The sequence below is a fragment of the Kitasatospora sp. NPDC018058 genome (assembly GCF_044327205.1).
Lineage (GTDB): Bacteria > Actinomycetota > Actinomycetes > Streptomycetales > Streptomycetaceae > Kitasatospora.
The window spans coordinates 224,176-450,557 of sequence record NZ_JBIRFA010000002.1 but is presented as its reverse complement, the minus strand read 5'-3'; the positions used below and the strand labels follow the sequence as shown (position 1 = coordinate 450,557).

191 protein-coding genes, 7 tRNA genes, 5 pseudogenes and 1 riboswitch (1 of these 204 running past the window's edge) are annotated in these 226,382 nt (G+C 71.5%); of the genes and pseudogenes, 101 read left to right on the top strand and 102 right to left on the bottom strand.

From position 1 onward, the window contains the following. Window positions 1–39 precede the first annotated feature (39 nt). The 3 genes from ACH4E7_RS04625 (at window position 40) to ACH4E7_RS04615 (ending at window position 2,515) form a co-directional block, all read left to right on the top strand. The gene (locus tag ACH4E7_RS04625) at window positions 40–333 is read left to right on the top strand and encodes a Dabb family protein (protein ID WP_396247515.1); all 294 of its coding nucleotides are present in this window, start codon (window positions 40–42) and stop codon (window positions 331–333) included. A gap of 333 nt (window positions 334–666) precedes the next feature. Next, on the top strand, window positions 667–1,449 hold the full coding sequence (locus ACH4E7_RS04620) for an RNA polymerase sigma factor SigF (protein ID WP_355669032.1): 783 nt from the start codon (window positions 667–669) through the stop codon (window positions 1,447–1,449). 145 nt (window positions 1,450–1,594) lie between these two features. Further along, a complete protein-coding gene (locus ACH4E7_RS04615) occupies window positions 1,595–2,515 on the top strand; it encodes an RNA polymerase sigma factor SigF (protein WP_396247514.1) in 921 nt (306 codons plus the stop codon). 9 nt (window positions 2,516–2,524) lie between these two features. On the opposite strand, the gene ACH4E7_RS04610 is transcribed toward ACH4E7_RS04615, so the two are convergent. Continuing rightward, on the bottom strand, window positions 2,525–3,373 hold the full coding sequence (locus tag ACH4E7_RS04610) for a tyrosine-protein phosphatase (protein WP_396247513.1): 849 nt from the start codon (window positions 3,371–3,373) through the stop codon (window positions 2,525–2,527). Window positions 3,374–3,828: 455 nt separating this feature from the next. Here ACH4E7_RS04610 and ACH4E7_RS04605 point away from each other — a divergent pair, with 455 nt between their 5' ends. From ACH4E7_RS04605 to ACH4E7_RS04570, 8 genes and pseudogenes are all read left to right on the top strand, one after another. Then, window positions 3,829–6,186 carry a hypothetical protein gene (locus tag ACH4E7_RS04605; RefSeq protein ID WP_396247512.1) on the top strand — a complete coding sequence of 786 codons (2,358 nt, stop codon included), beginning with the start codon at window positions 3,829–3,831 and terminating at the stop codon, window positions 6,184–6,186. A 114-nt stretch (window positions 6,187–6,300) separates the two neighbouring features. Continuing rightward, window positions 6,301–7,815, top strand: coding sequence for a GT4 family glycosyltransferase PelF (pelF, locus tag ACH4E7_RS04600; protein WP_396247511.1), 1,515 nt, complete (start codon window positions 6,301–6,303; stop codon window positions 7,813–7,815). 100 nt (window positions 7,816–7,915) lie between these two features. Continuing rightward, window positions 7,916–9,475: a hypothetical protein gene (locus ACH4E7_RS04595; protein WP_396247510.1), complete on the top strand. Its 1,560-nt coding sequence runs from the start codon at window positions 7,916–7,918 to the stop codon at window positions 9,473–9,475. Window positions 9,476–9,576: 101 nt separating this feature from the next. Continuing rightward, the gene (locus ACH4E7_RS04590) at window positions 9,577–10,569 is read left to right on the top strand and encodes an SDR family NAD(P)-dependent oxidoreductase (protein ID WP_396247509.1); all 993 of its coding nucleotides are present in this window, start codon (window positions 9,577–9,579) and stop codon (window positions 10,567–10,569) included. 73 nt (window positions 10,570–10,642) lie between these two features. After that, window positions 10,643–11,344 (top strand): annotated as a pseudogene (locus tag ACH4E7_RS04585) (NDP-sugar synthase); the annotation flags it as partial. 125 nt (window positions 11,345–11,469) lie between these two features. After that, complete coding sequence (locus ACH4E7_RS04580) at window positions 11,470–12,387, top strand: NAD-dependent epimerase/dehydratase family protein (protein WP_396247508.1); 918 nt, start codon at window positions 11,470–11,472, stop codon at window positions 12,385–12,387. Continuing rightward, window positions 12,384–13,079, top strand: a complete 696-nt coding sequence (locus tag ACH4E7_RS04575; protein WP_396247507.1) for a spherulation-specific family 4 protein — start codon at window positions 12,384–12,386, stop codon at window positions 13,077–13,079. The genes ACH4E7_RS04580 and ACH4E7_RS04575 overlap by 4 nt, the downstream gene beginning before the upstream one ends. A 22-nt stretch (window positions 13,080–13,101) precedes the next feature. Beyond that, window positions 13,102–14,091, top strand: coding sequence for an endo alpha-1,4 polygalactosaminidase (locus tag ACH4E7_RS04570; protein WP_396247506.1), 990 nt, complete (start codon window positions 13,102–13,104; stop codon window positions 14,089–14,091). Window positions 14,092–14,191: 100 nt separating this feature from the next. Here the strand turns inward: ACH4E7_RS04570 and ACH4E7_RS04565 are convergent, their stop codons facing one another. Continuing rightward, window positions 14,192–14,392, bottom strand: a complete 201-nt coding sequence (locus tag ACH4E7_RS04565) for a hypothetical protein (RefSeq protein WP_396247505.1) — start codon at window positions 14,390–14,392, stop codon at window positions 14,192–14,194. A 143-nt stretch (window positions 14,393–14,535) separates the two neighbouring features. Here ACH4E7_RS04565 and ACH4E7_RS04560 point away from each other — a divergent pair, with 143 nt between their 5' ends. Then, on the top strand, window positions 14,536–15,489 hold the full coding sequence (locus ACH4E7_RS04560; RefSeq protein ID WP_396247504.1) for an aldo/keto reductase: 954 nt from the start codon (window positions 14,536–14,538) through the stop codon (window positions 15,487–15,489). Between the two features lie 59 nt (window positions 15,490–15,548). Here ACH4E7_RS04560 and ACH4E7_RS04555 read toward each other — a convergent pair whose 3' ends face one another. From ACH4E7_RS04555 to ACH4E7_RS04545, 3 genes are all read right to left on the bottom strand, one after another. Beyond that, a complete protein-coding gene (locus tag ACH4E7_RS04555; RefSeq protein ID WP_396247503.1) occupies window positions 15,549–16,382 on the bottom strand; it encodes a C40 family peptidase in 834 nt (277 codons plus the stop codon). Further along, entirely contained in the window at window positions 16,379–17,698 is a 1,320-nt protein-coding gene (locus ACH4E7_RS04550) for an SPFH domain-containing protein (RefSeq protein WP_396247502.1), read from the bottom strand. The genes ACH4E7_RS04555 and ACH4E7_RS04550 overlap by 4 nt, the downstream gene beginning before the upstream one ends. Window positions 17,699–17,998: 300 nt before the next feature. After that, a complete protein-coding gene (locus ACH4E7_RS04545) occupies window positions 17,999–20,248 on the bottom strand; it encodes a GEVED domain-containing protein (protein WP_396247501.1) in 2,250 nt (749 codons plus the stop codon). Between the two features lie 342 nt (window positions 20,249–20,590). Between ACH4E7_RS04545 and ACH4E7_RS04540 the strand changes: the two genes are divergently transcribed. Together ACH4E7_RS04540 and ACH4E7_RS04535 are read left to right on the top strand one after the other, a co-directional pair. Then, on the top strand, window positions 20,591–21,001 hold the full coding sequence (locus ACH4E7_RS04540; protein WP_396247575.1) for a globin domain-containing protein: 411 nt from the start codon (window positions 20,591–20,593) through the stop codon (window positions 20,999–21,001). A 15-nt stretch (window positions 21,002–21,016) separates the two neighbouring features. After that, the gene (locus ACH4E7_RS04535; protein WP_396247500.1) at window positions 21,017–22,219 is read left to right on the top strand and encodes a globin domain-containing protein; all 1,203 of its coding nucleotides are present in this window, start codon (window positions 21,017–21,019) and stop codon (window positions 22,217–22,219) included. A 50-nt stretch (window positions 22,220–22,269) separates the two neighbouring features. On the opposite strand, the gene ACH4E7_RS04530 is transcribed toward ACH4E7_RS04535, so the two are convergent. From ACH4E7_RS04530 to ACH4E7_RS04520, 3 genes are all read right to left on the bottom strand, one after another. After that, a tRNA-Arg gene (locus ACH4E7_RS04530) sits at window positions 22,270–22,345 on the bottom strand. Between the two features lie 31 nt (window positions 22,346–22,376). Beyond that, window positions 22,377–22,452: transfer RNA gene (locus ACH4E7_RS04525), tRNA-Arg, on the bottom strand. A 164-nt stretch (window positions 22,453–22,616) separates the two neighbouring features. Next, a tRNA-Ser gene (locus tag ACH4E7_RS04520) sits at window positions 22,617–22,707 on the bottom strand. 177 nt (window positions 22,708–22,884) lie between these two features. On the opposite strand from ACH4E7_RS04520, the gene ACH4E7_RS04515 reads away from it, so the two are divergent. After that, a complete protein-coding gene (locus tag ACH4E7_RS04515) occupies window positions 22,885–26,289 on the top strand; it encodes a PAS domain-containing protein (protein ID WP_396247499.1) in 3,405 nt (1,134 codons plus the stop codon). 56 nt (window positions 26,290–26,345) lie between these two features. Here ACH4E7_RS04515 and ACH4E7_RS04510 read toward each other — a convergent pair whose 3' ends face one another. Next, a complete protein-coding gene (locus ACH4E7_RS04510; protein WP_396247498.1) occupies window positions 26,346–28,007 on the bottom strand; it encodes a long-chain fatty acid--CoA ligase in 1,662 nt (553 codons plus the stop codon). A gap of 217 nt (window positions 28,008–28,224) precedes the next feature. Further along, complete coding sequence (locus tag ACH4E7_RS04505) at window positions 28,225–29,532, bottom strand: hypothetical protein (RefSeq protein ID WP_396247497.1); 1,308 nt, start codon at window positions 29,530–29,532, stop codon at window positions 28,225–28,227. A gap of 305 nt (window positions 29,533–29,837) precedes the next feature. Between ACH4E7_RS04505 and ACH4E7_RS04500 the strand changes: the two genes are divergently transcribed. Beyond that, window positions 29,838–30,929 (top strand): EamA family transporter, encoded by a 1,092-nt coding sequence (locus ACH4E7_RS04500; RefSeq protein ID WP_396247496.1) that lies wholly within the window; start codon window positions 29,838–29,840, stop codon window positions 30,927–30,929. A 12-nt stretch (window positions 30,930–30,941) separates the two neighbouring features. On the opposite strand, the gene ACH4E7_RS04495 is transcribed toward ACH4E7_RS04500, so the two are convergent. The 6 genes from ACH4E7_RS04495 to ACH4E7_RS04470 all read right to left on the bottom strand — a co-directional run bounded on the left by ACH4E7_RS04495 (window position 30,942) and on the right by ACH4E7_RS04470 (window position 37,669). After that, window positions 30,942–31,712 (bottom strand): pyridoxal 5'-phosphate synthase, encoded by a 771-nt coding sequence (locus ACH4E7_RS04495; RefSeq protein ID WP_396247495.1) that lies wholly within the window; start codon window positions 31,710–31,712, stop codon window positions 30,942–30,944. A 527-nt stretch (window positions 31,713–32,239) separates the two neighbouring features. Further along, window positions 32,240–32,569 carry a hypothetical protein gene (locus tag ACH4E7_RS04490; protein WP_396247494.1) on the bottom strand — a complete coding sequence of 110 codons (330 nt, stop codon included), beginning with the start codon at window positions 32,567–32,569 and terminating at the stop codon, window positions 32,240–32,242. A gap of 456 nt (window positions 32,570–33,025) precedes the next feature. Next, window positions 33,026–34,390, bottom strand: a complete 1,365-nt coding sequence (locus ACH4E7_RS04485) for an FAD-binding oxidoreductase (RefSeq protein ID WP_396247493.1) — start codon at window positions 34,388–34,390, stop codon at window positions 33,026–33,028. 179 nt (window positions 34,391–34,569) lie between these two features. Continuing rightward, the gene (locus ACH4E7_RS04480; protein WP_396247492.1) at window positions 34,570–35,397 is read right to left on the bottom strand and encodes a MerR family transcriptional regulator; all 828 of its coding nucleotides are present in this window, start codon (window positions 35,395–35,397) and stop codon (window positions 34,570–34,572) included. Between the two features lie 138 nt (window positions 35,398–35,535). Then, window positions 35,536–35,623: transfer RNA gene (locus ACH4E7_RS04475), tRNA-Ser, on the bottom strand. A 63-nt stretch (window positions 35,624–35,686) separates the two neighbouring features. Continuing rightward, a complete protein-coding gene (locus tag ACH4E7_RS04470; RefSeq protein WP_396247491.1) occupies window positions 35,687–37,669 on the bottom strand; it encodes a S1C family serine protease in 1,983 nt (660 codons plus the stop codon). Window positions 37,670–37,898: 229 nt separating this feature from the next. Continuing rightward, a riboswitch (TPP riboswitch) is annotated at window positions 37,899–38,047 on the top strand. Here ACH4E7_RS04470 and ACH4E7_RS04465 point away from each other — a divergent pair. The 4 genes from ACH4E7_RS04465 to ACH4E7_RS04450 all read left to right on the top strand — a co-directional run bounded on the left by ACH4E7_RS04465 (window position 38,040) and on the right by ACH4E7_RS04450 (window position 42,315). Beyond that, window positions 38,040–39,455 (top strand): purine-cytosine permease family protein, encoded by a 1,416-nt coding sequence (locus ACH4E7_RS04465; RefSeq protein WP_396247490.1) that lies wholly within the window; start codon window positions 38,040–38,042, stop codon window positions 39,453–39,455. (Overlaps the previous riboswitch by 8 nt.) Before the next feature lie 79 nt (window positions 39,456–39,534). Further along, window positions 39,535–40,359 carry a glycerophosphodiester phosphodiesterase family protein gene (locus ACH4E7_RS04460; RefSeq protein WP_396247489.1) on the top strand — a complete coding sequence of 275 codons (825 nt, stop codon included), beginning with the start codon at window positions 39,535–39,537 and terminating at the stop codon, window positions 40,357–40,359. Window positions 40,360–40,762: 403 nt separating this feature from the next. Beyond that, window positions 40,763–41,200, top strand: coding sequence for an ATP-binding protein (locus ACH4E7_RS04455; protein WP_396247488.1), 438 nt, complete (start codon window positions 40,763–40,765; stop codon window positions 41,198–41,200). Window positions 41,201–41,331: 131 nt separating this feature from the next. Continuing rightward, the gene (locus ACH4E7_RS04450; protein ID WP_396247487.1) at window positions 41,332–42,315 is read left to right on the top strand and encodes a DUF5926 family protein; all 984 of its coding nucleotides are present in this window, start codon (window positions 41,332–41,334) and stop codon (window positions 42,313–42,315) included. Between the two features lie 219 nt (window positions 42,316–42,534). On the opposite strand, the gene ACH4E7_RS04445 is transcribed toward ACH4E7_RS04450, so the two are convergent. Beyond that, window positions 42,535–43,170, bottom strand: a complete 636-nt coding sequence (locus ACH4E7_RS04445) for a bifunctional DNA primase/polymerase (protein WP_396247486.1) — start codon at window positions 43,168–43,170, stop codon at window positions 42,535–42,537. Between the two features lie 621 nt (window positions 43,171–43,791). Here ACH4E7_RS04445 and ACH4E7_RS04440 point away from each other — a divergent pair. After that, window positions 43,792–45,240 carry a PP2C family protein-serine/threonine phosphatase gene (locus tag ACH4E7_RS04440; RefSeq protein ID WP_396247485.1) on the top strand — a complete coding sequence of 483 codons (1,449 nt, stop codon included), beginning with the start codon at window positions 43,792–43,794 and terminating at the stop codon, window positions 45,238–45,240. 163 nt (window positions 45,241–45,403) lie between these two features. After that, window positions 45,404–46,903, top strand: coding sequence for an aminopeptidase P family protein (locus tag ACH4E7_RS04435; RefSeq protein ID WP_396247574.1), 1,500 nt, complete (start codon window positions 45,404–45,406; stop codon window positions 46,901–46,903). Window positions 46,904–46,954: 51 nt separating this feature from the next. On the opposite strand, the gene ACH4E7_RS04430 is transcribed toward ACH4E7_RS04435, so the two are convergent. Further along, the gene (locus tag ACH4E7_RS04430) at window positions 46,955–48,409 is read right to left on the bottom strand and encodes a hypothetical protein (protein WP_396247484.1); all 1,455 of its coding nucleotides are present in this window, start codon (window positions 48,407–48,409) and stop codon (window positions 46,955–46,957) included. After that, window positions 48,406–49,083: an RNA polymerase sigma factor gene (locus tag ACH4E7_RS04425; RefSeq protein WP_396247483.1), complete on the bottom strand. Its 678-nt coding sequence runs from the start codon at window positions 49,081–49,083 to the stop codon at window positions 48,406–48,408. The genes ACH4E7_RS04430 and ACH4E7_RS04425 overlap by 4 nt, the downstream gene beginning before the upstream one ends. Between ACH4E7_RS04425 and ACH4E7_RS04420 the strand changes: the two genes are divergently transcribed. Then, window positions 49,070–49,219, top strand: coding sequence for a hypothetical protein (locus tag ACH4E7_RS04420; protein ID WP_396247482.1), 150 nt, complete (start codon window positions 49,070–49,072; stop codon window positions 49,217–49,219). The two genes, ACH4E7_RS04425 and ACH4E7_RS04420, sit on opposite strands and share 14 nt — an antisense overlap. A gap of 98 nt (window positions 49,220–49,317) precedes the next feature. Beyond that, window positions 49,318–50,424 (top strand): helix-turn-helix domain-containing protein, encoded by a 1,107-nt coding sequence (locus tag ACH4E7_RS04415; protein WP_396247481.1) that lies wholly within the window; start codon window positions 49,318–49,320, stop codon window positions 50,422–50,424. 23 nt (window positions 50,425–50,447) lie between these two features. Here the strand turns inward: ACH4E7_RS04415 and ACH4E7_RS04410 are convergent, their stop codons facing one another. The 7 genes from ACH4E7_RS04410 to ACH4E7_RS04380 form a co-directional block, all read right to left on the bottom strand. Further along, window positions 50,448–51,224 carry a MerR family transcriptional regulator gene (locus ACH4E7_RS04410; protein WP_396247480.1) on the bottom strand — a complete coding sequence of 259 codons (777 nt, stop codon included), beginning with the start codon at window positions 51,222–51,224 and terminating at the stop codon, window positions 50,448–50,450. Window positions 51,225–51,317: 93 nt separating this feature from the next. Continuing rightward, on the bottom strand, window positions 51,318–52,547 hold the full coding sequence (locus ACH4E7_RS04405) for a hypothetical protein (RefSeq protein ID WP_396247479.1): 1,230 nt from the start codon (window positions 52,545–52,547) through the stop codon (window positions 51,318–51,320). A gap of 135 nt (window positions 52,548–52,682) precedes the next feature. Then, window positions 52,683–53,855, bottom strand: coding sequence for an LPXTG cell wall anchor domain-containing protein (locus ACH4E7_RS04400; protein ID WP_396247478.1), 1,173 nt, complete (start codon window positions 53,853–53,855; stop codon window positions 52,683–52,685). Between the two features lie 354 nt (window positions 53,856–54,209). Beyond that, entirely contained in the window at window positions 54,210–54,788 is a 579-nt protein-coding gene (locus ACH4E7_RS04395) for a flavodoxin family protein (protein WP_396247477.1), read from the bottom strand. A gap of 95 nt (window positions 54,789–54,883) precedes the next feature. Then, window positions 54,884–55,804 (bottom strand): NAD(P)-dependent oxidoreductase, encoded by a 921-nt coding sequence (locus ACH4E7_RS04390; RefSeq protein WP_396247476.1) that lies wholly within the window; start codon window positions 55,802–55,804, stop codon window positions 54,884–54,886. A gap of 59 nt (window positions 55,805–55,863) precedes the next feature. Further along, window positions 55,864–56,289 (bottom strand): hypothetical protein, encoded by a 426-nt coding sequence (locus ACH4E7_RS04385; protein WP_396247475.1) that lies wholly within the window; start codon window positions 56,287–56,289, stop codon window positions 55,864–55,866. 202 nt (window positions 56,290–56,491) lie between these two features. Further along, window positions 56,492–57,055, bottom strand: a complete 564-nt coding sequence (locus ACH4E7_RS04380; protein ID WP_396247474.1) for a heme-binding protein — start codon at window positions 57,053–57,055, stop codon at window positions 56,492–56,494. 360 nt (window positions 57,056–57,415) lie between these two features. Between ACH4E7_RS04380 and ACH4E7_RS04375 the strand changes: the two genes are divergently transcribed. After that, window positions 57,416–58,639 carry a sensor histidine kinase gene (locus ACH4E7_RS04375; protein WP_396247473.1) on the top strand — a complete coding sequence of 408 codons (1,224 nt, stop codon included), beginning with the start codon at window positions 57,416–57,418 and terminating at the stop codon, window positions 58,637–58,639. Then, a complete protein-coding gene (locus ACH4E7_RS04370) occupies window positions 58,636–59,268 on the top strand; it encodes a response regulator (RefSeq protein WP_396247472.1) in 633 nt (210 codons plus the stop codon). Before ACH4E7_RS04375 ends, ACH4E7_RS04370 begins: the two co-directional genes overlap by 4 nt. 450 nt (window positions 59,269–59,718) lie before the next feature. On the opposite strand, the gene ACH4E7_RS04365 is transcribed toward ACH4E7_RS04370, so the two are convergent. Continuing rightward, entirely contained in the window at window positions 59,719–60,180 is a 462-nt protein-coding gene (locus ACH4E7_RS04365) for a hypothetical protein (RefSeq protein WP_396247471.1), read from the bottom strand. Between the two features lie 307 nt (window positions 60,181–60,487). Here ACH4E7_RS04365 and ACH4E7_RS04360 point away from each other — a divergent pair, with 307 nt between their 5' ends. Continuing rightward, complete coding sequence (locus tag ACH4E7_RS04360; RefSeq protein WP_396247470.1) at window positions 60,488–61,270, top strand: alpha/beta fold hydrolase; 783 nt, start codon at window positions 60,488–60,490, stop codon at window positions 61,268–61,270. 511 nt (window positions 61,271–61,781) lie between these two features. On the opposite strand, the gene ACH4E7_RS04355 is transcribed toward ACH4E7_RS04360, so the two are convergent. The 6 genes from ACH4E7_RS04355 to ACH4E7_RS04330 all read right to left on the bottom strand — a co-directional run bounded on the left by ACH4E7_RS04355 (window position 61,782) and on the right by ACH4E7_RS04330 (window position 69,011). Further along, window positions 61,782–62,669 (bottom strand): hypothetical protein, encoded by an 888-nt coding sequence (locus ACH4E7_RS04355; RefSeq protein WP_396247469.1) that lies wholly within the window; start codon window positions 62,667–62,669, stop codon window positions 61,782–61,784. 116 nt (window positions 62,670–62,785) lie between these two features. Further along, window positions 62,786–63,574 (bottom strand): phosphoadenosine phosphosulfate reductase, encoded by a 789-nt coding sequence (locus ACH4E7_RS04350; protein ID WP_396247468.1) that lies wholly within the window; start codon window positions 63,572–63,574, stop codon window positions 62,786–62,788. A gap of 222 nt (window positions 63,575–63,796) precedes the next feature. Continuing rightward, the gene (locus ACH4E7_RS04345) at window positions 63,797–64,441 is read right to left on the bottom strand and encodes a hypothetical protein (protein WP_396247467.1); all 645 of its coding nucleotides are present in this window, start codon (window positions 64,439–64,441) and stop codon (window positions 63,797–63,799) included. A 177-nt stretch (window positions 64,442–64,618) separates the two neighbouring features. Next, the gene (locus ACH4E7_RS04340; RefSeq protein ID WP_396247466.1) at window positions 64,619–65,530 is read right to left on the bottom strand and encodes a phospholipase D family protein; all 912 of its coding nucleotides are present in this window, start codon (window positions 65,528–65,530) and stop codon (window positions 64,619–64,621) included. Further along, window positions 65,527–67,395, bottom strand: a complete 1,869-nt coding sequence (locus ACH4E7_RS04335; protein ID WP_396247465.1) for an ATP-binding protein — start codon at window positions 67,393–67,395, stop codon at window positions 65,527–65,529. Before ACH4E7_RS04335 ends, ACH4E7_RS04340 begins: the two co-directional genes overlap by 4 nt. Next, entirely contained in the window at window positions 67,392–69,011 is a 1,620-nt protein-coding gene (locus tag ACH4E7_RS04330; protein WP_396247464.1) for a DEAD/DEAH box helicase, read from the bottom strand. Before ACH4E7_RS04330 ends, ACH4E7_RS04335 begins: the two co-directional genes overlap by 4 nt. Window positions 69,012–69,445: 434 nt before the next feature. Here ACH4E7_RS04330 and ACH4E7_RS04325 point away from each other — a divergent pair, with 434 nt between their 5' ends. The 8 genes from ACH4E7_RS04325 (at window position 69,446) to ACH4E7_RS04290 (ending at window position 80,732) form a co-directional block, all read left to right on the top strand. Beyond that, window positions 69,446–70,615 carry a cysteine desulfurase family protein gene (locus tag ACH4E7_RS04325; RefSeq protein WP_396247463.1) on the top strand — a complete coding sequence of 390 codons (1,170 nt, stop codon included), beginning with the start codon at window positions 69,446–69,448 and terminating at the stop codon, window positions 70,613–70,615. Between the two features lie 53 nt (window positions 70,616–70,668). Beyond that, window positions 70,669–71,769: a DUF4007 family protein gene (locus tag ACH4E7_RS04320; RefSeq protein WP_396247462.1), complete on the top strand. Its 1,101-nt coding sequence runs from the start codon at window positions 70,669–70,671 to the stop codon at window positions 71,767–71,769. Then, window positions 71,766–75,329 (top strand): ATP-binding protein, encoded by a 3,564-nt coding sequence (locus ACH4E7_RS04315; RefSeq protein ID WP_396247461.1) that lies wholly within the window; start codon window positions 71,766–71,768, stop codon window positions 75,327–75,329. The genes ACH4E7_RS04320 and ACH4E7_RS04315 overlap by 4 nt, the downstream gene beginning before the upstream one ends. Before the next feature lie 2 nt (window positions 75,330–75,331). Continuing rightward, window positions 75,332–76,165, top strand: coding sequence for a phosphoadenosine phosphosulfate reductase family protein (locus ACH4E7_RS04310; protein ID WP_359792283.1), 834 nt, complete (start codon window positions 75,332–75,334; stop codon window positions 76,163–76,165). A 144-nt stretch (window positions 76,166–76,309) separates the two neighbouring features. Next, entirely contained in the window at window positions 76,310–76,912 is a 603-nt protein-coding gene (locus ACH4E7_RS04305; protein WP_359792280.1) for a hypothetical protein, read from the top strand. 32 nt (window positions 76,913–76,944) lie between these two features. Beyond that, window positions 76,945–78,237 (top strand): DNA sulfur modification protein DndB, encoded by a 1,293-nt coding sequence (locus ACH4E7_RS04300; protein ID WP_359792278.1) that lies wholly within the window; start codon window positions 76,945–76,947, stop codon window positions 78,235–78,237. Between the two features lie 317 nt (window positions 78,238–78,554). After that, a complete protein-coding gene (locus ACH4E7_RS04295) occupies window positions 78,555–80,228 on the top strand; it encodes an ATP-binding protein (RefSeq protein WP_396247460.1) in 1,674 nt (557 codons plus the stop codon). A 135-nt stretch (window positions 80,229–80,363) separates the two neighbouring features. Continuing rightward, window positions 80,364–80,732 (top strand): hypothetical protein, encoded by a 369-nt coding sequence (locus ACH4E7_RS04290; protein ID WP_396247459.1) that lies wholly within the window; start codon window positions 80,364–80,366, stop codon window positions 80,730–80,732. Window positions 80,733–80,887: 155 nt separating this feature from the next. Here the strand turns inward: ACH4E7_RS04290 and ACH4E7_RS04285 are convergent, their stop codons facing one another. From ACH4E7_RS04285 to ACH4E7_RS04275, 3 genes are all read right to left on the bottom strand, one after another. After that, on the bottom strand, window positions 80,888–81,400 hold the full coding sequence (locus tag ACH4E7_RS04285) for a hypothetical protein (RefSeq protein WP_396247458.1): 513 nt from the start codon (window positions 81,398–81,400) through the stop codon (window positions 80,888–80,890). A gap of 98 nt (window positions 81,401–81,498) precedes the next feature. Then, on the bottom strand, window positions 81,499–81,972 hold the full coding sequence (locus tag ACH4E7_RS04280; RefSeq protein WP_396247457.1) for an NUDIX domain-containing protein: 474 nt from the start codon (window positions 81,970–81,972) through the stop codon (window positions 81,499–81,501). 116 nt (window positions 81,973–82,088) lie between these two features. Then, entirely contained in the window at window positions 82,089–82,577 is a 489-nt protein-coding gene (locus ACH4E7_RS04275) for an ATP-binding protein (protein WP_396247456.1), read from the bottom strand. Window positions 82,578–82,726: 149 nt separating this feature from the next. On the opposite strand from ACH4E7_RS04275, the gene ACH4E7_RS04270 reads away from it, so the two are divergent. Beyond that, a complete protein-coding gene (locus tag ACH4E7_RS04270) occupies window positions 82,727–83,365 on the top strand; it encodes a nucleotidyltransferase domain-containing protein (RefSeq protein ID WP_396247455.1) in 639 nt (212 codons plus the stop codon). Here the strand turns inward: ACH4E7_RS04270 and ACH4E7_RS04265 are convergent. The 3 genes from ACH4E7_RS04265 to ACH4E7_RS04255 all read right to left on the bottom strand — a co-directional run bounded on the left by ACH4E7_RS04265 (window position 83,343) and on the right by ACH4E7_RS04255 (window position 86,239). Next, a complete protein-coding gene (locus tag ACH4E7_RS04265) occupies window positions 83,343–83,810 on the bottom strand; it encodes a PPC domain-containing DNA-binding protein (RefSeq protein ID WP_396247454.1) in 468 nt (155 codons plus the stop codon). The two genes, ACH4E7_RS04270 and ACH4E7_RS04265, sit on opposite strands and share 23 nt — an antisense overlap. Window positions 83,811–83,851: 41 nt before the next feature. Continuing rightward, complete coding sequence (locus ACH4E7_RS04260) at window positions 83,852–84,841, bottom strand: asparaginase (RefSeq protein ID WP_396247453.1); 990 nt, start codon at window positions 84,839–84,841, stop codon at window positions 83,852–83,854. Window positions 84,842–84,913: 72 nt separating this feature from the next. Further along, entirely contained in the window at window positions 84,914–86,239 is a 1,326-nt protein-coding gene (locus tag ACH4E7_RS04255) for a hypothetical protein (RefSeq protein ID WP_396247452.1), read from the bottom strand. Between the two features lie 362 nt (window positions 86,240–86,601). Between ACH4E7_RS04255 and ACH4E7_RS04250 the strand changes: the two genes are divergently transcribed. The 11 genes from ACH4E7_RS04250 to ACH4E7_RS04200 all read left to right on the top strand — a co-directional run bounded on the left by ACH4E7_RS04250 (window position 86,602) and on the right by ACH4E7_RS04200 (window position 95,785). Then, window positions 86,602–87,351 (top strand): hypothetical protein, encoded by a 750-nt coding sequence (locus ACH4E7_RS04250; RefSeq protein ID WP_396247451.1) that lies wholly within the window; start codon window positions 86,602–86,604, stop codon window positions 87,349–87,351. Beyond that, a complete protein-coding gene (locus ACH4E7_RS04245) occupies window positions 87,351–88,025 on the top strand; it encodes a dTMP kinase (protein WP_396247450.1) in 675 nt (224 codons plus the stop codon). Before ACH4E7_RS04250 ends, ACH4E7_RS04245 begins: the two co-directional genes overlap by 1 nt. Next, complete coding sequence (locus ACH4E7_RS04240) at window positions 88,025–88,894, top strand: isocitrate lyase/phosphoenolpyruvate mutase family protein (RefSeq protein WP_396247449.1); 870 nt, start codon at window positions 88,025–88,027, stop codon at window positions 88,892–88,894. The genes ACH4E7_RS04245 and ACH4E7_RS04240 overlap by 1 nt, the downstream gene beginning before the upstream one ends. A 24-nt stretch (window positions 88,895–88,918) precedes the next feature. Continuing rightward, window positions 88,919–89,377 (top strand): NUDIX domain-containing protein, encoded by a 459-nt coding sequence (locus ACH4E7_RS04235; RefSeq protein WP_396247448.1) that lies wholly within the window; start codon window positions 88,919–88,921, stop codon window positions 89,375–89,377. After that, the gene (locus ACH4E7_RS04230) at window positions 89,374–90,048 is read left to right on the top strand and encodes a TylF/MycF/NovP-related O-methyltransferase (RefSeq protein ID WP_396247447.1); all 675 of its coding nucleotides are present in this window, start codon (window positions 89,374–89,376) and stop codon (window positions 90,046–90,048) included. Before ACH4E7_RS04235 ends, ACH4E7_RS04230 begins: the two co-directional genes overlap by 4 nt. Beyond that, complete coding sequence (locus ACH4E7_RS04225) at window positions 90,048–90,977, top strand: NAD(P)-dependent oxidoreductase (protein WP_396247446.1); 930 nt, start codon at window positions 90,048–90,050, stop codon at window positions 90,975–90,977. The genes ACH4E7_RS04230 and ACH4E7_RS04225 overlap by 1 nt, the downstream gene beginning before the upstream one ends. Beyond that, entirely contained in the window at window positions 90,974–91,852 is an 879-nt protein-coding gene (locus tag ACH4E7_RS04220) for a hypothetical protein (RefSeq protein WP_396247445.1), read from the top strand. Before ACH4E7_RS04225 ends, ACH4E7_RS04220 begins: the two co-directional genes overlap by 4 nt. Before the next feature lie 26 nt (window positions 91,853–91,878). Next, a complete protein-coding gene (locus ACH4E7_RS04215; protein WP_396247444.1) occupies window positions 91,879–93,765 on the top strand; it encodes a radical SAM protein in 1,887 nt (628 codons plus the stop codon). Next, on the top strand, window positions 93,762–94,505 hold the full coding sequence (locus ACH4E7_RS04210; protein ID WP_359792244.1) for a hypothetical protein: 744 nt from the start codon (window positions 93,762–93,764) through the stop codon (window positions 94,503–94,505). Before ACH4E7_RS04215 ends, ACH4E7_RS04210 begins: the two co-directional genes overlap by 4 nt. A gap of 77 nt (window positions 94,506–94,582) precedes the next feature. Continuing rightward, a complete protein-coding gene (locus ACH4E7_RS04205; protein ID WP_396247443.1) occupies window positions 94,583–94,750 on the top strand; it encodes a hypothetical protein in 168 nt (55 codons plus the stop codon). Window positions 94,751–94,825: 75 nt separating this feature from the next. Further along, entirely contained in the window at window positions 94,826–95,785 is a 960-nt protein-coding gene (locus ACH4E7_RS04200) for an aKG-HExxH-type peptide beta-hydroxylase (RefSeq protein WP_396247442.1), read from the top strand. A 395-nt stretch (window positions 95,786–96,180) separates the two neighbouring features. On the opposite strand, the gene ACH4E7_RS04195 is transcribed toward ACH4E7_RS04200, so the two are convergent. The 5 genes from ACH4E7_RS04195 to ACH4E7_RS04175 all read right to left on the bottom strand — a co-directional run bounded on the left by ACH4E7_RS04195 (window position 96,181) and on the right by ACH4E7_RS04175 (window position 103,730). Further along, complete coding sequence (locus ACH4E7_RS04195) at window positions 96,181–98,724, bottom strand: ATP-binding protein (protein ID WP_396247441.1); 2,544 nt, start codon at window positions 98,722–98,724, stop codon at window positions 96,181–96,183. Window positions 98,725–98,987: 263 nt separating this feature from the next. Beyond that, entirely contained in the window at window positions 98,988–100,760 is a 1,773-nt protein-coding gene (locus ACH4E7_RS04190) for a relaxase/mobilization nuclease domain-containing protein (RefSeq protein ID WP_396247440.1), read from the bottom strand. Continuing rightward, complete coding sequence (locus ACH4E7_RS04185) at window positions 100,757–101,437, bottom strand: plasmid mobilization protein (RefSeq protein ID WP_396247439.1); 681 nt, start codon at window positions 101,435–101,437, stop codon at window positions 100,757–100,759. The genes ACH4E7_RS04190 and ACH4E7_RS04185 overlap by 4 nt, the downstream gene beginning before the upstream one ends. A gap of 178 nt (window positions 101,438–101,615) precedes the next feature. After that, window positions 101,616–102,569, bottom strand: a complete 954-nt coding sequence (locus ACH4E7_RS04180) for a DUF2637 domain-containing protein (RefSeq protein ID WP_396247438.1) — start codon at window positions 102,567–102,569, stop codon at window positions 101,616–101,618. A gap of 204 nt (window positions 102,570–102,773) precedes the next feature. Next, entirely contained in the window at window positions 102,774–103,730 is a 957-nt protein-coding gene (locus ACH4E7_RS04175; RefSeq protein WP_396247437.1) for a hypothetical protein, read from the bottom strand. Window positions 103,731–104,231: 501 nt separating this feature from the next. Here ACH4E7_RS04175 and ACH4E7_RS04170 point away from each other — a divergent pair. From ACH4E7_RS04170 to xerC, 3 genes are all read left to right on the top strand, one after another. After that, the gene (locus tag ACH4E7_RS04170) at window positions 104,232–104,729 is read left to right on the top strand and encodes a helix-turn-helix domain-containing protein (RefSeq protein WP_396247436.1); all 498 of its coding nucleotides are present in this window, start codon (window positions 104,232–104,234) and stop codon (window positions 104,727–104,729) included. Between the two features lie 563 nt (window positions 104,730–105,292). Continuing rightward, a complete protein-coding gene (locus ACH4E7_RS04165; RefSeq protein WP_396247435.1) occupies window positions 105,293–105,514 on the top strand; it encodes an excisionase family DNA-binding protein in 222 nt (73 codons plus the stop codon). After that, window positions 105,514–106,671 (top strand): tyrosine recombinase XerC, encoded by a 1,158-nt coding sequence (gene xerC, locus ACH4E7_RS04160; RefSeq protein WP_396247434.1) that lies wholly within the window; start codon window positions 105,514–105,516, stop codon window positions 106,669–106,671. Before ACH4E7_RS04165 ends, xerC begins: the two co-directional genes overlap by 1 nt. 168 nt (window positions 106,672–106,839) lie before the next feature. Here the strand turns inward: xerC and ACH4E7_RS04155 are convergent, their stop codons facing one another. Both ACH4E7_RS04155 and ACH4E7_RS04150 read right to left on the bottom strand, forming a co-directional pair. After that, window positions 106,840–107,637 (bottom strand): hypothetical protein, encoded by a 798-nt coding sequence (locus ACH4E7_RS04155; RefSeq protein WP_396247433.1) that lies wholly within the window; start codon window positions 107,635–107,637, stop codon window positions 106,840–106,842. Between the two features lie 519 nt (window positions 107,638–108,156). Next, window positions 108,157–108,227, bottom strand: a tRNA-Gly gene (locus tag ACH4E7_RS04150). Between the two features lie 278 nt (window positions 108,228–108,505). Here ACH4E7_RS04150 and ACH4E7_RS04145 point away from each other — a divergent pair. Next, window positions 108,506–108,727 (top strand): hypothetical protein, encoded by a 222-nt coding sequence (locus ACH4E7_RS04145; RefSeq protein ID WP_396247432.1) that lies wholly within the window; start codon window positions 108,506–108,508, stop codon window positions 108,725–108,727. Between the two features lie 72 nt (window positions 108,728–108,799). Beyond that, on the top strand, window positions 108,800–109,375 hold the full coding sequence (gene dcd, locus ACH4E7_RS04140) for a dCTP deaminase (RefSeq protein ID WP_396247431.1): 576 nt from the start codon (window positions 108,800–108,802) through the stop codon (window positions 109,373–109,375). Between the two features lie 68 nt (window positions 109,376–109,443). Here dcd and ACH4E7_RS04135 read toward each other — a convergent pair whose 3' ends face one another. The 4 genes and pseudogenes from ACH4E7_RS04135 to ACH4E7_RS04120 form a co-directional block, all read right to left on the bottom strand. Further along, window positions 109,444–110,334: a metal-dependent hydrolase gene (locus ACH4E7_RS04135; RefSeq protein ID WP_396247430.1), complete on the bottom strand. Its 891-nt coding sequence runs from the start codon at window positions 110,332–110,334 to the stop codon at window positions 109,444–109,446. Window positions 110,335–110,420: 86 nt separating this feature from the next. Continuing rightward, window positions 110,421–111,428, bottom strand: a complete 1,008-nt coding sequence (locus ACH4E7_RS04130; RefSeq protein ID WP_396247429.1) for a Yip1 family protein — start codon at window positions 111,426–111,428, stop codon at window positions 110,421–110,423. A 191-nt stretch (window positions 111,429–111,619) separates the two neighbouring features. Continuing rightward, window positions 111,620–112,684: pseudogene (locus ACH4E7_RS04125) on the bottom strand (sugar phosphate nucleotidyltransferase); the annotation flags it as partial. A 289-nt stretch (window positions 112,685–112,973) separates the two neighbouring features. After that, window positions 112,974–115,202 carry a (Fe-S)-binding protein gene (locus ACH4E7_RS04120; RefSeq protein WP_396247428.1) on the bottom strand — a complete coding sequence of 743 codons (2,229 nt, stop codon included), beginning with the start codon at window positions 115,200–115,202 and terminating at the stop codon, window positions 112,974–112,976. A 291-nt stretch (window positions 115,203–115,493) separates the two neighbouring features. On the opposite strand from ACH4E7_RS04120, the gene dnaK reads away from it, so the two are divergent. The 6 genes from dnaK (at window position 115,494) to ACH4E7_RS04090 (ending at window position 122,343) form a co-directional block, all read left to right on the top strand. Beyond that, on the top strand, window positions 115,494–117,335 hold the full coding sequence (gene dnaK / locus ACH4E7_RS04115) for a molecular chaperone DnaK (RefSeq protein WP_396247427.1): 1,842 nt from the start codon (window positions 115,494–115,496) through the stop codon (window positions 117,333–117,335). Further along, entirely contained in the window at window positions 117,332–117,952 is a 621-nt protein-coding gene (gene grpE / locus ACH4E7_RS04110; protein ID WP_396247426.1) for a nucleotide exchange factor GrpE, read from the top strand. Before dnaK ends, grpE begins: the two co-directional genes overlap by 4 nt. 149 nt (window positions 117,953–118,101) lie before the next feature. Further along, window positions 118,102–119,253, top strand: coding sequence for a molecular chaperone DnaJ (dnaJ, locus tag ACH4E7_RS04105; RefSeq protein ID WP_396247425.1), 1,152 nt, complete (start codon window positions 118,102–118,104; stop codon window positions 119,251–119,253). Window positions 119,254–119,260: 7 nt separating this feature from the next. Next, a complete protein-coding gene (locus tag ACH4E7_RS04100) occupies window positions 119,261–119,791 on the top strand; it encodes a heat shock protein transcriptional repressor HspR (RefSeq protein ID WP_396247424.1) in 531 nt (176 codons plus the stop codon). 221 nt (window positions 119,792–120,012) lie between these two features. Then, window positions 120,013–121,011 carry a hypothetical protein gene (locus ACH4E7_RS04095; RefSeq protein WP_396247423.1) on the top strand — a complete coding sequence of 333 codons (999 nt, stop codon included), beginning with the start codon at window positions 120,013–120,015 and terminating at the stop codon, window positions 121,009–121,011. A 714-nt stretch (window positions 121,012–121,725) separates the two neighbouring features. Then, window positions 121,726–122,343, top strand: coding sequence for a hypothetical protein (locus ACH4E7_RS04090; RefSeq protein WP_355668839.1), 618 nt, complete (start codon window positions 121,726–121,728; stop codon window positions 122,341–122,343). A 121-nt stretch (window positions 122,344–122,464) separates the two neighbouring features. Here the strand turns inward: ACH4E7_RS04090 and ACH4E7_RS04085 are convergent, their stop codons facing one another. From ACH4E7_RS04085 to ACH4E7_RS04065, 5 genes are all read right to left on the bottom strand, one after another. Further along, a complete protein-coding gene (locus ACH4E7_RS04085) occupies window positions 122,465–122,620 on the bottom strand; it encodes a LuxR C-terminal-related transcriptional regulator (protein WP_396247422.1) in 156 nt (51 codons plus the stop codon). Continuing rightward, window positions 122,569–122,922: a hypothetical protein gene (locus tag ACH4E7_RS04080; RefSeq protein ID WP_396247421.1), complete on the bottom strand. Its 354-nt coding sequence runs from the start codon at window positions 122,920–122,922 to the stop codon at window positions 122,569–122,571. Before ACH4E7_RS04080 ends, ACH4E7_RS04085 begins: the two co-directional genes overlap by 52 nt. 57 nt (window positions 122,923–122,979) lie before the next feature. Beyond that, entirely contained in the window at window positions 122,980–123,939 is a 960-nt protein-coding gene (locus tag ACH4E7_RS04075; RefSeq protein WP_396247420.1) for a LuxR C-terminal-related transcriptional regulator, read from the bottom strand. Next, complete coding sequence (locus ACH4E7_RS04070; RefSeq protein WP_396247419.1) at window positions 123,932–124,924, bottom strand: LuxR C-terminal-related transcriptional regulator; 993 nt, start codon at window positions 124,922–124,924, stop codon at window positions 123,932–123,934. Before ACH4E7_RS04070 ends, ACH4E7_RS04075 begins: the two co-directional genes overlap by 8 nt. A gap of 662 nt (window positions 124,925–125,586) precedes the next feature. Beyond that, a complete protein-coding gene (locus ACH4E7_RS04065) occupies window positions 125,587–126,732 on the bottom strand; it encodes a TDT family transporter (protein ID WP_396247418.1) in 1,146 nt (381 codons plus the stop codon). Between the two features lie 70 nt (window positions 126,733–126,802). Here ACH4E7_RS04065 and ACH4E7_RS04060 point away from each other — a divergent pair, with 70 nt between their 5' ends. Further along, window positions 126,803–127,780 (top strand): LysR family transcriptional regulator, encoded by a 978-nt coding sequence (locus ACH4E7_RS04060; protein ID WP_396247417.1) that lies wholly within the window; start codon window positions 126,803–126,805, stop codon window positions 127,778–127,780. Between the two features lie 78 nt (window positions 127,781–127,858). Further along, window positions 127,859–130,480, top strand: coding sequence for an ATP-dependent chaperone ClpB (clpB, locus tag ACH4E7_RS04055; protein WP_396247416.1), 2,622 nt, complete (start codon window positions 127,859–127,861; stop codon window positions 130,478–130,480). A 59-nt stretch (window positions 130,481–130,539) separates the two neighbouring features. On the opposite strand, the gene ACH4E7_RS04050 is transcribed toward clpB, so the two are convergent. Further along, a complete protein-coding gene (locus ACH4E7_RS04050; protein WP_396247415.1) occupies window positions 130,540–130,830 on the bottom strand; it encodes a helix-turn-helix transcriptional regulator in 291 nt (96 codons plus the stop codon). A gap of 334 nt (window positions 130,831–131,164) precedes the next feature. Between ACH4E7_RS04050 and ACH4E7_RS04045 the strand changes: the two genes are divergently transcribed. Both ACH4E7_RS04045 and ACH4E7_RS04040 read left to right on the top strand, forming a co-directional pair. After that, a complete protein-coding gene (locus tag ACH4E7_RS04045) occupies window positions 131,165–131,731 on the top strand; it encodes a YbjN domain-containing protein (RefSeq protein ID WP_396247414.1) in 567 nt (188 codons plus the stop codon). Window positions 131,732–131,852: 121 nt separating this feature from the next. Further along, window positions 131,853–133,013, top strand: coding sequence for a pyridoxal phosphate-dependent aminotransferase (locus tag ACH4E7_RS04040; protein WP_396247413.1), 1,161 nt, complete (start codon window positions 131,853–131,855; stop codon window positions 133,011–133,013). A 7-nt stretch (window positions 133,014–133,020) separates the two neighbouring features. On the opposite strand, the gene ACH4E7_RS04035 is transcribed toward ACH4E7_RS04040, so the two are convergent. Genes ACH4E7_RS04035 through ACH4E7_RS04020 form a run of 4 tightly spaced genes read right to left on the bottom strand, consistent with a single transcriptional unit; the run spans window position 133,021 to window position 135,811 of the window. After that, a complete protein-coding gene (locus ACH4E7_RS04035) occupies window positions 133,021–133,728 on the bottom strand; it encodes a hypothetical protein (protein WP_396247412.1) in 708 nt (235 codons plus the stop codon). A gap of 33 nt (window positions 133,729–133,761) precedes the next feature. Further along, on the bottom strand, window positions 133,762–134,157 hold the full coding sequence (locus tag ACH4E7_RS04030) for a hypothetical protein (protein WP_396247411.1): 396 nt from the start codon (window positions 134,155–134,157) through the stop codon (window positions 133,762–133,764). A gap of 38 nt (window positions 134,158–134,195) precedes the next feature. Beyond that, window positions 134,196–135,257 carry a hypothetical protein gene (locus ACH4E7_RS04025; protein ID WP_396247410.1) on the bottom strand — a complete coding sequence of 354 codons (1,062 nt, stop codon included), beginning with the start codon at window positions 135,255–135,257 and terminating at the stop codon, window positions 134,196–134,198. Next, complete coding sequence (locus ACH4E7_RS04020; protein ID WP_396247409.1) at window positions 135,254–135,811, bottom strand: hypothetical protein; 558 nt, start codon at window positions 135,809–135,811, stop codon at window positions 135,254–135,256. The genes ACH4E7_RS04025 and ACH4E7_RS04020 overlap by 4 nt, the downstream gene beginning before the upstream one ends. Before the next feature lie 164 nt (window positions 135,812–135,975). On the opposite strand from ACH4E7_RS04020, the pseudogene ACH4E7_RS04015 reads away from it, so the two are divergent. The 5 genes and pseudogenes from ACH4E7_RS04015 to pyrE form a co-directional block, all read left to right on the top strand. Beyond that, a pseudogene (locus tag ACH4E7_RS04015) lies at window positions 135,976–136,407 on the top strand (aminotransferase class I/II-fold pyridoxal phosphate-dependent enzyme); the annotation flags it as partial. A gap of 489 nt (window positions 136,408–136,896) precedes the next feature. Beyond that, window positions 136,897–137,424 carry a DUF2617 family protein gene (locus tag ACH4E7_RS04010; RefSeq protein ID WP_355668852.1) on the top strand — a complete coding sequence of 176 codons (528 nt, stop codon included), beginning with the start codon at window positions 136,897–136,899 and terminating at the stop codon, window positions 137,422–137,424. 154 nt (window positions 137,425–137,578) lie between these two features. Beyond that, window positions 137,579–139,216 (top strand): polyamine aminopropyltransferase, encoded by a 1,638-nt coding sequence (locus tag ACH4E7_RS04005; RefSeq protein WP_396247408.1) that lies wholly within the window; start codon window positions 137,579–137,581, stop codon window positions 139,214–139,216. Window positions 139,217–139,361: 145 nt separating this feature from the next. Further along, the gene (locus tag ACH4E7_RS04000; RefSeq protein WP_396247407.1) at window positions 139,362–140,396 is read left to right on the top strand and encodes a CoxG family protein; all 1,035 of its coding nucleotides are present in this window, start codon (window positions 139,362–139,364) and stop codon (window positions 140,394–140,396) included. A 62-nt stretch (window positions 140,397–140,458) separates the two neighbouring features. After that, window positions 140,459–140,995 (top strand): orotate phosphoribosyltransferase, encoded by a 537-nt coding sequence (gene pyrE, locus ACH4E7_RS03995; RefSeq protein ID WP_396247406.1) that lies wholly within the window; start codon window positions 140,459–140,461, stop codon window positions 140,993–140,995. A gap of 140 nt (window positions 140,996–141,135) precedes the next feature. Here pyrE and ACH4E7_RS03990 read toward each other — a convergent pair whose 3' ends face one another. Further along, window positions 141,136–141,852: a DedA family protein gene (locus tag ACH4E7_RS03990; protein ID WP_396247405.1), complete on the bottom strand. Its 717-nt coding sequence runs from the start codon at window positions 141,850–141,852 to the stop codon at window positions 141,136–141,138. A gap of 321 nt (window positions 141,853–142,173) precedes the next feature. Here ACH4E7_RS03990 and fbaA point away from each other — a divergent pair, with 321 nt between their 5' ends. Next, window positions 142,174–143,196: a class II fructose-bisphosphate aldolase gene (gene fbaA / locus ACH4E7_RS03985; RefSeq protein ID WP_396247404.1), complete on the top strand. Its 1,023-nt coding sequence runs from the start codon at window positions 142,174–142,176 to the stop codon at window positions 143,194–143,196. 116 nt (window positions 143,197–143,312) lie between these two features. On the opposite strand, the gene ACH4E7_RS03980 is transcribed toward fbaA, so the two are convergent. Both ACH4E7_RS03980 and ACH4E7_RS03975 read right to left on the bottom strand, forming a co-directional pair. Then, a complete protein-coding gene (locus tag ACH4E7_RS03980) occupies window positions 143,313–143,732 on the bottom strand; it encodes a DUF3151 domain-containing protein (RefSeq protein WP_355668857.1) in 420 nt (139 codons plus the stop codon). A gap of 60 nt (window positions 143,733–143,792) precedes the next feature. Further along, window positions 143,793–143,969, bottom strand: coding sequence for a zinc-binding dehydrogenase (locus ACH4E7_RS03975; protein ID WP_396247403.1), 177 nt, complete (start codon window positions 143,967–143,969; stop codon window positions 143,793–143,795). Between the two features lie 129 nt (window positions 143,970–144,098). On the opposite strand from ACH4E7_RS03975, the gene ACH4E7_RS03970 reads away from it, so the two are divergent. Both ACH4E7_RS03970 and ACH4E7_RS03965 read left to right on the top strand, forming a co-directional pair. After that, the gene (locus ACH4E7_RS03970; RefSeq protein ID WP_396247402.1) at window positions 144,099–144,890 is read left to right on the top strand and encodes a DUF3152 domain-containing protein; all 792 of its coding nucleotides are present in this window, start codon (window positions 144,099–144,101) and stop codon (window positions 144,888–144,890) included. A 61-nt stretch (window positions 144,891–144,951) separates the two neighbouring features. Beyond that, a complete protein-coding gene (locus ACH4E7_RS03965) occupies window positions 144,952–145,626 on the top strand; it encodes a hypothetical protein (protein ID WP_396247401.1) in 675 nt (224 codons plus the stop codon). 11 nt (window positions 145,627–145,637) lie between these two features. Here the strand turns inward: ACH4E7_RS03965 and ACH4E7_RS03960 are convergent, their stop codons facing one another. From ACH4E7_RS03960 to purS, 4 genes are all read right to left on the bottom strand, one after another. After that, the gene (locus tag ACH4E7_RS03960; RefSeq protein WP_396247400.1) at window positions 145,638–146,453 is read right to left on the bottom strand and encodes a sterol carrier family protein; all 816 of its coding nucleotides are present in this window, start codon (window positions 146,451–146,453) and stop codon (window positions 145,638–145,640) included. Between the two features lie 74 nt (window positions 146,454–146,527). After that, entirely contained in the window at window positions 146,528–148,783 is a 2,256-nt protein-coding gene (gene purL / locus ACH4E7_RS03955) for a phosphoribosylformylglycinamidine synthase subunit PurL (protein ID WP_396247399.1), read from the bottom strand. After that, entirely contained in the window at window positions 148,783–149,460 is a 678-nt protein-coding gene (gene purQ, locus ACH4E7_RS03950) for a phosphoribosylformylglycinamidine synthase subunit PurQ (RefSeq protein ID WP_396247398.1), read from the bottom strand. Before purQ ends, purL begins: the two co-directional genes overlap by 1 nt. Further along, entirely contained in the window at window positions 149,457–149,711 is a 255-nt protein-coding gene (purS, locus tag ACH4E7_RS03945; RefSeq protein ID WP_396247397.1) for a phosphoribosylformylglycinamidine synthase subunit PurS, read from the bottom strand. Before purS ends, purQ begins: the two co-directional genes overlap by 4 nt. A gap of 467 nt (window positions 149,712–150,178) precedes the next feature. Between purS and ACH4E7_RS03940 the strand changes: the two genes are divergently transcribed. The 7 genes from ACH4E7_RS03940 to ACH4E7_RS03910 all read left to right on the top strand — a co-directional run bounded on the left by ACH4E7_RS03940 (window position 150,179) and on the right by ACH4E7_RS03910 (window position 154,831). After that, on the top strand, window positions 150,179–150,496 hold the full coding sequence (locus ACH4E7_RS03940) for an Lsr2 family protein (protein WP_030056585.1): 318 nt from the start codon (window positions 150,179–150,181) through the stop codon (window positions 150,494–150,496). 144 nt (window positions 150,497–150,640) lie between these two features. Continuing rightward, window positions 150,641–150,713, top strand: a tRNA-Gly gene (locus ACH4E7_RS03935). A gap of 40 nt (window positions 150,714–150,753) precedes the next feature. Next, a tRNA-Gly gene (locus ACH4E7_RS03930) sits at window positions 150,754–150,829 on the top strand. Window positions 150,830–150,986: 157 nt separating this feature from the next. Further along, complete coding sequence (locus ACH4E7_RS03925) at window positions 150,987–151,997, top strand: ABC transporter ATP-binding protein (RefSeq protein ID WP_396247396.1); 1,011 nt, start codon at window positions 150,987–150,989, stop codon at window positions 151,995–151,997. Next, window positions 151,994–152,833 (top strand): ABC transporter permease, encoded by an 840-nt coding sequence (locus ACH4E7_RS03920; RefSeq protein WP_396247395.1) that lies wholly within the window; start codon window positions 151,994–151,996, stop codon window positions 152,831–152,833. Before ACH4E7_RS03925 ends, ACH4E7_RS03920 begins: the two co-directional genes overlap by 4 nt. A 65-nt stretch (window positions 152,834–152,898) precedes the next feature. Next, window positions 152,899–154,143: a sensor histidine kinase gene (locus ACH4E7_RS03915; protein WP_396247394.1), complete on the top strand. Its 1,245-nt coding sequence runs from the start codon at window positions 152,899–152,901 to the stop codon at window positions 154,141–154,143. A gap of 67 nt (window positions 154,144–154,210) precedes the next feature. Beyond that, a complete protein-coding gene (locus ACH4E7_RS03910; RefSeq protein ID WP_396247393.1) occupies window positions 154,211–154,831 on the top strand; it encodes a response regulator transcription factor in 621 nt (206 codons plus the stop codon). 25 nt (window positions 154,832–154,856) lie between these two features. Here the strand turns inward: ACH4E7_RS03910 and ACH4E7_RS03905 are convergent, their stop codons facing one another. The 4 genes from ACH4E7_RS03905 to purD all read right to left on the bottom strand — a co-directional run bounded on the left by ACH4E7_RS03905 (window position 154,857) and on the right by purD (window position 161,063). Continuing rightward, the gene (locus ACH4E7_RS03905; protein WP_396247392.1) at window positions 154,857–155,756 is read right to left on the bottom strand and encodes a phosphoribosylaminoimidazolesuccinocarboxamide synthase; all 900 of its coding nucleotides are present in this window, start codon (window positions 155,754–155,756) and stop codon (window positions 154,857–154,859) included. A gap of 90 nt (window positions 155,757–155,846) precedes the next feature. After that, window positions 155,847–157,391, bottom strand: a complete 1,545-nt coding sequence (locus ACH4E7_RS03900; protein ID WP_396247391.1) for a N,N-dimethylformamidase beta subunit family domain-containing protein — start codon at window positions 157,389–157,391, stop codon at window positions 155,847–155,849. Between the two features lie 256 nt (window positions 157,392–157,647). Beyond that, window positions 157,648–159,231 carry a hypothetical protein gene (locus ACH4E7_RS03895; RefSeq protein WP_396247390.1) on the bottom strand — a complete coding sequence of 528 codons (1,584 nt, stop codon included), beginning with the start codon at window positions 159,229–159,231 and terminating at the stop codon, window positions 157,648–157,650. 584 nt (window positions 159,232–159,815) lie between these two features. Further along, entirely contained in the window at window positions 159,816–161,063 is a 1,248-nt protein-coding gene (gene purD / locus ACH4E7_RS03890; RefSeq protein WP_396247389.1) for a phosphoribosylamine--glycine ligase, read from the bottom strand. 367 nt (window positions 161,064–161,430) lie between these two features. Between purD and ACH4E7_RS03885 the strand changes: the two genes are divergently transcribed. After that, a complete protein-coding gene (locus tag ACH4E7_RS03885) occupies window positions 161,431–162,219 on the top strand; it encodes an SLATT domain-containing protein (RefSeq protein WP_396247388.1) in 789 nt (262 codons plus the stop codon). A 70-nt stretch (window positions 162,220–162,289) separates the two neighbouring features. On the opposite strand, the gene ACH4E7_RS03880 is transcribed toward ACH4E7_RS03885, so the two are convergent. The 3 genes from ACH4E7_RS03880 to ACH4E7_RS03870 all read right to left on the bottom strand — a co-directional run bounded on the left by ACH4E7_RS03880 (window position 162,290) and on the right by ACH4E7_RS03870 (window position 164,991). Continuing rightward, a complete protein-coding gene (locus ACH4E7_RS03880) occupies window positions 162,290–162,937 on the bottom strand; it encodes a hypothetical protein (protein WP_355668873.1) in 648 nt (215 codons plus the stop codon). 115 nt (window positions 162,938–163,052) lie between these two features. Continuing rightward, the gene (locus tag ACH4E7_RS03875; protein ID WP_396247387.1) at window positions 163,053–164,036 is read right to left on the bottom strand and encodes a GntR family transcriptional regulator; all 984 of its coding nucleotides are present in this window, start codon (window positions 164,034–164,036) and stop codon (window positions 163,053–163,055) included. 157 nt (window positions 164,037–164,193) lie between these two features. Continuing rightward, window positions 164,194–164,991 carry a carbon-nitrogen family hydrolase gene (locus ACH4E7_RS03870; RefSeq protein WP_396247386.1) on the bottom strand — a complete coding sequence of 266 codons (798 nt, stop codon included), beginning with the start codon at window positions 164,989–164,991 and terminating at the stop codon, window positions 164,194–164,196. A 173-nt stretch (window positions 164,992–165,164) separates the two neighbouring features. On the opposite strand from ACH4E7_RS03870, the gene ACH4E7_RS03865 reads away from it, so the two are divergent. Then, window positions 165,165–165,986 (top strand): maleylpyruvate isomerase family mycothiol-dependent enzyme, encoded by an 822-nt coding sequence (locus ACH4E7_RS03865; protein ID WP_396247385.1) that lies wholly within the window; start codon window positions 165,165–165,167, stop codon window positions 165,984–165,986. A gap of 45 nt (window positions 165,987–166,031) precedes the next feature. Here the strand turns inward: ACH4E7_RS03865 and ACH4E7_RS03860 are convergent, their stop codons facing one another. The 3 genes from ACH4E7_RS03860 to ACH4E7_RS03850 form a co-directional block, all read right to left on the bottom strand. Further along, entirely contained in the window at window positions 166,032–167,372 is a 1,341-nt protein-coding gene (locus tag ACH4E7_RS03860; protein ID WP_396247384.1) for a nitrate/nitrite transporter, read from the bottom strand. Window positions 167,373–167,430: 58 nt separating this feature from the next. Beyond that, window positions 167,431–168,663, bottom strand: coding sequence for a M64 family metallopeptidase (locus ACH4E7_RS03855; RefSeq protein ID WP_396247383.1), 1,233 nt, complete (start codon window positions 168,661–168,663; stop codon window positions 167,431–167,433). Window positions 168,664–168,807: 144 nt separating this feature from the next. Beyond that, window positions 168,808–170,040 (bottom strand): benzoate/H(+) symporter BenE family transporter, encoded by a 1,233-nt coding sequence (locus tag ACH4E7_RS03850; protein WP_396247382.1) that lies wholly within the window; start codon window positions 170,038–170,040, stop codon window positions 168,808–168,810. A 205-nt stretch (window positions 170,041–170,245) separates the two neighbouring features. Here ACH4E7_RS03850 and ACH4E7_RS03845 point away from each other — a divergent pair, with 205 nt between their 5' ends. Beyond that, the gene (locus tag ACH4E7_RS03845) at window positions 170,246–171,178 is read left to right on the top strand and encodes an LPXTG cell wall anchor domain-containing protein (protein ID WP_396247381.1); all 933 of its coding nucleotides are present in this window, start codon (window positions 170,246–170,248) and stop codon (window positions 171,176–171,178) included. 80 nt (window positions 171,179–171,258) lie between these two features. Here ACH4E7_RS03845 and ACH4E7_RS03840 read toward each other — a convergent pair whose 3' ends face one another. The 3 genes from ACH4E7_RS03840 to pdhA are packed head-to-tail and all read right to left on the bottom strand — an operon-like array spanning window position 171,259 to window position 174,842. Further along, window positions 171,259–172,686: a dihydrolipoamide acetyltransferase family protein gene (locus tag ACH4E7_RS03840; RefSeq protein ID WP_396247380.1), complete on the bottom strand. Its 1,428-nt coding sequence runs from the start codon at window positions 172,684–172,686 to the stop codon at window positions 171,259–171,261. Between the two features lie 15 nt (window positions 172,687–172,701). Continuing rightward, window positions 172,702–173,676 carry an alpha-ketoacid dehydrogenase subunit beta gene (locus ACH4E7_RS03835; protein WP_396247379.1) on the bottom strand — a complete coding sequence of 325 codons (975 nt, stop codon included), beginning with the start codon at window positions 173,674–173,676 and terminating at the stop codon, window positions 172,702–172,704. Next, on the bottom strand, window positions 173,676–174,842 hold the full coding sequence (pdhA, locus tag ACH4E7_RS03830; protein WP_396247378.1) for a pyruvate dehydrogenase (acetyl-transferring) E1 component subunit alpha: 1,167 nt from the start codon (window positions 174,840–174,842) through the stop codon (window positions 173,676–173,678). The genes ACH4E7_RS03835 and pdhA overlap by 1 nt, the downstream gene beginning before the upstream one ends. A gap of 425 nt (window positions 174,843–175,267) precedes the next feature. Here pdhA and ACH4E7_RS03825 point away from each other — a divergent pair. Beyond that, window positions 175,268–175,928 (top strand): annotated as a pseudogene (locus ACH4E7_RS03825) (response regulator). A gap of 65 nt (window positions 175,929–175,993) precedes the next feature. Next, window positions 175,994–177,082 (top strand): phosphotransferase enzyme family protein, encoded by a 1,089-nt coding sequence (locus ACH4E7_RS03820; protein WP_396247377.1) that lies wholly within the window; start codon window positions 175,994–175,996, stop codon window positions 177,080–177,082. 9 nt (window positions 177,083–177,091) lie between these two features. On the opposite strand, the gene ACH4E7_RS03815 is transcribed toward ACH4E7_RS03820, so the two are convergent. The 10 genes and pseudogenes from ACH4E7_RS03815 to ACH4E7_RS03770 all read right to left on the bottom strand — a co-directional run bounded on the left by ACH4E7_RS03815 (window position 177,092) and on the right by ACH4E7_RS03770 (window position 187,383). Next, entirely contained in the window at window positions 177,092–178,837 is a 1,746-nt protein-coding gene (locus ACH4E7_RS03815) for a protein kinase (protein WP_396247376.1), read from the bottom strand. Window positions 178,838–178,950: 113 nt separating this feature from the next. Then, a complete protein-coding gene (locus ACH4E7_RS03810) occupies window positions 178,951–180,372 on the bottom strand; it encodes a protein kinase (RefSeq protein ID WP_396247375.1) in 1,422 nt (473 codons plus the stop codon). Between the two features lie 269 nt (window positions 180,373–180,641). Continuing rightward, window positions 180,642–181,256: a bacterial proteasome activator family protein gene (locus ACH4E7_RS03805; RefSeq protein ID WP_396247374.1), complete on the bottom strand. Its 615-nt coding sequence runs from the start codon at window positions 181,254–181,256 to the stop codon at window positions 180,642–180,644. 315 nt (window positions 181,257–181,571) lie between these two features. After that, window positions 181,572–182,252 carry a hypothetical protein gene (locus tag ACH4E7_RS03800; RefSeq protein ID WP_396247373.1) on the bottom strand — a complete coding sequence of 227 codons (681 nt, stop codon included), beginning with the start codon at window positions 182,250–182,252 and terminating at the stop codon, window positions 181,572–181,574. A gap of 138 nt (window positions 182,253–182,390) precedes the next feature. Next, complete coding sequence (locus tag ACH4E7_RS03795) at window positions 182,391–183,368, bottom strand: NAD(P)H-quinone oxidoreductase (protein WP_396247372.1); 978 nt, start codon at window positions 183,366–183,368, stop codon at window positions 182,391–182,393. 129 nt (window positions 183,369–183,497) lie between these two features. Further along, window positions 183,498–184,682, bottom strand: a complete 1,185-nt coding sequence (locus ACH4E7_RS03790) for a molybdopterin molybdotransferase MoeA (protein WP_396247371.1) — start codon at window positions 184,680–184,682, stop codon at window positions 183,498–183,500. 20 nt (window positions 184,683–184,702) lie between these two features. Continuing rightward, window positions 184,703–184,984 (bottom strand): annotated as a pseudogene (locus ACH4E7_RS03785) (DUF6457 domain-containing protein); the annotation flags it as partial. A gap of 107 nt (window positions 184,985–185,091) precedes the next feature. After that, the gene (locus ACH4E7_RS03780) at window positions 185,092–185,673 is read right to left on the bottom strand and encodes a molybdenum cofactor guanylyltransferase (protein WP_396247370.1); all 582 of its coding nucleotides are present in this window, start codon (window positions 185,671–185,673) and stop codon (window positions 185,092–185,094) included. 31 nt (window positions 185,674–185,704) lie between these two features. Beyond that, window positions 185,705–186,625, bottom strand: coding sequence for an MBL fold metallo-hydrolase (locus ACH4E7_RS03775; protein WP_396247369.1), 921 nt, complete (start codon window positions 186,623–186,625; stop codon window positions 185,705–185,707). A gap of 110 nt (window positions 186,626–186,735) precedes the next feature. Then, window positions 186,736–187,383, bottom strand: coding sequence for an FMN-dependent NADH-azoreductase (locus ACH4E7_RS03770; protein WP_396247368.1), 648 nt, complete (start codon window positions 187,381–187,383; stop codon window positions 186,736–186,738). Window positions 187,384–187,578: 195 nt separating this feature from the next. Between ACH4E7_RS03770 and ACH4E7_RS03765 the strand changes: the two genes are divergently transcribed. Further along, entirely contained in the window at window positions 187,579–187,896 is a 318-nt protein-coding gene (locus tag ACH4E7_RS03765) for a winged helix-turn-helix transcriptional regulator (protein WP_396247573.1), read from the top strand. Window positions 187,897–187,981: 85 nt separating this feature from the next. On the opposite strand, the gene ACH4E7_RS03760 is transcribed toward ACH4E7_RS03765, so the two are convergent. Next, complete coding sequence (locus tag ACH4E7_RS03760) at window positions 187,982–188,749, bottom strand: polyprenol monophosphomannose synthase (protein WP_396247367.1); 768 nt, start codon at window positions 188,747–188,749, stop codon at window positions 187,982–187,984. 329 nt (window positions 188,750–189,078) lie between these two features. Between ACH4E7_RS03760 and manA the strand changes: the two genes are divergently transcribed. Next, on the top strand, window positions 189,079–190,278 hold the full coding sequence (gene manA / locus ACH4E7_RS03755) for a mannose-6-phosphate isomerase, class I (RefSeq protein WP_396247366.1): 1,200 nt from the start codon (window positions 189,079–189,081) through the stop codon (window positions 190,276–190,278). A gap of 86 nt (window positions 190,279–190,364) precedes the next feature. On the opposite strand, the gene ACH4E7_RS03750 is transcribed toward manA, so the two are convergent. Then, complete coding sequence (locus ACH4E7_RS03750; RefSeq protein ID WP_396247365.1) at window positions 190,365–191,789, bottom strand: acyltransferase family protein; 1,425 nt, start codon at window positions 191,787–191,789, stop codon at window positions 190,365–190,367. Window positions 191,790–191,968: 179 nt separating this feature from the next. Then, window positions 191,969–192,832 carry a hypothetical protein gene (locus tag ACH4E7_RS03745; RefSeq protein WP_396247364.1) on the bottom strand — a complete coding sequence of 288 codons (864 nt, stop codon included), beginning with the start codon at window positions 192,830–192,832 and terminating at the stop codon, window positions 191,969–191,971. A 172-nt stretch (window positions 192,833–193,004) separates the two neighbouring features. Between ACH4E7_RS03745 and ACH4E7_RS03740 the strand changes: the two genes are divergently transcribed. Next, window positions 193,005–193,403 carry a hypothetical protein gene (locus ACH4E7_RS03740; protein ID WP_396247363.1) on the top strand — a complete coding sequence of 133 codons (399 nt, stop codon included), beginning with the start codon at window positions 193,005–193,007 and terminating at the stop codon, window positions 193,401–193,403. A 5-nt stretch (window positions 193,404–193,408) separates the two neighbouring features. Beyond that, the gene (locus tag ACH4E7_RS03735) at window positions 193,409–193,801 is read left to right on the top strand and encodes a hypothetical protein (protein WP_396247362.1); all 393 of its coding nucleotides are present in this window, start codon (window positions 193,409–193,411) and stop codon (window positions 193,799–193,801) included. A gap of 10 nt (window positions 193,802–193,811) precedes the next feature. Here ACH4E7_RS03735 and ACH4E7_RS03730 read toward each other — a convergent pair whose 3' ends face one another. Together ACH4E7_RS03730 and dnaB are read right to left on the bottom strand one after the other, a co-directional pair. Continuing rightward, window positions 193,812–195,806 (bottom strand): LysR family transcriptional regulator, encoded by a 1,995-nt coding sequence (locus ACH4E7_RS03730; RefSeq protein WP_396247361.1) that lies wholly within the window; start codon window positions 195,804–195,806, stop codon window positions 193,812–193,814. Between the two features lie 361 nt (window positions 195,807–196,167). Beyond that, on the bottom strand, window positions 196,168–197,754 hold the full coding sequence (dnaB, locus tag ACH4E7_RS03725; protein ID WP_396247360.1) for a replicative DNA helicase: 1,587 nt from the start codon (window positions 197,752–197,754) through the stop codon (window positions 196,168–196,170). A 452-nt stretch (window positions 197,755–198,206) separates the two neighbouring features. Here dnaB and ACH4E7_RS03720 point away from each other — a divergent pair, with 452 nt between their 5' ends. Continuing rightward, complete coding sequence (locus ACH4E7_RS03720) at window positions 198,207–199,541, top strand: MATE family efflux transporter (protein WP_396247359.1); 1,335 nt, start codon at window positions 198,207–198,209, stop codon at window positions 199,539–199,541. Window positions 199,542–199,632: 91 nt separating this feature from the next. On the opposite strand, the gene rplI is transcribed toward ACH4E7_RS03720, so the two are convergent. From rplI to rpsF, 4 genes are all read right to left on the bottom strand, one after another. Then, a complete protein-coding gene (rplI, locus tag ACH4E7_RS03715; RefSeq protein WP_396247358.1) occupies window positions 199,633–200,079 on the bottom strand; it encodes a 50S ribosomal protein L9 in 447 nt (148 codons plus the stop codon). Between the two features lie 17 nt (window positions 200,080–200,096). Further along, window positions 200,097–200,333 carry a 30S ribosomal protein S18 gene (gene rpsR, locus ACH4E7_RS03710; RefSeq protein ID WP_030059640.1) on the bottom strand — a complete coding sequence of 79 codons (237 nt, stop codon included), beginning with the start codon at window positions 200,331–200,333 and terminating at the stop codon, window positions 200,097–200,099. A gap of 79 nt (window positions 200,334–200,412) precedes the next feature. After that, window positions 200,413–201,012, bottom strand: coding sequence for a single-stranded DNA-binding protein (locus tag ACH4E7_RS03705; protein WP_396247357.1), 600 nt, complete (start codon window positions 201,010–201,012; stop codon window positions 200,413–200,415). Between the two features lie 96 nt (window positions 201,013–201,108). Then, window positions 201,109–201,399 carry a 30S ribosomal protein S6 gene (gene rpsF, locus ACH4E7_RS03700; protein WP_396247356.1) on the bottom strand — a complete coding sequence of 97 codons (291 nt, stop codon included), beginning with the start codon at window positions 201,397–201,399 and terminating at the stop codon, window positions 201,109–201,111. Window positions 201,400–201,719: 320 nt separating this feature from the next. Here rpsF and ACH4E7_RS03695 point away from each other — a divergent pair, with 320 nt between their 5' ends. The 3 genes from ACH4E7_RS03695 (at window position 201,720) to ACH4E7_RS03685 (ending at window position 204,363) form a co-directional block, all read left to right on the top strand. Further along, window positions 201,720–202,019 (top strand): hypothetical protein, encoded by a 300-nt coding sequence (locus ACH4E7_RS03695; protein WP_396247355.1) that lies wholly within the window; start codon window positions 201,720–201,722, stop codon window positions 202,017–202,019. Window positions 202,020–202,196: 177 nt separating this feature from the next. Further along, on the top strand, window positions 202,197–203,315 hold the full coding sequence (locus ACH4E7_RS03690; RefSeq protein WP_396247354.1) for a lipid II:glycine glycyltransferase FemX: 1,119 nt from the start codon (window positions 202,197–202,199) through the stop codon (window positions 203,313–203,315). Between the two features lie 13 nt (window positions 203,316–203,328). Continuing rightward, entirely contained in the window at window positions 203,329–204,363 is a 1,035-nt protein-coding gene (locus tag ACH4E7_RS03685; RefSeq protein WP_396247353.1) for an alanine racemase, read from the top strand. Between the two features lie 50 nt (window positions 204,364–204,413). Here ACH4E7_RS03685 and ACH4E7_RS03680 read toward each other — a convergent pair whose 3' ends face one another. Next, window positions 204,414–205,991, bottom strand: a complete 1,578-nt coding sequence (locus ACH4E7_RS03680) for a glycosyltransferase family 87 protein (RefSeq protein ID WP_396247352.1) — start codon at window positions 205,989–205,991, stop codon at window positions 204,414–204,416. Between the two features lie 172 nt (window positions 205,992–206,163). Continuing rightward, the gene (locus tag ACH4E7_RS03675; protein WP_396247351.1) at window positions 206,164–208,620 is read right to left on the bottom strand and encodes a transglycosylase domain-containing protein; all 2,457 of its coding nucleotides are present in this window, start codon (window positions 208,618–208,620) and stop codon (window positions 206,164–206,166) included. 513 nt (window positions 208,621–209,133) lie between these two features. On the opposite strand from ACH4E7_RS03675, the gene ACH4E7_RS03670 reads away from it, so the two are divergent. The 5 genes from ACH4E7_RS03670 (at window position 209,134) to ACH4E7_RS03650 (ending at window position 214,455) form a co-directional block, all read left to right on the top strand. Then, on the top strand, window positions 209,134–209,820 hold the full coding sequence (locus tag ACH4E7_RS03670) for a PadR family transcriptional regulator (RefSeq protein ID WP_396247350.1): 687 nt from the start codon (window positions 209,134–209,136) through the stop codon (window positions 209,818–209,820). 127 nt (window positions 209,821–209,947) lie between these two features. Next, window positions 209,948–211,030 carry an inositol-3-phosphate synthase gene (locus ACH4E7_RS03665; RefSeq protein WP_396247349.1) on the top strand — a complete coding sequence of 361 codons (1,083 nt, stop codon included), beginning with the start codon at window positions 209,948–209,950 and terminating at the stop codon, window positions 211,028–211,030. A 211-nt stretch (window positions 211,031–211,241) separates the two neighbouring features. Continuing rightward, window positions 211,242–212,579, top strand: a complete 1,338-nt coding sequence (locus ACH4E7_RS03660; protein WP_396247348.1) for an MFS transporter — start codon at window positions 211,242–211,244, stop codon at window positions 212,577–212,579. Between the two features lie 212 nt (window positions 212,580–212,791). After that, window positions 212,792–213,388, top strand: a complete 597-nt coding sequence (locus tag ACH4E7_RS03655; protein ID WP_396247347.1) for a hypothetical protein — start codon at window positions 212,792–212,794, stop codon at window positions 213,386–213,388. A 59-nt stretch (window positions 213,389–213,447) separates the two neighbouring features. Beyond that, entirely contained in the window at window positions 213,448–214,455 is a 1,008-nt protein-coding gene (locus tag ACH4E7_RS03650) for a hypothetical protein (RefSeq protein ID WP_396247346.1), read from the top strand. Between the two features lie 129 nt (window positions 214,456–214,584). Here the strand turns inward: ACH4E7_RS03650 and ACH4E7_RS03645 are convergent, their stop codons facing one another. Continuing rightward, window positions 214,585–215,991 carry a CCA tRNA nucleotidyltransferase gene (locus tag ACH4E7_RS03645; RefSeq protein ID WP_396247572.1) on the bottom strand — a complete coding sequence of 469 codons (1,407 nt, stop codon included), beginning with the start codon at window positions 215,989–215,991 and terminating at the stop codon, window positions 214,585–214,587. Between the two features lie 472 nt (window positions 215,992–216,463). Here ACH4E7_RS03645 and ACH4E7_RS03640 point away from each other — a divergent pair, with 472 nt between their 5' ends. The 6 genes from ACH4E7_RS03640 to trxB form a co-directional block, all read left to right on the top strand. Next, on the top strand, window positions 216,464–218,914 hold the full coding sequence (locus tag ACH4E7_RS03640; RefSeq protein ID WP_396247345.1) for a DUF6049 family protein: 2,451 nt from the start codon (window positions 216,464–216,466) through the stop codon (window positions 218,912–218,914). A gap of 57 nt (window positions 218,915–218,971) precedes the next feature. Continuing rightward, complete coding sequence (murJ, locus tag ACH4E7_RS03635) at window positions 218,972–221,449, top strand: murein biosynthesis integral membrane protein MurJ (RefSeq protein WP_396247344.1); 2,478 nt, start codon at window positions 218,972–218,974, stop codon at window positions 221,447–221,449. 306 nt (window positions 221,450–221,755) lie between these two features. Then, on the top strand, window positions 221,756–223,720 hold the full coding sequence (locus ACH4E7_RS03630) for a protein kinase family protein (RefSeq protein WP_396247343.1): 1,965 nt from the start codon (window positions 221,756–221,758) through the stop codon (window positions 223,718–223,720). A 37-nt stretch (window positions 223,721–223,757) separates the two neighbouring features. Then, the gene (gene sigM / locus ACH4E7_RS03625; protein WP_396247342.1) at window positions 223,758–224,540 is read left to right on the top strand and encodes an RNA polymerase sigma factor SigM; all 783 of its coding nucleotides are present in this window, start codon (window positions 223,758–223,760) and stop codon (window positions 224,538–224,540) included. Beyond that, the gene (locus ACH4E7_RS03620) at window positions 224,537–225,526 is read left to right on the top strand and encodes a hypothetical protein (protein WP_396247341.1); all 990 of its coding nucleotides are present in this window, start codon (window positions 224,537–224,539) and stop codon (window positions 225,524–225,526) included. The genes sigM and ACH4E7_RS03620 overlap by 4 nt, the downstream gene beginning before the upstream one ends. A gap of 194 nt (window positions 225,527–225,720) precedes the next feature. Beyond that, on the top strand, window positions 225,721–226,382 hold the 5' portion of the coding sequence (gene trxB, locus ACH4E7_RS03615) for a thioredoxin-disulfide reductase (RefSeq protein ID WP_355668913.1). 304 nt of this gene lie beyond the right edge of the window; the window shows 662 of its 966 coding nt (coding positions 1–662); its start codon is at window positions 225,721–225,723; its stop codon lies beyond the right edge, outside the window.

Sequence of the window (226,382 nt, the reverse complement as noted above, 5' to 3'; positions counted from 1 at the left end):
GGCGGGACCCTCTACCCCCGTCCGCGAGGAGCGGTAATCGTGATCCGGCATCTGGTCCTGTTCAAGCTCAATGAAGGCGTCACCAAGGACGAAGAGCGCGTGCTCGCCGGCGCCAAGGCGTTCGAAGAGCTCGGCTCGCTGATCCCCGAGCTGCGCGAGTGGGAGTGCGGCTGGAACACCACCGAGCGCGACATCGCGTACGACTACGCGATCAACAGCCTGGTGGAGGACCGCGAGACCCTGCAGGCCTACCTGACCCACCCGGCCCACCAGGCCGCCGCGGGCCAGTGGCGCGAGTTCGCCACCTGGGTGATCGCCGACATCGAGGTCTGATCCCCGCCGGCCCGTCCCCCGGACGGACCGCCCCGCCCCGTCCGACTCCGGGCGGGGCGTCTTGATCTGTCCGGGAACGATCCTTGCGGCGCTTCGCCCGCCGGGCCGGTGAAGGCCGAACGCCCTATCAACACACCTCCGTCGGGTGCTTGCCCGACCTGCGCCCACCTTGTGATGCTATGACCGGTTTTGCCGGACATGGCGAAGTGACGAACCAGCCGCGACACCCGATCCGCAGGGCCCGCCGTTGTCGACTTTGGGAGGGGTGACGTGTCCGTGGACGAGGTGCTGGCTGCGATCATCAGCCCGGCCGGCGAGCTCCGCCCGGACGGGCTGCGCGGCACCGGCGGCCGGCCCGCCGTGGACGTCCGGACGCTGACCCGGGTGCTGTTCGAGCGGCTCACCGAGCTACCCCCGGACGCCCCCGAGCGGGAGCGGGTCCGGGCCGCCCTGATCGAGGTGAACATCCCGCTGGTCCGCTACGCGGCCACCCGCTTCCGCAGCCGCAGCGAACCGATGGAGGACGTCGTCCAGGTCGGCACCATCGGCCTGATCAACGCGATCGACCGCTTCGACCCCAGCCGCGGCGTCCAGTTCCCCACCTACGCGCTGCCGACCATCCTGGGCGAGATCAAGCGCTACTTCCGGGACAACGTCCGCACCATGCACGTCCCGCGCCGACTCCAGGAGCTGTGGGTCCAGGTCAGCGGCGCCATGGAGGAGCTGACGGTGCTGCACGGCCGGGCTCCCAAGGTGCCCGAGATCGCCGCCAGCCTACGGATCCCCGAGGAGGACGTCCGGGCCTGCCTGGACGCCGGACGGGCCTACAACGCGGCCTCCCTGGAGGCCGCCCAGGAGCACGAGGGCGGGCTCGCGCTGCTGGACCGGCTGGGATACGAGGACTCCGCCCTGGCCGAGGTCGAACACCGCGACATGGTCCGCCACCTGCTCGTCCAACTCCCCGAACGGGAGCGGCGGATCGTGATGCTGCGGTTCTTCGCCAACCTCACCCAGTCGCAGATCAGCACCGAGTTGGGGATGTCCCAGATGCACGTCTCCCGGCTGCTCTCGCGGATCCTGACGAGGCTTCGCACCGGCAACTCCTGGGAAGATTGAGATTGCAGCGCGTTACCCGGACGTGACATCTTGCGACGTTCGGGTTTGCCGTGCGCCGTGTTCCGGTATGGAGGGGGTTGGGCCCTCGCCGGGAACCTCCGCGCGTCGGCCCCCGTTCAATCGTCAGTCACAAGGGGGTGGGTGCATGTCCGGAGAGCTGGGCACTGCGGAGATCCACGCTGGTCAGGCCAAGGGCACGGTGGTCGCCGAGGACCGGATCCCGCAGCAGCGGGCCACGGCTCTCGAACGGCCCGTCCCCGAGACGCCCGGCGCCGGAGCTCCGCCCGAGACGCCGCCCGGCTCCGGGCTGGACACCCGGACGCTCTCCCGCTCGTTGTTCCTGCGGCTCGCCGCACTGGAGCCGGGCAGTGAGGAGCACACCTACGTCCGCGACACGCTGATCGAGCTCAACCTGCCGCTGGTCCGGTACGCCTCGGCGCGTTTCCGCAGCCGCAACGAGCCGATGGAGGACATCGTCCAGGTCGGCACCATCGGCCTGATCAAGGCGATCGACCGCTTCGACCCGGAGCGCGGGGTGGAGTTCCCCACCTTCGCGATGCCGACCGTGGTCGGCGAGATCAAGCGCTTCTTCCGGGACACCAGCTGGTCGGTCCGGGTGCCCAGGCGGCTTCAGGAGCTGCGGCTGGCGCTCACCAAGGCCGGGGACGAGCTGTCCCAGCGGCTGGACCGCTCCCCCACCGTCGCCGAGTTGGCCGTCTGCCTGGGGGTCAGCGAGGAGGACGTGGTCGAGGGCCTCGCGGTGGGCAACGCCTACACCGCGAGCTCGCTGGACTCCAGCCCCGGCGAGGAGGACAGCGAGGGGCCGCTGGCCGAGCGGCTCGGCTACGAGGACCTCGCGCTGGAGGGCGTGGAGTACCGGGAGTCGCTCAAGCCGCTGCTGGCCAAGCTGCCGCCGCGCGAGCGCCGGATCATCATGCTGCGCTTCTTCGGCAACCTCACCCAGTCGCAGATCGGCGAGGAGATCGGCATCTCCCAGATGCACGTCTCCCGGCTGCTCACCAGGACGCTCACCCAGCTCCGCGAGGGGCTGATCAGCGAGGGCTGATCGGCCCGCTCAACTCCTGCCGCCGTCCAGCAGGTTGGCGCGCAGTCCGGCCAGCACGTCGTCATCCAGCCCGAGCCCCTCCCGCCAGAACGCGTCGAAGCCGCTCCAGCCGGCCTCGACCTCCGCGAATGCCGCGTCCAGATAGGCGCGGTCGGCCCGGAAGACCGGCAGGAGGAGCTCGGGCTCGCGCATCAGGCCGCGGCTGCCGAAGTCGTCCAGCACCCTCGTCACCACCGGGGCCGAGCGCTCATTGGTGAGCAGGTAGTCGGCGAGCACGGTCTCGCGGTCCACGCCCAGGGCGGTCAGCACCACCGCGGCGGCCCAACCGGTGCGGTCCTTGCCCGCCGAGCAGTGGAACAGCAGCGGCACCCCGTCCGGCTCGGCCAGCAGCCGCAGCAGGGCGGCGAAGCGCTCGCGGGCCTGCGCGTCGGTGACGAACCAGCGGTAGAGGCCCGTCATCATGGCGGCCGCCCGACCGCCGCCGAGCAGGGCGCGCTGCTTGCGCGCGCTGCGGTCGGCCAGCGCGCTGCGCAGCGTCCCGTGGATGTCGAAGCCCGTTGCCAGCAGCGGAAGATGGTGCAGGGTGACGCTGTCCGGCAGGCGATCCGGGCCGGCCTCGCGGACCTCCTCGGAACTGCGCAGGTCCACCACCCCGCGCAGGCCGAGCGCGCCCAGCGGGCCGAGGTCCTCGGCGGTGACATGGTTCAGGCCATCACTGCGCAGGACCACACCGGCGCGAACCGACCGCCCGTCAGACGTCCGATAACCGCCCAGATCCCGGGCATTGACCGCACCGCGCAGGCCGAGACTGCGCCCGACGAGCACCGCTGCGTCGGGCTCCGGGAGCGCATTCCGCATGTCTCCGATTCGCTCGGACTCGATCTGCTGATCGGCCACCCGTGCGCCTCCATTGCATATTCGGACTGTCACATGGCACAGGGGTGCCCGATATTGCATGAACCTGCCCGTCGAACCGGCAAGATGTGCAAGAGTGTCATGCGCAACGACGACAGTGTAGGTGCCCTGCGGAACCACCCGAGCCGCACACTCGGTAACCAGGCGTAGCACTCGGCTTCCGTTTTTTCATTTTCAATTCATTATTTGCGCGGGCGGTCCGGTTGCGGTCACAATCAGCGCCTCCATGGCTTCGCCATGAACGTTGGTAACAGGTTCGCTGCACTCTCGCCCAATTGGTCCCTCGCACCGCCGACCCTCGACCAGGATGGGCGCCGGGCAGCCTGCTGCCTGCGAACAGCTACACGGGCGGGCGAGCGCAGAGCAGCGCTGCGCCGGCCCCAAGGGGAGGATCAACCATGGGTCGAGCGACCCGAAGAGTTGCCGCTTGCGCAGCGGCAGTTCTGCTGGCCAGCGGCCTGCAGACCACCCTGGCCCACGGCGACACCACGCCGCCCAGGATCGACCTCGCCGTCCTGGTCATCGACGACGGGGGTCCGTCCGTCGCGGCGATCACCGCCGAACTGAAGAGCCAGGGGACGCCGTACAAGGTCGTCAGCCTCAATGACCCCAACCGCCCTGTCATCAACTCCGCTTTCCTGAGCGACACGGTGAACGGGCAGCCCCGGGGGAAGTACCAGGGCATCGTGCTGCCCAACGAAAACCCCTTCCCCAACAGCGCCGCCGAGATGACGGCGATCGCGACGTACGAAGCCGCTTTCAACGTTCGACAGATTGACGCGTACACCTGGGCCAGCCCGGCCGTCGGTCTGAACTACGCCCAGAATCCGGGATTCGTCGGCACCCTCGACGGATTCCAGGCCGCCACCACCACGGCCGGAATCTCGGGTCCGTTCGGGTACCTCAAGGGCAGCGTGCCGTTCGAGGACAACGACCCCAACGTCAGCGAGAGCTACGGCTACCTGGCGACCCCGCTCGCCAATCTGCCGTCCGGCGCCTCCTTCGTCCCGCTGGTCGACGCGCCGATACCCAACTCGACCACCCGCGGTTCGCTGGTCGGCGAGTACACCCACGACGGCCGCAAGGAACTGGTCGTCACCTTCGTCTACAACCAGTACCAGCAGCAGTACCGCCTGCTGGCCCGCGGCATGGTCGACTGGATCACCCAGGGCGTCCACCTCGGCTACGACCGGAACTACTTCGCCACCCACATCGACGATGTCTTCCTGGCCGACGACCGCTGGGACACGGCGCTCAAGTGCACCCCCGGCGACGTCACCTGCCCGCCCGGCACCCCGGACACGACCAACCCGATCCGGATGACCCAGGCCGACGCGCAGTACGCCAAGCAGTGGGAGGCCACCAACAACTTCACCCTCGACATGCTGTTCAACGGCAACGGCAGCGAGGACTGGAAGGCCGACCACCAGACCACGGTGGACCCGACCGCCAGCCAGATGATCGCCGACCAGAACAGCTACCGCTGGGTCAACCACACCTACAGCCACCCGTACCTGGGCTGCGTCCAGGACGTCACCGTGGTGCCGTGGCGCTGCACCAAGGACGCCTCGGGCAACACCGTCTGGGTCGACCAGAACACCATCTCCACCCAGATCAAGAACAACTTCGACTGGGCCACCAAGAACGGCCTCAACGTCGACCCGCAGGTGCTCGTCACCGGCGAGCACTCCGGTCTGCTGACCGCCCCGCAGGAGACCAGCGACAACCCGAACCTGGCGCCGGCGCTGGCCGCCAACGGCATCAAGTTCACCGGCAGCGACGCCTCCCGCGAGTCCGCCCAGCGGCCCGTCGGCTCCTCCACGCTGACCGTGCCGCGGTACCCGATGAACGTCTTCTACAACGCCGGTACGGCGCAGGAGGAGACCGACGAGTACAACTGGATCTACACCAGCAAGGCCAACGGCGGCAGCGGCGTCTGCGAGAACAACGCCAACTCCACCTGCCTGCCCCAGCCGCTGGACACCACCACCGGCTACCAGTCGTACATCGTGCCGCTGGAGGCCCGGATCGACCTCGGCCACGTGCTGAACAACGACCCGCGGCCGCACTTCATCCACCAGTCGAACCTCTCCGAGGGCCGGATCGCTTACCCGGTGCTGGAGAAGATCCTCGGCACCTACCGCTCGCTGCACGCCGACAACACCCCGATCGTGAACCTCAGCGAGCGCGAGATCGGCCTGGAGTTCCAGCGCCGCGCGGCCTGGAACGCGGCCCTCGCCTCCGGCCAGGTGACCGCGTACAAGGTCGGCAACACCGTCACGGTCAACGCGCCGGCCGGTGTTCAGGTCCAGGCCACCATGCCGACCGGAACTGCTCAGAAGCTGGCCATCGGTTCGACCGCCTTCGGTTCGGCCTACGCCGGTACGCTCTCCGGCTGGGTGTCCCCGGGCGCCCTGCAAAGCAGCGTCGTCCTGCAGCTCGCCTCCGGCAGCGCGCCGGCCGCCCCGGCCGCCGTCGCGCCGAGCGTCGCGGCCAAGTCCGTCCCGGCCCCGGCCCCGGCGGACAAGAAGGTCGTGCCGCAGGGCGTCGCCACCCCGGTCCCGGTGGGCCCGAGCGACACCACCCGCGAGCCCGCCAAGTCGCTCGTCCCCGGCAGCGGAACCCCGGTGCCCGGCAAGGGCGTCGCCACCGGCAATGACGCCGGTGCGAACAGCACGAAGAGCAACCAGTCCGGCAAGGCCTCTGGGGGGACGGCCTCGCACGGCACCACCACCGGACGCTCCGGCACCCGGTAACCCGTACCACCCGTCAGCGGGGTCGGACCGGACCACCGGCCCGACCCCGCCACGGCGCCCGCTCCGGCCACCCAGGCCGGACAACCGACGCAAGAACAGGAGGGGGGACAGGAGATGCGCGTCACCCTGCTCACCGAGGGGACGTATCCGCACCAGCACGGCGGCGTGAGCGTCTGGTGCGACCAGCTCGTTCAAGGCATGCCGGACGTCGACTTCGACGTCATCGCCGTCACCGGAACCGGTCAGGAGTCACTGACCTGGGAACTGCCCGCCAACGTGCGGTCGGTCACCACCGCACCGCTGTGGGGCCCGGCCTCGGAGGCCCGGCCGCCGCGCGGCAAGGAGATGCGGCGCTTCCTCAACGCGTACGAGCGCTTCCTCCACTCCATCCTCGACCCGGTCTACACCACGCACTTCGGGACGGAGCTGTACGGCTTCGCCGACCTCGCCCGGCGCGGGCTGCTCAGCCCCGCGCTGCGCAGCGAGCGCGCCCTGCGCACCCTCCAGCACGTGTGGACCCGCGACTACCTGCCCACCGCCGTCTCCCGGCCCACCCTGCACGACGCACTGAACGCCACCGACCTGCTGGAGCACGCCCTGCGGCCGCTCTCGGTCAACCCGCCCACCGACGGCGTCGCCCACGCGGCCAGCGGCGGTCTGGCCACCCTGCCCGGGCTGATCGCCGCCCAGCAGTTCGGCGTACCGTTCCTGCTCACCGAGCACGGCATCTACCTGCGCGAGCGTTACCTCGGCTACCGCACCGGCCCGTACCGCTGGCCGGTCAAGGCGCTGCTGCTCGGCTTCTACCGGATGCTCGCCGAGGAGAGCTACCGGCAGGCCGCGCTGGTCACCCCCGGCAACCGGTACAACCGGCGCTGGGAGGAGCGCGGCGGCACGCCGTCCGCGCACATCCGCACCGTCTACAACGGGGTGGACCCGGCCGCCTTCCCACCGGCCGGTCCCGAGCCCGAGACGCCGACCCTCAGCTGGGCCGGCCGGGTCGACCCGATCAAGGACCTGGAGACGCTGATCCGGGCCTTCGCCATCGTCCACCGTGAGATCCCCGAGGCGCGGCTGCGGCTCTTCGGGGGCACTCCCAAGGGCGGCGAGGCGTACCGGGACGGCTGCATAGCCCTGGCCGCCGAGCTCGGCATCGCCGACTCGGTGGCCTTCGAGGGCCGCGTCGCCGACATCACCGACGCGTACGCGGCGGGCAACGTGGTGATGCTCTCCAGCATCAGCGAGGGCTTCCCCTTCACCCTGATCGAGGCGATGTCCTGCGGCCGCGCGACCGTCTCGACCGACGTCGGCGGGGTGCGCGAGGCCGTCGGGGACACCGGCCTGGTCGTCCCGCCGCGCGAGCCCGAGCCGATGGCGGCCGCCGCGATCGAGCTGCTGCGCGACCCCGAACGGCGCGCCCGGCTCGGCGAGGGCGCCCGGCTGCGGGTCATCGAGCAGTTCACGCTCCGCCAGAACATCGACGGTTTCCGGGGCATCTACACCGAACTCCTCGGCACCGCCCGCTGGATGCCCGGCGGCATGGTGGCCGTCACCGACGAGGTCCCCAGCCCCGACTGGGACCAGCAGCTGGCCGCCGCCCAGCCCCAGCCGAGCGAGGTGGGCGCGTGAGCGAGCGAAGCATGGGGGTCCCCCCGGCCGAAGGCTGGGGGAGAACCGTCAAGAGGTGCGTGTACCGCGAAGCGGCTGCCGAGCGCAGCGAGGTGGGCGCATGAGCGGTCCCATTCGTCTGGTTCCGGACGAGGGCGGCGCCGAGCGGACGATGCAGCTGCGCACCCTGCCGCTGAAGCGCCGCCGCCCCGCCCCGCCCGTCGAGCCCGAACCCGTGGAGCAGCTCGGCCTCTCCGCCGACCCGCTGGACGAGCTCGCCGAGCGCCTGCGCGACATCTGCGCCGACGCCGTCCACCCGTACGAGATCGCGGCCTTCCTGGAGTCCGACGGCCTCTCCGACGAGCAGGCGGCCCTGCTGTACGGCCGGCCCGACGCGTTCACCGTCGCCGAGGAGCTGTTCGAGAAGGTCCAGCGCCGCTACCCCGGCCCGAGCTCCGAGTTCGCCAACCCCTGGCGGGCCGACCCCTGGCGCTGCGTGGTGCGCGGCCTGGTGTTCGCCCTGCCCGGGCTCGGCTACCTGCTCGGCGCCAACCTGTTCGCGACCACCAGGATGCGCTTCGGGCTGCCCTCGGGCATGCTCGCGCTGTCCATCGCCACGCTGGTCAGCTGGGGCTTCAACCAGGCGCTGGCGCACCGCGCGTACCGCTGGCTGAGCCGGCTGCGCCGCCGGGACGCCGCGGTCTGCCTGGCCGTCGGGGCACCGGTCGGCGCGCTGTTCGGCGCCGCCGCGGCGTACCTGGTCGGCGGGCCGCTGGGCGCGCTGTGGTTCGCCGCCGGGCAGTCGCTCTACCTGGGCGCGGCCACCGTGCTGCTGGTGCTCGGCCGGGAGAAGTTCCTGCTGGTGGCGCTGGCCCCGGCCTCGGTCGGCGCGGGTGCGGTGCTGGCGGCGGACGTCCCGCAGCCGGTCCGTACGGTGGTGCTGCTGGCCTCGCTGGCGCTGGCCGTCGGGCTGGCCGTCCGGGAGTTGCTGGTCGCCGTCCGCGGCGGCGAACGGGACGGCGTGGAGCTGAAGCTGCCGATCCGCCAGGAGGTCCCCCACCTCCTGTTCGGCCTGGCCTGCGGCGCGCTGACGCTGATCGCCGGCCTCGGCGAGACCATCCACCAGGCGGTGCGCGCCTCCTCCCACGCCGCGCACACCGCGGCCCACAGCCTGCACGGCCACCCCGTGCACGAGCTGAAGACCACCCCCACCGGTCCGGCCATGATCGCGCTGACGCTCAGTCTCGGCCTCGCCGAGTGGCTGCTGTTCCGCTACCGGGCGATGGCCGTCGCCGCGTTGCGCACCAGCCACACCACCGGGCAGTTCACCCGCCGCACCGGCGGGATCCTGCTCGGCTGCCTGTTCATCTACCTCACCACCGTGGCCGCACTGGACGCAGCCGCGACCGTGCTGTGGCCGGGCGCCCCCTCGCTCGGTGTGCCGCAGCTCGGCGCGATCCTGCTCCTGGGCGGCTCGCTCTGGCTGGCGCTGCTGCTGAACGCCTTCGGGTTCAGCTGGAGCACCGCCCTCATCTGTCTGGCCGCCGCGGTCGCCGAGAGCGCCGGGCTGCTGACCGGTGCGGACCCGATCGTCCTGCAGCTGATCGGCTGCGGGGCGGCCGCACTCGTCCTCACCGCCATCGCCGGGCCCGCGCTCGGCCGCACCACCCAACACCGCTGACTCCTCAGCATCGCTGAAGGGCCCAGCCTCAACCGAGACACCACCGGCCGGCCACCACAGAGCGCCCGGCCGTCCCCCGAAATCGAGAAAGCGAATCCCGCATGAGCAGCGTCGCGGTTACCGGAGCCGAGGGCTTCATCGGCTCCCACCTCGTCGAGACCCTGGTCGCCGACGGGCACCACGTCCGCGCGATGGTCCAGTACAACTCCTTCTCCTCCTTCGGCTGGCTGGAGACCCTGTCCGAGGAGGTGCTGGACTCGGTCGAGATCGTCCTCGGCGACGTCCGGGACCCGGGCTCGGTCAACGGCCTGGTCAAGGGCACCGAGGCGGTCTACCACCTGGCCGCCCTGATCGCGATCCCGTACTCCTACCGCGCGCCGCACTCGTACGTGGACACCAATGTCACCGGCACCCTGAACGTGCTGGAGGCGGTGCGCCACCTGGAGATCCCCCGCCTGGTGCACACCTCCACCAGCGAGACCTACGGCACCGCGCAGACCGTGCCGATCACCGAGGACCACCCGATCAACACCCAGTCCCCGTACGCCGCCTCCAAGGCCGGCGGGGACCGGCTGGCCGACAGCTACCACGCCAGCTTCGAGACCCCGGTCGTCACCCTGCGCCCGTTCAACACCTTCGGCCCGCGCCAGTCGATGCGCGCCGTCATCCCCACCGTGATCGCCCAGGTCGCGGCCGGCCAGACCGAGATCACCCTCGGCGACCTGCGCCCGACCCGTGACTTCATGTTCGTGAAGGACACCGCCAACGCCTTCCGCACGGTGGGCACGGCGCCCGCCGAGGCCGTGGTCGGCCGGACCTTCAACGCCGGCACCGGCGGCGAGATCTCGGTCGGCGACCTGGTCACCCTGGTCGGCAAGCTGATGGGCGTGGACCTGGTGGTGAAGGAGGACGAGCAGCGCATCCGTCCGACCAACTCGGAGGTCATGCGCCTGGTCGCGGACGCCACCCGACTGCGCGAGGCCACCAGCTGGGCGCCGCGGTTCACGCTGGAGCAGGGGCTGGAGCAGACCATCGAGTTCTTCCGCGACCCGGCCAACCTGGCCCGCTACAAGACCGACATCTACAACGTCTGAGCGCCTTACCGATCTTGCCCGTCCTGGTTCCAAGGTTCGTGTCCTGCACATCCTTTTCCGTGGGGGAAAAACCATGCATGCAGTGATCCTGGCCGGCGGTAAGGGCGTCCGTCTCCGCCCGTACACCACCGCGCTTCCCAAGCCGCTCGTCCCGATCGGCGACCAGCACGCGATCCTGGAGATCGTGATGCGCCAGCTCGCCGCCGCGGGCTTCAAGACCGTCACCCTGGCCATCGGCCACCTCGGCCACATCATCCGCGCCTACGTCGGCAACGGCTCCCAGTGGGGCCTGCGGGTCGGCTACGCCGTCGAGGACAGCCCGCTCGGCACCATGGGCCCGCTGCTCACCATGCAGGACCGCCTGCCCGAGCACTTCCTGGTGATGAACGGCGACATCCTCACCGACCTGGACTTCGCCGGGGTGCTCAAGCACCACGAGGCGTCCGGGGCTCCGCTGACCATCGCCACCTACGCCCGCCAGGTGAAGATCGACTTCGGTGTGCTGACCACCGACTCCGGCTCCATCACCGGCTTCCAGGAGAAGCCCAGCATCGACTACCGCGTCTCGATGGGCGTGTACGGCGTCTCGCGCTCGGCGCTCGCCAAGTACACCCCCGGCCTGCCGCTGGGCTTCGACGAGCTGGTGCTCGACCTGCTGGCCGCCGACACCCCGCCGGCCGCCTACGACTTCGGCGGCTACTGGCTGGACATCGGACGCCCGGACGACTACGACCGGGCCAACGCCGAGTTCGCCGGCATCCGCCCGGTGCTGATGCCCTTCGAGTCGACCGGCGCCGGGTCGGGCCTCGCGGAGCTGCCGATCCCGGCCGTCCGCACCGCCCCGGACGCCACGGTCGAGCAGCCCGCCGCCGCGGGCGCCGAGAGCGACGGACGGGCCGCGTGAGGATACTGCTGCTCGGCGGCGACGGCTTCCTCGGCCGTCACGCCTCCGCCGTCCTGCGGTCACTGCCCGGGGCCACCGTGCTGACCGCGGGCCGGCGGCCCGCTCACGACCTCCGGCTGGACCTGGGCACCGCCCAGGCCGGCCCGCTCGGCGAGGAACTGGCCGCGCTGGCCCCCGACGTGGTGGTCAACTTCGCCGGCGCGGTGGCCGGCAGCGCGGTCAAACTCGCCGAGGTGAACGCCCGCGGCCCGGCGGTGCTCTGCGAGGCGCTGCAGCTCGGCGCCCCCGAGTCCCGTCTGGTGCACATCGGTTCGGCCGGCGAGTACGGCGTCTGCGCCGAGGGCGACTCGCTCTCCGAGCAGGCCGACGCCCGCCCGGTCGGTGTGTACGGCGCGACCAAGCTGGCCGGCTCCCTCGCGGTGGCCGGCTCGCCGCTGGACGCGGTGGTGCTGCGGGTGTTCAACCCGGTCGGCCCGGGTGCCCCGGCGGGCTCGCTGCCCGGCCGGCTGGCCGACGAGCTGCGCCGGGTAGCACCCGAGGGCACCGACGGTGTGATCACGGTCGGGGACCTCTCCGCCTATCGCGACTTCGTGGACGCCCGGGACATCGCCACGGCGGTCGGCCTGGCGGTCACCGCCGACGGCCCGCTCCCCCGGGTGCTCAACCTCGCCTCCGGGCGGGCCCGTCAGGTCCGGGCGATCGCCGACGGCCTGGTCGCGGCGGCCGGCTTCACCGGCCGGATCGACGAGAGCGGGGCCGGCTCCGAACGCTCGGCCGCGGTCTCCTGGCAGCAGGCCGACGTGTCGGCCGCCGCCCGGGAGCTCGGCTGGCACCCGGAGACGGACCTCGCCGACACCCTGCGCGACCTGTGGCTCAGCACCGCCGAGCCCACCCCGACCCCGGTGGTCGCATGACCACCGGGACCACCCCCGACGGCCGCCTGCTGGTGCCGCTGTACGTCCACCCCGCGGTGGACCCGGCGGCCTGGCGGGCGGTCGCCGCCGCCGACCCCGCCCGGATCGCCGCCGTGGTGCTCAACCTCGCGGACGGTCCGGGCGAGGTCCCGGACGACGTCTTCGCCGAGGCCGCCGACGAACTCCGCGCGGCCGGCCTGCCGTTGGTCGGCTACGCCGACACCGACTACGGCCGCAGACCGCACGCGGCCGTGGTGGCCGACATCCTGACGTACCGCCAGCGCCATGGCATCACCGGCGTGTACCTCGACCAAGTCGCCACCCACCCGGGCGCGTTGGCCCACTACCGGCGGCTGGCCACGGCCGCCCGGGCAGCCGGCTGCGGCACCGTGGTGTTCGGCCACGGCGAGCACCCGGACCCGGGCTACGCCGAGGTCGGCCTGGCCGACCTGCTGGTCACCTTCGAGGGCGACTGGGACACCTACCGCGCCATGACGCTGCCGCTGTGGACCGGCCGCCACGCGGCCTCCCGCTTCTGCCACCTGGTCTACGACGTCCCGGCCGACGCCGCCCAGGACGCCTCCGCACTGATCACCGCCCGGCGCGCCGGCGTCGGCTGCGCCGTCCCGGGCGCCGGCGAGAACCCCTGGTGCACCCTGCCGTACGGTCTGACCGCCGCTGAACTGACCTGACCTGATCCGGAGTCCGACTACCGTGAACCGCCGTACCCGGCTACTACCGGCCGCCCTGGCCCTCGCCACCGTCACCGCCTTGCTGGTCACCTCGTGCAGCAGCTCGGGCTCGGAGGACGACCAGGACTCGGCCGACGGCAGCCCGAGCAACTCGCCCGCGGCCACCGCGCCCAGCACCCCCGGCACCCCGTCCGCCCCGGGCACCACCAGCACCGCGCCCGCCACCCCGGGCACGCCGAGCGGCACCACCGCTCCCGCCACCCCACCGGGCGGCAGCACGCCGCCCGGCGCGACCGCCCCGCCCTCGGCCGGCGCCCGCTGGCAACCCACCCCGGGCCTCGCCTGGCAGTGGCAGCTCGGCGGCACCGTGGACCAGTCGGTGGACGTCCCGGTCTACGACATCGACGGCTTCGAGAACGACTCCTCGGTGGTGGCCGCACTGCACGCCAAGGGCCGCAAGGTGATCTGCTACATCAACGCCGGCTCCTGGGAGGACTTCCGCCCCGACTCCAACGCCTTCGCCAAGGCCCTGCAGGGCTCGGACACCGGCTGGAAGGGCGAGAAGTGGTTCGACATCCGCAAGCTCGACCAGCTGAAGCCGCTGATGGCCGCCCGCTTCGACATGTGCAAGAGCAAGGGCTTCGACGCCATCGAGCCGGACACCATCGAGGCCTACAACCAGAACAGCGGCTTCCCGCTGACCCCCGATGACCAGCTCGCGTACAACCGGATGCTGGCCCAGCTCGCGCACGAGCGCGGCCTGGCCATCGGCCTGAAGAACGACCTGGACCAGATCCCCGCGCTGCTGCCGGACTTCGACTTCGCGGTCAACGAGGAGTGCTCGCAGTTCGACGAGTGCGACCGGGTCTCCCCCTTCGTCAAGGCGGGCAAGGCGGTGTTCCACGTCGAGTACAAGCTCGACACGGACCAGTTCTGCGCCAAGGCCAAGTCGCTGGGCTTCAGCTCGATGCAGAAGAAACTCGACCTCAACGCCTGGCGCAAGCCCTGCTAGTGCCCCGGCGTCGCCCCGCAGGCGGGAGTTCGAGGACGGGCCCTGCCGCCGGTGCCACCTGTCACGCGGGTGACCCTGACCGGGGTCACCCGCGTGAGGGTCACTTGGCCGCGAGCCAGATGACCGCGCCCAGGACGGCCAGGGCGACGACGGCGACCAGCGCGATCACGCCGGTGCGACTGCCGTTGCTGCTGTTGCCGTAGGTGGAGACGGAGCCCGGTGCCTGAGGCGCCGGGGTCTCGTCGACGAACGCCCGGAACATCTGGGTGCTACCGGCGGGGTCGTAGTCGTTGTCAGCCATGGCACGGACTCTAACGAATCAGCCCACCTCAGGCACACCCCGGACCCATCCCCCGACGGACGAACCGCCCCGACCTGCGACGGGTGTGTGAACGGTTCGCGACTCCCGGAATGCGTTCCCACACAATCGGGTTGACTGCGGACATGACCGGAAATCCCAGCCGGGTCCGCCTCGGCAACTCCGACCTGTCCGTCTACCCGCTGTCCCTCGGCGGCAACGTCTTCGGTTGGACGGCCGACGAACAGCAGTCCTTCGCCGTGCTGGACGCCTACGCGGCCGCCGGCGGCAACTTCGTCGACACCGCCGACGTCTACTCCGCCTGGGCCCCGGGCAACACCGGCGGCGAGTCCGAGACCGTCCTCGGCGACTGGCTGCGCAGCCGCGGCAACCGCGAGGACATCGTGATCGCCACCAAGGTCGGCATGCACCCCGAGGCGAAGGGCCTGGGCGCGGCCAACATCAAGGCCTCCGCCGAGGCCTCGCTACGCCGCCTGGGCGTGGAGTCGATCGACCTCTACTACACCCACCGGGACGACGACACCCCGGTCGAGGAGTTCGTCACCGCGCTGGACGGACTGGTCCGCGAGGGCAAGGTCCGCGCGGTCGCCGCCTCCAACATCTCCGCCGAGCGGCTGGCCGAGGCGCTGGCCTTCGCCGAGCGCGAGGGCCTGGCCGAGTACGTCGCGGTCCAGCCGCACTACAACCTGGTTTCCCGTGGAACATTCGAGGGCCCGCTGGCCGACGTGGTCGCCGAGCACGGCCTCGCCACCGTGCCGTACTACGCCCTCGCCTCCGGCTTCCTGACCGGCAAGTACCGCCCCGGCGGCCCGGAGGTGGACAGCGCCCGCGCCGAGGGCGCCGCCCGCTACCTGGCCGAGCCGCGCGGCCCCAAGGTGCTGGAGGCGCTGGACTCGGTCGCCGCCGAGCACGACGTCACGCCGGCCGCCGTCGCCCTGGCCTGGCTCGCCGCCCGCCCGACGGTCGCCGCCCCGATCGCCAGCGCCCGCACCGTCGACCAGCTGACGCCGCTGCTGGCCGCCACCGCGCTGAGGCTCACCCCGGAGCAGACCGCCCTGCTGGACGCCGCCTCCGAGTGAGCACACGACCGGGCCCCGACGGCGGAGCGCTGTCGCGGGCCCGATGTCGTCTTCCGGTGCTACGGCCGCCCGAAGTGGGTCGGGTAGTAGCCCGAGGTGAGCGTCGATATCCGCACGGTCTTGCCCGGCCGGGGCGCCTCCACGAACCGGCCGCCGCCCAGATAGATCCCCACGTGGTGGATCCCCGAGGCCCGGCCGCTGTCCGACCAGAACACCAGGTCACCGCGGCGCAGCTGCCCCGCGCCGATCGACGTGGTCGCCGCGTACTGGTCGTCGGCCACCCGCGGCAGGCTTATCCCGCTGCGCCGGTAGGCCTGCTGGACCAGCCCGGAGCAGTCGTAGCCGGACGGCCCGTCGCCGCCCCAGACGTACGGCTTGCCCAGCTGGGCGAGCGCGTAGTCGACCGCCGCCTCTGTGCTCCCGGCGGACGACGTGGCGTCCGAGGACGGACGGCTGCCGCCCTGGTCGGGAGCCGGGGCCGAACCTCCGCCGGACTGCCCGGTGCGGCTGACGTAGACGTCGTAGTGGCTGGTCCAGCGCCACTCACCGCTGCTGTTCTTGAACCAGTACCTCGAACCGTCCCAGCCCTGCCGGGCGGCCGCGGCGTGCGCGGACCCGGCACCGGCCGTCAGGCCGACCACGCCGGCGCCCGCCAGCACGGTGGCGGCCAGACAGGTAGTTCGCACGGCGCGGTTTATTCGGCCGCTACCGGTTATTCGGCTGCTACCGCGCGCCGCCGCACCGCGCGCTGTGCGCGGCCGGGCCGCGCAGTTCGGGCAGCCGCACCCCGCCATCGCGGGGATGCTGCCGAGGCGCTCCTCGAAGCCGATCAGACCGGAGTCTGCGTCGGGGCCGATGCCGGGGTCGGCGTACGCGCCGGTGGCTATCCTCATGCGGGTCGTCCTTCCTTCCGCCCGGCCCGGGCGGCCGGGTGCGGTACCGAGGCGGCCACTCCGGCCGGGGCGACGAAGGCGACCAGCAGCTGCTCCATCAGCGCGCTGCGGGCGGCCTCGTCCAGTTCGTGCGCGGTCGCCCGCTCCAGTCGGCGGACGGCCAGCGCCGCGGCCTCCACGGCGTCGTCGACCAGCATGGTCCGCAGGCCCGCGTCCAGGTCGGCGAGCCGGCGGCGGCGCATCGACTCGACGACCTCGGGCGCGTAGTCCAGCGCCAGCGGCTGCACCGAGTAGACCTCCAGGCCGGCCGGGGCGGCCTCGGCCGCCAGCGCACGGGTCATCTCGTCGGCGAACCACTGCCCGTCGCGCAGCGCGGGCCCGGGCGCCGCGTTGCTGTCGCACGGCAGGGTGGACGCGGTGCGGGTGAGAACCGCCTGGACCTGCTCGCGCAGGTAGCTCTCGTGGTCCTCGATCGCCAGCACCGCCCGCGCGGTGTCCTTGACCCGCCAGACGACCAGCAGCCGGACCACGATCGGGGTGCCGGTGCGGTCGACCACCTTGACCGGCTCGCTGCGCCAGTGCCGCAGCCGCACGTCCACCCGGCGACGGCGCAGCAGCGGGTTGACCCAGACCAGCCCGGTCCTGCGCACCGTGCCCCGGTAGCGGCCCCAGCGGGTCAGCACCCGGGTCTCGCCGCCCGCGTTCGCCAGCAGACCGGCCAGCGTGAGCACCACCAGCAGACCGGCCGCGCTGACCGCGGCGACCGCCCAGGCGTCCACCTCGGCCCGGCCGCTCTCCTGCGCGGCGGCGCCGCGCAGTTCGGGCAGCGCTTCCCAGTGCGGGATGACACCGGTGCACAGCAGCACGTACCCCACACCGGCCAGGCTCAGCAGCACCACCAGCAGGGCGGCCCAACCCGGCAGCGCGGTGGCGGTGTGCTCACGCAGCGCCTGGTCGGCGCGCGGGGGGCGGCGCGAGCCGACGGTGGCGGAAGCGCCGACGGTGGCGGAAGCGCCGACGGTGGCGGAAGCGCCGACGGTGGCGGAAGCGCCGACGACGGGGAGTTCGACGGTCACCGGAGCGGCCGTCTCCAGCGGGTCCCGCAGGTCGACGGGGCTGGCGGGGGACTGGCCGGGGACGACGGCCAGCGGCGCGGTCGCCGGGCCGCTGTCGGCCGGCTTGGCGGCCTTGGCCGCCTTCACGGTCGAGACCTCGGTCAGCGGGCTGGCATCGAAGGCGGAACGTTCCGGCAGAGCTGGAAGGAGCGCCTCGGGCAGGCTGTCGGGTCGCTGCGAAGAGTCGCGGGTGACGTCCATGCACGGATCCTCTGGGTCGGTGTGTCGCGCAACGGGCGGCCCGGATCTGACGGGCAGTGCCGGGAGTCAAGCTAAGTTCATACGTCATCAAATGCGACATTTGAGCTGAGGTGTGTCGACATTTACTGATGAGTCATCCAAAGCCGGACCTGACGCGCAGACACATGAGTGAGCGGAGTGAGCGAGTCATCGAAAGGTGCGTGTGGGCGAATGCCCCTGGCGAGCGGTGGGGGTACCCCCGGCCGGAGGCTGGGGGAGAGCCGAGCGCGCAAGCGGATGGTCGGGACGGTTCGGCACAGGTCAGCGCCGTCGGGCACCGGGTCCACGGTCGAACACCAGGCGGGTGATCAGCCCGAATCCGGTGAGCACCAGCAGCACCCCGGCAAGCGCGCCGGGCCAGCGGGCTTCCCGGGGCTGACCGGCGAGACCCCGCACCGCCTCGGCCGACTCCGTCTCGGCGGGCGGCACGGGCAGCGGCCGGGCACTGGGCCGGTCCGCCTCCGATCCGCCCTGGTCAGCGGCCGACGCGGACAGGCGGCCGCCGGGCGGGGATGCGCTCCGGGTCGGCGGGGCGGAGACGGCGGGTATGGCCGGGGCCGTCGGGCGGGCCGAGGGGGTTGCCGGGGTCGCGGGGGTCGGGCTCGGCGACCCGGTGGCACCCGCCGCTGCAAGCACGGAGGGGGGCGCGGACGCGGGTGCGGACGTGGCCGTGACGGTGGCCGTGGGTCTCGGCGACGACGGCACCGTCACACTCGGGCTCGGCACAACGGACGCCACCGGACCGGGCGTTGCGGATCCGGGCCCGGCCGGAGCCGACACCGTCGGGCCCGGCGCCGCAGGGCTCGCAGCGGCCGAGCTCGCGGCCGTCGGACCCGGCGCCGCGGCATCCGTCGCCACCGGGCCCGGCACCGCAGCGGCGACCCGCACCCGCACCGGGTCCGCCGAAGTCCCCTTCCCCGCCAGGTCGGTCGTCGTGAGGGTCAGCCGCTGCTCCCCGTCCGTCAGATCCCGGTTGGCGGTGCAGGTCCAACTCCCGTCCAGTGCCACGGCCGCCCCGCACAGCACCGTGCGCTCTCCCGCCCCCGCAGCCCCCGCCCGCGCCGTGACCAGCACGTTGGAGCCCGGCTCGGCCCGCCCGCCGACGCCGTCCTGGATCTCCACCGAGGCCCCGGTCACCGCGCCCTCGCCGCGGATCTCCGGGCGGGCGCCGGCCAGCACGGTGCCGTCGACCGGTGCGGCGATCTCGGGCCGCGCGGCGCCGACGGTCAGTTTGATCCGCTGGTCGGAAACCTGCCCGGAGTCGGCGAAGCCGCCCGAGGCGAGGAGTTGGCCGGTGTCGCGGCCGATCCGCAGCCGGGCCCAGGTCTCGCCCGAGGCGGCGCCGGAGGGGACGGTCCACTCCAGGGTCGCGGTATCGGCACCCGCCGGGATCTCGGTCTGCACCCGGCCGGCGGGGTCGAACCGGCCGCTGTGGTCGAAGTCGATCCAGCCGGCCAGGGTCGCGGGCTGGTCGCTCACCGCGACCGGGACGGTGACCCGGTAGTAGTGGCCGATCGCGGCCTCGGTGGGGAAGGTGATCGACGGGTCGGCGCCCTGGTACTCGTCGCGCCCGGGCTGCAGTTCGGGCGGCGGCGGGCTGGCGTACGGGCTGGCGAAGGGGTTGGCGCGCCGGGCCTCCCCGTGGTCGAGCCGGACCATCGGCTCCCCGTCCGTCGCGGTGGTGGCGGTCCGACCGCGGGCGCGCCGGGACGGGGTGGCCGCGTCGGCGCCGAGGAAGAGGTCGGAGACCACGTGCGAGGCGTTGCCGTAGGCCTGCGGCGCGGTGCCGAGGTCCTCGTCCACGGTGACGGTGTGGGCCTGGCGCAGCACGGGCGGGGCGGTGGCGCTCCCGGCCCGGGCGGTGGAGCGCTGCTCGACCCGGAACACCGCGCTGCGGACGGTCCCGGTGAGCTCCAGGGTGCCCTCGGCGGCGGAGCCGGCCGCGCCGTCGGAGGCCCCGTCGGCGCCGCTCGGGGCGAGGGAGCCGGCGTCGACCGTCCAGCCGGGCCAGTCGGTGCGGCCGACCAGGGTGGGGGCGGCGGGCGAGCCGCCGGTGAGGGTCAGCCGGGCCGCGGTGGTGGCGGTGCCGGTTCTCCCGGTGGCGACCGCGGCCAGCCCGCTGAGGTGCAGCCGGGGATTGCGGACCGGTCGGGAGAAACTCAGCCGGAGGGTTCCGACGGTGCGCCAGGAACCGTCCGTCTGCGGACGGTCCTGGGTGAGGCTGAAGGTCTGCGCCGGGCTCCCCGGGCGCATTCCGTCCGCGTACACCGTGGCGGAATACCCCCCTCCGGAACGGTCGGCCAATTGTCCCGGCTCGGCGGTGACGCTCACACCGGGCGAGGCCGAGAAATCGAACTGGACGGAGAGCCCGGACGGCAGGACCGCCCGGTGCTCGCCCGACCAGGCATCGGGGAACTGCCGGGCCACCGAGAGCGGGGCGTTCAAACCGGTCAGCAGCCCGGCCGCGAGAACGGCCAGGGCGGCAGCTGTGCGGGGGAACTGTCGGCTCATCCGGCTCTCCTTCACGGTCGGCTGCCGGGTGGCGGGCAGTCCGGGCACAAGATCCGACAAAACGGAATCACGACCCCGGACCAGCCATACTGCGACACCTGCGCTTTCGGCTGTGTCCCACCCGTTTGGCGGTTATCCGGGCGGCAGGACGGGATGCACCCGAAACGGCTGCTTTCAGCCATGAGGCGGCACTGGATCCCACCCGAACGGACTAACCCGTCCGAACGAGCGGAATGGAAGATCCCGGCCGGTCCGGTGGACGCAGACGTCCGGTACCTGACCATTCATCGGGGAACTCTGTTCGAATTACCCACCCGCTCAGTAGAGTCGGGCCCCGTGACTATGGACCCCGTACTCGTCAAGCGCAGTTTCGCGGTCGTCGAACCGCACGGCCCGGCCGTCGCCGAATACTTCTACCGGCATCTGTTCGAGCACGCTCCCGGTGTCCGCGGCCTCTTCGCCGAGCACCTGGACGAGCAGCAGGACCGGCTGTTCGCCGCGCTCGGCGCGCTCGTCACCCACCTGGAGGACACCGACACCGTGCTCGGGCTGCTCCGCGACCTGGGCTCGCGGCACGCCGGGTACGGCGCGCTGGCGGAGCACTTCCCGGCCGTCGGCGCGAGCCTGCTCGCCACCCTGGCCCACTACGCCGGGGACGAGTGGACCGAGGAGACCGAGGCCGCCTGGACCGCCGTCTACGCGGTGGTCGGCGACACCATGGGCACGGCGCTCACCGAAACCCGGTCGGCCTAACAGGGGAGCGGCGCGGTGCCCTTCGACCCCGCGGTCATCCGCGCCAGCTTCGCCGTGGTCGAGCGCCGCGCCGACCACCTCACCACCTTCTTCTACGCCCACCTGTTCAGCCACAACCCCGGACTGCGCTCGCTCTTCCCGGCCCAGCTGCACGAACAGCGGGACCGGCTGTTCGCCGCGCTCACCCGGATCGTGCTGCGGCTGGACGAGCCCGAACGGCTCACCGAGTACCTGCGGGCGCTCGGGCGCGACCACCGCAAGTTCCAGGCCGCGCCCGAGCACTACCCGGCCGTCGGGGCCAGCCTGATCGCCGCGCTGCGGCAGTGTTCCGGCCATTCCTGGACACCGGAGACCGAGAAGGCCTGGACCGAGGCCTACACCGTGATCGCCCAGGTGATGACCGGGGCCGCCACCGACCTCCCGGAGCACCACCCGGTCTGGTGGGAGGTCGAGGTCGCCTCCCGCCGCCGGGCCGCGGCCGACCTGGTCGTGCTCACCCTCGCCCCGATGCGCCCGTACCCCTTCACCGCCGGCCAGTACGTCACGCTCAGCAGCCCCCGGACGCCCCGGGTCTGGCGGCCGTACTCGCTGGCCAACGCGCCGCGCCCGGACGGCAGCCTGGAAGTGCACGTACGGCGGGTGCCCGGCGGGCTGCTGAGCCCCGTCCTGGTGGAGGACGTGATGCCCGGCGAGCTGCTACGGCTCGGGCCGCCGCTCGGCGACGCGGTGCTCGCCCCCGCCTCGGACCGGCCGCTGCTGCTGGTGGCCGGGGGCAGCGGCTGGGGGCAGACCAAGGCGCTGCTGGAGCAGCTCACCGCCGAACAGCCGGAGCGGCCGGCCACCGTGCTGCTGGCGGCCCGGTCGGCGGCCGGGCAGTACGACCTGGACACGGTACGACGGCTGCTCGCCCGCAATCCCCGGCTGCGGGTGCTGACGGCCGCCCCGGACCACCCCGCGGGCCCGCCGGGGGCCACCGCGCTGCTGCGGGAGACGCTGCTCGGGCACGGCGACTTCACCGACTGGGAGGTCCACCTCAGCGGCCCGCCGGAGCTGGTCGCCGAGCTCACCGAACTGTTGCTCGCCCTGGGCGCCGACCCCTGGCTGGTCAAGCACGACCCGACGCCGGCGACCTTCAACCGGAACCGGCCGCTGACCAGCTCCGACTGGTTCCTGGACCACCGGGACGTGCCGTGGATCAACCGGACCGAGCTGGAGTGACCGGCGCCGTGAACGAAGAAGCCCCCGGCCGGTGGCCGGGGGCTTCTCGATGGTGCGCTCAGCAGGATTCGAACCTGCAACCTCTTGATCCGTAGTCAAGTGCTCTATCCGTTGAGCTATGAGCGCAAGGAACGGGCGAACCCGATCTTGCGGATTGTGGTGCGCTCAGCAGGATTCGAACCTGCAACCTCTTGATCCGTAGTCAAGTGCTCTATCCGTTGAGCTATGAGCGCTCGCCCCGGTGAACGTTGGCCCCCGGGGCGTTGCGTGGACAACATTACATGACCTGCGACGTAGGACGAAATCGATTGATCCGACCCCTCCGGGCCGGCCGATGATCACGCCCCGGACATGCGAAGAGCCCCGCCGACAAGATCGTCGACGGGGCTCCCGGCTGCGGAGGCTGAGGGATTTGAACCCTCGATCAGGAATAACCCCGAAACCGCATTAGCAGTGCGGCGCCATAGACCGGACTAGGCGAAGCCTCCCCACATGGACCATGCCCGCGCGAGCGGACCCGTTCCGTGTGTCAGTGATGATGCCACAACCCGGGGGCTCGGCACCAACCACCGCCCACGTTACTAGGCGGGTCGTCCCCGCCGCAAAGAAGAATGAGATACTGCCGATTCCGGAGGAGCTGCCCTGAGCCGAGGAGACCTGTCGACGTGAGCAGCAGGCCGATCCGAGGCGCTGCTCGCCTCGCCGCCATACTCGACGCCCTGCCCGACGCGTTGTTGCTGGTGAACAGCAACGGCACCGTCGTGGACGCCAACAGCGCGGCCGTCCAGGCGCTGCAGGCGCCGGGCACCTCACTGGTCGGCATGGGCGTACTGGGGCTCCTGCCCGAGTTCGACCCCAGCCGGATCCCCGGTTCGATGCGCCCGGCCACCCGCGACGGCGACACCCTGGACCGCCCGGTCCGGATGACCGCCCACCGCACCGACGGCACCACCTTCCCGGTCGAGGTCTCCGGCAACGACTTCGCCGACGACGACGGCTACTCGCGCTCCCCGCTCGCGCCGTACGACCCGTACGGCGAGGGCTCGCGCCCGCCGTCCTCATCCGACCTGCTCCTGCTGCTGGTCCGCGACCTGTCCGGCCGGCTCGGCGTCGAGGCCGAGCTGCGCCGTCAGCACAAGCAGACCGAGATGATCCTGCGGGCCGCCGCCGAGGGCGTGCTCGGCGTGGACCTCGAAGGCCGCTGCGTGCTGGTCAACCCGGCCGCCGCGCACATCCTGGAGTACCGGGCGAGCGAGCTGGGCGGGCGCGAGCTGCACCCGCTGATCCAGCACTCCCGGGCCGACGGCACCCCGCTGGCGCTGGAGGAGTCCGCGCTGCTGGACACCCTGACCTCCGGGCGCAAGCACCGGGTGCGCGGCACCGTGCTCTGGCGCAAGGACGGCCGTCCGGTCACCGTCGACCTCACCACCGCCCCGGTCCGGGACGGCGACCAACTGGTCGGCGCGGTGATGACCTTCACCGACCGCAGCCGCGAGCTCGCCCTGATCGCCCGCAACGAGCACCTCACCGCCGTCCTGGAGAGCGAGCTCGGCAGCGCGCTGACCGCGCTCAACCAGCGGCTGGACGCGCTCGCCGCCGACCCGGCCGGGCAGCTCTGGCCGGAGGCCAACTGGACTCTGCGCCGACTCGCCGAGGAGTGCCGCCGGTTCGGGAAGCTGATCGACGGCGTGCTCGAACACCAGCGCTCCGAGGCCGGCGAGAGCGGCCCGGCGGGGGGCAAGAACAGCGAGGGTGACAAGGACGGCAAGGTCGGGCGCAAGCCCGCCAAGCAGGTGCCGGTCGCCCTGGACAAGGTGGTCCGCCGGGCCGTCGAGGAGGCCGGCGCCCTGGTCGGCCCCGGCCGGGTGCGCTTCTCGGTGCACGCAGCCGCGGTCGAGGTGATCGCCGACGAGCGGCGGCTCGCCCAGGCGCTCGCACACCTGGTCGCCGACGTCAGCGGCGTCGGCCTCTCGCTGGACGCCCCCACCGGCACCTCTCCCGGCCTCGGCGTCCCCGGACTGTCCGTCCCCGGGCTGGGCAACCCGCCCGCGCCGCCCACGCCCGCCGAACCGCCGACCGTGGTGCTGGCCGCCGCCCAGCGCGGCGAGGTCGCCCGGGTCGAGATCCGCGGCCCCGGCATCGGCGGCAGCCCCGTCCACCTGCCGATAGCCCGCACGGTGGTCGAGCGCCACGGTGGCGTGCTCCAGCCCCACGAGCTGCCCGGCAAGGCCGGGACGACGTACGTGGTCGAGCTGCCGCTGGACCCGGCCGCCGCGAAGGCCGCCGCCGAGCGCGCGGCCGCCGAGGGCCGCTCGGACCGGCCCAAGGAGAGCGACAGCGCCGTCCTGCCCGAGCTGCCGGGCATCCCGCAACTGCCCACCAGCGGCGAGCCGGCCGAGGCCGCCACCGCATCCGAGCAGCCCGGCGGCAAGGCCCCGAAGCCCGAGCAGGCTCCCGCCGAGGAGCCCCCGGCCGAGCGGCGCGGCCGCCGCGGCAAGCCCGCCGCCGGGGAGCAGGCCCCCGCGGCCACCACCGCCCCGGCCGTCCAGTCCGACCAGTGGCCGAACGCCCCCGCCCGGGTCGAACGGGCCGTCCCCGAGCAGTGGAACGGCACCGGCAACGACCCCGCGTACGGCCGCCAGGGCCTGGCCGGCCCGGACGGGGCGCAGAGCGACCCCTGGGGCAAGGACGACGGCCGCTCCGGCCCCGCCTACGCCGTGCCCGTCGAGGGCGGGCGCCCGCAGCAGAACCGGCCCGGCGGCCGGGAGCCGCTCGCGCTCGGCCCCGCGCCCTCCGACGCCTCCGCTCAGCCCGCCGACGCGCCCGCCGAGGACGGCGGCGAGGCCAAGCCGCGCCGGCGGCGCGCCCTGCCCTCCGCCGAGGACTCCTCGGGCGGCTTCGCGCTGCCCGGGCTGCCCGAGGCCCCGGTGTACCCAGGCCTGGAGCACGCCCTGCCGGCCGGTCCGGCGCCCGCCTTGCCCGAACCGGCCGCCGCGCCGACCGGCCGCCGTCGTCGGCTCTCGGTGCCGCCCGGCCCCGGGCCGGACGCGCCGGCCGGACCGGACTCCCCAGGTGCTCCGGGCCCCGGCACCGCGCTGGCGCCCGCCCGGCCCGCGCTGCCCGCCGCCGAGGAGCAGAGCGCCCCGCGCCCGGTCGGCAGCGGTCTCGCCGAGCTCGCCCCGCCGCGCCCGCTCGGCACCCCGCCGGTGCCCGCCGTACCGCCGCAGCCGCCCGTACCGGCCGAGGCGCGGACCGCGCCGCGCCCGCTGGCCGAGCTGCCGCCCGCCGACGGACCGTCCCCGGCCGAGCAGCCGCAGGCCGCGGTCGGCGAGCTGGCCCATGCCCGTCGCCTGCTGGTCTGGCCCGAGCCCGATCCGGCCACCAACCAGGCCCTCCAGGCCCGCGGCTACCAGCCGGTGATCGTCCGCTCCCGCGAGGAGGTGGACGCCCAGGTCGCCGGCTTCCCCGCAGCCCTCTTCGTCGACCCGCTGACCGGCCCGATCACCCGCACCGCGCTGCAGTCGCTGCGCACCGCAGCGCTCAACAACCGGGTCCCGGTGCTGGTCACCGCCGGTCTCGGCCAGGCCACCCGGGACGCCGCCTACGGCGCCGACCCGGCCGTGCTGCTGCGTGCCCTCGCGCCGCGCGACGGCGAGCACCACGCCCCGCGCGTCCTGCTGGTCGAGGGCGATCCGGACATCGCCGCCGCCATGATCAGCAGTCTGGAGCGGCGCGGCATGCACGTCGAGCACGCGACGGACGAGAACGACGCGGTCGCCCGGGCCGCCAGCGTGCAGCCCAACCTGGTGGTGATGGACCTGTTCCGGATCCGCCGCCGCCGGGTCGGCCTGCTGGACTGGCTGCGCGCCAACGACCGGCTGCACCGCACCCCACTGGTGGTCTACACCTCGGTGGACCTCGACCCGCGCGAACTGCCCCGGCTGCGCACCGGCGAGACGGTGCTGTTCCTCGCCGAGCGCTCGAACAGCGAGGACGTCCAGTCCCGGATCGTCGACCTGCTCGGGCGGATCGGCGCGATGGGCGAGGCGGGCGTCGCCGCCGCGGGCTGAGCACGGCACAGGGCCGGTCACCCCGATCGGGGTGACCGGCCCTCGCCGCCCCTCCGCTACGCCTTGCCGAGCACCGTGACATCCAGCTCGTCGGCCGCGTAGCTGGCCCGGATCACCTTCTTGTCGAACTTGCCGACCGAGGTCTTCGGCACCGACTCGACGATCGCCCAGCGCTCCGGCAGCTGCCAGGAGGCGACCCGCTCGGCCAGGAAGGCCCGCAGCTCCTCCAGCCCGGCGGTCGCGCCCGGGCGCAGCACCACGGTGGCCAGCGGGCGCTCGCCCCACTTCTCGTCCGGGACGGCGACCACGGCGGCCTCGGCCACCTCGGGGTGGGCCATCAACTGGTTCTCCAGGTCCACCGAGGAGATCCACTCGCCGCCGGACTTGATGACGTCCTTGGCCCGGTCGGTGAGGGTCAGGTAGCCGTCGGCGGTGATGGTGCCGACGTCGCCGGTGCGCAGCCAGCCGTCCTCGGAGAACTTGTCGTCCGGGCGGAGCGGGTCCTGCCCGGCGCCGCCGTAGTACGCACCGGCGATCCACGGGCCGCGCACCTCCAGCTCGCCGGCGGAGACGCCGTCGTGCGGCATCCGCTCGCCGCCCGGGCCGATCAGCCGGGCCTCGACCGAGGCCGGGAAGAGGCCCTGGGTGATCCGGTACGGCCACTCCTCCTCGGGGGTGAGGCCGCCCGGCGGCTGGGCGAAGGAGCCGAGCGGGGAGGTCTCGGTCATGCCCCAGGCGTGCAGCACCCGGATGCCGTGGCGCTCCTCGAAGGCCTTCATCAGCGAGGGCGGGCAGGCGCTGCCGCCGATGACCACCATGCGCAGGCTGGAGGTGTCGTAGTCGCCCGCGTCCAGCTCGTCCAGCAGGCCGCTCCAGATGGTGGGGACGGCGGCGCTGACGGTGGGGCGGACGGCGGCGATCATCTCGGCCATCGGCTTGGGCTGGAGGAAACGATCCGGCATCAGCAGGTTGGCGCCGGACATGAACGAGGCGTGCGGGATGCCCCAGGCGTTCACGTGGAACATCGGGACCACCGGCAGCGCGGTGTCGCGCGGGGTGAAGGCGAAGTTGTCGCCGGTGTTGACCTGCATGCAGTGCAGGTAGATCGAGCGGTGGCTGTAGAGCACGCCCTTCGGGTCCCCGGTGGTGCCGGAGGTGTAGCAGAGCACGGCGGCCTGGCGCTCGTCGATGTCCCGCTGCCACGGGTAGTCGGTGGGCCGGTCGGCGATCAGCTCCTCGTAGTCGTGCACGCCGCCCGCGAAGCCGGCCAGCAGCGAGCGGTCGCCGGGGCCGGCCACCACGATGTGCTTGAGCGTCGGCGCGAGCTCCGGCAGCACGGCGGCGAGCAGCGGCAGCACGCTGCCGTTGACGATGATCACGCGGTCGGCGGCGTGGTTGACGATGAACGACAGCTGCCGGCCCGGCAGCCGCAGGTTGAGCGTGTGCAGCACGGCCCCCATCGCGGGGACGGTGAGGTACGCCTCCAGGTGCTCCGTGTTGTTCCACATCAGGGTCGCGACCCGGTCGTCCCCGGTCACCCCGAGCTCGTCCCGCAGCGCGTACGCGAGCTGCGCGGCCCGGGCGCCCACCTCGGCGTAGCTGCGGACGACCGGCCCGGTGCCGTCCCAGGTGGTGACGGTGGAACGGGCGTGGATCGTCGACCCGTGCTCCAGGATCCGGGTGACGGTGAGCGGTACGTCCTGCATCGTGCTGAACACGGGTCCTCCTCGACCTGGCGGCACTGGCGGCGCCTGCGGCACACCTACCGGTCGGTAATGCGCGCGGACGTGCCCGATTGTGCCGTTCCGTCCGCCCGCTGTCAGCACCCCGACCCCGTTGCACTGATCACTGGTTCGCCCCGGTTTCTCCCCACAAGCGCTCCCGCACCCCTCCGGCGACGCGGCGCCCTGCCCGCGCTGCCGGGCCGACCGCGGCTCAGCGGTGGTCGGGACGGCAGAGCCGGAGCGAGTTGACGGGGTCGGGGGTGTAGGCGGGGTCGAGAGTCCAGCCCTGTTCGGCGGCGATGCGCAGGGCCTGGTGGGCGCCGGCGCCGCGGTAGGTGGCGCGGTGGAGCTGGACGCGGCGCAGGAAGGTGCCGTCGGGGGCGACGAGCCGGCCGTAGCTGTCGGCGGTGCGGCCGAGTTCACGGGTGGTGTCGCGCTTGAGGATGCGCCGGATGTGGCGGTCCCAGGCGGCCGGGCTGTCGGTGAACTCGGCCCGGAAGGCGCGCGGGCCGACCGTCCACCGGGCTCCCCAGCACGACCAGTGATCGGGATCGGGGCGGTCGATCCAGAAGGTGAGCAGGCCGTACACCGGGATGTAGACGATCTGGAGCAGGAAGATGACGGGCAGCAGCGGCGCGAAGCGGGTCGGCTGCGGGCCCCACGGGGTGCCGGGGGCGGCGGGCGGGTCCTGCGGGGACGGGGCGTTCGGGGCGGGCGGTGCGGGGAAGCGGCGGACGAGCCGGACCCGCTCGGCATCGGTACCTGACGACGCCCCCTGCCAGCCGAGCCGCTCGGCGACCCGGACCACGCCGTCGGCGCCGAGGCCCCGGTAGAGGCGCGCGGCGAGCGCGATCGACATCTCGCGACTGAGGTCGACCTGCACCTGGCCGCCGCCGGCGGCATGCGCCACCTCGGCGACGGCGATGCGGCGCTTGAGCACCGGGGTGACGTAGCGCTCCCAGTCCTCCGGGCGGCCGGTGAGCTCGGCCCGGAGGCGGCGCGGCGGGATGAAGCTGCGGTTGACCTTCAGCCAGCCGTCGGAGCTGGGGCCGCTCCCGCTGTAGTCGGAGAGGATGACGAGCGCGATGACGACCACCAGCCCGATGATCCAGAGCGGGGCGTAGATCCACTGGAGGAGGAACTGGAGCAGGACGACGAGGCGGTTGCGGCGCGGCGCCGGGCCGGGGAAGCCGGCGGGCCGTGCCGGGGTTTCGAACTGGGCGGCGGCGTGGGGCTGTCGGGCTGCGGGCGACGGCTGGGCGGCGGTCTGCGGCTGGCCGACGGCCTGCGGCTGCGCACCGTACGGCTGCTGGGGCGGGTACGACTGCGGGGCCGCGTACGGCTGCTGCGGCGGGACCGGCTGTTGCGGCGCGTACGGGTTCTGCTGCGGTGCGTACGACTGCTGCGACGGGACGGGCTGCGCGTACGGGTTCTGCCCGTACTGCCCCTGCGCGTACGGGTTCTGCTGCGGCGAGGAGCCGTACCCGTGCGCGCCTCCGTAGTCCTGGCCGTTCGACATGTCGCCCCCTCGTGCTGCTTGAGGGGACACCCTATCGACGGATGATCATCCGGCGGTCGGGGCGGAGGCCCCGGCGTTCACGCCCGCCCTGTCGGTGGCCGGCAGGAGCGCGGGGGAGGCGGCGAGGAGGGCCGCGGGGCGGAGATGGCGCACCCGGCCTTGATGCTGACGGACCATCGGACGAGCGCGTCAGCCACGCGGCGGGCCCCATGCGAGTCCGCCCTTTCGGGCGTACCCGTCCGCATCCGTCCCGATTCTTGTAACGAGCTTGCTGCTTTATCACTCCTTACGGCAAACTCGTCAGCATGCCCACCTCCCATACCGGCGAAACCACTGCCCCCACCTCGGCCGCCGCCGTCGCCGAGGCCCTTGCCACGCCGCCCGCCCCCAAGGGCGAGCCCGCCGGCGAGCGGGGCAGCTGGCGACGAGGTGGGGAGCCCGGCCCCGCGGCACCCCCCGGGGTGCACCCCGGCCGAACCAGCGGCCGGTTCGGCAAGGTCCTGCGGCGCCCGATGGGGGACCCCCCAACCGAAGGCCGGGGGAGGATCCCGGCGCCGCTTCTCTGTCTGGCCGCGATGTTCCTGGTGCAGACCGGCATCGCGCTGTCCAAGCCGCTCTTCGGCCCGCTCGGGGTCAGCGGCACGACCTTCCTGCGACTCGGCTTCGCCGCCGTCATCCTGCTCGCCGTGACCCGGCCCAAGCTGCGCGACAAGCGCCCGCGCGACCTCGCCGCGGCCGCGCTGCTCGGCATGGCCTCGGCCGGGATGACCTACCTGTTCGCCGGGGCGATCGACCGGCTGCCGATGGGCACCGCCGCGACCATCGAGTTCCTCGGCCCGCTCGCGGTCGCCCTGGTCTTCGCCCGGCGCGCCAGCCACCTGCTCTGGGCGTTGCTCGCGGCGGCCGGCGTGGTGCTGCTGACCCTGCTCGGCGAGGGCGACGGCGGCGGCTCGCTCGACCCGGTCGGCCTGCTGTACGCCTTCGGCGCGGCCGCCTGCTACTCGGCGTACATCCTGTTCACCGACAAGGTCGGCGCCAGCTTCCAGGGGTTCCAGGGCCTGGCGGTGTCGATGACGGTCGGCGCGCTGACCCTGGCGCCGTTCGGGCTCGGCGAGGCCTGGGACGGGCTGACCGCGCCCGGCGCCTCGCCACCGGTGCTGCTCGCCTCGGTGGCCGGGGTGTCACTGCTGCTGCCGGTGATCCCGTACGCGCTGGAGATGACCGCGCTGCGGCGGATGCCGCAGCGGGTGTTCAGCGTGCTGGTCAGCCTGGAGCCGGCGGTCAGCGCGCTGGTCGGGCTGGTGGTGCTCGGCCAGTTGCTGGGCGCGCCGCAGCTGGCCGGGATCGGCTGCGTGGTGGCGGCCAGCGTGGGGGCCACGCTGGCCGGACGGCGATAGGACGTTAGGGCGTTAGGGCCAGAGCAGGGTGCGCGACCACTCCGGGCTGCGGACCGGGCCGGTGCGGGTGTAGCGCAGCCGGACGTGCCGGCGCTGGGCGTCGCCCTGCCAGAACTCCACCTCGTGCGCCCACAGGGTGTAGACCGCGTGCCCCGGCGCGACCGCGTCCGGGGTGGCCTCCAGCCGGCGACGGGCGACCGTCACCGCCTCGTCGTACTCGGCGAGCGCGCCCAGCGGCTCGCTCTGCCGCCCGACCAGCGCGCCGACCCGGGCAGCGGGCGAGCGGGTGGCGAACTCGGCGGCGGCGACCAGGTCGGCGGCCCGCTCGACGGTGCCGCGGACCCGAACCTGGCGGCCCAGCTGCGGCCAGTAGACGGACAGCGCGGCGGCCGGGTGGTCGGCGAGCTGACGGCCCTTCGGGCTGTCGGCGGCGGCGGAGAAGTTCCAGCCGGTGCCGGCCGCGTCGACGTCGCGCAGCACCAGCACCCGGGCGTCCGGCACGCCGTCCGCGTCGACCGTGGAGAGGGTGAAGGCCTGCGGGTCCAGCACCCCGGCGTCCAGAGCGGTGGCGAGCCAGTCCACGAACAGCGGGCCGGGCTCGGCGGGGGCGGCCTCGTGGTCGAAGGAGGGCAGCGGGCGGGCCATCGGCGGGCGGCCGAGCAGCAGCTCGGGGACGGACCTCGGCTCGGGCCGGTGCTCGTCCGGCGGCGCCGGGCGTGCCTCCGGCTCCGGTGCGGGCCTGGCCCCCTCCGGACCGGTCAGGTCCTCGTCCTCCGCCGCCATCGCGCGCCCTTCCTTCCGGTTGCCGCGGTCGTCGCGCCGGCCGGGCCGTCCGTTCCGGGCCCGGGCACGTGGTGCGCTGTCGGAGCGCAACCGTACCGCCGTGGACCGACGGCTCCGGGCGCGGGCCCTCGGTGAACGGATCCGGGCCGCTCGGACGGGCCGGGGGCCTCGTACGGGCAGGCGACTTGTACGAACCAGCAGCTCCGTACGGACCAGGGGCTTCGTACGCCGGACCGGGCACTTCGCACGCCGGACCGGGGACTCCGTAGGCCGGGCCGGGTTCTTCGTACCGCCCCGGGGCTTCCCGCCGACCGGTCGCCGAACGCACTCGTGGGCGGTGCCGATGACGGCACCGCCCACGAGGCCGGTTTCGCGGCGACCCTTTCCGCTTGGCCGGTCGAAGCACTTGTCCGATCCGCACCCGGACGAAAGCCCGCCCGGGACCGCTTCGAGCCCCTCCACGGATGCTCAGCTCACCTGCGGCCGTCCACCTCCGGCGCCCCCGCCGTCGGTGGTGCCCGAGGCGGTCAGCGGAAGATCGGGGCGAAGATGACGTTGATGTTCTTGTTGCCCTGGCCGGCCAGGACGTTGCCCGCGTTGTCCTTCACCGCGAGGGTGTTGTCCTGGTTCGAGGCACCGGCACCGGTGGCCGTCTGCTGGGTGGACACGTAGTTGCCGTCGACCCCGCCGAACACGTTGCCGGTACCCGTGTTGGACACCACGCCGGCGTTGGAGCCGGCCACGGCACCCGCGCCGTTGTCGGCGGCCGCGGCACCGGCGCCCGCCAGCAGCAGGCCGGCCGCCAGTGGGGCGGCGAGCAGGAACCCGACCGCCCGCCGGGTATGGATGCGAGCCATGTGAGCCTCCAAGAAGCTGTTAATCGAGCACTGTCGAGCACGGGGTGCGGGAGTTCGCCGGCCAGACGAACCCCTGCAGGCTGCGACGCCGGGAGACAGACTTCCGCAACAAATCGACAAAGCACTAGTCGACGGGGCGATTTTCGCCCGTTAGCGTGATATCCACCCGCGCTGCGCATAACGGCAGTCGATCCGGACAGCGCGCCGACGCGCCACCGCTGACCTGGCACTTCGTCCGAACGGGAGGCTGCTCGACGACCTCCGGGAAACGGCGCTTCGACGCCGCGCGAACCACTAGGCGCACCACCCCGGCGCAGCCCACCTGTGAACGCGCCCCCGAAAAGTTCGACCACCCTTCCCTATCGACTTTTTCAGCCATTCATAGACCATCTGAAAGTCGTACTGAAAATACCGACAACAGGGAGCAACGCCAGAGCGAGCCGCGGGTGTGGAGAATCAGACCATCTTGCCCGGGTTGAGGATTCCCAGCGGGTCGAAGACCGCCTTCAGCTGCCGCTGCAGGTCCAGCGCGACCGGCCCCAACTCGCGGGCCAGCCAGTCCCGCTTGAGCAGCCCCACCCCGTGCTCCCCCGTGATCGTGCCGCCCAGCTCCAGCCCGAGCGCCATGATCTCGTCGAAGGAGCGCTGGGCCCGTACCGCCTGCTCCTCGTCCGCGGCATCGAAGATCACGATCGGATGGGTGTTGCCGTCCCCGGCGTGGCTGACCACCCCGATGGTCAGCGCGTGCCGCTCGGCGATCTCCGCGACGCCGTTGAGCATCTCGGCCAACCGGGAGCGCGGCACCACGACGTCGTCGATCATCGTGGTGCCCAGCCGGTCCATCGCGGGCAGCGCCAGCCGACGGGCCGCCAGCAGCAGGTCGGACTCCGCCTGGTCCTCGGCCGGCACCACCTCGGTCGCCCCGGCCGCCCGGCACAGCTCGGCGACCTTCGCCAACTCGGCCTCCCGGTCCGGCCCGTCGAAGGCCACCAGCAGCAGGGCCCGGGTCGACTCCGGCAGCCCCATCTGCCCCAGCTCGTTGACGGCCCGCACCGCGACCGCGTCCATCAGCTCCATCAGCGACGGGGTCAGCCCGCGCGCCATCACCTCGCAGACCGCCGCGCCGGCCGTGTCGGCGCTCGGGAACTCCGCCGCCAGCGCCAGCTGCGGGGCCGGCACCGGCCGCAGCGCCAGCACCGCCCGCACCACCACCCCGAGCGTGCCCTCCGAACCGACCAGCAACCGGGTCAGGTCGTACCCGGCCACTCCCTTGGCCGTCCGGCGCCCGGTGGACAGCAGCCGCCCGTCCGCCAGCACCACGTCCAGCCCGAGCACGTACTCACCGGTGACGCCGTACTTCACGCAGCAGAGCCCGCCCGCGCCGGTGCCGATGTTGCCGCCGATCGTGCAGGACTCCCAGCTGGACGGGTCCGGCGGGTAGTACAGCCCCACCTCCTCCACAGCCCGCGAGAGTTCGGCGTTCACCACACCGGGCTCCACGACCGCGATGCGGTTCACCGGATCGATCTCCAGGATCCGGTTCAGCTTCACCAGGGACAGCACGACGCACCCGTCCACGGCGTTCGCCGCGCCCGACAGCCCGGTCCGCGCCCCCTGCGGCACCACCGGCACCCGCAGTTCGGTGGCGGTGCGCAGCACATGCCGCACCTGCTCCACCGTCTCCGGGAACACCACCACGGCGGGCACACCGGCGGCGCAGAAGCCCGCCATGTCATGGCTGTAGGCGGCGGTCACATCGGGGTCCACCACGACGGCCTCCGCCGGGAGGCCCTGCACCAGCCGGTCCATCAGATCGCTCATCGCCGCCTCCACTCGATGGCCACCCGCCTCCACCTCCGCACTCTGCCCGGAGGGGAGGGGGCGGGCAAGTGGGCCTCGGGGATGTCGGCGCACGCGGGGTACCCCTGGACAAGACCAGGGGCACGCCCGGGGTCAGGCGCGGCGCCAGGGCCCTCGACCTGGTCGAGGGCCCACACGCCCTAGCGGCGGGTCACCGGTTCCTGGAGTTCGACGACCCAGCCGGACGGGTCCTCCGGGCACTCCAGGTAGCGCTCGCGGGCATAGCCGGCCGAGCGGTAGCCGTTCTCCTCGATGAAGCGGGCCAGGGCCTGGAAGCTGGCCATGGAGTCGTCCATCGGCCCGCGGTGGACGATGGCCGCGGCCTCCTCGACCGGCGGGAGGTCGGCCACCTCGAAGTCGCACCCGTCGGGCCGCACCGACGGCCCGACCGGCACGGCGACCAGGATCAGCACCGAGCCGTCACCCTCCGGGGCGTCCTCGTAACGGGCGACGGCCGGGCCGGCCTCCTCGATGCCGGCCGCGGCCATCCGGCGGCACAGCTCGTCGAACAGCGGGCCGATCACCGGCGTGATGTCCTCCGGCTGGTAACTCCTTGCCACGCCGGTCAGTTGGGCCACCCGGACGGATGGGACGGGCTTCACCACGACATCGTGCTCGGACATGTTCCCCTCGCTCTCGATCGTCCGGAGCCTCGCCTCCACCCGGGCCAGCCGCCGCTCGTCCGCCGCGATCGCCGCGGCGAGCTGGGCCCGCCGCAACCGCAGCATCCCGCGCAGTTCGGCCGCGTCCACCTGTTCGTCCAGGACGGCCCGCACCTGCTGCAGCGTGAAGCCGAGGTCCTTGAGCGCGATCACCCGGTTGAGCCGGGCGAGTTGGCCCGCCCCGTACGAGCGGTACCCGGTGACCGGGTCCACCCGGGCGGGCCGCAGCAGTCCGATCGCGTCGTAGTGGCGCAGCATCCGCACCGACACCCGGCCGTGGTTGGCGAAGTCTCCGATGTTCAACATGGTGCTCCCACTCCACCGCCTCCCACGGTGTCAGGGTCAACCCCGGCCGTCGGACCGCCCCGAACCGCCCCGACGAACACCGAGGGCGGGTGCCGAGTGGTCTCGGCACCCGCCCTGAGCAGGTGGTTCTCCTACCAGCGGAGAGCGTGGGATTCGAACCCACGGTGACGGGTCACGCCACGACAGTTTTCAAGACTGTTCCCTTAGGCCGCTCGGGCAGCTCTCCAGGCGGAGGTCAGCCTAACGGTTCCGGCGGGGTTCGGCGCACACGATTCCGCGCACCCGGGGGTCACTGGTCGCCGACGCGCTCGGCCAGGGTGACCTTGGTGCTGAACGGCTGGCCGTTGCGGGTGTACTCGACGTCCACGGTCTCGCCCGGCTTGTGCGTCCAGATCCGGCTGACCAGGGCGGGGCCGTTGTCGATCGGAACGCCGCCGAGCTTGGTGATCACGTCGCCCGGCTTGAGGCCGGCCTTGTCGGCCGCGCCGCCGGGGGTGACGGCCGACTGGCCCTGGATGTCGCGGGTCTGGATCTGCGCGCCGTCGCCCTTGTAGTCGTCGTTGCGCAGCACGTCGAGCTTGGCGTAGACCGGCTTGCCGGTCTTGATCAGGGTGTCCGCGACCCACCTGGCCTGGTTGATCGGGATGGCGAAGCCCAGGCCGATGCTGCCGGCCCGGCCGTTGGCGGAGGCGTTGGACTGGATCGCCGAGTTGATGCCCATCACCGCGCCGCTGGAGTCGAGCAGCGGGCCGCCGGAGTTGCCGGGGTTGATCGAGGCGTCGGTCTGCAGGGCGTTCATGTACGAGGCCTGCGAGCCGGTCTCGTCGCCGGAGGCGACCGGACGGTCCTTGGCGCTGACGATGCCGCTGGTGACGGTGGACTCCAGGCCGTACGGCGCACCGATCGCGATGGTGGCGTCGCCGACGTTGACCTTGTCGGAGTCGGCCAGCGGCAGCGGCGCCAGCTTGCCCTTCGGCGGGTTGTCGATCTTTACCACGGCGACGTCGTAGCCCTCGGCGTGCCCCAGCACCGAGGCGCTGTAGGACGTGCCGTCGGCGAACTTGACGGTCAGTTTGCCGCCGTTGAGGGTCGGCGCGACCACGTGGTTGTTGGTGAGGATGTGGCCCTCGGTGTCGAAGACGAAGCCGGTGCCGGTGCCCGACTCGCCGTTGCCCTGCGCCTTGATGGTGACGACGCTGGGCAGCGCCTTCTGCGCGATGGCGGCGATCGACCCGGGGGCGGGCTCGTTCTTCTGGGTGTTGCTGGCCTGGACGGTGGTGCTGCGGTGGTCGTCCACCGAGCTGCTGCTGCTGGTGTGGCCGGTGGCGACCACGCCGATCGCACCGCCGGCCACACCGGCGACCAGCGCGACGGCCGCGAGCAGGGCCACCAGGCCGCCGCGCTTCTTGCGCGGGCCGCCGGGGCCGTTCGGGCCGCCGGAGTAGTCGGCCGGGTAGCCGAGCGGGCCGCCGGGGCCGCCGGGGTAGCCCGCGCCGCCCGAGGTGGCGTCGTGGCCGGCGCCCCAACCGCCGAGCGGCTGGCCGGCACCGAACGGGTGGTGGTCGTGGGCGGCGGGCGCACCGGCGGGCGCGGCGCCGTAGGGCTCCTGGCCGGCGGCGGCCGGAGCGCCGTACGGCTCCTGGGCAGCCGCGGCGGGAGCGCCGTACGGGTCCTGCGCACCGGCGGCGGGCACGCCGTGGGACGGGGTCGCGTACGGGTTGGCAGCCGGCGGCAGGGCCGGGGCGGCCGGGGCCGGGGCCGGGGCCGGCGCAGCAGCCGGCACGGCGGGGGCCGCCGCGGCGGGCGCAGCGGGCGCGACGGGGGGCGCGGGCGGCAGCACCGGCGGCGGGGCGTCGATGTAGCCGGTGACCGGGTCGACCGCGGGCTTCTCGGCGGGCGCCGCCGGGGCCTCCGGCGCCGGGACCTTGGTGAAGGCCACGGTGGGCTTGTGCCCGCCCTCGGCGGGAGCGGCCTCGGCGGCCGGAGCCTCCGGGGCGGCCTCGGCCGCAGCCGGCTCGGGCTTGGCCTCCGGCTCCGGGACCCGGCTGAACGCCATCGTCGGCTTGTGCCCGCCGTCGCCCGGAGCGCCGTCGGCCGGCGCCGCGTCAGCGGCCTCCGGCTTGGCCTCGGGCTCGGGTACCCGGCTGAACGCCATCGTCGGCTTGTGGCCGCCCTGAGCGGTGCCGTCGGAAGCGGAGCCAGCCGCCTCCTGGGGACCCGCGGGCTGCTCCCCCTGCGGCCCGGTGGGCCCAACCTCGCGCTCGGTGCTCACGGACGACCTCCATAGCTGACAGAACCAAGGACCATAGTTTTTCGCACTGCCGATTCGATTGCCGTAAGGACCCCTCTGAAGAACTCATAAGAATCCTTAGCCGGCACCGACGACAGTGACGACGGGTGACCGTCGAGGGCTCCCCTCCCCCACCCGGACGGTCCGCGATGCGGACCGCGCACCCCGTGGCCTTTGGCGTTCGTACCCGTGCCGGTTAGCCTGTCGCTCCAAACTGACACGCGGGAGCTTGGACCGACCAGGCTGAGAGTGCGCATGTCGACCGTACGCCAAGGGGGGAACCGGCGGACCGTCGAGGGGGCGCTGACCGCCGGAACCTGTCCGGGTAATGCCGGCGTAGGGAGTATCGGCCATGCCGCCTGCTTCGCCATCCTCTTCTTCGAACGCGCCCGCGTCCAAGGATTTCCCCGATCTTCCGGCGGACTCGGCCGCCGCCCCCGCGACCGACGAGCGGGTCGAGGCGCCCTTGGTGCTGGACACCGAGCCGCCGCGCACCCTGCGTTTCCGGGACCACTTCGCGCTCTGGATGAACCTGGGCGTCAGCCTGATCGGTTTCTCCACCGCCGCCACCGTGCTCGGCGAGAAGGGCAGCGAGCTGTCGCTGGCCGCCTCGGTGACCGCGATCGTGGCCGGTACGGCGGTCGGCACCGCGATGCTCGGCGTGGCCGCGCTGATCGGCGCCCGGACCGGCGCCCCCGCGATGGCCAACCTGCGCGGGCTGTTCGGCACCCGGCTGTCCTACCTGCCGACCGTGCTGAACATCGTCCAGTGCGTCGGCTGGGGCGTGTTCGAGCTGCTGACCATCTCGGCGGGCGCGCAGACCGTCGCCCACACCAGCGGCTACCGCTGGCTGTTCGTGCTGGCCGCAGGCGCGCTGACCACCGTGCTGACCATCTGGCCGCTGGGCGCGATCGCGGTGCTGCGCCGCTTCGTGGCCGGGGCGGTCGCGGTCGCGATGGTGTACTTCACCGTCCAGCTGGGCCGTCAGGGCGTGCCGGACCCGGGCGCGGGCAACTGGCACGGCTTCCTGGGCGCCACCGACGCGATGATCGCGGTGTCGGTCTCCTTCGTCCCGATGGCCGCCGACTACACCCGGCACTCGCGCACCGCCCGCTCGGCCTTCTGGGGCAGCTTCTCCGGGTACACCGTCGCCCAGGTCTGGTGCTACGTGCTCGGCCTGATGGCGCTGCTGCAGTCCGACGGCGACCCGAGCCGGATCTTCGACTCCTTCCTCGGCGTCTGGGCCGGCTGGCTGTTCCTGCTGGTGCTGGTGGTGCGCGAGACCGACCAGTCCTTCGCCAACGTGTACTCGACCGCGATGTCGCTGCAGAACCTGCTGCCGCGGGTGGACCGCCGGGTGCTGAGCGGCGGGATCGGCGTGCTGACCACCGTGCTGGCGCTGCAGATCGACAAGTTCACCGACACCTACAGCAACTTCCTCAGCCTGATCGGCTCGGTGTTCGTACCGCTGCTCGCGGTGCTGGCGGTGGACTACTTCTTCGGAGCCGGCCGGCAGGGCTGGGACCTCTCCGAGAAGGCGCCGTCCCGCTGGCTGATGCTGCTGCCGTGGGTGCTGGGCTTCGCGGTCTACCAGTTCATCGCACCGACCACGGTGGCGGACTGGTGGACGGACTTCTGGACCTCGGCCCAGCGGGCGCTGCACTTCACCCCGCAGGAGTGGACCTCCGCCTCGCTGTTCGCCTTCCTGGTGCCCGCCCTGGTCACCTTCGCGCTCACCCCGCTGACCCGGCGCGCGGCGCGGTCCTGAGGCCGCGGAGGCGAAGCCGGCCCCTCGGATTGGGACCGGCTTCGCCTCCGCTTCACCTCGGCCCCCTATCGTTGCCCCCGTGACCAGCCCAGACCTGTCCTCGGCGACGGCGCGCACCGCGCCCTCCGTCCAGGTGATCGCGCACCGCGGTTCCTCCCACGCCCTGCCCGAGCACACCTTCGCGGCCTTCCGGCGCGCGCTCGACGAGGGCGCCGACGCCGTCGAGTGCGACGTCCGGGTCACCGCCGACGGCGAACTGGTCTGCGTGCACGACCGCCGCATCGGCCGGGTCTCCAACGGCCGGGGCACCGTCTCCGCGATGACGCTCGCCGAGCTGGAGGCGTACGACTTCGGCGCCTGGAAGACCGGCCGCCCCAGCACCGACCCCGAGCTGCGCGGCGTGCTGCGGCTGGAGCGCCTGCTGGAGCTGGTGGTGGACTGCGGCCGCCCGGTGGACCTGGCCATCGAGACCAAGCACCCGGTGCGCTTCCGCGGCCGGGTCGAGGGCGAACTGCTGCGGATGCTGGAGCGGTTCAAGATCGGCCCGACCCGGGACGGCGACCGACCGGCCGCCCGGATCATGAGCTTCTCCTCGATCGCGCTGAACCGGGTCGCCGCCGCCGCGCCGGAGTACCACCGGGTGTTCCTGTTCGAGCGGATGCTGCCGCTGCTCGGCCAACTGCGTCCGGGCAAGCCGCTGCCGGGTGGCGCGCGGATCGCCGGGCCGGGCATGGACCTGGTCCGGGCCAAGCCGCAGCTGGTGACCCGACTGCGCGAGCTGGGCCACGAGGTGCACGTGTGGACCGTGGACGAGCCGTCCGACGTCGAGCTCTGCCTGGAGTTGGGCGTTGCCGCGATCATCACCAACCGGCCCGCGGAGGTGCTGGCCCAGCTCAGGCGGTGATCCGCCGGCGAGCCGAAGGCCGTACCGGTTCAGCCTGATCACACTGGTCGGCAACCAAACCTTCCGCGCACGTAATTGTCGGAATTCTTGCGTTCGGGCGACAGAGGGTGAGCACGGAATGGCCTCTGGTCGACCCTGAGTCGCGCTGCTCGAAATGGACTCGCGGGATCCTCCGGCGGTCGTTTCCGACGCATTACCAAGGGGCATCCATCCCTCGGCATACGCTGAAGGAGGTCCGGGGGTGGCGTTGATGGTGGCGCGTACTGTGCCCACAGGAGTTGGGCCGACCTCATCGACCATGGCAGTGCCGCACGGCCCAGCGAGTGTCGGGGTCGCACGGCGCCGACTGCGTCGAGATCTGGGTGACCGGCAGATACCGGAACCGGTCATTGACGATGCCGTATTGATCCTTTCCGAACTGTTGAGCAACGCCTGTCGATACGCCCGTCCGCTCGGCCCGCTGCCGGCCCTCGGCCGCGGGGCCAAGGCCGAGGTGGTGGACCAGCTGCTGGTCGGCGTCCCCTCCAGGACACACCCCGCACCGGGCGGCCAGGAGCACGGCGACGGCGCTGCCGAGCCGGGCGGCGGCGTGCTGGTCCGCTGGCAGATGCACGCCGACGGCGTGCTCACCCTGGAGGTCACCGACGGCGGGGCGACCACCCGGCCGCTGCCCGCCAGTCCCTCGCTGACCTCCCGCGGCGGCCGCGGTCTGAGCATCGTCGACCAGCTGGCCACCGACTGGGGCGTGCGCGACGCGCCGGGCGAGGTGACGGTCTGGGCGGCGCTGCCCGCCCGGGGCCGACACGCCCGCCGCACCGGCGATGACGCGCGCAGCGCGTAGCCGCACGCCTGCGGGCACGTGTCCGCGGGCACGCATCCGCACGACGCCCGCCCCGGCGCGTTCTCGCACGCCGGGGGAACGTCAGTAGGCTTCCCGGAGCAAAGGACCACCGTTCCCGGGAGAGCCGCACCATGGGCAAGAAGGCCGCCAAGAAGGCGCCGCAGCGCCAGTCCACCACCGCCGTCACGGGCGAGATCCCCGTGGTCGGGGCCCGCGAGGACTGCCCCTGCGGCTCCGGCCGCCGCTACAAGGCCTGCCACGGCCGGGAGGCCTCGCACGCGGTGCAGGAGCTGGTGCACCGCCCGTTCGAGGGCCTGCCGGGCGAGGCCGACTGGGTGGCGCTGCGCGAGCTGGTGCCGGCCGCGACGGTGCCGCTGACGCTGGCCGCCGGGGTCGCGGAGACCGCCAACGGTGACGTCCCGTCGGTCACCCTGGCCACCGTGCTGCCGCTGGCCTGGCCGGCCCTGCGCCGCCAGGACGGCTCGATCCTGCTCGGCCTGCAGACCCAGTCCGCCTCCGGCGACCTCAGCCGCGACCTCGCGGACGCCCTGGAGCTGGCCCTCGCCACCGAGCCGGGCACCCCGGTGCCGGCCCGCCGCACCGTCCCGGGCGGGCGCCGCCTGCAGGACCTGCTGGACGCCACCGCCGTGTTCACGCCCACCGTGCACACCGGCTTCGAGTTCTGGCTGGAGGACGCCGAGGCCGCCACCGGCGAGGTCGCCGCCTCCCTGGAGCGCGCCAACGCCTCGGCCATCCCGACCGAGAAGCTGGCCGGCCTCGACGCCGCCTACTGGTGCGGCACCCCGGACAAGAACCACCTGCGCTGGGTGATGACCGTGCCCGAGGAGAGGCTGCTGGACGCGCTGGCCCGGCTGAACGCCGCCGGCGAGGCCTCGCTCGGCGCGGACACCCGCCTGGTCGGCTCCTTCCGTGCGCACGGCCTGACCGTCCCGGTGTGGGACCTCCCGCTCTCGATGACCGCCGCCGACTGCGAGAAGCCGGCCGCCGAGTTCGCCGAGCGGCTCGCCACCGTCCTCGCCGACGAGACCCCGCTGTCCGCCGAGGAGCGGCGCGCCCGCGCGAACCTGGTGAACCGTCAGGTCACCTTGAACTAAAGCACGCAGGATCCGGGTGATACGCGTCACATTGTCGCCGTGAAGACGCAATTTCCGGGCCTGGAGGGCGTCTTGGAAATTGGCGCGGGCGCGGATCCTTGTTACTGTCTAAAGAGTCCGGCCGCTGGTGCATCCCCCGTCGCCAGCGGCCGGATCTTTTGTTTTTCCGGAGCGGCCCGCAAGACCGGTCCCCGGAACCCCTTTCCGACCGACAGCCCGTCAGTGCGCCGGGCGTCCGCTGTCCAGCCGGACCGTCGCCTCCACCAACTCGCCCAGCAGCGGCCCGACCTGCGGCAACCAGACCCCGCCACCCACCGCCGGCCGCGGCGCCAGCACCCAGCGCACCCGCCCGGCCGCCCCGCCGGGCGGCAGCGGCAGGAAGCCGCCCGTGCCGTGGTAGCGCAACGAGCCCGGCACCCAAGGGAGTTGGGCGAGCATCTCACCGAGCGCATCGAGCGAGTACGGGGCCACCAGCAGCGCGTAGCGGCCCGGCATCGCGAGCACCGGACCGAGCGGCAGCCGAAGCGCGCCCAGGTAGACCAGCGCCCTGGCCCCGGCCGCCGCGGGCAGCGAGACCGCCGAGACGGCGGAGCCGGTGGCGGCCAGCACCGGCGCGTCCGGGCTCTGCCGCTCCCACCACCAGCGCACCATCCGGGCGTCCGTGGTGGCGGCCAGCAGCGAGGGGTCGTGCGGGTGCGCGCCGGGCACCGGGCAGTCCTCGTCGCCGCAGGAACAGCGCCCGCCGCACAGCACGGTGCCCGGCACCACGGGCCAGCGGTGTTCGACGGCGGCCGTCAGGGCCGCGGCCAGCCGGGCGGACGACTCCTGCGACCGGCTCTTCGGGTTCTCACGCATAGCGCTCGTTCCTTTCCCTGACCGCTCGGTTCGCTCCGCCTCACCGACATCCGTCGGGACTCGCCACGCGGGCCCGCGACGGCACGGCCCCGGACGGCGCGAAGCGGGGGCGGGCGGCATGGCGGGGACGGCGCGGCTACGACGTGGAGCACGGTGTGGAGCACGACATGAGAAGGGCCGCGCACTGGAACAGCCCTTGGAACGAGAATCCCGTATGCGACCGGATGGACGCCGCCCGGGCGCGCTTGGTTCCACCGTACGAGTGAGAGACTTCCGGCCAGCCCGGTGCGCGGGCGGCGCGGGAATACGATCCGGACGGCCGCCCGGTCCGTCCTCTCGGTTCTGCCCGCTCCCGGCCCGCTCCATACCTCCGGTCCCGACGGCGCGCGCACGGGCCACGCACGCCCTCCGACCGGGGTGATGACGATGTGGAACCGGGCACCGCGTCGTCCTGGATCTGGACATGCCCCGAATGGCCTGTGTAGAAGTGGTGGCATTGCTGTCGATCAATGACGAGTAGTAGCGAATCGAGGCGAAACGCGACCTTTGGCCGTGCTCGCTCCACATCGGCCGTATCTGGGGGTTTCGCATGGCACGTAGCACTGCGTCAGGAGTGGCGGCATGACCGAATCCCACCCGCCGACGTCCCACCCGTCGCCGATGACCGCCGAGCTGGGCGAACCCGGGTGCTCGGGCGGGCTCACCGTCCTCGACCCGCCGGGCCTGCCCGGTCCCGCCGACGCCCCGGGGAGCACCGCGGACGACCTCGCGGCACCGTCCGTCACGGTGCAGGACCGTTTGGCCGGACGCCTGTCCGATATCACCAGCCTGCAGGAGCACACCGAACGGCTCGCCCGCGCCCGCGGCCTCGCCGCCACCCTGGACGCCGTCCTCGCCTCCGGCGCCGCGCTGCTCGGCGCCGACCGCGGCGTCCTGGCCACCCTGATGCCGTGCGGCGGCGCCGGCCAGCCGGTCGGCCTCGGCCTCGACCGGGCCAGCCTCGGCGCCCTGGAGACCGTTCCGACCGAGCAGAGCCCGCTCGCCCGACTGCTGCGCGAGCAGGACCGGCCCGCCCAGGTGCACTCCGCCGACCTCGCCGAGGACCCCGCCATCGGCGCCCGGCTGCGCGAACTCGCCGTCCACCTCGGCCTCGGCGGCGCCTTCGGCCTGCCGCTCGCCACCACCGAGGAAGGCCCGCTCGCGGCCGCCGTCTGGTTCTACGACCGGCCCGCCCAGCCCACCGACCGCCAGCGCGAACTCGCCCGCCGCTACTGCGAGATCGCCGCCCCGCTGCTCGCCAAGCAGCTGGAGGCCGAACGCATCCGGCGCACCACCGAGGCACTGCGCCGCGGCCTGCTGCCGGACCGCCTCCCCCAGCCGGACGGCCTGCGGCTGGCCGCCCGGCTCGTCCCGGCCGGGCTGGACCGCTCCTGCGGCAGCGACTGGTACGACGCCATCCCGCTGCCGGACGGCACCGTCGGCCTCACCGTCGGCTCGGTCTCCGGCGACGGCCCCGGGGCGGGCCCCGGCTCCGCCCCCGGCGCGGCCGCCGCGATGGGCCGGGTCCGGGCCGCGCTGCGGGCGTACGCGGTGCTGGAGGGCGAGGACCCGGTCTCCGTCCTCGGCGACCTGGAGCTGCTGCTCAAGACCACCGAGCCGACCCGCACCGCCACCGCGGTCTACGCCTGGGTCGAGCCCGAGGACCGCCGGATCACCCTCGCCGGGGCCGGGCACTGCCCGCCGATCCTGGTCAGCCGGCGCGGCGCCGAGTTCGTCGAGACCTCGCTCTCCGCCCCGCTCGGCATGCTCACCTGCTGGGAGGCCCCCGGGGTCGATTTCACCGCCGAGCGCGGCGACACCCTGCTGCTCTACAGCGAGGGCCTGGCCCGCCGCTGCGGCCCGACCCTGCACGCCGGACAGGCCAACCTGCGCCGGGCCGCCGCCGACGCCCCGCGCGACGTGCGGATCGACCCGGACCGGCTCTGCGCCCACCTGCTGGCCGTCCGCCCCGACCCGGACGTCGCCCCGGCCACCGACGACCTGATGGTGATGGCGGCACGCTTCGAATAGGCACCGCCGGGCACCGCCGCACAGGCACCGCTCCGGGGGTTGCACCGGGCCCGAACGGGTGAGCGGTCGGGCGTCCGTACCATGGACGCACGGCCGCCCGCGCGTGTCGCGATCCGACACCTCCCCCGAGGGCGGCGGTACCACCCCCAAGGAGGCGTTGCACGTGACCGAGGACCGGACCCCCGCGGTGGCCGAGAACCCCGAGGCCGAGGGCGGCGAGGAGCCGCAGCAGTTCAAGGGCCGCAAGAACGGCCTCTACGGCGAGATCTCGGACGAGCTGTCCGCCTCGATGAAGTCCGGCTGGGCCGACACCGCACTGCACGGCCTCGCCCCGATCGCCCAGGCCCCGTACGCGGCCGAGCGCCGTGCCAAGCTCTCCGCCGCCTTCCCCGGCGAGCGCCTGGTCGTCCCGGCCGGCAACCTGCGGGTCCGCTCCAACGACACCGACTACAGCTTCCGCGCCAGCAGCGAGTACGTGCACCTCACCGGTGACCAGACCGAGGACGCGGTGCTGGTCGCCGAGCCGACCGGCGCGGCCGGCCACGAGTTCGCCCTCTACCTGCTGCCCCGCTCCGACCGCGAGAACGGCGAGTTCTGGCTGGACGGCTACGGCGAGCTGTGGGTCGGCCGCCGGCACAGCCTGGGCGAGCAGGAGCAGCTGCTCGGCCTGCCCGCGCGCGACGTCCGCAAGGCCGCCGAGGAGCTGGCCCAGCAGGCCAAGGACTCCACCGTGCCGACCCGCATCGTCCGCGGCTACGACGCCGGCCTGGAGGCCGCGCTGGCCGAGGTGCTGGACGCCGACAAGGACGCCGAGTTCAAGGAGTTCCTGAGCGGCCTGCGGCTGGTCAAGGACGAGTGGGAGATCGGCGAGCTGCGCGCCGCCTGCGACGCCACCGTCAACGGCTTCACCGACGTGGTCCGCGAGCTCGGCCAGGCCGTCGCCACCTCGGAGCGCTGGATCGAGGGCACCTTCTGGCGCCGCGCCCGCGTCGAGGGCAACGACGTCGGCTACGGCACCATCGCCGCGGCCGGCCCGCACGCCACCACCCTGCACTGGGTCCGCAACGACGGCGACGTGCGCCCCGGCGAGCTGCTGCTGCTGGACGCCGGCGTGGAGACCCACACGCTCTACACCGCCGACGTCACCCGCACCCTGCCGATCAACGGCGGCTTCGACGAGCTGCAGCGCAAGATCTACGACGCGGTCTACGACGCCCAGGAGGCCGGCATCGCCGCGGTCAAGCCGGGCGCCCGCTTCCGCGACTTCCACGAGGCCTCGCAGCGCGTCCTCGCCGAGCGCCTGCTCGCCTGGGGCCTGCTGGACGCCTCGGCGTACGACGTCGAGAAGGTCCTGGAGCTCGGCCTGCAGCGCCGCTGGACCCTGCACGGCACCGGCCACATGCTCGGCCTGGACGTCCACGACTGCGCCCACTCGCGCCGCGAGGAGCACGTCGACGCCCTGCTGGTGCCCGGCATGGTGCTCACCGTCGAGCCCGGCCTGTACTTCCAGCAGGACGACCTGACCGTGCCGGAGGAGTACCGCGGCATCGGCGTCCGGATCGAGGACGACATCCTGGTCACCGCCGACGGCAACGAGAACCTCTCGGCGGGGCTGCCGCGCCGCTCCGCGGACGTCGAGGCCTGGATGGCCTCGCTCGCCTGAGCGCAGCGGTGAAGGGCTCGGCCCCCCGGGTGGGGGCCGGGCCCTCCGGCGTCACTTGGTGACCTTGACCGTGACGTCCTTCTCGCCGATCAGGGTCGGCTTGCTTCCGTCGTGGGGGAGCACCAGCTGGGCCTTCACCGGCATGTTCCCGGGCCCGTTTCCGGCACCCAGCGTCATCCGGTAGGTGACCGTCCTGCTCTGCCCCGGGGCGAAGGAGAACAATGCGGGGTCGGCCACCGCGTAGTCCATGCCGGCCCCCGGCGACATCGCCACCTGCTTCCAGGCACCGTTGTCCTGACGCTCCAGCTTGCTTGGCTCCTGCGCGCCCGGCCCCGCCGTCGGCGAACCCGGGTAGACGTCCGTGGTGACCAACGCCTGCAGCTGGCTGTAGGTGTTCTGGCCGGTGTTCCGGAAGGTCACCGAGAAGGTGACGACGGAGCTTCCCGCCGTCAGCTGCTGGCCGTCCGCGAGGCCGTCGAAGGTGACCGCGATCTCGCTCCGGTTGGCATCCGGGGTGTTGTCCGCCATGGCCTGGTGACCGCTCGCGTCGATACTGCCGACGATCGACGCCAGACCCGACTGGTAGTCGTCCTTGAGTCCCGCCGCCACGACGAAGACCTGATCCTTGGGCAGGCTCCACATCTGGGCCGTGAAGGCGTCCTTGCCGCAGGACCCCTGCCACTGCGACTTGACCCCGGACCGACCGGCCATGGTGGTCGTGCTCTTGTTCGGGCCGGTGCTGGTCTCCTCGCCGGACGCGGGTGTGTGGGGGTTGCCCCAGATCGGACAGCTCCCCTGGTGGCTCCAGCCCGACGGCGAGTCCATGTCGCTCACCGTGGGCCAGGCACCGCCGGTGACCTCGCCGGGGGTGTTGTAGACCACGACCCAGACACCGTACGGCGCGCAGCTGTCCGGCGACCAGTTCTGCTGTGGACCCGTCGGCGCGCCCGGGCTCAGAACGCAGACCTGGTTGTCCACGGCCTTCGACGACGCGACCTTCCAGCCGGCCGGCACCTTGAACCTGACGCCCCGGAGGGTGTACGAGGTCGCCGGCCCGGTCGGGGTGCCGGCGGCCGTCGGGGTCGAGGCCGGGGTGACGTCCGCGAGCGGGACGTCCGTCGCCGCGCCACCGGTCGGGGTGCCGGTGTCGGTGGGGGTGGCGGTCGACGTGGGGGTGGCCGTCGCGGTGGGGGTGGCCGTCGGGCTCGGGAAGGTGGTGATGCTGGCGGCCGGGGGCGGGGGAACGTCCTGCTTGGCCACCGGATCTCCGTGGAAGGCGAACACGCCGATCGCCACGGACGCGGCCAGCGCGAGGATCGGCGCGGTGGTCAGGTACACCGGGCGGAGCCTGCGCACGCGGGTCTTCGGGGGCGCGGCCGGGCGCAGGTCGTACGCGGTGATCATCGACGCTCGGGCGCTCATCGCCTCGCGGAGCAGCCGTTCCGTCGCGCTCTCGGCCAGTCCGTCGCCGTCACCGCCGCCCGGGCGGGGGAACTTGTCGGTCATCGAACCTTCTCCAGGTGCTTTTCCAAAGCGTCCAGGGCCCGGCTGGCGGTGGACTTCACGGCACCCCGGGAGAGCCCCAGGGTCTCGGCTATCTGCGCCTCCGACATGTCGGACCAGTAGCGCAGTACCAGCACCTCGCGCTGGCGGGGGGTCAACTCCTGCAGGGCGACGAGGACTCGCCGGTGCTCGTCGTTGAGCACCGCGTGGTCCTCGGCGGAGGGGGCGTCCGCCTCGTGCGGGGGCACGTACTCCCTGGCGGTCTTGCGGCGGCGCAGCATCGAGCGGGCGCCGTTGACCACCGAGGTCCGCAGGTATCCGAGGGCGTTGTCGAGGTCGTCCAGGTTCTCGCCGTGGCGCTGGTAGAGCTGGGTGAAAGCTTCCTGCACGACGTCCTCGGCCAGGTCCTGATGGTCCACCAGGAGCACGGCCATCCGCACCAGGCCCAGCCGGTGGGCGTGGTACAGGTCGGTCAGGGTGGGCCGGTCCTCCGCGGGCTTGCGGCCGCCGCGCAGCAGCCGGAAGCCGGAGCGGCGCCGGGCGGCCTGCGGGTCGGAGGTGAGGCCGACGTTTGGCTCGCCGACCTCCTGCGCGCCGAACAGCGCGACGACCACTCCGCGGACGGAGAAGCCGCGCCGCCCCACCGGCACGGCGATCGGCCCGATGGCCATGGACATGTGCGGTCTGCTTTCCCCCGGGACGGTGACGGCGCTCGCCGGACCGTCTGGTCACCTGATCAAGATCGTGATCGGGGAGATCCTCGCAGCCGCCCCCGGCCCGGTTCTCTCCACCCCCGTAGCAATGGACGTGTGACGGGCGTGGAGGTTGCAGGGGGATTCGCGGAAAGTTCCGGGGTGGCCGCGGCGGCTACACTCACCGGGATTTCCGCCACCCGTGAGCAGGGGGTTCGCATGGCCGAGCAGAACGTCGGGAGCGCGGGAGGCGCGGGCGCCGACGCGGGCGTGCGACCGCGCCCGGTGGCCGTCGCCATCGGGCGGCGCCCGGAGCCCGTGCACGATGTCGCGGTGTACGCCTTCGAGGGCATGGCGCCGTTCGAACTCGGCGTGGTGGTCGAGGTGTTCGGGCTGGCGCGGCCCGAACTGGGCGGCCTGCTGGCCGCGCCCTGGTACGGGCTGAAGGTGTGCGCCGACCGGCCCGGGACGGAACTGGACGCGGTGGGCGGCTTCGCGCTGACCGCCAAGCACGGGTTGGACGACCTGGCGGCCGCCGACACCGTGGTGGTCCCGGGGGTACGCAACGCCTTCAGCGGTGTGGGGGCACTTCCCGGCCGCCAGGCCGGGGGAGTGTCCCCCGAACTGGTCGAGGCGCTGCGGACGGCGCACGAGCGCGGCGCCCGGATCGTGTCGATCTGCTCGGGCGCCTTCGCACTGGCCGCCGCCGGGTTGCTGGACGGCCGGGAGGCGACCACCCACTGGCGGTACGCCGAACTGCTCCAGCAGCGCTACCCGAAGGTGCGGGTCAACCCGGACGTGCTGTACGTGGACAACGGCGACGTGCTCACCAGCGCGGGCAGCGCGGCCGGGATCGACCTGTGCCTGCACCTGGTCCGGCGGGACCACGGCGCCAAGGTGGCCAACAGCGTGGCCCGGCGCTTCGTGGTGGCGCCGCACCGGGACGGCGGGCAGGCGCAGTTCATCGAGGCGGCGGTCCGGTCGGTCGAGGAGGAGGACGACGGTGTCGCCCGCAGCATGCAGTGGGCGCTGGACCACCTGGCCGACCCGCTGACCGTGTCGGTGCTGGCCCGCGCGGCCCGGATGTCGGACCGCTCGTACCTGCGGCACTTCACCGCGCGCAACGGCACCAGCCCGATGCGCTGGGTCGTCACCCAGCGCATCGCGGCCAGTCTGCCGCTGTTGGAGTCCCCGGACGGGACGGTGGAGGAGATCGCCGCGGCGGTCGGCTTCGAGAGCGCGGCGACCTTCCGCCACCACTTCGGTCGGGTGATGCGCACCTCGCCGACCGCCTACCGGCGCTCCTTCGGGCACGGGGTGGCGTAGCCACCGCTTCCCCGCGGCGGCGGTTACGCCTTCTCGTTCCGGTCGGCGTTGGCGAGGATGGCGTCGTGCAGCCACTGCGCCAGGCCGGGGGCGAGGTTCTCGTAGGTGGTGGTCCAGCGCGGGTCCGAGACGTACAGACAAGCCAGGCCGCGGTGGATGGTGAACGTGCAGTCGTAGAAGTTCTGGCAGATGTGCTGCCGGTGGGCCTCGGCGAGGTCCATGGCGGCGGTGCCGTCGGCGGGCTCGCCGGCGGTGATCGCCTCGACCAGGCTGTCGTTGAGCCGGGTCATCTCGTCCTGGATGCGCTGCCAGTCGACCTTGGTGTAGCCGCCGGTGCGGCGCTGGGACTCGGCCCAGGCCTCGGTGTCGCCCCAGCGCTGCTCGGCCTCCTGCTCCCACTCCTCCCGGTAGCCCTCGCCGAAGATCTCGAACTTCTCCTCCGGGGTCAGCTGAATGCCCATCCTGCGTGCCTCCATGGCGTGTTCGACGGCGGTGGCGAGTTCCTGGAGGTGCCTGATCCGGTCGGTCAGCAGTCGGTGCTGCCGCCGGAGGTGCTCGCTCGGGCTGACCGAGTCGTCGTCCAGGATCGCCGCAATCTCCTCCAGGGGGAATCCGAGCTCGCGGTAGAACAGGATCTGCTGCAGCCGGTCGAGGTCGGCGTCCACGTACCGGCGGTAGCCGGCCCGGGTGCGGCCCGCGGGGGACAGCAGGCCGATCTCGTCGTAGTGGTGCAGGGTGCGGACGGTCACCTTGGCGATCTTCGCCACGGCGCCGACCGAGTGGCCCTCGTTCTCGTTCATCCGGGTTCCTCCCTGGTGCTGACCACAACCCTCCGCTCTCACGTCGCGTGAGGGTCAAGCCGCTGCTGCGGAGGGTCTCAGGCGCGGAGGGCCTCAGGCGTCGGCGCCGACCAGGTCCCGCTCGCGCCGCCGGGCGGTCCGGCGGCGCCCGTCGCCGCCCTGGGCCGGGGGCCGCGGCCGGCGGGTCTGCTGGGTCGGCCAGAGCAGCACGTACCCGGCGGAGACCACCACGAAGGCGAGCCGGACGAAGCCGCGGGCCGAGTCCGACGGCAGGAACAGCGTGCCGCCGTACAGCGCGGCCAGCGCGATCCAGCTCCACCACGGGACCAGCCGCTTCTGCCCGACCGCGTCCCAGAGCAGGGTGCCCAGCAGGATCGATGCCGTGTAGTACGTGTAGACGCTCGGGTCGAGCAGGATCCGGGCGTCCGCACCGAGCAGCACCACGGCCGGCCAGCGGCCGCGCCAGACGGCGATGCAGCCGAGGCCGATGCCGAGCGCGAACTGGGTCGGGCGGTCCCACCAGGGAGTGGCCGGGTCGGTGACCCCGAACCAGCGCAACGCGGAGGCCGGCTGGTTCGGGATGGTGAACTTGGCGGCCGCCATGGTGTCCAGATTGCCCAGGTAGAACGGCAGCCAGGCGACGGCCACCAGGACGCAGAACCAGATCGCGGTGCGCAGCCAGGCGGGCCGGGGCAGGGCCAGGATCAGCGGGGCGAAGGCGATCGCCCAGGGCTTGGAGTCCACCGCCAGCGCCAGGAAGATCGCGACCTGGACGGGCTTGCCGCGGGCCAGGGCGTGCGCCGCGAGGGTGGTGAAGAAGAGGGCGAGGACGTCGTCCAGGTGCGCGAAGCGGACCGAGACCTCGACCCACATCGGGATGAACGCCAGTCCGGCGATCAGTAGGCGCTGCTGGAGCCGGCGGTGGTTGGTGCCGGTGCCCAGGTAGTACAGGGCGGCGGCGCGGCCGATCAGGACCAGCATCACCAGGCCGAGGCCGGCGCTCACCGCCTCGGCGACCAGCTGGCCGGCGTGCGGTGAGAACGGTGCGGTGAGCCTGGCGGCCGCCAGGCTGACCGGGCCGATCTGCAGCTCGGGGTGGTGGGCGTAGAGCGAGAGGCCGCCGTCGGCCTGGTGGCTGAAGAGCAGCTGCTCCCCCTGGCGCAGGTAGTGCCAGGAGAACCCGCCGCTGGGCTCGACCAGGAAGAACCAGAGGATCGTCCAGGCGGCCAGCAGGACGTGGTGCCTGCGGAGCGGAAGTCCCGCGATCCGCCCGGTCGCGGCTTCGTAGTCGGTGGTGGCCTGTGCCGTGCGTGCTACCCGCACCTGTCCCTCTCCCCGCCGTTCCGCCCCCCTCCGGCCGGACATCCTATGTGACGGAGAAGTACCTCCCGTGCCGCCCGGGCGTTCGTTCGAACGAACGCCCGGGCGGCACGGGCGGCACTCGCAAGCCCCCAGGGGTCAGCTCTGCTGGCCCGACTTGCGACGACGCAGCACCACGAGGGTGCCGACACCGGCGACCAGGACGGCGCCGCCGGCGGCCGCGATCGCGGTGGTGTGATCACCGCCACCGGTGGTGGCGAGGGACTTGTCCGCGTTGGCCGCGGCGGTCTTGGCCTTGGTGACACCGCCCGGGGTGATCTTCGGCGGGGTGACGGTCGGGTTCTGCACCGGGAAGTCGATCGGCTGCGGGGCGTCGGTGCTGCTGCCGCCGGAAGGGACCGGGGCGCTGGTCGCGCCGGAGTCGGACGGCGAGGCGGAGGGCGACGCGGTGCCGGTGGCCGGGGTGGTCGGCGCCTTCGTCGGCGTCGTCGGCTCGGCGGTGGGGGGCGCGGTGGTCGTGGCGGTGGCGGTGGCCGTCGCGGTGGCCGTGGCGGTGGCGGTCGGCGACGCGCTGGAGGTCGGCGTGTGGCTGGCCGTGGGCGAGCCGCTCGCGGTCGGGCTCGGCTTGCCGGTCTTGGTCGGGGTGGGGGTCGGGCTGGGCTTGCCGCCGCCGGCCTTGATGGTGAAGCCGGCGCCCTTGATCCCGTCGCAGCTGAAGCCGCCGTGGTCGTTCTCGTCGTTGGCGTCGGCGGAGAAGACCACCGGCACGACACCGGCCTTGCCCAGCGGGGCGTCCTTGGTGAAGGAGGCGCGCACCTTGATGTCGAGGCTCTTGCCCTGGGCGAGGAAGAGCAGCGCGTCGTCGGCGGCGTCGCCGCTGTCGGTGACGTCGCCGAGGAACATCAGCACGGCGCTGTCGTCGCCGTCACCGCCACCGGGGGCGATGACGGCGGTCTTCCAGGTACCGCCGCCGGGCAGCGAGGCCGGCAGCTGGTACTCGAGCTTGAAGTCCTTCGCCTTGAGCGAGCCCGCCTTGTTCTTGAACTTCAGCAGCGGGAAGGCGACGAAGTCGGTCTTCGTCGAGTTGTCGATCCGGTAGGTGAACTCGCGGGCGTCACCACCGGCGATGAAGGTGCCGGGAACACCGCGCACCGAGAGGTCGAGGTTCTGGTGGCCCGCCTTCTCGGCCTGGGCGGCGGCGGACGGGGTGCCGGTGGAGCCGACGGCCATGGCGCCCTGGGCGCCGGCCAGCACGAGCGAGGACGCGAGCGCGGCGGCGCCGGCAAGGGCAAGACTGCGACGTATGGACAAGGAGACCTCACGGAAGTGTCCGGGCGAGGCCCGGGCGCGAGGGGGCGGCCGGAGACGCCGCGAACCCCCCGCGAAGCTGAAAGTCCGACGGAGAGTACCGAACGATCCGGCCATTTCGGAAGGCAGGTGCCGTGCTGGGGCCCGCGTCCGGCCCGAGGGCGCCCGAATCGTCCAACTCCGTCCATCCATAAGGCTTTTGCGCTTTGCCAAGAGATGACCACGGGGTGACGGGTACACGCCCGGAGGACAGTACCGCACGGACGGGATGGCGTGAATGCGTCATTCCGCGGGGGCCGCGGGAAGCTCGGGCCGTGGCGGCCGCAGGAAGCTCGGCCCGCGGCCGCCGCGGGAAGGTCAGTCCGCGAAGAAGGACTTGGCCGCGATCAGCGCCCGCTCGTCGCGCAGGACGTCCCCCGGGCGGGTGCCGTTGCCGAGCAGCGCGCCGCCCCAGCGCATTCCCATGTACTCGGCGGTCAGCCGGAGCGCGCCGATCAGCGGCTCGGCCTTGTCGTCCTCCGTGGCCAGGGCGGTGACGCCCCAGACGGTGCCGCCGCGCATCCGGGCACGGAAGTCCACTCCGGGCACCCGGAACCAGGCCGACCAGTAGTCGAGGTAGAGCTTGGCGGTGGTGGGCAGCGAGTACCAGTACAGCGGCGCGACGAAGACCAGGTCGGTGGCCGCGAGGGTGGCCTCCAGCAGGGTCCGCTCATGACCGGCCGGCTCGGGGTAGCGGCCGTCGCCGGTGTGCCGCAGGTCCTGGAAGGGCGGCAGCGGGTGGTCGGCGAGCCGCAGCCAGTGCTGCTCCGCGCCGACCGGCAGGCTCGACTCGGCGGCCAGCCGGGCGAGCTGCCCGGAGTTGCCGTCGGCGCGTGCGCTGGCGTCGAGGAACAGGAAGCGGCGCGGCGCTTCGGCGCCGGACGGCTGGTCGGCCATGGGTGACTCCCCCGGTCGGGTGCTGCGGACGGAGGTGCGAGCACCCGCCGCGCGCCGGTTATTCCGGGCCCGCGCCACGGAAAGCCGCAGGTGGGTCAGTCCGTCAGTCCGGCCCGGCGGCGGGCGACCTCGGCGACGGCGGCCCAGTCCTTGTCCCCGTCGCCGTGGGCCAGCGCGTCCAGGAAGGCGTCCCGCAGGATACTGCCGAACGGCAACGGGACGTTGCGCTCGGCCCCGGCCGCCAGGGCCAGGCCGACGTCCTTGAGGCCGAGCGGCAGCCGGAACCCGGCCGGCTGGTAGCGGCGTTCGGCGACCATCGCGCCGTATCCGGAGTAGACCGGCCCGGGGAAGAGCGTGCTGGTGAGCATCTCGACCAGGTCGGTGGCCCGCACCCCGTGCGCCTCGGCCAGGCTGCACGCCTCGGCCATCGACTCGATCGCGCAGGCCAGCAGGAAGTTGGCACCGATCTTGGCGGTGTTGGCCTGCCGGGGGCTGTCGCCGAACCGCCAGACGCGCTCGCCCATCGCGGCGAACAGCGGCTCGGCCCGTTCCAGCAGCTCCGGCGCGCCCGCGGCCAGGATGTTGAGCCGGCCCGCCGCCGCGACCGGGGGCCTGCCGAGGACGGGCGCGGCGACGTAGCCGATGCCGTGCTCGGCGTGCAGCGCCTCGGCGCGTTCGGCGAGTGCCAGCGAGACGGTGGCCATGTTGACGTGCAGGGTCGTGTTCGCGCCCGCCAGCAGCCCGGGGTCGAGCAGCAGCCGCTCGACCGCCCCGTCGTCGGCCAGCATGGAGACCACCGTGTCGGCGGCGAAGACCTCGGCGGGCGTGTCGGCCGCCTCCGCGCCCTGGGCCACCAGGGCGGTCACCGGCTCGGGCGAGCGGTTCCAGACCCGTACGGTGTGGCCGGCCCGCAGCAGGCTGCCGGCCATGCCCTGCCCCATCGCGCCCAGCCCCACGAAGCCGACCGTCGCCGTCCCGGTCATCCGCGCACTCCCGTCGCCGTAGCCGACCGTCATTCACAGCCGACTGTACGTCAGGGGCGGCGCGGTTCCGGAGCGGTCGGCCGCCCGGACCGTCAGGCGCAGACGCGCGCCCGCCGGGGGCTGCGGTCGGCGGCGGCCCCGCGCTCCAGCTCGGTGACCACACGGTGGCGCAGCAACTCGTACTGGGCCTGGAGCCGGCCGGGGCGGGCCGGGCGGGCGACCGGGCGGCCGGGGCCGACCAGCTCGTCCGGCCCGAACTGTTCGCGGGTGAGGTCGATCTCGAAGCCGGTGGCGAAGCGGTTCCACCAGTGGAGGTCCGTCCGGACCCCGTCGACGTGCACCTCGCCCATCATCAGCTCGCCGCCGAGCAGATCGTTCACCACGAGCGCCGTCACCCCGCACTGGCCGCGGGCGGGATTGTCGGGACGCCAGTGGGCCAGGTCCTCGGGCGCACAGGTGTCGACACCCCAGGAGGAGCGGATCGCACGTTCGATGTCGTTGAGGGTCCACGCCGTCATACCGGGAAGCCTGCCACGCGGCACTGACAACGACACCGGCTTTTCAAAGGGTCACCGCCTGTTCTGCGACGACCATCCCCGTGTTCACCCGAACGAGGACACCCGGCGCCCCGCCCGGGACGCGCAGCGGCCGGCCGGTCGCCCGTGCGGGCGTGCCCGACCGGCCGGGCGCGTCACCTCACCAGGGCGACGCCGGGGTGCGTCACTTCGCCAGGGCGGCGACGCCGGCCTGCGCGAACTGCTCGTCCAGGTCGCCGCTGGGCGCGCCCGCGACGCCGATGCCGGCGACCGGAGCACCCTTGGCCTGCACCGGGGCGCCGCCGGCCAGGAACAGCGTGCCCGGGATGTCCTTCAGGTTCGGGGCCTGGGCGAGGCGCTTGGCCAGCTCCGAGGTCGGGGCGTTCCAGGAGACCGCGGTGAAGGCCTTGCGCTCGGCCGACTCCGGCGCCTGCGGGCCGGCACCGTCGCCCTTGAGCAGGACGCGGGTGACGCCGTCACGGTCGACCACGGCCACCGAGACGTGCTGGCCGGCCTTGGTGGCCGCGTCCAGGGCCGCCTGGGCGGCGCGGGTGGCGGCGTCAATGGTCAGACCGGTGGCCTGGGCCAGGTTCTTGTTCTGGGTGTCGACCTTGACGGCGGCCGGCGCGGCCGGCGCGGCCGGGGTCTCGGTGGTCTCGGCGCTGGCCGAGACGGCGCCCACGCCGGCGGCGGCGAGCGCGGCGACGGTGCCGGTCAGCACCCGGGTGCGCACGGAGGTCTTCTTCATGGTCCAGCTCCTCAACGGATCTGCGGGGTCTGCGGACTGCGTGGCGGATCGGGCCGCGCGGCGGATTCGGGGCCGGGCGGCGGGGGACCGCCCGGCTCCGCTTCGATCCTCCGGCCGGATCCGGACGCGCGGCATCGACGTTCCGGCGGGACCGTCCGGGCATGATGGGGGACGGCGCCGTCAACCGATCGGCTGATGCGGGACCAGGCCGGACAGGTCACCATCGAGGGATCGGCGCAGGTCAGCGCGCCGAGCGCTGGTACCGCGCACCGAGTGGCGCGCCGAGCAGCGCGCACCGTGCACCGCTCGCCGAAGCCCGCGCGCCGCGCACCACGCACCGAGTACCGCCAGGAGCCACCCGTGCAGCAGCCCCGCCCGCCCGCCGACCGGCCCGTCGGCGGACGCGACGCCGGGGACCCGGACGCGGGCAGACTGGCGTTGCTGCTGGACTCCGCCTTCCTGCTGCTGCTCGCCGCCTCGCTCAGCCGCTTCCTCACCCACCACGCCGGGAGCCCCTGGATCCCCTGGGTGATCGGACTGAGCGCCGTCCTGGCCGCCGCCAAGCCGGCCGCCTCCTGGCTCGACCACCGCCACCCGGCAGCGCCGGGCCGTCCGCGCCGGTGGCCGTTGGCGCTGGTGGTCGCGCTCTGGGTGGTGCTGGTGCTGCTCGCGCCGAGCTTCGCCTGGTGCGCCGTCCCGCTGATCTACACCGCGCTGCGGGCGCTGCCCGCGAAGGCGGCGATCCCCCTGGTGGCGGCGCTGACGCTGCTGGTGGTGATCGCCGAGATCCGGCTGCCCGGCGGGGCGGACGCCACCCTCGTACTGCTGCCGCCCGCGGTGGCCGCGCTGGCCACCGGTGTGTTCCTGTTCATGGCCCGGCAGGCCGCCCGGCAGCGGGCGCTGATCGCCGACCTGGTCCGCACCCGGCGCGAACTCGCCGCCACCGAACGGCGGGAGGGCACCCTCGCCGAGCGCGGGCGACTGGCGATGGAGATCCACGACACCCTGGCGCAGGGCCTGTCCAGCCAGCAGATGCTGCTCCAGGCCGCCGAGCGCACCTGGGACGCCGACCCGGCGACCGCCCGTACCCATGTCCGCACCGCCGCCGAGGTGGCCGGCCGGAACCTGGCCGAGGCCCGCCGTTTCGTCCACGACCTCGCCCCGGCCGAACTGGCCGACGGCCGCACCCTCGACCGGGCGCTGCGGGCGCTGGCCGAGCGGGAGTCCGCCGAGAGCGGGCTGCCGGTCCGCTTCCACCTGGACGGCTCGCCCGTCCCGCTGCCCGCGGCCGCGCAGTCCGCGTTGTTGCGGATCGCCCAGGGCGCGTTGGCCAACGTCCGTGAGCACGCCGGGGCCTCGGCGGCGGCGATCACCCTGTCCTTCCTGGGCGACCAGGTGGTGTTGGACATCGCGGACGACGGGCAGGGCTTCGACCCCGCCACGGCCGGCTCCGGTGGCGGGCGCGGGTACGGCCTGCCGGCGATGCGAGCCCGGCTGCGACAGCTGGGTGGCAGGCTGACCGTGGAGAGCACCCCCGGCGAGGGCACCGTCGTCTCCGCCGCGATCCCCCTGGAGCACCGATGAACGCACCCCCCGTCCGGCTGCTGGTCTGCGACGACCACGCGGTGGTCCGGGCCGGACTGCTGGCGCTGCTCGCCAGCGCGGGCGACATCGAGGTGGTCGGCGAGGCGAGCACCGGGGAGGAGGCCGTCGCGCTGGCCGCCAAGCTGGCACCGCAGGTCGTGCTGATGGACCTCCAGCTCGGCGACGGCATCGACGGCGTGGAGGCCACCCGGCGGATCACCGCCGCCCCGGGCGGGCCGCACGTCCTGGTGCTCACCACCTACGACACCGACGCCGACATCACCCGGGCGATCGCCGCGGGCGCCACCGGCTACCTGCTGAAGGCCGAACGGCCGGAGGAGCTGTTCGCCGCCGTCCACGCGGCCGCCCAGGGCCGGACGGTGCTCTCGCCGCCGGTCGCCTCCCGGGTGATGGCGCAGATGCGGGCGCCCTCGCCGCAGCTCACCGAGCGCGAGCAGGACATCCTCGAACAGCTGGCGCAGGGCTTGGGCAACCGGGAGATCGCGCGGGCGCTGTTCATCAGCGAGGCGACGGTGAAGACCCACCTGGGGCGGATCTACGACAAGTTGGGCGTGGACACCCGGGCCGGCGCGGTGGCGGTGGCCAAGGAGCGCCGACTGCTGCGCTGAGCGGCCGGTGCGGCCGGTGGCTGCGCTGGGCATTCGCGCGGTGTCGCTGTGTGCTGCCATGATGCTCGGAATGTCGGATTCCAAGCACCGCGCTCCGCACACCGGGCCTGCACCCGGGGCGCGCACTGCGGCCGTACGCCACCCTGACGCACCCACAAGTGCCTGGTAGAGCGCCTGTCGGAACAGCTGGAACCCGTCATCACGATTGTGGATTTTTCGTGGATCCCGCTATTGACAAACCAACCATGCGGTTTGTTAGCGTGAGACCAACGACGCCCCAGGGGGGGCTCGCCGGGGTCTGTGCGGACCGCTCTCGCCGGAGGGCGTTGCCAGGGGGGAACGGCGGGTGCCGGGGTGTCGGGGGGAGCGGCAGCGCCGAAGCCGCGCAACGAGGCGGCGTGGAGCGGGTCCGGGGGGACTCGCTCCACGCCTCCCCCGGAAACCCCCGCCTCACATCGGCGCGCTCCAGTACGGGCAGTGCACATTCGGCAGCGACGCGACGCCGCCGGTCGCCCACCGCCGCGGGCGGGCCGCCCCGGGCGAACCCGCGGTCAGCGTGATCGCGCCGAACTCACCGACACCCAGCGCCAGTTGATAACCGTCCCACGTGACGGCGGCCACCCCCGGCCGATCCCGCCCGGCGGTCAGCGAGGTGATCGTCCACCCCCGTCGGCGCCAGTGGCGCTCCACCACTCCCACCAACTCCCCCTGGCGGCACGGCGATACGAGGGTGAGCAGGTCCCGCCTCCGGGTGACGTACCAGTGCGGCTCCGACTCCCGCCCCGGCGGCGGCAGCCGCACACCCGTCCCGGATACCGCCTCCCGCCAGGCCGGCGCGGGCCGGACGGCGTCCACGGTTTCCCGGAGCAGCGTCTCGCAGCGTTCCGCCGCATCCAGTTGATCGACCGTCACCTCCGGAGCCAGCGCCGGCCACCAGGCGGGCGCGACCGAGGAGCCGTCGCGACAACCGCCCGGGGATCCGAGGTTCAGTTCGGCACCACCTGACTGCACTGGGCCCTCCGCACTCCTCCCGGCGTTCAACCCGGGCAGGCATTCCGTCACTGCTTGGACGGCGGTCGGGCACGGACAGTTCCGCCCCGCGCCGTTTCTCCACCTCGAATTGCACTGCACGGTGCAGTTGAATCAGTAGTCTGCACCGTGTAGTTTACTTCTCATCGAGACGCCGGCCTCGCCGGATCTGACCAGGAGGAACCCCACCATGCCCACCATCACCGTCGGCACCGCCCGCATCCCCTACCGCGTCGTCGGCGACGGCCCCGACACCCTCGTCCTGGTCCACGGCACCGGCCCCGGCTCCGGCATGTGGGACGGTCTGCTGGACTCCTTCACCGACCGCTACACCGTGCTGCTGCCCGACCTCTCCGGCAGCGAGGCCGCCGAGGACGACGGCGCCCCGCTCACCCTGGAGGCCCTCGCCGAGCAGGTCAACGCCGTCATCGCGGACGCCGGCCGCGGCCCCGTCGACCTCCTCGGCTTCTCACTCGGCGCCGTCGTCGCCACCGCGGCCGCCGCCCTGCGCCCCGACCAGGTCCGCCGCCTGGTCGCCGCGGCCGGCTGGATCAGCGCCGAACAGGACGAGTACCTGCGGCTCTCCCTGGCCACCTGGCTCTCCCTCGCAGACCACCCCGAGGCCTTCGGCCGCTACGCCACCCTCACCGCCTTCAGCCGCGACTTCCTCAACCGCATCGGCCGCCCGGCCGTCGAGGCCAACGCCGCCTACATGCGGCCGACCCCCGGCACCCTGCGCCACATCGCCCTCGACCTCGACCTCGACCTCACCCCGCTCCTCCCCCGCGTCCAGGCCCCCACCCTGGTGATCGGCTGCACCCAGGACGCCACCGTCCCGGTCGAGAACCCCCGCCGCCTCCACGCCGCCCTCCCCACCAGCGGCTACGCCGAGTTCGACACCGGCCACATCGTCCTCGCCGAACAGCCCGAGGCCTTCACCAAGACTGTCCGCGACTTCTTCGACGCCGGCTGAACCGACCTCCCGGACCGGGGGCGCGCACAACAAAAAAGCCGCAGGTCCAAGACCTGCGGCTTTCGGTATGGAGCGGGCGACGAGAATCGAACTCGCGCTCTAAGCTTGGGAATCTTTAGGCTTCCCGGCCGGAAACAGCCTCTGACCTGCGGCGATGCCTGGTCAGATGGGTTCGGGCCGGGTCCGCTTCCGACCGCTGCTGACCGTCCTTCACCGCCCGTTCTGGCACGGATCTGGCACGGCCTGCTCAGCTCGCTTGGCCGGCGCCCGCCCAGGGGCTCACGGACGATGCACCGCCGCCCATCAGCCTCTCACGTCGAGCCCCTCGTTCACAGATCTGACGGCCAGTTCACCCTCGACGATCCTGAGCGATCGTAGTCAGCCTACAAATGCACCTGCCGGCTCGGCACAGCCGCGACCAGTGGAGCCGAGAGGGCGACTGTGACGCACAGCGGACGACCGACCATCGTCCGCCACGCGCACCCAGCGGCGATCCGGTAGCGGCCCCGCACTAATCGCCAATCACGCCATGGTCGGCAGGCTGTTCACCCTGAACGAGGTGAAGGACGGGAAGGTAGTCGGCGTAGGACATTTCCTCCTCGACCCACGAGCCTCCCCCGTTGCCGTCAGGCAGCCACATCCCGTCCAGCGGGTACTTGTCCTCGTCGGGCGCACCAATGAGGCCCCCAGCCACAGCCCATCCAAGGAGAGCCTGAACGGCCATGAGGAGCACGGTGGCCCCCTCAGCCGCAGCCTTTGTCTCGATCTCGCCTGTCGGGCGGAGGTCGTCGTAGTCGCTGAGAGGCTGGGGGATTCGCAGCAGTCCGCGTCCTGCTCGATCCTGCAGAGCAATGGCGGCCCGAAGTGCAGCAGAGAAGCCACCGGTCCCGACCTCCGGGACACCGACTCCTCCTCGGTACGTCGCTGGCGCTTCTGCGAGGTACGCAGTGAGGGATCCACCCACGGTCGCCGCCCCATAGGGCATGGAGGTATCGGCCTGCTTGAGAACTCCGAGGACCGCTTCAAGCACGGAATCGCCATCTGGCACATCAGGCAACAGCAGATGACCAGCTGCCTCGAAGGCAGCACGGGCGTAGGCGAGCTGGGCGAGCCGGAAGTGGAGCTTGTCCATCATCTCCGACCACATGTAGTCGAAGTCATCTCCTCCGCTGCACATACCGCCGTCGTCATACTCCATGTTGAACTTGATCGCGCGCACTCCACTTGTGAGGCGGAGCCAGTTGTACACGTTGCCGCTGGGCTCACCGCTGGCACCAGGGAAGGAGCCAGCGCGCTCGACCCAGTCGTAGAGCTCCCAAGCGTGCTCAGTGACGTCCAGGAACGTGACATCAGTGCGCTGTGCGGGGAGCTGGGTGGCGATCGCGTCTGCATTCTCCATGCCCACATTATGGTGGGCACCACCGACAATTCCGGTGCACGGCACGGGTAGTTCAGCACGCACGGCCTTCAGCTCGGCGGCATAGCCGCCGAGCTGAAGGCCGCTCGCTCGTGCGCTCAGGTCATGCACCAACCAGAGTCACAGGTCGCGTCGTTGTCCTCGTCGTTGGCAGCGGCAGGGATCGCCAGGGGAAGTGGCTGTCCGTAGCGCGTGAGGAAAGCAGGGTCGCGTCCAAGATCGCGTCGGCGCGCGTTGAGTGTCTCCTCCAGCTGCACTGCGCGGGCGAACACTTCGGGCTCTTCGATCCGCTGCCGCTTCCAGGCGTCGACAGTGCGAAGCGGGCAAAAGAAACAGGAGCTTTTGGGCGGCTCAGGGAGCCCAGCGCGCTCAATGATCTCCAGGCAGTCGACACGTCGCAGCCCGAGGTCGAGCAACGGATACTCGATCACCTCATGCGCCTCGCCCCTACGACGGTTGGCGCGGTGAATCTCGTCTACAGAGATGCCGATGCCGACTGTTGCCGGATCGCTCCTGGTGGCACCGGCGTCACGGATCCACCGTCCGACAACCTTGATCTTGAAGTCAGCCGTGCAGGATCTACGACCAGGCGCGCCGTTGGCCATGCGTACCGGAATCGGGATGGAACGGGTGGCGGGTCGGTTGAGACGCTGCCAGAGCGTCTCGGTGGATCCGTCGCGGCGCCGGCGGTCCAGGACGTGTAGGTCGATCCCGGCCTTGGCTGCGTACGGAGCTGCGACCTCGCGGAGGTACTCGAGGGTGCCGGGGTTCTCGCTGTCGTCCCCGACGTTGGCAAACAAGAACGTTCGGTAGTCGATCTTGCCATCGGCAGCCAGCACAAGGAGGGCCGTCGACTGCACTCCGCCGCCGTAAGAGATGACCTTCACGAGCCGGCCTCCCATGCACAGCCTGTGGATGATGCGCAGCTGGCGCGAGGTGATGTCGTTGCGCCACAGGTATCGCGTGACACGGGGCCCCCTGGTGAGAGTCTGAACTCGGCATGAGAGATTCTATGGATAGAATCTCTATCGTCAACTGTTTCTCTCTCTTGGGGGCGTCTAGGTGCAGATATGCGAGCCTGTGCCGTGTCTGCGGTCGCCGATGTGCCGCTACCGCTTGGGGCGGATCACCGTGCTGTGCCCCTCGGAAAGCACCTCGCTCAGGAAGGCGACAGCCTCGTCGTGCTCAGAGGATGTGAAACTCTGCGCCGCCGGCAGAGACTTCTTGCGCGGTTGGGGTTCAACCGCCGCCTTGCGGCCCCGCGGCTTTTGCGGTGCCCGCTCACCGGCTTCCAGCCGCTCGACCTCCTCCGCCAGAAGAGCCCACCCACGCTCGTGCGCGTCCGTCGCGACCGTATCGAGCAACCAGAGCGGAGACCGGGAGAGTACGAGATCGGCTTCAGCGATCTGCCTGCGGTGTCGCCGACGAGACACGGTCTGCTTATCAACACCAAGCACCTGCGCGACCTCCTGGGTCCCCAGGATGGTGGGAAGCAGCTCGCGGTGGGCAACGCGATAGCCACCCGGGATGCTCGCCAGATAGTGCTTGAGGCGTTGCTCGGTGACCTGTCGACCCGCATGGCCGTCGAGGCGGAGGACAGTGTTCAGCAACCAGTACGGGTTGCCGGATGCAACAAGATCGGGCTGACCGAGAGTTCCGTCGACGCGCCACTTCGCAGACGTCTGAGGCTTGACGCCGAAGAGCTCGGCGATCTCAGCGTGGCCTAGCAGGTAGGGGATCCGCGCTACTGCCATGTCCCAGTACCTTTTCCGCCTTGCGCGCCACGTTGGAGCCCTGGTTGAAGTGGGCGCCATCAAGATATCGCGCAGCTCAGGCTCGTGCTGGGCCACGGCAGCGGGCGCGAGATGCCGGGGGCTGGTAGCCCGCGGAGCATCAGAGCCCCTCAGGCCACCAGCCAGCCCCCAGCCGCGCTACGCGAGCTCCTTGCCCTGCCGAATCTCCCAAGGGCCGGTGGGCACGAAGTGGACGTCGTCGAAGTAGTGGAGCCAGGCCGCGATCGTCTCGACCGCGCGCTGGGCCTGCTCGGCCGAAAGGTCTCCTGCTAGCAGCAGCTCCGCCTGTGCGTCGGCGAGGTTCATCCGCCCCGCTGCCGTCAAGGCGTGCAGTTCGGGCATGACGTGGAGCCGGGCCAGGACTTCGGAGCCGAAGGCCTGCTCGTCGAGACCGGGGCCGATGTCGAGGTGCGCGAGGTCACGGAGCACACCGGCGAGCACGTCGCTCCCGATGTGGCGGTGTCGCCCGTTGTAGACACGGTAGAGCCGGTCCGGGTTACGCGTCTCCGGCAGCCACCGTGCCGGTTGCTCGTCCTGACCGGGAACGACGACGCGGGGGCTGTCTTCGTCATCCCGCATGAGGGATGCCTGCTCACGTATCTGCTCGGCCAGTTCCACCGTCCCGGGGACCGTGTTGGCCTGGAGAGCGGCCAGTACCCGCTGAACCTCCGGGTGGGCCGTGCCAGCTTCGATGAGGAGCTCGACGTTCGCCGCAGGTACGCGGCCGGTGGCCTTGCCTGTGAGGTTGGCGGACCCGACGAGGCAGCGGTCATCGACCACATACAGCTTCGCGTGCAAGTTGTGGCAGAGCCGGATGGTGGTCCGTCCGTCCCGCTGCGCCAGTTCGGCGATCTCAGGGTCGGAGACGCCTGCGGCCACCTCGGGCACGGACCAGCGGGTGACGCAGGTGATCTCCTCGACCTCCGCGGGCACAGCGTCGAGCGTGGCTTGGAAGACCTCCTTCTTGATGAAGGGGGCTACCAGGAGAACGCGGCTGGTCGCTGTGGAAAGAAGTCGTTCGATCTGACGCCAGACGTGATCGGCCGTCACGCGTCGTCCTCGTCGTCGGCGTCGCTCGCCCCGAGGAACTCACTGGCGATGCGGCCCCAGTCCTGGCGCATGCGCTTGGCGCGCTCCCGCGGCTTCTCCGGCTGCTCGTCCTCGAAACGTGCCCAGGAGATAAGGATGAGCTTGAAGGCGTTGGCGGCCAGGGTGAGCCGTTCGGCGAGTTCCTCGCGGCTCGCGCCGTCGATGTCTCCGTCGAGGACGGCGATCAGGTCGCTGTAGACCGGGTGGTCCATGTTGAGGGCGACCTGCAGCATGCCGGGGATGTACTCGACGTTGAAGAAGGCCGGGGAGTCGGGGTTGCGGCTGGTCAAGAGCCGGACGTGCTTGCCCTGCGACATCGTCTCTTCGATGATGCGCTGGGCGTCTGCCGGGCTGTAATGGTGCGTCTCGACGAGGCTCTCGTACTGGAGCTGCTTGCTCTCCTCTTCGGTCGTCTCCTCCGCGAGCTGGTCCGTCAGGCTCGGACGGGTCTCGGTACGCCGCCGCTGAACGGCGACCTCGGCCTGGATCTCAGCCACCTCATGCCGCTTGCGACTGGTTCCGGTTCCCTCGGTCTGGTGCTTGAGCTCGGTGCGCAGCCGGCCGAGGAGCTTCTCGCGGATGTGGTAGACGATCTCGATGAGCGGGAGGCGCGGGTCGCCCTCCTCGCGCAGCTCCTGCCGGTACTCATCCCAGGACAGTCCGGCGGCCTCCTCCCGCCAGTCGAAGTGGGCGAGGCTGGAGAAGATCGTGGCGGACTGCTTGTTGTTGGTGACACCGAAGACCTCGTCGAGGTCCGGGGGGAAGTCGATCTCTACGCCCCACCATCGCTCGACAGGGTCGTAGGAGTTTATCCATCCGGTATCGAGGTCGAGTTCTCGATCTGCGCGGATAAGCGAGATGCCCAGGTTCCTCGCAGCGTGCTTGCCCCAGGGGGTCTCGCCGGGCTTGAGGCTCGGCGACACGTTGGCGGGCCACGGTTCGCCCGCGATGTCTGTGCGGCGAGCAGCGTCCACCGCCAGGGAGCAGCGCACGAGGACTGGGTACTCCTTGCCGTTGGCTGCCTGGACCATGAACCTCTCGGCCCCGATCTCGCCGGTGTTGCCCGCGCCGAAAGGCCGGAACATCGGCTTCTTGTCGAACGGCTTCGGTGTCGAGCTCGGCGACATGAGATACAGCGGGTCGTTTGGGGGCGTGTCCCCGGCTCCGGGCAGCTGGGCCCAGCCGCGCACGGGGACGAGCTTGATCCGCCGGCCCTTGGTGATGAGGCGCCGGTAGATCCGTCCGATCAGGCTCCCGGTGTTGGCGACGGTGGTCTGGGCTCCACGCCACTGGACGCGCTCGAGCTCGGTCCACTGCACCAGGGTGCCAGTGCCGCCGAGTCCCTCGGACAGGGCCTGCCATTCCTCGGGCACGGGCTCGGGCTTGGGTTCCGGGACCTCCTCGAGGCCCTTGGCGATCTCGCTGAGGTCCAGGTATGTATGCAGGGCGTTCTCGGGTCCGTTGGTCCATGACCAGACGTCCACGCGGTTGCACTGCGAGATGCTCGAGTTCGGCAGGCCGACGCCGAAGCGGCCGATCCCCTTGCGCTGCTGCCGGGTGCCGGCGCCGAAGCGCAGAGACTGCCGGAGCGTCTCGGGGTCCATGCCGTGTCCGTTGTCGAGGACGGCGATCTTCTCGACGCGGTACCGGGAGCGGTGGCCGTTGTGCTCCGTGCCCTCCACGACGAAGAGTTCGACGAGGTCGGCCTCGGCTTCGAGGCCGTTGTCGATGAGTTCGGCGATGGCATGGGCGGTGGACTTGTAGCCGCTGTCCTGCAGCGCCTTGACCGTCAGGTCGGAGGTGACGATCGAGTACTTCGACGTCATCGGGCCTTCCACACGTCCTCCCAGTTGGTGAATGCTTCCGCTACATCTCCGAAGCCCGGGAGCGCGGGGTCGATCACGGTGACGATGTCGCAGGTAGGGGTGCCGCCAGCCTTCGGGCCGCGGATGACTCGTCCGACCATCTGGCTGTAGAGGACCAGGGACCGGGTCGGGCGGGCAATGACGGCCGCGCTGGCCGCCGGCGCGTCGAAGCCGGTGGTCAGAACGCCGTAGTTCGACAGGACCATCGGGCGGCTGCTGGGCCCCTTGAATCGGGCGATGGCCCGGTCGCGGTGGCGGGGGGAGGATTCGGCCGTCACCTGGTCGGCGTCGAGGCCGAGGACGGACAGGATCGCGACGAGCAGGCGACTGTGTTCGACGGAGGCCGCGAAGAGGAGGATGCGGCGGTGGCGCTGGCTGAGGTCGAGGACGGTCCGTACGACCTGCAGGTTCCACTGCACGCTGGTGGCGAGCCGGGCCACGAGGGCGCCAGGGATGTCGAAGGACGCGGCGAGGGCCTGCTTGTCCCGGCTGCTGAGGGTGGTGCCGGACTCGGCGGCCACGGTGCGAAAGCTCGGGCGGGCGAGGTAGCCCTGTTCGATGAGAGCGGTGACGGGGTTGTCGTAGCCGTCGATCTCGAGCATCACCTTCTGGCGTGCGAAGAAGTCCGACAGCCTCTCGTCCTCGGTGATGTCGGCCCAGGTGCGGCCGGGGGTTGCGGTCAGACCGAGCAGGCTGGAGTCGCTGCGCAGGGTGAGTGCATCGACGGTCCTGCGGTAGGTCGGGGCGATGGCCTGGTGGGCTTCGTCGAAGGTGGTGAGCGTAGCGCGCAGGCCGAGGCGGTCGAGGAAGGTGGGATCGGCGTTCGCGGCGGCGGTGGCCTTGTCGAGGCCGAGGATCACGATGCCGTCCTCGATACCGTCGAGGTCAATCGGGGCGTCTCCCCACATGCGCACCACGGAGACCTCGCGGTTGCCGAGCGATGCCCAGGCGTTCTCGAACTCCACGGCCGCCTGCTCGAGCAGTTCCCGCCCTCGGGCGAGCCAGACCGCGACGGTCGGCTCGTGCCGGCGCAGGTGGTCGCAGATGATGTTCATGCCGGTGCGGGTCTTGCCGACACCGGTGGGCAGGTGCAGCACGACCCGCCTTTCGCCGGAGTACAGCAGCCGTTGTACCCGGCCGGCCGCGAGTCGCTGGTGAGGGAAGAGTCCGTACCGCGGCGTGCTGGCGCCCCGGAATGTCGGGGGCGGCTCGGGGGCGCGGTCGACGACGAGTCCGAGGAAGCCGAGGAGCGTACGGCGCTGCTCCTGCGACCAGGGCAATGCCGCGAGGAAGTCGTCATCGGAGTGAGCGGGTGCACCGCCGAGGCGCTCGACGAGTTCGGTGCGCTTGTCCTGCGGGAGAAGCTGCAGGAACCCGGCGCGCTCGGCCGGGTCGCCGATGATCCGCTCCGGAGAGACGGCTGATGCCGCGACCTTCCGGAGCACCGCTTCGGTGTCCTCCCCTCGGTGCAGGAGGTCGAGGAGGTCGCAGGCATCCTCGCCGAGGAGGTTGCGTATGTAGGGCAGGGGTGCGCTACCGAGGACCGCCCCGAACGCGATGCCGGGCGATCCGGTCATACCGTAGCCCGGTTAGTCCGCGTCCCGCCGCCGATGTGCATGCTGCCGCTCCCCCTCCACATCGCTGCGCCCACGCCAGGCGCGCTGTGTCCTGCCACTCACATCGCGTGTCGTGATCAAACCCTAGCCCTACGCACTGCCATGCGGCGGCCGGTCACACAAATCCGGCCGCTCTGCAGCCCTGCGCGCATGGACGCGGACGAACTCCGCTGGTGAGAACGGGCTTTCACTCCCCTGTCGACTTGGGTAAACACATGGGAACATTTGTTCGTTTCGTGGTCTGCACCCGGTTTCGGCGGCGCGGAACTCGAAGCCTCCACCCCGCTTGTCCTTCGCTCCGGCTAGGATCGCGGGGTACTCCTGGTGGATGGTCTCGCATCGGACGAGAAACCTCACCAGCCGATCAGCCAGAGCAGAGCGAAATGGGGTGGAGCGTGACATTTCAGTCTCCTGATGGGGGTCTGGCCTACCTCGACTACAACGCGACCGCGCCCGCCCGTCCCGAGGCTCTGGAAGCCGCTCTCGCCGCGATGCGCACGGTAGGCAATGCCTCGAGCACTCACCGGTCCGGCCGCGACGCCGCCGATCGCGTTGACCTGGCACGCCGTCAGGTAGCAGCTCTCCTGAGCTGCTCCCCCGGGGAGATCATCTTCACTTCGGGTGCCACGGAGGCCAACAATCTCGCCCTGAGGGCGGCGTTCGCTGTCGGGGGGCGGCTGGTGACGAGCGCGGTGGAACATCCGGCCGTGCTGGAGACCGCGAAGGCGCTGACGTCCGATGCGCCCGGATCGCTCGTGGTCCTGCCTGTCGACACGGACGGCCTGGTGGACCTGGACGCCTTCCATAAGGCGCTGGCCACCGGCGAGGTCGCGGTCGTGTCGCTGATGGCGGCCAACAACGAAACGGGCGTGCTGACGGATCTCGCACCTGTTGTTGAAGCCGCTCACGAAGCCGGAGCACTGGTCCACACCGACGCCACGCAACTCGTTGGCCGGCTGCCGATCGATCTCTCCGAGACGGATGTCGACCTGCTGTCGCTGTCCGCGCACAAGTTCGGCGGCCCGCAGGGTGTCGGAGCGTTGTTCGTCCGGCGGGGCGTTCGTCTGCCGTACCGCCCGTTGCTCGTCGGCGGCGGGCAGGAGCGGGGCTGGCGCGCCGGCACTCTGAACGTCGCAGGCATCGCCGGCGCAGGAGCGGCGGCTGAGGGCGCCCGCATCGGCCTGCACGACGAGGTGCCCCGGATCGCACGATTGCGTGACACTCTTGAGGGGGCCCTCGTTGAACAGGTCGGCGACTGCCGGATCAACGGCGCGGTGAACCAGCGCCTGCCTGGTGTAACCAGCATCACGTTCCACGGTGCCCCGGCGGATGCCGTTCTCGCTGCAATGCCGGAGGTGGCGGCATCGGAGGGGAGCGCGTGCTCCTCTGGCGCGCCCAGTCCAAGCCACGTGCTCCTGGCCATGGGACGCAGTCGGGAAGAAGCAGACAGCACCATCCGGTTCTCCCTGGGGTACGCCACGACCACCCACGATGTCGACCGGGCCGTGTCCTCGACGGTCCGAGCTGTCCAGCACGTGCGTGCTGCCCTGGCAGCTGCGATATAGCACAGCCCGCCCAAAGATCACCCAATCCTGAACGGACACGGAGAACGCCTCGCATGTCAGACAGCCGGCTCGCGGAAGCCGCCCACTCCTCGTTTGCGCGTCACGAGACGTTCGCGCCGCGCTTCGGGTGGCTCCATAAGGCATACATGCAGGTGAAGGAGAATCCGGAGGTGTTCCTCGCCGAGGACGCCACGGTCCTGCTCGGTGTCGGTAAGAACATGGTCTATTCCATGCGGTACTGGTCTCGGGCGTTCAAGCTGACGCGTGAGCACTATGGCGACGACGCCAACTCCCGCGCGCTGCTGTCCTACCCCACGTGGGAGGCGCGCTGGCTTCTCGACGAGGACGGCGCCGACCCGTACCTCGAAGAACAGGGCAGCCTGTGGCTGCTGCACTGGTGGCTGCTGTCCTCTCGGCCGGGGGCCAAGAGCTGGGCTCCGTCCTGGTACGTCGCCTTCCAGCTTGCCCCGTTCGCCCGCTTCTCGGCGCCCGACCTGACTCAGCTGATCGTGCGCCACGTGAACCTCTCCTACGACGAGGCGCCCGTCGAGGCGTCGATCGCGAAGGACGTCGACTGCATCACCAAGATGTACGTCCCGGCAAAGCGGTCCAAGGGTGGTGCACCCGGCGCGCTCGAGGACTTGCTGGCTTGCCCCTTCCGCGAACTGGGCCTGATTGAGACCGTGGAGCAGCCTCTTTCGGGCCGCTCAGAGTGGGAGTTCACCACCGGGACGCGCGTCACTCTGCCGGACCGGATCGTCGCCTACGCCTGCCTGGACTACGCCGCCACCACGACGCGTCAGGGCGGATCCATCTCCCTGGCCCGACTCGCCAGCGAGCACGGCGCCCCCGGGCGGGCCTTCCGCATCCGTGAACCCGACATCGCCGCGGCGGTGGAACGGGTGGCGGCAACCACGCCCGGTCTGCAGCTCGTCGAAGCTGTCGGACAGCGCAGCCTCGTCTTCAACTCCGACCCCTTCGAGCTCGCCTGGGACGTCTTGGACGCCCAGTACGACCACGTCCGCAAGCGGCCGAAGTTCCCGACCCGGCAGGACTGGGCCCGCACATACCCCAAGCTCGCCGCCGCCGAGGCCCGGGAGCTCCGTAACACCGTTGAGCAGCAGCTCCCCCTGATCGAGGAGACCTCCGAGTGACCACCGAGACCCCCTCGCGGCCGAAGGCCGCCCGCAAGACCTCCGGTGGCACCGAGTTCCCTGCCGGCATCGAGCTCGTTGGCTCCCGTATGCGCTCCACCAATGTGGAGCGGGACGTGCTGGACGAGCTCCACTCGCCCTACGTAGGCGCGCGGGCTCTCGACGTGCTCGACCGTCTGGCCAATGCCCTCGGCGACCCGCGCCGCCCTCGCTCGTGGTCGCTCACCGGCGCCTACGGCTCGGGCAAGTCCACGCTCGTCAACCTCATCGACGCGCTCCTCGGGCACGACGAGGGACGTCGGGCCGAAGCGCAGGAGGTCCTGGCCGGTACGAGCGCCGGGCTGGCCCAGCGGATTGACGCAGCCCGCGAGGAGCTGGCACCGGCCGGCTTCCTCGGGGCCGTCGCGACCGCCCGCCGCGAGCCAGTCATCGTCACCCTGTCCCGTGCCCTGCGCACCGCGGCCGAGCGCCGCTGGCCGACCCGCATGCCGAAGGCGATCTCCGCGGCACTGGCACGGTGCGAAGACCCCTCGGCGGCCGAGCCTGGGGACGTCATCGCCGCGGTCACCGCACTGTGTGCACAGCAACCCCTGCTGCTGGTCATCGACGAGTTCGGTAAGACCCTCGAACACCTCGCAGGGCACAGCCAGTTCGCCACCGCCAAGGCGGACCTGTTCCTGTTGCAGGAGCTGGCCGAGAAGAGCGCCGGGTCCAACGGGCTGCCGCTGTTCATGATGACGCTTCAGCACATGTCCTTCATGGACTACGCGGGGCAGTCCAGCGAGCTACAGACCCGCGAATGGGCGAAGATCCAGGGCCGGTTCGAGGACATCACCTTCGCTCCCCACCTCGGCGACGCCGTGCAGCTGATGCGCCGCCGCCTCGACCAGTCCGGGGTGTCTACATCAGGGCGGAAGCTGATCACTGCCTATGCCGAGGCAGCTCAGCAGACGTGGCGCGACCATGGGCTGAACGATGTCGTCGTCCTCAAGGCGGAGGACTTCGCGGACCTGTATCCGCTCCACCCGCTGACCGCTGCCGCGGCTCCATTCCTCGCCGCACAGATCGGCCAGCACGACCGTAGCCTGACCGGGTTCCTCAACAACGACGAGCCCAACACCGTTCGCCGCTCGCTCGAGCGGTTCTCCAGCGACAAGCCTCGCCGGGCGAGCACGGTCAAGCTTCCGCAGCTGTACGACTTCTTCCTCGACTCCGGGCGGACTTCGCTGCTTGCCTCCAGCAACGCGAGCAAGTGGATCGAGATCGAGTCACGGATCACCCAGGCCAACGGCCTGTCCACCGCCGACCAGAACCTGCTGCGCACGGTCGGCATGCTCAACCTGATCGACGAGGACGGCGCCCTACGGGCGACCGCCGCGATGGTCTACTACGCGCTGCACGAGCCCGGTGACACTGCCGATCCGAAGGCCTTCGCCGCACTCGAAGAGCAGCTCAACAGCCTCGTGGCCCGCGGTTTCCTGGTGTACCGCAGCTTCAACGGCGAGTACCGGGCCTGGCGCGGAAGCGACGTGGACATCGACGGTCGCCTGAAGGAAACCCTCAGCCACCTCGACGACACCGCCGTCGCCCAGCGCCTCGGGGACTACCTCCCCCTGGCCGTAGCCGCCGGCCGGCACAGCCAGGTCACAGGCATGCTCCGCGCCCTCTTCGTCCAGATCACCACGGCACAGACGAAGCTCGTCAAGGGGCCTGACGAACTCACCGACCACGCTGATGGGCTCCTGGTCTTCCATCTCGGGACCATTGAGGATCGGCCCGCCATCGAGTCCTCCCTGCCAGTAGTCCTCGGCGTCACCGAGGAGCCCGACCTCGTCGTTCGAGCCGCCTTCAACCTCGTTGCGCTGGAGGAACTGCAGCGCGACAAGACCCTCGACTTCGTCGCCAAGCGCGAGATCAGCGAACGCACATCCGGCGCGAAGCGCGAGCTGCTGGAACTTCTCAGCGCCGCGTTCTTCCCCCCCACCCAGCGAGCGACGTGGCGGCTGTGGCGCTCCGGCATCGCTGCCGACGCCGAAGACGGGGAAGTGATCGAGGGTCGCAGCCTCAGCGGCCTTGCATCCATCGCATGCGACCGGGTGTTCCCCCATACGCCGCACATCCGCAACGAGATCATCGGCCGGCACGAACTGAGCAGCCAGGGCGCCAAGGCCCGCCGCGAGCTGCTGACCGCGATGCTGCTGAAGTCCGGCGAGCCGTACCTCGGCATCGTCAAGTACCCGGCCGAGCGCTCCATGTACAGCGGCGCACTGGCCTACATGGGTCTGCACCGCGAGAACGCTGCAGCTGCCAACCAGTCCTCGTCCTCGCTTCTGCCCTACGGGTTCTCCCGACCCGGCCCCGCGCACTCCCACACCCGGGAGGTGTGGGCCGCGCTCGAGGCGGCACTCACCGAGGCACACGAGCGCACCAGCCTTGAGCAGATCTTCCGGGTCATCATGGTGCCGCCGTACGGCGTGAAGGCTGGCGTCGTTCCGCTGCTGGTGGTGACCGCCCTCATCCTGCGCAGCCACGACGTGGCCCTGTTCGAGGACGGGTCTTACCTGCCACGGCTGACACCCGACGTCGTCGAGCGCATGCTGAAGTCTCCCGGCCGCTTCTCCGTCAAGGCCACGCCTGTCGGCGACGGCCTGCGACACAGCGTCGTCAAGAACCTGTCCGTAGCCCTCAAGGTGGAGCCGCCCCGCTCCCAAGCTCTGCGCAACCCCGCACTGCTCGCGGTGACCCGCGCCCTGCTGGAGCGGGTCATGGCGCTCACTCCCTATGCCCGCCGCACACAACGGATCAGCAAGGACGCCATCGCCGTCCGCTCTGCCCTGTTCACGGCGCAGGACCCGGACGAGCTGCTCTTCCACGTGCTCCCCAAGGCCCTCGGCCTGGAGCCGATCACTCCCGAGCTGCACAAGAGCACGGCCGGCAACAAGGGCTACGTCGACCGCCTCGCCGCCGCGGCCAGTGAGATCGCCGGGGCCGACCAGGCCCTACGCACCGAAGCGATTGAGACGATCGGCCGCGAATTCCGCCTGCCGTCCTCACTGCCCAAACTTCGCCGGGCCCTGGCCGCCCGACTGAAGGGCTTTACCGGCGTCTCGCTCAGTCTGGAGCTGCGCGGTTTCGTCGCCATAGCGCTCAACGAGTACCTGCCGGACGAGGACTGGCTGGACCCGATGATCGTCCGCCTGTCCCATGCCGCACTCGGCGACTGGTCCGACAGCGACGTCGCTGTCTTTGCCCGCCGGGTGCGCGAGATGGCCAGCGCCCTCGACCGCGTCAGCCACCTCTACAGGAACGACACCCCCGCGGGCGGCGCCGAGGAAGAACTCGATGCCCGCCTGCTCACCCTGACCGACAAGGACGGGGCCGAACAGCGCACGCTGATCTACCTGCCCAAGCAGGCCCAGCGAGAGGCCGAACACCTGGCTGTCAGTGTCCTGGAGCAGGCTGAAAAGGCGCTCGGCCCCGACGGCGCCCGGATCCTGCTCGCTGCCCTGGCCCAGCGCGTTACCGAGCCTGCCACCACCGCACTCGAGAGGACGGAGTGATCATGACCAACACCGCTTCCGGGAAGAAGGTCCGGCACGTCCTGGGCCTGTCCGGCGGAAAGGACTCCTCCGCCCTCGCGATCTACATGCGCGACCGCGTGCCGGAGATGGAGTACTTCTTCTGCGACACCGGTGCCGAACTGCCGGAGACGTACGAGTACCTCAACAAGCTCGAGGCGGCCGTCGGCAAGCCGATCGTGCGCCTGAACACCGACCGGGACTTCGACCACTGGCTCGAGGTCTACCAGGGCACCCTGCCCAGCCCCCAGATGCGCTGGTGCACGAAGAACCTGAAGATCAAGCCACTGGAGGAGTGGGTCGGCGACGACGAGGTGATCTCCTACGTCGCCATCCGAGCCGACGAGAACCGCCTCGGCTACGTCAGCACCAAGCCCAACATCACCGCTGTCTTCCCCTTCCGCGAGGACGGCATCGACCGCGACGGCGTCAATCGCATCCTCGAAGAGGCCGGCACCGGCCTGCCCGCCTACTACGAGTGGCGCACCCGGTCCGGCTGCTACTTCTGCTTCTTCCAGCGCAAGCACGAGTGGCTCGGCCTCAAGGACCGCCACCCCGAGCTCTTCGACAAGGCCGTCGCCTACGAGGAGAAGGTCCGCCACCAGGACACCGCCATGCAGGGCCGCGACTACACCTGGTCCCAGGGCGAGTCCCTACACGAGCTCATAGAGCGCCGCGAGGAGATCCAGGCCAAGCACGAGGCCAACCTCGCTCGGGCCGCAAAGCGGATCAAGCCCAACCGGCCGCTGCTTGAGGTCCTCTCGGACGCCCTCGACGCGGACGACGACGAGGCTGGCTGCTCCGTCTGCCACCTCTGACCAAGCAAAGACCCCAAGGGGCCCGGTAGATGACAAATCGTTATCTACCGGGCCCTTTTTCGTCTCGGCGCTCCCTCTGTCGGTGCCGCGTGTAAGGATGTGTGCGCTCATCACACACCGTCATCCAGTCGGAGCACATGAGGAATGGCAACACCAGATACCATCGCGCGAGCGGTCAACCGCCACCGCCTGGATGCCAGTCCCGCTCTCGAGATCCAGCTCGGCATCGCGCCGATGCTGGACGTGCCAGCCCATCAAGTCCTCCAGGACGACCTGAAGCGACTCGCCTCAGCGTGGGAGCGGCTCAAGGCGGCCGAAGGGATCGTCGACGCGATACCTGACGAGCCGGGCCTCTACATGTTCGTCTGGTCCCCATCGATCAAGCTGGCCATGGCGGACCGGACTGCGGGCAGCTTCCACCAAGTCCTCTACATCGGGCACGCAGGCGGCGCCGGTCAAATGGGCAACACGCTCCGGAACAGGTACCGGGACTACCGGAAGCACCTGCGAGGAAACCCTGAGAACCTCTGGACCCGGGAGCCCCCGACCAACCGAGACGACCGCTTGACCCACTACCTCGCGCTGCGCCCCCTGGAGTACTGGTTCGCGACCGTCGACGACCGATCGATGATCAAGAATCTGGAGGAGCGCCTGCTTCACCTGTACAACCCGCCCATCAACATCCAGGGCGGCCCCACCCTGCGCGGCCGGATCAGCTCGGTAGCCAAGCCAGCACTCCGCTCCTAGCTCGAACTCGCTTCCTGATACAGAGGTACCTCATGCCGTCCAAGACGTTCGTCCCCGCCTTCGAGGCCAAGGTAGGCAACTGGACCTACTACTCCTGCCTGATGAGCTACGCCCAGGTAGCGCGCGAGATTAACTTCGCACACGAGCTCGGCGGCAACCGGGATCTCGGCACCATGATCCAGCGTGGCGTCGGCGACCGGACAGAGAAGATCACCGAGTACCTGCTCACCAACGAGAACCGCTTCCTCGGCGCGCTCATCATCGCGGTGTGGGGTGGAGATCCCAAGTACCACTCCGTCTCGATGGATGCGGACGACCAGGCCGTCCTCCAAGGGCTGGACCGCAACTTCGGCGTCCTCACCTTCGACGGCACTCAGCAGTTCTTCGCTCTCGACGGCCAGCACCGACTCAAGGCGATCAAAGAAGCGATCAAGCAGAATCCCGAGCTCGGCCGCGAAGACATCAACGTCATCGTGGTACCGCACTTCGACACCGAAGAGGGACGGCAGCGCACCCGGCGGCTCTTCACCAACATCAACCGGAACGCCAAGAGCACCAATCTCCAGGAGAACATCGCTCTCGACGAGGACGACAGCTTCGCCATCCTCACCAGGCGTCTGCTCGACGAAGACGACTTCCTGAAGCGGGAGAAGGTCGTCCTGGTGTTCAGCAAGGTCGGCCAGGACGGGGAACTCGTGCTGGCCCAGCGCTCGATCAACGCATCAAGTCCTGCATGGAGCACGATCGGTGTGCTCTACGACGTCGCCAAGGAGATCGGCTACGACCTCCCCTGCGCCAGTGACCAGTCCAACCAGCGAGCAACCGACGACCTTCTCGACCAGAGCTTCGAACTCCTCACCGTTCGCCTTCGAGAGCTCCTCGACGCGTGTGGGAGCCTGCGTCAGCGATACCTCGCGTCTGTATCGCCGAAGGACCTGCGGGCGCCCAAGGGCCGAGACGGTGCTGGCCACCCGTTCATGCGGCCGGCGATCCAGGTTCAGGTGGCGAGGGTCGTGCGACACATCCTGGAACAGGGCGCGCTGGAGTGGCCGGAGGTGATGAAGCGTCTGTCGGCGCTCGACTGGAAGATGACCTCGGCGCCGTTCTCCTCCATGTGGATCGAGACGCCCGAAGGCACGAAGACCAAGGGCAAGATGGCGAGCGGCAACAGCCAGCTGCTGTACGACCTCCTGCAGGTTCACCTTGCCCCGCGCTCCAAGGCCCAGATCAGTAGGGCACTGCGCGCCTACTCCGACGTGATGAAGACCAAGTACCCCCTGCCGGCCGAGGAGCTGTTCACGCTCCTACCGGTCGACGCCGACTGAAGTCGGGCGGGCGCTTGGCTAACCGAGATGCGCCCTGCTGGCCCCTGAGCCCCCACGCCCGGCTGATGACGAACAGTCAGCCGGGCTTCTTCGAAGGTGCCACATGCCGTTGCTCCTCGTGACACCATGGGCACGCGATCACTGCCTGCAGTGCCGGAGGGCGATACAACTGTGTCAGCAGGCCACCTGCCATGTAAGTACCGCGAAAGTTCTTCAGGATCCTAGTAGGCGGAGTGTATACCGCTCGCTAATTGCATAGAACTCAAGAACTCCCACTAGATGAATTGTCATATCGAATTCACTCCAGGAGCCTAAGCATGACCACTCCGGCTGATGCCGCGCCAGGCGGAAGCAATTTCGTGTCGGCCCCGATCAACCCCGGCAGGGTACTGCGCGCTATCGCGCGAATCGGATACACGCCCGAAAGCGCCATTTGCGACATTGTGGATAACTCTGTGGCTGCTGGCGCAAGCCGCATCGCTATCGAGCTCGAGCGTGAGCCTGCGGTTGCAGAAAACCGCCGAAACAGTGCAGCCGGGTACATCATCGCCGACAACGGCGCTGGCATGAGCAAGGAGCAACTACTTAGCGCGCTTGGCCTTGGCGTTGATCGCGAATACGCCGAAGGAAGCCTCGGCAAGTACGGTCTCGGCCTCAAGAGTGCAGGACTGTCTCAGGGCGATCGCATTGAAGTGATCAGTGCGCGCGAAGGATGCGAGTGGAACAAGATTGTTCTCGACCTCCCACATGTTGAAAAAGTGGGAGAATTTGTTTGCGAGACGCCCGAGCTAAACGAAGCCGACCGAGACAGAATCGACCGGATGCTGCCCGGGGTTTCGCATGGCACACTGGTCAGTATCGAGAAAGTACACAAGCGCAACCATCCAAGTATCCGGAAAACAAGGGAAGCGCTCACTCAGAAGCTTGGCCTCACATATTTTTACTTTCTCCAGGGCGGACAGGACAGCCTGGATATTCTGCTTGACGGCGAGGCAATCGCACCCTTCGATCCGCTGTTCACCAGTGCGGCCGAAGCGAACGGCAACATTGTCGAAGGATCCTGGGATGGCCAGAGTGTGCGCTGGCTAGAGCGGCCACGCCTCATAACCCTAGACGCAGAAAACGGAGTACAAGCCACTCTCGAGGCGACCCAGCTCGTACATCCTCCCGCATTCGAGAACTCCGCAGAAATTCGCAAGAGGTACATGATTGGAGCAAAGCACTACGGATTCTATGTCTATCGCAACAAGCGACTCATTCGACATGGCGAACGCTTCGGCCTTATTCCAACAGAGCAGGACTTTTTTGCCTTCCGGGGAAGAATCCTGATCGACGATTCAGCCGATGATGCATTCAATATCGATGTCAAGAAGTCTGAAATACTGCTCAGCGAGGAAGCCGAAGGCGCTCTCGACGAGGCGACATACGAAGCCCGACGCGCCAGCAGGGCGGCTTGGCGGAACGCCACCAAGCTACTCAAGAAGAAGGCCGACGAGGACCCGATCAGCAAGGCCACCGAGGCGCTGAGCGAGGTGGAGTTCCCAGACCTTCTGCCAAACGATCAAGATGACATCTTCACCGAGTCGAAGCGCAAGGAACGCGAACAGAAAGAAGCTGTACGCCATCCGTTGCGTGAGCCCGAACGCGAGCTAGCAATCAAGGAGGGCTCCCGCGTCGCGATCGTCGAGCAGCTCGACGATAACGCCCTCTGGGAGCGGGCCTACGACGCCACGCTTGGAACGATCGTGCGAATCAACCGAAACCATCGCTTCATGCGAATGTTTGACGAGCGATTCGGCAGCGATGCAGACGTAGTACTGCTGCTGCATGCCCTATTTTTGAGCCTAGCCGTAAGCGAGAGCAATTCCGTAAGGAACCTGCAGAACATCGAAGACGAAGTAATTGAGGAAGTATTTCAGAGGTATCGCAACCAGGCATCGTCGGCCGTATATCAGGCAACTGCCACCGCACTCGAAAAGCGCTTCGCCTGATTCTTTACTCCGATGATTAATATCAACGAGACTGATACTTGGGGGTCGGCCGCAATCGGCAACCCGAGCCTTTGTCGAGCACGCGCCTACATCTACTGCGGATACTCACGCCGCATTAGAGTTGCCTATATAGGTATGACGGTTGGCCGGAACGGTGTGCTGGGCCGATGGGCCGATCACCTTGGGCGAGCCCTCGAACGATCATCATTCCGACGACGCGTCCACGAATTCGACGAGTCAGCGTGGGAGCAGATCGACGATCTGGTCATCGTTTGGTCGGAGATCGGAGAAGAGAGCGTGTTTCTCGCGGCCGAAACGAGCCATCGCGAATCGGTCGAGTATCTCGTCCAACGAGAAATGAGAAATATTCTCGCCGCCGAGAATGCGCCAATTACGGTCGTCAGTAAGGTACGGTCGAATCCGACTGCGCAATTAGCTCTGGTTCAGAATGCGGCTGATCGAGTACTCAACGCCTTCCGGAAGCACTTCAGCGCCGACGCGTAGGTACGTTTACGCGGGAGAGATCTCGAAAAGCCGCACAGGATGGACCCGCGGCCGTGCGGTCGCGGTAACACAGGCCACCGAACATCGACGACCGAGACGTGGCGTGGTGGTGGGTCAAGCCAACACCTCACCACCACGCGACGTTTCGTCACTTATCAATGCGGGCGATCTTTTAGCCTGCCGTGAGGTAGAAGGTCGCTTCCCAGGCGATGTCGGCCTCGCTGACGAGGGCGGATAGCAACGCCCTCGTCAAGCTGGGTGGTGTGCTGTTCGCCGTCTGCCGCTTCGGCAATGAGGCGGAGGCCGTTCTGGGCGGCGACGCGGCGGGCAGCGGAGTTGCTGGGGGCGAAGCCCAGGATCTGAGTCAGCACGTTGGCCAGAGGGGTCTCGGCGTGTTCCTTGAAGGAGATGGCCGGGAGGTTCTGCGCTTCGCCGAAGGTCCGCTTGGAGAACCGGGCGGTGAACTCGGCGCGGGCGGCCTCGGCGGCCTTCAGGCTGTCGAGGGCCGCAGGGACCTCGCCGGCCAGGACGCGCTTGACGACCACGAGAAGCGAGGAACCGCTCCCAGCGCCGGGGGTGCACTCGAGTTCGGCCGGGACTGCAGGGTTTACGAGGCTCGCCTGGTTGCTCGTCCAGCCGGCCTGGACCTCATACGCGCTCAGGGTCACGGAGCTACGAGATGACGGAGCATGGCATCGCTGACGGCGACGAGGTGGTCGTGGTGACGGACCGGGTGAGTTGGAAGGTGGCGGCGTGCCAGGGCTGCCTACGGGAGCGGCGCCCCATTCTCCAGGAACACGGTCTCGGATTGGGCTCGAGCGGCGCAAGCTGCGTGGACGCGGCGGCCGAGGCGCGGGATAAGGAGTGCGTCGAACTGCTCGCTGGGGTGGAAGGCGTACTCAGCGATCTCGACCTGGTCGACGGCGATGCGGTTGAGCTCGTCGGCCGGGAGGACGCCGCCGTCGAAGACGAAGAGGAGCTTGTCGCCTTCGGCTGGGTGAGGTGCCCAGTCGGCGACGAGCAGGCGGCCGATCGGCGGGGTGATGCCGAGCTCCTCCTTGACCTCGCGGGCGGCGCCCTCGCTCGGAGTCTCACCCGCGTGGAGGTAGCCGCCGGGGATCTCCCAGCCGGGCTTGTAGGTCGGCTTCACGAGGAGGACACGGTTGTCCGCGTCGAAGAAGAGCACGCCGGCGGCGGTACGGGGTTGGGCCACGACCTCTTGGGACTGGGAGTCGCTCATGGCGGTGACTGTAACGCCAGCTGACACCATCGGGCCGCTGGCAAGGTTCAGCCAGGCCAATGGCCGAGGCGGGCGACCCGCCTCCACACGAACCATCAGTGCGAGGCGACGGACCCTCAGCTGGCCACCTGGCGGACGGACTCGGAGATCACATGCGTTTCAAGCCTGCACCAGACGGTCTTGAGGCCGTCGTTGGAGTACGCCACGCCCCAGGCCGTTGACAGCGCACGGACGATCAGCAGACCGCGGCCGTGCTCGTCGCCGTCCTCTGGGATACGGAGGTGGGGGATGGCGGAGCCGTCGGCGTCGCTGACTGCGACGAGCAGGTGGTCCCCGTGGCGGACCAGGTCCAGCTGGAATGTGGCGTCGGGGTGCCGGGGGGCGTGCGTGATCGCGTTCGTGACCAGCTCGGACACGCACAGTTCAGCCGCGTCGGCGATTTCGGCGAGGTCCCAGGCCGAGAGCGTCGAACGGGTCTCGCGTCGGGCGGCGCCGGCGCTGATGTCGATGGCTGGATGTCGCCAACTGGCGTGCCTGGATGTCGACCGACACGCGGCCGGAGCGGGCTCGATGGTGCGATTGGGGATCGATGTGGGCACCTGCACTTGCTTCCTCCTCTGCGAGAGCGTTCGCAGGCTTCGGTAGTGTCAGCCGCGCCAACCACATTGGGCGTGCTGGCCGGATTCCCCCATGCGTGTTTATGCGTAGGCGAGTTGGACGACTGCCCGGTGCGGGAAGTGCCAGGATGGCTGCCGTGATCGACGCGAACGCGACCGTACCGGCGCAGGGGCCGTGGACTCCCCTCTCACCCCAGGAGGCGGCCGAGCTGCTGGCCGGGGCGGACTTCCCCTGGTGGATCGCGGGCGGCTTCGCGATCGAATGGGCCGTCGGTGAGCCGTACCGCGAGCACAGCGACCTCGACGTGCTGGTCCTTCACCGCGACCAGGCCCTGGTCCGCCAGCACTTCGAGGGGTGGGACCTCTTCCTGGCCGATCCGCCTGGTGCCGGAAGGCTGCGTGCCTGGTCGACGGGCGAGGACCTGCCGAGCTGGGTGCACGACGTGTGGTGCCGTCGTTCACCGGACGAGCCGTGGTCGGTTCAGCTCATGCTGGACGAGGCCGATGGTGAGGACTGGGTCTCGCGTCGGGACTCCCGTGTCCGGCGCCCGCTGGCGCAGCTCGGCCAGGTGACCTGCACGGGCATCCCGTATCTGAGCCCCGAGGTGCAGCTGTTCTACAAGGCGAAGAACGTACGTGAGAAGGACCAGCTCGACTTCGAGCGGGTGCTGCCCCACCTCGACGACGCCCAGCAGGCGTGGCTCGCAGGTGTGCTGGAGCTGGTCCTGCCGGGCCACGCCTGGCTGGAGCGGCTCAGGAGGTCGGGCCGAAGGTGAGGAGCGGGACGTCGTAGAGGTCGGGGTTGCGTGGCCGGGTCATCGTCGGACCGGCAACCTCCACGACCACGAGCTCGCTGAGGAACTGCACCCGGGCGCTGAGCAGATGGCTGGTGCGTCCATCGGCGTTGTCGCCCTTGAGACCGGCAGCGAGGTGGATGTGCGGGAGGACCAGTCCGGTGGCAGGGTCGTGGGCGAGGGTGCCGCCGCCGAGGGCCTCGACGAATTCGACGCGAGTACGGTCCCAGAGCGGCTGTTCGGGGTGGGTCAGGCCGTCGCAGGTGCCAACGATCTCGGCCTCGGAGAACGCGCCGATGAACATGGGGATGTAGCCCTGGCGGACGTCGTGGTCCTTGCAGAACGCGGCGAGGGCCTCGAAGAAGTCCTCGCCGTGCTCGAACGTGACGCCGAAGGTCCGGCCGAGGGTCAGTTCGCTGGCACGCATGGGGGTGGTCCTCGCGGTTGAAGGGCTGGGGGGTTTCGGCGTCAGTCAGCCATGGCGCGGAAACCGGCGGCGATCTCGTCGGTCTTCCGGTCCTGGGCGAGCAGGAGGTGCAGGAGGAGCCGGGCCTTGTAGGGGTCGAGGTGGCCGCCCCGGATCAGTCCGCGGGCGATCAGGTCCTTCTCCGAACCGGGGAAGCTGTAAGTCGCTTCCAGGACCGGTCCGTTGCCGATTCGGCTGGTGAGGACGACCGGGATCCGGGCGGCGGTCTGCTCCAAGGTGGCAACGAAACTCTGAGGGACGTGGCCCACGCCGAACGCGGCCACGACGAGGCCGTCGCATGCCTCGGCCATCGTGGCGAGGAGGATGCCGTCGTCGCCGAGCGTCGCGGTGTACAGCCCGACGCGGGGCGCGGAGCTGGTAAGCGGTCCGGGGAAAGCGGTGCGGGCGGCGAGCGGGCCGCGGAGGTGGACGCGGCCCTCGTAGAGGCGTCCGAGGGGCCCAGTGGCCGGGGAGGTGAACGCGGCCGGGCTGGTGCTGTGGGACTTGCGGACGCTGCGGGCCGCGTGGATCTCGTCGCCAAGGACGACCACGGTGCCGGCGCCGCGCAGTTCTGCAGCCGCAGCGGCGATGACGGCCGCGTGGATGTTCGCCGGTCCGTCCGCTCCGGGCTGGGTGGGGTTGCGCATGGCCCCGGTGACGACGATCGGCTGCTCGCCAGCGTGCAGGAGGTCAAGGAGGTAGGCGGTCTCCTCGATGGTGTCCGTGCCCTGGGTGACCACCGCGCCGTCGCAGCCGGCCCGGAAGGCATCGGCGATGGCGTCCGAGAGGGCGCTCAGGTCGTCGAAGCTGAGGGAGGCGCCAGGGAGGCGCCGGAAGTCGTGGACGCGCAGCTCGACGTCCAGGTCCTGCAGAGCGGGGACGGCGGCGAGGAGTTCGTGGGCGGAGAGGGCCGGTACGACTCCACCCGTGGCCGGGTCGGTGGTCATGGCGATGGTTCCGCCCAGGGAGAAGATCGCGACTGTCCTGCTCAACGCCCTTGTCTCCTTGTCCGGGTGTTGTCCCATCAGCGGTGGGGCCGGGTGACCTCCGGGCAATCTATCGGTTCAGGGCACGTGGTGGGCGGCGATGAACTGACAAGCGGCATCCAGGCCTTCCAGGCCGAGCAGTCGGCTTCGAGGTCTGGCGAGGGCGCGGGTGCCGACGGAGGCGAGCTGGCGGCAGCGCCGGGTGAGCCAGGCCCAGTCGAGTCCGAGGTAGTCGGCGGTGGCGATGAGGCGGTCGCGGGTGGCATCGGCTGTGGTGACGGAGTGCGCGGCTGCGTGGCCGACGGCGTCGGCGAAGGCGTGCAGGTCGGCCCGTCGTGTGGTGCGTCCGAGCTTGGAGACGGCCTCGGCTCGCACCCAGCTGGCGATGACGGCGCGTTGCTGAGCGAGCAGGGCGAAGCCCTCGGTCTCCATGAGGTCGGAGTTGTCGGTGATCCAGGTGGTGATGCCGAGGGATTCCATCAGGGCGATCGCCAGGAACAGCAGGACCCGCTCGTGACCTGGGGAGCGGGTGACCGCTGCCGGCGGGACGCAGAAGGCGCGGCCGGTCCCGCCCCTCGCCTCGGGTGTCGCCGGGGCGGTTCGTCGGAGGTAGTCGAGCTTGTGGATGAAGAAGAGCCAGGTGGCGGCCTCCTCTCCGCTCTGCTCGCGGGTCCAGAAGACCGGGTCTTCGCCGAGGGCGCTGCGGCTGTCGAGGATGTAGTGGGCGCTGGCCTGAGAGCCGATGAACATGAGGGAGCCGGGCGTCAGGTCCTCGTCCTGCGCGGCGGCGGCCAGCGGGTCGAGGTCGGTGCCGGTGGTGAGCGGCAGGACGGCGTGCAGACCGGCGTCGTCGCCCAGCAGCGCGGCGTCGAAGCCGGTGACTGCCCACAGGATTCCGTATGTGAGGTCATCGAGCTCGTACGCGGACGGGATGCGGAGCGTTGCCTTGCCCTTGGCGCGGGCACCGAAGCGGGCGTCGACGGCGAACTGGCGACTCGTACCGTCGATGGTCCGCTTGGCGATCACGAGGGAGCGAATGGGCGCCTTCATCCAGGCGTCCAACTCGACGCTGCCGCTGAGGTGAAGCTCGTTGCCGCGAAAGGTATCGGCGTCGATCACCAGTGCGGGCAGGGCGCCACCGGAGAGGCTCTGGCCGGCGGGGAAGTACAGGTGCCGCGACCCGGCCGCCGCAGTGGCACTCGGCAGGCGCGTCGCGATCTGCGTGGTCGACACCGGGTGCTCGGACTCACTCGGGAGCGGACCGGCCAACTCTTCGGGGAAGTTGAGGACTTGGGCCCACTGGATCATCTTGCGCCGGTCCTTGACGGCCCGCTGACCGCGCTCCAATCGGCTGATCTCGGACTGGTCGCTGTTGACGATCCGAGCGAAGGCCGCCTGTGGCATGCCGGTATGGCGCCGAACGAGGCGGCACAGTGTTCCCAGGTCCCAGGTCGACACTGCCTGCTGGACTTGAGGGTCGTCCCAGAACTCGGGCGCGATACGTAACCCGCGCTGGCAGGGGCCGCACCTGGCACCGGCGTTGTAGCGGCTCAGGGCGCTGCCGCAGGAGGTGCATCGTCGCTGCTGACTGCTTTCCACCCTGACATTCTTCCTCGCGATGCACCGCCAGATGGGCATCTGCCGCGACTCGCATAAACGCCCATAAGCGAGAGCCGACTTCTTCGTGACCATGGGTGGAGCGCACGCGAGCCGGTTGCGGCGGTCGTCGCCACCACGGGCCGTGCGCCAGGAAGGACTTACAGGTGATGAGAACGACGAGTCCTGCGGAGGAGTCCACCGCGCCGTCGCTGAGGGCGGCTTGGCAGACTCTGGCGGACGGGCTGCTGATCCAGCGGCTGCAACTGCACATCGAGGAGTGGCGCGAGATCGTGCAGGCCGGTGGGAGCTTGCCCGACATCAGCGGTGTCCCCGTGGCCGGCCTGGCCCTGCGGCCCACCAGCGTCCCCGGTCCGGAGGCGCAGACGCTGCTCCAGCACGCACGCCTCTCGTACTGGTGGTCGTACCCGCATCAGCACGGCGCGGACGGAGACGCGAGCGCCGTCGGCACGATGCGCGCGGCGGAGCAGGCCCGCAAGCGCCTACTGGCCGACGGCGCGGCGGCGCCGTGGGTCGAGGCCGTGATCGCGGCGTGCGAGGCGAGCGCGTGGTGGGTCGGGTTCTTCGCGGTGATCAGGCATCGCGGTGTGCGGCACCTGACCTTGGAGCCGAACCCCGAGCCAATCCCCGCCCAGGTCCTGGACGGCGCCGTCGGCACGGTCGCCTACGGGATGGCGGGCCGTGTGCTGGCCGCCGCCCTGCGGGCGCAGGACGACGAACAGATCCGGCTGGCCTACTGCGAGGCCATCACGGCAGGCATCGACGCGGAGCGGACGCTGCCCGCTCTGCTGGACGAACTCGGCGAGCTGCGGCTGGTGGACCTGGTGTCCACGACCGCCGTGTGGCGCGGGCAGTTCACCAAGTACGCGGGCGGGACCGGAGCAGGGCAGGTCGAGTAATGACGAACCGCTACCCCTTCATCGCCATCGAGGGCCTGGACGGCACCGGCAAGACCACGCTCCGCAAGGGGCTGTTCCAGCTGTGGCAGTGTCTGTTCGACACCGCGCCGCTCTGCGTCCTGACCACGAACTTCCTGTCGCCCGAATACGCCGGGCAGATCGTCGAGGGGAAGTACCGGCCCTCCGCCGCGAACAGGCAGGCCTACCTGTCGGCCATCGTCGCGGACAAGACCGCCACGCTGCAGCTGGTCGAATCCCAGCGCCGAGCACGCCCGGTCATCGCGGACCGCTGGCTGCTGAGCGAGCTCGCGTTCTTCGCCGTCAAGCACGGCGCCCGGGCGGAGGACACCTACAAGGCCCTTGCCGAAGGGCTGATGGAAGGGCCGGACGCGACGCTGGTGCTCGAACTCCCCGCCACCGACTCCATGCTGAGGGCCAAGGACCGCGCTGGCGACGCCGTGCGGGCGGACTGGGACGTGCACCACGTGCAGTCCGCGGTGCAGGAGGTCTACGCGGAGGTCACCGGTTCCCCGCAGTCGTTCCCGCTGCTCGGCACCGTGGTCCGCCTGGACGCCAGCGCCACCCCGGCGCAGGTCCTCGGCTCCGCATGGACCGCACTCGAACACCTCGGACTGATCCCCGGCCTGCCGGCCGACGAAGGGAAGGAGAGCTGATGCCGACATCCGATGCCGCGGCCCGACTACGCCGGTCGCTCACCTCGCCGACACTGGCACGCCCGGTGCTGGCGGCGGGGGCCGTCAATGCCATGGCGGCCCGCCTAGCCATCGAGGAAGGGTTCGACGCGCTCTGGGTGAGCGGCCTGGAGGTGTCCGCAGCCCTCGGCCTGCCCGACGCCAACGTGCTCAGCGCCCGCGACCTGGCCGACGTGGTCACCGCGCTCGGCCGAGTCACCGAACGCCCGGTGATAGTCGACGTCGACAACGCGGGCGGCACCGTCGAAGGTGCTGCCCGCATCGCGGCCGACCTGGTCCGGGCCGGGGCAGCAGCGGTCTGCCTGGAGGACAGCGCCTACCCCAAGTGCAACAGCTTCGCCGCGCACACCACGCAGCAGCTCGCCGCCGCAGACCTCGTCGTCCGGCAGATCGAGCGCATCCGCAAGATCGTCGGCGACGAGCTGGTGATCATCTCCCGCACCGAGTCCCTGATCGCCGGCATGAGCCTGGAGCTGGCCATGGGCCGTTCGACACGCTTCGTCGAGGCAGGTGCGGACGCCGTGCTGATCCATTCCAAGGACCAGACCGGCGGCCAGCCCGTGGAGGTGGCCGCCCGATGGACCAACGCGGCCCCGCTGGTCACCGTGCCCACCGCCTTTCCCCAGCTCACCTCCACCGACCTCGGCCAGGCCGGCTACCGGCTGTGCATCTACGCCAACCAGTTCAGCCGCGCCGCCCTGGCCGGCATGCGCGCCGCCGCACGCCAGTTCACCCGCGAGGGCACCTTCCGCCCCAGCACCGAGGCCCCGCTCGCGGCCGTCGGCGACCTGCTGCGGGTGGGCGAACCTGACGCACTGTCCTGCATCTGACCTCACACCCCGAGGGATCCCGCGATGACCCTGCCCCGCATCAGCGTGTCGGTGAAGTCCGCAATCCTGCACGACGACCAGGTCCTCCTCCTCTCCTACGACGACCACTCCGGGTTCCACTACAACCTGCCCGGAGGCAAGGCGCAGGAGGGCGAGAGCCTGCGCGACGCGGTCCGCCGCAAGGTCCAGCAGGAGACGGGCCTCGACGTGACCGTCGACCGCCTCCTGCTGGTGACCGAGTACGTGCCGGCCACCTGGAACGACGAGTTCGGGACCGTCCAGAAGACCCAGTTCACCTTCCTCTCCCACCCGCTGGGCGGCACCACCCCACGGTTCCAGGACCCGCCCGACCCGATCCAGATCGGCTTCGAATGGACGCCCATCGGCAAGCTCACCGAGGTGTACCTCCTGCCCCGGATCAACGAGCCGCTGATCGCGGCCCTGCACGGACGGCTCAGCGACCCGTTCATCGACAGGTGGTGACCGCCTTGAACGAGGACCTACGCGAGTGGCTCCTCACCGAGCACGCGGGAACGGTCTGCGCCGACCGGCTGGACGTCATCACCGACGAGTTGCGCCGCCTGGTCGAGCAGGGCATCGACGGGGCGATCGTCGAACTCGGCTGCTACCGCGGCGCGATGGCCCTGTGGATGCGCTGCGTCCTGGATGCGCTCGGCGACAGCCGGCGTGAGATCCACGTCTTCGACTCCTTCGCCGGTATGGCCGCCCCTGGCACCAAGGACTCCGATCACCTCGCCGAGGGCGACCTGCGCTCCACCCCACAGGACGTCCTGGACATCCACGCCCGCTGGAACCGCACACCGCCGACGATCCACCCCGGCTGGTTCGAACAGACCATCCCCGGCGAGCTGCCCAGCACGATCGCCCTGGCCTACCTGGACGGTGACTTCTACGACTCCACCCTCACCGGGCTGCGAGCCTGCGTCCCCAGGCTCGCCCCCGCTGGGGCGCTCCTCCTGGACGACTACGCCGACACCGCCGTCAACCCGAAGGCGTGGGACGGCCTGCCCGGTGTCAAGCGTGCCGCGGACGACTTCTTCGGCACGCCCTCCCCGGTCGAGGTCCTCGTCGGCGACGGCGACCTCGCCTTCGGACGCTACCTGTCCCCCGTGCCGCGAGGAACCGCCTCCTGATGACCGACACCGTCCTCATCGCCAAGGGCACCGCCGATCTGCATCAACTCGAACGCTCGCTTCCTGGGGTCGAGTTCATCGAGACGGTCGACTTCGACTCGCTGCCCGACGCCGCGCACCGGGCCACGTTCCTCGCTCTGCGCTCCGGAGCACGGCTGGGCGCCGAGCAGCTCGACCAGCTGCCGCTGCTCCAGCACGTCGTCCGGGTCGGCTCGGGCACCGACAACATCGACGTTGCCGAGCTGGGCCGGCGCAGTATCACCCTGCACCGCAATCCGCACGTCAGTGCCGCTGCCGTGGCCGAGTGGTGCCTGGTTGCCGCGCTCAGCCTGGCGCGCCGAATCCCCATGGGCCACAACGCCCTTGCCCAAGGCCGCCACATGAAGGACGCCTGCCTGGGCAGGCCCCTGTCCGCGCTCGACGTCGCCGTGTGGGGTGCCGGCCCGGTCGGGAGATCGGCCGCAAGGCTGCTCGCGCCCTTCGCCCGCCAAGTGACTTTCGCCCACTGGCCATCCAACCCTCCCGAGCTGCAGCAGCTGCCCGCTCACGAGCTCGTCGAGCACGCGGACGTCCACGTCGTGGCCCTGCCGCTACGGGACGAGACGCGGGGGCTGTTCAACGAGGGCTTCCTCGCTGGGGTTGCCGCCCGCCAGCCGCTGGTGATCTGCGCCGGTCGGATCGAGACGCTCGACGTGGAGGCTTTCCTGCGCGCGCTCGACGCACAGCGGATCGGCGGTCTGGCCCTGGACGCCATCGAAGCCGAGCACGTGGGCCTGGTGCACACCACCGCTGGTGCGCGGAACCTCCTGGTCACGCCGCATATCGGCGCTCAACGCACGGACATCCGCCAGGAACTGGACGCCTGGCTCACCCAGCTCCTCGCGTCGATCTCCACTCCAGTAGGAGCCACCCACCAGGAGGGCCCGTGATCAGCGACTCGACACGAAGCCGCCTCCGCATCGCAGGCCAGGCCGCCGAGCGCCTCCTGTCCTCCCACCCGGGCACAACGGTCTGGCTGGAGGGAGCCCTGGCATGTGGTCTCGCCCACGCGACCAGCGACATCGACCTGCGCCTGGTCGGCGACGCTCCGGATCTCCCCGAGTCCCGTTCGTGGCTGAGCGACGGCGTCCGGATCGATCTCCAGGTCTCCACCCCGGACCAGATGGAGCAGTTGCGCGGACTCCTGCGGGGCTTCGACGTTCGCGCCGACGATCTCGCTCTATTCCGCCGGGTCCGCAGGGACCTGCCGGCGCTGACGTGCCTGCGAACCGCGAAGTGCTACCAGGCCGGCCAGTGGATTCCGGTCATCAACTCCGGCGAGGCTGAGGTCTACCGCGCCTGGGGCGTGGCCGACCGCGCCGAGACGGTGGCGAGCCTGACCGAGGACCTCATCGGACTGGTCGTCGACGGCCTGTACGCCTCGGCCGACCTGGTCCTGGAGCGCCTGGCGCTGACGCTTGCCTCCGCCGAGCGCGCTGCCGCCGGGCAGCCCCTACTCGGAGAGAAGTGGCTGCCACTCATGGCCGACCAGCCGTGGAGCCCCAGACCGCTGAGCGCGCTCTGGCAGGACACGTCCTGGGGATGGTTCCGACCGATCCAGCGTCGGCTGACCAGCGCTCTGTTGTCCTGTCATCTCGTCAACGACGCCCTTGGCGAGCCTAATCCGGTGTCGGTCAGCGGCCCGGGATGGCTACCCCAGCGCTACAGCGACGGCTGGTTCCTGCGTCGAGCCGACGACCGCGTACCGCTCACCGACGCGGTCCTGCTCGTCTGGGCCAAGCATCTGGAGTCCGCAACTGCCTGACCACCGAGGCCCCCTGGAGGTGAGCCTTGTCCACCGCCCCGCCTTCGAACGAGCTCGACGTCCTGTACGCCCGCCTCGACCCCGACGACAGCACTGCGGCCGTGTCCGTGATCCTCAAGCTGCGCGGCGAGACCTGCGACATCGACTGCCTGTACTGCTTCGAGAAGCGCAAGGAAGCCCCAGGTGGCCGCCGCATCGACGCCGCCCAAGTGAACCAACTCGCGGCACTCTTCGCTGACCGCCCGCTCTCCATCGAACTGCACGGCGGCGAGCCGCTCACCTCCGGAAAGGACGCGGTCGCCGACGTCCTGCGTGCACTCGCGGCCAGCCCGAACGTGATCCGTGTCAGCCTCCAGACCAACGGTCTGCTCCTCGACGACGCCTGGCTCAACCTCTTCGACGAGCACCTGCCCTCGCTGGAGATCAGCATCTCCCTCGACGGCGACGCCCGGGGGAACAGCTGGCGCGTCGGCTACGACGGAGTGCCCGTCTACCCCAGGATCGTTGAGACGCTGCGGTTGCTGGAACGCCGTGACCGGACCACCTCGATCATCTGCGCCGTCACACCCCAGATCCTCGGCCGGGCCGAAGAGATCGTCGACCACCTGGCCTCCTTCCCGGCCGTGAACGCGATCAGCTTCGTCCCCTGCTTCGACAGCACCGTGGTCACGCCGACACGAGCAACGTCCAGGCGCGTTGGTACCAGCAGGGCCATGCAGACGGCGGCGATCGGAACCGCTGGGCCGGCGTGGGCCATCACCCCCGCCCAGTACGCGGACTTCACTCTCGCCGCAGCCGTCCAGTGGGTCCGCGCCGGCTGGTTCCGCAAGGTCAAACTGGACCCGGCCGTCTCCGTGATCCGCCGGCTACGCGGCCTGCGCACCGGCTCCTGCCACTACGACGACCTCAAGTGCGACCACGTCTTCACGCTGTACCCCGACGGTCGCCTCGGCAGCTGCGACGAGCTCCCCTGGCCCCGAGCCCAGTTGACCAGACTCCCGCTCCTCGACTCCCAACAGGAGGTGCGGCACGCCCAGGACCACTCCCGGTTGCTCGCCGATGCCCGCTCCCTCATCACGCCGTGCGTCTCCTGCGATTACCGGGACACCTGCGGAGGTGGGTGCATGGCCGTGCGCCTCCGGTACGCGCATGCCGACCTAGGCGATGCCTACTGCGACCACCGCATGCGGCTGATCGACGGCATCGCTGCCCTGCTCGCACAGCCGGAACACCCCGAAGGGGTCTGGTGCACCCGGCTCCGCTGGCGCCCGCGCCACCCGAACCAGATGCACGACGTAGCCGCCTTCCTCCGCCGTTGGGACGATCCGCTCGCACCCCGGCAGCGGGCCCGTCTGCGCACCAGTGCACTCGGCAACATCAACACCGTGGGCTTGCCGGGTGTCCACGAAGCCGACGACCTCGACCCCCGGCACCCGCAGTGGCGCGACGGCATCGAGCCCGGGGTCTTCCCGCTCGTACGAGCCCTCACCGAGCGCTGGAACTACGTCACCTACGACAGCTGCCAGGGCCACGCCGCCACCCTCGGTGCACCGCAGCGCGAGCTGGCCGTCGGCGTCCTGCCACGCAACCGGACCGAGGCCGCCGAAATCGCCACCCGACTGTGCCAACTCGCCGCGCGAGCCGAAGGCGCGTTGCCCCCTTCCTGCGCGCTCGACCTCGGCCGCAGCCTGCTGACCTGCGGCACCACTGGGAACCGCTACCCCGTCCTGGACCTGCGGCTCGTGCCCGCACCCGGCAGCCACCCGGACGACTACCTCGCCGCGCTCCCCACCGGCGGCAGGCTCCTCGCCGAACTCATCGACCGCCCCACCAGTGACGACCTGTTCCGCTGCGCCTGCCCTCCTCCGGTCCCATCCCCGCATGCCCTCGATCCCACGGAGGTTCGCCGGTGATCCACATCGCCGAGACGCTCAGCATCCACACCGTCGAGGGCTTCCTCAGCGCCCCCGAGGTGCGACAGCTCAACGAGCTCATGGACGTGGAGCTCGCTCAGCGCGGTCGCGAGTCCTTCGACAGCGCTCGCACCTCCACCATCCACGAGGTCCCCGGACTCAGCTCCGAGCAGGCCCGTGCGCTCTACGAGCCCGTCGGTCGCGTGGAGATGACCGACGTCCCGGCCGCCGCCCAGGCGATCCTGGACTCCGCGCTGGAACGCAGCCACACCGCGATCGCGCGGAACCTGCCCTCCATCCAGGGCCACCGCCCCTGGATCTTCCTGGAGTACCAGGCCGGCCAGTACATCAGCGCCCACGCAGACGGCATCGCCCCTGACCCCGGCACCTGGCCCCGGCAGATCGCCGCAGCAAGCGTCACCATCGAGCTCGCGACCGACGGCAGCGGCGGCTTCTACGTCGAGACCAGCGGCAGCGAGGCGCCCTGGACCCCGCCGGCCCCGGAGCCCGCTCCCGGCTACGCGCCCCGCATGCGGTTCATCTCCGAAGGCGCCGACGGTTCCTCCGGCTGGTTCAGCGAGATGGGCCGCACCCGCTGGACCGCGCGACCCGCCGCCGGCACCCTGCTCGTCTTCGGAAGCCAGCTCATCCACGGCACCGAACCCGTGCGCGCCGGCCGGGTACGCAAGTTCCTCACCCTCCTGACCGCCGAGACACCAGCGCGGCAAGGGACTCGGTGATCCTCCGATGCACCGGAGCCGCGGTCCCCCGCGACCGCCCGACTCCCTCTCGACCAATCCACCTGCGAGGAGGACCCATGGAGAACCCCGACCAGTTCAGCGAGTTCGTCAGCGCCGTGGCTGCCCTGCACGACGACGGGCCGGTGCGGATCACGGCCCACACATCCAACGCGTCGCCGCACGGCTGGAACGCCTCCCGGTCGAACGTGACCGCTGAGGCGCCCACCGACGACACCCAGCTGTAGCCCCACACAGGACCCGGTGCGTCCGGTGCATCGCGCGCTGCACCGGACGCACCACCCGCCCGAGGAGACGTGACCATGCCCGAGCCCTTGACCGACCAGCTCTTCCACCTGCCCGGCCTCCAGGAACGGAAGGCGGAGCGCACGCGACGCATCGCGGACCTCCTCGGCAGCAACCTCGACGGCCACGGCCCGACCGGCGGAGCCGTCGCCCACGCGGTCGCGCACCACCTGCTCGAAGGAGCCGAGCAGGCCGCCACCAACCGTGACGGCGACCTGCTCTCCTGGTACCGGCGCACCGAGCTGCGCGACCTCGCGTACCTGGCGTCCGCAGACTCCCGCAGCGGCGCTCACCTGCTGCTCAACCCCGAGGACGGGAAGCTCCTGCAGTCGCCGCTCTCGGAGACGGCCTACTACCTCATCGCACCGGAGACCACGGCTGCACCGGCCCGGCTGCATGAGCTACTCACTGCGGCCCTGGGCTCCGCCCGCAAGCACGGGTTCGGTGACCTGCTCGACCAGCACGCGCCGATCGTCTGCCTGCTCGAACGACGGGAACTGCGCGACACCCTCTTCAGCTGGAGCATCACCCGCCTCCCCGGCACCGTGTTCACCGACTACACCGACGCCACCGAAGTCCTCGCCCGCGACCTCCTCCACGAGGCCGGCCACCACTGGTTCAACGAAGCCCTGGCCATGGCATCGGTCTCGCTGCCGGACGATGTCACCTTCTACTCGCCCTGGCGCGAAACCGACCGGCCCGCCTTCGGGTTCCTCCACGCTTGTTGGGCGTTCTCCCTCACCGTGATCTACAGCGCCGCCGTCCTCGACGACGTCCCACCTGCCGTCCACGCCTTCCTGAGCGACTACCTGGCCGTACAGTCCCGCCTCCTGCGAGCGGCGGCACGGGACTTCGCCGAAGCCGCCACCTTGATCACGTCGGAGCCGCTGCGAGCACAAGTCGCCTCGGCGGTCGACACCGCACTGCAGTGCACGCGGAGTGTCCCGAGGCCGACCGAGGAGGTGAGCTCCTGTTGACCGAACTGGCGTTGCCGCACGCTGTGTTACCGGCCATCGCCGAGTTCGCCCATGGCGGCCTGCCCGCCCCAGCCTCCACGGACGACGGTAACCACTGGGTCGACGGATTCTGCTGGCTCTACTGCGGCGAGCGGTGGACCCGAGTCCTGTGGATCGGTCCCGCAACCGTGGCTGGCGCCCAGGCGCCGATGTACGCCTGCGGAGCCTGCATCCGAGGGCTCCAGGAACGGGTCTGGCGGTCGCTCCTCCTCAGCAGCGAGCCATCGGCTCCCATCCCGCCGTGCGCTGTTGAGGAGGAACACCAAGCCAGCAGCGCACGGTCGGGCCGTCACCGTCGCGCCAGCTGGCCATTCCGGCGCCAGTAGGTCCCGACCCCGCCTCGGGGGGCGCACCGGCTATCGGCTGTCCGTGGCCTGTTGTTCGGCTACGGCGTGGCGGGCGAGGTCGGGCAGGTGGGGGTGGTGGCGCAGTCGGTCGGCGACCAGGGTTGTTACAGCGTCTTCCCAGGAGAGGGCGGGGTGGTCGGCCTGGAGCTGGGCGAGGTCGGCTGAGCCGATGTGGGTGATCCGGTCGGTGTCGAGGCGGGCGTGTACGGCTTGGGTGAGCCGGGCTTTGGGGAACGCTTCGGCGATCGCCTCGTCAACGGCCATCACGATGCGGGCCTGCAGGGACAGTTGGGCGGTGGCGCGCAACATGCTGTCGGGTGGTACGACCTTGCCGACTGCTTGGTGGCGGGCGAGTCCTTCCTTGATGTAGGCGATGAGCTCGGGGGAGGAGAAGGCGTTGAGCTCGACGCGCTGGTAGCGCCATTTGGCGGGTTTGCCGTTCGGCTGCCAGGCGCAGACCTCGCCGGTGAACCACTGGCGGGCGGGGTCGGACAGGTGGGGCAGGATGCGGGCGGGCAGGGCGGCGTCGCGGGTGTCGGGCTCGGAGTCCAGGCCCTTGGCCTGGGCGTCGTCGACGGTCAGGCCAAGGTCGATGACCTTCACGCGGTGGTCGGGCATGCGGGCGGTCTCCTCGCCGAGGGTGCGGGCGATGTTGTAGCCGTAGGGGTCGGCGTCGTGGAGGACGAAGATCTGTACGTCGCCTGGGGGCATCTTGGCGAGCAGTTCGCGGCATGCCTCGGTGCCGTAGCCCTCGTTGGTGATGACGGCCATGTCGTACTGCTCGGCGATGCCGGACTCGCGCACCGGTGGCCACAGGCCCGTCTTCTCGATGACGAGGATCTTGTTGTAGCTCCACTTCGGCGGGATGTACTGCTGGACCTCGCGGGTGCCCAGGCGCACGTCCCGCGTTCCAGCGGGGTCGTGGGGGTGGTGCAGGGTTCCGCGGGGCTCGCGGTACAGGCCCTGGATCGGCCCGTTCTCGCGCTCCCAGTCGGGGATCAGCTTCTGCTCGACGTACGGGGCCTTGAGTTTGGTCCCGGCCGGCAGGAGCCTCAGCGCGAGCGGGCGGATCTTGTAGAACAGGGTGTGGGAGGAGAACGACAGGCCCTCGGCGCCGCGGGCCTGTCCGATGGCCTCGCGCATGACCGTGAACACGGCGTCCTTCTTGGACACCTTGGACGCGGCCCGCCCGACGGCGTGGGCCTTGTATTCGCGCTCGGCCGCCCGCAGCTCGCGCCGTTCGGCGGCCTGCTTGGAGCGCTTGTCCCTGAGCAGCACTCGGGTCGCCGCAGTGAGGGCCTTGGCGCAAGCGTCGGCGACCTCGCTCGGGACGACGAGCGCGGTCTTGCCCTTGTCAGTGAACTGCGGGACCGGGCAGACCAGATGGACAATGGCGGCCCGGCACGACTGGTTGCCGAAGGTGGGGGCGGCGTCGGTCTGGGCCAGGAAGGAGCGCACCCCGGCGCTGGCGAAGCTGTCACCGGCCAGGTGGGTGTTGGCCAGCGGGTCGCCGAAGGTCGCCGAGTAGTTCACGGCGAAGCACACGGCGCCAGGACGCTTCGTGCGGGCGATGGCCACCTCGATGCTCCACGGGATCCCCGCCGCGTCGGTCAGCTGCTTGCGCGCGAACCAGTCCTCCTCGACGCCGAACGCGTGCTCCAAGACGTGGGTGTAGTGGTCGCGGCGGACCTGGCCGAGGTAGGAGGGCGTGGGCGGCTTGCTGTGGTGCTTCATGGCGGCCAGCAGCACCGGGACCTGGTCCGGGTGCTCCTCGAACCCGGACAGGTGCGTGATCCCGGGAACCTGGTCGGCGACCTTCTTCGCCTTGGCCGAGCCGGTCAGGCCAGCGAAGGTGTTGGTGAACGCCCGAACCGTCGGGTCCGGACCACCCGCGCGGTGCTCGCGGATGTGGGCGAAGACCAGCTTGGTCATCGCGGCCTCGTCGTAGTGGTGTGCGCTGGTCGGGTCGGTGGGCAACGGCTTGCGCCACCCCTGCGGCGCGGTGGGCTCGTAAATTCCGGCCCCATCGCCGCAGCCGGTCTGACCGTGGTCAACGAAGCGGGCGTGCGGGTTGACGAGGGCGAACTTTTGCAGCCAGCCAGCCACCGCCTCGGCCGTGACCTGCTCGGCGGGCAGCGGGACGGTGACCGAGGTACCGACGGTGCGAGGAGAGTCGACCTGGGTGTAGCGGGTGGCGACGTCGCCCGAGGGATCGGCGGACACGGCGATCTCGTGCCGCACCCCCAGCGCCTCGACCACCACCGGCTCGCTGACGCCCAGCGCGTAGGGGATGCCGAGCAGGGTCTTGAAGGCGTTGCCCTGCATTCCGCGGGTCGGCGAGCGCAGGCTCTCCTTGTCGGAGACGTTGCGGGTGAAGTCCAGGATCCGCTCGACCACCCCGCCCGCCATGCCGGGACCGTTGTCCGTCACGCTCACCCGCGCCACACCATCGGCCCAGGTGACGGCGAGGCCGATCTCCGGGCGCACGCGCGCGGACTCCGCCGCGTCGAGGGCGTTGTCGAGTAGCTCCTTGATGGCAACGTCGCCGAACATCGCGCGAGGCTGACCGGTCTGGGACTGCAAGGCCCGCCAATCCAGGAACTCCGCAGTGCGGGACGTCGAGAACACGATGCGCTCCACGACCGGGGTCGAACTCAAGAAGCTGTCTCCAAATACTGGTGAGGATGTGCGGGATGCCCCGCCGCCAGGGCGGAGGGTGGGGATGGGGAGGAAGGGCCTGCGGGCCTCGTAGCTGCCCGGCTGGTGGGCTCGGTGGGCAGGTGCCGGATGGTGTCGGCACCCGCCCACCGGGTCGATCACCGCGTGCGGCGCACCTGGTCCGGTGCGGGCTGCGCCGGCGGTGTAGGCGGCTGAACGGGTGTGGTGGCCGCCGGGGTGGTGCTGCGACTGGTGGTGCTCCGGGACAGCGCCGCGCCCGCCCGCAGGTCCTGTGCCGTGGTCTTGCGTGCGGGTGCCGGGAGGTGGGCGTTGCGGCGGACGCGCCAGGTCAGCACGGCTGCGGGCGAGTCGGCGCTGGCCAACTCCCGTTGCCCGGTTGCCCGGACGAGGAGGGCCTCCGGGTCGTGACCGGCAGCCTCGGCTTCGGCCAAGGTGGCCGCGAGCGCCGCCCAGCCGTCCTCGGCGAGCACCCGGGTGGCCTGGTCGGCGGGCAGCGCGCGGCGGAGAGCCGCTTCCTGCTGGTCCCGGATGGCTTCGGGCAGGTGCTGGCCATCGAGGTCCATGTGGGCGAGCGGCTTGGCCGCGTGCCGGGCGTAGGCGTCGCGCAGATGGTGGGCGGCGTCCCGCGCGGCGGCAGCTTGGTGCCGGTGGCCTTGGGCTGCGTGCCACCTGGCGATGACGATCGCGAGCAGCACGAGGCTGCACAGGATCGTGGCGGTGGCCGTACCGTCCTCGCCCCGGCCGGTGGTGGGCCCGGCGTAGAACAGCTCGCGAGCGGCGGAGCGCATGGCGCGCAGGTCTGCGCTGGCAGCGCGGGTATGGGCGGTGTTGGCGTATTCGAGTGCGCGGGCGGCCTGGTTGATCTCCTTCCTGGACAGGACCGGGCTGGTCTGGGCGAGGCTGTCGAGGACCTCGATGCCGCCGTTGATCACCTCGCCGACGGTGGCGGTGTCCAGGCCGTCAGTGAAGGCCTGTGCGGCGTGGTCGACGGTGGTGCTGGACCGGTATCGACCCGTCGCTGACCGGGCCCGGTCCGGTCGGTTGGGGGCGGGCTGGTCGACGCCGAGATCGAAGCGCGCCTGGATCTTCGGCTGGGTGAGGTCGCCGGCGAGCTTGCTGCCGGAGAACCAGACCGGCCCGCTCTCGTCGCCAGTGGGAAGGGCGAACTTGTAGCCGGTCACATCTCCGGACTCCGCCCGGCGAACGCCGAACAGGACGCCCTGGGCTGCTAGCCGTGCGGTGAACTCATCCTCGCTGGCGGCGCCGGCAAGGGCCCGGCGTACGGCAGCGCGCAGGGTGTCGCGTTCGGTCTGCTCGCGTCCGTGACGCTGGGCCTTGCGCAGTTCGGCCCCGGTGGCGCGCTTGGGTATCGCATCCCGGTACTCCCGGGTGCGGGTCTCGGACAGGTTCTTGAGCTCGTATTCGCGTTCGATCGCGGTGAGTTCGTCCTCGACGCGATACTGGTCGCCTCGCAGGCGGGCCTGGGTGAGGTTGGCGCGCACCACGGTGGCGAGGATGTGGATGTGGTTGTCTCCGTGGTGCACGGCTATCCAGCGGCAGCCGTTCTCGCCGCCGCCGGGGTCGATGCCGGCTGCGGCCACGACCCGGCTGGCGATGGCCTCCCACTCCTGGTCGGTGAGGTTCCGGTCGGTGGGGTCGGCGCGCACGATGCGGTGGTAGACGTGCTTCTTGACCGGCTGGCCGTACTGGACGACGTACAGGTCGAGGGCATCACGCAGTTGCTCGCGCACCGCTTCCACCTGGTGCTCGGGCACGCGGCCGGGGTCGGGGGCGAAGCCGTCCCAAGAGGCGACGATGTGTGGGTCGGTGTGCTCGTTGGCCTTGCCGGGGCCGAACAGGTACGTGATCGCGCCGAGGGTGTAGGAGCCGCGGATGGCTTTGCTGATCAATGGCGCTTCGCCTTCGCCAGCCCCATCGCCACGCGGTCGATCTCCGCAATGATCGACCGCGCCTCGCCGCACGCCACGGCCGTGGCCTGGGCTGGCTCTCGCAGCTCGGAGGGCAGGACGGGCCGGTCGAGGTGGAAGCCACGCGCGAGCTGGTTGAGGTTGTTGGCCGCACCGGCGAACTGGCGGCGGAGCGCGGCCAGCTCGACCACCGCCGCGTCCAGGCTGGCGTCCCGGCCGCCGAGACCGGTGACGGGGTCGTCGGCCATGATCTTGAGCGAGCAGTAGTTGGCGAGCGCGAGTCGCTGGAGGGTGGCACGGCGAGCGATCTCGGCATACTGCTCGTCGGTCACACGGAAAGCGATCTTCTTGCGCTTCGGGTTGTCGTTGTCGCGACGGCGGCGCTTCAGCGGCTTCTCGGTGGCGTGTGCGGCATGGGGGTTGCTGGGCTTCTCCTGGAGTGCCGCGCCCTCGCGGTGCTCCGACGGTGTCGCCGCGCTCGGCGACACCGACCCGCCCGTGCCCTCCTGGGCACGGGTCTTCGCGTCCGGAGCCCCGTAAGGGGCCCGGATGCACTCGCTTGCTCCCGCGAACGCGGACTGGTGGTCAACGCCGTTGCGGTCCATGGAGATTAGCGCCTCGTCGGACCGGCGGTCGAACAGGTGGCGGATGTTCCTCAAGGCGGGCTCCTGGGTGGCGGTTGGTGCTGGGAGAGGGCGGTGGACGGAGCGGCAGCGGCGGGTCCCGCCCGGAAGGGGGGGCTCGGCCGCTTACGCAGCCGGATAAGGCGCGCTGGCAGATCGGAGCCTGGGACGGGCGCCTCGTCGGTGTCGGGACCGGCGATGCGCCTTGCACGGATCAGGCGCTCTGGTCGCGTGCGGCGTCGCGCTCGACGCGCAGGGCGGTGACCACTTCGGTGACCCGGTCCTCGGAGACGGTCAGGTTCCGTGCACGGATCGCCGACCTGACCACATCGCGGGTCAGGCGGCCCGCAGCGGTCCAGGCCTCTCGGCCGATGGCGACCAGTTCCTCCGTGGGAGCACCTGGCGGGCGGCCCACCGGACGGACGCTCGGCGTTTGACCGGATTGACCGGATGGCCCGTGACCTGCTGCTTCACCCGCCCCGATGTCCACGCTGTGTACAGCACGAGCGTGGTCCCGAGTACCCGGATCGGCCTGGGGAGCACCGCTCACCACCTCAGCCGTGGCAGGGACCGGCCACAGCTCGACGGTCCGGACCGCTGACCGGTCCGCCAGGACACCGAGCTCCGTTCCGTCCTCAGCTCGGGCACCACCGACCGCCGTCTGGTCGACCGGAATGCTGCGCACCCCTCCAGCGGACCGGTGCACGGAAGGGTCCACGAAAGCCACACCTGGTTCCGCCACAGTGGCGGGCGGTTGCCGGTCCGGCTCGCCACCCATGAGCGGTTCGGCGTTGGGGCTGTGGCGAGCGATCAGGATGTACAGGTGGACGGCGCCGGCCAAGGCCAGCGGCGCCACCATCGACAGCACGCCCACCACCTGGTCGCCGAGGCGGAGGTGGCCGCCAGGCTGGGGCAACTCGTTGAGCCGCACCGCGTGCAGGCGGTTGGCCCAGAGGCTTGCGCCGGTGGCCGCGATGAACAGCAGCCAGGCGTAGGCCCGCGCGGTCCAGACCGCCTCGCGCAGGACGAGCAGCGCCCGCACACCGTAGGCGATGAACCCGTCGACGACCACGGGGAAGAGGTAGGTGAGCGGGCCGCGTACGTGGATCGCGGCGGCCATCTGCTGCAGCGCGTCGTAGGACAGCGTGAAGCCGAGCAGGCCGAGCACGCCGACCGCGAGCCGGTCCCATGCGGTGACCCGCGTGCGGTCCACATGGCGGGCAGGGGATATCGAGGTGGAGGTCAAGAGGTGTGCTCCAGGGAGGGTGCGGGCCGCCGGCGGGCAGGGCGCGGCAGCGGCACAGCGCGGTGGCGGGTATGCCGGCAGGCCACCTGGCGCGTCGACAGGACGCGGCGGTGGGGTGAGAGGTGGTCAGGCCCGGCTGGCGGCCAGGCTCGTGGTGCCGGCGCGCAGGGCGGCGCGGACCAGGGCCATGCCGCGCGCGGTGGCAGCTTCGCCGCCACCGACGGCGACCGGGCGCGGCGCCAGGCCCGCGCAGGAGCGGCAGATCCCCTCGTGCGGCACGGGGTCGGCGCAGGTCGGGCACTCGCTCCAGCGCGGCACCGGCGCGGGTGCGGCGGCGACAGGGTGCGGGGGTGGCGGGAGCTTCCGGACCAGCCGGTCGCGCAGCAGGGCTATCGGGGAGTGCACGCGGGCGGGAAGGCCCGGCAGGACGGCGCGTGCGAGGTCCTGCTCGCTGTGCCCCTGCTCCAGCCACCTGGCCACCAGTGGCGCGAGTTCCAGCGCCTCCACCGCCCCGACGCGCAGCCGCGGCTCGGGCCGCAGGACGCGGAACAGCGTGGCGACGCTCTCCCGGACCGACGGGTCCACCGCGTCCTGGCCGACGGCGTCGGTGGAGTCGCCGCAGGCGTCCCTCCCGCCCTCCCCCTCGGGCTGGTCGCCGCTGCGCGGCTGCGCTCCCGCCGGAGCCTCGGGGAGGGAGGGTTCTTTCTCCCGGTCCTTTACGGGGTTGGTGCCAGTCGCAGCGGCTACTGCGACACCGGAGCCCGGAACGAGGCGACCCGGAGAAGCCGGAAGCTGCGGGGTGTCGTAGACGTGGGCGACGCTGATGAAAGTGCCGTCCGGCTGGCGGACCTTCTCCACCCGGTAGTAGCCGGCCTTCGCCAGCTCCCGCAGGGCCTTGGCGATGGCGGTGCGGCCCTGGGGACTGGTGTCGGCCATCCGCCGGCCGTCCTCGCGCCAGCCGTCTGGGCGCGACAGCAGGTCGACCAGCAGACCGCGGGCGGTGTAGGACAGGCTACGGTCCTGGAGGAGGGTGTTGGGCAGGGCAATGAAGCCGCGCTCGTGGCGGCTGCGATTGATACGCATCAGGAGTGAGCGCCCCCCTCGCCGACGCGCGCCGACGTTCCGTCCAGGCCAAGCAGCGACTGACCGGACGTCAGCCCGGACACAGTCAGGCCACGGCCGGGCGCATCTGCAGCGCGGCGGAACGCCGGGATGCCCGGCGGGGGTGCAACGGGCGGGTGAAAGCCCGTACTGTTGAGCACAGCGACTCCTCACTCGGCGGCGTCGGGCGGCTACCCGGCTCCACCGTGGTCGACACGTCCAGGGATGGGCTGTTACGAGGATCTGCGTCGGGCCCCCGGTGTTCGTAGCACCTGGGGCCCTTGCCTTTGTCGGGGCTCTCTCGGCCGGGGTGGCTGGCCACCGGCTTCGATCCCCCCTCGCGATGCGCGCGCCCCGCTCCCGGGACAGGCGGCAACCCACCCAGGCGCGATGCGCAGCGAGTTGCTTGCATCTCGTTATGCATCACGATATGCTCCCGGCGACGGGATTGCAAGCTGCATCGAGCTAATGCGAGGAGGATAGATGGCCGCCGCCGGAGGACCCGAGTCCAAGAACCCCCGACTGGCGGGCGAGGAGAACGCCGCCCGGCGCCTGAAGATGGAACGTGAGAGCCGTGGCTGGAGCACCGCCGAGGTCGCCCGCCGCATGTCCGAGGCCGGCTTCCCCATCAACCAGTCCTCCGTCTGGCGCATCGAGAGCGGCGAGCCGCCCCGGCGCATCAACCTCGACGAGGCCATCGGCTTCGCCAAGATCTTCGACATCACCCTCGCCGAGCTCGTCGGACCGTCCGGCGGCGCCGTGAGCGCGAAGATGCTCCACCTGTTCGAGATCTTCCAGGAGGCCGCCAACCGCGCCCAGGATGCCCTCGACGAGATGGACACCGCCGAGAGCGCCCTCTACGCCTACGCCGACCAGCACCAAGAGGCCTACGAGGCCATCGACGAGTACACCGTCAGCCTCAGCATCGCCCGCCAGGAAGGCCGCCTTCCGCTGCCAAAGAGCGAGCGCCGCCAGTGGTAGCCCGCCAGCCAGACCGGAGGCCTCACGCGCACAGCGAACACCTCCGCCAACGGCTTGGTTCGGCCGGAACCGCAAGCTAATCTCCACACCCCGGCAGACCGGTCCAGCCAACCGGCGCCGCCGCCAGTCCCCCTACCAGCCCCACGCCACCGGCCTCAGCGCTACGAACGCCGAGCCCCACGGCCCGACAACAACCGCATAGCAAGCCCCATCCCTGGACCCGTCGACCACGACGGCGCATAGCCGAAAGCGCCGCCGAGAGGACTTCCCATGCGCCGACACCACGCGTGTCCCAACCGCCACCAACACGTCTCCCGGACCGATTTGGCGGTTCTTCTCCAGCTGTCTCCGCCGAGCCCCAACGCTCCACTGCCGCAAGCCGGCTGACACAGCTTCCGCACCCGACCACCGACTTCTCGGCTGGTCAGGTTCCTGGCGGCCCGCCCTGCTGGCCGGTCGCCCCTTCACCGCTCCCGCTCTGGAGCCCCCTCCCAAACCGCACATCACTGACACCGTAACGCGGTGGCCGACCCCAGCCCGTCAGCCACCGCGCGAGGAGCCGCATGCCCGAGCAGTACCTCACCGTCGCCCAGGTCGCCGAGCGCCTGGGCACCAGCGAGCGCTTCCCCCGCCGGCTCATCGCCGAGCGCCGCATCGCTTTCGCCAAGATCGGCACCCACGTCCGCATCTCCGAGAGCGCGCTCACCGCCTACATCGAGGCCAGCACCGTCCCCGCCATCCGCTCGGTCCGCTCCGGCCGCTCGCGCTTCGGGAGGACTGCCTGATGGCGAACAACTCCGGTCGCCGGCGCCGTTGGGGCTCCGTCCGCAAGCTCCCCTCCGGCCGCTTCCAGGCCCGCTACCCCGGCCCCGACGGCCTCCTGCGCAACGCCGAGGAGACCTTCGCGACCAAGGGGGACGCGGAGGCATGGCTCGTCGAGACCGAGGCCGACATACGCCGCGAGGAGTGGCGCGACCCCAACGCGGGAGCCGTCAACTTCCTCCTCTACGCCACCGCCTGGATCGACGAGCGCGACCTCGCGCCCCTCACCGATCAGCTGTACCGCCGCAACCTGCGCCTGCACCTGGCACCGGAGTTCGGCGAACTGGACCTCAAGGAAATCACCGCGCCCAGGGTCCGAGCCTGGCGCGCGGCACTGCGCAAGACCGGAAAGAAGACCACCGCCGCCAAGTGCTACCGCCTGCTCAAGTCCATCTTGGAGACCGCCGTCGACGACGACCTCATCCGTCGCAACCCCTGCCGCGTCAAGGGCGGCGGCAAGGAGGACGCCGCCGAACGTCCGCACGCGACCATCGAGCAGGTCCTCCAGCTCGCCGACCTCATGGGCCCCCGCTGGCAACTCATGGTGTTCATCGCCGCGTTCATGGCCCTACGCCCCGAGGAACAGGCCGAACTCCGGCGAAGCGACGTCGACCTGGAGAAGAAGGTCGTGTGGGTCCGCCGCGCCGCCCCCGAACTGACCACCGGCGAACGGGCCGTGGGCGACCCGAAGTCCAAGGCCGGCAAGCGCGCGGTCGGCATCCCGCCGGAGATCGTCCCGGAGTTCGAGCACCACCTGGCCTGCTACGCGCAGGACGGGGACGACGGCCTGCTGTTCGTCGGCGAGCGCGGAGCCCCGTTCCGCCGATCGACCTTCGGGCGCAAGTGGCGCAAGGCCCGCACGAAGATCGGCATGGACGACCTCCACTTCTACGACCTGCGCCACACCGGCAACGTCCTCGCCGCCAGCACCGGCGCCAGCCTCAAGGACCTCATGGCCCACATGGGCCACGCCTCCGTCCGCGCCGCGCTGATCTACCAGCACGCCACCGCCGAGCAACAGACCAAGATCTCCAACGGCATCAGCGCCGCCGTCGTCGACATCCGCACGCGTCGTCGAGGCACTTCCCTCGGGATCTCGGGGGAAGCCTGCGAGGCGTAGGAGCCCCACTGCCGGGGGAGGCAGGCCAGCGACTCTGCTGGTCTGCCTCCCTCGCGCATATCCCGCCATCCACCGCCGCCGACCGAATTGGTGGCCGGTCGCAGCCTCGTAGGTCGATGCATGGCGGAACTGTCCGCTGCTTGCGGACGAGGCATGTGGCAACCGCTCCTATCGTGCTGCCCATGCCTTCACGGCGGCCACCAGGCGATCTTGCTCCAGCTCGAACAGACGCTTTCGGTGTCCGTTCCCGCCGGCCGGACTGGGAAAGCCCACCAGGCACCTCTCGGCGGAGACATCGCCGGACTCGATGTTCAGTCGCACTGCTTCGGCGGCCGTCTTGCCGAACGGGATCACCAGCGCGTCCGGGACTCCCCGTAGCTCAGCGCCGAGCACCTGGGTGGCGAATGCGCGAAAAATCGGTGTCTTGGCGATCTCGTCGCCGCTCTTCGTCTCTCCGTCGACGAACATCGCGTGGCAGACCGCCGAGGTGGTGGCGCAGAGCCCCGCGTGCTCGTCGAACAGGGTGGACGTGGTGGTGATCCCGAGGGCGTCGGCCAGGCCGATGGCATCCAACATCGTCACGGCGTTCTTGCGCATCGGCCCGGCAAAACTCGCCGTCTCATCCGCCCGCCGGACCGCTTCCTCTGGGGAGCAGCCCTCAACCAGCGCGGCCCGGGCCGCCTGTACCGCGAGCCGGAACTGCTGGCGCCCTGGTGTGACGCCGACCAGGATCACCTTCGCCCCCGGATCGATGCTCCGATCAAACGGCGTGTAGTAGATCTGGACGTGCTTCGACCTGACGGTCTCCTCGTGGATGAGCAGTTCGGGTCGGGCGGGGTCGGCCTCGGCAAGGTCCGGCAGCCCGACAAGGACCGGGGCGAAGTGCTCAATGCACCAGTCGGCCGATATCAGACCCCCTGAGGCGGTTTTGATCGCGCAGGTGTGTCCGGCTGCTATCTGACCCATCGGGGCTCCAGTCGTTCCTCTTGGTTCGCCGGGGCGGTCGGCGTATACGGAACGGCAGCATAGATAGACTGACCGACAAAGCGTCAGCTCACTGGATTAATCCGACTCCGGCCAGACAACCCCTCGATGCGATCCCTGAAGGAGCGGGCCCCCGTTCCCCCTCCGTGCTGCACACCGTCTCGCTGAAGACTTGGCATGCCCGACCCGCCCTGCTCGCCGCCAGCCCGACTTGTTGGGCGCCCACAAACGGCTCGGTCTTGTGACCGCGCTCGACGATCGGCCACCCGCCGCCTGGATCATCCACCCAGGGCGCCAATATGGTGACAGGGATCACAAAAAGTCGATCTCACCATTCGAGACACGTGGCGCCCGCCCTACCCCCTAGGCACCTTCGGCGACCAAAATCGCCCAACGCTAACGCTCCGCCGGCGACCATCTGGCACGAATCTGGCACGACGACCCCGTATTGGTCCAGACAACAGTAAAGCCCCAGGCTGTTGACCTGGGGCTTTACCTCTGAGCGGGCGACGAGAATCGAACTCGCGCTCTAAGCTTGGGAAGCTCATGTTCTACCATTAAACTACGCCCGCCTGATGAGCAGTCAGAGACCGCTCGATCCAGTGTCACTGTACCCCATCCGTGACTGTGGTCGCACGGTCGGTCCGAGGGCGTGGCGGGGCCGGGTCGGGGTGGGCGGGGGGCGTACTGTTTGGGCCGCGTGTGAGTGCTCCGGTGGGCAGGGGTTCGGGGCGGCGAGCCATGGTGTGGAATGTCCGGAACATCCCCTAATGTGACGCTGTCCCGGGGCCTGGCCGCCGGGGCGCGATGAGTACGGGTGAGTACTGGGTTAGGGATGGGAAGGGGATCGATGGAGCAGCGCGCCGTCGTTCGTTGTGCCGAGGGGCACCTGTTCAGCACCACCACGTTCCCGATGCAGAACCTCGGTCCCGGGCGGCTCGGGCCCGGGCGGTTGATCCGCTGTCCGCAGTGCGGACGGCTCCGGAGCTCGGTGCTGACCGACGTGCGGGAGCTGTCGACGGCGCAACTGGCGCGGGCGATGCGGATGGAGGCCGCGGAGTTCCTGGCCTGACGGCCGTCGGAAGGACGTAGCGGGCCCCGGGCGGATTCGTCCGGGGCCCCGTCGGGCACGTAACCTCGAACCGTGCTGCTCTCTGACAAGGACATCCGGACCGAAATCGACCTGGGCCGGGTCGTCATCGACCCGTACGACCCGGCGATGATCCAGCCGTCGAGTATCGACGTTCGCCTCGACCGCTTCTTCCGCGTGTTCGAGAACCACAAGTACCCGCACATCGACCCCTCCGAGGAGCAGCCGGACCTGACCCGGCTGGTCGAGCCGGACGGCGACGAGGCGTTCATCCTGCACCCGGGCGAGTTCGTGCTGGCCTCGACGTACGAGGTCATCACGCTGCCCGAGGACGTGGCCTCCCGGCTGGAGGGCAAGTCGAGCCTGGGCCGGCTGGGCCTGCTCACCCACTCCACGGCCGGCTTCATCGACCCCGGCTTCAGCGGCCACGTGACCCTGGAGCTGTCGAACGTCGCGACGCTGCCGATCAAGCTGTACCCGGGCATGAAGATCGGGCAGCTCTGCCTGTTCCGGCTGTCCTCGCCGTCGGAGCACCCGTACGGCTCCGAGCGCTACGGCTCGCGCTACCAGGGCCAGCGCGGCCCGACGCCGTCCCGCTCGTACCTGAACTTCCACCGCACCAAGGTCTGATCCCGGCGGAGTGCACGCACGGCGGGCGGCCGCCCCTCACCACGAGGGGTGGCCGCCCGCGGCGTTTCTCAGGCCCGCTCGGGGCTGGTGACCGCGACCAGTTCGGTGCCGTCCTCGGACAGCCGCAGCTCGGTGCGCAGTTCGGCGAGCTCGCCGAGGTGGTGCAGGTGGGTGCCGCCGCAGAAGATCCGCGCGCCGCCCTCGGGCAGCTCGCAGTGCCACTGGCGGCGGGCGGTGAGCTCGGGGCCGGGGACCTCGATCCGGACCGGGGCGTCGGCGGCGACCCAGGCCGCGAGCCGCGCGTTGACGGTCTCGGTGAGGGCGGGCAGGGCGTCGGCGAGGGCGGGGAACTCCTCGGTGGCGTCCACCGTGAAGCCCTTCTTCTTCAGCGACTTGCCGAGCCGGTAGGTGTCCGTGCTGGCCTGGGTGTCCATCACCGAGCTGTCCATCGCCAGGCTGTCGAAGTCGGGGTTTCCGAAGGCGTCCGAGCGGCCCGGGTCCTTGCGCCAGCGCGGGGCGAGCGCGGCGTTCAGGGCGAGGGCGAGCAGGTGGCAGCCGCTGTGCGAGGCGCTCAGGGCGGCCCGGCGCTCGGCGTCGACGGCGAGGACGGCGGTGCGGCCCGTGATGTCCCCGGGATCGGTGTCCAGGACGTGCAGGACCAGCCAGGACCACTCCTCGTCCCCGCGCTTGACCGGGATCTCGGCGCCGACCAGCGGCGCGCCGCCGTCCGGGTCGACCGCGCCGGTGAGGCAGTCCACCACGGCCAGCTCGGTGCCGTCGACGGTCAGGGTGCCGTGGTCGGCCGGCTGGTCGGGCCAGGTGTGGTCGAGCGGGTGGAACGGGGTCGCCCCGGTCACCACGGCGTACCGGCCGTCGGCGAGCGGGTGCACCGCGAGCACCGGGGACTCTCCGGTCACCGCCCCGGCCGGGAAGCTGACGTGGGTGGTGGGGAGGGTCATGGCTGGCTCCGGTGGTGGTGGACGAACGAGGGTGGGCGGGCCCGGGCCTTCCGGCCGGACCCGCCCACCATTCTGCCTGCCGCCCCTCAGCCCAGGGTCGGCAGCTTGATCAGCACCAGCAGCGCGACCAGCTGCACCGCGGCGGCGGCCGCCGCCTTGCCCCACGGCAGGTCGTGCACCCGCCGGACCATGGTGGTCAGCAGATACGCGCAGAGCATCCAGGTGGCCCAGCCGACGGCCTGGACCACCGCGCTGCCGGAGGGCAGCACCAGGTCGAGCAGCAGTCGGGGCGCGTCGGTCAGCCAGCCGATCAGCGCGGCCAGGCCGACCGTCGACTTCCACGGGCCGTCGCCGCCGAGCTGGCGGGCCAGCGCGTAGGTGACCGCACCGAAGATCCCGCCGACCAGGGTGAAGCCGACGGCGGCGGCGAGCAGGCCGGTCAGCGCCACGGAGAAGGTCGAGTTGACGATGTCGTCGTGGGTCAGCCCGATGCCGAGCACCGCGAGCGCGCCGTACAGCATCGAGACGGTGAGGGCGGGCAGCCAGACCTGGTGGTCGCGGGTGCGGTCGAAGATCGCGGTCGGGCTGCGGAAGATGCCGGTGACCAGCTCGCGCCACTGCGGCCGGGGGCCGGAGACGTGCGGCGCGGACTGGCCGCCGGCCCGGTAGACGGCGACGTTGTCCTGGCCGTACGGGGGCTGCGGCTCCTGGCCGTACGGCGCCTGCTGGTCGTGGCCGTACGGCGGCCGCTGCCCGTAGCCGTCGTCGTGGCCCGGCCCCTGGCCGTACCAGCCCTGGTCCTGGCCCTGGTAGGGCTCCTGGCCGTACGGCGGCTGCTGCCCGTACGGGTCGCCGACCGGGAAGGCGCGGGTGCTGCCCGGCCGGTCCGCCGCGTACGGGTCGTAGCCGTCGCCGGCCGTGCTCCCGGGGCCGCCGGGACCACCGGGGCCGCCGGCCGCCGTCGGGTGCGGGGCCGTGAAGTACTCCGGCCCGTCCGGCGGCCCGTACCCCCCGGGCGTCGGCGGCGGCGGGGGCGACCATCCGCCGTGCGGGCGGTCGGCGCCCTGACCGCTGTCGTATCGATTACCAGCCACGCTCCGAAGGTACCCGTCCGGCCCAACGCGCGTCGGCCCCGGACGGAGCCGGGGCCGGTTTGCAGCGAGCCTGAGACGAACGGGTCCGAAAAGCCCCCGGGATGTCGCTACCGCTGGGCGGTGACCGACGGCCCGTGCACCGCGGCGGCCGCGCTGGTGCCGGCCGGGCAGCCGCCCGGGCCGGCCGTGGTGCGCACGGCGCCGACCGGCAGCAGGGTGCCGCAGGCGATCCGGATGCCGCTGGGCAGCTCATTGTCGGACTCCACGATCGCGCCGTCGCCGATCACCGCGCCGTCCAGCGCCGAGCGGTCGCCGACGGTGGCGAAGGCGCCCACGATCGAGTCCTTGACCAAGGTGTCCGGGCCGATCACGGCGCCGGGCAGGATCACGCTGCCCTCGACGATCGCACCGGCCTCGATCACCGCGTCCTCGGAGACCACGGTGCCGCCGCTGAGCACCGCGCCGGGGTGGACGGTGGCACCGGGCAGCAGCAGGGCGTCTCCGGTCGGGCCGGGGACGGCCGGGGAGTCGACCTTGCCGAGCACCAGGTCGGCCGAGCCGCGGACGAACGCCGCCGGGGTGCCGAGGTCCAGCCAGTACGAGGTGTCGACGACGCCGCGCAGCAGGGCGCCGTCGGCCAGCAGCTCGGGGAAGGTCTCGCGCTCGACGGACACCTCCCGGCCGGCCGGGATGCGGTCGATGACGGACCGGGTGAAGACGTAGCAGCCGGCGTTGATCTGGTCGGTGACGATCTGCTCCGGCGTCTCCGGCTTCTCCAGGAACTCCAGCACCCGCCCGTTCCCGTCGGTCGGGACGAGGCCGAAGGCCCGCGGGTCCTCGACCCGGGTGAGGTGCAGGGTGACGTCGGCCCCCGCGGCCACGTGGCCGTCGCGCAGGGCGGCGATGTCGAGCCCGGAGAGGATGTCGCCGTTGAAGACCAGGACCGGCTCGTCCGGACCGCAGGTCAGCCCGGAGGCGGCATTGCGGATGGCCCCGCCGGTGCCCAGCGGCTCGCGCTCGGTCAGGTAGACCAGCTCGATGCCGTACGGGGTCCCGTCCTGGAAGTGGTCCTCGAACACCTCGGCCAGGTACGAGGTGGCCAGCACCACGCGGGTGACCCCGGCGGCGGCCGCGCGGGCGAGCTGGTGCGCGATGAACGGGACGCCCGCGACGGGCAGCATCGGCTTGGGGGTGTGGGTGGTCAGCGGACGCAGTCGCGTGCCCTTACCACCGACGAGCATGATCGCCTCGGTCATGGTCTGCGCTGTTCCCCTTGTGGTCTCTGCGGCCCGGCCCGGCGGGCCGGTACCTCCGTCGGTGTTCTGTCCCCGTCCGGAACGGGTCGACCGGCCGCGCGGCCGGTCCGGCGCCTACTGTATTTCCTTCCGACCGAATGCCCGTCCGGAGGCCGTGCGATCGACGTCACCCTCCGTCCGCCCGCCGTATCCCCGGCCGTCGGCCCGGGCGCCAAAAGCCCGACCCGGCGGGCGCGTTGACCGCGTCCACCGGGCCGGGCAGTTGTAGCAGAACTGTCGAACAGGGTCGCTACGCGTCCACCGTCGCAGGCGCCTCGGTCTCGGCCGGCGGGGTCGCCTTCACCGAGTCGAGCAGCAGCTGGGCCACGTCGACCACCTTCAGGTGCTCCTTGGCCGCGCCCTCGTTCTTCTTGCCGTTGACCGAGTCGGAGAGCATCACCAGGCAGAACGGGCAGGCGGTGGAGACGATGTCCGGGTTGAGCGACAGCGCCTCGTCCACGCGCTCGGTGTTGATCCGCTTGCCGATGCGCTCTTCCATCCACATCCGGGCGCCGCCGGCGCCGCAGCAGAAGCCGCGCTCCTTGTGGCGGTGCATCTCCTGCTGGCGCAGACCGGGGACCTTGTCCATGATCTCGCGCGGCGGGCTGTAGACCTTGTTGTGGCGGCCCAGGTAGCAGGGGTCGTGGTAGGTGATCAGGCCCTCGACCGGGTTGACCGGGACGAGCTTGCCCTCGTCGATCAGGTGCTGCAGCAGCTGGGTGTGGTGGATCACCTCGAAGTGTCCGCCGAGCTGCGGGTACTCGTTGGCGATGGTGTTGAAGCAGTGCGGGCAGGTGGCCACGATCCGCTTGGTCGGGGCGTCCTCCAGCGCGGCGTTCAGCGTCTCCACGTTCTGCGCGCCGAGCATCTGGAACAGGAACTCGTTGCCCAGGCGGCGCGGGGAGTCACCGGTGCAGGTCTCCTCCTTGCCGAGGATCGCGAACTTCACGCCCGCGGTGTGCAGCAGCTCGGCGAAGGCCTTGGTGGTCTTCTTCGCGCGGTCCTCCAGGGCACCGGCGCAGCCGACCCAGTAGAGGTACTCGACCTCGGCGGGGTCGATGTCCTCGCCGATCACCGGCACCTCGATGCCGGTCTCCTTCTTGAGCTCCTTGACCCAGTCCAGGCGGGCCTTGGTGGCCATGCCCCACGGGTTGCCCTTGTTCTCCAGGTTCTTGAGCATCGTCCCGGCCTCGGTCGGGAAGTTGCTCTCGATCATCACCTGGTAGCGGCGCATGTCGACGATGTGGTCGATGTGCTCGATGTCCACCGGGCACTGCTCGACGCAGGCGCCGCAGGTGGTGCAGGACCACAGCACGTCCGGGTCGATGACGCCGTTCTCCTCGGCGGTGCCGATCAGCGGGCGCTCGGCCTCGGCCAGCGCCGCCGCCGGGACGTCCTTGAGCTGCTCGGAGGTGGCCTGCTCGGTGCCCTCCATGTCCTTGCCGCCGCCGGCCAGCAGGTACGGCGCCTTGCCGAAAGCGTGGTCCCGCAGGCTCATGATCAGCAGCTTCGGGGAGAGCGGCTTGCCGGTGTTCCAGGCCGGGCACTGCGACTGGCAGCGGCCGCACTCGGTGCAGGTGGAGAAGTCGAGGATGCCCTTCCAGGAGAAGTGCTCGACCTGGGAGACGCCGAAGACGGCGTCGTCGGCCGGGTCCTCGAAGTCGATCGGCTCGCCGCCGGAGGTCATCGGCTGCAGCGCGCCCAGCGCGACCGCGCCGTCGGCGTTGCGCTTGAACCAGATGTTCGGGAAGCCCAGGAAGCGGTGCCAGGCCACACCCATGTCGGTGTTCAGCGAGACCGTGATCATCCAGATGAAGGAGACGGAGATCTTGATCGTCGCGACCAGCCAGAGCAGGTTGTGCAGGGTGCCGACGCTCAGGCCCGAGAACAGCTTCACCAGCGGGTACGAGACCACGTACGCGGCCGAGTAGTGGTCGGCCCCCAGCTGCGCGCCCTCCAGGCCGCGCAGGGTCAGGATCGCCGCGCCGATGATCAGGATGACGGCTTCGATGAAGTATGCGAAGCCCATGTTGGAGCCCGCGAAGCGGGACTTGCGGCCCGCCTTGTTCGGCAGGCTCAGCTGGCGGATCACGATCAGCACCGCGATGCCGAGGAAGGTGACGAAGCCGAGGATTTCCTGGAACACCAGGTACGGCGTCCAGTCACCGACGACCGGGACCTCGAAGTCGGGGTCGAAGAGCTGGCCGAACGCGCCGACCAGGGTGAGGATCAGCGCGTAGAAGCCGACCGCGACAGCCCAGTGGGCGATGCCGACGACGCCCCACTTGTTCATCCGGGTGTGCCCGAGGAACTCACGGATCAGGGTCACCGTGCGGGCCACCGGGTCGTTGATCCGCGCGCCCTTCGGTACGGGCTGGCCGAGCCGGACGAACCGGTAGATCTGCGCGATGGCACGAGCGAACAGCGCCACGCCGACCACGGTCGTGCCCAGTGAGATGACGATCGCTGCTAGCTGCATCCGGCTTCTCCGTACTCCAGGGCGGTGAAGGTATACGTCGGTCGATTGTACTCGCGGGTAACTTAACCACCCACCGGCCGGACCTTACCGTCCGTTAGCGCCGATTCAGAAGGTGCTCAAGGTATGGCGGCAGTCACGTAAGGCCATACTCATCCATTCCAAGCAAAACGGAAGAGGGGAATCGCCGCCGCAGCAAAGTTGAGCCAGGACAGCTCAAGGCTGTTGACTCGTTCGTGGGCCTCATGCATGCTTGAGCCCGTAAAGCTCAACTCTTCCGTGGAGGTATCTACGATGGCACGCGCGGTCGGCATCGACCTCGGCACGACGAACTCGGTCGTCAGCGTTCTCGAGGGTGGCGAGCCCACCGTCATCACGAACGCCGAGGGCGCCCGGACCACGCCGTCCGTCGTCGCCTTCGCAAAGAACGGCGAGGTCCTGGTCGGCGAGGTGGCCAAGCGCCAGGCGGTCACCAACGTCGACCGCACCATCCGCTCGGTCAAGCGCCACATGGGCACCGGGTGGAAGGTCAACCTGGACGGCAAGGACTTCAACCCGCAGCAGATCAGCGCCTTCATCCTGCAGAAGCTGAAGCGGGACGCCGAGGCGTACCTGGGCGAGACCGTCACCGACGCCGTCATCACCGTCCCGGCGTACTTCTCGGACTCCGAGCGCCAGGCCACCAAGGAGGCCGGTGAGATCGCGGGCCTGAACGTCCTGCGCATCGTCAACGAGCCGACCGCGGCCGCCCTCGCGTACGGCCTGGACAAGGACGACCAGACCATCCTGGTCTTCGACCTCGGCGGCGGCACCTTCGACGTCTCCCTGCTGGAGATCGGCGACGGGGTCGTCGAGGTGAAGGCCACCAACGGTGACAACCACCTCGGTGGTGACGACTGGGACCAGAAGGTCGTCGACCACCTGGTCAAGACCTTCCAGAGCGGCCACGGCGTCGACCTGTCCAAGGACAAGATGGCCCTGCAGCGTCTGCGCGAGGCCGCAGAGAAGGCCAAGATCGAGCTGTCCTCGTCCTCCGAGACCTCGATCAACCTGCCCTACATCACGGCCTCCGCCGAGGGCCCGCTGCACCTGGACGAGAAGCTCACCCGCGCCCAGTTCCAGCAGCTGACCGCCGACCTGCTGGAGCGCTGCAAGATCCCGTTCCACAACGTGATCAAGGACGCCGGCATCTCGCTCTCCGAGATCGACCACGTCGTCCTGGTCGGTGGCTCGACCCGCATGCCGGCCGTCGCCGAGCTGGTCCGCGAGCTGACCGGCGGCAAGGACGCCAACAAGGGCGTCAACCCGGACGAGGTCGTCGCCATCGGCGCCTCGCTCCAGGCCGGTGTCCTCAAGGGTGAGGTCAAGGACGTCCTGCTGCTGGACGTCACCCCGCTGTCCCTCGGCATCGAGACCAAGGGCGGCATCATGACCAAGCTGATCGAGCGCAACACCACGATCCCGACCAAGCGCTCCGAGATCTTCACCACGGCCGAGGACAACCAGCCGTCCGTGCAGATCCAGGTCTACCAGGGCGAGCGCGAGATCGCCGCGTACAACAAGAAGCTCGGCATGTTCGAGCTGACCGGCCTGCCGCCGGCGCCGCGCGGCCTGCCGCAGATCGAGGTCACCTTCGACATCGACGCCAACGGCATCATGCACGTCGCCGCCAAGGACCTCGGCACCGGCAAGGAGCAGAAGATGACCGTCACCGGCGGCTCCTCGCTGCCGAAGGACGAGGTCGACCGCATGCGCCGCGAGGCCGAGCAGTACGCCGAGGACGACCACAAGCGCCGCGAGGCCGTCGAGACCCGCAACTCCGCCGAGCAGCTCGTCTACTCGACCGAGAAGTTCATCGCCGACAACGCCGACAAGCTGCCGGCCGATGTCAAGACCGAGGTCGAGACCGCCATCGGCGAACTCAAGGAGGCCCTGAAGGGCGAGGACATCGCGAAGATCCGCGAGGCCTCGGAGAAGGTCTCCACCACCGCCCAGAAGCTCGGCCAGGCGCTGTACGCCAACGCCGACGCCGCCGGTGCCGCCGCGGCCGGCGAGTCCGCCCAGGCCAAGGAAGACGACGTCGTCGACGCCGAGATCGTGGACGACGAGAAGCCCAAGGGCGGTGCGTCGGCATGACGGACAAGCCGCAGGGCGGCAAGCCCGGCGACGACTCCGCCGCCGAGGAGGCCGTGATCAAGGCTGCCGAGGAAGCCGCGGCGGCCGGTGCCGGCGAGGGCTCCGAGGAGCTCGCCACGGCCAAGCGCGAGCTGGCCGAGCGCACTGCGGACCTGCAGCGCCTGCAGGCCGAGTACCAGAACTACCGCAAGCGGGTCGAGCGCGACCGGCTGACCGTCCGCGAGATCGCGGTCTCCAACATCCTGGAGTCCCTGATCCCGGTCCTGGACGACATCGGCCGTGCCCGCGAGCACGGCGAGGTGACGGGCGGCTTCAAGTCCGTCGCCGAGTCCCTGGAGACGGTCGTCGCCAAGCTGGGCCTGCAGCAGTTCGGCAAGGAGGGCGAGCCCTTCGACCCGACCCAGCACGAGGCGCTGATGCACAGCTACTCCTCGGACGTCACCGAGGACACCTGCGTGCAGATCCTCCAGCCCGGCTACCGCATCGGCGAGCGGATCATCCGCCCGGCGATGGTCGCCGTGGCGGAGCCCCAGCCGGGAACCCAGACGGCGTCCGCCCCGGACGCCGACGCGAAGTCCGCCGACGCGGACAAGTCCGACGGTGGCTCGGACAGCTGACAACCTGTGACAGCTGACAACCAGTGCGCTGCGGAGTCGTACGCCGGCCAGTACGGCGGCCGGCTCCGCAGCGCGCTGTCAGCAGTGGGCTCTGCGGGCCCCGCTGTTGACAGCGCAGTGACGATGGACATCGGGAGGTGGCGGAGGCCATGAGCGGCAAGGACTTTGTCGAGAAGGACTACTACAAGGTCCTCGGCGTGCCCAAGGACGCCACCGCCACCGAGATCAAGAAGACCTACCGCAAGCTGGCGCGCGAGTTCCACCCGGACGCGAACAAGGGCGACGCCAAGGCCGAGGAGCGCTTCAAGGACATCTCCGAGGCGTACGACGTCCTCTCCGACGAGAAGCGCCGCAAGGAGTACGACGAGGCCCGCACCCTCTTCGCCAACGGCGGCTTCCGCACCGGCGGCCCCGGCACCGGCAGCTACAGCTTCGACTTCGGCGACCTCTTCAGCGGCAACCAGGGCGGCGGCGGTGGCGGCCTCGGCGACGTCTTCGGCGGCCTGTTCAACCGCACCGGCACCCGGCAGGCCCAGCCACGGCGCGGCGCCGACGTCGAGACCGAGGTGACGCTCTCCTTCGAGGAGGCGGTCGACGGCGCGACCGTCCCGCTGCGGATGACCAGCCAGGCCCCCTGCCGCGTCTGCAACGGCACCGGCGCCAAGTCCGGCACCACCCCGCGGGTCTGCCCGACCTGCGTCGGCGCCGGCACCGTCAGCCGCGGCCAGGGCGCCTTCGCGCTCTCCGAGCCGTGCAAGGACTGCCGCGGCCGGGGCATGATCGTCGACGACCCCTGCACCGACTGCCACGGCAGCGGCCGGGCCAGCTCCGCCCGCACCATGCAGGTCCGCATCCCGGCCGGCGTCCAGGCCGACCAGCGGATCCGGCTCAAGGGCAAGGGCGCCCAGGGCGAGCGCGGCGGCCAGCCCGGCGACCTCTACGTCACCGTGCACGTCGACCCGCACCCGGTCTTCGGGCGCAAGGGCGACAACCTGACCGTCACCGTCCCGGTCACCTTCCCCGAGGCGGCCCTCGGCGCCACCATCGAGGTGCCCACCCTCGGCGGCCCCGCCGTCAAGCTCAAGCTGCCCCCGGGCAGCGCCAACGGTCTGACCATGCGCGCCCGCGGCAAGGGCGCCACCCGCAAGGACGGCACCCGCGGCGACCTCCTCGTCACCGTCGAGGTCGTGGTGCCTCAGCACGTCACCGGCGACGCGCTGAACGCCCTGGAGCAGTACCGCGAGGCCACCGTCTCCGACGACCCGCGAGCCGCCCTCTTCCGGGCGGCGAAGGGAGCGTGACGACCAGATGTCCCCGAACCCGATGACCCCCGACAGCCCGATCGGCCCCGGCATCGGCGAAGGCCTGCCGGGCGACGGCCCCCGCCGCACGACCCGTCGCACCGCCTCGGCCCCGCCGCAGTACGTGCTCACCGAGGAAACCCCGGTGTACGTCATCTCGGTCGCCGCCGAGCTGTCCGGTCTGCACCCGCAGACCCTGCGCCAGTACGACCGCCTCGGCCTGGTCTGCCCCGACCGCACCGCCGGCCGCGGCCGCCGCTACTCCGCCCGCGACATCCAGCAGCTGCGGGAGGTCCAGCGGCTCTCCCAGGACGAGGGCATCAACCTGGCCGGCATCAAGCGGATCATCGAGCTGGAGAACCAGGTCACCGCCCTCCAGGCCCGCATCACCGAGCTGGTCGACTCCCTCGAAGGCGCCGCCACCGCCCTCCAGCAGCGCGAGGCCGCCGTCCACGCCTCCTACCGCCGCGACCTCGTCCCATACCAGCCCCCGACCCCCCAGTCCAGCGCCCTCGTCGTCTGGCGCCCCAAGCGCTGACCCGGGGCACTGCTCACCTCGCCAGCCGTCGGCTCCCTCCTGTTCGGGGGGTGCCGGCGGCTGGCGTGTAGTGAGAGAGTGCTGGTTTCGGAGCAACCACCCGGCACCTCGACGGTCCTCATTTGAACTAAGCATCGGATCGCGGTCTCCGATTAAGATCCCTGAGGCCGCGGACTTCAGTCGCGTTGACTAGTTGTCCGGTCGACGACAAGGAGCCGAAAGTGAGTGATCGAGAGCACCTGGTGAACAACCACGGTCGATCGCCAATCCTGTCTCCCGGCGCCCGCACGCTGTACCTCAAAGCGCTGGCAGGAGACGGCCGGCTCGTCACGAGCACCTGCACCCAGGAGGAGGGCGAGGCGCTCCAGGAGTTGCTGGGACTCGGGCTTCTGATATCGGACAATGAAGAACCCGGTTCATTGTTCGCCACCGACCCTGAAAAACTTGCCGTCAGCCTGAGTTCGACCTGGCAACGCCAGGCCCTCGACCTCTTGGCCCGTGCGGTTTCAATTCCAACGGAATTGACCGATCTGGCCGAGGCATTCCACACGCCCGATCAGACCGGCGGACCCATCGAGTACGTCCAGGGCAGGGCTCTGATTAATCAGCGGCTGCAGCAGGCCGCCGCGAGTGACATTACCGAGGCGCTCGCCATGCAGCCCGGCGGGCCGCGGCCCGCCGAAATGCTGACTTCATTCCTGAAGCGGGATCTCGACATCATCCGCACCGGCGCGTCTATGCGGACGATCTACAACGCAAGCACCCGCTATCACCAACCCACCAGGGACTACGTAGCCACGCTCGCCAAGGAAGGGTGGCAGTTTCGAACCCTGGACGAGCCGTACAACCGGCTGCTGATCTTCGACCGGCGACTCGCGGTGATTCCGGTCGCCGGAAATAATCTGGCCGCCTTCATCCACGACACGGCGGTTATCAGCTATCTCGCTCAAGAAGTTTTCGAGCGAAACTGGAGCAGAGCTCTGGATTTCGAGGGCGACCGCACCGTTCCACAGCAGGTCGTCTCGCAGCTCCGCCAGACAATCGTCGACCTGCTGCTGTCGGGAACGAATCACCGCGTCATCGCGCGGCGGCTTGGAATAAGCGAGCGCACCCTGGCCAGGCATATCGCGGAGATGCGCGAGGAGTACAACGTCGACTCGCTCTTCCAGCTCGGCTACGTCCTCGGACACGCGTCAGGGACAGACCGCGGAGGGCGCTGACACCACGGCCCGGGACACGTCGGCGACCAGGAGACAATGGTGACCGGGGGTGGGTGAATGACGCCCATCGGCATCGTCGGCATTACGGGCATCGACGGGGCCAGGACGACCGGCAAGACGATGCGCCCATGGCGGCCAACCCGCTCGGCACACACGGAAGGCCCGACGCTCCATCCACCCGCCGGTCGGGTATTCCGGCCGCCGACCGCGCCTTACCAGTGAAGGTCGTCAGCCACGGCCTGAGCCCCGACAACAACGGTTGCACGGTCATGCGCGGTCCCAGTCGGCCCATAACCCCCAGCCGCAGCGGCAACGGCCACGAGAGAAACGCCCACCACTGCGGACAGCACAGCCTTACGGACAAGTCGGCTCATACGGGACATGGACCTACCCTCTTCCTCTGAAGTCCGCAAGCTGGACCTATAGCACGAGCGTTCACATGATGCCGTATACCTCGTTCCAGTGTCACCTGTCGCCCAACAGCTGGAGCGTCATCTCTCTGCCAGGCATCCAGATGCCACGGCGGAACGCTGGACGAAGCCATCGCCACTGATAGACGATCAGTTCGCTCCCGATGGTCCCATGCAGCCGGAAGACTTGCCGCTGTACCGTCAAATTTCGGTCCTGCTTAACCGTCGGATTCCTTGAAGCAGCAACCAAACACGCCTACCGGCACCGCCTCCTCCACCCGGTCGGCCTTCCCCCGGAGTCGACATGACCGAGCCCTACCTGCGTCACCACGACAGCCAGGCCCCTGAGGGCCGGCGTGCGCGCGTGTTTCTGGCCGCACCGCTGATGCGACTGACCGGCCCGGCGGACAGTGTGGTGACCCTCGCCAGCCGGACGCGGCTGACGACGCTCCGCACCACCCTGCTCCGCAGCGGTGCCGCCGTGTACAGCGCGCACCACAGCGACGCCTGGACCGTCGCCGGCCGCGCCCCCGAGCCCCGGGTGCCGTCCGACTTCCGCGCACTGCAGTCCGCGGACCTGGTCTTCGCCTACGTCGGTGCCCCGCTCTCGGCCGGAGTGAGCCTGGAGCTGGGCTGGGCGTCGGCCCTGCGGAAGCCGATCGTCCTGCTCGTCGACGAGGCCATCACCCACAACCCGCTGATCGCCACCATCGAGCAGGTCGCCCCCGTCCTGCCGCTGGTCTTCGACGACACCTGGTCCCAGGAGGCCCTCAACCACACGGTGGAGACCGCCCTGGACTGGGCCGGCATGGCGCTCTCCCTCCGCGAGGGCTTCTGGACCGCGCCCGGCGAGCAGTTCAACGTCCCCCGACAGCAGTCCTCCGTCCCCGGCTACTGGCCGACCGGCGCCGCCACCGGCTGAGCAGAGCGCACCCCCCGGACTCCCCCTCCGGGCTCTTGCTGCCGATCGCTCGCCGCGCGGTCCGGACGGTCTCCGTCCGGACCGCGCGGCGAGCAGCGGCCCGGGCAGGTCGAGTACCGGCTCAGGCATCACGGGTTCCCCTCATCTGCCAGCCGAGCTGGAAGAGCGTCTCGGCGTCGTACCGCTCGCGCAGCCGGGCGATGTGACCGGCCACCGTGCGCTCGCTCAGGCCCAGCCGGGTGGCGATCGCTCGCTGTGCGAGACCTTGCGTGAGCATGCGACCGATCTGGACCTGAACCGCCGTCTCCGCGCTGCCGCCGGCGAGGGCCGCCCGATCAGGCGGGCGCCTTTCTCCCTGGGTTCGGCGCCGATCCGTTCACCGACGGCCCTGGGGTTCACGGCGGTGTAGACGCCGTCGGCGATGTGCAGGAAAAGCAGCCCGAGGTCGGCGAGCTGTTTGACCGTAGGCTCGTCCTCGGGGCGAATGTCGCTGACGCGGATGCGGCCGCCCTCGCGGAGGATCGCGCGGTAGAGCTCGCGGGCGGCTTCGTCGGGGAGGGTCAGGCTGTGGTCGGTCATGGCTGTTCTCCCGCTTCTGCCGGCCGGGTCGGACGCGTGGCGGGGGGAGCGGCGGGGTCAGTCATGGCGCTGCCCCCGGAGGTGCCAGCCGAGGTGGAAGAGGGTCTGGGCGCCGTAGCGGTCGCGGAGCCGGGAGATGTGGGCGGCGACGGTGCGTTCGCTGACGCCCAGTCGGGTGGCGACGGCGCGTTGGGTGAGGCCGCGGGCGAGAAGCCGGCCGATGCGGACGGTGGTGGGGTGCGGGGAGTCGAGGTGGCGGTCGGCGGGGGTGGCGCGGGCCCAGTCGCGTTCGAAGTGGGCGACCAGGTAGGCGACGGTGGTGGGGTCGGTGAGGAACGCGGCGCGGCTGCGGTCCTCTGCGGCGGGGATGACGGCCACTGAGCGGTCGAAGACCAGCACCCGTTCGTAGGGTTCGGCGAGCACCCGGACCCGGGCACCCTGTCGGGTGCGCAGGGCGATCTGGCGGAGCACGGCGCGGTCGGTGAGGGTGACGGGCTGGTAGAGGGTGCGCATCGAGCAGCCGCGGCGGAGCAGGGAGAGGTCCTGGGCGAGCGCCATCTGGAGACCGTCGAGGGGCCGCGGGCCGGGCTGGGCGGCGAGGATCTCCTCCTTGCACTCGGAGACGAGCTCGGAGATGCGTTGGCGGATGTCGATGGTGGTGTCGAACTCGACGGTCTCCGGCCCGAAGCCGCCCGGGCCGCCCGGGCCGAACGGGCCGTCCGGTCGGCGGACCGCCTCGTAGGCGTGGGTGAGCGGTCCGAGGATGTTCGGGAGGCGCTCGGCGTGGAGGAGCAGGCGGGTGGCGCGGGTGCGGAGTTCGACGCCGAGGCGGTCGCCGAGGGCGCGCGGGTTGGTGGCGGTGTAGCCGGTGGCGGTGGGGGTGAGGAGGCCGCGGGCGACGAGGGCGGCGACGGTGGGGCGGTCTGCGGCGGCGAGCTCCTCCGGCCGCAGGCGCCCGCCGCCGCGGACGGCGGCCAGGTAGAGGGCGCGCTCGGCCGGTCCGGGCTCGTCAGTCATCGCGGGAGCCTCTCATCAGCCACCCGAGCTGGAAGAGCGTCTGGGCGCCGTAGCGGTCGCGGAGCCGGGAGATGTGGGCGGCGACGGTGCGTTCGCTGAGGCCCAGTCGGGTGGCGACGGCGCGTTGGGTGAGGCCGCGGGCGAGGAGCCGGCCGACCCGGTCGGGGATGGTGCGGGTCGGGCCCTGGCCGAGGCAGGCGGCGGCCTCGGTGGTGTCGGCGCGGGCCCAGTCGCGTTCGAAGGCGCCGATCAGGAAGGTGAGGGCGGCCGGGTCGCTGATGAAGGCGGCGGTGCTGTTGTCGTCGTTGGCGGCGATGACGGCGACGCTGCGGTCGAAGACGATCAGCCGCTGGAAGGACTCGTCGAGGACCCGGATCTGCGAGCCGTGCCGGGTGACCTCCTCGGCGTAGGCGAGCGCGGGCGGGTCGGCGAGTGCGACCGGCTGGTAGATGGTGCGCAGCGAGCAGCCGCGCTGGAGGAGTTGGACGTCCTGGGCGAGGGCGACCTGCAGGGTGTCGGCGGGCCGGTGGCCGGGCTGGGCGGTGAGCACCTCGGAGCGGCAGTCGGAGACCAGCTGGGAGATCCGCTGGCGGATGTGGACGTGGCCCTCGACGTAGACCGCGCCGCCGGAGCGGCCTGAGGGGCGGGGCATCGCGTCGTAGGCGCGGGTGAGGGTGTCCAGGGCGCCCGGGAGGTTCTCCGCGCGGACCAGCAGGCGGGTCGCCTCGCTGCGCAGTTCGGCGCCGACGCGGTCGCTGACCGAGCGGGGGCTGACGGCGGTGTAGCAGCGGTCCATCCGGTTGGCCATCACCAGGCCGACGTCGAGGAGCTGCCGGAGCGCGTTGCGGTCGATGTCGCCGGTGTCGGCGCAGGGGATGCGACCGCCCTCGGCGATGATCGCCAGGTACAGCTGTCGGGCCGCCTCGTCGGGCTCCTCGCCCACGGGTACCGCGTGGTGCGGCGTGACCGCCGGTTCCGCCGTCACGTCGCACTCTCCCTGCCGGACGCGTCTCCCCTGGTGTTGCCCCCGCCCGTACGCGCGAGCCGTGGGGTGTGCGGTACCGGTTGCCGGGCGTGCTCACGGTACCGGTCGGACGGCGGGCCCCCGGGCCCGGGTGCCGTCGCACACCGGGTGCCCGGGGGCCGCCATCAGCACGCCAATGCCAAGGCGCTTCCGTCGAGGCGGAGCAGCAACGCCTCGACGGATCCGGATCCGGAGTCCATCACCACACATGGACCCCGGCCGGCGCTCTTCCCCCCCGTTCCACAGGTGCGGGACGTGCACCCGTGGTCAGTACTGAAGAGCAAGTCGCCACCATCGGGCTGCGGTTGCCCGGACGACTTGGCGTGCCTCTAGCCTCACAGCGTGACGCTCCGCGGACAAGTGCCGTCGGAGTTCAGGTTCACGCAATTGCAGTTACCTGCATCCCGGCACGGGTCCGGCCCCCCGGGCGGCGGGCGGGATTCCGGTAAAGACCGAGGCCAGCGGGGGGGTGCGGGCGGCAGGCGCCGGCGCAGGCCGTTGGCTGTCCACGGTCATCCCGCAGGTGCGCGTTCCTGCAACGGCGGCGCGCTCCTGAGCTGGAGGACTTCTGAGCCGGGGGCTCCGGTCGGGGGACGCCCTCCCGACCGGAGCCCCCGGCCCGGTCAGCGCGCCAGCAGGCGACCGCGCGTCAGCCCGGCGGCGGTGCCCCCGGCCGCCAGCACCCAGGCGACGGCCAGCAGCAGGTAGAGCCCGGCGGCCAGCGCGGTGAACCCGCCGAAGCCGGTGTGCCGGGCGAGCGCGGAGGCGCCGGTGACGCAGGTGCCGACCGGGAAGGTGTAGGCCCACCAGGTCATCGCGAACGGCATCCCGGCCCGGCGGGCACGCAGGTTGGCGGTGAGTGCGACGGCCAGCCAGAGCATCGCGACACCGATCACCGCGACGCCGTACAGCTCGGCGAGCGGCAGCATCACGGGCGCCAGCGCGGGCAGCACCGGGCGGGCGGCGTCGGCGAGCTGGTGGATCGCGGTGACGGACTGGCCGAGCGGCCCGAGCACCAGGAACAGCGAGGGGGTGAGCGCCAGGGCGGGCAGCTTGCTGTGGAACAGCCCGGTGAACACCACCGGCAGCAGCACCAGGGTGGCCAGCAGGCCGACCCCGAACAGCGCCCAGCAGCCGTACAGCAGGGTCTGCTGCGGCAGTCCGGCCGGCAGGTGCGGGACGAGGGCCGGGCCGCAGGCGGAGGCGACCAGCGGGGCGACCACCGGCAGCAGCCAGGTCGGGTTGGCCTCCAGGGCGGACACCCGGTGCCGGGTGATCATCAGGTACGGGATGCCGCCGGCGACGGCCAGCGCGTACAGGGTGCCGACGCCCCACAGCACGGCGTCCAGGGCGACCGCCGGGCCGGTGCCGATGACCCTGGAGCCGAGCAGCAGGGTGCCGAGTCCGACCGCCAGCAGCGCCATCGGCGGGCAGCCGTAGAAGACGGCGGTGGCCGGGTTGTCCAGCAGCTGGGCGCGGGCCGCCTCGCGGTGCCGGGCGAGGTGGACCAGCCGGGCCGCGGCCAGCACCAGCAGGGCGGCCAGTCCGAATGCCCACATCACCTCGCCGAAGCCGATCAGCCCGGGCACCGGTACGGACAGGGCAGCGGCGCCGTTGGCGATGATCGCGGTGCCCATCACGGCGGCGTACCAGTTGGGGCCGAGCTGGGCGAGGTCGAACCGGGAGAACCGGAAGAGCCGGGAGATCCGGGAGAGCCGGGAACGGGAGGCGGGGCGGGTGAGCGGACGGACATCGGCCAAGGTGGACATGGTTCCACCCTGGCCCGGCGGCCCGACCGCCGGTAGCGCCACGGGCTCTATGAGGACATAGCCTGAACCTATGGCCCTCTCCCCGCACGTCCCCGAACTGGGCGCCCTGGAACTGCTGCTCGCGGTGGCCCGGCTGGGCAGCGTCGGCCGGGCGGCGGCCGAGCTGGGCGTCAGCCAGCCGACCGCCAGCGCCCGGATCAAGGGCATGGAGCGGCAGATCGGCGTCCCGCTGCTGGAGCGCTCGCCCCGGGGCAGCCGGCCGACCGAGGCCGGCCGGCTGGTGGTCGAGTGGGCCCGGCAGGTGGTGGAGGCGGCGCAGGCGCTGGACGCCGGGATCGACGCGCTGCGCGAGCGGCGGGACGCCAAGCTGCGGGTGGTGGCCAGCCTGACCGTCGCCGAGTACCTGATGCCGGGCTGGCTGCTGGGACTGGCCGAGGCCAGTCCGGGGACGGCGGTGACACTGCGGACGGCGAACTCCGCGGAGGTGGCCGGGCACGTGCTGGCCGGGGATGCCGACCTGGGCTTCGTCGAGGGCCCGTCCACCCCGCCCGGGCTCGCCGGCGCGGTAGTGGCGGCGGACCGGCTGGTGGTCGTGGTGGCGCCCGGCCACCCCTGGGCGCGCCGCCGCACCCCGCTGACCGCGACCGAGCTGGCGGGCACCCCGCTGGTGCTGCGCGAGCCCGGCTCGGGCACCCGGGAGGTGCTGGAGATGGCGCTGGCGCCGTACGGGGGCGCCGCGCAGCCCCGGCTGGAGCTGGCCTCCTCCACCGCGCTGAAGGCGGCGGCGATGACCGGGGCGGGGCCGGTCTGCCTGAGCGAGCTGGCGGTGGTGGAGGAGCTGGCCACCCGGCGGCTCGTCGAGGTGCCGCTGGCGGAGGAGCTGGACCTGCGGCGGCCGCTGCGCGCGGTGTGGCCGGCCGGGCAGCGGCCGGGCGGGCCGGCCCGGGAACTGCTGGGGCTGACCCGGCAGGCGGTCGGCCAGACCCCGAGGAGGAACCAGACCCCGAGGAGGAACCCGACCGCGAAGAGAAGAAGTTCAGCGACCTAAAGTTGAGCGGAATAGGCTCAAGTTAGTGCATGCTGTACGTAGCAGCAGTGAAGGACGACGAGGGAGGATCCCCCAGCAGTGGACGCGAGCAAGTTCACCACCAAGACGCAGGACGCCCTGTCCGCCGCGATCCGGCAGGCGGGCACGGCCGGCAACCCGGACGTCAGGCCGGTGCACATCCTGATCGCCCTGCTGGAGCAGCCCGAGGGCATCGCCCGGCCCCTACTGGAGGCGGTCGGGGCGAACGCCGCCCGGGTCGACGCCGAGGCACGCCGCCAGCTGACCGCGCTGCCCAGCGCGATGGGCTCGACGGTCGCCGCCCCGCAGCTCGCCCGGGACACCCTCGCCGTGCTGACCGAGGCCGGCAAGCGCGCGGACGACCTGGACGACCAGTACGTCTCCACCGAGCACCTGATGGTCGGCCTGGCGGCCGAGGGCGGGCCGGTGGCCGAGCTGCTGGTGCAGCAGGGCGCGACGCCCAAGGCGCTGCTCGCCGCCTTCAAGGACGTCCGGGGCAGCGGCCGGGTCACCTCGCCGGACCCGGAGGGCACCTACAAGGCGCTGGAGAAGTACGGCACCGACCTCACCCAGGCCGCCCGGGACGGCAAGCTCGACCCGGTGATCGGCCGTGACCACGAGATCCGCCGGGTGGTCCAGGTGCTCTCCCGCCGGACCAAGAACAACCCGGTGCTGATCGGCGAGCCCGGCGTCGGCAAGACCGCCGTGGTCGAGGGCCTGGCCCAGCGCATCGTGGCCGGCGACGTACCGGAGTCGCTGCGCGGCAAGCGGCTGGTCGCGCTGGACCTCAGCGCGATGGTGGCCGGCGCCAAGTTCCGCGGCGAGTTCGAGGAGCGGCTGAAGGCCGTCCTGAACGACATCAAGGCCTCCGACGGCCAGGTCGTCACCTTCATCGACGAACTGCACACCATGGTCGGCGCGGGCGCCGGCGGCGACTCCGCGATGGACGCGGGCAACATGCTCAAGCCGATGCTGGCCCGCGGCGAGCTGCGGATGGTCGGCGCCACCACGCTGGACGAGTACCGCGAGCGGATCGAGAAGGACCCGGCCCTGGAGCGCCGATTCCAGCAGGTGATGGTCGGCGAGCCCAGCGTGGAGGACTCGATCGCCATCCTGCGCGGCCTCAAGGGCCGGTACGAGGCGCACCACAAGGTGCAGATCTCGGACGCCGCGCTGGTCGCCGCCGCCACCCTGTCCAACCGCTACATCACCTCCCGCTTCCTGCCCGACAAGGCGATCGACCTGGTCGACGAGGCGGCCTCGCGGCTGCGGATGGAGATCGACTCCTCCCCGGTCGAGATCGACGAACTCCAGCGCGCCGTCGACCGGTTGCGGATGGAGGAGCTGGCCCTGGAGAAGGAGTCGGACCCGGCCTCGGTCGACCGGCTGGCCCGGCTGCGGCGCGATCTCGCCGACAAGAACGAGCAGTTGAGCGTACTGACGGCGCGCTGGGAGCAGGAGAAGAAGAGCCTCAACCGGGTCGGCGAGCTCAAGGAGCGGCTGGACGACCTGCACGGTGCGCTCGAACGGGCCCAGCGCGACGGGGACTTCGAGCGGGCGTCCAAGCTGATGTACGCCGAGATCCCGGCCGCCGAGAAGGAGCTCACCGACGCCCAGGAGCGCGCCGCGACTGCGAACGACGAGACCGGGCCCGCCTCGGCCTCGATGGTCAAGGAGGAGGTCGGCCCGGACGACGTGGCCGATGTGGTCGCCTCCTGGACGGGCATCCCGGCCGGCCGCCTGATGGAGGGCGAGAGCGCCAAACTCCTGCGCATGGAGGAGGAGTTGGGCCGGCGCCTGATCGGCCAGGCGGAGGCCGTGCAGGCGGTCTCGGACGCGGTGCGCCGCACCCGCTCGGGCATCGCCGACCCGGACCGCCCGACCGGTTCCTTCCTGTTCCTCGGCCCGACCGGCGTCGGCAAGACCGAGCTCGCCAAGGCCCTGGCCGACTTCCTGTTCGACGACGAGCGGGCGATGGTCCGCATCGACATGAGCGAGTACGGCGAGAAGCACTCGGTCTCCCGCCTGGTCGGCGCCCCGCCCGGGTACGTCGGCTACGAGGAGGGCGGCCAGCTCACCGAGGCGGTCCGCCGCCGCCCGTACAGCGTGGTGCTGCTGGACGAGGTGGAGAAGGCCCACCCGGAGGTCTTCGACGTCCTGCTCCAGGTGCTGGACGACGGCCGACTCACCGACGGCCAGGGCCGCACGGTGGACTTCCGCAACGCGATCCTGATCCTCACCTCCAACCTGGGCTCGCAGTACTTGGTCGACCCGGCCACCCCCGTGGACAAGAAGAAGGCCCTGGTGCTGGACTCCGTCCGGGCCGCGTTCAAGCCGGAGTTCCTCAACCGGCTGGACGACATCGTGGTCTTCGACCCGCTGGGCACCGACGAGCTCAGCAGGATCGTCGACCTCCAGGTGGCGCGCCTCGGCGAGCGGCTGCGCGAGCGGCGGCTCACCCTGGACGTCTCCGAGGCCGCCCGCGACTGGCTGGCGCTCACCGGGTACGACCCGGCGTACGGCGCCCGCCCGCTGCGCCGGCTGGTGCAGTCCGCGATCGGCGACCAGCTGGCCCGGGCGATCCTGTCCGGCCAGGTGCACGACGGGGACACCGTCCTGGTCGAGCGGGACGAGGAGGGTGACCGGCTCACCGTCCGCGGTCGGGGCCCGCTGGAGAAGTAAGCCCGACGGGCCGGTTCGGGCCGCTCGCCGTGCTCAGGCGCGGGGAGCGGCCCGTGCCGCTACCGCCGCTCCTCGGCCACGCCTCGCCGCTGGCGCCGCGCGCGGTCCCGCCAGGTGCGCGCCAGCCGGTACAGCTCGGCGCCCCGCGACTCCGGCAGGTTCCACGTCTGGGTGAGCAGCCGCAGCGTGGAGACCCGCGGACAGGACACCCCCCGCTCCAGGTCGCGGATCGACCGCACGCTCAGCCCCGACGCCTCCCCCAACTGCTCCTGCGTCATCCCCCGCTCCAACCGGATGCTCCGCAGCAGCGTCCCCAGCGAGGCGCCCTCCCCGGTCACCGCACGCTCCATCCCCGCTTCCCCCCATCAGCTCAAATCACCTCAACTCGCCCACCTCACAGGGCCGTTGCCACAGGCGAGTTCCGTCGCACGCTAACCGCATCCGGCCGGCACGGCAGGCGAACCCGGGCGCCGGGCGCGTGACTTGGCTCACGCGCGCGCCCGGCGCGCCGCCCCGCCGCCGACCGCCGGGCACCCTGCGTGACCGGTGCCCGACACGCGCCGAAATGAAGATCGACGCGCCCCCGGGTGCCCCTGTGAGCGAGACCCCGAATGAGGCAGGATGGGAGGAGCAAAGGGCGGCCTCTCATTGCCGGCCACCACGTGCACTGAGGAAGAGGACCCCATGAGCATCGACCCGTCGTCCATCCCGTCCTTCGGCGTACCCGGAGGCGGCCAGCCCGGCGGCCAGCCCGGCGGCCAGGGCGGGCGGCCGGCCGGCCCGCCGCCGATCATCGTCCCGGACCAGGGCCTGGTCACCCAGTTGCTGGACCAGATGCAGCTCAAGCACGTCGTGGACGAGGAGGGCGACCTCACCGCCCCCTGGGAGGGTTTCCGCGTCTACTACATGTTCCGCGGCGAGCAGAAGGAGCTCTTCGCGGTGCGCGCCTTCTACGACCGCGCGTACCCGCTGGAGAAGAAGGGCGAGATCCTCGACCTGATCGACGAGTGGAACCGCGAGACCCTGTGGCCCAAGGTCTACACCCACACCCACGAGGACGGCGTCGTCCGTCTGATCGGTGAGGCCCAGATGATCGTCGGCACCGGCGTCAACCTGGACTACTTCGTCACCACCACCGCGAACTGGACCCAGGCCGCCGTCGGCTTCGAGCAGTGGATCGTCGAGCGCCTGGGCCTGCAGAACGAGATCGAGGGCGAGGAGGGCGAGGGCGAGGACTCCGACGAGGCCTGATCCCCGCATCCCCCCACCCACGGCCCGCCACCGCGATCGAGCGCGGTGGCGGGCCGCCCTTGTCCCCGGGCCCCGGCTGTCCCAGGATGGGCGCGACGACGACGCGTGAGGAGCCTTTCGCATGGGAACCAGGCCGCTGCTGAACCGCCGACTGGCCGGGATGGGAACGACGATCTTCGCCGAGATGTCCGCCCTGGCCACGGCCACCGGCTCGATCAACCTCGGGCAGGGCTTCCCGGACACCGACGGGCCCGAGGAGGTCCGTGAGGCGGCCGTACGGGCGCTGCGCGAGGGCCGCGGGAACCAGTACCCGCCCGGCCCCGGCATCCCCGAACTGCGCCAGGCCGTCGCCGAGCACCAGCAGCGCTTCCACGGCCTGTCGTACGACCCGGACGCCGAGGTGCTGGTCACCGCCGGCGCCACCGAGGCCATCGCCGCCGCCCTGCTCGCCCTGCTGGAGCCCGGCGACGAGGTGATCGCCCTCGAACCCTTCTACGACTCCTACGCCGCCTGCATCGCGATGGCCGGCGCCACCCGCGTCCCGCTCACCCTCCGGGCCCCGTCCTTCCGCCCCGACCTGGACGAGCTGCGCGCCCTGATCACCCCGCGCACCCGGCTGCTGCTGATCAACACCCCGCACAACCCCACCGGCACCGTCCTCACCGCCGAGGAGCTCGCCGGCATCGCCGCCCTCGCCGTCGAGCACGACCTGCTGGTGGTCACCGACGAGGTCTACGAGCACCTGGTCTTCGGCACCGTCCACCACCCGATCGCCGCCCTGCCCGGCATGCGCGAGCGCACCGTCACCATCTCCTCGGCCGGCAAGACCTTCTCCTTCACCGGCTGGAAGGTCGGCTGGGTCACCGCGAGTCCGGCCCTCGTCTCGGCGGTCCGCACTGCGAAGCAGTACCTCACCTACGTCAGCGCCGGCCCCTTCCAGTACGCCGTCGCCGAGGCGCTCCGTCTCCCCGACAGCTACTTCAACACGTTCCGGGCCGACCTCCTACGCAAGCGCGACCTGCTCGCCGACGGACTCTCCGCCGCCGGTTTCCGGGTCTTCACCCCCGAGGGCACCTACTTCATCACCACCGACATCACCCCGCTGGGCGAGAAGGACGGCATCGAGTTCTGCCGCGCCCTGCCCGAGCGCTGCGGCGTCGTCGCGATCCCCAACGCCGTCTTCTACGACAACACCGACGCGGGCCGCAGCCTGGTCCGCTTCACCTTCTGCAAGAAGGACGAGGTGCTCGCCGAGGCGGTCACCCGGCTGCAGCAGCTCTGACCGGCCGCTACTGCGGCGCCAACGGCATGGCCTCGAAGCCGTCGAACAGGTAGGCGTAGACCTGGGCGAGATAGAGCGTCAGCTCCTGCTGGTCGGGAAACGCCACGTACGTCAGGCCGTACCACTGCTGCGGGGACAGCGGCCGGTTCTGCACGACGTGCAGCAGCCCGGCTCGGACGGTCTCCCGGTAGTCCGGCCAGGCCTGGTCGAAGGTGTCCCGCAATATCCCGAGGTCGTCGACCGCCTCGACCCCGAGCACGCCCGCGCAGAAGTGCACGAAGCGCCGGTCGACACCGGGAACGTCCAGCCCGAATTCGGCGAGCGGGACGGTGGTCGGGTCGACGGCCCCACCGGGGTACGGGTAGAGCGTGGTGTTCCAGAGCTCGTCCTCCCGCTCCGGTCCGGCTGGCCCGGCCGTGCTCGCAGGACGGTAAACGCCGTACACCAGGCCGGACTTGAGGAAGTCGGCGTAGACGTAGTTGATCTCGCCGTCCGGACCGTACGGCTCCTCCGGGTCGATCGCGATCGCCGTGGCCTTGCCGGCGGAGTTCAGGAGCGGGCCGTACACCTCCTCGAACAGCAGGATCGGCGCCAGGTCGTGGTTCGCCAGCGCAGCCGCCCTCAGGACGTCGTCCGCCTGGACGAGGGCCTCCTCGGAATCGAAACGGCTGGCCCACGGGCCGGTGCGGGGCGGGAGCTCGTCACGGAGAGGCATGCGGGGTACTCCAGTGGTCGGGGTCGGATTCCATCATTCGCCTACCGGGCGCCACTCCGACCAGAACCGGTCGTCGTCACGCGGCGGCAGGCGCTCCGGGTCCGGGGGAACCGGCAACTCCGAGCGGTCGCCGTAGAAGTAGTTGTACACGTCCAGGAGGAACCCGTAGAGCTCGGCCTCGGAGAAGAACTGGTACCCGGTGAAATCCAGCCAGTCCCTGGTCGAGGCGGGCTGCTGTTCCAAGAAGTATTCCAGGCTCGCCTGGAGCCTCCGCGCGAATTCACTCCCATCGGTCGCCCACGGCTTGAATTCGTGGACCTCGTCCATTGTGTCGACCCGGAAGTAGTGGCCGTAAAACCGCTGGAGCTGCTCATCGTCCGACCAGCCCGGCACCTGCCTGAAACTCCACCCCGATGTGGGCACTCGCATACCTCAGCGCTCCTTTCCGTAAATCTCAACGACCATGGTCAGTGATGATGGTGACCCATGTTGTGCTCCACCTTTGGCTGAGGGAACATGGTGTGGAGTTTGAATCCACCCTTTCCGTCCGGCCGGTAGACCGCAATGATCTCGGCGTCCTTGAAGTTCACGTCCCGATAATTGATCCGACCGTTGGTCATCGGATTTCCAGGGTCAATATAGTACCCGCGGAACATTCCCTCGTGGCCACCGCGGCCCCAGACGTCCTTCGGCGAGAACTTCACCTCGTACGGCGGACTGCTCGGAATGCGTTCTCGCGCATGAAGCTCCGCATACATGTAGGACTCGTTGTCCTTGAAAGCCGTCGAAAAGCGATCGCAGGTGTGGTTCATCGGATCGCCGTGCTGGTTCCGCTTCTCCTTGTCGTGGTAGAGCTGCGGCGGCGCCAGGCGCTGCTTGGCATCGGGACCGTGCAGTGGGTCGATCTTCTCTCTCGACTGGGCGAATCCGTGCTCGTCCTTGGCCCAGCGCGAGACCTGCTTCGGCGGCTGCGCGACCGCGAAGCCACGGGCGTTGGTGAGCGGCGGCTGCGGGACGTTGACCGTCTCCTTGAAGGGCTTCCCGAGCCGGTCCTTCAACTGCTGGTCCGTCACCTTGAGGTGCCGGCCGACGCCGTGCCCCTGCAGTTCCAGCTGGGCGACCCGCCTGTCGACCTCCCGGTTGTACTGCGCCTTCAGCACCTTCTTCCCCGGTACGGACTGCCCTGGGTGGAGCTCGATGCCCTCCGACTTCAGGGAGCGTCCGTCCGCGCGCAGGCTCTTGTGGATCGCCTTCTCGGCATCGCGGTGGTTCTTGGCAGTGATCTCCAGGCCGTGCCCGATCGACCGGTGCCCATCGGCCATCGCCTTCGACATGTCGTTGATCATCGAGTGGACGATCGGGCGGACCGCGTTCTGGACGATCTTGCCGAGCTTGCCCCGCCCCAGCAGCTTCCCACGCGTCTTCTCGTGCAGTTCCCGGGAGTGGTGCTCCACCTGGTCCGCGTGCTTGTGCGCCTTCGCCGCAGCCTCGCTGAGCGCGGCCGGATTGGCGCGGAACCCCTCGCTCACTTGTGCTCACCTCCGACCAGGGCCGCCTCGACGCCCTTGAACACCAGACCGGAGACCGCCTCCTGGATGGCTGCGTGGAATGGATCGATCGCCGTCGACACCAGCTCGGCGATGATGACGGACTCGATCTCCTGCACGATCGCGTTCACGATCCGCTTGCCGACCTCGACGATCGCCGCCTCCGCCGCAGCCGAGAGGCCTAGGGTGGCGACCGCCGCGGCCGCAGCGGCCGCTATCTCGGCCGCGGTCGCCACCAGTTGGGCGATCACCGCGCCCTTGGCCACGATCACCGCGTCGGCGGCCACCTCCAGGCCGGTCGCCAGCACCTCGCAGCAGTCGATCAGCACGGTCATGTGCCCCTCGGACGCCTGGCCCCAGCGGGTGATCAGAGCCTCGTACCCGGCGCCCTCGTAGGCCCCGCCGAGGTTCTTCAGCAGGGTGTCCGTGTCGCCGTGGGACTTCGCCATCCCCTTGCCGAACTCCCGGACGTGCTGACCCCATTCGCGCAGTTCGTCCTCGTCGATGTCGGGCCAGTTGAGGCCCATCAGACTCATGACCCAGACAAGTTCGTCCGGCAACTCGATCGACAACGCCCACCCCCGAAGCCCGAACTGACAACTGACAAGCACCACTCAAAACGACGAATCGCTCTTCTGTGCGGTTGCATCCAGCTGCCGGAGTGCTTCGAAGGACTACGGAATGGATAGGCGAACACGGAGTGGCCTGGGTGACCGCGAGCCCCGAGCTGGTCTCCGCCGTCCGCACCGCCAAGCAGTACCTGACCTACGTCAGCGCCGGCCCCTTCCAGTACGCCGTCGCCGAGGCGCTGCGACTTCCCGACAGCTACTTCGACACCCTGCGCGCCGACCTGCTGCGCAAGCGCGACCTGCTCGCCGACGGGCTCTCCGCCGCCGGTTTCCGGGCCTTCACCCCCGAGGGCACCTACTTCATCACCACCGACATCACCCCGCTGGGCGAGAAGGACGGCATCGAGTTCTGCCGCGCCCTGCCCGAGCGCTGCGGCGTCGTCGCCATCCCCAACGCCGTCTTCTACGACGACACCGACGCGGGCCGTAGCCTGATCCGCTTCACTTTCTGCAAAAGGGACGAGGTGCTCCAGGAGGCCGTCGCTCGGCTGCAGTGCCTCTGAGCGTCCGCGCGCCCCCTCGAACGGGAGCGATCCCAGCCCGACAGTAGTTCTGATTCACGGTCAACTCCCCTGAGTGGCACGCCCGTTTGCTGCCCAGGAGGCAATTCGACCAACCTCCCCGGCACACCCGGCCGCCCTCCACGCCCGACGCGTGGAGGGCGGCGGCATGTGAAGCGCGCGGACGGCACACAACCGGCGCGCACGGCGTGCATGCCGGTTGCAGGGGCGCGCGCTGTGCAGAGTCGCACACTGGGTCGATCAGAGCCGGGAAGCAGGTGTGCTCGAAACAGTGAATGCTTGACAAAGTTGGGTAAATCCCCGACGGGCCCGGCGTATTCATGCTTCTCTGCTGCTGAATCTCCAGCCGGAATCCTTCCTTCCACGGTCGGCCGCGCCCAGGGCCGCACAGCCACGAACAGCCTCGCCATCGCCTAGGCCTAGTCGCTGCTGCTCGGCGGGCGCGCACGGAGCTGAAACGCGGAGCCGAGCATGCTCACCACACTGCAGACCTCCTACACGGACACCCGCGCCGGTGACCTGGCCTGGTGCCTCGGCGGCGACCCACTGCCCGCGCTCGCGGTCCACGACCTCAGACTCGACGGCGGCCGGCCCGGCACCTCCGGCACCCTCCAGCTGCGACTGCTGGGCGCCTCGCACCAGGTGGTGATCGACGCCGGCCCCGGCAGCTGCCTGGAGACCGTCGCCTGCCTGCCCGGCCGCCGCACGCCGCTGCCGGCCCGGGTCGCCAAGCAGGTCGGCGGCTGGGAGTACGAGTTCGCCGCCCGGATCGAGGCCCTGCCCCCGCACGACTTCGCGGCCCGCGCCCAGGAGCTGCTGGCCCTGGTCGAGGGACACCCGCGCGGTCTCGCCGGGGTCTTCCCCGGCGACCCGAGCGCCTTCACCGCACTGGTCACCCAGGGCGGCACGGACCGGCTGCTCTGGCGGACCTGGCACGCCTACCCGCAGGAGGGGCAGCTGGTCTGCACCCGCTCCTCGCTGGTGGTGTCGGGGACATGACCGCCCGAGGCCTGAGCGGGAACGCCGATTCGGTCCTGCGCTCCGTAGCGCGAGCCGATGAATCGCACGCAGGAACGGTTCGTCAATCCGAAGGCCCGCACTGTCCGTCGAATGGGCGCAGCTATCCGTCCCGCACGTCCCCTAGCGTTTGTTCGTGATCAACCATCCGGTCGGTCCGCCCGCCCGCCCGCGAGTGGACCTCGACGACGGCCCCCCACCCCGGCCCGGGCGAAGCCTCACCCCCCTGCCCGCCCGCCGTCGATCCCGGCTGCGCTCGCGCCCCCGGCTCGCCCGTCTGACCGTCCTGCTGGCCGCGTTCGTCTGCGCGGCCTGCGGACTCGTCTACGAGCTCGAACTCGTGGCGCTCGGCGACTACCTGATCGGAGACACCGTCACCCAGACCTCCGTCGTGCTCTCCGTGATGGTGTTCGCGATGGGCCTCGGCTCCCTGCTCGCCAAGCGGCTCACGAGCCGGCCCGCGACCGCGTTCGCCCTGGTCGAGTGCGCCCTCGCGCTCACCGGCGGACTCTCCGTCCTCGCCCTGTACTCCTGCTGGGCCTGGATCGGCTGCTACCAGGCCGCGATGGTCGGCCTCACCTGCCTGATCGGCATCCTGATCGGCGCCGAGATCCCGCTGCTGATGACCCTCATCCAGCGGATCCGGCGCGAGGACGCCGGACGCGCCGCCGCCGACCTGTTCGCCGCCGACTACGTGGGCGCGCTGATCGGCGGCCTGGCCTTCCCCTTCCTCGTCCTCCCCGGTCTCGGCCCCGGCGACGGCGCGCTGCTCACCGGGGCGGTCAACGCGGTGGCCGGGGCCGCCGTGGTGCTCTGGCTCTTCCGCGAGGAGCCCGCCCCCCGGATACGACGGCTGCTCTGGCTCGGCTGCGCCTTCGTCCTCGCCCTGCTCGCGGCCGCCGCCGTCGGCTCCGACGCGATCGAACGCGCCGCCCGGCACGCCCTCTACGGCGACCGGATCCGCTACGCCACCCGCAGCCAGTACCAGGAGATCGTGCTCACCGGCCCCGCCGGGGGCCCGCTCCGGCTCTACCTCGACGGCCGGCTCACGGCCTGCGGGCCCGACGAGTACCGGGGCAGCGAAGCCCTCGTCCACCCGGCCATGGCCGCCGGGGCGGATCGCCGGGTCCTGCTGCTCGGCGGCGGCGACGGCCTCGCGCTGCGGGAGGTGCTGCGGCACCGCGGGGTCCGCGCCGTACGACTGGTCGACGCCGACCCGGCCCTTTCCCGGCTCGCCCGCACCGACCCCGGGCTCGCCGCCCTCACCGGGCACTCCCTGGACGACCCCCGGGTGAGCACCACAGCGGCCGACCCGATGGCCTGGCTGCGCGGCGCCCCCGAGGAGGCGTACGACGTGGTGCTCGCCGACCTGCCCGCCCCTTCGGAGGGCGGGCCGGTCAAGTTCCACTCCCAGGAGTTCTACGGCCTCGCCGCCCGGCTGCTGGCCCCCGGCGGCCGGATCGCCGTCCGGGCCGGCGGGGACGAGGGCGGGGACGGCCTCTGGCGGATCGAGTCCGGCCTCCGCGCGGCGGGCCTGCGGACCACCCCGTACGCCGTTCAGGGCAGTCCCACCGCCACCTGCCGCCCCGGCGCCCCGGACACCGCCCAGGACTTCCTGCTCGCCGCCGCCACCCCGCCCCCGCTCAGCCTCGCCCCCGACGCCCCACCACCCCGCGCCCTCACCCCTGACGCCCTCCACGCCTCCACCACCCGCCTCGCCGCCCTCCGGCCGGCCCGGCCCCCGGCGCCGCTGACCTTGCTGGGGCCGCGCTGAGGGGGGGCGGGGGCCTACGGAGAGGCGCACGGGAAGGGAGAAGTGGGCCGGGCGGACGGCTGGAGGGCGTGACGCGCGGGGTGGGGCGAAAGTCGAGTGGTGGTAGGTAGGGACCGGGCCGGTTCGGGTCGGTAGGCTCCGTGACATGGAGCATGAGGTTGTCGTCCCGATGTCCGCAGAGCTGGTGCGGGAGGCCTTGCAGGATCCGGCGCTGCTGGCGCGGAGTGTGCCGGGGCTGAGCACCGAGCCGGCGGCGGTCGGGGGTGGGCCTGCTGAGGAGATCGGCGGGCGGCTGAAGCTGCGGATCGGCGGCTCCACGATCACCTACAAGGGCGTGCTGTCGCTGATCGAGGGCCGGGAGGGTGTGCTCACCGTGCTGGCCGAAGGGCAGGAGGCCCGGGGCAGCGGTGAGGCGACCGCCACCGTGCGGGTCAGCGTCGTGGACGGCGCCGAGGAGGGCACCGCGGCGATCCGCTTCACCGGCGACCTGAGTGCCACCGGCCGGCTGACCGAGTTCGACGCCGAGACCCTCGACGCCGTCGGCCGCCGCCTGCTGGACCGCTTCGCCACCGCGCTCACCTCCCCGGAGGGCGAGCCTGTGGACGACGACGCGGCCGAGGACGGGACCGAGGATGGGACCGAGGATGGGACCGAGGACGGGACCGAGGCCGAGAGCGGGACTCCGGCCGAGGTCGTCTCCATCGAGGACCGCCAGGACCAGCCCGGCGACGATCTGGACGACGACCTCTCCGACCTGATCGCCTTCTCGGACGCCGACGCCGAGCGCTTCGGCCTCGGCGCCGGCGCCGCCGACGACCATGAGGACGACGCGGCCGACGAGGACGAGAGCGGCGGCCGCACGGACGAGGTCGCCGAGGAGGTCCCGGTCGAGCCGCTGTTCGCCTACGAGGAGGGGCCGGAACTCAGCGGCCCGGTCCGCCGCAGCATCGTCGGCCGTTCGGCCGAGGAGGTGGACCACGCCCCGCCGCGCGGCCGGTACGCCCCGGCGCTGCCCGCCCGCAGCGCGCGGGCCCGGGCGGCGTCCCGCTGGGGCGGCGAGGTCGGCGGCATCGTGGTGCCGGGCAGTGGCGGGCGCAGCGCGGTGCCGTGGGTGATCGGCGGCTCGGTGGCGCTGCTGGGCGGCGCCGTGGTGCTGGTCAGGGCGCTGCGCCGGCGCTAGCCGAAAGGCGCCGCGCACGGTTGCAGGCCAGGGTCTGAGGACAGGCCCTAGACTGAACGCTCATGAGCAACGACCGCGACGCCCTGCTGGCACAGATCAAGGACAAGGCCGTCGTGCACGGCAAGGTCACCCTTTCCTCCGGCAAGGAGGCCGACTACTACGTCGACCTGCGCCGGATCACGCTGGACGGCGAGGCCGCCCCGCTGGTCGGCCGGGTGATGCTGGACGCGACCTCGCACCTGGAGTACGACGCCGTCGGCGGTCTGACCCTGGGCGCCGACCCGGTGGCGGCCTCGATGCTGCACGCCGCCGCCGCGCGCGGGCAGAAGCTGGACGCCTTCGTGGTCCGCAAGACCGGCAAGGCGCACGGCCTGCAGCGCCGGATCGAGGGCCCGGAGGTGAAGGGCCGCCGGGTGCTGGCGGTCGAGGACACCTCCACCACCGGCGGCTCGGTGCTGACCGCCGTCGAGGCGCTGCGCGAGGCGGGCGCCGAGGTGGTCGGCGTCGCGGTGATCGTCGAGCGCGGTGGCGCGGGGGCCGTCGAGGAGCAGGGCCTGGAGTACGTGACCGCGTACACCCTGGACGACCTGGGCCTCTGACCCCGCGAGGACCCCGATGAAGTCCTCGCCGAGAGGCCTCACCGGGAGTTCTCGCCGAGAGGCCTCCCGGACAACGCGAAGGGCCGGGCTGTTCCACGTGGAACAGTCCGGCCCTTCGCGTTGAACCCAGCCGGTCGGGCTCAGCCGCGCCGGTGCCGCCCGCCGCCGCTCTGCACGGCCTCGGCCGCGCTGTCGGTGACGCCCGCCTTCTTCTTGCGGCGCTCCCGCATGACCTCGATCAGGATCGGCGAGATCGACAGCAGCACGATCAGCAGCACCGCCGGGATCAGGTACTTGTCGATCACCGGGGCGAGCGCGTCACCGAAGAAGTAGCCGATCAGCAGCATGGACTCGGTCCAGAGCACACCACCGATGACGTTCCACAGGAAGAACGTCCTGGCGGGCATCTCCAGGGTGCCGGCCACCGGGTTCAGGAAGGTCCGGATGATCGGCATGAAGCGGGCCAGCACCACGGCCTTGCCGGAGCCGAACTTGTTGAAGTACTCCTCCGCCTTCACCACGTACTCGCGGCGGAAGATCTTCGAATCGGGCTTGTCGAACATCCTCGGCCCGACCTTGGCCCCGATCAGGTGCCCCAGCTGGGCACCGGCGACCGCCGCGATCGGGCAGCCGACGAGCAGCACGGCGATCGGCAGCTTGGCGCCGTCGCCGAGCACCGAGGACGCGGCGTTCGAGGCGGCGACGCCCGCGAGGATCAGCAGCGAGTCGCCCGGGAAGAAGAAGCCGACCAGCAGGCCGGTCTCCGCGAAGATGATCGCGATGAGCCCGATGGCGCCGAGGGACGAGATCAGGGATTTGGCGTCGAGCAGATTGACGGCCAGCTGGTAAGAGTCCACGGGCGCAGGATAGCGGGCGTACCTTGCCGACGACTTCCGGCCGAGCCCTGCGACGGCTTCCGGCCGCGCGCCCCAGCGCGACGTTCCGACAGGCGGGCTCCTGCTGACCTGCGGGCACGAGTCTGGGAAGATGACACCGGCGTCCGGTCCGCGGCGGCCCACCACCCTCATGGCCGTACCGCGGAGGCCGCCTCGAACCTTGGTGCCGGAGAGCCACACCGCAGCGCCGCGCGTCGGCGGGCCGGCACGGAGTCGTCACGAAGGCGTACACAGCGTCGGACAGCACCGTCCGTACGCCGCAACCCGACAGGAGCGGATCGCATGCCCATCGCAACTCCCGAGGTCTACAACGAGATGCTGGACCGGGCCAAGGCGGGCAAGTTCGCCTACCCGGCCATCAACGTCACCTCGTCGCAGACCCTGCACGCCGCACTGCGTGGTTTCGCCGAGGCCGAGAGCGACGGCATCATCCAGATCTCGACCGGTGGCGCGGAGTTCCTGGGCGGCCAGCACAACAAGGACATGGTGACCGGCGCGGTCGCGCTCGCCGAGTTCGCGCACATCGTCGCCGCCAAGTACGACGTCACCGTCGCGCTGCACACCGACCACTGCCCGAAGGACAAGCTGGACGGCTACGTCCGCCCGCTGCTGGCGATCTCCGCCGAGCGCGTGGCCAAGGGCCAGAACCCGCTGTTCCAGTCGCACATGTGGGACGGCTCCGCCGAGACCCTGGCCGACAACCTGTCCATCGCCAAGGAGCTGCTGGCCCAGGCCGCCGCCGCCAAGATCATCCTTGAGGTCGAGATCACCCCGACCGGCGGCGAGGAGGACGGCGTCTCCCACGAGATCAACGACGAGCTGTACACCACCGTCAACGACGCCGTCCGCACCGCCGAGGCGCTGGGCCTGGGCGAGAAGGGCCGCTACCTGCTGGCCGCCTCCTTCGGCAACGTGCACGGCGTGTACAAGCCGGGCAACGTCGTGCTGAAGCCGGAGCTGCTGCGCGAGCTGCAGGACGCGATCGGCAAGCAGTACGGCAAGACCGACCCGTTCGACTTCGTCTTCCACGGCGGTTCGGGCTCCACCGCGGAGGAGATCGCCACCGCGCTGGAGAACGGCGTCGTGAAGATGAACCTGGACACCGACACCCAGTACGCCTTCACCCGCCCGGTCGCCGGCCACATGTTCGCCAACTACGACGGCGTGCTGAAGGTCGACGGCGAGGTCGGCAAGAAGAACACCTACGACCCCCGCACCTGGGGCAAGCTGGCCGAGGCCGGCATGGCCGCCCGCGTGGTCGAGGCCGCCGAGCAGCTGCGCTCGGCCGGCAAGCGCCTGAAGTGAGCCCGCTGACACGAGCGCGGTGAACACGTGTGCCCCCGGCGGTCCTCCGCCGGGGGCACAGTCGTGTGGTCCTACCGGTCGAACTGCACAGTCCTACCGCTTGCGCCGCGCAGCCCCTACTGCTTGAGCTCCGCGTACGCCTCGGCGCTGCTGTCCTTCAGGAACTGCCAGCAGCGGGCCTCCTCCTCGGTGTCCTTGATCGCGCCGGCCGCCCGGGCGAGCGCCGCCAGGCAGCGCAGGAAGCCGCGGTTGCCGCGGTGCTCCCACGGCACCGGCCCATGGCCCTTCCAGCCGTTGCGGCGCAGCGCGTCCAGGCCGCGGTGGTAGCCGGTGCGGGCATAGGCGTACGACTCGACGTAGCGACCGGCCGCGTAGGCGTCGTCGGCGAGCATGGCCCAGGCGAGGCAGAAGGCCGGGAAGTCGGCGGCCACCTGGGTCGGTGAGGCCGACTCCTCCGCCAGCATCCGGTAGGGCTGCTCGTCCTCCGGCAGGAGGGTCGGTTCGGGGCCGTCGAGAAGATTCTTGTGAATCGCCATGGAGTGCAGTCTGCCACCCGAGGCCCAGGGGTCAACCGCGGTCACGGGATCGGCCCCGGCTCAGTGCCGGACGGTCACCACGAGCTTGCCCACCTGTCCGGTGGCCTCCGTGCGCCTGTGCGCTTCGACGGTCTCCGCCAGGTCGAAGACCCGGTCGATCAGCGGCCGGCTCATCGACACCGGGGCGGGCCCAACGCTGAGGGCGCCCCCAAGGTTGCATACCTGGTACATGGACATTCACCCGTTCTCCATGCCAGGGTTTCGCTCGTGCCCGCAGCCCGATCCGCCCGCAGGCGAGCCGTCCCGCCCAAGAACGCCGGCGGAAGCCGCCGACGCCGCAAGGCACGTCGCCGGATAGGACCTGGCATGCTCACGGCATTAGTCGCCTCGCTGCTGGTGCTGGGCGCCGCGGCCTTCGTGCTGAACCGCCCCTCGGGCCAGACCTCGCCCGCGCCGACCGCCCAGGCCCGGATCGCCCCGCCGGCCGAGCAGTCGCCCACCGCGGCCGCGCCGCCGACCCCGACGCCCGCCGCCACCCCGACACCCACGCCGACGCCCACGCCCACGCCCACGCCCACCGCGCCGGACCCCGGCCCGACCAAGGGCGCCGGCACCTTCACCATCGCCTCCGCCAGCGCCAAGCCGGTCGGCCGCGGCAACGTGCGCCGCTACCGGGTGGAGGTCGAGGACGGCATCGGCATCGACTCGGCGGCCGCCGCCGCGCAGATCCACGGCATCCTCGGCGACCCGCGCGGCTGGACCAACAACCACAAGGACGGCTTCCAGCTGGTCGCGAACGGCTCGTACGACTTCACCGTGAAGATCGCCTCCCCCGCCACCGTGGACAAGATCTGCGGAGCCTCCGGCCTGGACACCCACGGCGAGGTCAACTGCGACGTCGGCAGCCAGGTGGTGGTCAACTCCAAGCGCTGGAACACCGGTTCACCGCAGTTCAACGGCCCGCTGGACGAGTACCGGGCACTGATCATCAACCACGAGGTCGGCCACCGGATCGGCCACGGCCACGAGACCTGCCCCGGCCCGGGCAAGCCGGCGCCCGCGATGATGCAGCAGATATACGGCCTCAAGGGATGTGCCCCGAACGCCTGGCCGTACTCGGCGGACGGCACCTACCTGAGCGGCCCGTCCGTCCCGTAGTGGAACGGAGTTGATACCTGATCGGCAATCGTCCGGTACGGCCGCGTTCTATCCTGCGATCATGACCGTTCCCCAACGCCGAAGGCTCGCCGCCGCGTTCGCCGCCGCCGGGATCACGCTCGGCGCCGCCGCCTGCTCGTCCTCGACCGGCTCCACCACGGGCGGTGGTGGAGCGCTCTCCTACGACCGCGTCCGCTCGACCGCCCTGGACCTGGTCAAGAACAAGTCCACCAGCTGCCCGTTCGGCCTCGATCTCGCGAAGGCGGCGTCCGGTGCCGGGATCGCCGGCGCGGTCGCCCCCGCCCCGGCGGACGGCCGCTCCGTCCGGGGCGACGCCGGCGACGGCGTCCCGGCCACGAACGGGCAGCCGGCCACTCCCCCGCACGCCCAGATCACCTGCTCGTACACCGTCGGCCCGTCCACCGTCGTCGACATCGACCTGCTGGCCGTGCCGCAGAACGACTACGCCGTCAGCATGATGCTGCCCTCGATCCAGGCCGCCGGGCTGCTCAGCGTCGACCAGCTGAGCCGGTTCTCCACCGATCGGCCCGCCGTCGGCCAGACCAGGATCACCCCGGACAAGGGCACCGCCGCCGTCGCCCGCGTGGCCGTCAAGGGCGAGGGCGACCTGGTGCTGATGCTCTCCCAGGACTTCCGCGACTCCGATCCGGACCCGGCCCTCACCGGCGAGCCGCTGCGCAAGGCCGCCGAGGCCCTGGCGGCCCAGCTCCACTAGGTCGAGCTCCACTAACCGAGGACCGGCAGGTACTCCCCCAGGTCGCTGCGCTCCCCGGAGGCGGACACCTGGGCGTCCGCCACCGCCGCCGCCCAGTCCGCCCGGCCGGTGGCCAGCCGGATCCAGGTCAGCGGACCGGTCTCGACCACGTTCGGCGGGGTGCCGCGGGTGTGCTTCGGCCCCGGCACGGCCTGGACCACGGCGTACGGCGGGATCCGCAGCTCGACCGCGCCGCCGGGGACGTGGTCCGCGAAGGCGTCGGCGAGCATCCGGGTGACGGCGGCGAGGGCCTGGCGGTCGTGCGGGAAGTCCGCCAGGCCGAGTGCGTCCGCCAGGTCGTCGGCGTGCACGACGGCCTCCACCAGCCGGGTCACCAGGTAGTCGGTCAGGAGCATCGGCCGCCCGGCCCGCAGGGCGGTCCTCCGCCCGGGTTCGGCGGCCGCCGCTTCGTCGAGCGCGGACCGCAGGTCGTCCAGCGACCGGTCGAACGCGGCGGCCACCTCCTGCGGCGGGCCGGCGAACTCGTCCGCCGCGAGGCCGGTCACCCGGGTGTCGACCGCCTCGGCCATCGTCCTGGTCAGCTCGGCGTAGTCGGCCAGCGAGAGCACCGGCCCCTCCGGCGCCGGACCGTCCAGGGGGGCCGGCGGCAGGCTCAGCGCCAGGCTCAGATGGGCCACCAACTCCCGCACCCGCCAGGAGCCGAGCCGGGTGGGCCGGTCGAGATCCGGTGCGGTCAGCCGGTGCACCACGGCACGCAGCGCCTCGTTCTGCGCCACCAGCGCGGCGCGGACCTTCTGCGGTTGGTACGTACGGGACTTGGGAGGCATGGGCCCCAACATACGCCGAGGGGCGGACGGTCCCCGGAATCCGGAGGACCGCCCGCCCCTCGAGGGCACGCCGGTCAGGCCAGCAGGGCCTCGATGACGCCGGTGTGGGCGTCCTTCAGCTCGGCCAGCGAGACGGTGAACTGCCCCTGGACGTCCAGGCTGTCGCCGTCCACGACACCGATCCGGGCGGCCGGCAGGCCACGCGCGGTGCACATGTCGTTGAACCGGAGCTCCTCGCTGCGCGGCACCGCCACGACGGCGCGGCCGGCCGACTCCGAGAACAGGAGGACGAACGGGTCCATGCCCTCGGGCACGACGATCCGCGCGCCGTGACCGCCCTTCAGGCAGCTCTCCACCAGCGCCTGACCGAGACCGCCGTCGGACAGGTCGTGCGCGGCGTCGATCATGCCGTCGCGCGAGGCGGAGATCAGGATCTCGCCGAGCAGGCGCTCGCGCTCCAGGTCCACCTTGGGCGGCAGGCCGCCGAGGTGGTCGTGGACGACCTGCGACCAGGCCGAGCCGCCGAGCTCGTCCGCCGTGTCGCCGAGCAGGTAGAGCAGCTGCCCCTCCTCGGCGAAGGCGACCGGGGTGCGCCGGGTGACGTCGTCGATGACGCCGAGCACCGCGACCACGGGGGTCGGGTGGATGGCGACCTCGCCGGTCTGGTTGTACAGCGAGACGTTGCCGCCGGTGACCGGGGTGCCGAGGGTCAGGCAGGCGTCGGCCAGACCGCGGGTGGCCTCCGCGAACTGCCACATCACGTCCGGGTCCTCGGGGGAGCCGAAGTTGAGGCAGTCGGAGACGGCGAGCGGCTTGGCGCCGCCGGCCGCGACGTTGCGGTACGCCTCGGCCAGGGCCAGCTGGGCGCCGGTGTACGGGTCCAGCTTGGCGTAGCGGCCGTTGCCGTCGGTGGCGACCGAGACGCCGAGGTTGGTCTCCTCGTCGATCCGGATCATGCCCGAGTCCTCGCCGACCGAGAGCACGGTGTTGCCGAGCACGTAGCGGTCGTACTGGTCGGTGATCCAGGACTTGGAGGCCTGGTTCGGGTGGCTCGCGACCTTCAGCAGGTCGGCCTTGAGGCCCTCGCCGGTGGTCGGGCGGGCCAGCCGCTCGACGGTGGGGGCGTCGGCCTGCAGCGCGTCCTGCCAGCTCGGGCGGGCGTACGGACGCTGGTAGGTCGGGCCCTCGTGGGCGACGGTGCGCGGCGGGACGTCCACCACGAGCTCGCCGTGCCAGAAGATCTCCAGGCGCTCGCCGTCGGTCACCTCACCGATGACGTTGGCGATGACGTCCCACTTCTCGCAGATCTCCAGGAAGCGGGCGACCTTGTCGGGCTCCACGATCGCGCACATGCGCTCCTGCGACTCGCTCATGAGGATCTCCTCCGGCGAGAGCGTGTGGTCGCGCAGGTGCACGGTGTCGAGGTCGATCCGCATGCCGCCGGAGCCGGCCGAGGCCAGCTCGCTGGTGGCGCAGGACAGACCGGCGCCGCCGAGGTCCTGGATGCCCTTGACGAGCTTCTCGCGGAAGATCTCCAGGGTGCACTCGATGAGGAGCTTCTCCTGGAACGGGTCGCCGACCTGGACCGCCGGGCGCTTGGCCGGCTTGGTGTCGTCGAAGGTCTCGGAGGCCAGCACCGAGACGCCGCCGATGCCGTCGCCGCCGGTGCGGGCGCCGTACAGGATGACCTTGTTGCCGGCACCGGAGGCCTGCGCGAGGTGGATGTCCTCGTGCTTCATGACACCCACGCACAGCGCGTTGACCAGCGGGTTGCCCTGGTAGCAGGAGTCGAAGACGACCTCGCCGCCGATGTTCGGCAGCCCCAGGCAGTTGCCGTAGCCGCCGATGCCCGCGACGATCCCGGGCAGCACGCGACGGGTGTCCGGATGGTCGGCCGCACCGAAGCGCAGCGGGTCCATCACGGCGACCGGGCGGGCGCCCATCGCCAGGATGTCGCGCACGATGCCGCCGATGCCGGTGGCCGCGCCCTGGTAGGGCTCGATGTACGACGGGTGGTTGTGCGACTCGACCTTGAAGGTGACCGCGTAGCCCTGGCCCACGTCGACCACACCGGCGTTCTCGCCGATGCCGACGAGCATCGCGTCCGAATCGGGCTTCTTCTCGCCGAACTGCTTCAGGTGGACCTTGCTGCTCTTGTACGAACAGTGCTCCGACCACATGACCGAGTACATCGCGAGTTCGGCGCCGGTCGGGCGGCGGCCGAGAATCTCACGGATGCGCGCGTACTCGTCCTCCTTGAGGCCGAGCTCGGCCCAGGGCTGGGCGGCGTCCGGGGTCTGCTCGGCGTTCTTGACGGTGTCGAGGCTCATCAGGCGTTCACCAGCTGCTTCAGGACGGAAGTGAAGAAGCCCAGGCCCTCGGTGGTCGGACCGGTGAGCGGCTCCACGGCGTGCTCCGGGTGCGGCATCAGGCCGACGACATTGCCGGCGGCGTTGGTGATGCCGGCGATGTCGCGGTACGAACCGTTCGGGTTGACGTCCAGGTAACGGGCGACCACCCGGCCCTCCGCCTCCAGCTCGTCGAGGACGTGCTCGTCGGCGACGAAGCGGCCCTCGCCGTTCTTCAGCGGGACGACGATTTCCTGGCCCGCCGAGTAATCCCGGGTCCAGGCCGTGCCGGCGTTCTCGATCCGCAGCTTCTGGTCGCGGCAGATGAAGTGCAGCGAGTCGTTCCGGGTGAGCGCGCCGGGCAGCAGGTGCGATTCGCACAGCACCTGGAAGCCGTTGCAGATACCGAGCACCGGCATTCCGAGCCTCGCCTGCTCGATGATGGTCTCCATCACGGGCGAGAAGCGGGAGATCGCACCGCAGCGCAGATAGTCGCCGTAACTGAATCCGCCTGGCAGGACGACGGCGTCGACCTGGTGGAGATCCTTGTCACGGTGCCAGAGGGCGACCGGCTCGGCGCCGGCCAGGCGGACCGCGCGCTGGGCGTCGCGGTCGTCGAGGGACCCGGGAAAAGTGACGACGCCGACGCGGGTGGTCACTTGCCCTCCTCCTCGACCCGAACGATGAAGTCCTCGATCACGGTGTTGGCGAGAAAGGTCTCGGCGGCTTCGCGGATACGGGCGAGCGCGGCGTCGTCGACCGGGCCCTCCAGCTCCAGCTCGAAACGCTTGCCCTGGCGGACGTCGGCGATCCCGGTGAATCCGAGACGGGGCAGTGCACGCTGCACCGCCTGTCCCTGGGGGTCGAGGATCTCCGGCTTGAGCATGACGTCGACTACGACGCGTGCCACTGGCACTCCCGGTGGTGTCTTCGGTGAGGCGGGGGAACTCCAGACTACCGGCCGTTTCGGGCTGGATTGCTGGCCGGGGAGGGTGACGCGCGTAGACCCAGGACCCTTACGCCACAAGGGATCCGAGCCTGCGGCCCCCCGTCCGGGCCGCTCCGTTTCCGGGGATTCGAAGCCTCGAACGGGAAGGCCCGAAGAACACCCGAATACGGCACTTGGGGACAGATCCGCCCGTCCCGCGCACCGGTATCCGGGAGTCCCGCGAAGACTCGTGAATATCCGGAAAAGAATGCCGGACTCTTCGATTTCGACCCCCTTCGGGTGCAGAATAGGGCCACCTGTCGCGGCAAGTGCTGCGTATCCGGCGGGCCACCAGGCCTGCCCGTGTGCGCTTGCGCGAGTTGGTGCACATCAGGCCCCGGACGTAGCCCGCGAACCGGCGGCCGAATTGCCCGAGAGGATTGACACCCATGGCTCAGCGTGTAGTTGTCACGCTCTCCGACGACCTGGACGGCGGCGCCGCCGCGGAAACCGTCCACTTCGGCGTCGACGGGAAGTCGTACGAGATCGACCTGTCCGTGGACAACGCGGAAAAGCTGCGGGAGGCCCTCGCCCCGTTCGTCGCGGCCGGCCGCCGCCAGAGCCGCACCGGAAAGTCCTTCCGCCGCACCGCGCTCACCCCGGACCCGGCCGCCGTGCGCGCCTGGGCGCTGTCGCGCGGCATGGAACTGCCGGCCCGCGGCCGCATCCCCAAGCACGTGTACGAGGCGTTCGCCGAGGCGAACTGAGCCTCCCCGGGGCACCGCCCCTGGTCGCCCTGCCCCGCCTGGACCGAAAGGGTGGGGCGACCACCCCGAACGATGCTGTAGAGTATTCCTCGTCGCCGCAACGGAGAGATCCGAAGAGGCGGCGGGTGCCCCACCAGGCACCCTGCGGACGTGGCTCAGTTGGTAGAGCATCACCTTGCCAAGGTGAGGGTCGCGAGTTCGAATCTCGTCGTCCGCTCGCAGTGCGCGAGCACAGTACAACTCAATAGTTTGTCCCTGCGGACGTGGCTCAGTTGGTAGAGCATCACCTTGCCAAGGTGAGGGTCGCGAGTTCGAATCTCGTCGTCCGCTCCAGAACGAAGGCCCCCTCGATCGAGGGGGCCTTCGGCATTTCCCGCCCCGGGCGATTCCCGGCCCATGACATTTGTCATCGCCGACCCGTGGATCCGCACCGCCGACTCATGACGGCGCGCACTGCCCGCGCGACCGGGGCGGCGGAAGGCTGGGGGGCATGGAAACGAGCCAGCCCTCCCGCCCCGGCGACAGCGTGATCGAGGTCACCGACCTGCACCGCCACTACGGCACCGGCGCCACCGAGTACCACGCCGTCCGCGGCGTCGACCTGACCGTCGGCCGCGGCGAGCTGTTCGCCCTGCTGGGCACCAACGGGGCCGGCAAGACCTCCACCATGGAGGTCATCGAGGGCATGGCCGCGGCCACCCGCGGCACCGTCCGGGTGCTCGGCCGCGACCCCTTCACCGAACGCACCGCCGTCCGTCCGCGGATCGGCATCATGCTCCAGGAGGGCGGCTTCCCCGGCGAGCTCACCGCCGCCGAGACCGGCCGCACCTGGGCCGGAATGACCAGCGGCGCCCGCCCGGTCGCGGAGGCGCTGGAGCTGGTCGGCCTCGGCCACCGCGCCGACGTCCGGGTCAAGCAGCTGTCCGGCGGCGAACGGCGCCGACTGGACCTCGCGATGGCCCTGCTCGGCCGCCCCGAGGTGCTGTTCCTGGACGAGCCCAGCACCGGCCTCGACCCGGAGGCGCGCGCCGCCGTCTGGCGGCTGGTCCGCGAACTGCGCACCCAGGGCACCACGGTGCTGCTCACCACGCACTACCTGGAGGAGGCCGAGGAGCTCGCCGACCGGCTGGCCATCATGCACGGCGGCCAGGTCGTCACCACCGGCACCGTCGCCGAGGTGATCGCCGGCCGGCCGTCCCGGATCAGCTTCGAGCTCCCCGCGTTCACCGGGACCGCGCTGCCCGTCCTGCCCGGGGCCGAGGTCACCGTCGACGGCCGCAAGGTCACCGTGCAGACCGTCGGCCTCCAGGACACCCTCACCGACCTGCTCGGCTGGGCCCGGCACCACGGGATCGCGCTCGGCGCCCTGGACGCCCGCAGCGCCTCGCTGGAGGAGGCCTTCCTCGCCATCGCCTCCGAGGCCGCCCACCAGGTCCCGCCGCAGGCCCCCGCCGCCCCCGCCCGTCCCGCTCGCCGCCGCCTGATCGGATCCGCCCGATGACCACCGCCGCTCCCACCACCACCAGCGCCGCCATTGGTCCGCAGAGCACCACCGTCGGCCGACTGCTCGCCCTCGGCCGCGCCGAGGCCACCCTGCTGCTGCGCAACCGCACGGCCCTGTTCACCGCCGTGGTGCTGCCGGTGGTACTGATCAGCTCCCTCCGCGGCCTGCTCAAGAAGCAGGCCGAGACCAACCCCGGGCTGGACGTCGACTCCCTGCTGGTCTACGGCTCGGTCGGGATGATCCTGGCCTTCGTCGTGTACTACAACCTGACCGCCGCGTACGTCGGGCGGCGCGGCGAGCTGGTTCTCAAGCGGCTGCGCACCGGCGAGGCCAAGGACCTGGAGATCCTGCTCGGCACGGCCGTCCCCTCGCTCACCCTCGGCCTGCTGATGGCCGCCCTGATCGGGATCGGCGGCAGCCTCGGTCTGCACCTGGCCGTGCCGGTCAACCCCCTGCTGATGCTGGTCGGCCTGGTGTCGACCCTGGCTACCATGATCGCCCTGGCCGCGCTGTCCAGTGCCTTCACCAAGACCGTGGAGAGCGCGGGCATCACCACCCTGCCGGTCATGCTGGTCATGCAGTTCGGCTCCGGCCTGTTCGTCCCGCTGGAGGTCATGCCCTCGCAGCTGGCCGACATCTGCCGCCTGCTGCCGACCACCCCGGCCTTCCAGCTGATCCGCATCGGCTGGTTCGGCACCGACGGCTCGGCCGCCCCGACCGGCTTCATCGGCAGCTGGGGCACCGCCGGCCCGCACCTGGTCTCCGGCGCCGTCTGGCTGGGCCTGGCGGTCTGGGGCGCGATGCGCTACTTCCGCTGGGAGCCGCGCCGCTGACCGTTCGACGGTAAACCAAGGAAATCCCCCGGTTCGACCTCTGATATGAAGGCAGCAGCACGATCATGGTTGAACTGGGGGAACGGCACGTGGACATGCGCTCACCACTGCGCAGGTGGAAGGGCTACGGCAAACCCCACCGCGCGGAGCTCTACTTCCGCTGGTCGATCTACCTGATGCCGCTGGCCACGGTGCCCGTGGCACTGCTCAGCCTCGGCGCCCACGTCGGCCAGTACTCGGCCGGCGCCGCCCGGGTCGCCCTGGCCGTCTCGCTGGCCACCACGCTGGTCGGCATCCGGGCCTGCCGGACCTCGCTCGACCACTACCTCGGACGGCCCGCCGACCACCGCCGCTGGCTCGTCATCAACGGCGCGGTCACCGTCGCCGGCATCTGGGCCCTGCTGCTGACCGGCCCGAAGGCGGACGGGACCGGTGCTCCGCCCAGTGTCCTGGTCACGACCGTCCTGCTGATCGTCGCCTACGGCCCGATCTCCATCGGCCTCCGGCTGCGGTGGTCCGCCCCGGCCGCCGTCGTCCTCGCCCTGTCGGTCGCCCCGGCGATGATGCTGGCCGGGCTGAGCGCCGGCACCACCACCGGGCAGCTGATCGGCACGCTGCTCGGGATGCCCTTCATCGCGGCGAGCTGCCGCAGCTTCGCCTGGCTGACCGCGGTGGTCTGGGAACTGGACGGCGCCCGCGAGACGCAGTCCCGGCTGGCCGTCGCCGAGGAGCGGCTGCGCTTCTCCCGCGACCTGCACGACGTGATGGGCCGCAACCTCACCACGATCGCGCTGAAGAGCGAGCTCGCCGTCCAACTCGCCCGCCGGGGCCGCTCCGAGGCCGCCGACCAGATGGCCGAGGTGCAACGGATCGCCCAGGAGTCGCAGCGCGAGGTCCGCGACGTCATCCGCGGCTACCGCACCGCCGACCTGCACGCCGAGGCGATCGGCGCCCGCGCGGTGCTCCGCTCCGCCGACGTCGCCTGCGAGATCGACCTTGGCGAGGGCGCCGACGAACTTCCACCGCACGTCCAGTCGGTGTTCGGCTGGGTGATCCGCGAGGCCACCACCAACGTGCTGCGGCACAGCGAGGCCGAGCGCTGCCTGATCCGGCTGCGCCGGGAGGGCGGACGGGCGGTGCTGGAGCTGGAGAATGACGGAGTGCCCGCCGTACCGCTCCCCTCCCAGGGCGGCGGTACCGGGCTGCGCGGCCTGCGCGAGCGGCTCGCCGCCCACGACGGCGAGCTGACCGTGCCGACCGCCGGGCCCGGCGTCTTCCGGATGCTCGCCACCGTCCCGCTGCCTCACTGAGCGAACGAACGAACCGAACGTCACGAGCGACCCGAACGACCTGAGCGAACCGAGGAAGAGCCGACCGATGACCGACACCGCGCCCGTCCGCGTCCTGCTCGCCGACGACGAGCACCTGATCCGGGGCGCGCTGGCCGCGCTGCTCTCGCTGGAGGACGACATCGAGGTGGTCGCCCAGGCCGGCTCCGGCCCGGAGGCACTGGTCATGGCGCAGGCGCACCGGCCGGACATCGCGGTGCTGGACCTCCAGATGCCCGGCAAGGACGGCATCGAGACGGCCGCCGAGCTGCGTCGGCTGCTGCCGGACTGTCGCTGCATGATCGTCACCGGCCACGGCCGCCCCGGCTACCTGAAGCGGGCGCTGGAGGTCGGGGTGCGCGGCTTCCTGCCGAAGACCGTCTCGGCGGCCGACCTGGCCGGCATCATCCGCACCGTGCGGTCCGGCGGCCGGTACGTGGACCCGGAGCTGGCGGCGGACGCGATCAGCGCCGGGGAGACCCCGCTGACCCCGCGCGAGACGGACGTCCTGGAACTGGCCGCGGACGGCACCCCGATCGCGGAGATCGCCGTGCGAGCCGCGCTGTCCCAGGGCACCGTGCGCAACTACCTGTCCTCGGCGGCCACCAAGCTGGGCGCGGAGAACCGCCACGCGGCGGTGCGGATCGCCCGCGAGCACGGCTGGATCTAGTGCTCGCGGGCGTCACCGCCACGGATCAGACCCAGCCGGTGCCGGTCAGCCGCTCGTACACCTCGATGTACTTGGCCCGGGTCCGCTCGACCAGCTCGGCCGGCAGCTCCGGCGGCGGCTGCTCGCTGTAGCGGTCCCAGCCGGAGGCCGGGGAGACCAGCCAGTCGCGGATCAGCTGCTTGTCGAAGGACGACTGCGAGCGGCCCGGCTGGTACTCGTCGGCCGGCCAGTAGCGGGAGGAGTCCGGGGTGAGCACCTCGTCGCCGATCACCAGCTCGCCGTCCAGCAGGCCGAACTCGAACTTGGTGTCGGCCAGGATGATGCCGCGGTCGCGGGCGATGTCCCGGGCCCGGGCGTAGACGTCCAGGGTGGTGCGGCGCACCTGGTTGGCGAGCTCGGCGCCGATCCGGCGGGCGGTCTCCTCGTAGGTGACGTTCTCGTCGTGCTCGCCGACCTCGGCCTTGAGCGCCGGGGTGTAGATCGGGGCGGGCAGCTCGGAGCTGTTCTCCAGGCCCTCCGGCAGGGCGATGCCGCAGACCGTACGGCTCTCGTCGTACTCGGTCAGGCCGGAGCCGGCCAGGTAGCCGCGGGCGACCGCCTCGACCGGGATCATGTCCAGGTTCTTGCAGATCAGCGTGCGGCCCTTCCAGTCGGCGGGGGCGCCGGCCGGGACCTCGGTGGAGATCACGTGGTTGGGCACGATGTCGGCGATCCGCTCGAACCACCAGAGCGAGAGCTGGGTGAGGACGCGCCCCTTGTCCGGGATCTCGTTCGGCAGCACCCAGTCGTGGGCGGACATCCGGTCGCTGGCGACCATCACCAGCTCGCCCGACCCGGTGCGGTAGAGGTCGCGCACCTTGCCGGTGTGCAGGTGGACCAGGCCGGGTACCTGGACCGGCTCGGGCTTGGTGACAAATCCGCTCAAGGTGTCTCAGTCCTCAGGGGTCGTTCACGGGCGTGGAGCACCGCGAAAGGGGAGGTCACTGCCCCCGCAGTCTTTCATGCCCCCCGGAGCTCAGTTCTTGCAGAGCCGGTCCAGCAGGTTGGCGGTGGCCCGCTGGATCCGTTCGTCGGTCAGGCCGGGGCGGCCCAGCGCGGGCGACCAGGCGAAGGTGCCTGCCGCGAAGACGTACGCGCCGCTGGGTGCCCGGTACAGCGAGGTCTCCTGGTAGCGGGTGCGGCCGGACAGGTCCTGGTACGGCGAGTGCGCCAGCAGCACCCGCTCGGTGTGCTCGGGCAGCGCCACCTTGGGGTAGTACCGGTCGGCCTCCCCCGCGACCAGGCCGGGCAGCTCGTCGCCCTCGTGCAGCCCGGTGCCGTCCCAGAGCCAGTGCGCGGCGTGCCGGGCGACCAGCGGGACGGGCGCGGCGACCCGGCCCGAGTACTGCACCCCCAGAAGGTGCTGCTCGGGCTCCCCGGCGTCCCGCCACAGCGCGCTGGCCGCGCCCGGCACCCCGGCGGCCGGGCTGCCGGGCGCGACCTTCTGGCGCTTGCGGCAGTTGAGCAGCCGGTTGGGCTCGCCGGAGGCGGCCGCGGTCAGCTCGACCCGCCAGTACATGGTGTTGGCGGACAGGAAGACCAGCGAGGTGCCGCCGTCCCGGGCCCGCTCGGCGGCCCGGCGCATCGGCTCGGACCAGTACTCGTCGTGGCCGGGGAAGACCAGCGCCCGGTGCTCGGCCGCGTCCACCAGGCCGGCGTGCAGGTCGGTGGCGGTGGCGTAGGAGAGGTCGTAGCCGTAGCGCTCGGCCCACCGGATGAAGTCGTACGCGTGGCCGACGTGCAGCGGCAGCCCGGCGGTGGCGTGCGGGCGGTCGAAGGAGACGGTGACGGCCGCCTCGGGCTCGCCGACCAGGCCGCCCCGGCCGTCCCAGGCGTGGTACAGGCTGGCGCCGGTGCGGCCGTCCTCGGGGAACAGGTTGTACGCCTGCCAGGTCACGTCCGGGACCACCAGGAGCAGCTCGGCCGTACGCCCCCGCTCCTGCTCCGCGAAGTCCCGTACGGTGAACGGGATGTGGCTGCGGTGCAGCATGTCCGCGGTGGTCAGCACGGCGACGTACGCGCCGGGCTTCCAGTGCGCCGGGATCTGCAGTCGCCAGGAGTGCCACCAGTGGTGGCAGGAGACCGTCCGCTCGACCACCAGCGGGGCGGGCTGGGCCAGCCCGGAGATCAGCGGACTGGACGTCATGTGCCGGGCGCCGTCGCCGCCGTAGTGGCCGATCCGGTAGACGTCCACGGTGAACTCGCGGGGCGGGTTGACGGTGACCCGGAAGTCCACCGAGCCGCCGGGGCGGATCACCCCGGCCGAGGCGAAGCCCTTGATCTGCTGGTCCACGTCGTTGGAGCTCTGCGGGGTGCCGACCGGCGGCTTGGGCCGCGCGCCGGCCGTCAGCGGCTGCTGGCCGGGGGCGTCCACCGAGACGTACCAGGGCACGGCGCCCTCCGCCCCCGCCAGGTACTGGTCGGGGCTGCGCAGCCAGGGCAGCGGGCCCTGGCCGAAGGGGTCGGAGACGCTGTACGCATGCGTTCCCGACTCCCAGCGGCGGTTGAGTTCGGTCCCCACGCGCCCCTCCCAGGTGCACCTCCGCCCGGTTGGCACGTGCCCCCCGGATGTGCGTGCGGTCTAATACACCACACCGTGCTGGCGCTGCGTCACCCTACAGTAGCAATTGGTGTCGAGAATCTTGCGGGCCGTCCGGACCGGGCCTCCGGCCTGCGGAGACGGCCGACGACCGGACCCGACGGGGGCGCGTGTCGGGGCGCCGAGCGCCCTCTGTGGCCGATGTGGCGTCAGGGGTGTTCCGAGGCGATCCGGGCGTTCAGAGGCGTACGGGCTTCTCCAGGCGGACCTCGGCCGCGTCCAGCCAGGCGCGCAGCGGACCGTCCTGGCCCTGCTCCACGGCCTGGGCGACCGGCCCGGCCAGGTCGGTGCGGCGGACCCCGCCGAGCAGCAGCACCGGGCCGTCCAGCCAGTCCAGGCCCGGGGCGCCGCCCGCGGTGTCCACGGCGGCGCAGGAGACCATCGCGGTGACGTGGTCGACCAGCAGGTCGCGGCCGGTGCGGTCGGGTTCGAGCAGCGGGGCCGGGGTGGTGGTGCGGGCGAGCTGGGCGGCGAGGGCGGCGGCCAGCTGCTCTCCGTCGCCCTCGGCGAGCCGGACCAGCAACCGGGTGAGGGTCGGGGCGCCGGGGCGGGACTGCGGGGCGAGCCGGTCCAGCGCGGACTGCAGGGCGGCCGCTCGGGCCCGCCAGCCGGCGTCCACCACCTCGGCCGGGTAGTCGGCCCACTCCAGCTCGTGCCAGGCGCCGGCCGCCGGGCAGCCGAAGAACAGCTCGGCGGCGAGCCGGGAGACCGCCCGGTCCACCGCGCCGGGCTCCTCCAGCAGGTCGCAGGCGGGGCGGTGGCCGAGCCGGTTGCCGTAGCCGTCGGCCAGCCGGTCGCGGCGGGACAGCTCGGTGAGCGCGGCGACCACACCGGCGTTGAGGTGCGCGGGGTGGCGGCCGAGCCGCCAGGCAGGCAGCGCGACCCGGGTGAGCAGCCGGTCCCAGCCGGCGTAGGCCAGGCCCACCTGTTCCTGGGCGGCGATCCGCAGACCGTAGTCGACCGTCCGGGCATGCTCGGAGGCCCAGCTAGCGACGGACCGCTCCAGCTCGGCGGAGTGGCCCCGGCAGGCGCCCAGCAGGCGGCGGGTGATCCGTCGGGTGACCCGCTCGGCGAGCGCGGCCGGGGCACGGCGGGGCGGCCGGGGCGGGACGGCCAGGATGCCGCCGCCGAGGCCGGGGGCCGCGCCCGCGCCGGAGTCCAGGCAGGCGTCCAGGCTGCGCAGGAAGCGGCGGGCGGCGGCGATCTCCGGGTCGGCGGAGGCGGCGGTGCCGGCCACCACGGGGGCGAGCAGGGCACGCAGTTCACCGGACCGCATCCACCACAGGAACGGCGAGCCGATCACCAGCACCGGCGCGGGCGACGCGGGGTGCGGCCGCAGCGGGCCGGGCCGCTTCACCGGCGGGAGGTCCTCCAGCCAGCTGTCGCAGTCCGGGGTGAGCGCGATCGCGGAGGGCGCGGGCACGTCCAGCCGGTCGGCGAGTTCGTCGATCAGCCGGTACAGCTCGGGGGCCTCGGCACGGGCGACCGGGACGGCCGGGGTCTGCGGCGGGACGGCCCGGCGGTAGGCGCGGGCGGTCAGCCCGGCCACCAGCAGGGTCAGGGCGGCGACCGCGCAGACCGCCCAGCGGGCGGCGTCCCAGCCGGCGGCGTCGGACGAGCCGGGCGCGCCGATCCGTCCGGTGAACCGGCCCGCGAGCAGGACCACGGCGACGGCGGCGGGCAGGACGGCGGCGGCCAGGGCCAGGCCTCGGACCCGCAGGACCGCCTGGGCGTGAGCGCGCGCGGTGTCGACTGCGGCCATACGGTGCGGCACCCCCTTCGGAGCCCTCGGGCGCCCGGCAACGGGCCCTGAGCCGACTCGAAATGATCAGTTCCGACCGGGGGGCGGAGGCGTCCGATCCCCGGCAGTGCATGCTGTGTGGCGCTACTGACATTTTCGACGCCCCGGTCCGGGCGGGTGTTCCGGATCGACCCGGTTTCCACTCGTCCCGGTGACGTCGCCCGGATTCCGGACGCCTGCGACCGGTCCGGTGCGAAGCACCCGGGCGACCGCCGGGCCGAACGCCGTCCAGCATCCCCCCGCGGGCGCGCCGCTACCCGGCGGCGACCCCGGCGCACGGCCTCGTCGCACTGCGATCCAGCGCACCATAAGGCCGGGCGGCCGGTTACGTCAGCCGGATGCGGTTGCTGTCACCCGATGGGCTGGAATCCGGCCGCCGAACGGTGCGCCGCCCCCGGATTCACCCCCACCCCGGAAAGGCCGGGGGCACTGCGCCCATGGGGGTTGAATCGCCCTCTCCGGGGCTCGCCCGCCTCCGGGGCGCTCGCACACGGCGCGGCCCCCGTGCGGGCGATTCGCACGGGGGCCGCGGGGGTGCGGGTGCGCTACGCGGTGGCCGCCTTGAGCGCGATGTCGGTGCGGTGCTGGCCGCCCTTGAGGGAGATCCGGTCCACGGCGGCGTACGCGCGGCCGCGCGCCTCGGCCAGGTCGGCGCCGGTCGCGGTGACCGACAGGACGCGGCCGCCGGCGCTCAGCACCCGGCCGTCCTCGTCCGCCTTCGTGCCGGCGTGCAGCACGAACGCGGTACCGTCCGCCTCGGCCTCGGCCAGGCCCTCGATCGGGTCGCCGGTGCGCGGGGCGGCCGGGTAGCCCTCGGAGGCGATGACCACGGTGACGGCCGCGTCCTCGTCCCAGCGCAGCGGCTCCAGCTGGTCCAGGGTGCCGGTGGCGGAGGCCATCAGCACGCCGGCCAGCGGGGTGCGCAGCCGGGCCAGCACGACCTGGGTCTCCGGGTCGCCGAAGCGGGCGTTGAACTCGATCACCCGGGTGCCGCGCGAGGTGAGCGCCAGGCCCGCGTAGAGCAGGCCGGAGAACTCGGTGCCGCGCCGGCGCAGCTCGTCCACGGTCGGCTGCAGGACGGTCTCCAGGACCTCCTCGACCAGCCCGGCCGGCGCCCAGGGCAGCGGCGAGTAGGCGCCCATACCACCGGTGTTGGGGCCCTCGTCGCCGTCCAGCGCGCGCTTGAAGTCCTGCGCGGGCTGCAGCGGCAGCACGGTGGTGCCGTCGGTGATCGCGAACAGCGAGACCTCGGGGCCGTCCAGGTACTCCTCGATGACCACGCGCTCGCAGGCGGCGGCGTGCGCCAGCGCGGCCTCGCGGTCGGAGGTGACCACGACGCCCTTGCCGGCGGCCAGGCCGTCGTCCTTGACCACGTACGGCGCGCCGAAGGCGTCCAGCGCCGCGGCGGCCTCCTCGGGGGTGGTGCAGACGTAGGAGCGGGCGGTGGGCACACCGGCCTCGGCCATCACGTCCTTGGCGAAGGCCTTGGAGCCCTCCAGCTGCGCGGCGCCGGCGGAGGGACCGAACACCGGGATACCGGCCGCGCGCAGCGGGTCGGCGACGCCGGCCACCAGCGGGGCCTCCGGGCCGACCACGACCAGGTCGGCGCCGAGGCGCCGGGCCAGCTCGGTGACCTGAGCGCCGTCCAGCTGGTCGACCGGGTGCACCGTCGCCACCTGGGCGATCCCGGCGTTGCCCGGGGCACAGTGCAACTCGGTCACGGAGGGATCTTGGGACAGGGAGCGGCACAGGGCGTGTTCGCGGGCGCCGCCGCCGATGACGAGGACCTTCACGCCTGGCAGCGTAGTCGGTGGCCTGTTCCGGCCGCTCTCCGGTCCCGTCGGATCCTCCAGGAGAAGAGGTCTGTACGCCGACGACGTAGGAGGAACCTCCAAACCCGGAGGGGCCGGATGGGCGGCGGGTGCCCGGGTCAGGACGGCGGGTCACCGGGGCCTCGCTCGGACGGGTGAAATCCCGCCGCCCCCCGCAACCCGCTCACCTCGGGTTCCGGTGGCCGAAACCGATAACGATCACCGTGGAAGCGCCCCCATGGTCAGCCATTTGGCGGTAAGAAGTGCTGTTGGACAACCACCGGCAGACGTCACGTCAGCCGGTGCGCCGCCAGACCCAGCCGCCCGCCCGCCACAGGGAGCCTCACAGGTGAGCCAGCCGGAAATGCAGCCCGAGGAGAGTGCCTGGGGCAAGGAGATCGGCGAGGAGGACCAGCCCACCGTCGCCGCCGTCGCCCGGCGGGCCTCCACCCGCCGCCGGACCGATCTGAGCACCCGACAGTTCCCGCTCGGGGACTGGGGCGAGCCCGCCGAGCGGCTGGAGGAGCTCTACCGCTGGTCCGAGGAGCGGGCGGTCGAGGCGATCGACTGGTACCGCCGGGACCGGGTCTGGAAGCGCCGCTGGGCGCGGCTGCTGCGCTTCGGCACGGCCGGTTTCGCGGTGGGCGGGGTGACCGCCCCGCTGGTGGACCTGACCGGCGCGGTCCCGCACGGCACCAGCTGGGGCTACGTGGGCCTGGCGCTCGCCGCCGCCTGTTACGGCACCGACCGGGTCTTCGGCCTCACCTCCGGCTGGATGCGGGACGTCTCCACCGCGCAGGCGCTGCACCGGCGCCTGGAGGCCTTCCAGTTCGACTGGGCGTCGGAGTGCGTGCGCGAGGTGCTCGGCCCGACCGAGGGCACCGCCGGCGAGGCCGCCGAGCGCTGCCTGGGCGTGCTGCGGCGGTTCTGCGAGGACGTCTCGGACATGGTCCGTACCGAGACCTCGGAGTGGATGCTGGAGTTCCGTGCCTCGATGACCCAGCTGCCCACCCAGGCCCCCGGGGCCTGGGGCGGGCGTTCCGAGTCCGGGATGGGCGCCCAGGTGCGGGTGCTGCCGCCGCCGGGGGCCCGACCCACCATGCCGCGCCAGCGGCCGCCGGAGGGCCCGCTGCGGTAGCCGACGGGCGGTGGGCGGGCGGTGGGCGGGCGGACGATCGCCGGCCCGGGGTGGTCGCCGGACGGCGACGCTACGCGAAGACGATCATCGAGCCCTGGGCGAGGCTCCGGGTCGCCGCCGCGTACAGGCCCGACCAGGCGTGCCGCTCCCGGGCGAAGGGGTGCACATCGTCGATCGGCGGCCCGAACGGCTGCTCCAGGCCGGTCGGGCCGAGCGGCCGGGTCGGGTCCGGCGGGTTGAGCGGGTCGATGCCCAGCGCCGGCGCCACGGCCTGCAGTTCGCGCAGCAGCCCGTGGCTGGAGCCGAGCGGGCCGCCGGAGGCGAGCAGCGCGTCGTCCACCAGCGGGGTCGGGAACTCGATCGGCACGTACGCGCCGGCGTGGTCGAAGTGCCAGACCAGGTGCGACTGTTCGGCGCTGCTCTCGAACATCTCCAGCAGCTGCTCGTAGTCGCCGCCGAGCGCGTCGACCGGGGTGATGTCCAGGCCGGTGAGGCCCAGCAGGTAGGCGCGGCGCAGGAAGTGCAGCGAGTCGTAGTCGAAGGCGGCTATCGGCTCGACCGCTCCGCTCAGCCCGGGGACGTACTGGTAGACCGGCACCTGGGGCAGCCCCCGGGAGGTCAGCACCGCGTTGTAGAGCGCGAGGTCGTCCCGGAAGGGGTTGTCGGGGCTGTGGCTCAGCACGTCCACCAGCGGGACGAGCCAGAGGTCGCAGGCCATGGCCGGCAGTTCCTCTCCGGACGGCGGGGATCGCCCGCGGGGCGGGGCGACGACGGGGGCGGAGTCGGTACCCGGACGGCCCTTGCACGGGCAGCGGGTTCGACGCCCGCCCACCCTACCGGCCCGGCGCGTCGTGCGGACCGGGCCGTCCCTGCTGAGCCTCGGGCGTCGGTCCGGACAGCCGCCGGCCGAACCGCCCGTGCGGCACCCAGCGCGGTTGCGGCACCAGCCCGAGGCCGAGGCCGAGCTCGCGGCCCAGCTCCCGGCCGACGTCCTCGCCCGGCCGGGGCTGCCCCGGCCGGTCCGTTCCGGGCTCCACCGGGGGGTGCGGTGCGGGCGGCTCGACCGGTGCCGGCTCCACCCCGGCGACCTCGGTGAGCAGCCCCAGCACCGTCACCGACTCCAGCGGCCGCCCGGCCAGCTCGGCCAGCAGCCGGACGGTGAACAGGTTGTACTCGCAGATGATCCGGTGCGCGCCTTCGAGGTCGCGGGCCCCGATCGCCTCGACCAGGTCCAGGTGGCGGTCCCAGCAGACCCCGGCCAGGGTCGGCGTCTCCCGCAGGTAGGGCGCGGCGAACATCCAGGACTGCACCCGCAGCCAGTCCAGGTAGTCCCCGATCCGGCGGTTGCCGAGCAGGGCGGAGACCTCCTGCCAGAACCGGCGGTCACAGCCCACCATCACGTCCAGGTTCCCGGCCCGGGCGGCCCGCACCGCCGCGTCGGCCCGGCGGTGCAGCGAGGGCAGCCGGGTGAGGTCGGGCAGCGCCCGGCGGGTGGAGAACTGGCGGTAGAAGCTGTCGGTGAGCAGCACCCTGGACTCGAAGATCTCCAGGAAGTCCTCCCAGCACAGCTCCGGCACCGTGAAGCCGCGGTGGTGCTCGGCCCGCAACAGCCCCTGGGCCCCGAGGTCGACCAGCGCCTCGCGGGCCGGGGTCGCGGAGACGCCGTACAGCTCGGCGATCTCCTTGACGGTGAAGTTGCGGCCGGCCGCCAGCCGGCCGGCCATCATCTCCTCGCGCAGGGCGCCGGCGATCTGCTCGCGCAGGCTGTTGCGGTGGATGACGGGACGGGGGGTGTCGCTTGCGCCGTTGCCGGACATGCGCGCGACCTCCTCGGGCAGGCCGCCGTGCCGACCCGCGACGGACCGGCCGACGAGCGGCGGGGAACACGACGAGTGCTCATCTTCTCAAACCGGCCCGGGGCAGGTACGAACCAACCCTCCCCAACCCTCCGGCACCGCGGCTCCGGGGCGGGCGCTACCTCTGGACGGGCGCCGGGATACCGAGCAGGCGGTCCCGCAGCACCGGGAATTCCTCGCGCGCTTTGCCCACCTCGGCCGGGTCGAGCTCGACGGTCAGCACCTGCTCGTCGTCGCCCGCCTCGGCCAGCACCCGGCCCCACGGGTCCACCACGATGCTGTGCCCGGCCTGCTCGACCCCGGCGTGCGTCCCGGCGGTGTTGCAGGCCAGCACGAAGGCCTGCTCCTCCACCGCCCGGGCCCGGGCCAGCAGCGTCCAGTGCTCGCGCCGCCGGGCCGGCCAGGCCGCCGGGACCACCAGCAGCTGCGCGCCGGCGTCCAGCAGCGCCCGGAACAGCTCGGGGAAGCGCAGGTCGTAGCAGGTGGCCAGGCCCAGGGTGCCGATGTCGGTGGGCGCGGTGACGATCTCCTGCCCGGCGCCCATCACCACCGCCTCGCCGCTGTCGAAGCCGAAGCGGTGGATCTTCCGGTAGGTGTGCACCAGTTCGCCGTCCGGGGCGAACAGCAGCGAGGTGTTGTAGATCGGCCCGTCCGGGTCCCGTTCGACGATCGAACCGGCGTGCAGCCAGACCCCGGCGGCCCGGGCGGCCGCCGCCATCGCGTCCGAGGTGGGCCCGTCCAGGGTCTCGGCGCCCTCCGACCAGAGGTCGTAGGCGAAGCCGCCGAGCGGCCACAACTCCGGCAGCACCACCAGGTCGGCGCCCTGCTGCGCCCGTACCAGCGACGCGGCCCGGGCCCGCCGTTCGGCGGGCGGCTCGGCGTCGGAGACCGCGAGTTGGATCAATGAAGCGCGCACAGTACCACCGTCCACGGCAAGAGACCTACGATCGTCACCCGAAAGCGCTGCCCAGCTGTCTCCCGGCAGCGTAACGTGCGGTTAGCGTGTGCGCCCGGAAGCCGGACCATCCCGGCCGACCGCGACGGCCGGGCGCGGAGCGTAGGAAAGCTGACGGAGGGCCGGAGATTCCCGTGACGGACAACCAGACCGTGCAGGCTTACACCGAGGCGTGGACGCAGAGCATCGAGTCCATATCGGAGCTGGTCGCCCCCCTCCCCGAGGGATCCTGGAACCGGGCCACCGAGTGCCCGGGCTGGTCGGTCCGGGACATCGTGTCGCACGTGATCGCGGTCGAGTCCGAGCTGCTGGGCGACCCGCGCCCGATCCACTCGCTGCCGCGTGATCTTCGCCACGTGACCACCGAGTTCGCCCGCTACATCGAACTGCCGGTCGACAAGCGCCGCTGCCACACCGCGCTGGAGATGACCAGCGAGCTGGAGTACACGGTCATCCGCCGCTCCCGCGCGCTGCGCAACGCCAAGCAGACGCCCGACGAGCTGGTCCGCTGGCCGGCCGGGCCGCTGGCCGGGGACGTCGCGTACCACGAGCTGCTGCGGCGTCGGGCCTTCGACGTCTGGGTGCACGAGCAGGACCTGCGCCGGGCCCTGGAGACCCCCGGCAACCTGGACTCCCCGGGCGCCCTGGTGGCCCGGGACGTCCTGCTGGAGCGGCTGCCCAAGGCCATCGCCTACAGCGCCGGCGCCCCGGCCGGGACGACCCTGGTGGTGGACGTCACCGGCCCGGTGGAGTTCCTGCGCACCGTCCGGGTGGACGGCGCCGGACTCGGCACCGTGGACGAGTCGATCAGCCTGGCCCCCGACGTCCAGCTCACCATGGGCTGGGAGACCTACCTGCGGCTCGCCTGCGGGCGCGGCCGGCCCGGCCCGGTGAGCGTGGAGGGCGACAAGGAGCTGGCCGAGCGGGTGCTGGCCAACTTCTCCGTCACGATCTGAGGCCGCCGGGGCGTGTCCGACACGCCCCGGGGCCCGCCGCACGGATCAGGACGCGGCTGCGACCTTCCGGCGCAGCCGCAGGATCATCACGGTGCCCACCGCCAGCGGGACGTACTGCCAGCAGAACGCCCAGCGGAAGGCGGAGGCCGAGTACGCCCCGGCGCCGTCCGGGGAGAGCGCGTCCAGCAGCACGCCGACGCCGAACAGGGTGATCATCGTGCCGATGAAGCCGCCCATGTTGACGATCCCGGAGGCGGTGCCGAGCCGCTCCACCGGGTTGCGGGCGCGGGCGTAGTCCAGGCCGACCAGCGAGGCCGGACCGTTGCCGCCCATCACCAGGATGATCCCGACCAGCAGCCAGGTCGGCGGGTGCCCGCCCGGCCAGGCCAGCACCAGCGCCCAGCCGAGCCCGGTGGCCGCGAGGACGCCGAACACGATCGGCATCCGGGCCCGGGCGGTGCGGGAGAGCGCCCGGCCGAAGACGAGGCCGAAGCTCATGGTGGAGAGCACCAGCAGGGTCAGCAGCCCGCCGGCCGCGGCCCGGGACATGCCCTGTGCCTCCACCAGGTAGGGCAGGCCCCAGAGCAGGCCGAAGGTGTTGCCGGGGAACTGGGTGGTGAAGTGGATCCACAGGCCGAGCCGGGTGCCCGGCTCCCGCCAGCAGTCGAGGACCTGGCGGCCGATCCCGGCCCGCTCCCGCCGCTCGACCGGCCGGGCGGGCCGCTCCTGCGCGGGCGCGTCCTTCAGGAACAGCGCGACCAGCGCGAACACCGCCACCCCGAGCAGCGCGATCGCGGTGAAGGTGGGCGTCCAGCCCTCGCTGTGCAGCACCTGGGCGAGCACCACGGTGGTGACCAGGTTGCCGCCCATCCCGGCCAGGCCGGTCAGCTGGGCGACGAACGGGTTCTTCGCCGCCGGGAACCAGCGGGCGGCGATCCGCAGCACGCTGATGAAGGTCATCGCGTCGCCGCAGCCGAGCACCGCCCGGGAGGCCAGCGCGGGGGCGAAGGAGGAACTGAACGCGAAGGCCAGTTGGCCGGTGCTGAGCAGCAGCACGCCGAGCAGCAGCACCCGGCGTGGCCCGAACCGGTCCACCAGCAGGCCGACCGGGACCTGCATGGCCGCGTAGACCAGCACCTGGAGGATCGAGAAGGTGGCCAGCGCCGAGGCGCCGATGCCGAAGCGCTCGGCGGCGTCCAGTCCGGCCACGCCGAGGCTGGTGCGGTGGATGACGGCCAGGATGTAGACGCTGACGCCGACGGACCAGGCCAGCCAGGCCGCGCGCCCGCCGGGCGGCGTGGGCGCGGTGGCGGCCGGGGACTCGACGGTGGGTCGGGGAGCGGGGACGGACAGGGGCGGGGCTGAACGAGCTGGCTCCACGGTCATAGTCCGCCCAGATTAGTCATCCCATGATTGGACGCCCAGTCCGGGTGAGAACGACCCGTCAGCCGGTCACCGTCCAGGACACCGACCTGGTCATGTAGCGGGCCCGGAAGGCCTCGTCCCGCACCCAGTCCGTGGTGTCCCGGACGGTCGCGGTCACGGTGGCCGTCCGACCCGGGGCCAGGTCCAGCTGCGCGGTGTCCAGCCGGGCGCCGTCCGCGGCCTGCGACGTCACCGGGACGCCGTCCACCGTCCACTCCACCGTCAGCTGCCGGGTGCCGGTCAGCGGCAGCGGCCGGACGTCCAGCCGGGGGCGCCCGGCCACCTCCCCGGGCGGCGGCGAGGGGGCGTCGGTCGGCCGGACCTTGCGGTAGAGCTCCTCGATGATCGCCTCGCGCGAGGGCAGGTTGTAGGCGCTGCCCAGGGTGCGCATCACCGAGTCGGGGGTGGGCCGGTAGAGGCCGTTGGCGTTGCGGTACGCCCCGACGGTCCCGGCGCCGTCCGGGGACTCGGCGCCCAGCCAGCGCCACCACTTGGTCCGCTTCGTGCGCATGTCGTCGGCGTCGGTGGTGGAGAGGTTCGGGTAGTCGGCGTCGTCCGGGGCGCTGTCGTACTCGTCGCCGAGGTCCCCCATGGTGTGCCCGATCTCGTGCTGGATGATCCGCCCGGCGTCCGGGCTGCCCCCGGCCAGGGTGGTCACCCCGGTGCCCCCGGCGCCGCCGTACTCGGCGGAGTTCGCCAGCGCTATCAGATACTGCGGCCCCGCGCCGTCCCCCGCGTACCGGGCGGTGGCGGACTCGTCGGCGCACAGCAGCCGGGCGGTGCCCTCGCACCAGAAGTGCATCCCGAGCGGGGTGGCGGGGTTGCGGCCGTGGCTCTCGGTCTCGGCTATCCCGGAGACCGGGGAGACCACCTCGACCCGCCTTATGTTGAAGAACCCCTGGTAGGTGCGGAACGGCTCGATCTCCATCAGCGCGCGCCAGGCCTTGTCGGCCTGCTGCCGGAACAGCTCCTGCTCGTCTCCGGTGTAGCCGTCGCCGAGCAGGACCAGGGTGATCCGGTTGGCCGGGTCCCCGGTGCGACGTATGTCGAAGGTCGGGGCGGCCGCGGGTACCCGCTGGTCGGCGCGGAGCGCGGTGTGCGGCGGCACCGCCCGGTCGACGGGGGCGCCCGCCCCGATCACACCGAACGGCGAGGGGCCGACCAGCTCCAGGGCGGCGGGGAGTACGGCGGTGGACACCAGCACGAGCGCGGCCAGACTCCGGACGAGACGGCCTGGGGTGCCAGAAGGCATACGGGTTCGTCCTCGGGGCTCCGGTCACCCGGCGTCGCCCGGGTGGTGGAGCGGAGACGTACCCGGACCGGCGTGTCGCCCCAACCGGCCGAAGAAAATGTCACCGACCTGGCCGAACGATTCCTCTCGTCCAAGCCATACCAATCAATTCCGGGAACGCTTCCCCAGGTCCAGCACCAGGTGCGTCCCGAGCCCGAAGAGCAGCCCCCAGAAGGCCGAGCCGATGCCGAACAGGCTCATCCCCGAGGCGCTCGCCAGGAAGGTCACCACCGCCGCGTCCCGCCCGCGCTCCTCGGCCACCGCCGCCGCCAGGCTGCCCTGCAGCGAGGCCAGCAGCGCGACCCCGGCGATCACCGCGATCAACTCCTTCGGCAGGCCGGTGAACAGGCTCACCAGCACCCCGCCGAAGCTGCCCACCAGCACGTACAGCGCGCCCGAGGACATCCCCGCGACGTACCGGCGGCGCGGGTCCGGGTGGGCCTCCGGGCCCGAGCAGATCGCCGCCGTGATCGCCGCCAGGTTCACCCCGGGCGAGCCGAAGGGCGCCATCAGCATCGACATCGCGCCGGTCGAGCCGATCAGCAGCCGGTCGTCCGCCCGGTAGCCGAAGGCCCGCATCACCCCGAGGCCCGGCGCGTTCTGCGAGGCCAGCGTGACGATGGTGAGCGGTAGCGCCAGCCCCACCAGGGCCGACCAGGAGAAGGCCGGCACGGTCAGCACCGGCACGGTCGGCCCGCCCGAGCCCAGGTGCAGCGGCAGCCCGACGGTGAGCGCCGCCAGCACCCCGCCGACCAGCAGCGCGACCGGGACGGCGTACCGGGGCGCGAACCGCTTGGCCAGCAGGAAGGCCGCGAAGCTGCCCACCACCAGCACCGGCGCGCTGTGCACGGCGCCGAAGATCCCGGCGCCGAAGGAGAACAGGATGCCCGCCAGCATCGCGTTCACGATCCCCACCGGCACCGCCGCGATCAGCCGGCCGAACCAGCCGGTCACCCCGAACAGCGTCACCACCACGGCGCTCACCAGGAACGCCCCGACCGCCTCCCGGTACGGGTAGTCGCCCAGGCTGGTCACCAGCAGCGCGGCCCCCGGGGTGGACCAGGCGGTGATCACCGGCGTGCGGGTCCACCAGCTGAGCGCGAAGCCGCTCACCCCGCTGCCGATCGCCACCGCCCAGATCCAGGACGCCGTGTGCGCTGGGTCCAGCCGCCCGGCGGCCGCCGCCGCGAGCACCACCACCAGCGGCCCCGAGAAGGACACCGCGACGCACACCAGGCCCGCCAGCAGCGCCGGCCCCGACACGTCCCGTCGCAGCGACCGACGTTCCCCACCTGCGACCGGCTCTGCCTCCGGTCGGATCGTCAGCTCATCCGTCATTCCGGCAGTATCCCGAAGCCTGCCCGAAGACTCGCGAAAAAACTTTTGAAACCACCTGCAACCCCCGGCGGGGATGGACGTCTATCAGGGTGAAGGCACGGAGAGCGAGACCGGCAGAGCCGGGGGGCGCTTCCGCTCACGAAGGAGCGGGGCCGGTCGTCTTCACCAACACACCGTCAGTCACATGACCTTGGGGAGTCACGTCATGCGCACGTCCGTTATCACCCGTTTTGCGAAGAACGCCCGCTCGCTCTCCAGCCGCCGCCGCGTCGCCGCGCTCGCCGCCACCACCGTCCTCGCGGGCGGCATCCAGTTCCTCGCCACCGACACCGCCTGGGCCTGCGGCGACGAGCGCACCGGCGGTCCGGTCTCCGTCGCCCCCGGAACGGCCGGCGCCGCCCCGGACGCCGTCCTCGTCTCGACCCCGTCCTCGGTGGTCGCGGACGGCAGCTGGAACGAGGTCACCCTCAAGGTCACCGACCGGACCGGCGAGGACGCCCACGGCATGGAGCCGTTCTTCGGCCTGTACACCCCGGGCTCGGGCTCCGCGGCCGGTGCCGGCGACGTCCGGATGCAGCTCCTGGACTACACCGGCACCTGGAAGGACCTCAAGCCGGTCCAGGGCTGCTACCGCGGCGTCGACGTCGCCTCCACCCAGCGCTCGCGGCTCGACAACGGCCAGTCGGCGACCTTCAAGTTCCGCTTCTCGCTGGCCCCGACCACCCCCCAGGGCGTGACCACGGTCGACCTGCTGGCCTCGGCCAACAGCGCCGGCGCCACGACCACCGGCGGGTCGGACTTCAAGCCGGTCAAGGTGACCCACGCCCAGGGCACCGCCACCGCCAAGCCGGTCACGCCGGCCAAGCCCGTGCCCGCGCCGGCCAAGGAGGCCAGGAAGGCCGAGCCCGCCGCCGACAAGACCCCCGCCAAGGCCGCCGAGCCCGCCAAGGCGCCCGCAGCCGCCCCGTCCGCCACTCCCTCCGCCGCGCCGGCCACCTCCGCGCCCGCCGGCACCCCGGAGCTGGCCCAGACCGGCGCCTCCTCCACCAACACCTTCCTCGCCGTCAGCTCCGCCGCCCTGCTCGCGCTCGGCGCCGGCGTCCTGATCGCCGTCCGTCGCCTCCGTCCCCAGCGGTAATCGACGGGCGGGCACGACGAAGGGGCCCTCCTCCGTACGGCGGTACGGGGGAGGGCCCCTTCCTCAGTTCCGGCGAACCGTCAGCCCCAGGTGATCAGGCGCTTCGGGTGCTCCAGCAGCGCGGCCACGTCGGCCAGCACCCTGGAGCCCAACTCCCCGTCCACCAGCCGGTGGTCGAAGGAGAGCGCGAGCGTGGTGACCTGGCGCGGAACGACCTTGCCCTTGTGCACCCACGGCAGCTCCCGGACCGCGCCGAAGGCGAGGATGGCCGCCTCGCCCGGGTTGAGGATCGGGGTGCCGGTGTCGACGCCGAAGACGCCGACGTTGGTGATGGTGACCGTGCCGCCCTGCATGTCGGCCGGCGAGGTCTTGCCCTGACGGGCCGTCTCCACCAGCTCGCCGAGCGCGACGGCGAGGCCGGAGAGGGTCCGGGCCCCGGCGTCCTTGATGTTCGGGACGATCAGGCCGCGCGGGGTGGCCGCGGCGATGCCGAGGTTCACCTGGCCCTTGATCACGATCTCCTGGGCCGCCTCGTCCCACTGGGCGTTGATCTCCGGGTGGCGCTTGATCGCGGTGAGCAGCGCCTTGGCGACCAGCAGCAGCGGGCTGACCCGGACGTCCCGGCCCAGCTCGCCGCTCTCCTTGAGCCGGCGGACGAACTTCATCGTGCGGGTCACGTCGACCTGGACGAACTCGGTGACGTGCGGGGCGGTGAAGGCCGAGGCCACCATCGCCTGCGCGGTCGCCTTGCGGACGCCCTTGATCGGCACCCGGACGTCGCCCGCACCGGGGACCAGCACCGGCGCCCCGACGGCGGCGGCCGTCTCGACCACGGCGGCCGCGACCGTCTCGACGGCCGGAGCCGCCAGGGCCGCGGCGTGGGCGTGCACGTCCTCGCGGGTGATCACGCCGTCCGGGCCGGTCGGGGTGACGGCCCGCAGGTCGACGCCGAGGTCCTTGGCCAGCTTGCGCACCGGCGGCTTGGCCAACGGCCGCTCACCGACCGGCACTTCGGCCACCGGGGCGGGCGCGGCCGGAGCCGGGGCGACCGGGGCCGCGGGCGCGACCGGAGCCGGCTTGGGCGCGGCGACCGTCTTGGTGGTGGTCGTCCGCCGGGCCCGGCGCTGGGTGACGCCGGTACGCGGGCCGTACCCGACCAGCACCTCGCGGCGCTCGGGCTCGGCCTCGTCGGCCGGCGCCTCCGCAGCGGGGGCGGGCGCGGGCGCGGCGGCCGGAGCGGCCCCCGCCTCGCCGGCCACCGCGACCGAGATGATCACGGTGCCGACGTCGACCGTCGCCCCCTCGGGGAAGAAGAGCTGCTCGACGACCCCGTTGAACGGGATCGGCAGCTCCACTGCCGCCTTGGCGGTCTCGACCTCGCAGACGACCTGCCCGTCGGTGACGGTGTCACCGGGCTTGACGTACCAGCTGAGGATCTCGGCCTCGGTGAGGCCCTCGCCCACGTCGGGCATCTTGAACTCGCGGAGCGAGCGAACTTCGGTGGTCATCTTCGCTCCCCGGTATCAGTACGCGAGCGCGCGGTCGACGGCGTCGAGCACGCGGTCCAGGTCGGGCAGGAAGGCCTCCTCGACCCGGGACGGCGGGTACGGCGCGTAGTAGCCGCCGACCCGCAGGACCGGTGCCTCCAGGTGGTAGAAGCACCGCTCCGTGAGCCGGGCGGCCAGCTCGGCGCCCATGCCCAGGAAGACCGGTGCCTCGTGCACCACGACGGCCCGTCCGGTGCGCTTGACCGACTCCTCCAGGGTGGTGAAGTCCACCGGGGAGAGCGAGCGCAGGTCGACGACCTCCAGCCGGCGGCCGTCCTCCTCGGCGGCCGCGGCGGCCTCCAGGCAGACCTTGACCATCGGGCCGTACGCGATCAGCGTCGCGTCGGTGCCGGGGCGGACGATCCGGGCGTCGTGCAAACCCAGGTCGGCGGCGGCGCCGACCTCGCCCTTGTCCCAGTAACGCCGCTTGGGCTCCAGGAAGATGACCGGGTCGTCCGACTCGATGGCCTGCCGCAGCATCCAGTGCGCGTCGTGCGCGCTGGCCGGGGTGACCACCCGCAGACCGGCGGTGTGCGCGAAGTACGCCTCGTGCGACTCACTGTGGTGCTCGACCGCGCCGATACCACCCGCGTAGGGGATACGGACGGTGACCGGCAGCTTGACGTGGCCCAGCGCGCGGGCGTGCATCTTGGCCAGCTGGGAGACGATCTGGTCGAAGGCCGGGTAGACGAATCCGTCGAACTGGATCTCCACGACCGGGCGGTAGCCGCGCAGCGCGAGGCCGATCGCGGTGCCCATGATGCCGGACTCGGCCAGCGGGGTGTCGATCACCCGGCTCTCGCCGAAGTCCTTCTGCAGGCCGTCGGTGATCCGGAAGACGCCGCCGAGCTTGCCGATGTCCTCGCCCATCAGGACGGTCTTCGGGTCGTTCTCCAGCGACTTGCGCAGCGCCTCGTTGAGCGCCTTGGCGATGCTCAGCTGACCGGCCATCAGTGGTTCTCCCCCGCCTCGAAGGAGGCCGCGTACTCGATGTATTCGGCCCGTTCCTCATCGACCAGCGCGTGCGGCTCGCTGTACACGTGGTCGAAGATCAGCGTCGGGTCCGGGTCCGGCATGTTGCGCACGCCCTCGCGCACCCGCAGGCCCAGCTGCTCGCTCTCGGCGTCGACGGCGGCGAAGAACTCCTCGTCCGCCAGGCCCTCCTTCTCCAGGAGGGTGCGGAGCCGCAGGATCGGGTCCTTGGCCTTCCAGGCCTCGGTCTCCTCGGCGAGCCGGTAGCGGGTGGGGTCGTCGGAGGTGGTGTGCGCGCCCATCCGGTAGGTGAAGGCCTCGATCAGCACCGGGCCGTTGCCGCTGCGGGCGTAGTCGAGCGCCCAGCGGGTGACCGCGAGGCAGGCCAGCACGTCGTTGCCGTCCACCCGCACGCCCGGGAAGCCGAAGCCGGAGGCGCGGCGGTACAGCGGGATCTTGGTCTGGGTGGTGGTGGGCTCGGAGATCGCCCACTGGTTGTTCTGGCAGAAGAACACCACCGGCGAGTTGTAGACCGAGGCGAAGGTGAAGGCCTCGTTGACGTCGCCCTGGCTGGAGGCGCCGTCGCCGAAGTACGCGATCACCGCGTCGTCGGCGCCGTCCTTGGTGATGCCCATCGCGTAACCGGTGGCGTGCAGGGCCTGCGCGCCGATCACGATGGTGTACAGGTGGAAGTTCTTCTCGTTCGGGTCCCAGCCGCCGTGGTTCACGCCGCGGAACATCCCGAGCAGGTTCAGCGGGTCGACGTCGCGGCACCAGGCCACACCGTGCTCGCGGTAGGTGGGGAAGGCGTAGTCGCCGGTGCGCATGGCGCGGCCGGAGCCGACCTGGGCGGCTTCCTGACCGAGCAGCGAGGCCCACAGGCCCAGCTCGCCCTGGCGCTGGAGGGCGGTCGCCTCGCCGTCGAACCGGCGCACCAGCACCAGGTCGCGGTAGAGGGAGCGCAGCTCCTCCGGAGTGGTGGTGAGGGGGTAGTCCGGGTGCTCGACCCGCTCGCCTTCCGGGGTGAGCAGCTGCACGAGCTCCGGCTGGGCGTCCGTACCCGCGGCGCGGAGGGTGCCAGGGACGTCGGGGGCCGCCTTCTTGCGGGCCCTCGCCGTACTTTTGGCCGTGCTTTTGACGGTCACGTTCACTCCTCGGTCTGTCCGGCCGCCCGGGGTCGCCGGTGACCGGTCCGGTCACCGCCTCGCGGGGCGCGCGTGGGTGTGCGCACCTACTGCGTGGCAGGTGGTGATCCTGTTCCGACGGCGTCCCTCACGAGAACGTTACCCAGCGTCCGCCCTTGGCGCGCTTGCGCTAGGACGTCCTACTTGTTCAGGGCCTACAACCCCGAGGGTGCCGCGCCCGGCTCGCCGTCGAAAGGGTGGGGGTGACGGTCGGCGTGACGCAGCTCTCAATTCGAGCGCCTTCAGGACACCAGCGCACGTTATCCGGGCGGACGCCCGTACGTAAGGGGGTTCTCGGTATCGGTTTCGGCGACTGTGGCCGGATCACGTCGTGACGCCGATGAAAACGATAAGCCTTATGTAGGGTGATATGGGAGGCTTTGCGCGTGATTGATAACGGACAAATCAGGGTGTTCCTGCTCGACCGATCACGAGGTCGTCCGACGGGGCGTGCACGACCTGCTCTCGGTCGAGGATGACATCGAGGTGGTCGGCGAGGCCGGCACGGCCGCCGAGGCACTCACCCGGATCCCGGCGGTCCACCCCGACGTCGCGGTGCTCGACGTGCGGCTTCCGGACGGCAACGGGGTCGAGGTCTGCCGCGAGATCCGGTCCCGGCTGCCGGAGATCAAGTGCCTGATGCTGACCTCCTTCTCGGACGACGAGGCACTGTTCGACTCGATCATGGCGGGCGCCTCCGGCTACGTCCTGAAGGCGATCCGCGGCACCGCCCTGATCACCGCCGTCCGGGACGTCGCGGCCGGCCGCTCGCTGCTCGACCCGGTCGCCACCAGCCGGGTGCTCGCCCGGCTGCGCGACGGCGGCGAGAAGGAGGACGAGCGACTGGCCCAACTCACCAAGCAGGAGCGGCGGATCCTCGATCTGATCGGCGAAGGGATGACCAATCGCCAGATCGGCAACGAGTTGCACCTGGCCGAGAAGACGGTGAAGAACTACGTCTCCAGTCTGCTCGCCAAGATGGGCATGGAGCGGCGCACCCAGGCGGCCGCCTTCGTGGCGCGGCACCAGGCCGACCATCAGCACTGATCCGACCGCTTCACACACCTGACGGTTTGTCAAGGGCCCCCACCAGGGGGCCATAACCTCTGCACGTGACTTTCAGCCAGACCCTCGCCTGCGCCCCGGCCCGCCCCGACCTCACCGCCCCGCCGATAGGGACCCTCAGTCCACCCGTCCCGCGCAGCGCACTCGCCGAGGTCCTGGCCCGCTACCGGGTGGGGCGGCTGCTGACCGCCGAACCGGTCGCCGAAGGCCTGCTGAACCGGGGCTACCGGGTCGCCACCGAGGCCGGCTCCTACTTCCTGAAGTGCTACGTCGACGCCGCCACCGCCAACCGCCCGAAGATCCTCGCCCACCACCGCGCGATGACCGACCTGCACGCCCTCGGACTGCCCGTCGCGCCCCCGCTGACCTGCGCCGAACGCGTCGGCACGGTGGCCGGCCTGGACGGCCGGCTGTTCGCGCTCTTCCCCTGGGTCGATGGCCGACACCAGCACGGTACGGAGCTCCCCCCATCGCAGTGCGACGCGCTCGGCGTGCTGCTCGGCCGACTGCACGGCGCACTCGACGACGTCTGCGCCCCCCTCGACCAACCCGCCGGCTACCGCAGCGCCGACCCCCGCGACAGCGCGGAACTCGCCCGCGACCTGCAACGCCGCGCCCGCGAGCACCGCCCGTACGGCGAACTGGACGCACTGGTCGAAGAACGGCTCGACGAACGGCTGGAACTGCTCGCCGAGCACGCCCACCGCCGCCCCGACCCGCGCACCGCCCCGCCCACCGGCTGGACCCACGGCGACTTCCACGGCCTCAACCTGCTGTACGCCGACGGGCACGTCACGGCCGTCCTGGACTGGGACAAGCTCGGCCCCCAGCCACGCGCGGAGGAGGCCGTCCGCGCCGCCACCCTGCTCTTCAACGACCGGGACACCGGCACCCTCGACCTGGTCCGGGTCCGCCGCTACTCACAGGCCTACCGGGCCTCCGGAGCCGCCACCGCCGAGCACCTGGCCGCAGCCGTCCACCGGGTCTGGTGGGAGCGGCTGAACGACTTCTGGATACTGCAGTGGCGCTACCAGCGGGCCGACCACCGGGCCGACCCGCTCTATCCCGCCTCGGCGGGCCAGTTGGCGTGGTGGTGCCAGGAGTACGAGCAGGTCCTGGACGCCTTCGCCAACTGACCCGAGTGCTCAGTTCGTCGTTCCCGGCGTAGCCGGTGCCGTCGCCGGCGGGCCCGACTTGGTCGGCACCGGTGGCAGCGTGCCACCCGAGGTCGGCGACGGAGCCGTGGTCGCCCCGCCGGTCGCCGAGGAGGTGGCCGTCGGGGTGTGGGTCGCGGTCGACGTCGGCGTCGAGGTCGGCGTCGGGGTCGACGTGTGCCACCGGCCCGAACTCGGCGACGGCGACATGTTGTTGTAGCCGCCGTTCCCGGTGTAGCCGCCGTTGTCGGTCGGCTGCTGCGTCGGCCGCCTACTGCCGGAGACGGAGGGCGGCGTGGTCGCCTGGCCGCTCTGGGTCGGCGTGGTCGCCTCGGTGGTGCTGACCACCGAGGTGGGCGTGGTCGGCGTGATCGTCTTGTTGGTGTTGTTGTCGCTACCGCTGAGCGCGAAGGCGATCCCGGCACCGGCCGCGAGCAGCACGGCGATGCCACCGACCACCCAGCCCCAGGGCCCGCGCCGTCGTCCGCCGCCGTACTCGTCGTCGCCGTCGCCGCCGTCGCCGCCACCGCCGTACGGGCCGCCGGCCCCCTGGTAGGGCGAGGGGGAGCTCTGCGACCCGCCCGCCGAGTACGGCAGCACGGAGGTCTGGTCGCCCGCGCCGACCGCGCCGAAGGCCTGGGTGGCCAGCGTCTGGTCCGGCCGGATCACCTGGGTGGCGCCGGTGTCGCCCGGCAGCCCGTCGGCCGCGCCGACCCAGCCGGCCCCGGCCGCGCCGTGCATCTCGCGGAGCGCGTGCTGCACGTGGGCGCGGAACTCGTCGGCGTCCTGGAAGCGGTCGTCCGGGTTCTTGGCGAGCGAGCGCAGCACCAGCGGGTCCAGCCCGACCGGCACCCGGCTGTTGGCCTGCGAGGGCGGCACCGGCATGTCCTGGACATGCTGGTAGACCACCGAGAGCGGGGTGTCGCCGGTGAACGGCGGGCGCAGCGTGAGCAGCTCGTAGAGCATGCAGCCGGCCGCGTACAGGTCGGAACGGTGGTCGACCGCCTTTCCGAGCGCCTGCTCGGGCGACAGGTACTGCGGGGTGCCCATGACCATGCCGGTCTGGGTCATCGTGGTGGCCCCACCGGTCAGCGCCCGGGCGATGCCGAAGTCCATCACCTTGACCGCGCCGCTGTTCGTGATGATCACGTTGGCGGGCTTGATGTCGCGGTGGACGATCCCGTTCCGGTGGCTGTAGGCGAGCGCCTCCAGCACCCCGGCGATGATGATCAGCGCCTGGTCGACCGGCGGCGCCTCCTCGTCCACCAGCAGCTCGCGGACGGTCCGGCCCTCGACCAGCTCCATCACGATGTACGGCGTGGACTCGTCCCCGACGTACTCCTCGCCGGTGTCGTAGACCGAGACGATCGAGTGGTGGTTCAGCGCCGCGACGGCGTGCGCCTCGCGGGTGAACCGCAGCCGGGCGACGTCGTCCTGGGCGAGCTCGCCGCGCAGCAGCTTGACCGCGACGGTGCGGCCCAGCCGCACGTCCTCGGCGGCGAAGACCTCGGCCATGCCGCCGCGGCCGAGCCGGTGGGTCAGCCGGTAGCGGCCGTCGCCGACCGTGCCCAGCGGGGCGGCGGTACCGCGGCCCGGGGTCTGCGGACCGCTCCGGCCGAACGGCGGCAGCGCGGAGGTCGCGGCTTCGTTGCCGGGCTCGGGGATCCTCGGCGTCCCGCCGGTCCGTCCGTCCCCTCGGGCACCCGCGTCGTCGTCCGGCTGCTGCGTCTGTGCCATCGCTCCTCGCCCCGGGCGTTCGCTCGGAATCGCGGTGCCCTGTCGCTTACGTATCCCCGAACGCTACCGCTTCCGGCGCGCACCCGTGACCCGCCCGAACCGGCCGGAACCCGTCAGAGCAGGCCATTCCGGTCGGCCGGCCGGTCCAGCACCAGCACCGCGGCGGGGCGCTCGGCGTGCCCGTACTTGGTCTTGGTGTCGTTCTTCGCCTTGTTCAGCACGATCGCGATGATGATGCCGGCTAGCACCAGCACACCGACGATGATCGCGACGACCACGAAGGCCGTGGAGCAGCCGCCTCCGTTGGGCTTCGGCTGCTGGTACGGCGGCATCGGCTGCGGCGCCGGGGTGTGCATCGGCCGCTGCTGGCCTTGCTGGAGGTACTGCGGCTGCGGCGTGTGCGGAGCCTGCGGACGCGGCGTCTGGTAGGCCGGCGGCGGGGTCTGGTACTGCGGCTGGCCTTGCTGGAGGTACTGCGGCTGCGGCGTGTGCGGAGCCTGCGGGGCCGGGGTCTGGTAGGCCGGCGGAGGGGTCTGGTAGTGCGGCTGCTGCGGGAAGGGGGGCGGGGTCTGCGGGGCGGCGTGCACCGAGCGCGGGCCGTCCTTGATCATCAGCGGGGTGCTCGCCTGGAGCGAGTGCCCGGCGCCGCCGCCCTTCAGCTCGGCGATCAGCCGCTCCGCCTCGTCCCGCATCGCGGCCGCGCTCTGGAAGCGGTGCGCCGGGTCCTTGCGCAGCGCCTGGGCGACGTAGGCGTCCACGGCCGGGGTGATCGAGCGGTTGAGGCCGGAGGGCGCCGGCGGCTCCTCCTGGACGTGCTTGTAGGCGATCGAGAAGGCCGAGTCGCCGTCGAAGACCAGCTGGCCGGTGAGCATCTCGAAGAGCATCACGCCGACCGAGTAGAGGTCGGAGCGGGCGTCCACCGGCTTGCCGAGCGCCTGCTCGGGCGAGAGGTACTGCGGGGTGCCGACCACCATGCCGGTCTGCGTCATCGACGTGACGCCGGATTCCAGCGCCCGGGCGATGCCGAAGTCCATGACCTTGACATTGCCCTTGCGGTCGAACATGACGTTGCCGGGCTTGATGTCGCGGTGCACCAGGCCCATGTCGTGCGAGGCCTCCAGCGCGTTCAGCACGCCGATGGTGACCTTCAGGGCCTGCTCGGTGGGCACCGCGCCGTACTGGGCGACCGCCTCGTTGATCGTCTCGCGCAGGCCCTGGCCGTCGATCAGCTGCATGACGATGTACGGCGTGCTGGAGCCGTCCGGGGCGATGTCCTCGCCGCTGTCGTACACCGTGACGATGTTGGGGTGCTCCAGCCGGGCCACCGCCTGGGCCTCGCGGCGGAACCGCTCCTTGAACGAGTCGTCCCGGCCGAGCTCGCTGTGCATGCTCTTCAGCGCGACCTGCCGGTCCAGCACGCTGTCGTACGCGAGGTGCACGGAGGCCATACCGCCCTCGCCCAGCAGCCGCTGCAGCACATAGCGGCCGTTGCCCAGGGAGAAGCCCTCGACCGCCGCGTTGCCGTGCTCGCTCATGGTCCTCTGCTCCCCCTCGGCGCGGCCGTGCTGCCGCAGCCGTGACGTTCGGTCTCGTCCGTGCGTGATGGGCCCGGCCCGCTGGCCTGGCGGACCCCTGTCGCGGCGGCTCGACCGGCCAGCGACAGGGGTCAGGGTATCGGCTCGCGCCGACGGTGATCGGCCCAGGGCCGATCCTGGCCCCGGACCGCCGGCGCCGTTCCACGGCGCTGCGGCCCGGGGCGGATCGTCGTGGTACGTCCGGCCCGGAGACGGCCTACGGGCCCGGCCTACAGGTAGGGGCCGGAGCGGATGCCGCGGCCCTGACCCGGCTCCTCCTCGTCCGCCTCGCCCCCGTGCAGACCGGGCGGCAGCGCGCGCCGCATCTGCTCCAGCTGGGCCCGAGCGGCCATCTGCTGGGCGAACAGGGCGGTCTGGATGCCGTGGAACAGGCCCTCCAGCCAACCCACCAGCTGGGCCTGGGCGATCCGCAACTCGGCCTCGGTCGGAATGCTGTCCTCGGTGAACGGCAGCGACAGCCGCTCCAGCTCGGCGACCAGCTCCGGGGCCAGCCCGAGTTCCAACTCCTTGATCGAGCTGGCGTGGATGTCCTTCAGTCGGGCCCGGCTGGCCTCGTCGAGGGGCGCGGCCCGGACCTCCTCCAGCAGCTGCTTGATCATGCTGCCGATGCGCATGACCTTGGCGGGCTGCTCGACCATCTCGGTCACCGGGAGCTCACGCGGCGCGTCGCCCTCGTCGTCCACGTCCCCCGCCGAGCCGGCGAACCCCTGGCCCACGGGCAGCCCGTCCGGTCCGACGATCAGCACCTTCTGGCCGTCCTGCGACTGCCCGCCGGCGGCCCGGAAGGGCTCCTGCGACGAGCGCTCGTTCATCGGATTCGTCATGAACAACATTCTCTCTCACTGGGGTTGGTCGGGCGGAAGCCCCCGTTCGTCCCGCCGTCCTGCGCCACCCCGTCACGACGGTACGCCCCCGCGCCCCGTGCGGGAATCCGTACGGATACTCAGTTCCCGCCCCGCCCCATCCAACTACCGCCCCGGCACCCATCGTGGGCGGGGCCGTTACCACCCCAGAACCCGCACCGAACCTCCACGCCGGCGGACGCCGAGGAGACCGCCCTCGGCGGGCCGACGTGGGACGTGCACGGTGAGGCACGGGTGGGCCACCCGGCGCTCCGTGCCTCACCGCCCGTGCCTGCTTCAGCCTTTCCGGAGGCGGAGCCCGATCAGGGCGAGGCCGCAGCCGATGAGGCCCAGGCCGACGCCGAGGGGGAGCTGGAGGGTGGAGGGGTCCTGCCAGCGGGCAGGGAGGATCGCCGGGGCGGCCGCCTCGACGGTCTGGTCGGAGGCCACCGTGGTGGTGTCCGGGGCGCTGGGGGCGGCGGGGGCCGGGGCGTCCGGGGTGTTCGCGTCGCTGTCCGGCTGGTCGGTCTCGACGCTCTGGTCCCGGGCCTGCCCGGGCTGCCGCTCGATGCTCTGGTCGGCGGCCTGGTCAGGGGCTTGGTCCGGCGCCTGGTCCGGCACCTGGTCAGGGACCTTTTCCGGCACCTGGTCCGGGGCCTGGTCCGGCGCCTGTTCCACGGTGGCGCTGGGGCGTTCCGGCGCCGACGCCGGGCGGTGACGGTGGTGGTGGGCCCGGGGGAAGTCGCGGCCGTCCGGGCGCGTCCGGGGCCCCGAATGCTGCGCCAGCGCGGCCGAGGGCTCCGCCTCGACGCTCACCCGGGTGTTCGGCGAGGGCCCCGCCACGGCCGTCGTCGCGACGGCCAGCGGGAGCATGAGTCCCAGCACGGCCACCGCGAGCAGCTGCTGGGAGCGGCGGGTACGACGGTGGTGCGGCGCGGCGGGCAGCGGCCCGAGGGGTGCGTGCAGTGATGCGGCCACGGTCGGAGTCCTTCCGACGGCCGACCGCGCCCGGGGGCGGAATCGGCGGCGGGACAGCTCCGGACCAGCCTCACACATTCCGACCAGTGCGGCATTTCGGACACCCTGTGCGGCCCCGCACCGACCGCCGCCGACCCCTCAGGCCTTCAGCACGACCTTCCCGACCTGCTCCCCCGCCTCCAGCACCCGGTGTCCGGCACCGGCCTCGGTCAGCGGCAGCACCCGGTCCACCACCGGCTTCACCACCCCGGACTCCACCAGCGGCCACACGTGCTCCCGCACCGCCGCCACGATCGCCGCCTTCTCCGCCAGCGGCCGCCCGCGCAGGTTGGTGGCGATCACGGCAGCCCGCTTGCGCAGCAGCGCGTTGAGGTCCAGCTCGCTCTTCACCCCGCCCTGCAGCCCGATGATCACCAGCCTCCCGTTGACCGCCAGCGCGTCCACGTTCCGCTGCAGGTACTTGGCGCCCATGATGTCCAGGATCACGTCCGCCCCGGCCCCGCCGGTGGCCTCCCGGAGCGCCTCGACGAAGTCCTGCTCGCGGTAGTTGATCGTGATGTCCGCGCCCAGCTCGGCGCACCGGGCCAGCTTCTCCGCGCTGCCCGCCGTCACCGCGACCCGCGCGCCGACCGCCTTGGCCAGCTGGATCGCCATCGTCCCGATGCCGCTCGCGCCGCCGTGCAACAGCACCGTCTCACCCGGCCGCAGGTGGGCCGTGAGGAACACGTTGGACCACACCGTGCAGGCGACCTCCGGCAGCGCCGCGGCCTGCTCCGCGCTCAGCCCCTCGGGCAGCGGCAGCAGCTGCCCGCTCGGCACCGCGACCCGCTGGGCGTACCCGCCGCCGGCCAGCAGCGCGCACACCTCGTCGCCGACCGCCCAGCCGGACACCCCCGGCCCGAGCGCGACGATCCGCCCGGCGCACTCCAGCCCCGGGTAGGGCGAGGCGCCGGGCGGCGGGTTGTAGAAGCCCTGCCGCTGGAGCAGATCGGCCCGGTTGACGGCGGTGGCCGACACCTCGACCAGCACCTCGCCCTCGCCGGGCACCGGGTCGGGTACCTCCGCCCACACCAGTGCCTCGGGACCGCCGGGTACGGGAATCGTCATCGCATGCATGCCCCGAACCTACTGCGCCTCACGGAAGTTCGGGGGTCAGGCCCCGCCCCGGCCGGTCGACTCGATGACGATCACCCGGTCGGTGAGCTGCGGCACGGCGGCCTCCGGCTCGGGCCCCCCATCGCCCGCTCACGGCGCCTCCACCAGCTCGACGGTCTGCCCCGCCGCAGCCCCGCCGGGCGGGACCACGGCCAGCGCCTCGGCCCGGGCCAGGCCGCGCAGCATCGCGGGCCCGTCGAAGGCGAGCGGTACGACCCCTTCGACGGTGCGCCGCACCGGCTGCAGCCGGGTGTCCACCGGGTGCCCGGGCAGGACGACGGCCGCCGGCGCGAGCGCGGGGGCGGCGACGGCCCTTCCGCCGCGGGCGTGCAGCAGCGGCAGGGCGAGCGTGACCATCCCGGCGACGGCGGCCAGCGGGTTGCCCGGCAGGCCCACCAGGTGGCGTCCGCCGGGGAGCTCGGCCAGCAGCATGGGGTGTCCGGGCCGTACGGCGACACCGTCCACCAGCAGCCGGGCGCCGACCTCGGCGAGCGCCCGGTGCAGGAAGTCCACCGGCCCGGCGGCCGTCCCGCCGGTGGTGACCACGACATCGGCTGTGGAGTGCCGCAGCGCGTCCCGCAGCAGCCCGAAGTCGTCCCGGACGCACCGGACTTCGGCCACCTCCGCACCGGCCGCCCGCAGCCAGGGCGGCAGCAGCGGACCGAGCGCGTCCCGGACCAGCCCCGGCCCGGGGATCCCGGAGGCGAGCAACTCGTCTCCGAGCACCAGCAGTTGGACCACCGGTCGGCGACGGACCGCCAGCCGGTCGTGGCCGCAGGCGGCGGCCAGGCCGAGCACGGCCGGGCCGATCACCGTCCCGGCCGGCAGCAACTCCTCGCCCCGGCGGCACTCCTGGCCGCGCGGGCGGACGTCCTGGCCGGTGGTCAGCGGCTGCGGGCCGCGGTCGTACAGCAGTGCGCCGTCCGTCCGGCCGTGCTCGCGGCGCAGTACGGCCGTTGCGCCGGGCGGCAGTTGGGCCCCGGTGGCGATCTCGACGGCGCTGCCGTCGTCCAGCGGCGTCACCTCGGTCCGGCCGGCCAGCACCCGTCCGGCGACCCGCCAGGGCCCGGGACCGGCCACCGCCCAGCCGTCCATCGCGGAGGTGTCGAAGGCGGGCAGGTCGGTCAGCGCGCCCAGCGGCTCGGCCAGGGTGTGCCCGAGCGTCTCGGCCAGCGGCAGCCCGACCACCGGCAGCGGGCGCAGCCCGGCCCGGCGCGCGGCCTCCCGGGCCCGCGGCCAGCTCAGCGTGCCCGGGCCGGTGGACGGCGCCGCCACGGTGGTCCGCCCTACCGCGCTCACGGCTCGCCCGGCCCGTCGGCGGCGCTCCAGCGCTCGGCGAGCGCCGTGGTCCGCCGGGACGCCTCGGCCACGGCCGCCGACCCGCCGCCCTGCCGGGCGGCCGCGTAGCCGATCAGAAAGGCGGTCAGCGGCGCGGCCGGGCGGGCCACCCCGTGCGCGACCGCCCGGGCCATGTCGAGCAGGCCCCGGACGTCCACGTCCAGGTCGATACCCAGGTCGGCCTTGACCTCGGCGATCCAGTCTTCCAGCGTGCGCTCCATGCGCCCATGCTGCCTGATCGGCGGTTTCCCGTAGGTGTTCACCCCGTGTGCGGGACGCGTCGTTTCCCTCACGGGCCGACGAAGGACCCCGTGAGCCGCCCGTCCGGTCGCCGCGCGGCGAAGGCTCAGGACCTCTCCCGCTCCCGGGCCTGCTCCAGGTCCTCCCAGGTGTCGCAGTCGTACGCGACGTTGTCGGTGTCGGCCACCAGCAGCCGGGACAGCCCTCCGACGAGCCGGCGCAGCGGCAGTCCGTCCGGGTCGCCGAGGCCGACCAGCGCGGTGCGCAGCGGGGCGGTCCGGTAGGCGGCGGCGAGCGGCTGCTCGCGTCCGCCGGCGTCGATCAGGACGGTGGCCGCCACGGTCGGCTCGGCCGCGTCGAGGGCGTCGACCAGCCGCTCCACCGTCCGCCGGTCCAGGAAGGGCAGGTCGGCGGCGAGCAGCAGCACGGTGTCCGCGGTGACCAGGTCGAGCCCGGCCGCGACGGCCGCGACGGGCCCGCCGCCGGGCGGCTGCTCCCTGGTCCAACGGACCCCGTCCCGCGCGGTCGGCCGGGCGGGGCCGACCACGACGGTGGTGCGGGCGCCCGCGCAGGCGGCGAGCACCCGGTCGAGCAGGGAGGTCTCCCCCACGGTCAGGCCGGGCTTGTCGACCCCGCCGAGGCGGCGGGCGGCACCACCCGCCGGAACGATCACGTCGTACGGCGTCATGCGGCCAGTATCCGCCCGGCCGTGCCGGACCCTACTCGGCCGGGTCGTCGTCCTCGACGATCTCCGCGTCGATGATCCCGTCCTCCGCCCACGCCCGGGCGGTGTTCGCCGCCGCGCCCAGCTCCAGGAAGGACGGCAGGGTCAGCTCCCCGTACCGCTCGCTCATCGTCGTGACCAGCGTCTCCGGGTCGTGCGGGTGCGCGGCCAGCGCCCGGTCGAAGTCCCGCAGGTACTCCCCGGTGAAGGCGAGCACCCGGGCCGCGTCGTCGCCCTGCCCGGGGGCGCGGTGGCCGGCGATCACCCGGTCGACGCCGAGGTCGGCGATCCGGCCGAGGTTGTGCCCCCAGGTGGTGCGCTGGGCCGGGGTGGTGTCGGCGGTCCACACGTGGGTGCCGTTGTGGACGAAGTCCCCGGCGATCACGGTCCGGATGCTCGGCACGTGGACGACCGTGGACTCTCCGCAGTCGGCCTGGCCGAGCAGCAGCACCGGGATCACCCGGCGGTCGAGCATCAGCGGCTGCGGCAGCAGGGGGGCGGGGATCAGCGGGTGGTCCGGGATGTCGTCGCCGTACACCGGCTTCCACTGCGCGACCTTGGCGGCGACGGTGCGCCGGATGCCCTCGACCACCGCCGGTGCGGCCAGCAGCTGCGCGTCCGGGAAGAGCTTCAGCACCTCCTCCGCGCCGAAGTAGTGGTCGGGGTGCCGGTGGGTGATGACGATGGCGAGCAGTCGGCGGCCCTTGCCCGCGACCCACTCGGCCAGTTCCCGCCCGGCGCTGCGGGTGAGCTGGGCGTCCACCAGGATCGCGGTCCGCTCGCCGAGGATCAGCGTGGAGGTGCTGAAGAAGGCCGACTCGGGGCCGGTGAAGACGGCGACCTCCAGCGGCCGGGGGGACCGCTCGGCGTCCGTCCGCTCCGCGCCGGCGCTCTCCTCGGGCGGGGACGACGTCACGGGCTGCTCCCTCTGGTCGGCGGTCGGACTCCCTGCGGCCTACAGCATGGGAGTACCGGCGGCCGATTGCGCGGAAGGCGCGCCCGACGGGGCGTGCCTTCCGGCGCGGCTCACGCCGCAGCGCGGGCGGCGAGCTCCTTGCCGCGGCGGGCGGCCTGCTCCAGCGCCTGGGCCTTGGACTCGGCGGCCTTCGGGACGAAGTCGGCCATCGCCGGGCGGGTCCCGGCCAGGGTGAACTCGGGGACGATGAAGTCGACCTCCAGCCCGAGCATGCCGGTCAGCACCTTCTCCAGGTAGGTGGTGACGAACTCGTACGGCTCGCGCGGGGCGCCGGGCGCGTACGAGCCGCCGCGGGCGGCGACCACGGTGACCGGGGTGCCCTTGGCGGAGGGCTTCTCGCCGGCGGTGCGACCGATCAGGATCACCTGGTCCAGCCAGGCCTTGAGGGTCGACGGGATCGTGAAGTTGTACATCGGGGTGCCGATCAGTACGGCGTCGGCCTGCTCCAGCTCGGCCATCAGCTCGTCGCGCAGCGCGAAGGCGGCGGTCTGCTCGGCGCTGCGGCCCTCGGCGGGGACGAACCCGCCGGTGATGCCGTGCACGTCCAGGTGCGGGACCGGGTCGGCGGCGAGGTCCCGGTGGATCACCGTTCCCTCGGGGTGCTCGGCCAGCCAGGCGGCCCGGAAGGCGGCCGTGACCTCGCGGGAGACGGAGCCGTCGGCGACCGCGGAGGAGTCGATGTGCAGAAGCGTGGGCATGGGGACCTCCAGATAATAAGTAGCTGCTATTCCTTCCGCGGCTGCAAGTACGATAGCAGCTTACTTTTCTGCAGTCACTAGTGACAGGTCGAGTACGCTGGCTCCATGGCCGAGTACGAGGTAGTGACTGATGGGGCGCCGACCGCCGTGGAGGCGTGCGGCACCGGGGACCAGGGCGGCTGCACCAACGTCGAGATGGCCCTCACCCGGGTGTTCACCCTGCTCGGGAAGCGCTGGACCGGCCTGCTGCTGGGCGTGCTCAACCAGAGCGGCCCGGCCTACTTCTCCGAGCTGCGCCGCGCGATCCCGGGCATCAGCGAGCGGATGCTCTCCGACCGGCTGACCGAGCTGACCGAGGCCGGGATGGTCGTCCGCGAGGTCGACGCCGGCCCGCCGCTGCGGGTCAGCTACCGGCTCACCGAGGGCGGCGTCGCGCTGAAGCCAGCGCTCACCGAGCTGGCCCTCTGGGCCGACCGCTACCTGCCGGAGAGCGCTCTCAAGGGCGGCTGCTGACATTCCCGGAACGGCCCCGCCCACGAACGACGAAGGGCCCGTCCACCGGCGAACCGGTGGACGGGCCCTTCACACACCCGGAGACTCAGCGCTTGGTCACGGCCTCGCGCAGGCGGGCCACCCGGTCGGCGACACCCCAGGTGGTGACCCGCCAGAGCGCCTCGATCACGATGTTGCGGCTCATCTTGGACGCGCCCAGCTCGCGCTCGACGAAGGTGATCGGCACCTCGGCGACCTTGAACCCGGCCTTCACCGTGCGCCAGGCCAGATCGACCTGGAAGCAGTACCCGGCCGAGGCGACCTGGTCCATGCCCAGCCCCAGCAGGGTCTCCTTGCGGAAGGCCCGGTAACCGCCGGTGACGTCCCGGATCGGCACGCCCAGCATCAGCCGGGAGTAGGTCGAGCCGCCGCGCGAGAGCAGCAGCCGGGACTTCGGCCAGTTCACCACCCGGCCACCCGGTACCCAGCGCGAGCCGAGCACCAGGTCGGCGCCGCGCAGCGCGCCCAGCAGCCGGTCCAGCTCCTCGGGCTGGTGCGAGCCGTCCGCGTCCATCTCGACCAGGACGTCGTAGCCGTTGTCGATGCCCCAGCGGAAGCCGGCGAGGTAGGCGGCGCCGAGGCCCTCCTTGCCCTTGCGGTGCATGACGTGGACGTGCGGGTCCTCGGCGGCCAGCTTGTCGGCCAGCTCGCCGGTGCCGTCGGGGCTGTTGTCGTCGGCGACCAACACGTGCGCCTCGGGCACCGAGGCGCGGACCCGGCCGACGATCCGCTCGACGTTCTCCGCCTCGTTGTAGGTCGGGATGATCACCAGGACCCTGCCGAGATCAGCAAAACTCTGCTGGTTCACGGTCACGTACAAACCTCTCGGCCGATGGCGGGGAGTATCAGAACACCGTCGCCCGCACTCTGGAACGCGGTCCCGCCGACAGCCCTCCGGCGGGTTGACCACGGTGGAGAATGCTGTGCGGGGCGGGGGCTACTGCGTCCTGGCATCCTACTACCGCGCCCGGGAACCACCGGTCCGACCACGGCACTCACACCGGACGACCACCGTTTCCCCGTGGGTGATGCGGGTGGGCTAGGGTCGATGCCCTTGCCCGTGCCCGGACCGCCCGGACGGCCCGGGCCCGCCCAGCCGATCCGGCACACCCGCCCAGCCAGCGAAGGAGTAGGACCGCGCGCATGGACAGGCTCGTCAACACCATCCGCCCGTATGCCTGGGGGTCGCTCACGGCCCTGCCCGAGCTGCTGGGGCAGGAACCGACCGGTGAACCGCAGGCCGAGCTGTGGATGGGCGCCCACCCCGGCGACCCGTCCCGCGCCGACCGCGGGGAGGGCCCCCGCCGACTGGACGAGCTGATCGCGGCCGCCCCCGAGCAAGAGCTCGGCGCGGCGAGCGTGGCCCGGTTCGGCCCGACCCTGCCGTTCCTGTTCAAGGTGCTCACCGCGGGCATCCCGCTGTCCATCCAGGCGCACCCCACGCTGGACCAGGCCAAGGCCGGCTTCGCCGCCGAGAACGCCCTGGGCATACCGCTGGACGCCCCCGAGCGCAGCTACCGCGACGACAACCACAAGCCCGAAATGATCTGCGCGCTCGGCGAGTTCGAGGGCCTGTGCGGCTTCCGTCGGCCCGCCGAGGCGGCCGAGCTGATGGCCCGGCTCTCGGTGCCCGGGCTGGACCCGCTGATCGACCTGCTGTGCGTCGAGGACGAGTCCGAGGCACTGCGCGGCACGCTGGCCGCCATCCTCACCATGGACGACGAGACGGCCGGGAAGACCGTCCGGGAGACCGCCGAGGTCCTGGCGGAGTACGACACCGGCGATCCGGACTGGTACTACGCCCCGTACGCGCGGGTCGCCAAGGACTTCCCGGAGGACCGCGGACTGATCACCGCCTTCCTGCTCAACCACTTCCGGCTGCGCGCCGGCGAGGCGCTCTACCTGGGCGCCGGGGTGCCGCACGCCTACCTGTCCGGCGTCTGCGTCGAGCTGCAGGCCAACTCGGACAACGTGCTGCGGGCCGGCCTCACCCCCAAGCACATCGACGTGCCGGAGCTGCTGAAGGTCGTGGTCTTCGAGTCCGACGTGGCCCGGGTGGTCCATCCCGTCCCGGTCGAGGGCACCCCCGGCGAGCAGCTCTACCCCGTCCCGATCGACGAGTTCCGGCTCTCCCGCTTCGAGCTGGACGGCGTCGGGCGCGAGATCGACGGCCGCACCCCGCAGATCCTGCTCTGCACCGAGGGCGCGGTACGGCTCACCGCCGCCGACGGCACCGCGCTGGACCTCGCCCGCGGCCAGTCCGCCTTCCTCCCCGCCTCCGGCGCCCCGACCCGCCTGACCGGCACCGGCAGCACGCTGTTCCGCGCCACCGTCACGGTCTGACGGCGGCCGCCGACCGTTCGTACGACGAAGGGCTCGTCCCCCCACCGGGGGACGAGCCCTTCTCAGCTCGGGTGATCACCGGGTGATCAACGGCCCGGCGGCCCCACACCGGCCTCGACCGGCACCGGCTCCCCGGCCCGAGCCGGAGTGCTCGTGGTCGCTGCCGTCGCCGCCGCGGCGCCGGTCGGCACCGCGAGGGCCAGCGGCGGCAGCTCGCCGCCCGGCCAGCGGCGGTCGACCCACTTGCCCACCTTGCGGCCCAGCTTCTGCACCGGAAGCTCCACCAGCTTGTACATCACCCAGCTCGCGATCATGATCACGGCGAGGTACTCGACCGTCCAGATCACCTTGCCACCGGTCGTCGGGGGCACCTTGGGCACGTTCAGCAGGTGGTGGAGGGTGTGCAACACCGGGACGTGCAGCAGGTAGAGCGAGAAGCTGATCCCGCCGAGCCAGGTCAGCGGCTTCGGGAAGCGGCGCTTGCGCAGCGCGAAGCCGATCCCGAAGGTGATCCAGGCGCCCAGGTAGGAGCCGATCCAGGCCCGCGGGCCGGCCGTCCAGGTGTTGTTCTCCATGCCGCTGTGGTTGTAGAAGAAGGCGACGGCCACGCCCGCGGCCATCACGAAGCCACAGCAGAGCACGGCCTGCAGGCGGTCGATCTGGCCCCGCTCGGCGCGGTAGATCACGGTGCCCGCGAACATCGTCGCGAAGATCATCAGGGTCTCGAACATCGGGGCCCGGCTGTTGTTGTACATCAGCACGAAGGCCAGCACGCCGAGCGTGATCGCCCCGATCCGGGTCAGGTTGGCCCGGCCGCTCAGCACGCACGCGAAGGCGAAGAGCACGATCAGCACGACGCCCCAGACCAGGTTGTGGGTCGAGGCGGCGTCGACGGTCATCGTGTGGGACGCGATGGAGGTGCCGAAGATCAGCGCCACGGCGGCGAAGGCCACCGCGATCGGGCCGCTGCGGCGGTGCTGGCCGACCGCGAAGAGCGCGGTGACCATGTAGTAGAAGGCCATCTCGTAGCTCAGCGTCCACATGACGCCCAGGCCGTTCCAGACGCCCATGAAGTCCTGCAGCATGGTCGTGTTGGCAGCCACGGCCACGTAGTTGTGGCCGGTGGCGAAGAGCGCGACGGAACCGTCACCCTTCGGGATGATGGCCAACGCCACCGCGATGCCGATGATCACCGGCGGCCACAGCCGGAAGAACCGACCGATCCAGAACGCCCGCACGTTCCCGCGGCGCTCCAGCGAGGCCGGGATGATGTAGCCGCTGACCAGGAAGAACAGCATGACGCCGTACAGACCCAGGTCCCCGTGCCACCAGATGAAGGCGGCGAGCCGGTCCGGCAGCAGCTTCAGGACGTCGAAGTGGTGCAGGGCGACCACGAGGGCGGCCACGCCACGGAGCGCGTCGAGCCAGCCCAGCCTGGCGGCTGCCCCTCCGGCCTGGGCCTTCGTGCTTCCTCCGACCCGGCGGGCGGACAGCTGTCGTATCGTCTTCACGGCAGGGACAGTAGCCCATCGCACCCCGGCCCTCTCCCCGGCCGAGGCCCCGGGAGACCTGTAGGGTCTCGCGGCTCGTGTCGGAGACCACCGCTGTGACCTGCGGCTCCCCGATCTGTCTCACTACGTGCCGGAGCTGATCAGTCTCACCACGGTGGCGATCCCCAGAGCCGAGCTCGTCACTCGTCTTCGTCGTCGAAGTCGTAGGGCGGAATGGTCCATCGCATCACCATCTCGCCCGCCTCGTCGGCTTCGAGCGTGACCGGATAGACCTGGCCGGCGTCCCGCTCACCGCGGTGCCTCATCGAGTGGTCGCCCTGATCCCATTCGATGCCGAGCACCTGGCAGCCACCGACCTCGATCGCTCCGGCGCGGAGCGGGTGGTGCCACCCGGCTCGCCGGAAGCGGTGGTAGTCGGTGTGCTTGTCGATCGAGACCATGAGGCCCTTGCCGTGGAGGCGGTCGCACCAGGCAGTGAGTTCAGACACGCGTGCGGCTGCCTCGGCCAGCGGGAGGTCAAGCCACCCGTGCGGTCCGTCGACGCCGTATTGCGCGATCCGATCGCCGCCGAACTGCGTCTGCGCGTCGCCCGCGTACCGGCCCCAGTAGAAGACGTCGGCGAGCCCGTCGGCCGGCTCGCCGTCCATTCCTGTCCACGTGTCCAGCCCTGCAGCGTCGCCGATGACCATGCCGCACCGGTCGACGGGCAGGTCCCCAAGCCGGACCGGCACCGATCGGTCCGCGGTCCCGGGCCACGGGAGGCCAAGGCTGATCTCCAGGATCGCGATCGTCGGTTCCTCGTCGAACGGGGATGGCGACGTGCTCGCCCTCACCTTCAACGGCCGATCTGCGGCAGCCGGGACCGCGACCGCCTCGCACAACCACTCGCGAAGATGGCCTCCTCCCGACGATGCTGCCGCCCTGGCACGCTCGGACAGGGGCTGACCCAGTTCCCGCCAGTAGTCGATCCACCCGGCCATGCCGAGCACCAGCACACTGGACGGCGCATTGACGGATCCCAGGTCGACGAAGGTCTCAGGCATGCGCCGATTGTGCCTTCCCAGTACGACAGGATTCGGTGCGAGGGTGTCGGCACCCGTCGCCGGAGCCTTCGCGCTGCGGCGGCCACCTTGCGAACCGGTGTCAGCCTCGGGCGGCCGCGTTCGGCGCGCTCAAACAGGAGGTAACCGAGGTCCCGTTCGAGATGATGTGGCGGTGTCTCTTCGTTACTTCAATCAGACCGGCTGGACCGCCATTTTCAACGGCACTGAGACCGAGATCGGTCGTATGGTGCGAGTAGAGGGCTGGGATCAGGCGACCGGAACGGCCCTGGTGGTTGACCCCAAGCGAGGGGCCTTGCGCCTGGTCACGGATTACGAGGACTTCTCCCACCTGGAGCGGGCCGACCAAATCGTTGCCGCGGTGCCCGGCGGCGGGTGGCGGGCCCATTGGACGGATCAGGGGCCGGATGGAACTCCTCTCACTGAACAGGTGCTGGCCTGGCTGATCACCTCTCAGGGGCGGGCAACGGCTATCACGGTCGATGCCTATGGGCATGTCGAGGATGCTGACAGCGCCGACGCCTTCATCCCGCCGGGTGAGGAACTGAAGTAACAGCCTTGGACCCGAATCAGGTAGCGCCAGCGCCGAGGGAACTTCAATGCGACGCAGGATGGGAGGGCCCGTACTACCGCGTTCGAGCTGATGGCTTCGAGGCGCTCTTTCTCCCGGGCCCTGACGAGGCACTCGACGAGGTCTGCAACATCGATGCCGAGGTTCACCTCCCCGACGGCTCTCGCTGGAGTGCAACGATCTTCACCCTCGCCGAGGTGGACCGACTGATGAAGGGATGGGAGGACACCGGAGAAGCCGCAGATGGGCGGTGCTTCTGGTGCTCGGACGGGCTGATCGTCCGAGGCCCCGGCATCCAAGGCATGGTGAGCGTGATCGCCAAGCTGCTTGCATCGGGAGAGTTCGACGGAGCCTTTCATCGCCTTCCCGACCCGGAGTGAAGTTCGGACGTCATGACGCTGCACCATCTTGAGACGTGCGAATGGCCCTGAGCACCCTCCTCCCCAAGGGGGTCAGCGTCATGGGCCGACCACGTTCGGCTCTCACCAGCAGCGGCCCGCCAAGTTCTCGTTCGATCCGGTTGATCTGCGCGACGAGGGTGAACGTGTTGAGACCGAGGCCGCTCGCCGCCGCGCTGAGGCTGGGGTAGGCGGATGCGGCCGCGAATCGGCTCAGGCGTTCGCCGGCCCCTTGGCCGCTGAGTGCCGGTCGAAGGATGCGCGGCGCTTGATTGGCCTGGTCGGCAGCGCGAAGCGCCCGGCTGTGGCTGGATCCTCCGCGTGATCGCAGCGGAACGTTGTAGGTCTTGGCCCAGCGCGCCATGTTCGCGGTGCTCATGCCCTTCTCGCGTGCGAGGTCTGCAAGGGTCCGGCGGCGGTGGACGTACTGCTCGGTCAGCCAGTCCCGTTCGACGGTGCCGCGGCGCTTGTAGTCCTGGGGGCCCTCGCGGAGTGGGATGCCGTACTCCTTGGAGAGATCGGTCAGCACTTTGCGGGAGAAGCCGGTGAAGGAGGAGATCTGCTGGAGGGAGTGGTGTTCGGCGAGGTATAGCTGGATGAAGTGCTCTTCCGGGATGGTTTGCCGGGCTTGGTGCCGAATGCGGCCGGTGGCTCTAGCGGTGCTCTTCGTCAACGGGGCTGCGGGGGCTGGGTGCTCGTCAAGGACATGCCGGATGGCCTCGACGGTCGTGCCCAGGACCTGGGCGGCGTGCTGAACGGGGTGCCGCCGTTCTCGGACGAGCTGGTGCAGGCGGTGCAGGTCGACGTGCGCCGGGTCAGGTCCAGGGAGCGAGAGTCCGGCCAGCAGGGCGGTGGGAGGCTGCCAGGTCACGGGCTCGTCGTGGATGTGGTGCGAGGCCAGGAAGCCGAGGGCTTCCTGCTGGAGGGCGTGTGCGAGTTCGGGGGTCTGAAGGGCGGTGAACCGCACGGAGGCCGCCCGGAACTCTGCGCTGTCGAGCCCGGCCAGGTCGTCGGGGAAAGATTCGGCAGGCAGGCCGCTGAGGCGGCGGAAGAGCTGGCTGCGGGCGATGCGTTCGCGCCGGCCGGCCCCCGGAGGTGTTCCCGTGCGGAGGCAGATCTCCAGCCAACGGTCGTGGGGAAGCAGGCCGGTGTAGTCCAGGATTCGGCGCCGGCCGTAGTCGATGGGGGTGTTGTCGGCGTCAAGGTGGTCGGTGAGCCGGGTCAGGGCGGTGACGATGTCCGGCCAGTGCGGAAGATCATCGAGTTCCTGGAGGAGGCGGGAGATCTCGATGCCGTCGGTGACGTCACCGGCCAGGACGGCGGCCTGGTCCAAGGAGACGCGGCCGTCGGGGATCAGTAGCAGGGCGGCGAGGACGGGGGCCAGGGTTCGTGCGTGGATTCCTTCGGGTGGTGCGAGCCGGGCCGTCCAGGAGGGCCAGAAGAGCGTGGGGATCTTCCTGGAGCGTTGCTCAATGGCCAGCGCGGTCCTGGCCGGCCATCGTGGCGACTGGGTCGCAGTGCGGTAGCGCAAGTGCTCACTGGGCCGGAGGGACGGGGCGAGCGCGGCCAAGTGCACGGACTGCAGCACCGGGCTGATGCCCTGTCCCCAGTCGTCGATGCTGGTTACCGAGATCTGTGTGAGCTCGTCGCGTACTGCTTCCAGCAGGCCGCGCAGGGCCTCGCCGGCCGTATGGATTCCGGGTCTCTGCAGGATGTTCAGGGCGCCGGTGATCGCGACCGCGGTGTCTGCGGCCCGCGGCGGGGCCATGAAGCCCGGGCGGTCCCCCGCCTTCCCGGTAGCGGCGGACCCCTGGGAGAGATATACCGTCGTGATGTCTTCGGGGAGCCACTGCCCCAGGGCCTCGGCAGGGAGGTCCGCCAGGAAGCGGATGCCCAGCGCCCTGATGTCGGCCAGGACGGCTGCCGTCGGCTGCGGGGTGGCCGCGTAGGGGCCGAAAGAAGCGGTCGTGGTGTCGATGGCGGCCATCACCCGGTCCTGCGCTGTGAGAACGGGGTGCCCGGGAGGCAGGAGGAGTGTCGGAACACTGCGAAGGTCGCTGCCGCATCCGGCGGTGACCAGGCCACCGGGCCGGGCCGGCGGGTTGCCGCAGAGTTCCGGCCGGGGAACGGAGCGGCCCGAACAGGGCCTGTCTGGGAACCCTCCCACAATCCGGACAGCAGTCGGCCAGCAATCTGCGGTGGCGGGTGCAGGCGAAGGAGACACCAGCAACACTCACTCGAACGAGGTACGGCAGCGACCTGCGAATCTCAGTTCGGTGTCGGATCCGACTTCGATCCGACACCGACCGTGAGATTCCGACACGAAATCTGAGACCCTACAACCGGCCTCAGTCCCGGGTCATGTCGACGAAGCGCGAGTAGTGGCCCTGGAAGGCGACCGTGATGGTGGCGGTCGGACCGTTACGGTGCTTGGCGACGATCAGGTCAGCCTCGCCCGCGCGGGGCGACTCCTTCTCGTAGGCGTCCTCGCGGTGCAGCAGGATGACCATGTCGGCGTCCTGCTCGATCGAGCCGGACTCACGGAGGTCCGAGACCATCGGTCGCTTGTCGGTGCGCTGCTCGGGACCACGGTTCAGCTGGGACAGCGCGATGACCGGGACTTCCAGCTCCTTGGCCAGCAGCTTGAGGTTACGGGACATGTCCGAGACCTCCTGCTGGCGGTTCTCGGCCCGGCGGGAGCCGCCGGACTGCATCAGCTGAAGGTAGTCGATCACGATCAGCTTGATGTCGTTGCGCTGCTTGAGCCGGCGGCACTTGGCGCGGATCTCCATCATCGACAGGTTCGGCGAGTCGTCGATGAACAGCGGCGCCTCGCTGACGTCGGGCATCCGGCGGGCGACCCGGGTCCAGTCGTCGTCCGTCATGTTGCCGGAGCGCATGTGGTGCAGCGCGACCCGGGCCTCGGCGGAGAGCAGACGCATGGCGATCTCGTTGCGGCCCATTTCGAGCGAGAAGATCACGCTCGGCAGCTTGTGGTGGATCGAGCAGGCCCGGGCGAAGTCCAGCGCGAGGGTGGACTTACCCATCGCGGGTCGGGCCGCGATGACGATCATCTGGCCGGGGTGCAGACCGTTGGTGAGCTGGTCGAAGTCGGCGAAGCCGGTCGGCACGCCGGACATCTGGCCGTTGCGGGAGCCGATCGCCTCGATCTCGTCGAGGGCGCCCTCCATGATGTCGGCGAGCGGCGCGTAGTCCTCGTTGGTGCGCTGCTCGGTGACGGCGTAGATCTCCGCCTGGGCGGCGTTGACGATCTCGTCCACGTCGCCCTCGGCCGCGTAGCCCATTCCGGCGATCCGGGTGCCGGCCTCGACCAGGCGGCGCAGCACGGCGCGCTCGTGGACGATCTGGGCGTAGTACTCGGCGTTGGCCGCGGTCGGGACGGAGTTGACCAGGGTGTGCAGGTACGAGGCACCGCCGACGCGCTGCAGCTCGCCGCGCTTGGTCAGCTCGCCGGCCACGGTGATCGGGTCGGCCGGCTCGCCGCGGGCGTAGAGGTCGAGGATCGCGCCGTGGACCATCTCGTGCGCGGGCCGGTAGTAGTCGGCCGGCTTGAGCACCTCGACCACGTCGGCGATGGCGTCCTTGGAGAGCAGCATGCCGCCCAGGACGGACTGCTCGGCGGCGAGGTCCTGCGGGGGGACGCGCTCGAAGCCGTCGACGCCGCCCTGGCCCTCGTCCTCGCGGCGGTCCCGGTCGTCCCGGCGGTCGCCCTTCTTGAAGCCGCCGCCCTTGCGGAAGCCCTCACCCCGGCCGCCGCCCTGGCCACCACGGTTGCGGGAGACCGGGAGCCGGTCGCCGGGACCGTCCGGGAAGGGGGCGTCGTCGAAGGCACCGACCGGGAAGGGGTCCTCGGCGGTCTGCCAGTCCTCCTCCGGCGGCGGGGCGTCGTGGTCGTCGTACTGGGGGCCGGTCACGCGTGTTCCCCGATCAGCGAGTGGTGCGAGTTGGAGCGGGCCTTGCCGGTGGCTGGGTGGAGCGGATCCGATCCTCTTTGTACGCCACGGCACCGACGAATCGGACGCCGGGGCGGGTGGGAGTGTCGGGTGGACGGCCCACGCTAAAGCGCCGGGAGCCCTTGCGCCAAGGCGGTTATCCACAGGGGGTGTGGATGAGTGGCCCTGGGCTGTGGAGAACTGCCGCAAAGCTGTGGACACCCCTGTGGAAGCTCCTGTGGATAACCAGACGATCGACCCACCGTCAATCGCCTGACCTGCGATTACCTCTTCCCGGGCCTGTGCATGGGAAATTCTTCACACACCACCGAACGGCTGTGGGCACCCAGCGCACAGAGCTCGTCGCTCAGGATTTCGAGTAATGATCGAATGTGGCTAGCACTCATTACCTGTGGATGAGTACCCTGGAGCCCATGACCGCCGCCCCGACCGTGTCCCCCAGCCGCCGGCACGACCGCGAGATCCTCGCCCTGGCGGTCCCGGCCTTCGGCGCGCTGGTCGCCGAACCGCTCTTCCTGATGGCCGACTCGGCGATCGTCGGCCACCTCGGCACCCCCCAGCTCGCCGGGGTCGGCGTCGCCTCCGCCGCGCTCACCACCGCGACCGGTGTGTTCGTCTTCCTCGCCTACGCCACCACCGCCGCGGTGGCCCGCCGGATCGGCGCCGGGGACCGCCGGGGCGCCGTCCAGCAGGGCGTCGACGGCCTCTGGCTGGCCCTCGGACTGGCCGTCCCGGTCGTCCTGCTCACCCTGCTGCTGGCCCCCTGGGCGGCCGGGGTGCTGGGCGCCTCGCCGACCGCCGCACCGTACGCGGTCACCTACCTGCGGATCAGCTCGCTGGGCATACCGGCGATGCTGCTGGTGATGGCCGCCACCGGTGTACTGCGCGGTCTCCAGGACACCCGTACGCCGCTACTGGTGGCGGTCGCGGGCTTCACCGCCAACATCGGCCTGAACGCCGGCCTGGTGTACGGGGCCGGGCTCGGGGTGGCCGGCTCGGCCTGGGGCACCGTGCTGACGCAGACCGGGATGGCCGCCGTCTACCTGGTCGTGGTGGTCCGCGGCGCCCGCCGCGAGCGGGCCTCGCTGCGGCCGGACGCGGCGGGCATCCGGGCCGGCGCCAAGGCGGGCGGTCCGCTGCTGGTCCGGACGGTCAGCCTGCGCGCGGTGCTGATGATCGCCACCGCGGTGGCCGCCCGGCTCGGCGACGACCAGGTGGCCGCGCACCAGATCACCATGACGCTGTTCAGCTTCCTGGCCTTCGCGCTGGACGCCATCGCGATCGCCGGGCAGGCCATCATCGGGCGCTACCTGGGCGCCTCGGACGTCCCCGGGGCGAAAGCCGCCACCCGGCGGATGGTCGAGTGGGGCCTCGGCTCCGGGGTGGTGCTCGGCCTGCTGGTGGTGCTGGCGCGCCCGCTGTACATCCCGCTCTTCACCCCCGACCCGGCGGTCCAAGGGCAGCTGGCCACCGCCCTGCTGCTGCTCGCGCTCAGCCAGCCGGTGGCCGGTCCGGTCTTCGTGCTGGACGGCGTGCTGATGGGCGCCGGGGACGGCCCGTACCTGGCCTGGGCGGCACTCGCCACCCTGGCGGTGTTCGCCCCGACGGCGGCCCTGGTGCCGGCCACCGGCACCGGACTGGCCGGGCTCTGGTGGGCGATGAACCTCTTCATGCTGGTCCGCGCGGTGTTCCTGGTGGCCCGCGCCCGCGGCGGCCACTGGCTGGTCACCGGGGCCGTCCGGGGCTGAGCCCCGCCCCGGAACACCCCGGAACACCCCGGAACGACCGAGGGCCGGACTCCCCGGGGGGAGTCCGGCCCTCAGGCCACTGCTAGGGAACTCAGGCAGCCACGACGGCGACGTCGAGGTTGGCCACGACGTCCGAGTGCAGCTTGACCGAGACCTTGTGGGTGCCCACGGTCTTGATCGGCGAGGCGATCGCGACGGCGCGCTTGTCCACAGCCGGGCCGCCGGCGGCCTTGATGGCCTCGACGACGTCGGCCTGGGTCACCGAGCCGAACAGACGGCCGGCGTCACCCGAGCGGACGGCCAGCTTGACCTGGACGCCCTCGAGCTGACCCTTGACCTCGTTGGCGGCCTCAAGGGTCTGGATCGCGTGGATCTTGCGGGCGCGACGGATGGCGTCGACGTCCTTCTGGCCACCCTTGGTCCAGCGGATGGCGTAGCCACGCGGGACCAGGTAGTTGCGGGCGTAGCCGTCCTTGACCTCGACGACCTCGCCGGCGGAGCCGAGACCCGGCACCTCGTGCGTGAGGATGATCTTCATTACTCGGTCACCCTCTCTTAGCGCGCGGTGCTGGTGTAGGGCAGCAGCGCCATCTCACGGCTGTTCTTCACGGCCGTGGCGACGTCACGCTGGTGCTGGGTGCAGTTGCCGGTGACCCGGCGGGCACGGATCTTGCCGCGGTCGGAGATGTACTTCCGCAGCAGGTTCGTGTCCTTGTAGTCAACGTAGTTGACCTTGTCCTTGCAGAAGACGCAAACCTTCTTCTTCGGCTTGCGAGCAGGCGGCTTCGCCATGGTGTGCTCCATTTGGGGTTTACGGCCCGGCGGGCGTCCGGGGACGCCGACGGCCGGGCCGCACGAAATCTGTCAGCTCTTAGAACGGGGGCTCTTCCGAGTAGCCGCCACCGGACGGGGCACCCCAGCCGCCGCCCTGCTGGCCGCCGGACGGGGCGCTGGACGCCCACGGGTCGTCGGAGGGGCCGGACTGGCCGCCGCCGGAGTTTCCACCCCAGCCGCCGCCCTGCTGGCCGCCACCGCCGCCCCAACCGCCCTGGCCGCCACCCTGCTGGCCGCCGAAGCCGCCACCGGGGCCGCCAGGACCGCCGGAGCGGTTGGCCCGGGTGACCTTGGCGGTCGCCGAGCGCAGGCTCGGGCCCACCTCGTCGACCTCGACCTCGAAGACCGTCCGCTTCTCGCCTTCCTTGGTCTCGTAAGACCGCTGGCGCAGTCGGCCCTGCACGATGACGCGCATGCCGCGCTGGAGCGACTCGGCCACGTTCTCCGCCGGCTGACGCCAGACGTTGCACGTGAGGAAGAGGCTCTCGCCGTCCTTCCACTCGTTCGTCTGACGGTCGAAGGTGCGGGGGGTGGACGCGATACGGAACTTCGCGACCGCCGCACCCGACGGGGTGAAGCGCAGCTCGGGGTCGTCGACGAGATTGCCGACGAGGGTGATGACGGTCTCGCCTGCCATGGTGGTGATGACCTCTCGGGAAGATGTCCGTTCACCGCTGTTTCACGTGAAACAGCGGACGCGAGCTACCCGAGACCCGAAGGCCTCAGAGGTGGCTCAGTGGGTGTCCGGGCGCAGGACCTTGGTCCGCAGAACCGACTCGCTCAGGCCCAGCTGGCGGTCGAGCTCCTTGACGACCTCAGGCGTGGCCTTCAGGTCGATGACCGAGTAGATGCCCTCGGACTGCTTGTTGATCTCGTAAGCCAGACGGCGGCGACCCCACGTGTCGACCTTCTCAACCTTGCCGCCGGCGTTGCGGACGACGGCGAGGAAGGACTCGATCAGGGGGGAGACAGCGCGCTCCTCGACCGAGGGGTCGAGGATGACCATCACCTCGTAGTGACGCATGAGTAACCCACCTCCTTTGGACTCAGCGGCCACGGTCTCTCCGTGGCAGGAGGGTTGTGCGTAGCGTCGGCACCGGAGCAGTGACGACTCCGGCTCACCGTAGCGGCCGGGTCCGACAGTCGGCCCCCGCTCACCCGAAAGGTGATGCCGCCCGAAAGAGGGCGCAAGGAGGGCACAACTACACCAGTGCAGACGGCACAGCCTACCTGCACCCGGACGGCCGAACAAAACGCATAGGGGTTGTGAGAGCGACCCAAGCGCCGCAATCTGGACGGAACGGGATTCCTGCCCGTTCGTCTCCACGCCAGGAGGTGGGTCTCATGGCCCAGTCCGTCTCCCGCATGCCCGCGCTCACGCTGAACACCGACGGCCACCCGCATCCCCGCGAGAACACCCTGGTGGCACTGACCGCCGTACTGGGCGTGATCGCCTTCGCCACCTCGTTCTTCCACAACCTGCACGTGCTGACCTCGTGGACCGGCCTGGCCGGGATCGTCACGGGGCTCTGGGGCATGTTCGTCTCGGTCACCACCGCCGAGCGCTTCGTCCTGATGATCACGCTCGGCGCCTCCGCGATCGGCTTCTACCTCGGCATCGCCCGCGGCGGCCTCGTGGGCTGAGACCCCCGGGAGTCCGGGTTCAGGAACCCTCGGCGCCCCCGTCGCGTATCTGCAAGGAGACAGGTACGCGACGGGGGCGCCGTCGTGCCCGCAGCGGCGGGCCCCCTGGCCCCGGACGATAGGGTCACCCCGAGAACCTGGGGCCACCGCAGCCCGACCGACGAGGAGCACCGAGCAATGAGCCTTCGCCTGAGGACGATCACCCGCGAGGAGCACCTCGCCTTCATCAGGAGCCGTGCCTCGGCCAGCCACATGCAGGTGCCGGCCTGGGGTGACGTGAAGGCCGAGTGGCGCTCGGAGTCCATCGGCTGGTTCGACGAGTACAACCAGCTCGTCGGCGCCGGCCTGGTGCTCTACCGCCAGCTCCCCAAGGTCAAGCGCTACCTCGCCTACCTGCCCGAGGGCCCGGTCATCGACTGGTTCGACCGCGACCTCGACCGCTGGCTCTCCCCGATGCTGGCGCACCTGAAGTCGCAGGGCGCCTTCTCGGTGAAGATGGGCCCGCCGGTGGTCATCCGCCGCTGGGACGCCCCCACCATCAAGGAGGCCATCGCCGCCAAGCAGGCCAAGCGCCTGCGCGACATCGAGGCCGACTGGTACGAGCCGCGCGCCTTCGAGGTCGCCGACCGGCTGCGCAAGGCCGGCTGGCTGCAGGGCGAGGACGGCGGCGCCGGCTTCGGCGACGTCCAGCCGCGCTACGTGTACCAGGTGCCGCTGGCCAACCGCTCGCTGGACGACATCCAGAAGGGCTTCAACCAGCTCTGGCGCCGCAACATCAAGAAGGCCGAGAAGAGCGGCGTCGAGGTGGTGCAGGGCGGCTACGACGAGCTGCCGATCTTCCACCAGCTCTACCTGGTGACCGCCGAGCGCGACAAGTTCACCCCGCGCCCGCTGGCCTACTTCCAGCGGATGTGGAACGCCCTCAACGCCGAGGACCCGAACCGCATGCGGCTCTACATCGCCTACCACGAGGGCGAGCCGCTGGCCTCGACCACGATGCTGGTGGTCGGCGAGCACGTCTGGTACTCCTACGGCGCCTCGGCCAACCACAAGCGCGAGGTCAAGCCGTCGAACGCGATCCAGTGGCGGATGATGCGCGACGCCTACGCCCTCGGCGGCGGCGTGTACGACCTGCGCGGCATCAGTGACACCCTGGACGAGAACGACCACCTGTTCGGTCTGATCCAGTTCAAGGTCGGCACCGGTGGCCAGGCGGCCGAGTACCTCGGCGAGTGGGACTTCCCGCTGAACAAGCTGCTGCACAAGGCCCTCGACCTCTACATGTCCCGCCGCTGAGGAGGCTGACCCGATGACGTTGTCGCTCTACCTCGACACCGAACGCTGGCGCACGCACCAGCGGTCCGTGCTGGCCGAGTTCCCCGGCCTGGTGCCGGTCGCCAAGGGAAACGGCTACGGCCTGGGCAACCACCGGCTGGCCGAGGAGGCGACGCTGCTCGGCACCGGTGTGCTGGCCGTCGGCACCGCCTACGAGGCGGCCGACGCCGCCGAGTGGTACGGCGGCGAGCTGCTGGTGCTCACCCCGTACCGGGTCGGCGAGGAGGTGCTCCCGCTGCCGCACGCCCGGGTGATCCGGACGGTGGCCAGCGTGGACGCGCTGCGCGCGCTGCACGGCGCCCGGGTGGTGCTGGAGTGCATGACCACCATGCGCCGGCACGGCGTGAGCGCGGCCGACCTGCGGACGGCGGCCGGCGAGCTGGACGGGGTCTCCTTCGAGGGCCTGGCGCTGCACCTGCCGATGGACCGGCCGGACGGCTCCAGCCCGGTCGAGGAGGTCGCGTACTGGGTGGACACCGCCAAGGCGGCGGGCATCCCGGTGCACACCGTCTTCGTCAGCCACCTCGGCGCGGCCGGCATGGACCAGCTGGCCCAGCGCTACCCGGACACCGTGTTCCGGGCCCGGATCGGCACCCGGCTCTGGCTCGGCGACCACGCCGCGCTGGAGGTCCGTGCCACGGTGCTGGACGTCACCCCGGTGAAGAAGGGCGACCGCTACGGCTACCGCCAGCACCCAGCGCCCTCCGACGGCCACATCGTGGTGGTCGCCGGCGGCACCGCGCACGGCATCGGCCTGGAGGCGCCCAAGTACGTGGCGAGCATGGGTGCACGGGCCAAGGGCATCGCCCGGGCCGGCCTGGCGACCGTCAACAAGACCAAGTCGCCGTTCCACTGGGCGGGCAAGCAGCTCTGGTTCGCCGAGCCGCCGCACATGCAGGTGTCGCTGCTGTTCCTGGACGGGGAGACCAAGCCCCCCGCGATCGGCGAGGAGCTGGGCCTCCAGGTCCGGCACACCACCACGCACTTCGACCGCGTGGTGGACCGCTGAGCACCCCCTCCCGGTGCTCGGCTCGCCTCCCTTGACGCTCGCTCGCGGCCCTACGGCCCCTCGGCCGGCTCCGGCAGTTCAGGCTCCTTGAGCCACTGCTCGGGGCCGGCCGGCGCGTAGGCGGCGTAGCTCTCCTCCTCGCGCAGCCGTCGGGCGGTACCCAGTGTGAACACGTCCGGGGCGCGGTCCAGCACCCCGCCGGAGGGGTCGTCGCTGCCGTCCCAGCGGACCGGGTCGCGGTCCGCGTGCAGGGCGTCGCGGACCACCAGCACGACCAGGTAGAGCGTGCCGAGCAGGTGCAGCACGATCGCGAAGTGGTACCAGGGCTCGCCGATCCCGTGCTGCTTGGGCCCGGTGACGAAGCCCAGGTGGGACCAGATGCCCAGGGTGTACAGCACCTCGCAGGCCTGCCAGATCAGGATGTCCCGCCAGCGCGGCCGGGCCAGCGCCGCGAGCGGCAGCAGCCAGAGCGCGTACTGCGGCGAGTACACCTTGTTGACCAGCACGAACAGCGCGACCACCAGGAAGGCCAGTTGCGCGAAGCGCGGCCGACGGGGCGCCGACAGGCCGAGCCATGCTATGGCCGCACAGCCCAGCACCATCAGCAACCCGATGTAGAGGTCGAGGTCGGCCAGCCCCACGCCGCGGTTCTGCATCAGGATCAGCCAGAACGAGCCGTAGTCCTCGCCCCGGTGCTTGCTGAAGACGTAGAAGGTCGACCAGCCCCGCCAGTTGGCCAGCATGATCGGCAGGTTGACCGCCAGCCAGGCGCCCACCGCGCCGCCCAGCATCACCCGGAACTCGCGCCACTTCCCGGCCCGCCAGCAGAGCACCAGCAGCGGGCCGATCAGCAGCAGCGGGTAGAGCTTGGCGGCGGTGGCCAGGCCGATGAAGACGCCGGCCCAGCCCGGCCGGGAGCCGGCCCACCAGGCCATCGCCACGGCGGCCAGGGCGACCGCGAGCAGGTCCCAGTTGACCGTGCCGTTGAGCAGCAGGACGGGCGAGAGCCCGAACAGCAGGGCGTCCCAGGGGCGGCGGCGGTGGGTGCGCGAGAGCGCCACCACGGCGACCACCGCACAGGCCATCAGCATCCCGGCGTTGATCGCCCAGAACCACTGCTCCTGGTCCTGCTGGGTGCCGCCGCCGGGCGTCAGCCAGGCTGCGACCTGCATGAACAGGCCGGTCAGCACCGGGTACTCGAGGTACTGGAGGTCCCCCGAGCTGCCCGGGATGCGGTCCACGTACGGGTGCAGCCCGGCCGCGAAGCCGCGCCCGGAGAACAGGTGCGGGATGTCGCTGTAGCAGGCGTGGATGTACTGCGGCGACCCCGGCTGGAACCAGGCCTGGTTGTAGCAGGGCAGGTTGTGCACCATGCCGAGCGCCGAGACCACGATCACCACGAGCGCCAGGAAGCGCGCCGGGATCCACCAGGAGACGCCAAGCAGCGCCCGGCGCCCGGGCGGGCCGCCGAACACCTCGCTGCCGGCCGCCGCCACCCGGTCCTCGTCGGCCGGGACGACCACGGTGTTGGCCGACGGCGCGGCCGTGGCGACGGCCACCGGGGTGGGCCCTGCGGCGGCGCCGGGCCCGTCCGGGCCCGCGGTTTCGTCACGATCGCTCGACGTCATGCCGGACATCCTGCCGCACCGGATGCGCCGGGACGAGGAGGACCCCGCGGTGGCCGCGGCGGCACGAGTGGTACGGAGGGGGCGCGGGCGGCGAAACACGGCGAAACGGCGGTGGCGGCCCTCCGAGGAGGACCGCCACCGCCGTTTCGGCGTCTCACCGACCGGCCGCGTCCTACGGCGTGGTCGTACTGCTCGGAGTCGGCTTGCCGCCGCCCCCCGGCTTGCCGGTGCTGCCGCCCGTCGAGCCGCCGCCGGTCGGTGTCGGCGTCGTGCAGCCGAACAGGAAGCAGGTGTCCGTCGGCGTCGGCTTCGGCGGGTGGGTCGGCTGCGGAGTCGGCTGGCAGTCCACCCCCGGCACACAGCCCCCGCCCTGGGTGGGCTGCGGCTGCGTCGGCTGCGGCTGCGTCGGCTGCGGCTGGGTCGGCTGCGGGGCCGACGGGGCCTCGGACGGGGTCTGGGTCGCGGTCTGGGTCGGGGTGGCGGTCGCCGTGGACGGCGCGCCGGAGGAGTCCACCTCGGTGCCGATCGGCTGCGGGCTCGGGAAGTCCATCTTCTTCTCGTTGGCCAGCGCGGCCTTCATGTACCGGGTGAAGATGTCGGTCGGGATGTCACCACCGTGGATGGACTCCTTGCCGCCGGTGCCGTTGAGCGAGAGCCGGTCGTGCTTGCTCGGGTCCTCGCGCCACATCGCGACGCTGGTCACCAGCTGCGGGGTGTAGCCGACCCACCAGGCCGACTTGTTCTGGTCGGTGGTACCGGTCTTGCCGGCCACCGGGCGGCCCAGCGTGTTGGTCTTGGTACCCGTACCGTTCTTGGCCACGTTCACCAGCACGTCGGTGACGTTGTCGGCGACGGGCGGCTCCAGCGCGGCCTTGGTGTCCTTCTTGCCGAAGCCCGGGCGCTCCTTGCCGTCCACCTCGACCTTGGTGGCCGAGTAGGGCTCGGCCTCCTTGCCGCTGGCCGCGAAGGTGCCGTAGGCGGTGGCCATCCGGATCGGGCTGATGGTGGAGGTGCCGAGCGGGAAGGTCGGGGTCTTCGGGTCGGCCAGGCTGTCCTTCTTGACGCCCATCTGCACCGCGATGTCGGCCACGTTCTGGCCGCCGACGTCCTGGTTCAGCTGGACGAAGGGCACGTTGTACGAGTACTGCATGGCCTGCCGCAACGAGACGTAGCCGCGCTTGCCGGCGTCCTCGTTCTTCTGCCGGTAGGGCTTGCCGTCGTCGCCGATCACCAGCGAGCCGTCCGGCTTGCGGATCTCGGACAGGTCGTCGGAGAGGTAGCGGCTGTCGGCGTTGATCCGCTTCGGCTTGCCGTCGTCGCCCTTCGCGGTCTGCACGCCGACCTGCATCGCGGTGGCCAGCACGAAGGGCTTGAAGGTCGAACCGACCTGGACACCGGTGGCGTTGGCGTTGTTGTCGAAGTGCCCGTTCTCCACGCCGTCACCGCCGTAGAGGGCGACGATCGCACCGTCGCCGGGGCGGATGCTGGCCGAGCCGAACTGGATGAAGGTGTCGTTGTCGGGACGCTTCTGCGGGTTGAGGTTCTCCGCCTTGACGTCGTCGACCGCCTTCTTCAGGGCGTCGACCTTGTCCTTCTCGAAGGTGGTGTAGATCTTCAGGCCGCCCTTGTCGATCACCTGCTGGGTGATCGACTTGTCGGTGGCCATCACGTACTGGTTGACGGTGTCGACCAGGTAGCTGATCTCACCGTTCATGTTGGAGCTGGACTTCGGCTGGATCGGCTCGGGGAACGTGGTGCACTTGGCCCGCTCCTCCGCGCTGACGTTCTTGGTCTCCACCATCCGGTCCAGGATCCACTTCCAGCGGTCCACGGCACGGTCGTGGTTGGCCGGCTTGGAGGGGTCGTAGTAGTTCGCGCCCTTCAGCAGTCCGGCCAGCATGGCGCTCTGGCAGAGGTTCAGGTCCTTGGCGTTGACGCCGTAGTACGCCTGGGCGGCGGCCTGCGCGCCGTTGGCGTTGCGGCCGAACCAGCTGGTGTTGAGGTAGCCCTTGAGGATGTCCTCCTTCCCCATCTGCTGGTTGATCTTCAGCGTGATGAAGAACTCCTTCAGCTTGCGGCTGAGGGTCTGCTCCTGGCTCAGGTAGGCGTTCTTGACGTACTGCTGGGTGATCGTCGAGGCGCCCTGGGTCTCCCCGCCCTTCGCCATGTTGTAGACGGCGCGCAGCATGCCCTTGGGGTCGATGCCGCTGTCGGTGCGGAAGGTCTCGTTCTCGGCCGAGATGACGGCGTTCTGCAGATAGGGGCTCATGTCCTTGAGCTCGACGATCTGGCGGTTCATGTCGCCCTTGCGGGTCATCTCACTGCCGTCGGCCCAGTAGTAGATCGTGTTCTGCTCCTTCACCAGGTCCTTGAGGTCCGGGACCGTCGTGGTCTGGTAGAGGTAGAACACGATGCCCACGCCGGTGGCGAAGAACAGCAGGAAGGCGCTCAGCCACTGCTTCCAGGACGGCAGCCAGCGCCGGACGCCGGTCTTGCCCCACCGGGGGTAGTCGATGAAGCGCTTCTTGCCCGGGCCCGCGGCCGCGGCGGCGGAAGCGGCGGCGGCACCTCGTCGGCCGCCCCCCTTGCCCTTCTTCTGGGCGGCCTTACGCATCTCGGCACGGCCCATCCGGGGCTGCTGAGCGGTCTCCCGGACGCCCGGTGGGCGTCGGCGGCCGAGCCCGTCCGAGCCCAGCTCATCGGGACCGGGTCCACCCCGACGGCCACCGCCTCCCGGGGGCTGCTGCCCGTCACCGCCCGGGTCGGGCGTCCTTCGCCGTCGCTCGCTCATGTTCCAGCCACTCCTCGCCAGGCTTTCCAGCCTGAAGGCAGGGTTCACGTCCGATGCCCGGACCGCCCTAACCCCGGAGGTTGGTCCTCGTGCACACGCGACAGCGTACGCAGCACGAAATGACAATTAATCGGGCATCAGCCGTCAATTACCGCAAAACGGCGACAGATCATTACACGCCCGTTGCCAAGCCCACCCGCGCGTCGGCTTGTGATCACATTCACGCGTGCCCCCCTTGCCCGTTCCAAGGGTCGGGTTTACTGTTCTCGATATATCGAGCCGATACATCGAAGCGGTATACCGCCGGATGCAGCGGCCGGGGCGAGGTCGAGAGGGAGGAGGACGACGGCAGTGGGCAGGCGCTCAGGAGTGCTGGAGTTCGCCGTTCTCGGCCTGCTCCATGACGCCCCGATGCACGGCTACGAGCTGCGGAAACGGCTCAACATCCTGCTCGGAGCGCTGCGAGCGCTCTCCTACGGAACGCTCTACCCGTGCCTGAAGAGCCTGGTCGCCCAGGGTTTCCTGGTCGAGGACAACCCGGACGTCGAGTACGTCCCGGCCACCGCGCTCAACGGCAAGCGGTCGAAGATCGTCTACCGGCTCTCCCCCGAGGGCAAGCAGCGCTTCGAGGAGCTGCTCGCCGACTCCGGCCCCGACGCGTGGGAGGACGAGCGCTTCGGCGTCCACTTCGCGTTCTTCGGCCAGACCGATCGGGCCGTGCGGATGCGCGTCCTGGAAGGTCGACGCAGTCGGCTGGAGGAGCGCCTGGAGCGGATGCGCAACTCGCTAGCCCGCGCCCGCGAACGGTTCGACGACTACACCGTCGAACTCCAGCGGCACGGACTGGAGTCGGTGGAACGCGAGGTCCGGTGGCTCAACGAGCTGATCGAGACCGAGCGGGCCAACCGCACCGGCCGGACCGGGCCCGCCGCCGCCGGCCCCCACCAGACTTCGGACGGCCGTGGCCAGGAGACCGGGTCCCCGGACCCGTCCGGGCCACCGTACGACCGCCCGGGGCGCTCCGCCCAGGAGCGCTGACACCGCGTCAGCGTCGTGCCACGCGGCAGGAGAGGGCGCCTCGCGCCCGTACAAGCAGTCATCGAAGAAGCAGGACGAGTGCCGCCGACTCCGGCGGTCCTCATGAGATCACAGGGAGCAACCGGAAATGGGTTCGGTTCGCGTAGCCATCGTCGGCGTGGGCAACTGCGCCGCCTCGCTGGTGCAGGGTGTCGAGTACTACAAGGACGCCGACCCGGCCGGCAAGGTCCCCGGGCTGATGCACGTCCAGTTCGGTGACTACCACGTCCGTGACGTGGAGTTCGTCGCCGCCTTCGACGTCGACGCCAAGAAGGTCGGCTTCGACCTGGCCGACGCCATCGGCAACAGCGAGAACAACACCATCAAGATCTGCGACGTCCCGCCGACCGGCGTGACCGTCCAGCGCGGCCACACCCTCGACGGCCTGGGCAAGTACTACCTGGAGACCATCGAGGAGTCGGACGAGGCCCCGGTCGACGTCGTCCAGGTCCTCAAGGACAAGCAGGTCGACGTCCTGGTCTGCTACCTGCCCGTCGGCTCCGAGGTCGCGGCCAAGTTCTACGCCCAGTGCGCCATCGACGCCAAGGTCGCCTTCGTGAACGCCCTGCCGGTGTTCATCGCGGGCACCAAGGAGTGGGCGGACAAGTTCACCGAGGCCGGCGTGCCGATCGTCGGTGACGACATCAAGTCCCAGGTCGGCGCCACCATCACGCACCGTGTGATGGCCAAGCTGTTCGAGGACCGCGGTGTCATCCTCGAGCGCACCATGCAGCTGAACGTCGGCGGCAACATGGACTTCAAGAACATGCTCGAGCGCGAGCGCCTGGAGTCCAAGAAGATCTCCAAGACCCAGGCCGTCACCTCGCAGATCCGCGACCGCGAGCTGGGTGCCAAGAACGTCCACATCGGCCCCTCGGACTACGTGGCCTGGCTGGACGACCGCAAGTGGGCCTACGTCCGTCTGGAGGGTCGCGCGTTCGGCGACGTCCCGCTGAACCTGGAGTACAAGCTCGAGGTCTGGGACTCCCCGAACTCCGCCGGTGTCATCATCGACGCCGTCCGCGCCGCGAAGATCGCCAAGGACCGCGGCATCGGCGGCCCGATCCTGTCGGCCTCCTCGTACTTCATGAAGTCCCCGCCGGTCCAGTACTTCGACGACGAGGCCAAGGAGAACGTCGAGAAGTTCATCCGCGGCGAGGTCGAGCGCTGAGCGCAGCGAGGTTCGCGACTGTCGGGCACTGAGCGCTGAGCGCAGCGAGGTTCGCGACTGTCGGGCACTGAGCGCTGAGCACTGAGCTGACGGCTTGTCGTCACTCATAGCTCTTCCGAAGGGCTCACGATCATCAGATCGTGAGCCCTTCACGTTTCCGCGGCACATGTTTCACGTGAAACGGTGACCGCTTCCGTGGCACCCTGGGCGGGTGGCGATCACCGAGAACGGCAGCACCCACCAGCCCGCGCACCGCGCCACGCTCCTGGACCTGCTCCGGGGCCGCGACTTCCGGCGGCTGCTGACCGCCCGGGTGCTCTCCCAACTCTCGGACGGCGTCTTCCAGGTCTCGCTCGCCGCCTACGTGGTCTTCTCCCCCGAGAAGCAGTCCTCCCCCGCCGACATCGCCTCGGTGCTGGCCGGGATGCTGCTGCCGTTCTCGGTGGTCGGCCCGTTCGCCGGGGTGCTGCTGGACCGCTGGCGCCGCCGCCAGGTGCTGTACTTCGGCAACCTGGCCCGCTTCGGGCTGGGCCTGGGAACCGGCGCGCTGTTGCTGGCCGAGGCGCCGAAATGGCTGTTCATCGCCTCCGCCCTGCTGGTCACCGCGCTCAACCGGTTCATCCTGGCCGGCCTGTCCGCCGCCCTGCCCCGGGTGGTGGAGCAGGACCGCCTGGTCACCGCCAACGCGCTCTCCCCCACCCTCGGGACGGTCGCCGCCGCCTCGGGCGGGGGCATCGGCTTCCTGCTGCACCAGGTGATGACCCCCGGCCCGAAGGCGGACGCCGCGCTGGTCACGGTCGCCTCGCTGCTCTACCTGTCGGCCGCACTGGCCGCCCGCCGGATGGACCGGGACCTGCTCGGGCCGGAGCAGCACGCCGACCGCCCGGCGCTCGGCCAGGCGCTGGTCCGGGCCGCCGTCGAACTCGGCGCTGCGGTGCGCCACCTGGTGCGGGACTGCCGGCCCGCCGTGCACGCGCTGGCCGCCGTCACCGCGGCCCGGTTCTGCTACGGCGTACTGATCGTGGTCGTGGTGATACTCGCCCGGTACACCTTCAACGACCCGGCCGACCCCGCGGCCGGCCTGGTCACCCTCGGCCAGGCGGTCGCCCTCTCCGCCGCCGGCTTCTTCGTCGCGGCCGTGATCAGTCCCTGGTGCACCCGGAAGCTCGGCCTGACCGGCTGGATGACGGCCTGCCTGATCGCCCCGGTGGTCTTCGTCCCCGCGCTCGGCCTGAGCTTCACGCTGGTGCCGTGCCTGATCGCCGCCCTGCTGCTCGGGGTGGTCACCCAGGGCACCAAGATCTGCGCCGACACCGTGGTGCAGGAGACGGTCGAGGACGAGTACCGCGGCCGGGTCTTCGCCATCTACGACGTGCTGTTCAACGTCGCCTTCGTGGCCGCCGCCCTGGTCACCGCGCTGGTGCTGCCACTGTCCGGCCGTTCGGTGCCGGTGGTCATCGGGGTGGCGGCGGTGTACGCGCTCACCGTGACGCTCTACCTGCGGGCCGCCCGGCGGACCGGTCCGCTGCCCGGTGACCGGCCGGCCTGAACGCCGCGCCTCCTGAAGCCGCGCCGCCGGAACACCGCGCGGTCTGAACACCGCGGCGTCCGAACCACCGGTGTCTGAAACCGTGCTGTCCCGGAATGGAAACCACCCGGCCCCGAAGTCCCTTGCAGCCTCCGGACGGATTGCGTCCGACCCAGTCGCTAAGGTACGTAAACCTGTCGGAACGACAGCACTTGGTCTCGGGGGACGAACTGATGAGCACACCGCCCAGCCCGTACGGGCCGCCACCACCTGCCCCGGCGGCTCCGGCCGGCTTCGGGCCGCCCCCACCGGCGTACGGTCAGCCGGCGTACGGTCAGCAGCCCTACGCCCAGGCCCCGTACGGGCAGGCTCCCTACGGGCAGCCGCAACCCTACGCGCAGCAGCCGCCCGCCGGGGCGTACGGCTACCCGCAGCCCGGCCCGACGCCCGCGGCACCGCCCGCCAAGCGCAGCGTCCGGTCCAAGCTGCGGATCGTCGGCGCGGCCGGCGGCTGCGTCGCACTGGCCGTCGCCTACTTCGTGGCCGGCCCGAGCGTCAGCAGCGCCAAGGTCGGCGACTGTGTCCAGGTGAGCGGCTACAGCGACATCGAGATCGTCAAGTGCACTGATTCGAAGGCGAATTACAAGGTGCTGGCGAAGTTCACCGGCACCACCGACGTGAACCGCTGCCAGCAGACGCCGCAGACCACGCGCACCGTCTACGGCAAGAGCGGCCGCCGCTGGAACACCAACCGGTACGTGCTCTGCCTCGGTTCGCTGGCCCCCACCGCCCCCACCACCACCGGCTACCCGCCGGTGAAGAAGTCCTGACCTCATCAACCATCACCCTTCTCCGGGGGGACCACTTGTCCGTTCCGCCTCCGCCCCAGATGCCGTACGGCCCTCCGCCGGGCGACGGCAACCCCTACGGCGGCGCCCAGCCGTACGGCGCGCCGCCCCCGCCCGCCCCGGGCCCGCCCGGCTACGGCTACCCGAGCGCCCCGCCGCCGGAGCCGCCGTACGGCGCCCAGCCGCCCGGCTACGGGTACCCGCCGCCGGCCCCGATGGACGGTCAGACCTGCCGCTTCTGCGGCGGCTACCCAGCGGTGCGCGCCACCGTCCGCGGTCACCAGGGCCTGGTCCTGGCCTACCGGATGCTGCGGATGCACGGCCCGTTCTGCCGCACCTGCGGGACCGCTACCGTGCGCGACATGTCCGCCCGGACCCTGGTCCAGGGCTGGTGGAGCCCGGCGTCGCTGATCCTGGCGCCGATCACACTGCTGATGAACCTGGCCGCCAACGGCCGGATCAAGCAGCTGCCGCCGCCGATGCCGGGCACCCACGGCCCGCAGCTCGACCCGGGCGTCCCGCTGGGCCGGCGACCGCACATGGCGATGCTGCTGCTGCCGGTCTCGCTGGCGGTCACCGTGATCCTGGCGGCCACCGGCGTGCTCAGCCCGAAGGACGACAACAACAACGCGAACCCGGGACCGACCCCGACGCCGGTGACCACCTTCTCGCCGACGCCGCTGCCGGTGCCCACCTACACCCCGCCGACCTTCCCCTCGCCGACCTTCACCCTGCCGCCGCTGCCGAGCATCACCCTGCCGCCGATCACCACCCCGAGCCCGCGTGAGACGAACGGCGTGGACGACGCCAAGGTCGGCGACTGCCTGCGCAACGAGAACGGCACCAGCGAGACCACCGACACCGACCCGAAGATCACCGTGCTGCCCTGCACCGACTCCAAGGCGCAGTACAAGGTGATCTACAAGTACCTCGCCACCTCCGACAAGAAGGCCTGCGAGAAGCAGCCGAAGGCGGACAGCTGGTACACCAGCAAGCACCCCAACTTCCCGGCCCTGGACTACGTGCTCTGCCTCAAGCAGCTCCAGTAACCGGACGCACGCGCGAGGGGCGGTCCCGGCCGGGTGCCGGAACCGCCCCTTTCGTCGTCGTGGCCAGGGCCTGTCGTCAGGCTCCCGGCGCCGCCCGGCGGACGGGAGCCTGAAGACAGGCCCTCAACCTCAGCCCTGCTGCTCGGCCCACCAGGCCCGCAGCGCCGCGACCGCCGCGTCGTGCTCCATCGGGCCGTGCTCCAGTCGCAGTTCGAGCATGTGCTTGTACGCCTTGCCGACCTGCGGGCCGGGCTTGAGGCCGAGCAGTTCCATGATCTGGTTGCCGTCCAGCGCCGGGCGGACGGCGTCCAGCTCCTCCTGCGCCTTCAGCTCGGTGATCCGCTCCTCCAGGCCGTCGTAGGTGCGCGACAGCGCGGCGGCCTTCTTGCGGTTGCGGGTGGTGCAGTCCGAGCGGGTCAGAACGTGCAGGCGCTCCAGCAGCGGCCCGGCGTCGGTCACGTAGCGACGCACCGCGGAGTCGGTCCACTCGCCGCCGCCGTAGCCGTGGAAGCGCAGGTGCAGCTCCACGAGGCGGGAGACGTCCTCGGTGAGCTCCTTGGAGTACTTGAGCTCGCGCATCCGCTTGCGGGTCATCTTGGCGCCGACCACCTCGTGGTGGTGGAAGGAGACCCGGCCGTCCGCCTCGAAGCGGCGGGTGCGCGGCTTGCCGATGTCGTGCAGCAGCGCGGCCAGCCGCAGGGTGAGGTCCGGGCCGTCCTGCTCCAGGTCGATGGCCTGCTCCAGGACGGTCAGCGAGTGCTCGTAGACGTCCTTGTGCCGGTGGTGCTCGTCGCGCTCCAGCCGCAGCGCGGGCAGCTCGGGCAGCACGTACCCGGCCAGGCCGGTGTCGACCAGCAGCCGCAGGCCCTTCACCGGGTGCTTGGCCAGCAGCAGCTTGTTCAGCTCGGCCTGTACCCGCTCGGCCGAGACGATGGTGATCCGCTCGGCCATCGCCGTCATCGCGGCGACCACCTCGGGCGCGGGCTCGAAGTCCAGCTGGGCGGCGAAGCGGGCGGCCCGCATCATCCGCAGCGGGTCGTCGGAGAAGGACTCCTCGGGGGTGGCGGGGGTGCGCAGCACCCGGGCCTCCAGGTCCTCCAGGCCGTGGTGCGGGTCGACGAAGCCGCGGCCGGGCAGGTCGACGGCCATCGCGTTGACCGTGAAGTCCCGGCGGACCAGGTCCTGCTCGATGGTGTCGCCGTAGGTGACCTCGGGCTTGCGCGAGGTGCGGTCGTACGCCTCGGAGCGGTAGGTGGTGATCTCGATCAGGAAGGAACCCCCGGGGGTGTCCTTGCGGGCGCCGACCGTGCCGAAGGCGATGCCGACGTCCCAGACCGCGTCCGCCCAGCCCTTGACCAGCTTGAGCACCTGCTGCGGGCGGGCGTCGGTGGTGAAGTCCAGGTCGTTGCCGAGCCGGCCGAGCAACGCGTCCCGCACCGAGCCGCCGACCAGCGCCAGCCGGTGACCGGCCGCCTGGAACCGGCGTGCGATCTCGTCGGCGACCGGCGACACTCGCAGCAGCTCTTGCAGCCCCATGGTCTGGGCCTCGCTCAGGCCTGGGACGACCTGGACGGCGGTGCTGGAACGATCGGTGCGCGCGGTGGGCTCATTGGCAGTGGACACGGCTCACAAGGGTACGTGCCCCGACAGGTCAACCGCCCGCGCGTTTTGGGCGTCTCACCTCACAGCCCCCAACACTGCACGCCAGGCCGGATCGTTACCATGCCGGTGGACGAGTCTCGGACACCGCAACCGGGGATGCGGTGTCGCGTGCCGCCTCAGCCGACGGAACCCTCCGCGGCAGCAGGGCGGCGAACAGCGTCAAGCGAAGAACGTCGAGCGGGGAACGTCGGGCGGCAGCGCCGGGCGGACAGCATCAGCAGCGAGCGATCGATCGAGAACGGCGAGGGCGAAACGAGTGAGTGAGCCGGCACGGCACTCGGGCCTGGGGGCGCACCGACAGCCTGGACGGGCCGCGGGCCCCGCCGAACGTCCCAGCGGACGTCCTGTGGCACGAGCCGCCGACGGACGGAGCCCGGGCCGCCGTGCCCGCCGCTTCGCCGCCGCCTGCGCGGCCGCCCTGACCCTGTTCACGGCCGCGCCCGCCATGGCGCTGCCGTCCGGCGGCAACATCCGCCCGGCCGCCGACGCCACGGCCACCGCGGAGTACCCGGTGGCGCTGACCATCGAGACGGTGACCCCGCAGGTCGCCGTCCAGAACGGCACCGTGAGCATCAGCGGGCACGTCACCAACGCCGGCAAGTCGGCGATCAAGGGCGCCCACGCGGCGGTCCGCAAGCCGCTCTCCAGCAAGCCGCTGCAGCGGCGCAGCGAGCTGCAGTCGGTGGCCACCCGCAACGCGCCCGGTGGCGCGGACGGCGTGGAGCTGGACAGCCCGCAGTACGCCCTGCCGGAGCTGAAGCCGGGCCAGAGCCAGCCGTACACCCTGAGCGTGGCGGTGAGCGACCTCGGGCTGTCCGACAACGGCGTCTACGAGCTCGCGGTGGACGCCTGGGGCTCGACCGCCGAAAACTCGCACGACCGGGCCCTGGGCATCGCCCGCACCTTCCTGCCCTACAGCCAGGGCGGCACCGAGGCCCAGCCCACGAAGATCACCACGCTCTGGCCGCTGGTGCACGCGCCGGTGCTGGCCGCGCAGACCGTCTCCGACAACGACCAGACCGTCCCGGTGCTGCGCGACGACAGCCTGGCCGCCGAGTTCGCGCCGGGCGGCCGGCTGTACGAGCTGGTGGACACCGGCTCCAAGCTGACCGGCCTGACCTGGGTGGTCGACCCGGACCTGCTGGACACCGCGTTCGCGATGACCAACAAGCTGTACCGGGTGCAGAAGCCGGGCACGGATCCGGGCAAGCCGGCCAGGGACGACAACACCGTCCCGGGCACCGGCTCGGCCGCCGCCGCGGCCTGGCTGGAGAAGCTGCGCGCGGCCGTCGCCAAGCAGGGCAGCCAGGTGGTCGCGCTGCCGTACGCCGACCCCGACCTCGCCTCGATCGCGCACAACGGCGCCGACCTGACCGGAATGGGCACCGCCCTGAACAAGGCGGCCACCGCCGGCCGGCTGACCGTCGAGGGCCGGCTGTCCGTGGACACCCGCTCCGATGTGGCCTGGCCGTACCAGGGCTACCTCGACCAGCAGATCGCCGGCGTCGCCCGGCAGGCGGGCAGCGGGCTGGTGCTGGTCAACGGCGCGAGCATGCCCGAGCCGGACGCGGTGAACTACACCCCGACCGCGGTGCGCCCGATCGGCAACGGCCAGAACGCCCTGGTCGCCGACGACACGGTCTCCTCGCTCTTCCAGAAGGACCTGACCAGCCCGAAGGACCAGACCGAGGCGACCCAGCGCTTCCTGGCCGAGACCTACACGATCACCCATGAGCAGCCGCAGAACCAGCGCGGCCTGCTGGTCATGCCGCCGCGCGAGCTGTCCGCCGCCACCGCCAAGGTGCTGGCCGGCGCGCTGCAGGCGGCGACCGACAAGTGGCTGACCCCGGTGAAGCTGGACGCGCTGGCCCAGTCCGCGCCGGACCCGAAGTCCAACACCGCCGTCCCCTCGCCCGCCGACTACCCGACCCAGGCCCGGGCCACCGAACTGTCGGCCGCCGACCTGAGCAGCACCGACGACATCCAGCAGAGGCTGGACGTCCTGATGCGGGTGCTCACCCTGCCGCAGCGGGTGCGCGGCCCGTTCAGCGCCGCCATGGTCCGCTCGCTCTCCACCGAGTGGCGGGCCCAGGGCCCGACCGGCGGAACCTACCGCGAGGGCGTCACGACGTACCTGAAGGAGCTCACCGGCGCCGTCAAGGTGCCGCAGAAGTCGGTGGTCACCCTGGCCGGGAACACCGGCCTGCTCCAGGTCAGCGTGAAGAACGACCTCTCCCAGACGGTCACCAACCTGCAGCTGAAGCTCACCTCGACCCAGCCGAACAGGCTGAACGTGAGCAAGCCGGAGGAGCTGGTCATCCCGGCCGCGCAGAGCGTCACCCTGCGGTTCCAAGCCGAGGCGCACAACAACGGCCCGGTCACCATGACCGCCCAGCTCTGGACCACCGGCCCCAACCCGCAGAAGTACGGCGAACCGCAGACGTTCAAGGTCGAGGTCACCTCGGTGACCAACGGGGTGCTCTACGTCTTCGCGGGCGCCGGCGTCCTGCTGCTGCTGGCCGCACTGCGCTTCGTCCGCCAGCGCAAGCGCCGCGGCGGGCAGCCGCACGTGGACGGCGACCAGCCGATCGGGGACGGCCCGGCGACGGACGGTACCGGGGACGCCGCCGAGGCCGAGCCGGAGGCCCCCGCGGAAGACCCGGGGGACAGTCAGGGGAACAGCCCTGAGGACGGCCCGGCGGAGGAGTCCGGCGGTGGCGGTCCCGTGCAGACACCGCGCGCCAGCAGCCCGGATGGCCGGGATCGGGCCGCCAGTGATGAGAAGGTTGGTCCTTGATACCGCCGACCCCCCGTAACGCCGGGTCGGCCTCCCCCACGACAGCGAAGAGGTGACATGACCGGGCGCAGCGAGGAGCGGCCGCCGGGCCGCGGTGAGAGCCGGCCGGGCGCCGAGTCGCCGTCCGGCGACTGGTACGTGGCCGACACCTACGCCCAGGACCCGTACGCGGCCGAGGCGTACGGGACCCCGCAGGACGACCAGGACCCGTACGGCCTGCGGGCCGGGCGGCCCGCGGAGCCGCAGCCGCCGGCCACCGCGTACGACGTGCCGCCGCAGCTGCCGCCGCAGGGCGGCGGCTACCCGACGCCGGTGCCGCCGGCCCAGTTCTCGTCGCCGACCCCGTTCTCACCTCCGGTGCCGCCGGTGCAGCCCGGCTGGGACACCCCGGTGCAGGCCGCCTGGCCGCAGCAGCAGCCGGCTCAGGACGGCGGCCAGTGGGCCGGCACCGAGCAGCCTGGGCCGCAGTGGGAGCCGGGCCCGGCGCACTCGGCCTGGGACACCGAGACCACCGAGTACGTCGGGGTGGACGCGCTGTTCGGCGGCCACCAGGCCGAGGCCGCGGCTCCGCCGCCGATGCCCCAGCCCGTCCCGGCCCAGCCGGCCGCGCCCGTGCCCCCGGCCGCGCCGATGCCGCCGGGCGCGCCCTACCCGCCGGTGGGCGGCTACCCGGGGCAGCCGCAGCACGGCGGCCCGGACGGGCAGCGCCCCTTCGTGCCGCCGATCGAGTTCGACCCGCCGCTCTCCGAGGAGGAGGCCACCATGCAGGTGGCCGCCGTCGCGGTGCCCCCGGCGGTCGAGCCGCTGGCGGACCTCGCCGAGGAGCGCGCCGCGCAGCCGCAGCAGGAGATCGCGGCCGAGCCGACGGCCCCGGCGCCGAGCGGCGGTGGCGGCAAGGTCGCCAGCCTGCTGAACTCCAGCGCGATCATGGCGGCCGGCACCCTGGTCTCCCGGGGCACCGGGTTCCTCCGGACGATGGTGATCGCCGGTGCGATCGGCATCGCGGTCATGGGTGACTCGTACAACGCGGCGAACACCTTGCCGACCCTGCTGTACATCCTGATCGGCGGCGGCGCACTGAACGCGGTCTTCGTGCCGCAGCTGGTGCGCAGCATGAAGAACGACGAGGACGGCGGCACCGCCTACGCCAGCCGACTGCTCACCCTGGTGATGGTCGGGCTCGGCGGCGTGGTGTTCCTGGCGGTGCTCGGAGCACCCCTGCTGGTGCAGCTGATCGCGCACCCGATGATGTCGAACCCGGCCCGCGCCGACACCACGGTGGCACTGGCCCGGTACTGCCTGCCGACCATCTTCTTCATGGGCGTCCATGTGGTGATGGGCCAGATCCTCAACGCCCGCGGCCGGTTCGGCGCGATGATGTGGACCCCGGTCCTCAACAACATCGTGGTGATCTTCACCTTCGGCGCGTACATCTGGGTCTACGGCGGCTACAACGGCACCCAGGTCACCCCGGAGAACATCTCCCCGGAGGGCGTCCGGCTGCTCGGCCTGGGCACTCTGCTCGGCCTGGTGGTCCAGTCGCTGGCGATGATCCCCTACCTGCGGGCCGCGGACTTCCACTTCCGGCCACGCTTCGACTGGCGGGGCCACGGCCTGGGCAAGGCCGCCCGACTGGCCAAGTGGACCTTCTTCTTCGTCCTCGCCAACCAGGCCGGCTACCTGGTCATCACCCAGTTGGCCACCGCCGCCGGCAGCGCCGCCGAACAGGGCGGCCACGGCGGTGTCGGCCTGTCGGCCTTCTCCAACGCCCTGCTGATCTGGCAGCTCCCGCAGGCCGTCATCACCGTCTCGATCATGAGCGCGGTACTCCCCCGGCTCTCCCGGGCGGCGGCCGACGAGGACGCCGGCGCCGTCCGTGACGACCTGTCGTACGGGCTGCGCACCACCGCGGTGGCGGTCGTCCCGGCGGCCTTCCTGTTCCTGGCCCTCGGCCCGGCGATCGGTCGCTCGATCTACGCGGTCGGCGGCGGGACCACGGCCCTGGGCAACGCGACCAACGTCGGTCTGATGCTCTCGGCCTTCGCGCTCGGGCTGATCCCGTACTCGGCCCAGTACGTGATGCTGCGCGGCTTCTACGCCTACGAGGACACCCGGACGCCGTTCTCCAACACCGTCTGGGTGGCCGCCTGCCAGGCCGGCTTCTCGCTGATCTGCTGGGTCACGCTGCCCGCGCAGTGGACCGTGACCGGGATGGCCTTCGGCTACGGCCTCGCCTACGCCGTCGGAGTGACGGTGGCGGTGCCGAAGCTGAAGAAGAAGATCGGCGGGCTGGACACCAAGCGGATCGGCAGGACGTACAGCCGGCTGACCGCCGCGTGCGTCCCGGCCGCGGTGGTCGGTCTCGGCGTCAGCCTGGCGGTCCAGCAGGTGCTCGGCGGCTGGGCGGGCAGCGTGCTGTCGCTGGTCCTGGCCGGTGGTATCCAACTGGTGGTGTTTGTGTTCATCGCGAAGCGCCTGCGGATCGAGGAGCTGAACGCCATGCTGGGTATGGTCCGCGGCCGACTGGGCCGCTGACCACCGCGCCAACCGGCCGGACGAGCGGGCGCCCTGACCGGGCGTCAACCGGGGCGACCACCGCCTCCGCCCGTCCGGCCGAGTGCTGTGCCGCCACCCGAACCGGGGTTCTCCGGACCCACAAGGTGGCGGCCCGGTGTCGGATCTGCACCACATCTCTCCACCCGTAGGCAACCGAGCGGACCTTTCAGCGGTCGTACCCGGTGGAGAAGAGTGGGCACAATTGTCCTGGAGCACAGGGCGGCCAATCCGCAGGCTCCAGCGACTCTCTCAGGCCGGGGCGACACAAGGGGAGGCAGGACCACGGTGGCTGATGGCACCAAGGCGGTCGTCGACACGTCAGCAGCTGACGCGGCGGCGGACGAGGCCGCGCTGGCCGCGGCGATCGACGAGCTCGGGGGCGGAAAGACCGCCCCGGCGAGCACCGCCGACGCCTCCTCCTCGGACGCCTCCGAGGACGACGGTGAGGCCGACGGTGAGGCCGACGGTGAGGACACTCCCGCAGACCCCGACCACGAGGCCTCCGTCGGCGAGGAGACCTCCGAGATCACCGCCCCGCTCTCGGTCCAGGAGATCGCCGCCGAACTGGCCGCCGGCTCCCCCCGCAAGAAGCCCGCCCCCGCTCCCGAGCCCGCCACCGGGCGCCGCCCCACCGACCCTCAGCCCACGGTCGACCCGCGCGACACCGGCACCCTCCCGCGCACCCTCCCCGCGCCGATGCGGCACAGCGGCGACATGATCGGCCACCGGTACCGGCTGGAGGAGTGCATCTCCCAGACCGAGACCTTCAGCAGCTGGCGCGCCGTCGACGAGAAGCTGCGCCGCGCCGTCGGCGTCCACCTGATGGCCTCCGGCCACCAGCGTGCCCGCAAGGTGCTGGCCGCCGCCAAGTCCGCCGCCCTGCTGGGCGACCCGCGCTTCGTCCAGGTCCTGGACGCCGTCCAGGAGGGCGAGCTGGTCTACGTCGTGCGGGAGTGGCTGCCGCACGCCTCCGACCTCGCCAAGCTGCTCGCGAACAGCCCGATGGAGCCGCACGAGGCGTACCAGATGGTCCGCCAGGTCGCCGACGCCGTCGCCGCCGCGCACCGCCGCGGCCAGGCCCACCTGCGGCTCACCCCGCGCTGCGTGCTGCGCACCGACAGCGGCCAGTACCGGATCAACGGCATCGCGGTGGACGCCGCCCTGCGCGGGCTGCCCGCCGAGGAGTCCGCCGACGACGCCCAGCGCACCGACACCCGGGCGATCGGCGTGCTGCTGTTCGCCGCGCTCACCCACCGCTGGCCGTACCCGGAGGACCGCTACGACCTCCAGGGGCTGCCGAAGGGCCTCCAGAACGCCGCGCCGGACCAGGTCCGCGCGGGCGTCCACAAGGGCCTGTCCGAGCTCGCCGCGCGGGCCCTGTTCGACCACCCGCCGCACCACGCCGAGCCGATCACCACCCCGGAGGAGCTGGTCCGGGCGATCGCCCGGCTGCCCAAGATCCGCCAGCCCGAGCCGGAGCTGCCCGCCTTCCAGGCCCCGCCCCGGCACAACACCCACGCCCTGCCCACCGCGCCCAACCCGACCCGGGTGGCCGACACGACGGTCGCCCCGCTGCCGCCCTCCTCCCGGCCGGCCTCCTCCCGGCGCACCAGGCGACGGCTGCGCCGGGTGGTCAAGGCCACCGCCTGGACGGTCGCGCTGGGCGCGATCGGCGTCGCCTCCTGGCAGTTCGTCGGCAGCCTGCGCAATACCGGACCGGCCATCGCCGCCACCCCGCAGCCCTCGGTCAGCACCGCCGCACCGACCACCCACCCGACGACGACGCACACGCCGGTGCCGGTCCAGATCAAGGAAGCCTTCTCCTACAACCCGCGGGGCGACTCGCCGGAGTCCCTCTGGCTGCTCCCGAAGGTCTTCGACGGGGACCCGAACACCGCCTGGGTGACCAAGACCTACAACGACCCCTTCGGCCCCAAGCCACCGCTCAAGGACGGCACCGGCCTGCTCATCGACCTCGGCTCGGTGCAGTCGGTCAGCTCGGTGAACGTCCAGTTCGCCGGCATCCACACCGCCGAACTGCGGGTGCCGAACGCCCAGGCCGCCGCCAAGCCGCAGGACGCCCAGCCCGAGTCCTTCAACGTGCTGGACAAGCAGAGCGGCAGCACCGTCGACTTCACCCTCAGCAGCCCGACGAACACGCGTTATCTCTTGATCTGGCTGACCAGCCTGCCGAAGGATACGGGTGGCGGCTACCGCGGTCAGGTCAACGAGGTGAAGGTCCTCGGCTGACCGCGCGCCCGCGCACATCGAACAACGGCGACAAGGGGTGGCAGTGGCGGAGGACGACGCGGCGTTGCTCGCCCGGCACGTCGCCGGCGACCCGGAGGCCTTCGGCCTGCTGGTGAACCGCCACCGCGACCGGCTCTGGGCGGTCGCCCTGCGCACCCTCGGCGACCGCGAGGAGGCCGCCGACGCCCTCCAGGACGCCTTGGTCTCCGCCTTCCGGGCCGCCGCCGGCTTCCAGGGACGCTCTGCCGTCACCACCTGGCTGCACCGGATCGTGGTCAACGCCTGTCTGGACCGCGCCCGGCGCAGCGCCACCCGCCGCACCACCCCGCTGGACGACGACCCCCAGCGGCTGGACACCCTGGTCGGCTCCGCCGAACCGGCCGACTCGCCGGTGGTCCGGGCCGAGGTGCACCGCGAACTGACCGCGGCGCTCGCCGAGCTGCCCCCCGAGCAGCGGGCCGCACTGGTCCTGGTCGACATGCAGGGCTACCCCGTGGCCGAGGCCGCCGAGCTGCTGGGCGTCCCGGTGGGCACGGTGAAGAGCCGCTGCGCGCGCGGCCGGGCCCGGCTGCTCCCGCTGGTCCGTCACCTGCGCGAGACGGACGGCGGGACCGGCGGCGGATCCGGTGTTCCACGTGGAACACCGGGGCGCGGCGCGCCGGGACGCGGGACACCCGGGCGGGAGACACCGAACGCCCCCGGCGCGGCCCCGCCGTCGCGCCGGGACGCGCAGGGGAACCCGACGGGCCCCCGCACCGTCACAGGGACAGGCCCGAACACCGGCCGGACGATGCTGGAAGGAGACGCGAGCACGCGATGACCGCCCCCCTCTCCTCCCTCGAACCCGCCGACGCCCACCCCTCCGTCGAGGAGCTCGCCGACCTCACCGAGGGTCTGGTCGAGCCCGCCGAGGCCGCCGAGGCGCTGCGCCGGCACCTGGACGGCTGCGCCGAGTGCCGGGAGACCGCCGACGCGCTGGCCGAGGTGCAGACGCTGCTCGGCGCCGTCGAGCCCGAGCCGATGCCCGCCGACGTCGCCGCTCGGCTGGACGCCGCCCTGGCGGAAGCCGCCCGCGCCGAGAGCACCCCTGCCGAGGACGCCCTCGCCGAGGGCTCCAGCCGCCCCCAGGAGGCCGCCGGGACCGACCGCCGGACGGTCACCCCGGCCCCGTCCGCGCGGACCGCTGCGGCACCCTCCGCGCCCCCGTCCCGCCCCGCCTCGGCCACCGGCCCCGGCCGCCCCCGCCCGCGCCGACGGCGGGCCGGTCTGCTGCTCGGCGCGGCCGCCGTGCTGGCCGCCCTCGGGCTCGGCGGGGCACTGCTGGTGAACTCCTCCGCCCCGGACCACCCCGCGGTCACCGCGGGCGCCCCGGCGGGCACCTCCGCCGCCGACCAGAGCGCCCGCACCCCCCGCAGCAGCGGCCCGGTCACCGTCTACCAGGAGGACCGACTGGCCGCCCAGGTGCAACAGTTGCTGACCCGCTCCGGCACCGCTCCCGGGCTGCGCGCGACCGGGCCCGCCAAGTCCGACGCCGCGGCGCCCGCCGAGGGCGTCCGGCCGGAGCCCGACACCTCGGCCGCCCCGAACGCCGCCGCCTCTCCCCCTGCTCCCGCCCAGCCCTCGCCGGCCACCTGTCCGGCCCCCGCCCCGGGCACCCCGCTGGCCACCGACCGGGGCAGCTTCCAGGGCGTCCCGGTCGACGTCCTGGTCTACCCCGCTCCCGGCCGACCCGGGTTCGTGGACGTCTATCTGCGCTCCCCCGGCTGCGGCCCGGTCGTGCTGCAGCGGACCGTCCCCCGGGGCTGACCAGACGTTCCCAGCCGTCGCGAGTCCGTTCCCATGCGATCGACGACCAGGACGCCACGCCGCTCCCACACTGCGGGCGCCTGGTACTGATCAACCTGGGAATGCGAGAGACTGGTCAGCCGTTGTCCCGGGCGGCGGAGCAGGACCGCCCTCCCCGCAGCAAACGCGGGTCGCGATGCGAACCAGGAGAAGCAGTGAGCGACGTCCGTAACGTGATCATCATCGGTTCCGGCCCGGCCGGGTACACCTCCGCGCTCTACACGGCCCGTGCCTCCCTCAAGCCGCTGGTCTTCGAGGGGGCCGTCACCGCCGGTGGCGCGCTGATGAACACCACCGAGGTCGAGAACTTCCCGGGCTTCCGGGACGGCATCATGGGCCCCGAGCTGATGGACAACATGCGGGCGCAGGCCGAGCGCTTCGGCGCCGAGCTGGTCCCGGACGACATCGTCGCGGTCGACCTCACCGGTGACATCAAGACAGTCACCGACTCCGAGGGCAATGTGCACAAGGCCCGCGCCGTGATCGTCACCACCGGCTCCCAGCACCGCAAGCTGGGCCTGCCGAACGAGGACAAGCTCTCCGGCCGCGGCGTCTCCTGGTGCGCGACCTGCGACGGCTTCTTCTTCCGCGACCAGGACATCGCGGTGGTCGGCGGCGGCGACACCGCCCTGGAGGAGGCGACCTTCCTCTCCCGCTTCGCGAAGAGCGTCACGATCATCCACCGCCGGGACACCCTGCGCGCCTCCAAGGCGATGCAGGAGCGCGCCTTCGCCGACCCGAAGATCCGCTTCGAGTGGGACAGCGCGGTGGAGGCCATCCACGGCGACCCGAAGCTGACCGGCGTCACCCTGCGCGA

What these genes read in the sequence shown, in the direction of transcription:
- ACH4E7_RS03960 (WP_396247400.1), bottom strand. Translation starts at nt 146,453, where the DNA reads ATGCCTCCCAAGTCCCGTACGTACCAACCGCAGAAGGTCCGCGCCGCG.
- ACH4E7_RS04075 (WP_396247420.1), bottom strand. Translation starts at nt 123,939, where the DNA reads ATGACTGACGAGCCCGGACCGGCCGAGCGCGCCCTCTACCTGGCCGCC.
- ACH4E7_RS03705 (WP_396247357.1), bottom strand. Translation starts at nt 201,012, where the DNA reads ATGGCAGGCGAGACCGTCATCACCCTCGTCGGCAATCTCGTCGACGAC.
- ACH4E7_RS03805 (WP_396247374.1), bottom strand. Translation starts at nt 181,256, where the DNA reads ATGACGAATCCGATGAACGAGCGCTCGTCGCAGGAGCCCTTCCGGGCC.
- ACH4E7_RS04505 (WP_396247497.1), bottom strand. Translation starts at nt 29,532, where the DNA reads ATGTCGAACGGCCAGGACTACGGAGGCGCGCACGGGTACGGCTCCTCG.
- ACH4E7_RS04050 (WP_396247415.1), bottom strand. Translation starts at nt 130,830, where the DNA reads ATGGAGCGTGCGGTGACCGGGGAGGGCGCCTCGCTGGGGACGCTGCTG.
- ACH4E7_RS03975 (WP_396247403.1), bottom strand. Translation starts at nt 143,969, where the DNA reads ATGTCCATGTACCAGGTATGCAACCTTGGGGGCGCCCTCAGCGTTGGG.
- ACH4E7_RS03835 (WP_396247379.1), bottom strand. Translation starts at nt 173,676, where the DNA reads ATGGCCGGTCAGCTGAGCATCGCCAAGGCGCTCAACGAGGCGCTGCGC.
- ACH4E7_RS03970 (WP_396247402.1), top strand. Translation starts at nt 144,099, where the DNA reads ATGCTCACGGCATTAGTCGCCTCGCTGCTGGTGCTGGGCGCCGCGGCC.
- ACH4E7_RS04385 (WP_396247475.1), bottom strand. Translation starts at nt 56,289, where the DNA reads ATGACGGCGTGGACCCTCAACGACATCGAACGTGCGATCCGCTCCTCC.
- ACH4E7_RS04045 (WP_396247414.1), top strand. Translation starts at nt 131,165, where the DNA reads ATGAGCATCGACCCGTCGTCCATCCCGTCCTTCGGCGTACCCGGAGGC.
- ACH4E7_RS04035 (WP_396247412.1), bottom strand. Translation starts at nt 133,728, where the DNA reads ATGCCTCTCCGTGACGAGCTCCCGCCCCGCACCGGCCCGTGGGCCAGC.
- ACH4E7_RS04480 (WP_396247492.1), bottom strand. Translation starts at nt 35,397, where the DNA reads ATGTTGAACATCGGAGACTTCGCCAACCACGGCCGGGTGTCGGTGCGG.
- ACH4E7_RS03845 (WP_396247381.1), top strand. Translation starts at nt 170,246, where the DNA reads ATGCGCACGTCCGTTATCACCCGTTTTGCGAAGAACGCCCGCTCGCTC.
- ACH4E7_RS03875 (WP_396247387.1), bottom strand. Translation starts at nt 164,036, where the DNA reads ATGTCCGGCAACGGCGCAAGCGACACCCCCCGTCCCGTCATCCACCGC.
- ACH4E7_RS04500 (WP_396247496.1), top strand. Translation starts at nt 29,838, where the DNA reads ATGCCCACCTCCCATACCGGCGAAACCACTGCCCCCACCTCGGCCGCC.
- ACH4E7_RS04595 (WP_396247510.1), top strand. Translation starts at nt 7,916, where the DNA reads ATGAGCGGTCCCATTCGTCTGGTTCCGGACGAGGGCGGCGCCGAGCGG.
- ACH4E7_RS04290 (WP_396247459.1), top strand. Translation starts at nt 80,364, where the DNA reads ATGACGGTTGGCCGGAACGGTGTGCTGGGCCGATGGGCCGATCACCTT.
- ACH4E7_RS04485 (WP_396247493.1), bottom strand. Translation starts at nt 34,390, where the DNA reads ATGAGCGATCTGATGGACCGGCTGGTGCAGGGCCTCCCGGCGGAGGCC.
- ACH4E7_RS04610 (WP_396247513.1), bottom strand. Translation starts at nt 3,373, where the DNA reads ATGCGGAATGCGCTCCCGGAGCCCGACGCAGCGGTGCTCGTCGGGCGC.
- ACH4E7_RS03780 (WP_396247370.1), bottom strand. Translation starts at nt 185,673, where the DNA reads ATGACGCCGTACGACGTGATCGTTCCGGCGGGTGGTGCCGCCCGCCGC.
- ACH4E7_RS04545 (WP_396247501.1), bottom strand. Translation starts at nt 20,248, where the DNA reads ATGAGCCGACAGTTCCCCCGCACAGCTGCCGCCCTGGCCGTTCTCGCG.
- ACH4E7_RS03770 (WP_396247368.1), bottom strand. Translation starts at nt 187,383, where the DNA reads ATGCCCACGCTTCTGCACATCGACTCCTCCGCGGTCGCCGACGGCTCC.
- ACH4E7_RS04165 (WP_396247435.1), top strand. Translation starts at nt 105,293, where the DNA reads ATGCCCGAGCAGTACCTCACCGTCGCCCAGGTCGCCGAGCGCCTGGGC.
- dnaK (WP_396247427.1), top strand. Translation starts at nt 115,494, where the DNA reads ATGGCACGCGCGGTCGGCATCGACCTCGGCACGACGAACTCGGTCGTC.
- ACH4E7_RS03665 (WP_396247349.1), top strand. Translation starts at nt 209,948, where the DNA reads ATGGGTTCGGTTCGCGTAGCCATCGTCGGCGTGGGCAACTGCGCCGCC.
- ACH4E7_RS03965 (WP_396247401.1), top strand. Translation starts at nt 144,952, where the DNA reads ATGACCGTTCCCCAACGCCGAAGGCTCGCCGCCGCGTTCGCCGCCGCC.
- ACH4E7_RS04085 (WP_396247422.1), bottom strand. Translation starts at nt 122,620, where the DNA reads ATGCTCACGCAAGGTCTCGCACAGCGAGCGATCGCCACCCGGCTGGGC.
- ACH4E7_RS03860 (WP_396247384.1), bottom strand. Translation starts at nt 167,372, where the DNA reads ATGACCGTGGAGCCAGCTCGTTCAGCCCCGCCCCTGTCCGTCCCCGCT.
- ACH4E7_RS04615 (WP_396247514.1), top strand. Translation starts at nt 1,595, where the DNA reads ATGTCCGGAGAGCTGGGCACTGCGGAGATCCACGCTGGTCAGGCCAAG.
- ACH4E7_RS04280 (WP_396247457.1), bottom strand. Translation starts at nt 81,972, where the DNA reads ATGAGCGACTCCCAGTCCCAAGAGGTCGTGGCCCAACCCCGTACCGCC.
- ACH4E7_RS04410 (WP_396247480.1), bottom strand. Translation starts at nt 51,224, where the DNA reads ATGAACGAGAACGAGGGCCACTCGGTCGGCGCCGTGGCGAAGATCGCC.
- ACH4E7_RS03910 (WP_396247393.1), top strand. Translation starts at nt 154,211, where the DNA reads ATGACCGACACCGCGCCCGTCCGCGTCCTGCTCGCCGACGACGAGCAC.
- ACH4E7_RS03840 (WP_396247380.1), bottom strand. Translation starts at nt 172,686, where the DNA reads ATGACCACCGAAGTTCGCTCGCTCCGCGAGTTCAAGATGCCCGACGTG.
- ACH4E7_RS04200 (WP_396247442.1), top strand. Translation starts at nt 94,826, where the DNA reads ATGCCCGAGCCCTTGACCGACCAGCTCTTCCACCTGCCCGGCCTCCAG.
- ACH4E7_RS04175 (WP_396247437.1), bottom strand. Translation starts at nt 103,730, where the DNA reads ATGCGTATCAATCGCAGCCGCCACGAGCGCGGCTTCATTGCCCTGCCC.
- ACH4E7_RS04255 (WP_396247452.1), bottom strand. Translation starts at nt 86,239, where the DNA reads ATGCCACAGGCGGCCTTCGCTCGGATCGTCAACAGCGACCAGTCCGAG.
- ACH4E7_RS04205 (WP_396247443.1), top strand. Translation starts at nt 94,583, where the DNA reads ATGGAGAACCCCGACCAGTTCAGCGAGTTCGTCAGCGCCGTGGCTGCC.
- ACH4E7_RS03675 (WP_396247351.1), bottom strand. Translation starts at nt 208,620, where the DNA reads ATGGGCCGTGCCGAGATGCGTAAGGCCGCCCAGAAGAAGGGCAAGGGG.
- ACH4E7_RS04225 (WP_396247446.1), top strand. Translation starts at nt 90,048, where the DNA reads ATGACCGACACCGTCCTCATCGCCAAGGGCACCGCCGATCTGCATCAA.
- ACH4E7_RS04250 (WP_396247451.1), top strand. Translation starts at nt 86,602, where the DNA reads ATGAGAACGACGAGTCCTGCGGAGGAGTCCACCGCGCCGTCGCTGAGG.
- ACH4E7_RS03745 (WP_396247364.1), bottom strand. Translation starts at nt 192,832, where the DNA reads ATGCCTGAGACCTTCGTCGACCTGGGATCCGTCAATGCGCCGTCCAGT.
- ACH4E7_RS04430 (WP_396247484.1), bottom strand. Translation starts at nt 48,409, where the DNA reads ATGACCGACAAGTTCCCCCGCCCGGGCGGCGGTGACGGCGACGGACTG.
- ACH4E7_RS04300 (WP_359792278.1), top strand. Translation starts at nt 76,945, where the DNA reads ATGCCGTCCAAGACGTTCGTCCCCGCCTTCGAGGCCAAGGTAGGCAAC.
- ACH4E7_RS04425 (WP_396247483.1), bottom strand. Translation starts at nt 49,083, where the DNA reads ATGTCCATGGCCATCGGGCCGATCGCCGTGCCGGTGGGGCGGCGCGGC.
- ACH4E7_RS03680 (WP_396247352.1), bottom strand. Translation starts at nt 205,991, where the DNA reads ATGACGTCGAGCGATCGTGACGAAACCGCGGGCCCGGACGGGCCCGGC.
- ACH4E7_RS03655 (WP_396247347.1), top strand. Translation starts at nt 212,792, where the DNA reads ATGAGCACACCGCCCAGCCCGTACGGGCCGCCACCACCTGCCCCGGCG.
- ACH4E7_RS04420 (WP_396247482.1), top strand. Translation starts at nt 49,070, where the DNA reads ATGGCCATGGACATGTGCGGTCTGCTTTCCCCCGGGACGGTGACGGCG.
- ACH4E7_RS04440 (WP_396247485.1), top strand. Translation starts at nt 43,792, where the DNA reads ATGACCGAATCCCACCCGCCGACGTCCCACCCGTCGCCGATGACCGCC.
- ACH4E7_RS04030 (WP_396247411.1), bottom strand. Translation starts at nt 134,157, where the DNA reads ATGCGAGTGCCCACATCGGGGTGGAGTTTCAGGCAGGTGCCGGGCTGG.
- ACH4E7_RS04090 (WP_355668839.1), top strand. Translation starts at nt 121,726, where the DNA reads ATGACCGAGCCCTACCTGCGTCACCACGACAGCCAGGCCCCTGAGGGC.
- ACH4E7_RS04245 (WP_396247450.1), top strand. Translation starts at nt 87,351, where the DNA reads ATGACGAACCGCTACCCCTTCATCGCCATCGAGGGCCTGGACGGCACC.
- murJ (WP_396247344.1), top strand. Translation starts at nt 218,972, where the DNA reads ATGACCGGGCGCAGCGAGGAGCGGCCGCCGGGCCGCGGTGAGAGCCGG.
- ACH4E7_RS03920 (WP_396247395.1), top strand. Translation starts at nt 151,994, where the DNA reads ATGACCACCGCCGCTCCCACCACCACCAGCGCCGCCATTGGTCCGCAG.
- rplI (WP_396247358.1), bottom strand. Translation starts at nt 200,079, where the DNA reads ATGAAGATCATCCTCACGCACGAGGTGCCGGGTCTCGGCTCCGCCGGC.
- ACH4E7_RS04065 (WP_396247418.1), bottom strand. Translation starts at nt 126,732, where the DNA reads ATGTCCACCTTGGCCGATGTCCGTCCGCTCACCCGCCCCGCCTCCCGT.
- ACH4E7_RS04555 (WP_396247503.1), bottom strand. Translation starts at nt 16,382, where the DNA reads ATGAGGATAGCCACCGGCGCGTACGCCGACCCCGGCATCGGCCCCGAC.
- ACH4E7_RS04060 (WP_396247417.1), top strand. Translation starts at nt 126,803, where the DNA reads ATGGCCCTCTCCCCGCACGTCCCCGAACTGGGCGCCCTGGAACTGCTG.
- ACH4E7_RS04445 (WP_396247486.1), bottom strand. Translation starts at nt 43,170, where the DNA reads ATGCGTGAGAACCCGAAGAGCCGGTCGCAGGAGTCGTCCGCCCGGCTG.
- ACH4E7_RS04265 (WP_396247454.1), bottom strand. Translation starts at nt 83,810, where the DNA reads ATGCGTGCCAGCGAACTGACCCTCGGCCGGACCTTCGGCGTCACGTTC.
- ACH4E7_RS04575 (WP_396247507.1), top strand. Translation starts at nt 12,384, where the DNA reads ATGACCACCGGGACCACCCCCGACGGCCGCCTGCTGGTGCCGCTGTAC.
- ACH4E7_RS04100 (WP_396247424.1), top strand. Translation starts at nt 119,261, where the DNA reads ATGTCCCCGAACCCGATGACCCCCGACAGCCCGATCGGCCCCGGCATC.
- ACH4E7_RS04080 (WP_396247421.1), bottom strand. Translation starts at nt 122,922, where the DNA reads ATGACCGACCACAGCCTGACCCTCCCCGACGAAGCCGCCCGCGAGCTC.
- ACH4E7_RS04450 (WP_396247487.1), top strand. Translation starts at nt 41,332, where the DNA reads ATGGGCAAGAAGGCCGCCAAGAAGGCGCCGCAGCGCCAGTCCACCACC.
- ACH4E7_RS03855 (WP_396247383.1), bottom strand. Translation starts at nt 168,663, where the DNA reads ATGCCTTCTGGCACCCCAGGCCGTCTCGTCCGGAGTCTGGCCGCGCTC.
- ACH4E7_RS04550 (WP_396247502.1), bottom strand. Translation starts at nt 17,698, where the DNA reads ATGGACGTCACCCGCGACTCTTCGCAGCGACCCGACAGCCTGCCCGAG.
- ACH4E7_RS04370 (WP_396247472.1), top strand. Translation starts at nt 58,636, where the DNA reads ATGAACGCACCCCCCGTCCGGCTGCTGGTCTGCGACGACCACGCGGTG.
- fbaA (WP_396247404.1), top strand. Translation starts at nt 142,174, where the DNA reads ATGCCCATCGCAACTCCCGAGGTCTACAACGAGATGCTGGACCGGGCC.
- ACH4E7_RS04335 (WP_396247465.1), bottom strand. Translation starts at nt 67,395, where the DNA reads ATGACGTCGAAGTACTCGATCGTCACCTCCGACCTGACGGTCAAGGCG.
- ACH4E7_RS04135 (WP_396247430.1), bottom strand. Translation starts at nt 110,334, where the DNA reads ATGACCCTCCCCACCACCCACGTCAGCTTCCCGGCCGGGGCGGTGACC.
- ACH4E7_RS04560 (WP_396247504.1), top strand. Translation starts at nt 14,536, where the DNA reads ATGACCGGAAATCCCAGCCGGGTCCGCCTCGGCAACTCCGACCTGTCC.
- ACH4E7_RS03940 (WP_030056585.1), top strand. Translation starts at nt 150,179, where the DNA reads ATGGCTCAGCGTGTAGTTGTCACGCTCTCCGACGACCTGGACGGCGGC.
- ACH4E7_RS03730 (WP_396247361.1), bottom strand. Translation starts at nt 195,806, where the DNA reads ATGGCCGCCATCGACACCACGACCGCTTCTTTCGGCCCCTACGCGGCC.
- ACH4E7_RS03810 (WP_396247375.1), bottom strand. Translation starts at nt 180,372, where the DNA reads ATGAGCGAGCACGGCAACGCGGCGGTCGAGGGCTTCTCCCTGGGCAAC.
- ACH4E7_RS04010 (WP_355668852.1), top strand. Translation starts at nt 136,897, where the DNA reads ATGCTCACCACACTGCAGACCTCCTACACGGACACCCGCGCCGGTGAC.
- ACH4E7_RS03880 (WP_355668873.1), bottom strand. Translation starts at nt 162,937, where the DNA reads ATGGCCTGCGACCTCTGGCTCGTCCCGCTGGTGGACGTGCTGAGCCAC.
- ACH4E7_RS04310 (WP_359792283.1), top strand. Translation starts at nt 75,332, where the DNA reads ATGACCAACACCGCTTCCGGGAAGAAGGTCCGGCACGTCCTGGGCCTG.
- ACH4E7_RS04170 (WP_396247436.1), top strand. Translation starts at nt 104,232, where the DNA reads ATGGCCGCCGCCGGAGGACCCGAGTCCAAGAACCCCCGACTGGCGGGC.
- dnaJ (WP_396247425.1), top strand. Translation starts at nt 118,102, where the DNA reads ATGAGCGGCAAGGACTTTGTCGAGAAGGACTACTACAAGGTCCTCGGC.
- purL (WP_396247399.1), bottom strand. Translation starts at nt 148,783, where the DNA reads ATGAGCCTCGACACCGTCAAGAACGCCGAGCAGACCCCGGACGCCGCC.
- ACH4E7_RS03795 (WP_396247372.1), bottom strand. Translation starts at nt 183,368, where the DNA reads ATGCATGCGATGACGATTCCCGTACCCGGCGGTCCCGAGGCACTGGTG.
- ACH4E7_RS03895 (WP_396247390.1), bottom strand. Translation starts at nt 159,231, where the DNA reads ATGGCCGCAGTCGACACCGCGCGCGCTCACGCCCAGGCGGTCCTGCGG.
- ACH4E7_RS04605 (WP_396247512.1), top strand. Translation starts at nt 3,829, where the DNA reads ATGGGTCGAGCGACCCGAAGAGTTGCCGCTTGCGCAGCGGCAGTTCTG.
- ACH4E7_RS03925 (WP_396247396.1), top strand. Translation starts at nt 150,987, where the DNA reads ATGGAAACGAGCCAGCCCTCCCGCCCCGGCGACAGCGTGATCGAGGTC.
- rpsR (WP_030059640.1), bottom strand. Translation starts at nt 200,333, where the DNA reads ATGGCGAAGCCGCCTGCTCGCAAGCCGAAGAAGAAGGTTTGCGTCTTC.
- ACH4E7_RS04305 (WP_359792280.1), top strand. Translation starts at nt 76,310, where the DNA reads ATGGCAACACCAGATACCATCGCGCGAGCGGTCAACCGCCACCGCCTG.
- ACH4E7_RS03850 (WP_396247382.1), bottom strand. Translation starts at nt 170,040, where the DNA reads ATGACGGATGAGCTGACGATCCGACCGGAGGCAGAGCCGGTCGCAGGT.
- ACH4E7_RS03720 (WP_396247359.1), top strand. Translation starts at nt 198,207, where the DNA reads ATGACCGCCGCCCCGACCGTGTCCCCCAGCCGCCGGCACGACCGCGAG.
- ACH4E7_RS04235 (WP_396247448.1), top strand. Translation starts at nt 88,919, where the DNA reads ATGACCCTGCCCCGCATCAGCGTGTCGGTGAAGTCCGCAATCCTGCAC.
- rpsF (WP_396247356.1), bottom strand. Translation starts at nt 201,399, where the DNA reads ATGCGTCACTACGAGGTGATGGTCATCCTCGACCCCTCGGTCGAGGAG.
- ACH4E7_RS04000 (WP_396247407.1), top strand. Translation starts at nt 139,362, where the DNA reads ATGGAGCATGAGGTTGTCGTCCCGATGTCCGCAGAGCTGGTGCGGGAG.
- ACH4E7_RS04415 (WP_396247481.1), top strand. Translation starts at nt 49,318, where the DNA reads ATGGCCGAGCAGAACGTCGGGAGCGCGGGAGGCGCGGGCGCCGACGCG.
- ACH4E7_RS04490 (WP_396247494.1), bottom strand. Translation starts at nt 32,569, where the DNA reads ATGGCTCGCATCCATACCCGGCGGGCGGTCGGGTTCCTGCTCGCCGCC.
- ACH4E7_RS04040 (WP_396247413.1), top strand. Translation starts at nt 131,853, where the DNA reads ATGGGAACCAGGCCGCTGCTGAACCGCCGACTGGCCGGGATGGGAACG.
- ACH4E7_RS04465 (WP_396247490.1), top strand. Translation starts at nt 38,040, where the DNA reads ATGCCGCCTGCTTCGCCATCCTCTTCTTCGAACGCGCCCGCGTCCAAG.
- ACH4E7_RS04330 (WP_396247464.1), bottom strand. Translation starts at nt 69,011, where the DNA reads ATGACCGGATCGCCCGGCATCGCGTTCGGGGCGGTCCTCGGTAGCGCA.
- ACH4E7_RS03685 (WP_396247353.1), top strand. Translation starts at nt 203,329, where the DNA reads ATGACGTTGTCGCTCTACCTCGACACCGAACGCTGGCGCACGCACCAG.
- xerC (WP_396247434.1), top strand. Translation starts at nt 105,514, where the DNA reads ATGGCGAACAACTCCGGTCGCCGGCGCCGTTGGGGCTCCGTCCGCAAG.
- ACH4E7_RS04590 (WP_396247509.1), top strand. Translation starts at nt 9,577, where the DNA reads ATGAGCAGCGTCGCGGTTACCGGAGCCGAGGGCTTCATCGGCTCCCAC.
- ACH4E7_RS03620 (WP_396247341.1), top strand. Translation starts at nt 224,537, where the DNA reads ATGACCGCCCCCCTCTCCTCCCTCGAACCCGCCGACGCCCACCCCTCC.
- ACH4E7_RS04495 (WP_396247495.1), bottom strand. Translation starts at nt 31,712, where the DNA reads ATGGCGGCGGAGGACGAGGACCTGACCGGTCCGGAGGGGGCCAGGCCC.
- manA (WP_396247366.1), top strand. Translation starts at nt 189,079, where the DNA reads ATGGACAGGCTCGTCAACACCATCCGCCCGTATGCCTGGGGGTCGCTC.
- ACH4E7_RS04155 (WP_396247433.1), bottom strand. Translation starts at nt 107,637, where the DNA reads ATGGGTCAGATAGCAGCCGGACACACCTGCGCGATCAAAACCGCCTCA.
- ACH4E7_RS04540 (WP_396247575.1), top strand. Translation starts at nt 20,591, where the DNA reads ATGGACCCCGTACTCGTCAAGCGCAGTTTCGCGGTCGTCGAACCGCAC.
- ACH4E7_RS03815 (WP_396247376.1), bottom strand. Translation starts at nt 178,837, where the DNA reads ATGGCACAGACGCAGCAGCCGGACGACGACGCGGGTGCCCGAGGGGAC.
- ACH4E7_RS04320 (WP_396247462.1), top strand. Translation starts at nt 70,669, where the DNA reads ATGTCAGACAGCCGGCTCGCGGAAGCCGCCCACTCCTCGTTTGCGCGT.
- ACH4E7_RS03650 (WP_396247346.1), top strand. Translation starts at nt 213,448, where the DNA reads ATGCCGTACGGCCCTCCGCCGGGCGACGGCAACCCCTACGGCGGCGCC.
- ACH4E7_RS03695 (WP_396247355.1), top strand. Translation starts at nt 201,720, where the DNA reads ATGGCCCAGTCCGTCTCCCGCATGCCCGCGCTCACGCTGAACACCGAC.
- pyrE (WP_396247406.1), top strand. Translation starts at nt 140,459, where the DNA reads ATGAGCAACGACCGCGACGCCCTGCTGGCACAGATCAAGGACAAGGCC.
- ACH4E7_RS04355 (WP_396247469.1), bottom strand. Translation starts at nt 62,669, where the DNA reads ATGGAGAATGCAGACGCGATCGCCACCCAGCTCCCCGCACAGCGCACT.
- ACH4E7_RS03915 (WP_396247394.1), top strand. Translation starts at nt 152,899, where the DNA reads ATGGTTGAACTGGGGGAACGGCACGTGGACATGCGCTCACCACTGCGC.
- ACH4E7_RS04565 (WP_396247505.1), bottom strand. Translation starts at nt 14,392, where the DNA reads ATGGCTGACAACGACTACGACCCCGCCGGTAGCACCCAGATGTTCCGG.
- pelF (WP_396247511.1), top strand. Translation starts at nt 6,301, where the DNA reads ATGCGCGTCACCCTGCTCACCGAGGGGACGTATCCGCACCAGCACGGC.
- ACH4E7_RS03765 (WP_396247573.1), top strand. Translation starts at nt 187,579, where the DNA reads ATGGCCCTCACCCGGGTGTTCACCCTGCTCGGGAAGCGCTGGACCGGC.
- ACH4E7_RS04360 (WP_396247470.1), top strand. Translation starts at nt 60,488, where the DNA reads ATGCCCACCATCACCGTCGGCACCGCCCGCATCCCCTACCGCGTCGTC.
- ACH4E7_RS03690 (WP_396247354.1), top strand. Translation starts at nt 202,197, where the DNA reads ATGAGCCTTCGCCTGAGGACGATCACCCGCGAGGAGCACCTCGCCTTC.
- ACH4E7_RS03645 (WP_396247572.1), bottom strand. Translation starts at nt 215,991, where the DNA reads ATGGGGCTGCAAGAGCTGCTGCGAGTGTCGCCGGTCGCCGACGAGATC.
- ACH4E7_RS04240 (WP_396247449.1), top strand. Translation starts at nt 88,025, where the DNA reads ATGCCGACATCCGATGCCGCGGCCCGACTACGCCGGTCGCTCACCTCG.
- ACH4E7_RS04390 (WP_396247476.1), bottom strand. Translation starts at nt 55,804, where the DNA reads ATGACGGTCGGCTACGGCGACGGGAGTGCGCGGATGACCGGGACGGCG.
- ACH4E7_RS04120 (WP_396247428.1), bottom strand. Translation starts at nt 115,202, where the DNA reads ATGCAGCTAGCAGCGATCGTCATCTCACTGGGCACGACCGTGGTCGGC.
- ACH4E7_RS04380 (WP_396247474.1), bottom strand. Translation starts at nt 57,055, where the DNA reads ATGAAGAAGACCTCCGTGCGCACCCGGGTGCTGACCGGCACCGTCGCC.
- ACH4E7_RS04145 (WP_396247432.1), top strand. Translation starts at nt 108,506, where the DNA reads ATGGAGCAGCGCGCCGTCGTTCGTTGTGCCGAGGGGCACCTGTTCAGC.
- ACH4E7_RS04345 (WP_396247467.1), bottom strand. Translation starts at nt 64,441, where the DNA reads ATGGCAGTAGCGCGGATCCCCTACCTGCTAGGCCACGCTGAGATCGCC.
- ACH4E7_RS04195 (WP_396247441.1), bottom strand. Translation starts at nt 98,724, where the DNA reads ATGTTCGGCGACGTTGCCATCAAGGAGCTACTCGACAACGCCCTCGAC.
- grpE (WP_396247426.1), top strand. Translation starts at nt 117,332, where the DNA reads ATGACGGACAAGCCGCAGGGCGGCAAGCCCGGCGACGACTCCGCCGCC.
- ACH4E7_RS04395 (WP_396247477.1), bottom strand. Translation starts at nt 54,788, where the DNA reads ATGGCCGACCAGCCGTCCGGCGCCGAAGCGCCGCGCCGCTTCCTGTTC.
- ACH4E7_RS03980 (WP_355668857.1), bottom strand. Translation starts at nt 143,732, where the DNA reads ATGGCGATTCACAAGAATCTTCTCGACGGCCCCGAACCGACCCTCCTG.
- ACH4E7_RS04295 (WP_396247460.1), top strand. Translation starts at nt 78,555, where the DNA reads ATGACCACTCCGGCTGATGCCGCGCCAGGCGGAAGCAATTTCGTGTCG.
- ACH4E7_RS04020 (WP_396247409.1), bottom strand. Translation starts at nt 135,811, where the DNA reads ATGAGTCTGATGGGCCTCAACTGGCCCGACATCGACGAGGACGAACTG.